At 73.1% G+C, this 228,817-nt stretch carries 206 protein-coding genes, 6 tRNA genes and 4 pseudogenes (2 of these 216 running past the window's edge); 110 read left to right on the top strand and 106 right to left on the bottom strand.

What is annotated here, in order from left to right:
- The 4 genes from OG994_RS16495 to OG994_RS16480 all read right to left on the bottom strand — a co-directional run.
- On the bottom strand, positions 1-979 hold the beginning of the coding sequence (locus OG994_RS16495; RefSeq protein ID WP_328850235.1) for an SMC family ATPase. Its footprint begins 1,496 nt before the window's first position; only the first 979 of its 2,475 coding nucleotides appear in the window; it begins with the start codon at positions 977-979; its stop codon lies beyond the left edge, outside the window.
- Positions 979-2,127 (bottom strand): exonuclease SbcCD subunit D, encoded by a 1,149-nt coding sequence (locus OG994_RS16490; RefSeq protein ID WP_120329391.1) that lies wholly within the window; start codon positions 2,125-2,127, stop codon positions 979-981. Before OG994_RS16490 ends, OG994_RS16495 begins: the two co-directional genes overlap by 1 nt.
- Before the next feature lie 11 nt (positions 2,128-2,138).
- Positions 2,139-3,890: an ATP-binding protein gene (locus OG994_RS16485; RefSeq protein ID WP_120329392.1), complete on the bottom strand. Its 1,752-nt coding sequence runs from the start codon at positions 3,888-3,890 to the stop codon at positions 2,139-2,141.
- 252 nt (positions 3,891-4,142) lie between these two features.
- Positions 4,143-4,889 (bottom strand): pyrimidine reductase family protein, encoded by a 747-nt coding sequence (locus tag OG994_RS16480; protein WP_120329393.1) that lies wholly within the window; start codon positions 4,887-4,889, stop codon positions 4,143-4,145.
- 150 nt (positions 4,890-5,039) lie between these two features.
- On the opposite strand from OG994_RS16480, the gene OG994_RS16475 reads away from it, so the two are divergent.
- The 6 genes from OG994_RS16475 to OG994_RS16450 all read left to right on the top strand — a co-directional run bounded on the left by OG994_RS16475 (position 5,040) and on the right by OG994_RS16450 (position 11,752).
- Positions 5,040-5,585 (top strand): plasmid pRiA4b ORF-3 family protein, encoded by a 546-nt coding sequence (locus OG994_RS16475; protein WP_120329394.1) that lies wholly within the window; start codon positions 5,040-5,042, stop codon positions 5,583-5,585.
- A 303-nt stretch (positions 5,586-5,888) separates the two neighbouring features.
- Positions 5,889-7,199 carry an extracellular solute-binding protein gene (locus tag OG994_RS16470; protein WP_120329395.1) on the top strand — a complete coding sequence of 437 codons (1,311 nt, stop codon included), beginning with the start codon at positions 5,889-5,891 and terminating at the stop codon, positions 7,197-7,199.
- 122 nt (positions 7,200-7,321) lie between these two features.
- The gene (locus OG994_RS16465; protein ID WP_328850234.1) at positions 7,322-8,305 is read left to right on the top strand and encodes a carbohydrate ABC transporter permease; all 984 of its coding nucleotides are present in this window, start codon (positions 7,322-7,324) and stop codon (positions 8,303-8,305) included.
- 92 nt (positions 8,306-8,397) lie between these two features.
- Positions 8,398-9,198, top strand: coding sequence for a carbohydrate ABC transporter permease (locus tag OG994_RS16460; RefSeq protein WP_240033012.1), 801 nt, complete (start codon positions 8,398-8,400; stop codon positions 9,196-9,198).
- Positions 9,195-10,628: a GH1 family beta-glucosidase gene (locus OG994_RS16455; protein WP_328850233.1), complete on the top strand. Its 1,434-nt coding sequence runs from the start codon at positions 9,195-9,197 to the stop codon at positions 10,626-10,628. The genes OG994_RS16460 and OG994_RS16455 overlap by 4 nt, the downstream gene beginning before the upstream one ends.
- A gap of 77 nt (positions 10,629-10,705) precedes the next feature.
- Complete coding sequence (locus OG994_RS16450; protein ID WP_120329399.1) at positions 10,706-11,752, top strand: LacI family DNA-binding transcriptional regulator; 1,047 nt, start codon at positions 10,706-10,708, stop codon at positions 11,750-11,752.
- A 111-nt stretch (positions 11,753-11,863) separates the two neighbouring features.
- Here the strand turns inward: OG994_RS16450 and OG994_RS16445 are convergent, their stop codons facing one another.
- The gene (locus OG994_RS16445) at positions 11,864-13,084 is read right to left on the bottom strand and encodes an acyl-CoA dehydrogenase family protein (RefSeq protein ID WP_120329400.1); all 1,221 of its coding nucleotides are present in this window, start codon (positions 13,082-13,084) and stop codon (positions 11,864-11,866) included.
- Positions 13,084-14,208, bottom strand: a complete 1,125-nt coding sequence (locus OG994_RS16440; protein ID WP_407942611.1) for a phosphotransferase family protein — start codon at positions 14,206-14,208, stop codon at positions 13,084-13,086. The genes OG994_RS16445 and OG994_RS16440 overlap by 1 nt, the downstream gene beginning before the upstream one ends.
- Before the next feature lie 149 nt (positions 14,209-14,357).
- Between OG994_RS16440 and OG994_RS16435 the strand changes: the two genes are divergently transcribed.
- Together OG994_RS16435 and OG994_RS16430 are read left to right on the top strand one after the other, a co-directional pair.
- Positions 14,358-15,053, top strand: a complete 696-nt coding sequence (locus OG994_RS16435; protein ID WP_120329544.1) for an ACT domain-containing protein — start codon at positions 14,358-14,360, stop codon at positions 15,051-15,053.
- 137 nt (positions 15,054-15,190) lie between these two features.
- Complete coding sequence (locus OG994_RS16430) at positions 15,191-16,237, top strand: GNAT family N-acetyltransferase (RefSeq protein ID WP_328850231.1); 1,047 nt, start codon at positions 15,191-15,193, stop codon at positions 16,235-16,237.
- Positions 16,238-16,340: 103 nt separating this feature from the next.
- On the opposite strand, the gene OG994_RS16425 is transcribed toward OG994_RS16430, so the two are convergent.
- From OG994_RS16425 to bioB, 10 genes are all read right to left on the bottom strand, one after another.
- Positions 16,341-17,906 carry an aldehyde dehydrogenase family protein gene (locus tag OG994_RS16425; protein ID WP_328850230.1) on the bottom strand — a complete coding sequence of 522 codons (1,566 nt, stop codon included), beginning with the start codon at positions 17,904-17,906 and terminating at the stop codon, positions 16,341-16,343.
- A gap of 393 nt (positions 17,907-18,299) precedes the next feature.
- Positions 18,300-19,127 (bottom strand): LPXTG cell wall anchor domain-containing protein, encoded by an 828-nt coding sequence (locus OG994_RS16420; protein WP_328850229.1) that lies wholly within the window; start codon positions 19,125-19,127, stop codon positions 18,300-18,302.
- A gap of 273 nt (positions 19,128-19,400) precedes the next feature.
- Positions 19,401-19,907 (bottom strand): GNAT family N-acetyltransferase, encoded by a 507-nt coding sequence (locus OG994_RS16415; protein WP_328853732.1) that lies wholly within the window; start codon positions 19,905-19,907, stop codon positions 19,401-19,403.
- Positions 19,908-19,909: 2 nt separating this feature from the next.
- Positions 19,910-20,308, bottom strand: a complete 399-nt coding sequence (locus OG994_RS16410; protein WP_328850228.1) for a hypothetical protein — start codon at positions 20,306-20,308, stop codon at positions 19,910-19,912.
- Positions 20,305-20,877, bottom strand: coding sequence for a hypothetical protein (locus OG994_RS16405; RefSeq protein ID WP_328850227.1), 573 nt, complete (start codon positions 20,875-20,877; stop codon positions 20,305-20,307). Before OG994_RS16405 ends, OG994_RS16410 begins: the two co-directional genes overlap by 4 nt.
- Positions 20,861-21,964 (bottom strand): hypothetical protein, encoded by a 1,104-nt coding sequence (locus OG994_RS16400; RefSeq protein WP_328850226.1) that lies wholly within the window; start codon positions 21,962-21,964, stop codon positions 20,861-20,863. Before OG994_RS16400 ends, OG994_RS16405 begins: the two co-directional genes overlap by 17 nt.
- Before the next feature lie 76 nt (positions 21,965-22,040).
- Positions 22,041-22,364 (bottom strand): hypothetical protein, encoded by a 324-nt coding sequence (locus OG994_RS16395; RefSeq protein ID WP_120329408.1) that lies wholly within the window; start codon positions 22,362-22,364, stop codon positions 22,041-22,043.
- Entirely contained in the window at positions 22,361-23,209 is an 849-nt protein-coding gene (locus OG994_RS16390) for a YbaB/EbfC family nucleoid-associated protein (RefSeq protein ID WP_328850225.1), read from the bottom strand. The genes OG994_RS16395 and OG994_RS16390 overlap by 4 nt, the downstream gene beginning before the upstream one ends.
- 36 nt (positions 23,210-23,245) lie before the next feature.
- A complete protein-coding gene (gene bsaP, locus OG994_RS16385; RefSeq protein ID WP_396843362.1) occupies positions 23,246-23,461 on the bottom strand; it encodes a biotin synthase auxiliary protein BsaP in 216 nt (71 codons plus the stop codon).
- Between the two features lie 11 nt (positions 23,462-23,472).
- Positions 23,473-24,468 (bottom strand): biotin synthase BioB, encoded by a 996-nt coding sequence (gene bioB / locus OG994_RS16380; RefSeq protein WP_120329411.1) that lies wholly within the window; start codon positions 24,466-24,468, stop codon positions 23,473-23,475.
- Positions 24,469-24,636: 168 nt separating this feature from the next.
- On the opposite strand from bioB, the gene OG994_RS16375 reads away from it, so the two are divergent.
- The 4 genes from OG994_RS16375 to OG994_RS16360 are packed head-to-tail and all read left to right on the top strand — an operon-like array spanning position 24,637 to position 28,863.
- Positions 24,637-25,773: an 8-amino-7-oxononanoate synthase gene (locus OG994_RS16375; RefSeq protein ID WP_328850223.1), complete on the top strand. Its 1,137-nt coding sequence runs from the start codon at positions 24,637-24,639 to the stop codon at positions 25,771-25,773.
- Positions 25,774-25,828: 55 nt separating this feature from the next.
- Entirely contained in the window at positions 25,829-26,566 is a 738-nt protein-coding gene (gene bioD, locus OG994_RS16370; protein ID WP_120329413.1) for a dethiobiotin synthase, read from the top strand.
- A gap of 54 nt (positions 26,567-26,620) precedes the next feature.
- On the top strand, positions 26,621-28,189 hold the full coding sequence (locus OG994_RS16365) for a sensor histidine kinase (protein ID WP_240032996.1): 1,569 nt from the start codon (positions 26,621-26,623) through the stop codon (positions 28,187-28,189).
- Complete coding sequence (locus OG994_RS16360) at positions 28,186-28,863, top strand: response regulator (protein ID WP_275670843.1); 678 nt, start codon at positions 28,186-28,188, stop codon at positions 28,861-28,863. The genes OG994_RS16365 and OG994_RS16360 overlap by 4 nt, the downstream gene beginning before the upstream one ends.
- Positions 28,864-28,964: 101 nt before the next feature.
- Here OG994_RS16360 and OG994_RS16355 read toward each other — a convergent pair whose 3' ends face one another.
- The 4 genes from OG994_RS16355 to OG994_RS16340 all read right to left on the bottom strand — a co-directional run bounded on the left by OG994_RS16355 (position 28,965) and on the right by OG994_RS16340 (position 32,763).
- Entirely contained in the window at positions 28,965-29,756 is a 792-nt protein-coding gene (locus OG994_RS16355) for an ABC transporter permease (protein WP_240032997.1), read from the bottom strand.
- A complete protein-coding gene (locus tag OG994_RS16350) occupies positions 29,753-30,682 on the bottom strand; it encodes an ATP-binding cassette domain-containing protein (RefSeq protein WP_328850222.1) in 930 nt (309 codons plus the stop codon). The genes OG994_RS16355 and OG994_RS16350 overlap by 4 nt, the downstream gene beginning before the upstream one ends.
- Positions 30,683-30,924: 242 nt before the next feature.
- Positions 30,925-32,085 carry a cytochrome P450 gene (locus OG994_RS16345; RefSeq protein WP_328850221.1) on the bottom strand — a complete coding sequence of 387 codons (1,161 nt, stop codon included), beginning with the start codon at positions 32,083-32,085 and terminating at the stop codon, positions 30,925-30,927.
- A gap of 9 nt (positions 32,086-32,094) precedes the next feature.
- Positions 32,095-32,763: a class I SAM-dependent methyltransferase gene (locus OG994_RS16340; RefSeq protein ID WP_328850219.1), complete on the bottom strand. Its 669-nt coding sequence runs from the start codon at positions 32,761-32,763 to the stop codon at positions 32,095-32,097.
- A 169-nt stretch (positions 32,764-32,932) separates the two neighbouring features.
- Between OG994_RS16340 and OG994_RS16335 the strand changes: the two genes are divergently transcribed.
- Entirely contained in the window at positions 32,933-33,823 is an 891-nt protein-coding gene (locus OG994_RS16335; RefSeq protein WP_328853731.1) for a hypothetical protein, read from the top strand.
- A 113-nt stretch (positions 33,824-33,936) separates the two neighbouring features.
- On the opposite strand, the gene OG994_RS16330 is transcribed toward OG994_RS16335, so the two are convergent.
- The 3 genes from OG994_RS16330 to OG994_RS16320 form a co-directional block, all read right to left on the bottom strand.
- Positions 33,937-36,864 carry a M36 family metallopeptidase gene (locus tag OG994_RS16330; RefSeq protein WP_328850218.1) on the bottom strand — a complete coding sequence of 976 codons (2,928 nt, stop codon included), beginning with the start codon at positions 36,862-36,864 and terminating at the stop codon, positions 33,937-33,939.
- Positions 36,865-37,141: 277 nt separating this feature from the next.
- Positions 37,142-37,723 carry a TIGR03086 family metal-binding protein gene (locus OG994_RS16325; RefSeq protein WP_328850217.1) on the bottom strand — a complete coding sequence of 194 codons (582 nt, stop codon included), beginning with the start codon at positions 37,721-37,723 and terminating at the stop codon, positions 37,142-37,144.
- A gap of 72 nt (positions 37,724-37,795) precedes the next feature.
- Positions 37,796-38,398, bottom strand: a complete 603-nt coding sequence (locus OG994_RS16320; RefSeq protein ID WP_120329419.1) for a TetR/AcrR family transcriptional regulator — start codon at positions 38,396-38,398, stop codon at positions 37,796-37,798.
- Positions 38,399-38,684: 286 nt separating this feature from the next.
- On the opposite strand from OG994_RS16320, the gene OG994_RS16315 reads away from it, so the two are divergent.
- The 5 genes from OG994_RS16315 (at position 38,685) to OG994_RS16295 (ending at position 41,617) form a co-directional block, all read left to right on the top strand.
- Positions 38,685-38,757, top strand: a tRNA-Gly gene (locus tag OG994_RS16315).
- A 35-nt stretch (positions 38,758-38,792) separates the two neighbouring features.
- Positions 38,793-38,863 (top strand) — tRNA-Cys (locus OG994_RS16310).
- Positions 38,864-38,881: 18 nt separating this feature from the next.
- Positions 38,882-38,956: transfer RNA gene (locus OG994_RS16305), tRNA-Val, on the top strand.
- Between the two features lie 642 nt (positions 38,957-39,598).
- The gene (locus tag OG994_RS16300) at positions 39,599-40,270 is read left to right on the top strand and encodes a YceI family protein (protein ID WP_204985218.1); all 672 of its coding nucleotides are present in this window, start codon (positions 39,599-39,601) and stop codon (positions 40,268-40,270) included.
- 30 nt (positions 40,271-40,300) lie between these two features.
- Positions 40,301-41,617 (top strand): TIGR04013 family B12-binding domain/radical SAM domain-containing protein, encoded by a 1,317-nt coding sequence (locus OG994_RS16295; protein ID WP_328850216.1) that lies wholly within the window; start codon positions 40,301-40,303, stop codon positions 41,615-41,617.
- A 22-nt stretch (positions 41,618-41,639) separates the two neighbouring features.
- On the opposite strand, the gene OG994_RS16290 is transcribed toward OG994_RS16295, so the two are convergent.
- Positions 41,640-42,620 carry a DUF5937 family protein gene (locus OG994_RS16290; protein ID WP_120329422.1) on the bottom strand — a complete coding sequence of 327 codons (981 nt, stop codon included), beginning with the start codon at positions 42,618-42,620 and terminating at the stop codon, positions 41,640-41,642.
- A gap of 71 nt (positions 42,621-42,691) precedes the next feature.
- Here OG994_RS16290 and OG994_RS16285 point away from each other — a divergent pair, with 71 nt between their 5' ends.
- Positions 42,692-43,507, top strand: coding sequence for an isocitrate lyase/PEP mutase family protein (locus OG994_RS16285; RefSeq protein ID WP_120329423.1), 816 nt, complete (start codon positions 42,692-42,694; stop codon positions 43,505-43,507).
- Positions 43,508-43,606: 99 nt separating this feature from the next.
- Here the strand turns inward: OG994_RS16285 and OG994_RS16280 are convergent, their stop codons facing one another.
- Positions 43,607-43,873 (bottom strand): DUF6458 family protein, encoded by a 267-nt coding sequence (locus tag OG994_RS16280; protein ID WP_120329424.1) that lies wholly within the window; start codon positions 43,871-43,873, stop codon positions 43,607-43,609.
- Positions 43,874-44,023: 150 nt separating this feature from the next.
- Between OG994_RS16280 and OG994_RS16275 the strand changes: the two genes are divergently transcribed.
- Together OG994_RS16275 and OG994_RS16270 are read left to right on the top strand one after the other, a co-directional pair.
- Positions 44,024-44,096: transfer RNA gene (locus OG994_RS16275), tRNA-Gly, on the top strand.
- Between the two features lie 55 nt (positions 44,097-44,151).
- Positions 44,152-44,223: transfer RNA gene (locus OG994_RS16270), tRNA-Val, on the top strand.
- A 17-nt stretch (positions 44,224-44,240) separates the two neighbouring features.
- Here OG994_RS16270 and OG994_RS16265 read toward each other — a convergent pair.
- A complete protein-coding gene (locus OG994_RS16265) occupies positions 44,241-45,176 on the bottom strand; it encodes a helix-turn-helix transcriptional regulator (RefSeq protein ID WP_328850214.1) in 936 nt (311 codons plus the stop codon).
- A gap of 89 nt (positions 45,177-45,265) precedes the next feature.
- On the opposite strand from OG994_RS16265, the gene OG994_RS16260 reads away from it, so the two are divergent.
- Positions 45,266-45,742, top strand: coding sequence for a VOC family protein (locus tag OG994_RS16260; RefSeq protein WP_328850213.1), 477 nt, complete (start codon positions 45,266-45,268; stop codon positions 45,740-45,742).
- 107 nt (positions 45,743-45,849) lie between these two features.
- Entirely contained in the window at positions 45,850-46,854 is a 1,005-nt protein-coding gene (locus tag OG994_RS16255; protein WP_328850212.1) for an NAD-dependent epimerase/dehydratase family protein, read from the top strand.
- A 103-nt stretch (positions 46,855-46,957) separates the two neighbouring features.
- Here OG994_RS16255 and OG994_RS16250 read toward each other — a convergent pair whose 3' ends face one another.
- A complete protein-coding gene (locus tag OG994_RS16250) occupies positions 46,958-47,929 on the bottom strand; it encodes an Acg family FMN-binding oxidoreductase (protein ID WP_328850211.1) in 972 nt (323 codons plus the stop codon).
- A gap of 275 nt (positions 47,930-48,204) precedes the next feature.
- Between OG994_RS16250 and OG994_RS16245 the strand changes: the two genes are divergently transcribed.
- Positions 48,205-48,843, top strand: a complete 639-nt coding sequence (locus tag OG994_RS16245; protein ID WP_120329429.1) for a response regulator — start codon at positions 48,205-48,207, stop codon at positions 48,841-48,843.
- 366 nt (positions 48,844-49,209) lie between these two features.
- Positions 49,210-51,363 (top strand): RNA polymerase recycling motor ATPase HelR, encoded by a 2,154-nt coding sequence (gene helR / locus OG994_RS16240; RefSeq protein ID WP_328850210.1) that lies wholly within the window; start codon positions 49,210-49,212, stop codon positions 51,361-51,363.
- 12 nt (positions 51,364-51,375) lie between these two features.
- Here the strand turns inward: helR and OG994_RS16235 are convergent, their stop codons facing one another.
- The 5 genes from OG994_RS16235 to OG994_RS16215 all read right to left on the bottom strand — a co-directional run bounded on the left by OG994_RS16235 (position 51,376) and on the right by OG994_RS16215 (position 58,529).
- Positions 51,376-53,109, bottom strand: a complete 1,734-nt coding sequence (locus OG994_RS16235; protein WP_328850209.1) for a sensor histidine kinase — start codon at positions 53,107-53,109, stop codon at positions 51,376-51,378.
- A gap of 34 nt (positions 53,110-53,143) precedes the next feature.
- Entirely contained in the window at positions 53,144-54,151 is a 1,008-nt protein-coding gene (locus OG994_RS16230; protein WP_396843350.1) for an Acg family FMN-binding oxidoreductase, read from the bottom strand.
- A 135-nt stretch (positions 54,152-54,286) separates the two neighbouring features.
- Positions 54,287-55,177, bottom strand: coding sequence for a universal stress protein (locus OG994_RS16225; RefSeq protein ID WP_120329433.1), 891 nt, complete (start codon positions 55,175-55,177; stop codon positions 54,287-54,289).
- Complete coding sequence (locus OG994_RS16220) at positions 55,174-57,576, bottom strand: phosphoketolase family protein (protein ID WP_120329434.1); 2,403 nt, start codon at positions 57,574-57,576, stop codon at positions 55,174-55,176. The genes OG994_RS16225 and OG994_RS16220 overlap by 4 nt, the downstream gene beginning before the upstream one ends.
- Positions 57,577-57,698: 122 nt before the next feature.
- Positions 57,699-58,529, bottom strand: coding sequence for a universal stress protein (locus OG994_RS16215; RefSeq protein WP_328850207.1), 831 nt, complete (start codon positions 58,527-58,529; stop codon positions 57,699-57,701).
- 149 nt (positions 58,530-58,678) lie between these two features.
- On the opposite strand from OG994_RS16215, the gene OG994_RS16210 reads away from it, so the two are divergent.
- The 7 genes and pseudogenes from OG994_RS16210 (at position 58,679) to OG994_RS16185 (ending at position 63,996) form a co-directional block, all read left to right on the top strand.
- Positions 58,679-58,915 carry an HTH domain-containing protein gene (locus tag OG994_RS16210; protein WP_120329436.1) on the top strand — a complete coding sequence of 79 codons (237 nt, stop codon included), beginning with the start codon at positions 58,679-58,681 and terminating at the stop codon, positions 58,913-58,915.
- A pseudogene (locus tag OG994_RS31685) lies at positions 58,915-59,097 on the top strand (Clp protease N-terminal domain-containing protein); the annotation flags it as partial. The gene OG994_RS16210 and the pseudogene OG994_RS31685, both read left to right, overlap by 1 nt.
- Positions 59,098-59,292: 195 nt before the next feature.
- Positions 59,293-59,472, top strand: a pseudogene (locus OG994_RS31680) (Clp protease N-terminal domain-containing protein); the annotation flags it as partial.
- A gap of 133 nt (positions 59,473-59,605) precedes the next feature.
- The gene (locus tag OG994_RS16200; protein WP_120329550.1) at positions 59,606-60,610 is read left to right on the top strand and encodes a diacylglycerol/lipid kinase family protein; all 1,005 of its coding nucleotides are present in this window, start codon (positions 59,606-59,608) and stop codon (positions 60,608-60,610) included.
- Complete coding sequence (locus OG994_RS16195; protein ID WP_120329438.1) at positions 60,603-61,604, top strand: YihY/virulence factor BrkB family protein; 1,002 nt, start codon at positions 60,603-60,605, stop codon at positions 61,602-61,604. Before OG994_RS16200 ends, OG994_RS16195 begins: the two co-directional genes overlap by 8 nt.
- Before the next feature lie 97 nt (positions 61,605-61,701).
- Positions 61,702-63,192, top strand: a complete 1,491-nt coding sequence (locus OG994_RS16190) for a phosphatase PAP2 family protein (protein ID WP_328850205.1) — start codon at positions 61,702-61,704, stop codon at positions 63,190-63,192.
- A 3-nt stretch (positions 63,193-63,195) separates the two neighbouring features.
- Positions 63,196-63,996: an endonuclease/exonuclease/phosphatase family protein gene (locus OG994_RS16185; RefSeq protein ID WP_328850204.1), complete on the top strand. Its 801-nt coding sequence runs from the start codon at positions 63,196-63,198 to the stop codon at positions 63,994-63,996.
- A gap of 434 nt (positions 63,997-64,430) precedes the next feature.
- On the opposite strand, the gene OG994_RS16180 is transcribed toward OG994_RS16185, so the two are convergent.
- The 9 genes from OG994_RS16180 to OG994_RS16140 form a co-directional block, all read right to left on the bottom strand.
- Positions 64,431-65,240: an alpha/beta fold hydrolase gene (locus OG994_RS16180; protein ID WP_328850203.1), complete on the bottom strand. Its 810-nt coding sequence runs from the start codon at positions 65,238-65,240 to the stop codon at positions 64,431-64,433.
- Positions 65,241-65,284: 44 nt separating this feature from the next.
- Positions 65,285-66,247: a TIGR03557 family F420-dependent LLM class oxidoreductase gene (locus OG994_RS16175; RefSeq protein ID WP_120329441.1), complete on the bottom strand. Its 963-nt coding sequence runs from the start codon at positions 66,245-66,247 to the stop codon at positions 65,285-65,287.
- 200 nt (positions 66,248-66,447) lie between these two features.
- The gene (locus tag OG994_RS16170) at positions 66,448-66,768 is read right to left on the bottom strand and encodes a DMT family transporter (RefSeq protein WP_120329442.1); all 321 of its coding nucleotides are present in this window, start codon (positions 66,766-66,768) and stop codon (positions 66,448-66,450) included.
- Positions 66,769-66,778: 10 nt separating this feature from the next.
- Positions 66,779-68,026, bottom strand: coding sequence for an RNA polymerase sigma factor (locus OG994_RS16165; protein WP_328853730.1), 1,248 nt, complete (start codon positions 68,024-68,026; stop codon positions 66,779-66,781).
- A gap of 24 nt (positions 68,027-68,050) precedes the next feature.
- Positions 68,051-68,443: a YciI family protein gene (locus tag OG994_RS16160; RefSeq protein WP_328853729.1), complete on the bottom strand. Its 393-nt coding sequence runs from the start codon at positions 68,441-68,443 to the stop codon at positions 68,051-68,053.
- Positions 68,444-68,558: 115 nt separating this feature from the next.
- Entirely contained in the window at positions 68,559-70,691 is a 2,133-nt protein-coding gene (locus OG994_RS16155) for an alpha-galactosidase (protein ID WP_328850202.1), read from the bottom strand.
- Positions 70,688-71,596 (bottom strand): carbohydrate ABC transporter permease, encoded by a 909-nt coding sequence (locus OG994_RS16150; protein WP_328850201.1) that lies wholly within the window; start codon positions 71,594-71,596, stop codon positions 70,688-70,690. Before OG994_RS16150 ends, OG994_RS16155 begins: the two co-directional genes overlap by 4 nt.
- Complete coding sequence (locus tag OG994_RS16145; RefSeq protein ID WP_328850200.1) at positions 71,593-72,549, bottom strand: carbohydrate ABC transporter permease; 957 nt, start codon at positions 72,547-72,549, stop codon at positions 71,593-71,595. The genes OG994_RS16150 and OG994_RS16145 overlap by 4 nt, the downstream gene beginning before the upstream one ends.
- Before the next feature lie 21 nt (positions 72,550-72,570).
- Positions 72,571-73,899, bottom strand: a complete 1,329-nt coding sequence (locus OG994_RS16140; RefSeq protein ID WP_120329448.1) for an ABC transporter substrate-binding protein — start codon at positions 73,897-73,899, stop codon at positions 72,571-72,573.
- A gap of 280 nt (positions 73,900-74,179) precedes the next feature.
- On the opposite strand from OG994_RS16140, the gene OG994_RS16135 reads away from it, so the two are divergent.
- From OG994_RS16135 to OG994_RS16125, 3 genes are all read left to right on the top strand, one after another.
- Positions 74,180-76,183, top strand: coding sequence for a beta-galactosidase (locus OG994_RS16135; protein ID WP_328850199.1), 2,004 nt, complete (start codon positions 74,180-74,182; stop codon positions 76,181-76,183).
- A gap of 33 nt (positions 76,184-76,216) precedes the next feature.
- Positions 76,217-76,993: a DeoR/GlpR family DNA-binding transcription regulator gene (locus OG994_RS16130; RefSeq protein WP_120329450.1), complete on the top strand. Its 777-nt coding sequence runs from the start codon at positions 76,217-76,219 to the stop codon at positions 76,991-76,993.
- A 121-nt stretch (positions 76,994-77,114) separates the two neighbouring features.
- A complete protein-coding gene (locus OG994_RS16125; RefSeq protein ID WP_120329451.1) occupies positions 77,115-78,074 on the top strand; it encodes a sporulation protein in 960 nt (319 codons plus the stop codon).
- Positions 78,075-78,234: 160 nt separating this feature from the next.
- Here OG994_RS16125 and OG994_RS16120 read toward each other — a convergent pair whose 3' ends face one another.
- Together OG994_RS16120 and OG994_RS16115 are read right to left on the bottom strand one after the other, a co-directional pair.
- A complete protein-coding gene (locus OG994_RS16120; protein ID WP_120329452.1) occupies positions 78,235-78,618 on the bottom strand; it encodes a hypothetical protein in 384 nt (127 codons plus the stop codon).
- A gap of 214 nt (positions 78,619-78,832) precedes the next feature.
- Positions 78,833-80,668: a glycerophosphodiester phosphodiesterase family protein gene (locus OG994_RS16115; protein ID WP_328850198.1), complete on the bottom strand. Its 1,836-nt coding sequence runs from the start codon at positions 80,666-80,668 to the stop codon at positions 78,833-78,835.
- A 510-nt stretch (positions 80,669-81,178) separates the two neighbouring features.
- On the opposite strand from OG994_RS16115, the gene OG994_RS16110 reads away from it, so the two are divergent.
- Positions 81,179-81,586, top strand: coding sequence for a hypothetical protein (locus OG994_RS16110; protein WP_120329453.1), 408 nt, complete (start codon positions 81,179-81,181; stop codon positions 81,584-81,586).
- A 180-nt stretch (positions 81,587-81,766) separates the two neighbouring features.
- Here OG994_RS16110 and OG994_RS16105 read toward each other — a convergent pair whose 3' ends face one another.
- The gene (locus OG994_RS16105) at positions 81,767-83,989 is read right to left on the bottom strand and encodes a HelD family protein (protein WP_407942610.1); all 2,223 of its coding nucleotides are present in this window, start codon (positions 83,987-83,989) and stop codon (positions 81,767-81,769) included.
- A gap of 220 nt (positions 83,990-84,209) precedes the next feature.
- Here OG994_RS16105 and OG994_RS16100 point away from each other — a divergent pair, with 220 nt between their 5' ends.
- Positions 84,210-84,965, top strand: coding sequence for an SGNH/GDSL hydrolase family protein (locus tag OG994_RS16100; RefSeq protein ID WP_328850196.1), 756 nt, complete (start codon positions 84,210-84,212; stop codon positions 84,963-84,965).
- Between the two features lie 186 nt (positions 84,966-85,151).
- Here the strand turns inward: OG994_RS16100 and OG994_RS16095 are convergent, their stop codons facing one another.
- A complete protein-coding gene (locus tag OG994_RS16095; RefSeq protein ID WP_328850195.1) occupies positions 85,152-86,255 on the bottom strand; it encodes a LolA family protein in 1,104 nt (367 codons plus the stop codon).
- Positions 86,256-86,350: 95 nt separating this feature from the next.
- On the opposite strand from OG994_RS16095, the gene OG994_RS16090 reads away from it, so the two are divergent.
- Both OG994_RS16090 and OG994_RS16085 read left to right on the top strand, forming a co-directional pair.
- On the top strand, positions 86,351-87,010 hold the full coding sequence (locus OG994_RS16090) for a response regulator transcription factor (RefSeq protein WP_120329457.1): 660 nt from the start codon (positions 86,351-86,353) through the stop codon (positions 87,008-87,010).
- Between the two features lie 86 nt (positions 87,011-87,096).
- The gene (locus OG994_RS16085; RefSeq protein ID WP_328853728.1) at positions 87,097-88,452 is read left to right on the top strand and encodes a sensor histidine kinase; all 1,356 of its coding nucleotides are present in this window, start codon (positions 87,097-87,099) and stop codon (positions 88,450-88,452) included.
- A 96-nt stretch (positions 88,453-88,548) separates the two neighbouring features.
- On the opposite strand, the gene OG994_RS16080 is transcribed toward OG994_RS16085, so the two are convergent.
- Together OG994_RS16080 and OG994_RS16075 are read right to left on the bottom strand one after the other, a co-directional pair.
- Entirely contained in the window at positions 88,549-90,348 is a 1,800-nt protein-coding gene (locus tag OG994_RS16080; RefSeq protein WP_328850194.1) for a tetratricopeptide repeat protein, read from the bottom strand.
- 57 nt (positions 90,349-90,405) lie between these two features.
- A complete protein-coding gene (locus tag OG994_RS16075; protein WP_120329554.1) occupies positions 90,406-90,867 on the bottom strand; it encodes a MarR family winged helix-turn-helix transcriptional regulator in 462 nt (153 codons plus the stop codon).
- Between the two features lie 49 nt (positions 90,868-90,916).
- On the opposite strand from OG994_RS16075, the gene OG994_RS16070 reads away from it, so the two are divergent.
- Together OG994_RS16070 and OG994_RS16065 are read left to right on the top strand one after the other, a co-directional pair.
- Positions 90,917-91,438, top strand: coding sequence for a VOC family protein (locus tag OG994_RS16070; RefSeq protein ID WP_120329459.1), 522 nt, complete (start codon positions 90,917-90,919; stop codon positions 91,436-91,438).
- Positions 91,439-91,463: 25 nt separating this feature from the next.
- Positions 91,464-92,390 carry a hypothetical protein gene (locus OG994_RS16065; RefSeq protein WP_120329460.1) on the top strand — a complete coding sequence of 309 codons (927 nt, stop codon included), beginning with the start codon at positions 91,464-91,466 and terminating at the stop codon, positions 92,388-92,390.
- Positions 92,391-92,468: 78 nt separating this feature from the next.
- Here the strand turns inward: OG994_RS16065 and OG994_RS16060 are convergent, their stop codons facing one another.
- From OG994_RS16060 to OG994_RS16050, 3 genes are all read right to left on the bottom strand, one after another.
- Complete coding sequence (locus OG994_RS16060; RefSeq protein ID WP_120329461.1) at positions 92,469-92,726, bottom strand: hypothetical protein; 258 nt, start codon at positions 92,724-92,726, stop codon at positions 92,469-92,471.
- A 167-nt stretch (positions 92,727-92,893) separates the two neighbouring features.
- Positions 92,894-93,073, bottom strand: a complete 180-nt coding sequence (locus OG994_RS16055; RefSeq protein ID WP_120329462.1) for a DUF4236 domain-containing protein — start codon at positions 93,071-93,073, stop codon at positions 92,894-92,896.
- A 95-nt stretch (positions 93,074-93,168) separates the two neighbouring features.
- Positions 93,169-94,074 carry a helix-turn-helix transcriptional regulator gene (locus OG994_RS16050; RefSeq protein ID WP_120329463.1) on the bottom strand — a complete coding sequence of 302 codons (906 nt, stop codon included), beginning with the start codon at positions 94,072-94,074 and terminating at the stop codon, positions 93,169-93,171.
- Between the two features lie 255 nt (positions 94,075-94,329).
- Between OG994_RS16050 and OG994_RS16045 the strand changes: the two genes are divergently transcribed.
- Complete coding sequence (locus OG994_RS16045; protein ID WP_120329464.1) at positions 94,330-95,106, top strand: glucose 1-dehydrogenase; 777 nt, start codon at positions 94,330-94,332, stop codon at positions 95,104-95,106.
- Between the two features lie 124 nt (positions 95,107-95,230).
- Here OG994_RS16045 and OG994_RS16040 read toward each other — a convergent pair whose 3' ends face one another.
- Entirely contained in the window at positions 95,231-95,662 is a 432-nt protein-coding gene (locus OG994_RS16040) for an SsgA family sporulation/cell division regulator (protein ID WP_007457244.1), read from the bottom strand.
- 273 nt (positions 95,663-95,935) lie between these two features.
- Between OG994_RS16040 and OG994_RS16035 the strand changes: the two genes are divergently transcribed.
- The 3 genes from OG994_RS16035 to OG994_RS16025 all read left to right on the top strand — a co-directional run bounded on the left by OG994_RS16035 (position 95,936) and on the right by OG994_RS16025 (position 97,078).
- Positions 95,936-96,520, top strand: a complete 585-nt coding sequence (locus OG994_RS16035) for a TIGR02611 family protein (protein WP_328850193.1) — start codon at positions 95,936-95,938, stop codon at positions 96,518-96,520.
- Positions 96,521-96,570: 50 nt separating this feature from the next.
- Positions 96,571-96,642, top strand: a tRNA-Val gene (locus OG994_RS16030).
- Between the two features lie 100 nt (positions 96,643-96,742).
- On the top strand, positions 96,743-97,078 hold the full coding sequence (locus OG994_RS16025) for a hypothetical protein (protein WP_328850192.1): 336 nt from the start codon (positions 96,743-96,745) through the stop codon (positions 97,076-97,078).
- A gap of 47 nt (positions 97,079-97,125) precedes the next feature.
- On the opposite strand, the pseudogene OG994_RS16020 reads toward OG994_RS16025, so the two are convergent.
- A pseudogene (locus OG994_RS16020) lies at positions 97,126-97,398 on the bottom strand (tyrosine-type recombinase/integrase); the annotation flags it as partial.
- A 290-nt stretch (positions 97,399-97,688) separates the two neighbouring features.
- Positions 97,689-98,102 (bottom strand): hypothetical protein, encoded by a 414-nt coding sequence (locus OG994_RS16015; RefSeq protein WP_328850191.1) that lies wholly within the window; start codon positions 98,100-98,102, stop codon positions 97,689-97,691.
- Between the two features lie 588 nt (positions 98,103-98,690).
- Between OG994_RS16015 and OG994_RS16010 the strand changes: the two genes are divergently transcribed.
- The 4 genes from OG994_RS16010 (at position 98,691) to OG994_RS15995 (ending at position 101,418) form a co-directional block, all read left to right on the top strand.
- Positions 98,691-99,296 (top strand): GNAT family N-acetyltransferase, encoded by a 606-nt coding sequence (locus OG994_RS16010; protein WP_328850190.1) that lies wholly within the window; start codon positions 98,691-98,693, stop codon positions 99,294-99,296.
- 90 nt (positions 99,297-99,386) lie between these two features.
- Positions 99,387-100,598, top strand: a complete 1,212-nt coding sequence (locus tag OG994_RS16005; protein ID WP_328850189.1) for a helix-turn-helix domain-containing protein — start codon at positions 99,387-99,389, stop codon at positions 100,596-100,598.
- A gap of 335 nt (positions 100,599-100,933) precedes the next feature.
- Positions 100,934-101,113: a hypothetical protein gene (locus tag OG994_RS16000; RefSeq protein ID WP_328850188.1), complete on the top strand. Its 180-nt coding sequence runs from the start codon at positions 100,934-100,936 to the stop codon at positions 101,111-101,113.
- The gene (locus OG994_RS15995) at positions 101,110-101,418 is read left to right on the top strand and encodes a hypothetical protein (RefSeq protein ID WP_120329469.1); all 309 of its coding nucleotides are present in this window, start codon (positions 101,110-101,112) and stop codon (positions 101,416-101,418) included. Before OG994_RS16000 ends, OG994_RS15995 begins: the two co-directional genes overlap by 4 nt.
- 191 nt (positions 101,419-101,609) lie before the next feature.
- On the opposite strand, the gene OG994_RS15990 is transcribed toward OG994_RS15995, so the two are convergent.
- Entirely contained in the window at positions 101,610-102,689 is a 1,080-nt protein-coding gene (locus OG994_RS15990) for an endonuclease/exonuclease/phosphatase family protein (RefSeq protein ID WP_328850187.1), read from the bottom strand.
- A 344-nt stretch (positions 102,690-103,033) separates the two neighbouring features.
- Entirely contained in the window at positions 103,034-103,222 is a 189-nt protein-coding gene (locus tag OG994_RS15985) for a hypothetical protein (protein WP_328850186.1), read from the bottom strand.
- Between the two features lie 81 nt (positions 103,223-103,303).
- Between OG994_RS15985 and OG994_RS15980 the strand changes: the two genes are divergently transcribed.
- Positions 103,304-103,462 carry a hypothetical protein gene (locus OG994_RS15980; protein ID WP_158610110.1) on the top strand — a complete coding sequence of 53 codons (159 nt, stop codon included), beginning with the start codon at positions 103,304-103,306 and terminating at the stop codon, positions 103,460-103,462.
- Positions 103,463-103,473: 11 nt separating this feature from the next.
- Here the strand turns inward: OG994_RS15980 and OG994_RS15975 are convergent, their stop codons facing one another.
- The 4 genes from OG994_RS15975 to OG994_RS15960 form a co-directional block, all read right to left on the bottom strand.
- Positions 103,474-104,709 (bottom strand): low temperature requirement protein A, encoded by a 1,236-nt coding sequence (locus OG994_RS15975; RefSeq protein ID WP_328850185.1) that lies wholly within the window; start codon positions 104,707-104,709, stop codon positions 103,474-103,476.
- Between the two features lie 179 nt (positions 104,710-104,888).
- Positions 104,889-105,842 (bottom strand): D-2-hydroxyacid dehydrogenase family protein, encoded by a 954-nt coding sequence (locus OG994_RS15970; protein ID WP_328850184.1) that lies wholly within the window; start codon positions 105,840-105,842, stop codon positions 104,889-104,891.
- Between the two features lie 47 nt (positions 105,843-105,889).
- Positions 105,890-106,867, bottom strand: a complete 978-nt coding sequence (locus OG994_RS15965) for an aldo/keto reductase (RefSeq protein WP_328853727.1) — start codon at positions 106,865-106,867, stop codon at positions 105,890-105,892.
- A 125-nt stretch (positions 106,868-106,992) separates the two neighbouring features.
- Positions 106,993-107,835: an MBL fold metallo-hydrolase gene (locus OG994_RS15960; protein ID WP_328850183.1), complete on the bottom strand. Its 843-nt coding sequence runs from the start codon at positions 107,833-107,835 to the stop codon at positions 106,993-106,995.
- A 161-nt stretch (positions 107,836-107,996) separates the two neighbouring features.
- On the opposite strand from OG994_RS15960, the gene OG994_RS15955 reads away from it, so the two are divergent.
- From OG994_RS15955 to OG994_RS15945, 3 genes are all read left to right on the top strand, one after another.
- Positions 107,997-108,422 carry a MarR family winged helix-turn-helix transcriptional regulator gene (locus tag OG994_RS15955; RefSeq protein ID WP_120329475.1) on the top strand — a complete coding sequence of 142 codons (426 nt, stop codon included), beginning with the start codon at positions 107,997-107,999 and terminating at the stop codon, positions 108,420-108,422.
- A 140-nt stretch (positions 108,423-108,562) separates the two neighbouring features.
- Positions 108,563-109,138, top strand: coding sequence for a TetR/AcrR family transcriptional regulator (locus OG994_RS15950; protein WP_120329476.1), 576 nt, complete (start codon positions 108,563-108,565; stop codon positions 109,136-109,138).
- 51 nt (positions 109,139-109,189) lie between these two features.
- The gene (locus OG994_RS15945) at positions 109,190-109,978 is read left to right on the top strand and encodes an SDR family NAD(P)-dependent oxidoreductase (protein WP_328850182.1); all 789 of its coding nucleotides are present in this window, start codon (positions 109,190-109,192) and stop codon (positions 109,976-109,978) included.
- Positions 109,979-110,106: 128 nt separating this feature from the next.
- Here the strand turns inward: OG994_RS15945 and OG994_RS15940 are convergent.
- From OG994_RS15940 to OG994_RS15930, 3 genes and pseudogenes are all read right to left on the bottom strand, one after another.
- Positions 110,107-110,317: pseudogene (locus OG994_RS15940) on the bottom strand (transcriptional regulator); the annotation flags it as partial.
- 11 nt (positions 110,318-110,328) lie between these two features.
- The gene (locus tag OG994_RS15935) at positions 110,329-111,516 is read right to left on the bottom strand and encodes a YbfB/YjiJ family MFS transporter (RefSeq protein WP_328850181.1); all 1,188 of its coding nucleotides are present in this window, start codon (positions 111,514-111,516) and stop codon (positions 110,329-110,331) included.
- Positions 111,513-112,358, bottom strand: a complete 846-nt coding sequence (locus tag OG994_RS15930) for an alpha/beta hydrolase family protein (protein ID WP_328850180.1) — start codon at positions 112,356-112,358, stop codon at positions 111,513-111,515. The genes OG994_RS15935 and OG994_RS15930 overlap by 4 nt, the downstream gene beginning before the upstream one ends.
- Positions 112,359-112,435: 77 nt before the next feature.
- On the opposite strand from OG994_RS15930, the gene OG994_RS15925 reads away from it, so the two are divergent.
- Positions 112,436-113,056 carry a TetR/AcrR family transcriptional regulator gene (locus OG994_RS15925; protein ID WP_328850179.1) on the top strand — a complete coding sequence of 207 codons (621 nt, stop codon included), beginning with the start codon at positions 112,436-112,438 and terminating at the stop codon, positions 113,054-113,056.
- A 9-nt stretch (positions 113,057-113,065) separates the two neighbouring features.
- On the opposite strand, the gene OG994_RS15920 is transcribed toward OG994_RS15925, so the two are convergent.
- The 5 genes from OG994_RS15920 to OG994_RS15900 all read right to left on the bottom strand — a co-directional run bounded on the left by OG994_RS15920 (position 113,066) and on the right by OG994_RS15900 (position 120,033).
- Positions 113,066-115,132: a hypothetical protein gene (locus OG994_RS15920; RefSeq protein ID WP_328850178.1), complete on the bottom strand. Its 2,067-nt coding sequence runs from the start codon at positions 115,130-115,132 to the stop codon at positions 113,066-113,068.
- Positions 115,133-115,405: 273 nt separating this feature from the next.
- Positions 115,406-117,511 (bottom strand): cytochrome c oxidase assembly protein, encoded by a 2,106-nt coding sequence (locus OG994_RS15915; RefSeq protein ID WP_328850177.1) that lies wholly within the window; start codon positions 117,509-117,511, stop codon positions 115,406-115,408.
- A 56-nt stretch (positions 117,512-117,567) separates the two neighbouring features.
- A complete protein-coding gene (locus OG994_RS15910) occupies positions 117,568-118,185 on the bottom strand; it encodes a copper resistance CopC family protein (protein ID WP_328850176.1) in 618 nt (205 codons plus the stop codon).
- A gap of 31 nt (positions 118,186-118,216) precedes the next feature.
- The gene (locus tag OG994_RS15905) at positions 118,217-119,440 is read right to left on the bottom strand and encodes a Dyp-type peroxidase (protein WP_328850175.1); all 1,224 of its coding nucleotides are present in this window, start codon (positions 119,438-119,440) and stop codon (positions 118,217-118,219) included.
- Entirely contained in the window at positions 119,437-120,033 is a 597-nt protein-coding gene (locus tag OG994_RS15900) for a copper chaperone PCu(A)C (protein WP_328850174.1), read from the bottom strand. Before OG994_RS15900 ends, OG994_RS15905 begins: the two co-directional genes overlap by 4 nt.
- Before the next feature lie 472 nt (positions 120,034-120,505).
- Here OG994_RS15900 and OG994_RS15895 point away from each other — a divergent pair, with 472 nt between their 5' ends.
- From OG994_RS15895 to OG994_RS15875, 5 genes are read left to right on the top strand one after another with little or no spacing between them, the layout of a single operon-like run.
- Positions 120,506-121,150 carry an RNA polymerase sigma factor gene (locus OG994_RS15895; RefSeq protein WP_328850173.1) on the top strand — a complete coding sequence of 215 codons (645 nt, stop codon included), beginning with the start codon at positions 120,506-120,508 and terminating at the stop codon, positions 121,148-121,150.
- Positions 121,147-122,040, top strand: a complete 894-nt coding sequence (locus tag OG994_RS15890) for an anti-sigma factor family protein (protein ID WP_120329486.1) — start codon at positions 121,147-121,149, stop codon at positions 122,038-122,040. Before OG994_RS15895 ends, OG994_RS15890 begins: the two co-directional genes overlap by 4 nt.
- Positions 122,037-122,777, top strand: a complete 741-nt coding sequence (locus OG994_RS15885; RefSeq protein ID WP_328850172.1) for a hypothetical protein — start codon at positions 122,037-122,039, stop codon at positions 122,775-122,777. The genes OG994_RS15890 and OG994_RS15885 overlap by 4 nt, the downstream gene beginning before the upstream one ends.
- Positions 122,774-123,577 (top strand): hypothetical protein, encoded by an 804-nt coding sequence (locus OG994_RS15880; protein WP_120329488.1) that lies wholly within the window; start codon positions 122,774-122,776, stop codon positions 123,575-123,577. The genes OG994_RS15885 and OG994_RS15880 overlap by 4 nt, the downstream gene beginning before the upstream one ends.
- Before the next feature lie 19 nt (positions 123,578-123,596).
- Positions 123,597-124,475: an ABC transporter ATP-binding protein gene (locus OG994_RS15875; RefSeq protein ID WP_328850171.1), complete on the top strand. Its 879-nt coding sequence runs from the start codon at positions 123,597-123,599 to the stop codon at positions 124,473-124,475.
- Here the strand turns inward: OG994_RS15875 and OG994_RS15870 are convergent, their stop codons facing one another.
- A complete protein-coding gene (locus OG994_RS15870; protein ID WP_328850170.1) occupies positions 124,476-125,468 on the bottom strand; it encodes a LysR family transcriptional regulator in 993 nt (330 codons plus the stop codon).
- Positions 125,469-125,640: 172 nt separating this feature from the next.
- Between OG994_RS15870 and OG994_RS15865 the strand changes: the two genes are divergently transcribed.
- From OG994_RS15865 to OG994_RS15855, 3 genes are read left to right on the top strand one after another with little or no spacing between them, the layout of a single operon-like run.
- Positions 125,641-126,180, top strand: a complete 540-nt coding sequence (locus OG994_RS15865; protein ID WP_328850169.1) for a PadR family transcriptional regulator — start codon at positions 125,641-125,643, stop codon at positions 126,178-126,180.
- Between the two features lie 43 nt (positions 126,181-126,223).
- On the top strand, positions 126,224-126,970 hold the full coding sequence (locus OG994_RS15860; RefSeq protein ID WP_328850168.1) for an ABC transporter ATP-binding protein: 747 nt from the start codon (positions 126,224-126,226) through the stop codon (positions 126,968-126,970).
- A 1-nt stretch (position 126,971) separates the two neighbouring features.
- Positions 126,972-128,750 carry an ABC transporter permease gene (locus OG994_RS15855; RefSeq protein WP_328850167.1) on the top strand — a complete coding sequence of 593 codons (1,779 nt, stop codon included), beginning with the start codon at positions 126,972-126,974 and terminating at the stop codon, positions 128,748-128,750.
- A gap of 61 nt (positions 128,751-128,811) precedes the next feature.
- Here the strand turns inward: OG994_RS15855 and OG994_RS15850 are convergent, their stop codons facing one another.
- Positions 128,812-129,711 carry a fructosamine kinase family protein gene (locus OG994_RS15850; RefSeq protein WP_328850166.1) on the bottom strand — a complete coding sequence of 300 codons (900 nt, stop codon included), beginning with the start codon at positions 129,709-129,711 and terminating at the stop codon, positions 128,812-128,814.
- Positions 129,712-129,844: 133 nt separating this feature from the next.
- Here OG994_RS15850 and OG994_RS15845 point away from each other — a divergent pair, with 133 nt between their 5' ends.
- Together OG994_RS15845 and rph are read left to right on the top strand one after the other, a co-directional pair.
- On the top strand, positions 129,845-130,804 hold the full coding sequence (locus OG994_RS15845; protein WP_328850165.1) for an SDR family NAD(P)-dependent oxidoreductase: 960 nt from the start codon (positions 129,845-129,847) through the stop codon (positions 130,802-130,804).
- 575 nt (positions 130,805-131,379) lie between these two features.
- The gene (gene rph / locus OG994_RS15840) at positions 131,380-133,962 is read left to right on the top strand and encodes a rifamycin-inactivating phosphotransferase (RefSeq protein WP_407942609.1); all 2,583 of its coding nucleotides are present in this window, start codon (positions 131,380-131,382) and stop codon (positions 133,960-133,962) included.
- Positions 133,963-134,036: 74 nt separating this feature from the next.
- Here the strand turns inward: rph and OG994_RS15835 are convergent, their stop codons facing one another.
- Positions 134,037-134,873, bottom strand: a complete 837-nt coding sequence (locus tag OG994_RS15835) for an alpha/beta fold hydrolase (protein ID WP_328850163.1) — start codon at positions 134,871-134,873, stop codon at positions 134,037-134,039.
- A 433-nt stretch (positions 134,874-135,306) separates the two neighbouring features.
- Here OG994_RS15835 and OG994_RS15830 point away from each other — a divergent pair, with 433 nt between their 5' ends.
- A complete protein-coding gene (locus tag OG994_RS15830; protein WP_328850162.1) occupies positions 135,307-135,813 on the top strand; it encodes an SRPBCC family protein in 507 nt (168 codons plus the stop codon).
- 28 nt (positions 135,814-135,841) lie between these two features.
- Here the strand turns inward: OG994_RS15830 and OG994_RS15825 are convergent, their stop codons facing one another.
- The 4 genes from OG994_RS15825 to OG994_RS15810 all read right to left on the bottom strand — a co-directional run bounded on the left by OG994_RS15825 (position 135,842) and on the right by OG994_RS15810 (position 141,318).
- Positions 135,842-138,652, bottom strand: coding sequence for a helix-turn-helix transcriptional regulator (locus OG994_RS15825; RefSeq protein WP_328850161.1), 2,811 nt, complete (start codon positions 138,650-138,652; stop codon positions 135,842-135,844).
- A 222-nt stretch (positions 138,653-138,874) separates the two neighbouring features.
- Positions 138,875-139,483 carry a class I SAM-dependent methyltransferase gene (locus OG994_RS15820; protein WP_328850160.1) on the bottom strand — a complete coding sequence of 203 codons (609 nt, stop codon included), beginning with the start codon at positions 139,481-139,483 and terminating at the stop codon, positions 138,875-138,877.
- Between the two features lie 24 nt (positions 139,484-139,507).
- Positions 139,508-140,164, bottom strand: coding sequence for a response regulator transcription factor (locus OG994_RS15815; protein ID WP_120329497.1), 657 nt, complete (start codon positions 140,162-140,164; stop codon positions 139,508-139,510).
- On the bottom strand, positions 140,161-141,318 hold the full coding sequence (locus tag OG994_RS15810; protein ID WP_328850159.1) for a sensor histidine kinase: 1,158 nt from the start codon (positions 141,316-141,318) through the stop codon (positions 140,161-140,163). The genes OG994_RS15815 and OG994_RS15810 overlap by 4 nt, the downstream gene beginning before the upstream one ends.
- A gap of 86 nt (positions 141,319-141,404) precedes the next feature.
- Here OG994_RS15810 and OG994_RS15805 point away from each other — a divergent pair, with 86 nt between their 5' ends.
- The gene (locus tag OG994_RS15805) at positions 141,405-142,892 is read left to right on the top strand and encodes a hypothetical protein (protein ID WP_328850158.1); all 1,488 of its coding nucleotides are present in this window, start codon (positions 141,405-141,407) and stop codon (positions 142,890-142,892) included.
- Positions 142,893-142,961: 69 nt separating this feature from the next.
- Here OG994_RS15805 and OG994_RS15800 read toward each other — a convergent pair whose 3' ends face one another.
- The 4 genes from OG994_RS15800 to OG994_RS15785 form a co-directional block, all read right to left on the bottom strand.
- Positions 142,962-144,851: a CocE/NonD family hydrolase gene (locus OG994_RS15800; RefSeq protein WP_328850157.1), complete on the bottom strand. Its 1,890-nt coding sequence runs from the start codon at positions 144,849-144,851 to the stop codon at positions 142,962-142,964.
- A 261-nt stretch (positions 144,852-145,112) separates the two neighbouring features.
- Positions 145,113-145,499, bottom strand: a complete 387-nt coding sequence (locus tag OG994_RS15795) for an Imm1 family immunity protein (protein ID WP_328850156.1) — start codon at positions 145,497-145,499, stop codon at positions 145,113-145,115.
- 98 nt (positions 145,500-145,597) lie between these two features.
- Positions 145,598-145,945 carry a DoxX family protein gene (locus OG994_RS15790; RefSeq protein ID WP_120329502.1) on the bottom strand — a complete coding sequence of 116 codons (348 nt, stop codon included), beginning with the start codon at positions 145,943-145,945 and terminating at the stop codon, positions 145,598-145,600.
- A 244-nt stretch (positions 145,946-146,189) separates the two neighbouring features.
- Positions 146,190-147,224 carry a LacI family DNA-binding transcriptional regulator gene (locus OG994_RS15785; RefSeq protein ID WP_328850155.1) on the bottom strand — a complete coding sequence of 345 codons (1,035 nt, stop codon included), beginning with the start codon at positions 147,222-147,224 and terminating at the stop codon, positions 146,190-146,192.
- A gap of 319 nt (positions 147,225-147,543) precedes the next feature.
- On the opposite strand from OG994_RS15785, the gene OG994_RS15780 reads away from it, so the two are divergent.
- The 10 genes from OG994_RS15780 (at position 147,544) to OG994_RS15735 (ending at position 161,333) form a co-directional block, all read left to right on the top strand.
- The gene (locus tag OG994_RS15780; RefSeq protein ID WP_240033009.1) at positions 147,544-148,374 is read left to right on the top strand and encodes a carbohydrate ABC transporter permease; all 831 of its coding nucleotides are present in this window, start codon (positions 147,544-147,546) and stop codon (positions 148,372-148,374) included.
- Positions 148,371-149,192 carry a carbohydrate ABC transporter permease gene (locus OG994_RS15775; protein ID WP_120329504.1) on the top strand — a complete coding sequence of 274 codons (822 nt, stop codon included), beginning with the start codon at positions 148,371-148,373 and terminating at the stop codon, positions 149,190-149,192. The genes OG994_RS15780 and OG994_RS15775 overlap by 4 nt, the downstream gene beginning before the upstream one ends.
- Complete coding sequence (locus OG994_RS15770; protein WP_328850154.1) at positions 149,189-151,882, top strand: alpha-L-rhamnosidase; 2,694 nt, start codon at positions 149,189-149,191, stop codon at positions 151,880-151,882. Before OG994_RS15775 ends, OG994_RS15770 begins: the two co-directional genes overlap by 4 nt.
- Positions 151,883-151,907: 25 nt before the next feature.
- Complete coding sequence (locus OG994_RS15765) at positions 151,908-153,170, top strand: ABC transporter substrate-binding protein (RefSeq protein WP_120329506.1); 1,263 nt, start codon at positions 151,908-151,910, stop codon at positions 153,168-153,170.
- Between the two features lie 128 nt (positions 153,171-153,298).
- On the top strand, positions 153,299-156,526 hold the full coding sequence (locus OG994_RS15760; RefSeq protein ID WP_328850153.1) for a family 78 glycoside hydrolase catalytic domain: 3,228 nt from the start codon (positions 153,299-153,301) through the stop codon (positions 156,524-156,526).
- Positions 156,527-156,584: 58 nt separating this feature from the next.
- The gene (locus OG994_RS15755; protein WP_120329508.1) at positions 156,585-157,790 is read left to right on the top strand and encodes a glycoside hydrolase family 1 protein; all 1,206 of its coding nucleotides are present in this window, start codon (positions 156,585-156,587) and stop codon (positions 157,788-157,790) included.
- Between the two features lie 101 nt (positions 157,791-157,891).
- Entirely contained in the window at positions 157,892-158,161 is a 270-nt protein-coding gene (locus OG994_RS15750; protein WP_120329509.1) for a metal-sensitive transcriptional regulator, read from the top strand.
- Between the two features lie 144 nt (positions 158,162-158,305).
- Positions 158,306-159,706, top strand: coding sequence for an MBL fold metallo-hydrolase (locus OG994_RS15745; protein WP_328850152.1), 1,401 nt, complete (start codon positions 158,306-158,308; stop codon positions 159,704-159,706).
- A 128-nt stretch (positions 159,707-159,834) separates the two neighbouring features.
- The gene (locus OG994_RS15740) at positions 159,835-160,437 is read left to right on the top strand and encodes a rhodanese-like domain-containing protein (RefSeq protein WP_328850151.1); all 603 of its coding nucleotides are present in this window, start codon (positions 159,835-159,837) and stop codon (positions 160,435-160,437) included.
- Positions 160,434-161,333: a sulfite exporter TauE/SafE family protein gene (locus OG994_RS15735; protein WP_120329512.1), complete on the top strand. Its 900-nt coding sequence runs from the start codon at positions 160,434-160,436 to the stop codon at positions 161,331-161,333. Before OG994_RS15740 ends, OG994_RS15735 begins: the two co-directional genes overlap by 4 nt.
- A 19-nt stretch (positions 161,334-161,352) precedes the next feature.
- Here OG994_RS15735 and OG994_RS15730 read toward each other — a convergent pair whose 3' ends face one another.
- Positions 161,353-161,958 carry a DedA family protein gene (locus OG994_RS15730; protein ID WP_328850150.1) on the bottom strand — a complete coding sequence of 202 codons (606 nt, stop codon included), beginning with the start codon at positions 161,956-161,958 and terminating at the stop codon, positions 161,353-161,355.
- Positions 161,955-162,161, bottom strand: coding sequence for a hypothetical protein (locus OG994_RS15725; RefSeq protein ID WP_328850149.1), 207 nt, complete (start codon positions 162,159-162,161; stop codon positions 161,955-161,957). The genes OG994_RS15730 and OG994_RS15725 overlap by 4 nt, the downstream gene beginning before the upstream one ends.
- Before the next feature lie 217 nt (positions 162,162-162,378).
- Here OG994_RS15725 and OG994_RS15720 point away from each other — a divergent pair, with 217 nt between their 5' ends.
- Complete coding sequence (locus OG994_RS15720) at positions 162,379-164,511, top strand: MMPL family transporter (protein ID WP_328850148.1); 2,133 nt, start codon at positions 162,379-162,381, stop codon at positions 164,509-164,511.
- Here OG994_RS15720 and OG994_RS15715 read toward each other — a convergent pair.
- From OG994_RS15715 to OG994_RS15705, 3 genes are all read right to left on the bottom strand, one after another.
- Positions 164,423-165,082: a response regulator gene (locus OG994_RS15715; RefSeq protein ID WP_120329516.1), complete on the bottom strand. Its 660-nt coding sequence runs from the start codon at positions 165,080-165,082 to the stop codon at positions 164,423-164,425. The two genes, OG994_RS15720 and OG994_RS15715, sit on opposite strands and share 89 nt — an antisense overlap.
- Positions 165,079-166,266 carry a sensor histidine kinase gene (locus OG994_RS15710; RefSeq protein WP_328850147.1) on the bottom strand — a complete coding sequence of 396 codons (1,188 nt, stop codon included), beginning with the start codon at positions 166,264-166,266 and terminating at the stop codon, positions 165,079-165,081. Before OG994_RS15710 ends, OG994_RS15715 begins: the two co-directional genes overlap by 4 nt.
- Before the next feature lie 222 nt (positions 166,267-166,488).
- Positions 166,489-167,736: an NAD(P)/FAD-dependent oxidoreductase gene (locus OG994_RS15705; protein WP_328853726.1), complete on the bottom strand. Its 1,248-nt coding sequence runs from the start codon at positions 167,734-167,736 to the stop codon at positions 166,489-166,491.
- Positions 167,737-167,876: 140 nt separating this feature from the next.
- Between OG994_RS15705 and OG994_RS15700 the strand changes: the two genes are divergently transcribed.
- Positions 167,877-169,427: a PucR family transcriptional regulator gene (locus OG994_RS15700; RefSeq protein WP_328850146.1), complete on the top strand. Its 1,551-nt coding sequence runs from the start codon at positions 167,877-167,879 to the stop codon at positions 169,425-169,427.
- A gap of 91 nt (positions 169,428-169,518) precedes the next feature.
- Here OG994_RS15700 and OG994_RS15695 read toward each other — a convergent pair whose 3' ends face one another.
- Positions 169,519-170,163 (bottom strand): DNA alkylation repair protein, encoded by a 645-nt coding sequence (locus tag OG994_RS15695; protein WP_328853725.1) that lies wholly within the window; start codon positions 170,161-170,163, stop codon positions 169,519-169,521.
- 245 nt (positions 170,164-170,408) lie between these two features.
- Between OG994_RS15695 and OG994_RS15690 the strand changes: the two genes are divergently transcribed.
- From OG994_RS15690 to OG994_RS15680, 3 genes are read left to right on the top strand one after another with little or no spacing between them, the layout of a single operon-like run.
- Positions 170,409-170,771: a DUF2089 domain-containing protein gene (locus OG994_RS15690; RefSeq protein ID WP_120329520.1), complete on the top strand. Its 363-nt coding sequence runs from the start codon at positions 170,409-170,411 to the stop codon at positions 170,769-170,771.
- A complete protein-coding gene (locus OG994_RS15685; RefSeq protein WP_328850145.1) occupies positions 170,768-171,028 on the top strand; it encodes a hypothetical protein in 261 nt (86 codons plus the stop codon). Before OG994_RS15690 ends, OG994_RS15685 begins: the two co-directional genes overlap by 4 nt.
- 14 nt (positions 171,029-171,042) lie before the next feature.
- Positions 171,043-171,468 carry an SHOCT-like domain-containing protein gene (locus OG994_RS15680; protein WP_328850144.1) on the top strand — a complete coding sequence of 142 codons (426 nt, stop codon included), beginning with the start codon at positions 171,043-171,045 and terminating at the stop codon, positions 171,466-171,468.
- Positions 171,469-171,574: 106 nt separating this feature from the next.
- Here the strand turns inward: OG994_RS15680 and OG994_RS15675 are convergent, their stop codons facing one another.
- The 4 genes from OG994_RS15675 to OG994_RS15660 form a co-directional block, all read right to left on the bottom strand.
- On the bottom strand, positions 171,575-172,720 hold the full coding sequence (locus tag OG994_RS15675) for an RNA polymerase sigma factor (protein WP_328850142.1): 1,146 nt from the start codon (positions 172,718-172,720) through the stop codon (positions 171,575-171,577).
- Positions 172,721-172,724: 4 nt separating this feature from the next.
- Positions 172,725-173,132: a YciI family protein gene (locus tag OG994_RS15670; protein ID WP_120329524.1), complete on the bottom strand. Its 408-nt coding sequence runs from the start codon at positions 173,130-173,132 to the stop codon at positions 172,725-172,727.
- A 151-nt stretch (positions 173,133-173,283) separates the two neighbouring features.
- The gene (locus tag OG994_RS15665) at positions 173,284-175,560 is read right to left on the bottom strand and encodes a S9 family peptidase (RefSeq protein ID WP_328850141.1); all 2,277 of its coding nucleotides are present in this window, start codon (positions 175,558-175,560) and stop codon (positions 173,284-173,286) included.
- Between the two features lie 130 nt (positions 175,561-175,690).
- A complete protein-coding gene (locus OG994_RS15660; RefSeq protein WP_328850140.1) occupies positions 175,691-176,356 on the bottom strand; it encodes a DUF4097 family beta strand repeat-containing protein in 666 nt (221 codons plus the stop codon).
- Between the two features lie 226 nt (positions 176,357-176,582).
- Here OG994_RS15660 and OG994_RS15655 point away from each other — a divergent pair, with 226 nt between their 5' ends.
- Both OG994_RS15655 and OG994_RS15650 read left to right on the top strand, forming a co-directional pair.
- Complete coding sequence (locus tag OG994_RS15655; protein WP_328850139.1) at positions 176,583-177,332, top strand: GbsR/MarR family transcriptional regulator; 750 nt, start codon at positions 176,583-176,585, stop codon at positions 177,330-177,332.
- Between the two features lie 179 nt (positions 177,333-177,511).
- Entirely contained in the window at positions 177,512-178,714 is a 1,203-nt protein-coding gene (locus tag OG994_RS15650) for an erythromycin esterase family protein (protein WP_328850138.1), read from the top strand.
- Positions 178,715-178,754: 40 nt separating this feature from the next.
- Here the strand turns inward: OG994_RS15650 and OG994_RS15645 are convergent, their stop codons facing one another.
- The gene (locus OG994_RS15645) at positions 178,755-179,600 is read right to left on the bottom strand and encodes a helix-turn-helix transcriptional regulator (RefSeq protein WP_328850137.1); all 846 of its coding nucleotides are present in this window, start codon (positions 179,598-179,600) and stop codon (positions 178,755-178,757) included.
- Between the two features lie 195 nt (positions 179,601-179,795).
- Between OG994_RS15645 and OG994_RS15640 the strand changes: the two genes are divergently transcribed.
- On the top strand, positions 179,796-180,758 hold the full coding sequence (locus OG994_RS15640; protein ID WP_328850136.1) for an NmrA family NAD(P)-binding protein: 963 nt from the start codon (positions 179,796-179,798) through the stop codon (positions 180,756-180,758).
- A 40-nt stretch (positions 180,759-180,798) separates the two neighbouring features.
- A complete protein-coding gene (locus tag OG994_RS15635; protein WP_328850135.1) occupies positions 180,799-181,692 on the top strand; it encodes an MBL fold metallo-hydrolase in 894 nt (297 codons plus the stop codon).
- 55 nt (positions 181,693-181,747) lie between these two features.
- On the opposite strand, the gene OG994_RS15630 is transcribed toward OG994_RS15635, so the two are convergent.
- Positions 181,748-182,137 carry a hypothetical protein gene (locus OG994_RS15630; protein WP_204985223.1) on the bottom strand — a complete coding sequence of 130 codons (390 nt, stop codon included), beginning with the start codon at positions 182,135-182,137 and terminating at the stop codon, positions 181,748-181,750.
- Positions 182,138-182,307: 170 nt separating this feature from the next.
- On the opposite strand from OG994_RS15630, the gene OG994_RS15625 reads away from it, so the two are divergent.
- The gene (locus OG994_RS15625; RefSeq protein WP_328850133.1) at positions 182,308-182,946 is read left to right on the top strand and encodes a TetR/AcrR family transcriptional regulator; all 639 of its coding nucleotides are present in this window, start codon (positions 182,308-182,310) and stop codon (positions 182,944-182,946) included.
- 60 nt (positions 182,947-183,006) lie between these two features.
- Here OG994_RS15625 and OG994_RS15620 read toward each other — a convergent pair whose 3' ends face one another.
- Positions 183,007-183,672 carry a molybdopterin-dependent oxidoreductase gene (locus OG994_RS15620; protein WP_328850132.1) on the bottom strand — a complete coding sequence of 222 codons (666 nt, stop codon included), beginning with the start codon at positions 183,670-183,672 and terminating at the stop codon, positions 183,007-183,009.
- Between the two features lie 60 nt (positions 183,673-183,732).
- On the opposite strand from OG994_RS15620, the gene OG994_RS15615 reads away from it, so the two are divergent.
- Positions 183,733-184,329, top strand: a complete 597-nt coding sequence (locus OG994_RS15615) for a TetR/AcrR family transcriptional regulator (RefSeq protein ID WP_328850131.1) — start codon at positions 183,733-183,735, stop codon at positions 184,327-184,329.
- A 93-nt stretch (positions 184,330-184,422) separates the two neighbouring features.
- On the opposite strand, the gene OG994_RS15610 is transcribed toward OG994_RS15615, so the two are convergent.
- On the bottom strand, positions 184,423-184,803 hold the full coding sequence (locus OG994_RS15610; RefSeq protein ID WP_120329535.1) for a DoxX family protein: 381 nt from the start codon (positions 184,801-184,803) through the stop codon (positions 184,423-184,425).
- Between the two features lie 166 nt (positions 184,804-184,969).
- On the opposite strand from OG994_RS15610, the gene sigJ reads away from it, so the two are divergent.
- The 6 genes from sigJ to OG994_RS15580 all read left to right on the top strand — a co-directional run bounded on the left by sigJ (position 184,970) and on the right by OG994_RS15580 (position 190,368).
- Entirely contained in the window at positions 184,970-185,947 is a 978-nt protein-coding gene (gene sigJ / locus OG994_RS15605) for an RNA polymerase sigma factor SigJ (protein WP_328850130.1), read from the top strand.
- 13 nt (positions 185,948-185,960) lie between these two features.
- The gene (bla, locus tag OG994_RS15600) at positions 185,961-186,899 is read left to right on the top strand and encodes a class A beta-lactamase (protein WP_328850129.1); all 939 of its coding nucleotides are present in this window, start codon (positions 185,961-185,963) and stop codon (positions 186,897-186,899) included.
- A 129-nt stretch (positions 186,900-187,028) separates the two neighbouring features.
- Complete coding sequence (locus OG994_RS15595; RefSeq protein WP_120332117.1) at positions 187,029-187,565, top strand: toxin-antitoxin system HicB family antitoxin; 537 nt, start codon at positions 187,029-187,031, stop codon at positions 187,563-187,565.
- Positions 187,566-187,604: 39 nt separating this feature from the next.
- Entirely contained in the window at positions 187,605-188,450 is an 846-nt protein-coding gene (locus tag OG994_RS15590) for a DUF4097 family beta strand repeat-containing protein (RefSeq protein ID WP_120332116.1), read from the top strand.
- A 149-nt stretch (positions 188,451-188,599) separates the two neighbouring features.
- Positions 188,600-189,580, top strand: a complete 981-nt coding sequence (locus OG994_RS15585; protein WP_328850128.1) for an ATP-binding cassette domain-containing protein — start codon at positions 188,600-188,602, stop codon at positions 189,578-189,580.
- Positions 189,577-190,368, top strand: a complete 792-nt coding sequence (locus tag OG994_RS15580; RefSeq protein WP_328850127.1) for an ABC transporter permease — start codon at positions 189,577-189,579, stop codon at positions 190,366-190,368. The genes OG994_RS15585 and OG994_RS15580 overlap by 4 nt, the downstream gene beginning before the upstream one ends.
- An 81-nt stretch (positions 190,369-190,449) precedes the next feature.
- Here the strand turns inward: OG994_RS15580 and OG994_RS15575 are convergent, their stop codons facing one another.
- From OG994_RS15575 to OG994_RS15560, 4 genes are all read right to left on the bottom strand, one after another.
- Positions 190,450-192,939 carry a M14 family metallopeptidase gene (locus OG994_RS15575; protein ID WP_328850126.1) on the bottom strand — a complete coding sequence of 830 codons (2,490 nt, stop codon included), beginning with the start codon at positions 192,937-192,939 and terminating at the stop codon, positions 190,450-190,452.
- A 284-nt stretch (positions 192,940-193,223) separates the two neighbouring features.
- Entirely contained in the window at positions 193,224-193,676 is a 453-nt protein-coding gene (locus tag OG994_RS15570; protein WP_328850125.1) for a hypothetical protein, read from the bottom strand.
- Positions 193,673-193,885 (bottom strand): hypothetical protein, encoded by a 213-nt coding sequence (locus tag OG994_RS15565; protein ID WP_328850124.1) that lies wholly within the window; start codon positions 193,883-193,885, stop codon positions 193,673-193,675. The genes OG994_RS15570 and OG994_RS15565 overlap by 4 nt, the downstream gene beginning before the upstream one ends.
- Positions 193,886-193,999: 114 nt before the next feature.
- Positions 194,000-194,833 carry an IclR family transcriptional regulator gene (locus OG994_RS15560; protein ID WP_328850123.1) on the bottom strand — a complete coding sequence of 278 codons (834 nt, stop codon included), beginning with the start codon at positions 194,831-194,833 and terminating at the stop codon, positions 194,000-194,002.
- Positions 194,834-194,996: 163 nt separating this feature from the next.
- Here OG994_RS15560 and OG994_RS15555 point away from each other — a divergent pair, with 163 nt between their 5' ends.
- From OG994_RS15555 to OG994_RS15520, 8 genes are all read left to right on the top strand, one after another.
- Positions 194,997-196,241, top strand: a complete 1,245-nt coding sequence (locus tag OG994_RS15555; RefSeq protein ID WP_120332111.1) for an ABC transporter substrate-binding protein — start codon at positions 194,997-194,999, stop codon at positions 196,239-196,241.
- Positions 196,242-196,305: 64 nt separating this feature from the next.
- Positions 196,306-197,259 carry a carbohydrate ABC transporter permease gene (locus OG994_RS15550; RefSeq protein ID WP_120332110.1) on the top strand — a complete coding sequence of 318 codons (954 nt, stop codon included), beginning with the start codon at positions 196,306-196,308 and terminating at the stop codon, positions 197,257-197,259.
- Positions 197,256-198,086 (top strand): carbohydrate ABC transporter permease, encoded by an 831-nt coding sequence (locus tag OG994_RS15545; RefSeq protein WP_328850122.1) that lies wholly within the window; start codon positions 197,256-197,258, stop codon positions 198,084-198,086. Before OG994_RS15550 ends, OG994_RS15545 begins: the two co-directional genes overlap by 4 nt.
- Positions 198,087-198,094: 8 nt before the next feature.
- On the top strand, positions 198,095-199,276 hold the full coding sequence (locus OG994_RS15540; RefSeq protein WP_120332108.1) for a mandelate racemase/muconate lactonizing enzyme family protein: 1,182 nt from the start codon (positions 198,095-198,097) through the stop codon (positions 199,274-199,276).
- On the top strand, positions 199,273-200,484 hold the full coding sequence (locus OG994_RS15535) for a fumarylacetoacetate hydrolase family protein (protein ID WP_328850121.1): 1,212 nt from the start codon (positions 199,273-199,275) through the stop codon (positions 200,482-200,484). The genes OG994_RS15540 and OG994_RS15535 overlap by 4 nt, the downstream gene beginning before the upstream one ends.
- Positions 200,481-202,010, top strand: a complete 1,530-nt coding sequence (locus OG994_RS15530; protein WP_328850120.1) for an aldehyde dehydrogenase (NADP(+)) — start codon at positions 200,481-200,483, stop codon at positions 202,008-202,010. Before OG994_RS15535 ends, OG994_RS15530 begins: the two co-directional genes overlap by 4 nt.
- Positions 202,011-202,333: 323 nt before the next feature.
- A complete protein-coding gene (locus OG994_RS15525; protein ID WP_328850119.1) occupies positions 202,334-203,911 on the top strand; it encodes an alpha/beta hydrolase-fold protein in 1,578 nt (525 codons plus the stop codon).
- Positions 203,912-204,119: 208 nt separating this feature from the next.
- Complete coding sequence (locus OG994_RS15520; protein WP_328850118.1) at positions 204,120-205,139, top strand: LacI family DNA-binding transcriptional regulator; 1,020 nt, start codon at positions 204,120-204,122, stop codon at positions 205,137-205,139.
- 57 nt (positions 205,140-205,196) lie between these two features.
- Here OG994_RS15520 and OG994_RS15515 read toward each other — a convergent pair whose 3' ends face one another.
- The gene (locus tag OG994_RS15515) at positions 205,197-206,351 is read right to left on the bottom strand and encodes an epoxide hydrolase family protein (RefSeq protein WP_328850117.1); all 1,155 of its coding nucleotides are present in this window, start codon (positions 206,349-206,351) and stop codon (positions 205,197-205,199) included.
- Positions 206,348-207,550 carry an ROK family transcriptional regulator gene (locus OG994_RS15510; RefSeq protein WP_328850116.1) on the bottom strand — a complete coding sequence of 401 codons (1,203 nt, stop codon included), beginning with the start codon at positions 207,548-207,550 and terminating at the stop codon, positions 206,348-206,350. Before OG994_RS15510 ends, OG994_RS15515 begins: the two co-directional genes overlap by 4 nt.
- Before the next feature lie 47 nt (positions 207,551-207,597).
- Here OG994_RS15510 and OG994_RS15505 point away from each other — a divergent pair, with 47 nt between their 5' ends.
- Positions 207,598-208,218 (top strand): HAD-IA family hydrolase, encoded by a 621-nt coding sequence (locus OG994_RS15505; protein ID WP_328850115.1) that lies wholly within the window; start codon positions 207,598-207,600, stop codon positions 208,216-208,218.
- A gap of 86 nt (positions 208,219-208,304) precedes the next feature.
- A complete protein-coding gene (locus OG994_RS15500; protein ID WP_328850114.1) occupies positions 208,305-209,462 on the top strand; it encodes a MalY/PatB family protein in 1,158 nt (385 codons plus the stop codon).
- A 28-nt stretch (positions 209,463-209,490) separates the two neighbouring features.
- Here OG994_RS15500 and OG994_RS15495 read toward each other — a convergent pair whose 3' ends face one another.
- Together OG994_RS15495 and OG994_RS15490 are read right to left on the bottom strand one after the other, a co-directional pair.
- Positions 209,491-210,417 (bottom strand): LLM class F420-dependent oxidoreductase, encoded by a 927-nt coding sequence (locus tag OG994_RS15495; RefSeq protein ID WP_120331938.1) that lies wholly within the window; start codon positions 210,415-210,417, stop codon positions 209,491-209,493.
- An 80-nt stretch (positions 210,418-210,497) separates the two neighbouring features.
- Positions 210,498-211,025 (bottom strand): CGNR zinc finger domain-containing protein, encoded by a 528-nt coding sequence (locus OG994_RS15490; protein WP_328850113.1) that lies wholly within the window; start codon positions 211,023-211,025, stop codon positions 210,498-210,500.
- A 25-nt stretch (positions 211,026-211,050) separates the two neighbouring features.
- Here OG994_RS15490 and OG994_RS15485 point away from each other — a divergent pair, with 25 nt between their 5' ends.
- From OG994_RS15485 to OG994_RS15465, 5 genes are all read left to right on the top strand, one after another.
- A complete protein-coding gene (locus OG994_RS15485) occupies positions 211,051-211,215 on the top strand; it encodes a hypothetical protein (RefSeq protein ID WP_192902308.1) in 165 nt (54 codons plus the stop codon).
- Between the two features lie 172 nt (positions 211,216-211,387).
- Positions 211,388-214,384, top strand: coding sequence for a family 16 glycoside hydrolase (locus OG994_RS15480; RefSeq protein WP_328850112.1), 2,997 nt, complete (start codon positions 211,388-211,390; stop codon positions 214,382-214,384).
- Positions 214,385-214,547: 163 nt separating this feature from the next.
- The gene (locus OG994_RS15475; RefSeq protein ID WP_147427327.1) at positions 214,548-215,006 is read left to right on the top strand and encodes a hypothetical protein; all 459 of its coding nucleotides are present in this window, start codon (positions 214,548-214,550) and stop codon (positions 215,004-215,006) included.
- Between the two features lie 139 nt (positions 215,007-215,145).
- Positions 215,146-215,679 carry a PadR family transcriptional regulator gene (locus OG994_RS15470; protein WP_328853724.1) on the top strand — a complete coding sequence of 178 codons (534 nt, stop codon included), beginning with the start codon at positions 215,146-215,148 and terminating at the stop codon, positions 215,677-215,679.
- Positions 215,663-216,292: a GyrI-like domain-containing protein gene (locus OG994_RS15465; RefSeq protein WP_120331943.1), complete on the top strand. Its 630-nt coding sequence runs from the start codon at positions 215,663-215,665 to the stop codon at positions 216,290-216,292. The genes OG994_RS15470 and OG994_RS15465 overlap by 17 nt, the downstream gene beginning before the upstream one ends.
- A 20-nt stretch (positions 216,293-216,312) precedes the next feature.
- Here the strand turns inward: OG994_RS15465 and OG994_RS15460 are convergent, their stop codons facing one another.
- The 6 genes from OG994_RS15460 to OG994_RS15435 form a co-directional block, all read right to left on the bottom strand.
- Positions 216,313-217,008, bottom strand: coding sequence for a class I SAM-dependent methyltransferase (locus OG994_RS15460; RefSeq protein ID WP_328850111.1), 696 nt, complete (start codon positions 217,006-217,008; stop codon positions 216,313-216,315).
- The gene (locus OG994_RS15455) at positions 217,005-217,784 is read right to left on the bottom strand and encodes an ABC transporter ATP-binding protein (protein ID WP_328850110.1); all 780 of its coding nucleotides are present in this window, start codon (positions 217,782-217,784) and stop codon (positions 217,005-217,007) included. The genes OG994_RS15460 and OG994_RS15455 overlap by 4 nt, the downstream gene beginning before the upstream one ends.
- Positions 217,781-218,764, bottom strand: a complete 984-nt coding sequence (locus OG994_RS15450; protein ID WP_120331946.1) for an ABC transporter substrate-binding protein — start codon at positions 218,762-218,764, stop codon at positions 217,781-217,783. The genes OG994_RS15455 and OG994_RS15450 overlap by 4 nt, the downstream gene beginning before the upstream one ends.
- A 26-nt stretch (positions 218,765-218,790) precedes the next feature.
- Entirely contained in the window at positions 218,791-219,876 is a 1,086-nt protein-coding gene (locus OG994_RS15445) for a FecCD family ABC transporter permease (protein WP_120331955.1), read from the bottom strand.
- Between the two features lie 150 nt (positions 219,877-220,026).
- Positions 220,027-221,997: a sensor histidine kinase gene (locus tag OG994_RS15440; RefSeq protein ID WP_328850109.1), complete on the bottom strand. Its 1,971-nt coding sequence runs from the start codon at positions 221,995-221,997 to the stop codon at positions 220,027-220,029.
- A 244-nt stretch (positions 221,998-222,241) separates the two neighbouring features.
- Positions 222,242-223,630: an aminotransferase-like domain-containing protein gene (locus OG994_RS15435; RefSeq protein ID WP_328850108.1), complete on the bottom strand. Its 1,389-nt coding sequence runs from the start codon at positions 223,628-223,630 to the stop codon at positions 222,242-222,244.
- A 192-nt stretch (positions 223,631-223,822) separates the two neighbouring features.
- On the opposite strand from OG994_RS15435, the gene OG994_RS15430 reads away from it, so the two are divergent.
- Entirely contained in the window at positions 223,823-226,510 is a 2,688-nt protein-coding gene (locus OG994_RS15430) for a M14 family zinc carboxypeptidase (protein ID WP_328850107.1), read from the top strand.
- Positions 226,511-226,622: 112 nt separating this feature from the next.
- A protein-coding gene (locus tag OG994_RS15425) for a M14 family zinc carboxypeptidase (protein ID WP_328850106.1) crosses the window boundary here: on the top strand, positions 226,623-228,817 show its 5' portion. The gene runs 424 nt beyond the window's last position; only the first 2,195 of its 2,619 coding nucleotides appear in the window; the start codon lies at positions 226,623-226,625; its stop codon lies beyond the right edge, outside the window.

Below are 228,817 nucleotides of genomic sequence, written 5' to 3'. Positions count from 1 at the left end.
GCAGCGCGCTCTCGTCGCCGGCGGCGGCCAGCTCGCCGCGCAGCTTCTCCTCCCGCTCCTCGGCCAGCGACACGGCGCGCGCCGCCGCCTCGGCCTCGGCGCGCGCGGTCGTCACCGCCCGGGCCACCTCGGCGATCCCGTCCGGCGCCCGGACCGCGCCCAGCACGGCCAGCTCGGCGTCCAGGGCATCGAGGGCGGCGGCGGCGTCCCGCGCCGTCGCCCGGGCCGCCTCCAGCTCGGGTACGGCGTCGGAGACCGCGGCGGCCAGCTCCCGCATCCGGTCCGCCTGCGCGGTGGCCCGGGCGAGCGCGTCGTCGTCGACGTCGGTGAGTCCGGCGAGAAGCTGGTCGACCGCCTCCAGCTTCGCCTCCGCCTGCGCGGCGCGGGCCGTGGCCCGCTTCTGCACCTCCTCGTACACGCCGAGGCCGAGCAGGTTGACGAGGATCTGCTGCCGGGTGGCCGGCTTGGCGTGCAGGAAGTCGGCGAACTGCCCCTGCGGCAGCAACACACAGCTCGTGAACTGCTCGTACGGCAGGCCGACCGCCTCCAGCACGGCCTCGTCCATCTCGGCCGGCGTGCCCGCCACCACCTCGCCGAGATCCTCCGGGCTGAGCCCGGTGTCGAGCTTGGTGACGTCGAAGCCGGCCGGCATCAGCTGCAGCCCCGCGTTCGCGGTCTTCACGTTGCCCCGGCTGTCCCGCCGGACGACGCGGGTGGCCACGTAGCGGGCCCCGGCGGACTCGAAGACGAGCCGCACCCGGGCCTCGGCGGCGGACGGGGCGAGCGCGTTCGCCAGCCCCCGGGTGCCGCCCCACCTCGGCACCGTGCCGTAGAGCGCGAAGCAGATCGCGTCGAGCACCGTCGACTTGCCCGAACCCGTGGGGCCGACCAGCGCGAAGAAGTCCGCGTCGGTGAAGTCGACGGTGGTCTCGTCCCGGAAGACGGTGAAGCCCGCCATGTCCAGCCGGATGGGTCGCATCAGTGGTCGACCTCCTCGAGCAGCTCGTCGAAGAGCCGCTGGACGTCCTCGTCGGCGTGCCCGCGGCTCGCCAGGTAGTCGGCGAACAGGTCGCGCGGCGAGCGGCCGGAGCGCTGGGCCACCCGGGTGCCGCTGCCCGGCGCGGGCACCAGCTCCGGATCGATCCGGATCTCCAGCGCCCGGGGCAGCAGCTCCTGCACCTCCTCGCGCAGCCCGGCCCGGGGCTGCTCGCGCACGTACACCCGCAGCCAGGCGTCCGGCTGGTCGAGTTCGGCGAGCTGGGCCAGGGTGCCCCGGACGGTGCGCAGGGCCGCCGCCGCGGTCACCGGCACCTCCCGCACCCGGGCGGCGGTGTCGGCCGTGACCTCCACGATCGTCACCGAGGGCACGTTCTCCTGCTCCCCGAAGTCCACGGCGAGAGGGCTTCCGCTGTAGCGGACCGGGCAGGGCCCGTCGACCCGCTGGGCGCGGTGCAGGTGGCCGAGCGCCACGTAGTGCGCGGTGGTCGGGAAGACGGTGGCCGGCACCGCGTAGCCGAGCACCGTGTGGGCGTCGCGCTCGCCGCCGCCGGTCGCCGCGCCGGTGACCGTCAGGTGCGCGGTGACCAGGTGCACCCGGCCGGCCTCGGTGAAGCTCTCGGTGAGCCGGCCGAGCACGCGGCGCAGGTGGTCGGCGTACGTCTGGTTGGCCTCGGCGGCGGTCAGCTCGTACATCTCGACCGCCCGCACCGCGTAGCGCTGCGACAGGAACGGCAGCGCGGCGAGCCGCCACCGCTCGCCGCCCGCGGTCGTGCCGTCGATGACGTGCTCGTCCGGGTTCTCCCGGACGCTGCCGCGCAGCGTGATCCCGGCGGCCTCGGCCCAGGGCCGCAGCGCGTCCAGCGCCGCGCCGTTGTCGTGGTTGCCGCCGATGGCCACCACGTCCGCGCCGGTCCGACGCAGCGCGGTGAGCGCGCGGGTCACCAGCCGGGTCGCCTCGGGGGTCGGCGCGGCGGTGTCGTAGAGGTCACCGGCGACGATGACCAGGTCCGGCTGCTCGGCGCGGGCGATGTCGATGACGCCCGCGAGCACCGCCGTGTGCTCCTCGGCCCGGGACCGGCCCTTGAGGACCTTGCCGACGTGCCAGTCCGAGGTGTGCAGGATCTTCACGGTGCCGCCCCCTAGAACGGGATGTCGTCGTCGGTGCCGCCGCCCGAGCCCACGACCGCGAACGGGTCCGCCGACTGGGTGATCGAACGGAGCGTCGGCGACGGCGCGCCGCCCGCCTCGCTCACCCGGGTCGCCCAGGCCGGGAACGGGAACTCCAGGCAGAGCGGGACCGGGATGTCCGGCTGGTTGACGAACATGGTGCCCGGCTTGGCCAGCAGGGCCCGCTGCCGCTGCGCCGGCGGCAGGAAGCCGTACTCGGGCCGGGACGCCTCGGCGGGATCCAGCCGGCCGACGACGCGGATCGCCGAGTTGGTGACGATCCGCCGCTCCACCTCGCTGGCCGTCTGCTGCGCCCCGACCAGGATCACGCCGAGCGAGCGGCCCCGCTCGGCGATGTCGAGCAGCACCTCCTTGATCGGCGAGGAGCCCTCCCGCGGCGCGTACTTGTTCAGCTCGTCGAGGACGACGAAGAGCAGCGGCTTCGCCGTGCCGGCCTTCTCCTTGCGTTCGAACTCGCTCTTGAGCGTCACACCGACGACGAACCGCTGGGCGCGGTCCGGCAGGTTGTGCAGGTCGACCACGGTGATCTGCGCGCTCTCGGCCGTGTTGATGCGGTGCGGGCGCCGGGTCGACAGGTCGCCCCGGATGAGGCGGCCCAGGTCCTTCTTGCTGCCGATGAGGCGGCGGGCGAAGGCGTTCACCGTGCCGAGGCCGACGGCGCTGCCGGCCCACTCGGCGCGGGCCTCGTCGTCGTTCAACTGCTCGACGACGTGGTCGACCAGGTCGGCGTACGTGCCCAGCCGCACCCCGTCGATGCTCACCCCGCCGTCGGCGGGCTGCGCGTAGCGGGCCAGGTGGGCGGTGACCGAGTGGACCACCATCGTGTACTGCTGGCGTTCGTCGTCGGCGTCGGCGAACACGTACGGCAGGAGCCGGTCGGCGCAGAACTCCGACAGCGTCCAGTAGAAGCTGTCGACCCCGGTGAGCCGGCTGCTCACGTCGGGGGTGCCCGAGGCGTCGCCGACCCGGGGCGGGGCGTGGACGCGGACGTCGGGGAAGGCGCCGGCGTCGAGGCCGAGGCGCGCGTAGGCGGCCCGGGTGTCGTCGTCGAGCCGGGCGTTCGGGTGGTCGAGGAAGAGCAGGTCCTCGCCCTTGACGTTGAAGATGAGCGCCTTGGCGTTGACCGCGTCGCCGCCGAGCACCCCGGAGCGGAAGACCGAGTAGAGCAGGAAGGTGGCGAAGCTGGTCTTGGTGGCCACGCCGGAGATGCCGGAGATGGAGACGTGCGCGCCGCGGGTGCCGTCGAGGAAGTCGGCGTTGAGGTAGACGGGCACGCCGTCGCGGCCCATCCCCATCGGGATCCGCCGCTCCATCCGGTCGAAGTGCAGCGCGCGGGCGCGGGCGTCGCCCTCGGCCCGGTGGACCACGGCGCCGGGAGTCGGCGGCACGTAGAACTCCGGGTCGACCCGCGTGGTCGTCACCTCGGCCGCCTCCTGCACCTGGGCCGGGAGGGTGCCGTCGGCGATGGCGAACACGTCCGAGTCGAACTGGGCGCCCTCGTGCCGGGCGCGCACCTGGGTGACCACCCCGGCGATCGTCACCGGCTCGCGGTCGGGCAGCTCGCGCCGGGTCACCACCACGTCGTCGAGTTGCAGGTAGCTGCCGGGGGAGACGGCCGTCCAGAACTGCAGTGGCGTGGCGTCGGCGGTGCCGAGCACCCGGCCGACGCCCTCGCCGGGGCCGTCGAAGCCGTCATCGGTCATCGGGCAACTCCGGTCGGCTGGTCATCGCGGTCGGCGCACACGTGGTGCATCCTGCCCGAGGAGTACGACAGGTCGCCACGCGACGCGGCGGACATTACGCCGGCACGTGGCCGCCCCGCCGCAGCGTCACCCCGCCGGCACGGTGGGTGCCGGCGTTGGCGCCGCCACGACGGCCGGCGTTCGCCCCGCGTGCCGGCCACGCGTGGCGTGGGTGCCGGCACCCGTCGGTCGTGGGTGGCGCGGGCGCCGACCTCAGTCGCGCGCGTAGCGCAGCAGCAGCGTCCCGTCGTCCGCGGCGAGCACGTGTCGCAGGGGGAGCCGCCGCGGCGGGCTCGGCTCACCGGCGACGATGCGGCCCGGCCCCGCGCCGGCCAGCAGCGGGGCGACGGTGAGGCACAGTTCGTCGACGAGGTCGGCCGCGGTGAGCGCGCCGAACAGCTGGGGGCCGCCCTCGCAGAGCAGTTGGCCGAGGCCGCGCCGGCGTAGCTCCGCGAGCCCGGCGGCGAGGTCCACCCGGTCGGTGCCGAGGCGCACCACGTCGGCCACCTTCTCCAGGTCGGGCCGGCGCGGAGCCTCGGCGCGGGTGAGCACCAGCGGGCGCACCGGCGCGTCGGCGAAGGCGGCCTGCGCCGGGTCGAGGTCGAGCGAGCCGGAGACCACCACCAGGGTGGGGTACTCGGGCAGGCCGTGCTCCCGCCGCCAGGCGCGTCGGCGCTCGTCCAGGCGCACCGCGCGGTAGCCCTCGTGCCGCAGCGTCCCGGCGGCCACCACGAGCGCGTCGCAGAGCATCCGGAGCAGGCCGAAGACGCGCTTGTCCGGCTCGCCGGACAGGCCGGCCGAGTAGCCGTCCACGCTCACCGCGCCGTCGAGGCTCGTCACGAAGTTCATTCGCAGGCGCGGCCGGTCGGCCCGCGCGTAGAGCGCGGTCAGCGCGTCGTCGTCGAGGGGTCGCGCCGGGGGCGCGGGCCAGATCCGGCCGATCGGGATTCCGACGCTCATTCGCTGGCCGGACCGGTGACCGGAGGGGTCGGTCGGGGGGTACGGTGCTGGCAGTCGCACCAGTTCCGCCCCGGACAGTCGTCGTGCCGCCTCGCCCGGCACGCTCGGCAGATCATGCTCGCAGCCTATGCCGAGGAGGAGGGGGACAGCATGCCGCGTCAGATCTTCCAGCTGAGGATCTCCCTTGTCGGGGTCCGCCCGCCGGTCTGGCGCCGGGTGCTCGTGCCGGCCGGTTACACCCTCGACCGGCTGCACCGGGTGATCCAGCACGCGATGGGCTGGCGCGACTGCCACCTGCACTCGTTCGAGATCGACGGCCTCCAGTACGGCGAGCCCGACCCGGACGGCGAGCTGGCGCTGCACGACGAACTCGACGTCCGGCTCGACGCGGTGCTCGGCAAGGGCAGCCGCTTCGAGTACACGTACGACTTCGGCGACTGGTGGGAGCACGAGGTCGTGGTGGAGGACGCGGTCACCGCCGACCCGGACGAGCGGTACCCGGCCTGCCTGGACGGTGAGCGGGCGTGCCCGCCGGAGGACGTGGGCGGCGTGTCCGGCTACCGGGCGCTGCTCGCCGCCCTGGCCGATCCCGGCCACCCGGAGCACCACGCCATGCGGGACTGGGTGGGGGACGCCTTCGACCCGGCCGCGTTCGATCCCGGCCGCGCCGCCACCCTGCTTCGCCGCTTCTGCTGACGCGCCGCGGAGGCGCCGTGCGCCGCCGCCCCGTGGCCTCTCGTCGGCGGTAACAATCTGGGAACGCTCCCAGTGGTCTATTGACACCCTCGACACGTGCCCGCAATCTCATGGGAGCGCTCCCGGATCAATGCGCGCATCGACGGGAGCGCTCCCGGCGCGTGGGGCCGAGGCTCCCCGGCCACACGAACCAGGCGGAACACGGCACGAGGCGTGACCACCGAACCGGAGAGTCGGGGAGCACGCCGCACCACGAGCACACCAGAACCACCACACGAGCAACCCACCTGAGAGGGGTCAGGGATGAGCGTCATCAGGCGCCGGCTCCGCACTGTCGCGGTCGCCGCGCTGGCCGCGGGCGTGGCCCTCGGCAGCACGGCGTGCAGCAAGAGCAATGACGACGAGGCAGGCGAGGGCGGGCAGGTCAAGCTGGTCCTCCAGACCTTCTCCAACTTCGGTTACGACCAGGCCATCAAGGACTTCGAGGCGGCCAACCCGACCATCAAGGTCGAGCACCAGCGGATGGGCGAGCTGCGCGACTTCCAGCCCAAGCTGGTGCAGTGGCTGGCGGCGGGCAGCGGCGCCGGTGACGTGGTCGGCCTGGAAGAGGGTGTGCTGCTGCAGTACGTCCAGAACCACGACAAGTTCACCAACCTGCTCGACCTCGGCGCCGGCGAACTGAAGGCCAACTTCCCCGAGTGGAAGTGGAACAACGCCCTGACGCCGGACGGTAAGAAGCTGATCGGCCTCGGCACCGACGTCGGCGGCCTGGCCATGTGCTATCGCAAGGACCTGTTCCAGCAGGCCGGCCTGCCGACCGACCGGGAGACGGTCTCCCAGCGGATCAAGACCTGGGACGACTACATCGCGCTCGGCCGCGAGTACAAGGCCAGCGGCAAGGTCAAGGCGGCGTGGCTCGACAGCGCGACCAGCCTCATGCAGCCGTACGTGATGCAGAACTCCGAGGTCTTCTTCTTCGGCAAGGACAACTCGTTCATCGGCGACACGAACCCGGTGATCCGCAAGGCGTGGGACACGGGTCTGCAGATGGCCGCCGAGGGGCTGACCGCCAAGGCCCAGCGCTGGAGCGCGGACTGGGACGCGGCGTTCAAGAACAACGCGTTCGCCACCATCCCCTGCCCGGCCTGGATGACCGAGGGCATCATCGCCCAGCGTTCCGGCCCGACCAACGCCGGCAAGTGGGACATCGCCACGATCCCGGGCGGCGGCGGCAACTGGGGCGGCTCCTACCTCGCCATCCCGGCCCAGACCAAGCACCCGAAGGAGGCGTACCTGCTGGCGAAGTACCTGACCAGCAAGGAGGGCCACCTGGCGGCGTTCAAGGAGGCGGGGGCCATGCCGTCCAGCATCCCCGGCATCGAGGACCCGGCCTTCAAGGGCAAGACGAGCGAGTACTTCAGCGGCGCCCCGGTCGGCCAGATCTTCGGTGACAGCGTCAAGAACATGAAGCCCGTCTTCCTCGGTGCCAAGCACCAGCAGGTGTGGGAGACCATCGTCGAGCCGCAGATGCAGGCGGCCGAGCGCGGCCAGCTCAGTTCGGCCGCCGCGTGGACCAAGGCGATGGACGAGGCCAAGAAGGTGTCGGCCGGCTGAACCGCCGGTGACCAGCCCGGCTCACGGACACGGGGTGCCGTGAGCCGGCGGCGGCGCCCATGCCCGGAACGGGTGTGGGCGCCGCCGCGAGGCCGCCTCCTCTCTTCCCGGAAGGACCTGCCATGAGTTCCACTGTCGGCGCGGCACCGCCACGGCGGGCCGCCACGCCAGCTCGTCACCGACCAGAGCCACGCCGTTCCTCGTACCGGCTCGGCCGCTGGGACCTCAAGTACTCGCCGTACCTCTACGTCGCGCCGTTCTTCGTCCTCTTCGGGATCTTCGGCCTCTTCCCGCTCCTCTACACCGTCTACGTCTCGCTGTTCGACTACGAGCTGCTGAGCGGCACCCGGGAGTTCGCGGGTCTGGAGAACTACCGCGTCCTGCTGGCGGACGCCCAGTTCTGGAACGCCGCGTACAACACCGTCGGCATCTTCGTGCTCAGCACGGTGCCGCAGCTCATCGTGGCGCTCCTGCTCGCCAACCTGTTGAACCGTCAGATGCGCGGTCGCACGCTGCTGCGCATGGGCATCGTGGTGCCCAACATCACCTCGGTCGCGGCGGTCGGCATCATCTTCGCGCTGATCTTCGCCGACCGGTACGGCCTGGTGAACTGGCTGCTCGGCACCGTCGGCATCGACCCGGTCGCCTGGCGGGACAACCGCTACGCCTCCTGGCTCGCGATCGCCTTCATGGTCGACTGGCGGTGGACGGGCTACAACGCGCTGATCTACCTCGGCGCCATGCAGGCCATCCCGCGGGACCTGTACGAGTCGGCCTCGTTGGACGGCGCCTCGGCCTGGCGGCAGTTCTGGCAGATCACCGTGCCGCTGATCCGGCCGACCATCCTCTTCACGGTCATCATCTCCACCATCGGCGGATTCCAGATCTTCACCGAGCCCCTCATGTACGGGCACGGGATGGTCCGCGGTGGCGCGGAGCACGAGTTCCAGACGCTGGCCATGTACATCTACGAGCAGACCTTCACGGGCAACGCGGAGTACGGCTACGGCGCCGCGATGTCGTGGCTGCTCTTCCTGATGATCATCATCTTCGCGCTGATCAACTTCGCGCTGGTCCGGCGCTCGGTGAAGGGGGAGCAGAAGTGACCACCACCCAGGCCCTTCCCCGATCCGTCACCCCGCCGCCGCGGGCCCGCCGCGGTCGTACGCCGGGAGCCCGGCTCTGGGAGGCCAGCCCGCTGACGTACCTCGCGCTGATCCTCGGGTGCGTGCTGTCGGTCTTCCCGATCGTCTGGTCGTTCATCATCGCCTCGCGGGACAACAGCGCCGTCTACGACATGCCGCCCACGCCGGGCGGGATGCTCTTCGAGAACATCGACCGGATGCTCGCCAACGAGGACGCCGCGTTCCTCTACGGGCTGGTCAACTCGGCCGTGGTGTCGACCATCGTCACCGTCTCGGTGATCTTCTTCTCCAGCCTGGCCGGCTTCGCGCTCGCCAAGCTGCGGTTCCGGGGCCGCAACGGGCTGCTCCTGGTGATCGTGCTGACGATGATGGTGCCGACCCAGCTCGGCATCATCCCGCTCTACCTCATGATGGTCGAGCTGGAGTGGACGGGGACCCTCCAGGCGGTCATCGTGCCGTTCCTCGTGCAGGGCTTCGGGGTGTTCATGATGCGCCAGTACGCCCTGGCCGCGGTCAGCGACGAGCTCATCGAGGCCGCCCGCCTCGACGGCTGCTCGACCTGGCGGATCTACTGGAACGTGGTGCTGCCCGCGCTGCGCCCGGCCGCGGCCGTACTCGGGCTGCTGACGTTCATGCAGACCTGGAACGAGTTCCTCTGGCCGTTCGTCGTGCTCACCCCGGACACCCCGACGGTGCAGTACTCCCTCAAGATCCTTTCGTCCGGCCTGTACCAGACCGACTACACCGCGCTGTTCGCCGGCACCGCGTTGGCGACCCTGCCGCTGCTGGTCGTGTTCCTCGTCTTCGGCCGCCAGATCATCGGCGGGATCATGGAAGGTGCCGTCAAGTCGTGAGCAACCCTGCCACCCCGACCGCCCTCGGCGTCCTCGACGAGCGCCCGCCACTGACCTTCCCGCCCGGCTTCCTCTGGGGCGCGGCGACCGCGGCCTACCAGGTCGAGGGGGCGGTCGCCGAGGGCGGCCGCGGGCCGTCGATCTGGGACACCTTCAGCCACACGCCCGGGCGGGTACGCGAGGGGCACACCGGCGACGTGGCCTGCGACCACTACCACCGGCTCGGCGAGGACGTGGCCCTCATGGCCGAGCTGGGGCTCAAGTCGTACCGCTTCTCGGTCGCCTGGCCGCGGGTGCAGCCCGGCGGCGCCGGCCCGGCCAACCCGGCGGGGCTCGACTTCTACCGCCGGCTCGTCGACGAGCTGCTGGCGCACGGCATCGAGCCCTGGCTCACCCTCTACCACTGGGACCTGCCGCAGCCGCTGGAGGACGCCGGCGGCTGGCCGGCCCGCGACACGGCCGGCCGGTTCGCCGACTACACCGCGCTGGTCGCGGACGCGCTCGGCGACCGGGTGCGCTACTGGACCACGCTCAACGAGCCGTGGTGCTCGGCGTTCCTCGGCTACGGCTCCGGGGCGCACGCTCCCGGCCGCTCCGACGGGGCGGACGCGGTCCGGGCCGGGCACCACCTGATGCTCGGCCACGGGCTCGCCGTGCAGGCGCTGCGGGCCGCGCGCCCGGAGGCGCAGGTGGGGGTGACGGTCAACCTCTACCCGGTCACCCCGGCCACCGACACCCCGGGCGACCGGGACGCGGCGCGGCGGATCGACGCGCTCGCGAACCGGTTCTTCCTCGACCCGCTGCTGCGCGGGGCGTACCCGGCGGACCTGCTGGCCGACCTGCGGCAGGTGACCGACTTCGGCCACGTGCGCGACGGCGACCTCGCGGTGATCGCCAGCCCGCTGGACCTGGTGGGCGTCAACTACTACAGCCGGCACGTGGTGGCCGCGCCCGTCGAGGGCGTCGCGCCCGAGCCGTACTGGCGCTCGCCGTCGTGCTGGCCCGGGAGCGAGGACGTCCGCTTCGTCACCCGGGGCGTGCCGGTCACCGACATGAACTGGGAGATCGACGCCCCCGGCCTGGTCGAGACGCTGCGCCGGGTGCACGAGGAGTACACCGACCTTCCGATCTACGTGACCGAGAACGGCTCGGCCTTCGTCGACGAGGTCGTGGACGGCCGCGTCGACGACGCCGACCGGCTCGCCTACTTCGACGCCCACCTGCGCGCCGCGCACGAGGCCATCACCGCCGGCGTCCCTCTGCGCGGCTACTTCGCCTGGTCACTGATGGATAATTTCGAGTGGGCCTGGGGCTACACCAAGCGGTTCGGCATGATCTACGTCGACTACGAGAGTCAGGCCCGCATCCCGAAGTCCAGCGCCAGGTGGTACGCCGAGGTGATCCGACGCAACGGTCTGGCCGCAGAATAGGCTCGGGCCAGCATGCGGGCGGTCCGGCGCCACGGTCGGCGGCGGCGCCGGACCGCCCGACGTCGGAGGAGCAGACGATGACAACGCAGCGCAGCCGGTCGCTGGGCCGCCCGACCCTCGACGCGGTCGCCGCCCGCGCCGGCGTCGGGCGCGGCACGGTCTCCCGGGTGGTCAACGGGTCGCCGCAGGTGAGTCCGGAGGCGCGGGCCGCCGTGGAGCAGGCCATCGCCGAGCTGGGGTACGTCCCGAACCGCGCCGCCCGGGCCCTGGTGACGCAGCGGACCGACTCCGTGGCGCTCGTCGTCTCCGAGTCCGGCGACCGGGTGTTCACCGAGCCGTTCTTCGCCGGGATCGTCCGGGGCGTCAGCTCCGCGCTGCTCGAGACGCCCATGCAGCTCTGGCTGGCCATGGCCCAGTCGCCGCTGGAACGCGAACGCGTCGAGCACCACCTGACCAACCAGCACGTCGACGGCGTCCTGCTGCTCTCCCTGCACGACGCCGACCCGCTCCCCACGCTGCTCGAGGAGCGGGGCCTGCCGAGCGTCCTCGGCGGCCGGCCGGCCCGGATGCTGCAACCGGGCGCGCAGCCGGCCTGGTTCGTCGACGTCGACAACGTGGGCGGCGCCCGGCAGGCGGTGGAGTACCTCGCGGTGCGCGGGCGGAAGCGGATCGCCACCATCGCCGGTCCCCAGGACATGGGCGCCGGCCTGGCCCGCCTCACCGGCTACACCGAGGCCGTCGCGGCCTCCGGGGGCCGGGTCGATCCGAACCTCGTCGCGTACGGCGACTTCAGCGAGGAGAGCGGGGCGGTGTGCATGCGCCGGCTGCTGGAGGTCTGCCCGGATCTCGACGCCGTCTTCGTGGCCTCCGACCTGATGGCTTTCGGCGCCCTGCGTACGCTGCGGGAGGCCGGCCGGCGGGTGCCGGACGACGTGGCGGTCGTGGGCTTCGACGACGCGCCGATCGCCCGGCAGGCCGATCCGCCGCTGACCACCGTCTTCCAGCCGGTGGAGGAGATGGGGCGGCAGATGGCCCGCCTGCTGGTCGCCCGCATCCGCGGCGAGGAGATCGCCTCCCCGAACATCCTGCTGGACACGCGACTGGTCGAGCGCGGCACGGCCTAACCCCCTCCCCCCGCCACCTAACCCCCGCGATCTTGCACTTCCTGCCCCGACATCCCGGACAAACCACGCGATCCGGGGGCCGAAAGTGCAAGATCGCGGGCGAGAGGGGGGTCAGCGGCTCGGGGTGTGGCGGCGGAGTTCGCGGCGGGCGAGGGACGCCCGGTGCACCTCGTCGGGGCCGTCGGCCAAGCGCAGGGTGCGGGCCTGCGACCACAGGGCCGCGAGCGGGGTGTCCTGGCTGACGCCCGCGCCGCCGTACGCCTGGATGGCCTTGTCGATCACCCACTCCGCCATCGCCGGCGTGGCGATCTTGATGGCCTGGATCTCCGTGTGCGCGCCCTTGTTGCCGACCGTGTCCATGAGCCACGCGGTCTTGAGCACCAGCAGGCGGGCCTGCTCGATGCGGACCCGGGACTCCGCGATCCACTCCCGCACCACGCCCTGCTCGGCGAGGGGCCGGCCGAACGCGACCCGCTCGGTGACCCGCCGGCAGAGCAGTTCGAGGGCCCGCTCGGCCATCCCGACGAGGCGCATGCAGTGGTGGATGCGGCCCGGGCCCAGCCGGGCCTGGGCGATGGCGAAGCCGCCGCCCTCCTCGCCCACCAGGTTCTCCACGGGCACCCGGACGTCGGTGAAGTCGATCTCGGCGTGGCCGCCGTGCGCGGCGTCGCTGTAGCCGAACACCGTCATGCCCCGCCGGACCGTGACGCCCGGGGTGTCCCGCGGCACCAGCACCATGCTCTGCTGCCGGTGCCGGTCGGCGTCCGGGTCCGTCTTGCCCATGACGATGAAGATCTCGCAGCGCGGGTCCATGGCGCCCGACGACCACCACTTGCGGCCGTTGATCACGTAGTGGTCGCCGTCGCGGGTGATCCGGGTGGCGATGTTCGTGGCGTCCGACGAGGCGACGTCGGGCTCGGTCATGCAGAACGCGGACCGGATCTCGCCCTCCAGCAGCGGACGCAGCCACCGCTCGCGCTGCTCCTCCGAGCCGAACTCGGCCAGCAGCTCCATGTTGCCGGTGTCCGGCGCGGCGCAGTTGAGCGCCTCCGGGGCCAGGTGCGGGCTGCGCCCGGTCAACTCGGCCAGCGGCGCGTACTGGAGGTTGGTGAGCCCCGCGCCGTAGCGCCGGTCGGGCAGGAACAGGTTCCACAGCCCACGCTTGCGCGCCTCCGCCTTCAGCTCGGCCATCACGGGCGGACGCGCCCACGGGTCGCCGGCCTCGGCCACCTGCGCGGCGTGCACCGCCTCGGCCGGGTACACGTGCTCGTCCAGGAACGCCGTCAGCTCGGCGCGCAGCTCCTCCGTGCGGGTGTCGTACGCGAAGTCCATCAACGCTCCCCGGCGGCCGTCAGCCCGTACGCGATCAGCGGCGCCACCATGTCGCCGATCCGGTCGAATCCCGCTCCGAGGGTCTGCCCGAGCGTGTGCCGGTAGTGGATCCCCTCGCAGATCACCGCGAGCTTGAAGCAGCCGAGCGCGACGTGCCAGTGCAGCGGGCCGACGTCCACGCCGCTGCGGTCGGCGTACCGCTCGATCAGCTCGGCGCCCGTGGGGAAGCCGGCCCGGGGGCCGAGCCCGTCGGCCACGGGGTTGCCCTCGGCGGTCTCGCTGCCGCCGAGCACGTCCCAGTACGTCAGCAGCAGGCCCAGGTCGGCCAGCGGGTCGCCGAGGGTGGCCATCTCCCAGTCGAGCACGGCGCGGACCGCCACCGGGTCGACGGTGGCGAGGAGGTTGTCCAACCGGTAGTCGCCGTGCACGATCCGGCCCGCGTTGGCGCTGGCCGGAACGGTCGCGGCCAGTCGGTCGCGCAACTCGTCGGCGCCGGGCAGCGGGCGGCTGCGGGAGCGGTCGAGCTGCCCCGCCCAGCGGCGCACCTGCCGCTCCAGGTAGCCCTCCGGCCGGCCGAAGTCGGCCAGCCCCACGGCCGCCGGGTCCACCCGGTGCAGGGCGGCCAGGGTGTCCATCATGGCCATGGCCAGCTCGCGGCGGCGCGGCGCGCCGAGCGGGTCGGTCTGCGCGCGGGTGCGGAAGACCTCGCCGGCGACCCGTTCCATGAGGTAGAACGGCGCCCCGATCACGTCCGGGTCGGGGCAGTGGAGCAGCGCCCCGGGGACCGGCACCTCGGTGGGCGCGAGCGCGGAGATCACGCGGAACTCGCGGGCCATGTCGTGCGCGGTGGCCAGCACGTGTCCCAGCGGCGGGCGCCGCAGCACCACCTCGCGCTCGCCGAGGAACAGCAGGTACGTGAGGTTCGACTTGCCGCCGGCGATCAGTTGGGCCCGCAGCGGGCCGCCGGCCAGGTCGGGCCGGTGCCGGGCGAGGTACGCGCCGAGCCGGTCGAGGTCGACCCCGGCGGGCGCGCCGTCACCACCGGTCGGGGCGGCGGGTTCCACCCCGGCGGGGGAGTCCGGGGTGGCTCCCGGCCGGAGCGCGTCGACGGCCGGATCGGTCATCCGATTAGTTGATGGCAGCTCCGCCATGTTGTCAAGGTCGGATTTTGCGTCCGGGACATGCCGCGGCAACAGGGGCGAAACGGACGGTGACCAGGCTGGAGACCAGCCTGCCGGCCACCGGCGCCGGCCCGCCGACCGGAGGGGACGACATGTTGCTACGAGTTCGGGTGACCCTGCCGGACCGCCCCGGCTCCCTCGGCCAGGTGGCCCGGACGCTGGGCGTCTCCGGCGCCGACATCGTCCAGGTCGTGGTGCTGGAACGCCTCGGCGGGCGGGCGGTCGACGACTTCACCGTCGTCTGGCCCGGCGCGGCCCGGGTCGAGCGGCTGCTGGCCGGCCTCGCGGCGATTCCCGGCGTACGGGTGGACGGGATGTGGCGGGCGATCGGCGCGCCCACCGCGACGGGGCAGGACGCCGAGCTGCTGGCGCAGGTCGCCGCGAACCCCGCGGACGGGCTGGCAACCCTCGTCGACGCGGTGCCCGGGCTGCTCGCCGCCGACTGGGCGGTGGCCGCCGTGGTGCCCGTGGACTGGGCGTCCCGGTCGGGCGGCGGCACGGCGGCGATCGGCCACGCCAGCTGGCGCGCCCCCGTGCCGCCGCGGCTGCCGGAGGTGACCCCGCTGCGCGCGCGGGCGATGACCGCCGCCGACGGCACCCATCACGCGGTCGCGCCCTTCGGTCGGGCCGGCCTGGTGCTGGTGGTGGCGCGCGAGCACGCCGACCCGCTCACCGCCGCCGGGTTCCACGCCACCGAGGTGGACCGGCTGGCGCAGCTGGTCCGGGCCAGCGCCGTCATCCTCGGTGACCGGCTGGACCTGGTCGGCCAACCCCCGGTGACCGCCTGATCCCGAGGCGGCGGCGGACGGTTCGGGCACCGCGCGGGTGTGACGCGGATCGCCGGCGGGTCGCGGAGCCGTCACCGCCGGGCAATCGGCCCGCAACAGCCGCCGCCGAGGGTGGTACCCGGGGAAGGGAGCCAACCATGACGTTGTGGCGGATCCGGGCCACCGTGGACGACCGGCCCGGCTACCTGTCGGTGCTCACGGCGAGCCTCGCCCTGCGCGGGGTCAACATCCTCGCCGTGCAGGTGCACACCACCGAGCGGGGCGCGGTGGACGACTTCCTCGTCGACGCGCCGGACGCGCTCGACGAGGCCGACCTGCTGGCCGCCGTCGAGCGGGGCCGCGGGCGGGACTGCTGGGTGGCGCGCAGCGAGGCGCGCGGGCTCGTCGACCAGCCCACCCGCGTGCTCGGGCTGGCCACCCGGCTCGTCCGCGACCCCGAGGCCACCGGTGCGGCGCTGCGGGCGCTCGTCGGCGCGGACGCCGTGACCTGGCGGCCGGAGGCCGCGGACACCGAGGTGGGGATCGCGGGCACCACGATGCGCCTCGCCGACCTGGGCGGGGGCGCGTTCACGCTGCGCCGGGCCGCACCCGAGTTCACGCCCGCCGAGTACGCGCGGGCCCAGGCGCTGGTCGAACTGGCCGCCGCCGTCGTACGCCGGGCCGCCGAGCAGGTCACGCTGGTGCTGCCCGACGGCGCCGAGCTGGCCGTACGGCCGGCGGTCGCCGACGACCTGCCGGCCGTGCTCGACCTGCACGAGGGCTGCTCCGCGCGCAGCCGGTACCGCCGCTACCTCGGTGGCGCGGCCGTGCCGGCGCCCGCCCGGTTGCGCCGGATGCTGGAGCCGGCCCGCGGGCTGACCCTGGTCGCGGCGACCGTCGACGCCGGCGGTGCCGCCGAGTCGGTGGTGGCCATGGCGAACCTGCTCGGCGAGGGGGACGAGGCCGAGGTGGCGCTGCTGGTACGCGACGACTGGCAGCGCCGCGGGCTCGGGGCGGCGTTGCTGCGCCGGCTGGTCCGGCACGCCGAGCAGGCCGGGTACGCCGCGCTCGTGCTGCATACCCAGGCGGAGAACGGCGCCCTGCTGCGCACCGTGCACCGCCTGGGCCGCCCGGTGCGCACCGACCCGGACGGCGCCCTGCTCACGCTCACCCTGCCGCTGACCGTCCCCGCCCGGACGCGGTGAAGGGGCCCCGGTAGGTGCGGGGGCCCGTGGAGCAGGGGCACGCCCGTCCCGGTGGGCTTCGGGCTCCCGCACCCACCGGGACGGCGTCACGGCCAACTGTCGGTCAGGTCGCCGGGTAGCGGCTGTAGTCGGGGAAGTTGCCGTACAGGCGCTCGTCGCCGCCCTGCGTGACGGCCTGCACGAGCAGTTCGCCGCCGACGAACGCGCCCTTCCACGAGGCGCCCCGCCCGCCGAACGGCTCCTCGCGGTCGCCGCGCGAGCGGGGCTTGTTGATGCCGACCTTGAACGCCTGGAGGTCCACCGCGAGCTTGCCGGCGAGTTCCTCGTCGTCGCAGGCCAGCGAGGCGACCAGCGCCCCGTTGGAGGCGTTCATCTGGGCCAGCAGCTCGTCGGTGGTGTCCACCACGACGATCGTGTCGACCGGCCCGAACGGCTCGGCGTGCATGAGCCGGGACCGGCCGGGCGGCGCCAGCAGCACGGCCGGCGCCACGTACGCGGAGGTGTCCTGTCCGGGCAGGAACGGCGCGCCGTCGAGCTTGCCCCGGTGCAGCGGCACGGCGCCGCCGCGGACCGCCTCGTCCACCTTGCGCCGCAGCTCGTCGGCCTTGGCGGGGCTGATGAGCGGCCCGAAGTCCAGGTCGGGCAGCGGGTCGCCGGCCGACCAGCCATCCTCGACGGCCAGCGGGTGTCCGAACCGGACGGAGCGGACCACGGGCAGGTACATGTCGAGGAACTGGTCGACCAGGTCGCGCTGCACCACGAACCGGGGGTACGCGGTGCAGCGCTGCTTGCCGTACTCGAAGCCCTTCTTCAGGTGCCCGGCGAGCAGATCCCACTGGGAGAAGTTCCAGATCCCCCAGGCGTTCAGCCCCTCCTGCTCGATGAAGTGCCGCTTGTCGGTGTCGAGCAGCGCGGCGGCCACCTTTCCGCCGTTGGAGCGCCCGCCGACGAAGGCGACCGCGCCGATCTCGGGCGCCCGGACGAGCACCTCGGACAGCTCCTCGCCGCCACCGGAGACGAGCGTGGCCGGCAGCCCGGCGCGGCGCATGAGCGCGTGCGCCACGGTGAGGCAGACCGCCCCGCCCTGGGACGGGGTCTTGGCGATCACCGCGTTGCCGGCGAGTAACTGCACCAGTTCGGCGTGCACCAGCACGCTCATCGGGTAGTTCCAGGAGGCGATGTTGCTGACCGGGCCCGGCAGCGGTTCCCGGCCGCCGGCGAGCATCCGGTCGATCTCACCGACGTACCAGCGGACGCCGTCGAGTGCCCGGTCCACGTCGGCGCAGGCCAGCCGCCACGGCTTGCCGATCTCCCACACGAGCAGGAGGGCGAGCAGGTCCCGGTGCGCGGTGAGGGCGTCCAGCGCCGCGACGACCCGTTCCTTCCGCTGGGCCAGAGGGGTGTCCGCCCAGTCGCGGTGCGCGGCGGCCGCGTACGCGACGGCCGCCCGGGCGTCCTCGGCGCCGAGCCGGGGGAGGTTGACGAGGACGGTGTTGTCCAGCGGGGTGCGTACCGGGGTGGGGGTGCCGACCGCCCGCCAGTCACCCTCGACGAGGTTGTGCAGGGTGGTCACGCCGTCGGCCGGGGCGCCGAACGCCTCCGGTGCGGCGGCCACGGCGCGGGCGAGGGTGTCCGACCAGGCGGTGCCCTCGGCGAGTCGTAGAGCCATCGCGTTCTCCTCTGGGTTGTCCGGGGGAGCGGCGGCGTCGATGGCACCGCTGGTGTCGCGTACTGTCGCGCGCCCCGCGACGGGCCGGCAACCGTACGCTCGTATACCAGGACGGGTGATCCGGCCCGGCGCGCGGCCGCGGTGTCGTGCGCGGTGCCGTCGACCTGCGGAAAGCGGAACAGCGAATCGATGTCTGTGGATGATGTGACGTGTCCCCCGGCTGTCGTCGGCCAGTTGCCCGTCGGTACGGACCGGCGTGCCCCGCGGATCAACCGCCGGCACGGTCACCCGCCGGCGGGCTCCCCGCGCAGGATGCGGGCCCGACCGCCACCTGCCGGAAACGGCGACCGGCCCCCGGAGACTCCTCCGGGGGCCGGTCGTCCGCTGCGGGGATCAGCTGGTGAAGGTGACCTTGTCGCGGCGGCGGCGCAGCGTCATCAGCGCGACGCCACCACCGATGAGGACGACGCCGGTGAGCGCGATGCTGGTCGCGGCCACACCGGTCAGCGGCAGGCTGCCCTCGTCGTCGCTCCCGCCGACACCCGTGCCCGGCGAGGCGCTCGCCGACGGGGTGCCCGAGTCACCCGGGGTCGGCGACTCCCCGCCCGGGGTGGAGGGCGTCGGGGTCGGCGACTCCCCGCCCGGGGTCGACGGCGTCGGGGTCGGCGACTCCCCACCAGGGGTGGACGGCGTCGGAGTCGGCGACTCCCCGCCCGGCGTCGACGGGCTCGGCGACGGCGACTCCCCGACGGCGGTGCCGGGGCAGGTGTGGCTCAGGTTGAACTTGGCGGCCGTGCCGCTGATCACCGCGCTGCCGTCCACGAGGGTCCAGCCGGCCGGCGTGAAGAGGTACGCGTGGATGACCCGGAGGTTCTTGCCGCCGGTCGAGTAGAAGGCGTCCGGGTAGGGGTCGGAAGCGTCCGGGATCTTCACCTCGACGTCGGTGGTGCCGTTGTCGAAGGTCAGGGTGAGGCTCTCGAAGCTCCCGGCCTCCTTGCCGCCGGGCAGTACGAAGTGCCAGCCGTCCTGGTTGTCCGCCCGGGTGGCGAACCGCTCGTCGCCGCACTCCTGGGTGCCGAAGCCGGCCGCGGTCGAACCCCGGTGCGCGGGGTTGAGCGGGGTGGTGCTCGGGGTGGCCCAGGCCGGGGTGGCAAGAGCAAGGCAGGCCGTGGCGGCGGCCGCGGTGAGGCCCGCGCGCGCCACCTGCCGACGATGTGGCATGAATGTTCCTCCGAGATCGGTAGAGGGGACGACGCATGATCTCATGAACGGGATCGGCGCGTGGCATCGGTCAATCGGTCTGAGCTGCGGTGATGCGACGAGAAGAGATCAAATCCGATGCGATTTCGCGGCGTGTCGGTGTAACACGTACGGGCGAACGGACGCTGCGGTGCCTCGGCGTCGTGAATGGACGGTCCTCGCACCAACGCGCGACCGCGCGGCGTCACGGACGGGCCGCCCGCCGGCACCCGCCCACCGTTCGCGTACGCGCTGTCAGCCGACCAGTTCGTCGGCGAGCAGATCCATGAGGAGACCGTCGTGCCAGCGCCCGTCCTCGCCGCGCTCGTAGCGGCGCAGCACCCCGACCGGCCGGAAGCCCACCTTCGCGTAGCTGCGGATCGCCTGGCTGTTCCCGGCCGCCGGGTCGATGGTGAACCGGTGGTGCCCGTGGGCGTCGATCAGGTGCCGGATCACCGTCCGGATCGCGTCCGGGCCGAGCCCGCGACCGTGCGTCTCCGGGTCCAGGAAGACGTCCAGGCTGGCGTGGCGGTAGTCCGGGTCCTCCTCGGCGTACCACTGGATGGCGCCGGCCACCCGGCCGTCGTGTTCGATCGCGTACACGGTCGTCGTCTCGTCGGCGAGGTCGGCCCGGACCGCGGGGGCCAGGTCGTCGCCGCCGCGCCACCAGCGGCGCACCTCCGGAGTGGCGCGGATCGCCGCGAGCCGCGGCACGTCGGCCGCGGTGGCCGGCCGGAGCACGACCGACCGTCCTGTGAGGATGCTCACGCCCGCCACCGCCCGGTGCCGTGCCACTGGAGGACCCGCGTGTCCGTGTGGTCCTTCCGGATCGTCACGGAGGCGTCGTAGCGCAGCCGGTGCGCCTCGCCCGCGACGACCTCCACCCGGCGCCCGGCGGCCGCCGGCTCGCGGACGTCCACCTGGTGCGGCCCGGCCGGCAGGGGATAGCACCAGGTCGACCAGCTCGCGCGCACCGGCTGACCGTCGACCGTCAGCACGGGCGGCGGAACCCAGATGTCCCAGTTCGGCCGGTCGCGCAGCAGCATGCCCGACCGGTACAGCTCGACCTTGCTGGTGAAGTGGAACGTCACCACCAGCACACCGTGCCCGGGCGGGGGCGGCGGCGCGTCGGCGTCGCCGAGGAAGTGGGCCTCCGTCGTCACCGGCGCCTCCGGCGGAACCAGAACAGCAGGAACAGGCCACCGGCGGCGAGCCCGACCACCGGGGCCAGCATCAGCGCGAGCGGCGGGACGTCCCCGGCGAGGATGAACGGCACGACCGTGCCGTAGCAGCAGAGCAGCACGATGCCGACGGTGAACGCCAGCGCCGCGGCCAGCGGCATGCGCCCGCGGGGACGCTGCGGGCCGGTGCCGAGCGAGCCGGAGGCCACCGCGTCGTACGAGGCGGCGTACTCGACGGGCACGACCTGTCCCTCCCCGACGGTGACCATCATGCTGCGCTGCGGCTCGACGTACTGCACCTCGACGAGGCGCTCGCCGGCCGGCACCACGATCAGCGCCCGGCCGAAGCCGTAGGTGGCGGGACGGCCGTCGACGCCCACCATCGGGGCCAGCGTGTGGCGCCGCGCCTCGGGCGGGCACCAGACGTGCACCGCGATGCCGCCGTGCCCGGGCGGCAGCGCCGGCGGCGGCCCCTCCGGGTCGTACGCCTCGACGGGGTACGCGGTCTCCGGGTGGGCCATCGGCCCGGCCGGCTCACCTGTCGGGGCCAAGGTACCGGTCCATCTGCTCGTCGGAGAGTTCGTTCTCGTCGCTGCTGTAGTCGACGATCCGCTTGCCCTCGTTGCTGGCCGTGGTGACCGCCTTGTCCAGCGGCCCCATCCACGTCCGCCAGTCCGTCACCGACGCGCGCAGGGCGCTCGGCGCGCCCTGCCAGCCCGAGACGAACCGGCCGTTGGGGCCGCGCATCTGGAACGACGCCTGCACCCGCCGCATGATGCGCGGGTGCATCCGGGTCAGTACCGTGCGCAGCCGCTGGAGCACGGAGACGACCCGGTTGATGAAGCTCACGGCGCGGCTCGTCACGATCGCGCCCTGGGCCGTGGTGGCCGCGCCCGCGGCGGCGGTCGACGCCCCCATGGTCGGGGCGGCGGCGGCCAGCGCGGCCGTCCAGGTGAAGACCAGCCACTCGACGAACGTGGCGATCAGCCCGATCACGAAGCCCTGGGCGATCTCCATGAGCAGCTTGGCCATGTTGAGGATCATGACGAGTTGCTTGACGTCGTTGCCGATCCCGGCGACGCCCTGGGCGAACTCGTCCAGCCGGGCACGGGCCGCGTCTGCGGCGACCCCCTTCCACCCGATCAGCCCCTCCTGGGCGGCCTGGCGGATCTCCTCGGCGAGGGGTTCCAGCGCGTTGCCGACCCGCTCCCACTTGGCGATCTCGCCTTCCATCCGCTCCGGGTTCCCGGTGACCAGGCCGAGCAGGTCCTCCAGCGGCTGCACCACGTCGATGAGGAACGTGAGTCCGGCGGAGATGAGGAAGTTGAGCGGGTCGGCGGCGTACACCAGCACGTTGACGCCCAGGTCGCCGATGCTGCCCGCGATGTTGAACAGCTCCGACCAGTCGCCGTCGCCGCTGGCCCACTTGGCCCCGGCCGAGACGGCCTGCGGCACGCCGGACAGGCCGGGCACGTCCTTGACCGGGTCGAAGCGGAGCAGGTCGAAGCCGCCGACGTCGACCGAGCCGGCGCCGCCGTAGCCGTCCCAGGTGGTCTCGGCGCCGAACGGCCCGAACGACCCCTCCTGGCGGGTGACGTCGTTGGTGACGTCGCTGTCCTTGAGATCGCGCTCGGTCACGCCGCCGCCTCCCTCCGGTCGGCGCCGTCATGAGGCTCCACCGCGCTGTGCCCGATGACTCGCTCGCTGCGCTCGCTCATGCCCCACCCTCGAGCTTCACGCCGATGCGGCGCAGGTGCGCGTCGATGCGCTCGTCGGTCTCCCGGTAGGCCTGGGCCGTGCAGTCCAGCGCGTCCACCCGGTCCCGCAGCGCCTCGCCCATCATGCCGAGGTGCTTGTGGATGTCGTCGGCGTACGACCAGTAGAGCGCGGCGAACGGGGCGCCGAGCGCGCCCCAGATGTACCACTCCGGGTTGGCGTCCTCGGCCAGGTCGGCGATGGCCGCGGCGCGCTGCTGGATCTCCGCCAGCCGCGTGCGGCAGCTCATGATCGCGTCCACGTCGGCTTCGAAACCGGTCATGCCCGTCCCTCCTCGTCCGCGCCCTCGGCCGGCAGGTGGGGCGTCACGAGGGCCATCACGTCCAGCCGCGGGCCGACCGCCTGCTGCACCCGCTCGGCCATCCGGCGGGACGCCTCGGCGGTGGCCCGGTGCACCGTGGCGAGCACCAGCGCGGCCAGGCCGGCCGGTTCGCCCCGCAGCAGGGAGCCGTGCAGCTCGACCCGCTCCAGCGCGCCGCCGGCACGCACCACGGCGGTGACCCCGCCGTCGGGGGAGTGGGCGGTCGCCGTCAGCACTTCCAGCTCCTCCCACGCTGCCGCGTACGCGTCGAGCTGCCGGTCCGCCTCGGCGCTGAGCCGCCGGGCGCCGGCGGCCAGCTCGTCACCGGGCACGCCGGCCGCGCCGCCACCCGTGCCCGCGGCGCCGGTGCCCGTCGGGCCCGCGGCCGCGCCGGTCGTGTCGCCCGAGCGCGGCGCGGGCGGTGCGGGCAGGGCCCCGGTGAGCAGCCCGGGCAGGTCGGGGCGGTCGGGGGCCAGCTCGCGGGCGCGCGCCGCCAGCTCCTGGGTGGCCCGGTCGACCGCCGTACGCACCGTGGAGACGATCAGCGCACCCAGCGACCGCCCGTCGTGCTGCCGGATCCGGCGGGTCAACGTGAGGTCCACGACGGCGTTGCCGGGACCGACCGTCACCACCACGGCGCCGTCGGGTGACTCCACCGTCACCCGGGTGGCCCCGATGGCCGCGCCGAACTCCGTCGCCGCGGCCAGCACCCGCCGCTGCCGCGCGGCCGTGGTCGCGCCGTCCGCCATGTCCCCCCACCTGTTCCGGGCCACCGTGCCGGTCCGGAACGGGAACGTACCATCCACGACCGCGACGGTGGGGCCCGTGAGGGTGAGGGCGCCTCAGCCCCGGATCTCGCCGTGCGCGACGCAGACCGCCGACCAGCCGACCGGCAGCACCTGCACCTTCATCCGGCGGCGGCAGTGCCCGCAGTACCGGGGCGGCTCCAGCGTGCGCGCCCGCGCGCACGTCTCGTGCGGGCCGTCCACCGTGGCCTCGCCGCAGCGGTCGCACCAGACCGGCGCGGCACCGTCCGGCCGCGTCACGGCGTCCGTCACCGTCGACCCCCTCACAGCGTCGCGGAGAGCGCCTTGACCGGCATCTTCAGGTCCTCCAGCAGCGCCAGGTCCTCCGTGGCCGGGCGGCCGAGGGTGGTCAGGTAGTTGCCGACGATCACCGCGTTGATGCCGCCCAGCAGACCGTCGCGGGTGCCGAGGTCGCCGAGGGTGATCTCGCGGCCGCCCGCGTACCGGAGGATGGTCCGCGGCATGGCCAGCCGGAACGCGGCGATGGCCCGCAGCGCGTCCTTCCCCTCCACCACCGGACGGTCACCCAGCGGCGTGCCGGGCCGCGGGTTCAGGAAGTTCAGCGGCACCTCGTGCGGGTCCAGCTCGGCGAGCTGCGCCGCGAACTCCGCGCGCTGCTCGACGCTCTCGCCCAGGCCCAGGATGCCGCCGCAGCAGACCTCCATGCCCGAGTCCCGCACCATCCGCAGCGTCTCCCAGCGCTCCTCCCACGTGTGCGTGGTCACCACGTGGGGGAAGTAGGAGCGGCAGGTCTCCAGGTTGTGGTTGTAGCGGTGCACACCCATGTCGACCAGCTCGTCGACCTGCTCCTGCGTGAGCATGCCGAGCGAGGCGGCGACCTGGATGTCGACCTCCGCCTTGATGGCGGCCACACCCTCGCGCATCTGCTTCATCAGCCGGGCGTCCGGCCCGCGTACGGCCGCCACGATGCAGAACTCCGTCGCCCCCGTCGCCGCGGTCTGCTTCGCCGCCTCGACCAGCGACGGGATGTCCAGCCAGACCGAGCGGACCGGCGAGGTGAACAGCCCGGACTGCGAGCAGAAGTGGCAGTCCTCCGGGCAGCCGCCCGTCTTGAGCGAGACGATCCCCTCGACCTCGACCTCCGGGCCGCACCAGCGCATCCGCACCTCGTGGGCGAGCTGGAGTGCGGCGGGCAGGTGCTCGTCGGGGAGGTTCAACACGGCGAGGACGCCGGCCTGGTCGAGGCCGACGCCGTCACCCAGGACCTGGGTGCGGGCCTGGTCGAGGATCTCTGGCATGGCTCGTACCCTACAAGGCCCCCCACCGGGCAGGTACGGCTGCGCCGGGGGCGTGAGCGTGGTCGCGGCGCCCCCGAGTGGATCCGCCGGCCGGGATCCGGGGGGTGGTAACTTCGCCCGGCGGAGGCGGCCGGAAACGGCCGGTGGAAGCGGCGACGAGGGGGCACGGTGGCGGACTGGCTGGCGGCGCTCCACCGCCGCGCCGAGCTGCGGGCGAAGGCCGGGCTGACCCGGCGGCTGCACCCGCGCTCCGCCGGGGAGGCGGTCACCGACCTCGCCGGCAACGACTACCTCGGCCTGGCCACCCACCCCGAGGTCACCGCGGCCGCCGCGCGGGCCCTGTCGGCGTACGGCCTGGGGGCGACCGGCTCCCGCCTCGTGCGCGGCTCCACCGACGCGCACCACGCGCTCGAGGACGCGCTGGCCGACTGGCTCGGCGCGGACCGCGCCCTGGTCTTCTCCTCCGGCTACCTGGCCAACCTCGGGGCGCTGCGCGCGCTCGTCCAACCGCGGACGCTGCTGGTCTCCGACGCGCACAACCACGCCTCGCTCATCGACGGCTGCCGGATCTCCGGCGCGGAGACCGTGGTCACCCCGCACACCGACGTCGCCGCGGTGGCGGCCGCCCTCGCGGCGGCTCCGGGCCGACCGGCCGTGGTGGTCACCGAGTCGGTCTTCTCGGTCGACGGTGACCTCGCCCCGCTGGCCGAGCTGCACGCCGTCGCCCGCCGGCACGGCGCGCTGCTGCTGGTCGACGACGCGCACGGGCTCGGCGTCACCGGGCCGGCCGGCGCCGGCGCCGTCGCCGCCGCGGGCCTGGCGGGCCAGCCGGACGTGGTGGTGACCGCCACCCTCTCCAAGGCGCTCGGCGGCGCGGGCGGACTGGTGGCCGGGCCGGCCGAGTTCGTCCGGCACCTCGTCGAGACCGGACGCACGTTCATCTTCGACACGGCGCTGCCGCCCGCCGTCGCGGCCGGCGTGCGCGCCGCGGTCGCCCTGGCCCGGGCCGCCGACCCGCTCCGCGCCGAGCTGGCCGACCGGGCCGCGCTCGCCGTACGCCGGCTGCGCGGCGCCGGTCTCACCGTCTCCGACCCGGACGCGGCGGTGATCTCGGTGACCGCTCCGGGCCCCGAGGCGGCGACGGCGTGGGCCGCGGACTGCCGCGACCGGGCGGTCGCCGTGGGCTGCTTCCGCCCGCCGTCCACACCCGACACCCGCTCGCGGCTGCGGCTGACCCTCAACGCGGGTGTGCCGCGGGAGGACTTCGTGCGGGCGCTGGAGGTCATCGTGGAGTGTGCACCGTGAGCGCGAGGAGTGAGCCGGTTTTGCGAGCCCCGCAGTCGCGAACGAAGGTGACACCGTGAGTGGTACGACCACGCCGTGGCGGGGACCGGTCGTGGTGACCGGCACGGACACCGAGGTGGGCAAGACGGTCGTGACCGCGGCGATCACCGCGGCGGCGCAGGCCGCGGGGCTGCGGGTGGCGGTCCTGAAGCCCGGCCAGACCGGTACGGCGACCGGCGAGCCCGGCGACGTGGACGCCGTGCAGCGGCTGGCCGCCCCGCTCACCGGGCGGACCCTGGCCAGCTACCCCGACCCGCTCGCCCCGCTCACGGCCGCGCGGGTGGCCGAGCTGGAGCCGCTGGAGCTCTACACCGCGGTCGACGCGGTACGTGAGGAGGCGGACAAGCACGACCTGGTGCTGGTGGAGGGGGCCGGCGGGCTGCTCGTGCCGATGGGGCTGCGCCCGTCGGGGGAGCCGTGGACGGTGGCCGACCTGGCCGTCTCGCTCGGCGCGCCGGCCGTGGTGGTCGCCCGGGCCGGGCTGGGCACCCTCAACCACACCGCGCTGACCCTGGAGGCGCTGGACCGCCGTGCCGTGCCCGCCGGGGTGGTCATCGGCGCCTGGCCGGCCGCGCCGGAGCTGGTGCACTGGACCAACCTCAGCGACCTGGTGCCGAAGCTGCTCGGCGCCCTGCCGGCCGGCGCCGGCGCCATGGATCCGGGCGTGTTCCGGCGGTCGGCGCCGGGCTGGCTCACCCCGGCGCTGCACGGGGTGCTCGACGACTGGCGCGCCTGGGCCGAGGAGATCGGCTGAAGACCTGACTTTCGTCGGTGCCCGCCCGCGCCGTCGGTGGGTAGCCTGGCCGCCGTGACCAGGGGGGACGGGGTGCGTACGCTGCGGCGCGCGCTGGCGGAGCGGCCGTGGTTGCCGCGCGACCTGCTGCTCTGGGCGGTGGTGGCCGCCCCGGTCGGGTACGCGGGCGTCACGCCGCCCCAGCGGCCGTACGGCTTGGCCGTGCTGGCCGTCGCGTTGCTGATGCTCGCGACGGCCGTGGGGGTGAGCCGGCGATGGCCGCTGGCCGCGCTGGTGATCACGGTGCTCGGCTCGCTGATCGACGGCAACTTCGTGTTCGCCATCCCGGTCTTCAGTTACCTCGTGGGGCGGCGGAGCGCCGACGCCCGCCCGGCCGCGGCGGCGTTCGCCCTGATCGCGGCGGGTGGCACCCTGCTCAACCTGGGGCTGCTCGGCACCGGAACGACCACCTGGTTCCTGCTCGCCGCGGTGCTCCTGGTGGCCGGTGTCTTCCCGTGGCTGGTGGGCCGGTACCGGCGGCAGCAGCAGGAGCTGGCCGACGCGGGCCGCCGCTACTCCGACGCACTGGTCCGGGAGGAGCGCGGCGTGGCCGAGCGGGTGCGGCTGCGGGAGCGGGCCCGGATCGCGCAGGAGATGCACGACTCCCTGGGGCACGACCTGAGCCTGATCGCGCTGCGCGCCGCCGCCCTGGAGGTGGCCGCCGACGCCGATCCCCGGCACCGGGCCGCCGCGGGGGAACTGCGGGCGAGCGTGGCCGCCGCCACCGAGCGGCTGCACGAGATCATCGGGCTGCTCCGCGAGGAGGGCGCGGGCACGCGGCCGGCCGACGAGAGCGTCGCGGATCTGGTCGACGGGGCGCGGGAGGCGGGCATGGCGGTACGGCTCGAGGCGTCCGTCGACGCGGGCGAGCTGCCGGCGCTGGTCGGCCACGCCGCGCACCGGGTGGTGCGCGAGGCGCTGACGAACGCCGCCCGGTACGCGCCGGGCGCCACCGTCGACGTGCGCCTCGACCGGGTGGGCGACCGGGTGGAGGTGGCGGTGGTCAACGCGCCGCCGCCGGCCGGCCCGCTGCCCGGGCCGCCCTCGCACGGCAGCGGGCTGGTGGCGCTCGCCGAGCGGGTACGCCTCGCCGGCGGTTCCCTGGACGCCGGCCCCCGGGCCGAGGGTGGCTTCGCCGTACGGGCCTCGCTCCCGGCGACCGCCTCCGCCCCCGCCGGACGTCCGGTGCCCGACGACGGGCCGCGCCGGCACGACGACGTGCCGGTCCCGACCGAGCGACCCGCGGACGCCGAGCGGCGGCTGCGCGACGCGCGCCGTCGGGTGCGGCGGAGCCTGCTCGTGGCGTTCGGTGCCCCGGTCGCGCTGGCGCTGGCCCTGTCGCTCGTCTACTACCCGCTGGCGACGGCCGGCACGGTGCTCGACGAGGAGACCTTCGACAGCCTCCCGGTGGGCGCGAGCCGCGCCGACCTGTCGGGGCTGCCCCGGCGGCAGCTGGACCGGCCGGTGTGGGTCGACCGGGACGGGTGCGAGTACTACACCGACGGAAACTTCCCCCTGGCCGCGCCGACCTGGCGGCTCTGCTTCGCCGAGGAGCGCCTGATCAGCAAGGAGCGGATGCCGTGACGACGGACGACGGCGCGCCGGCGCCGGTGCGGGTCGTGCTCGCCGACGACGAGGCGATGATCCGGGCCGGGGTGCGGGCGATCCTCGCCACCGACCCGGGTATCGAGGTGGTGGCCGAGGCGGGCGACGGCCGGGCGGCCGTGGAGCTCGTCCGGGCGCACCGGCCGTCGGTCGCCCTGCTGGACATCCGGATGCCGAAGCTCGACGGGTTGAGCGCCGCCGCCGAGATCCGCCGGCTGGTGCCGCAGACCGCCACGGTCATGCTCACGACGTTCGGCGAGGACGACCACGTGGCACGGGCGCTCGGGCACGGGGCGAGCGGTTTCCTGCTCAAGTCCGGGGATCCGCGCGAGCTGATCGCCGGTGTCCACGCGGTCGCCGACGGCGGGGCGTACCTGTCGCCCCGGGTGGCCCGCCGCGTCATCGAGCTGGGCGGCGGGCGGCTGGCCCGGCGTCCGGCGGCCCGGGACCGTACGGCGGGGCTCACCGACCGAGAGCGGGAGGTGCTCGCGCTGGTCGGGGCGGGCCTGTCCAACGCCGAGATCGCCCGCCGGCTGCACCTGGTCGAGGGCACCGTGAAGACGTATCTGACGAGCATCTTCACCCGCCTGGAGGTCCGCAACCGGGTGCAGGCGGCGATCATCGCGTACGAGGCGGGGCTCGTCGAGGAGTAGCGGGCTCCCCGGGCTCGGGGGCCGGGGTGCGCCCCTCGACGGTCCGCTCGGGCCGCTGCGCCGGTTCCCCGGGCTTGGGGCCCGGGGAACCGGCGCGGTGCTCAGGCGTCGCGGCGGCGCAGGGCGGCCCGTCCGAGTGCCAGCGCGGCGACCGCCCAGCCGGCGAGCAGCAGCAGCCCCACGACCGACGGGTAGGGTTCGCCGTCCCCGGCCAGGAAGTGGGCGCCCGCCACCCCGGGGAAGGCGTCCGCGATCCGGGTGAGCACGGTGATGCCCGGTTCCTGCAGCGACAGCGGCACGATCATGAGGGCGGCCACGAGCACCACGAGCGTGAGCACGGCGCTGCGCAGCGCGGCCCCCAGCCCGAGGGCCAGCACGCCGACCAGCGCCAGGTAGGCGGCGAACGCCACCACGTCCCGGACGGTGCCGGCCGCCGGGACGGTGCCCCACTCGCCGAGCACCGGCCGGGCCACGAGCGCGCCGACGCCGCCGAGCAGCAGGCCGAGTGGGAACGTCACGCCCGCCGTCACCACGGCCTTCGCCAGCAGTACGCGGCCGCGCGACGGGGTGCACTGCAACGTCGTACGGATGGTGCGGCTCGTGAACTCGCTGGTGATCGCGAGCAGCCCGAGGGCCAGCACGGCGTACTGGGCCAGCTCCACCGAGGCGGTGACGATGCTGCCCACGGTGACGATCCCCGCGTCGTCGGCCGGGTCGTCGTTGGTGTTGGCGTTGGCCGCGTAGATCGCGAGCTGCCCGGCGGTGGCGGCGGTCACCAGCACCGCGGCCAGCAGCGTCCACCAGGTGCCGCGTACCGACCAGAGCTTGGTCCACTCGGCGGCGACGGCGCCGCCGAAGCCGGCCGGCCGACGGGCGTGGTGCGGGGTGGTCACCGGTCGTCACCTCCGGGTGCGCCGGCGTACTCGACGCTGCCGGCGGTCAGCTCCATGAACGCGCGTTCCAGCGACGCGCCCTGCGGGCTCAGCTCGTGCAGGCGCACCCCCAGCTCGTACGCCAGGTCGCCGACCCGGTCGACGGTGACGCCGTTGACGGTCAGCTCGTCGGGACCGGCCGCCTCCACGGTGGCGCCGGTCGCGGCGAGCCGGTCGGCGAGCGCGGCCAGTCCGTCCGGATGCGGGCTGCGGACCCGCACGGCGCGGGTGCTGTCCGCGACCACGTCGCCGATCGGCGCGTCGGCGAGCAGCCGCCCGCGGCCGATGACCACGAGTTGATCGGCGGTGAGCTGCATCTCGCTCATGAGGTGGCTGGACACGAAGACGGTCCGTCCCTGCCGGGCGAGGGAGCGCATGAGCTGCCGGACCCAGCGCACCCCGTCCGGGTCGAGACCGTTGACCGGCTCGTCGAACATCAGCACCGGCGGGTCACCGAGCAGCGCCCCGGCGATGCCGAGCCGCTGGCCCATGCCGAGGGACAGGGTGCGTCCCGGCTTGGCGGCGGCCCGGTCGTCCAGTCCGACGGTGGCGAGCACCTCGTCGACCCGGCGGGCCGGGATGCCGTTGCTGCGGGCCATCGCGAGCAGGTGGGCGCGCCCGGACCGGGCGGGGTGGATCGCCGTGGCGTCGAGCAGCGCCCCCACCTCGTACAGCGGATGCCGCAACCGCCGGTACGGCCGGCCGTCGATGAGGGCCTCGCCGGCGGTGGGCCGGTCGAGGCCGAGGATCATGCGCATGGTGGTGGACTTGCCGGCGCCGTTGGGGCCGAGGAAGCCGGTGACCCGGCCGGGTGCGATGTCGACGGTCAGGGCGTCGACGGCGGTCGTCGCCCCGAACCGTTTCGTCAGGCCACGTAATGTGATCATGCACCGACGCTAGGCCCACGCAGCCCCGTCCCACCGTGCCCGAACGACACCCCCCACCCCCCACTTTCGTCACCCCCGCGCCCCGCGCCCCGCGCCCGCGCCCCCACCCCCGCCCCCCGCCCCCGCGATCTTGCAGTTTGTGCCCCTGGAATGTCCTGTGTGCCCCTGTTTGTCGGGGCGGAAAGTGCAAGATCGCGGGGGGACGGGCGGGGGGGCGGGGCGCGGGGGAGGGGCGGGCGGGGTTAGCGGCGGATCACGAACGCGTCGGGCATCCGGAACGTCAGGTTGTCGGGGCACCAGGGCGCGCGCACGACGCTCACCCCGTCGAGGAGCGGCGCGGCTTCCGCGACCACCACGCCCGCCTCCATCCGGGCCAGCACGTCACCGACGCAGCGGTGCGGACCCGCGCCGAAGGCCAGGTGCCGGCGGGAGCCGCGCTGACCGGGACGGAACTCGTCCGGCGACGCCACGGCCTCCGGGTCCCGCCCGGCCCGGGCCAGCCAGAGCACGATGCTCGTGCCCGCCGGCACGGGCGTACCGCCCAGGGTGGTGTCCACCGCCGCCACCCGCCGCCACGTGACGATCGGCGGTTCCAGGCGCAGACCCTCCTCCACGACGTCCGCGACCGCGATCTCGCCGGTGCGCAACCCCGCCCGTACGGTGGGCTCGCCGGCCAGCCGGTGCAGCAGCAGGGTGAGGAACTGCGAGGTGGTTTCCTGGCCGGCGACCAGCAGGAAGAACAGTGCACCCACCACCACGTCGGCCGGGTGCCCGGCGGCGCGCAGCCGGGCCGCCAGGCCGCCGCCGGTGGCCGCGAACTCGCGCAGCACCCGGTGGAAGCGTCCCACCTCGTCGGCCAGCGCGAGCTGCCGGTCGGTGTCCAGCGGCGCCCAGAACAGCTCCAGGGCCGCCCGGGCGAACGCCTTCACGGCTCCGACCCGCGCGTCCGGCAGCTCGACCATCCGGGCCAGGACGAGCAGCGGCAGGTCGGCGGCGAGTTCCGCGTACAGGTCGACCGCCGCGCCCGCGTCGAGGGACGCGGCCAGCCGCGCGACCCGCCCGCGGACCAGCGCGGTCAGCCAGGGCCGTTGGGCGGCGACCCGGGTGGGGTGCAGCGCCTCGGCGACGATCGCGCGGATCTCGGGGTGGCTCGCGCCGGAGTTGTTCGCGAGCGTCGGCGGCAGCCGGAACCGGTGGCCGGCGAGCAGCCGCAGCGCGGTCACCGGCATCGGGGTCACCGCGTCGAGCGCGTTGTCGGGCCGGTAGGTGACCGGGTCGGTGAGCACCTGGCGAACCAGCGCGTGCCGGGTGACCACCAGGTGCTCCACGCCGACGTGGTCCGCCACCCGGGCCACGTCGGGCCAACCGGTGTCGGCGACCTGCGCCCAGCTGCGGAACAGCACGCCGACACGCTAGCCGGCAGCCTTCGGCAGCCCCGGTCGCAGCCGCCACACCGTGGTGCGCTTCACGCGGACGCTCTCCAGCGCCGGTGGCACCGGCACGTCGTACGCGGCCAGCTCCTCGAAGCGGTCGCGGGGCAAGAACGCCCGTCCGGGGTCGCCCACCAGCACGGTCGCCCCGGCCCGGGCGGCGCGGAGCAGGAACCGGAGCATCCGCCGGGCCATCGCCTCGCTGTAGAAGACGTCCCCGGCGAGCACGACCTCGGCGCCGCCCGCGTCGCCGTCGAGGATGTCGCCGAACTCGGCGTCGACGCGTACGCCGTTGGCCTCGGCGTTGAGCGCCACGGCCGCGACCGCCAGCTCGTCGACCTCGACGGCGCGGACGGAGGCCGCGCCGGCCCGCGCGGCCGCGATGGCGACCAGCCCGGAACCGGAGGCGAGGTCGAGTACGCGGCGGCCGGCCACCAGCTCGGGGTGGTCGGTCACGTACCGGGCGAGCGCCTGCCCGCCCGCCCAGGCGAAGGCCCAGAACGGCGGCGGCCGGTCGCTGCGGAACTCGCCCTCGGTGAACTCCCACAGCCCGATGGGCTCGTCGGCCTGGTGCAGCCGCACCTCGGGGACGAACGCCACCGGGGCGAGTCGCGCGTGCAGCCGGACGAAGGCGGTGGTGAGCTCGGACACCCGCCGATTCTCCCCCGCCCGTCGGGCCGACGTTCCGCGGGTGGCGTGACCGGTTCACCACGGTCGGTGAAAAGGCCGGTCCCGCTTGTCGACCGGTGCGAACACACCCCTCTGTCCCGTCGGCGCCGCCGCTCCTAGCGTTCCGGGGAGAGACGAGGAGGGTGCGGTGATGATCGTCTGGCGGTACGCGCTGCGGTTCGGCGTGGTGCTCGCGGGCCTGGCCGGGACGCTGCTGGCCGTGGCCGCGCCGGCGCAGGCCGCCTTCACCACCCAGCTCGGCGGCCTACCGGAACGGTTCACGGCCGGCGGCGAGGTCCGCACCGTCTCCGCCGTGGTGTCGCGCACCGGCGCACCGGGCGGGTGCGTGAAGGTCCGCTGGTCGCTGGTGCTCCGGGTGGAGGGCCTGCGGCTGGACCAGGTGCGCCTCGACCGGGTCGAGGAGACGGGTTCGTTCCCCGTCGAGGTCCGCACGGAGGGGGACGTGGCACGGCTGACCGACCGGCAGCTCGACCCGGGCACGCTCTGTCCGGACCGGACGGTCACCGCCCGCTACCGGCTCGCCTTCGCCGGGGACGTCACGCGGGGGAGGATCACCCTCGCCGCCGAGGCGTACGACGCGCGGCTGCGGCTGCTCGCGCGGCAGACGGCGACCCGGACGGTGGTCGGGGCGGGCGCCGCGGCGACGCCGGCCGCGCCGGACCCGGACGTGAGCACGCCGGCGCCCGCCGGCACCCCGCCCGAACCCTCCGCGACCGCCTCGGATCCCGGCGAACCGGCGGCGGGGCCGGTCGACGAGGAGACACCCGGGCCGGTGGAGGAGCCGGCAGCCGCGGCGCCGGCCGCCGGGGCGGGCCGGCCGGTGTCGACCTCCGGGGGCTTCGGGGCGGTGCAGGCCGCCTTCCTGCTCGGTGGGCTCCTGCTGTCGCTCGGGCTCGGACTGCTGCTGCGGATGCGGCGGCTCCTGCGCGCCGACCGGGCCGACGAGTACGCGCCGCCGCCGGAGGATCGGCTGTGGGGGCCGGTCGGCGGGTCGTCCGGGCGGCGCGCGGTCCGCTGGTAGCGGCGGCCGGCGGCCCGGGACGGTGTGGCCGCCGCTGGTAGCGGCCGGCCGGCCGGCCGGCCTCGACGGTGTGGCCGGGGCCGGTGCCGACGCGGCACCGGCCCCGGCACCGGTCACTTCGCGAACGCCTGGAACTCGGCGATGCGGACCTGGTCGCGCGCCGGGCTCGCGGTCGCGCAGTCGGTCGTGGTCGCCGGGTCGGCGTCCTGCTCACCGGCGTACGCCGGACCGCCCGTGCACTGGCTGTGCAGGACCTCCAGCCGCAGGTGCGTGGCGAGCGTGGGGTGCACCCGGAACGACCGGAGGTTGATGTCCCGCGTGTACGCCCGGTACGCCCCGCCCGGGAAGGCGTCGCTGCGGCTCGTGTAGATGCGGCGGAAGTTGGCGGGGTCGGTGCAGTCGGCCTTCTTCGCGTTGCACGCCAGCACGGCGAACGACCGCAGCGCGCTCAGCGCGTTCTGCGAGCCCGCGTCGGCGTCACCGCTGATCGCCGGGCGCAGCATGGCGCTGACGTTGACCCGCTTCACCAGGTGCGGCCGGTCACCGGGCAGCGCCACGGTGACCTGCTTGCCGCTCACCCCGTCCAGCGAGGCCCAGTTGGTGGCCTCGGTGTCGTCGGCGATCCGGTCGAGGTTGACCCCGTCGCCGCTGACCGTCGCGCCCGACGCCGTCGAGGCGAGGTTGCGGCTGAGCTTCAGGTCGAGGTGGTTGCTGCGACCGGCCTTCGCGGTCACCCGCAGCCGCTCGTGCCCGAAGCCGGGCGCCACGGCGAGCAGGTCGTACGTCCCGGCCACCAGCTCCACGGTGTCCGGCAGCGGCGTGGCCGGGTCGGTGTCGGCGACCGGAACGGCCCGCGCCTCGTACGCCCCGACGTAGACCCGGATCGGCGCGTCGGCGCTCTCCCCGCGTGGCCGCAGCTTCAGCGTGGCGTTGCCGCCCCGCGGCGAGGCGAAGCTCGGCGTCGGGTCCGTGTCCCCGGCACCGTTGGTGACGGCGTCGCGGCCCATGCCCGAGCGGGCGAACTCGGCCCAGATCAGGTCCTGGTTCGCCCCGCCGAAGCGGAGCAGGTCGGCGGTGAGCATGTTGTCCCGCATGTCGAGCATGCTCACCTGGCTGGCCGCCTGGAGCAGGAACGAGTCGAACACGAGCTGCGACCAGCGCCGGTTGCCCGGGCACCGGTCCGCGGGCACCTTGCCCTGGGCGCACGCCAGTTGCAGCTTCGGGGTGCCGAGGCCGTACCGCTTCACCATGGCCGAGCGGACGCGGAAGTTCGTGGCGCTCCAGATCTCGCCGTCGGCGTGCACGGCCGGGCCGCCGGTGTTGTAGCCGATGTCGGAGTAGTTGAGCGGGCTGCGGCTGAAGTCGTAGTTGCGGATGCCGCTGACCAGGTTGCCCGTCACGTAGCCGCCGGTGATGAACGGCGTCTCGCCGGGGGCGCGCAGGTTGTGCTGGAAGAGGTACTCGGCGGCGAGCAGGTCGCTCCACGACTCACCCATCGAGCCGCCCTGGTGGCCGCTGATCCCGCTGTTCGGGCCGGCGATCATCCGGTTGCTGATGGCGTGGGTGTACTCGTGGCCGATGACGGTCATGTCGTAGTCGCCGTCGACGCACGGCGGGTACGGGCCGCCGGCCTGCGGCTGCCACAGGTACATGTTGGTCGTCGGTGGCAGGCCGTCGCGCGGAGTGCCCTGGTTGGCGTTGTTCCGGTTGCCGCTCAGCGCCCCCTGCTGGGCGCGGCCCTGCTCGGCGTCGCCGCCCAGGCCGTCGGGGGTCAGGTTGACCGCCTGCAGGTTCCACGTCGCCTCGGTGAACCCGAGGTGGTACGCCCAGTCGTGCATCCGGTTGTGCATGGCGAAGAGGTTGGCGATGGCCGCGTCCGCGTCGTTGCGCTGGGCGGAGAGGAACACCTCCGGGTTGCACCTCGCCTGGTGCCACTGGTCGGTGAACGGGTACTCGTACCGCCGGTCCGGGCTGGTCGTGGCCGGCACGGCCGGGCTTCCGGCGCCCCACGAGACCACGGTGTTGGCGGAGTTGCCGCGGGAGGTGAGGGTCGGCGTGCCGGTGGCCGCGTCGACGTCCCACGCGTTGCCGGTGGCCGGGTCGTGGAAGGACGCCGTGCAGCCCGGCGCCGGGTCGCCGCACCAGCGGACGCGGGGGTCCTGCCCGGGGCGCAGGTTCCGCGGCGGGGTGGCGGGGAACACGGCCCAGGTCGGGTTGTCCGAGTCGAAGTCCACGAGGTCCTCGCGGACCAGCACGTCGCCGGTGATCCCGTCGACGTACGTGGTGAAGGCCGCCGGGTGGTCGGTGTCCGACCCGATGAGCGTCACCTCGTACGCGCTGCGCGGCCCGTCCAGCGGGGTCGGCACGGCCACCGGGCGCACGTCGTGGCTGGCGACGGCCGAGGCGTCCAGCCCGGCGTCGGCGAGCGCCGCGGCGTACGCCTGCTCGGCCGTGAGGGTGGCCGGCGCGGGCGCCGCGGAGTCGCGGGACAGCGACGAGCTGACCGAGAGGACCTTGCCCCCGGCGACGGCGAGGGTGACGAGGCCGTCGTACCCGGCCGGGAGGTCACCGAAGCGCTGCCGCAGGGTGACCACGCTTCCGCTGCCGATCGGGCGGACCAGCACCCGCTCCAGGCCGGCGACCGCCTCGGCGTCGAGGCCGAAGAGATCGCGGTTGTCGGCGAGGTAGGCGCGGGCGGCGGCCTCGGGGTCGGCGGGCAGTCCGGTGGCGAGCGGGGCGTCGCCGGGCCCGAGGGCGTGCGGGGTGCCCAGCTTGTTCCACCGCACGTCCGGGTCGGCCTTGCGGGCGAGCCCGCGCTGGCGGGCGTCCGGCGCGGCGCTGCCGGCGCGGTTGTCGACGTCGGCGTGCTGGTGACCCTCGGCGAACGGTCCGGAGCGGCGCTCCGCGGACGCGCCGACCGACGGCGCGGCGGTGCCGGTACCGGCGGGCAGCAACGCGGCGACCACCGCGGTCGCCGCCAGGACGGGGATGAGCCGGCCGCGTCGCCGGCTCATCCGGGGTGACCACTGGGAATGTGGCACGGGACCTCCTCGTGGGAGTGGGCTGGCCGGCTTCCCGCCGGCCGCGCAGCGCGCGAACGCATGCGCATCTGTGGATATCAGCAGCCGTCCCGGCCGACAAGGTCGCCTCCGCGTGTCGGTCCTTTCCGCCGCGGCGGGTCACGCGTACGGGGGTGTGGGCGCCCGGCCGTCGCCTCTCCGCGGGTGCGCGGGTGTGCTCGTCTGCCCCTTCGGGCGGGGGCGTCCCGGCCGGCGGCGGTGCCTGGTGGCGTCGGCGCGACCGGGGAGCGGGGCAGGGTCAGCCGGCGGGCGTCCAGCGTGGATCGCGGCCGAAGGCGGCGATGAGCCGGTCCTGCTCGCCGGCGTCGGCCGGCAGCGGGACGCCGGCGCGGGTCAGGCGCGCGCGCCGGTACGCCTCGGCGTGCCCGGCGAACCAGCGCGCGCACGCACGGACGGCGTCGGCGTCGAGCCCGGGTGCGTCGCCGATGGCCACCGCCAGGTCCCACCCGTGGACCAGGTGTTCGGCGACGAGCTGCTGCACGTACTCGGCAGCCGGGGCGTCCCCGGAGGACAGGTGCACGGTGCGCGCCAACGTGCCGGGACGGGACGCCGCGATCTCGGCCTGCGACGCGGCCTCCCGGGCGGACGCGATCGGGTCGGCGCCGAGCTGGTCGCCGTCGAACCGGTCGCCGACCTCGGCCACCGTGCGCCCGGCGAGCAGGGGGACGCTCCACCGTGCCTCGCCCACCACGTGGCCGACGAGGGTGCGGACGTCCCAGCCGGGGCACGGGGTCGGCGCGGACCACTGGCCGGAGCCGACCTGCTCGACCCGGTCGACGAACTCGGCCAGGCTGCGGCGGTAGATCTCCAGCAGGTCCATGCCGCGATTGTCCCGGTGCGTGCACGTGGGCGAACCCGATTTCACCGTCGGCGCCGCGCCGTGCGGCACCGGTCAGTCGAGTTCGGCCGGGTCCAGGCCCAGCTCCCGGGCGGTGACCAGGCGTACCCACTCGGTGAACTGCCGTCGGGAGATCACCCGGTCGTGCACGGCCAGTTGCACCGCCAGGCCGTCCATCACGGCGCTGATCCGCCAGGCCGCGCCGGCCGGGTCGGCGCACTCGAAGGTGCCATCGCGCACGCCGTCGGCGATTATCGCCGCGAGGTCCTCGCGCCAGCGCAGGTCGAGCCGGCGGGAGAGGCGTTCCAGCTCGGGCGTACGCAGCGACTCCGACCACCCGTCGATCCACATGGACCAGGAGGTGGGGCGCCCCGCCGGGGTGTAGAGCTTGAGGAGTCGCCGCAGCTTGGTCAGCGGTGGGGCGGGGGAGCGCACCACCGCGTCCAGCCGGGCCAGATCCTGCTCGACCGCGTACTCGAAGGCCTGGGCCAGGAGGCGTTCCTTCGTGGCGAAGTGGTAGAAGACCAACGCCTGGCTCACCCCTGCCGCCTGTGCGACGTCGGCCGTCCGGGTGTTGGCCAGACCGCGTTCGGCGATCACGTCACAGGCTGTGCGCAGCAGGGCATCCAGGCGGATCTCGGCCGCACGTCTCGTCACGACCGTTACCGTAACCCATCGGGATGAACACGGGCAGTTACGATAGATCTCTGAAGGGCGCGGAAAGAGTCGGAAGCCGGACACTTGACGACGCTGTGGTCGGCGTCATCGCGGCGCCGATCGGGGCGACGGGGCCTCCTGGCCAGGCTCCTAGGAAGCTCGCCCGTGGTGGCGGGTGCGGAACCGGTCGAACGGGCGGGGACGCGCCGAGCGGGCACCCCGAGTTGGCAACCGTTCGCCGGCTCGGCTAGAGTTCTCATCCGTCACCGGCCAGCGCCGGTGGCACGCGGACGTAGCGCAGTTGGTAGCGCATCACCTTGCCAAGGTGAGGGTCGCGGGTTCGAGTCCCGTCGTCCGCTCGGAGCTGCCGCCACGCATGACGGGGGCAAACCTCGGTGGGGTGGCCGAGAGGCGAGGCAACGGCCTGCAAAGCCGTGTACGCGGGTTCAAATCCCGTCCCCACCTCGGCAAGACAACAGGCTCGGGCGATTGGCGCAGTGGGAGCGCGCTTCCTTGACACGGAAGAGGTCACTGGTTCAAACCCAGTATCGCCCACCAGCAACATGAGCAGGTGAAACGGCTCGTCACCGGACAACGGTGACGAGCCGTTGTCGTTTCCGCCGCGCGTCCGGCCGCCCGCCCGCCGTTGCCCGCCCGCCCGCCGCGCCGCCCGCTCGCCGCCCGGGCGGGCTCTCGTCGCTCGGCGCCGGCTCTCGTCGCGCCGGGTGTCGGCGTCGCGTTTCGACCTCATCGTCCGAATGACGTGGTCGGCGTCGCCGCGACCCGCCGTACCAATTCGCCTACGAATTGTCGTCGCCGCCATTATTCGTCGCCCCTTTTCGACCGGGACTTCCGTCAGGAACGCGACTCCCGTCACGCCGTGAGATTCTTCACGGGCTACGCACATCGGCGTCGAAATGCTTATCTGAATCGATGTCACGGGCACCGAATTCGTGCTCACTCGGATGCCCGATCCCCTTTGCTGCCAGGGGAAACGCGCGTGTCGTCATGCTGATCGCGCGGATTCCGCCGCGCCCGCGTGCGGCCTTCCCGCGCGCGTCGGCGCCATTTCCGGACGCGAAGACGCGAGGTCGGCACGCATTATTCTGTGGCCCGGGGCAGGTGTCCGCAGCTCGTGCGGAGCAGGGCGACGGCAGGACGGCCGTGCGGACCCCGACGGCTCACGGGAAGGCAAACCGAATGACGACGGGTCCGGCCACGCGGACGTGGGAGGGCATGACCATCCCGGCCGCCGGCACCTATCTGCTCGACCAGGCGCACAAGCGGATCGGTTTCGTGGGCCGGCACATGATGGTCAGCCCGGTGCGTGGCGAGTTCACCGAGGCGAGTGCCCGGATCGTCGTCGAGGAGGACCCGCTGCGCTCGTCGGTGGTCGCCAGCATCGGAACGGCGAGCATCGTCACCGGCCACGAGGACCGGGACGTGCACCTGAAGAGCGCCGACTTCCTCGACGTCGAGCGCTATCCGACGCTCGAGTACCGCAGCACCGGCGTGGTCCCCCAGAACGAGACCGACCCCATCTTCTTCTGGGCCCGGTTGCGGGGCAGCAACCGGCTCGGCCGCCGTGGTGGCGGCGCGGTCGCCCCGCCGCCGGTGCGCACCTCCGGCCGCTTCGTGCTCAACGGCGAGCTGACCATCAAGGACATCACGCGGCCGGTCGACCTCCAGGTGGAGTTCGGCGGGGCCCGGCGTGACCCGTACGGCCAGGACATCTTCGGTTTCACGGCGACGGCCGAGATCGACCGCGAGGACTACGGCCTGCTGTGGAACGTCGCCCTGGAGGGCGGCGGGGTGCTGGTGGGCAAGAACGTCCGCATCGAGATCGCCGGCGAGGCGATCCGCCAGTCCTGACGACCGGGGCCGCCTGGCACAATCGCCGCCATGGCCGCTCCCGACCTGGTCCTGGTGCTGCGCTACCGCAAGGCGGTGACGTACGGCTTCCACGTCCTGCTCGGCGCGCTCGAGGAGCACGAGACGACCACCCGGTACGAGGTCCGGTTCGGCGAGACCCCGGAGGCCACCGCGGCGCACGTCCGGGAGGCCGTCGACGGCGGGGCGGGCCGGGTGCTGGTGCTCTGGTCGTTCTACTCGCCCGACGCCGAGGCGCTGTCTCAGGAACTGGCGCAGATCCGCGCGCTCGCCGACGCCCCGAACGTGACCCACCTCGCCGGCGGCGTGCACGCGACCGCCGAGCCGGTGCAGACCCTCGACGCGGGCTGGGACCTCGCGGCCGTGGGGGAGGGCGAGACGACGCTGCTGCGCCTCGTGGACGCGGCCGGCGACCCGACGGGGATCCCCGGCCTCGCCTACCGGGACGCGGCCGGCGTCCTCGTGCGCACGGGCCGTCCGGAGCGGCGCCCGCTGGACGAGTTCCGGGGCTTCTCGCTGCGGTGGGACCGGTTCAACGCGCTGGAGATCACCCGCGGGTGCGTCTTCTCCTGCCGCTTCTGCCAGACGCCGTTCATGTTCTCGGCCCGGTTCCGGCACCGGAGCGTGTCGAACGTGCGCTGGCACGTCGACGCGATGCGGCGGCGCGGCCTGCGGGACGTCCGCTTCATCACCCCGACCGCGCTGTCGTACGGCAGCCAGGACGACGAACCGAACCTCGACGCCGTGGAGGAGCTGCTGGCCTCCTGCCGGGAGGGGATCGGCCCGGACGGGCGGGTGTTCTTCGGCTCGTTCCCCAGCGAGATCCGGCCGGAGCACATCTCCCGGCCGGCGTTGCGCCTCATCAAGCGGTACTGCGCCAACAACAACATCATCGTGGGGGCGCAGTCCGGCTCGGACCGGGTCCTGGAGGCGGCCAAGCGGGGGCACGGCGTCGAGGAGGTGAAGCGCGCGGTGCGGCTCGGCGTCGAGGAGGGCTTCCGGATCAACGTCGATATGATCTTCGGGATGCCGGGGGAGAACCAGGCGGACGTGGACGCCTCCCTCGGCCTCGCCCGCGAGCTGGCCGACCTCGGTGCCCGCATCCACGCGCACACGTTCATGCCGTTGCCGGGTACGCCCTGGCGGGACGCCCCGCCCGGCGACGTCGCCCCGGAGACCATCAGCGAGGTGGATCGGCTCTCGCAGCGCGGCGCGCTCTACGGTCACTGGCAGCGGCAGCGCGACCACGCGGCGCGGCTGGCCGCGGCGGCCGAGGCGTACCCGCGGCCGGGCAGGAGCCGCACCATCCTCCCCGTCACGGACCGCTGACCCGCTCCCGGGCGCGGAAGGGTCAGGCGGCGGCAGAGAGCAGCGCCTCGGCCACGTCGGTGCGGGCGCTGAGCAGCATCCGGCCCCGGCGGTGGGTCACGACGAGCCCCGCCGCGCGCAGCGCCGTGAGGTGCTGCGACACCCCGCCCGCTGACATTCCGGTGCGGCGGGCCAGCTCGGTGGTGCTCAGCGGCGCGGCCAGTTCGGCGAGCAGCCGGGCGCGTCCCCGGCCGATCACCGCGGCCAGCGCGTCCGGCGCGGCGGCCGGACGCTCCCAGAGCAGGCCGATGCCGCGGGCCGGGTAGGCGAGTTGCGGCGCGTCCCCGGCGGAGACGCTGAGCACCGACGGCCAGGCGAACACCGACGGGACCAGCACGAGGCCCGGACCGTCCGCGACGTCCGGGGCCAGGCAGTGTCGCTGCGCGATGAGCAGGGTGTCGTCCTCCCAGCGGACCTGCTCGTGCAGGTCGTTGAGCAGGCCGCCGGCGCCGTCCTCGGCGAGGCGGCGGGCACGGGCGGCCACGTCGGCGTCGAGCAGCAGCCGGATGCGCGGCCAGTCGGGTGCCACGGCGATCCGCCAGTACGCCTCGATCTCCTCGGCGAGCCGGCCCAGCCCGGCCTCGGGGTCGGCGTACAGGGCGGCGAGGGCCGGGCCGCGCTCCCGGGGGTAGAGGTCCAGGTGCGCGCGGACGGTGTCTGGCGCGGTGGCGCGCAGGGCGGCCAGCTCGGCGGCCAGGTCCGGGTTGAGGCCGACGGGCGGCGGGGTGAGGAAGTCCGCCAGGTAACCGGGCGGGGGCGGCACGAGATGCCAGAGCAGGCCGGCGTCGGGCCCGACCAGCCCGGCCTCGGCCAGCCGCGGCCGGACGCGGCGCGCCCACGGCAGGTGGACGGCGTGGTCGCCGGGATCGCGCAGCACCCGGACGCTCGCCACGACCTCCCACAGGCAGGAGACGGCGAACCGGATGCGGGCGACGGCACCCGCCGACAGGCCGATGGCGACCACGCCCACCTCCGTTGGATTCAGCTGGGACTGAAACAGTACTGCTCTCGGCCCGGCGGACCGAGACTTGCCCCGTGAGCGAACACCACACTCGAGCCGAGCTCTTCCGATCCCTGCACATCCCCGGCAAGCCGCTGGTCCTCGTCAACGCGTGGGACGCGGCGAGCGCCCGGATCGTGGCCGCCGCCGGCGCCCGCGCCGTGGCGACGACCAGCGCCGGCGTCGCCTGGAGCCTCGGCGCCCCGGACGGGGACGCCCTGGGCCGCGACGCGGCCGTCGACCTGGTGCGCCGGGTGGCCGCCGTCGTGGCGGTGCCGGTCACCGCCGACATCGAGTCGGGGTACGGGTCGACGCCGGAGGACGTCGCCCGGACCGTCCGCGAGGTGGCCGCGGCCGGTGCCGTGGGCGTGAACGTCGAGGACGCGCTGCGCGACGGCGGCTCGCCCCTGCGGGACGTCGACGACCAGTGTGCCCGCATCGCCGCGATCCGGGTCGCGGCCGACGCGGTCGGGGTGCCGCTGTTCGTCAACGCCCGCATCGACACCGTCCTGGCCGGCGTCGGGGGCCTGGACGAGACTCTCGCCCGCGCCGGGGCGTACGTGGCGGCCGGCGCGGACGGGATCTTCGTGCCGGGCGTGGTCGACCCGGCGACCGTCGCCGCGCTGGTGGAGAAGGTGCCCGCGCCGGTGAACGTGCTGGCCGGACCGGGTGCCCCCAGCGTGGCCGAGCTGGCCGCGCTCGGGGTGGCCCGGGTGAGCCTCGGCTCGTCGGTGGCCGAGGCCGCGTACGCGGTGGCCCGCCGTGCGGCCGACGAGGCGCTCGGCGCGGGCACGTACGGGGCGCTGGCCGACGCCATCGACTACGGCACGTTCAACGCGTTGATGCGGTGAACGCCGACGGGCCGGCCACCTCGTCCGGGGTGACCGGCCCGCCGGGGCGGTGTGCTGGTCCCGGCGACCGTTCAGCTCCGCCGGCCGGGGACGGGGGTGTCACAGCGGCGGGGCGACGTCCCGGCGCTCCTCGACCCGGCGGTACTCGACCGGCTCCTCGACCCGCCGGTACTCGGCCGGTTCGGTGGTGACCACCTCGCGGCGGCGCCGGCCCCAGATGAGCGTGGTCATGATGAGGCCGAGCACGCCGGCCGCCATCAGGATCCAGCCGACGACGTCGAGGTCGATCCCGCCGATGCTGGTGTCGAGCGCGAAGGTGAGGATCGCGCCGACCGCGATCAGGAAGATGCTGGTTCCGATACCCACGACAGCCTCCTTGTCGGGATGTGGTGTGCTGTCGACGACCTTCAGTACCCCGCGGCTGAACTGCGCAACCACGCCGCCGCCGGGTCGTGTGCGGGGCGATCTTGGGCATCGGGTAGAGTTCTGTCCGTCGCCGGCGCCCGCCGGCGACGTGCGGACGTAGCGCAGTTGGTAGCGCATCACCTTGCCAAGGTGAGGGTCGCGGGTTCGAGTCCCGTCGTCCGCTCGCGATCCGTCCCGACGGATGCCCGCCGATCCGGGCCCTCGGGTGCGGTCACCAGGGGCGATTGGCGCAGTGGGAGCGCGCTTCCTTGACACGGAAGAGGTCACTGGTTCGAACCCAGTATCGCCCACCGGAACTCCTCGAGTATCACCCGTAGCGCGCGGTGAGCTCCGTGCCGATGCGCGCCAGTTCGGCCCGCACCGCCGCCGGCTCCAGCACCTCGATCCGCGCGCCCCAGCCCGCCACCTGTTCGGCGATCGTGCGCGCGGTCGGCGCCGCGAGTCGTACGCGGCGACGGCCCTCGCGGACGCTGTCGAGCACCTCGCAGTGCCGGCCGAACTGGCTCTGGAGCACCGGAACGAACCTCGCGTCGACGAGCACGGTCGCCGACAGGAGTGAGCGGCGCCGCTCCATCTCCTCGACGACAAGTTGCCACGCCGCCGGCAGGCGGAAGTCGGGCGGGCGCTGCGCGGCGAGATCGGTCACCACGGCGTCGCGGATCCGGTCGACGCGGAACGTCCGCTGGCCGTGCGCGGTGCCGGCCAGCAGGTACCAGACGTCGTCCTTGTCGACCAGGCCCAGCGGGTCGACCATCCGCTCGGTCTGCTGGCCGGCCCGGTCGGCGTAGGTGAGCCGGACCTTGCGCCGCCGGACGACGGCGGCCTGGAGGGCGTCGACCATCTCGGGGCGTGCCCGGTCCGGTTCACCCCACCGCGCGGGGTCGACCACGACGGCGTCGGCCGCGGCCTCGGCGCGGAACGTGCCGGGCAGTGCCCGCACCAGTTTGCGCAGTGCCGACTTCACCTGCGGGGCGGTCGCCGCGGCCGGGCCGGCGAGCAGGAACAGCGCCTGCGCCTCGGTGGCGGTCAACCCGCTGAGGTCGGTGCGCGCGCCACCGAGCAGGGACCAGCCGCCGCCCCGCCCGGGCTGCGGGTAGACGGGAATCCCCGCGGCGGACAGGGCTTCGAGGTCGCGGCGGGCGGTGGCCACCGACACCTCGAGCTGCTCGGCCAACTCGGCCGCCGTGGTCCGGCCGCGTGCCTGCAACAGCAGCAGGGCGGCCACGAGACGGTCGGCGCGCATGGCCGCGAGTCTTGCAGAAAAAGTGCTCAGTTGGTGAGCACTTTCACCGGTGATGCTGTCCGCGTCGACCCGAACGAGAGGACCAGGACATGCTGCGCGGACTCACGACCGTCACCTACCTCGCCGACGACATGGCGGCAGCGAAGAAGTGGTACGCCGAGTTGCTCGGCGTCGGCCCGTACTTCGAGCGGGCCTTCTCCGGCGGGCGGGTCGTCGGCCCGGACGACCCCGGCTACGACGAGGCGAACACCGGTTACCTGGAGTTCCGCGTCGGCGACTACCAGCACGAGTTGGGCATCCTCCACCGCCGCTTCTCGCCGCACGGCTCGGCGTCCGACCCGGCCGGGGTGATCGCGTACTGGCACGTGGACGACATCGAGGCCGCGTACGGGCGGCTGCTGGCGCTCGGCGCCACCGGACACGAGCCGCCGACCCCGCGCGGGCCGGGCTTCGTCACCGCGGTGGTGGTCGACCCGTTCGCCAATCTTCTCGGCATCATGTACAACGCGCACTACCTGCAGGTCCTCGCGGCGGCCGGGCCCGACCCGGCAGACGCCGCGGGCTGACCGGACGCCGGGCGGCCGGCGTCACGGCGGCCGGTTCTGCCGTCGGCAGATCCGCTCACCGTGAACAGCGCACCGGCACGGCACCGTGACGCGGCACTGTGGAGCACATGAGACTCCTCGTGCTGGGCGGAACGGGATTCGTGGGCGGGGCGACGGTCGCCGAGGCGGCGCGGCGCGGCTGGTCGGTGACGGTGTTCAACCGTGGGTTGCACGGTGACGTGCCCGAGGGCGTACGCCGGTTGCGGGGTGACCGGACGGCGCCCGGCGGCCTCGCCGCGCTGGCCGGCGGCGAGTGGGACCTCGTGGTGGACACGTGGGACGGCGCGCCGAGGGCGGCCCTCGACGCGGCCCGGGCCCTGGCCGACTCGGTCGGCCACTACGTGTACGTGTCCAGCGGTTCGGTGTACGCCGAGCCGGTGCAGCCGGGCTCCGGCGAGGACGCCCCGGTCGTCGACGCCGCCCCGGACGCCGACGACGGCGACTACGCGCGGAACAAGGCCGGCGCGGAGCGGGCGGTCCGCGAGGTCTTCGGCGACCGGGCGCTGCTCGCCCGGGCCGGGCTGATCCTCGGCCCCGGTGAGGACATCGGGCGGCTCCCCTGGTGGCTGGGGCGGATCGCGCGCGGCGGCGACGTGCTCGCCCCCGGGCCCGCCGACCTGCCCCTGCAGTACGTCGACGTACGGGACCTCGCGTCCTGGATGCTGGACGAGGGGGCGCGGGGGCGTGGGGGCGCGTACAACGTGGTGAGCCGGACCGGGCACGCCACGATGGCGGAGCTGCTCGACGCCTGCGTCGCGGTGACCGGTGGGGACGCGCGGCTGCGCTGGATCCCGCCGGAGCCGATCCTCGCCGCCGGCGTGGCGCCGTGGAACGACCTGCCGATCTGGCTGCCGCCGGGGCACGACTACCGCTGGTTGCAGGAGCGCGACGTCACGCGCGCGTACGCCGCCGGGCTGACCTGCCGGCCCGTGGCCCAGACGGTCGCGGACACCTGGCGGTGGCTGCGGGAGGTGGGCGGCGTGCCGCCGCGCGCCGGCCGCCCCGCCCGCGCCGCGGTGGGCCTGGACCCGGCGCGGGAGGCGGCCCTGCTGGCCGCCGCCCCGGCCGGCTGACCCGGCGCCGCCGGTCCGGGGCGGGCTGACCTTCGCGTCACCCGCCGTGGGGCATCCGGAGGTCAGCAGCCCGCGGCGCGCCGCACCGCCGACGCGGGCCGGGTCACGGCCGCACGGGCAGGTCCAGCACCTCGTCGACGTCCCGGCGCGGTGTGGGCCAGCCCGGCTGGCCGTACCCGATCCGCATGACCATCTGCGGGGTGCCGAACCGGCCCAGCGACAGCCGCAGCTGCTCGCGCGCGGACGGCACCTCGATCGGCTGCGAGAGCATCGACGCGCTCACGCCGGCGTCGGTGGCGGTGAGCAGCACCCGCTGTAGCGCCTGCCCGGCGATCACCTGGTCGACGGCGGTGTTGCCGGGCGAGCCGAGCACGGCGACCAGCGGCTCGGGTTCGAAGTCCCGGCCGGGGGCACGGTCCCGGCCGCCGAAGCCGCGGCTGGGCAGCAGGTCCTGCGGCTCGCCCCGGGGTCCGCCCGCGGCGGCCGGGACCCCGTCGGGGGCGGGCGTGGTGCGTACCCACTCGTCGCGTTCGGCGCGGTAGGTCGCGTCGCGTTCGAGCACCCGGTGTGCGCCGCGGGCGATCTCGGCGAACGCGGTCACGGCGCTGGTCCCGACGACCAGTTCCAGCCAGCACTGCTCGGCCCGGGCGGCCTCACCGAGGCGCCAGCGCACGTCGGCGGGCACCGGGTCGGGCCAGAACGGCGCCCGGTTGCTGAACCGGCGGGGGATCGCGGTGTGCAGGGCCTGTTCGGTGGGGGTGGGCCGGCGCGGGGTGTCGGGCCACAGCCGGGCGAGCACGTCGGGCTCGGCCGGGTAGGGGCGCAGCCGCACCGTGGCGGGGACACCGGCCACGGCGAGGGCCAGCCGCAGGTTGAACAGGGCCGCCCCGCAGGCGATCCGGATGCCCCAGCCGCTCGGGTCGGTCGCGGGCAGCCGGCGCGCCGGGTCGGTCAGCACCTCGATGGCGCCGTCGCGCAGCCGGAACCGCCACGGCTGGGTGTTGTGCATCGAGGGTGCGCGGACGGCGTCGGCGGCGGCCGCCCGCAGCCGTGCGGCGGTGTAGCCGGTCTGCATGTCGGTGCTCCTTCGCCGCTCGTCGCAGCTCGTCGAGCTGGTGGCCCCGGCCCCGGCGGGCCGCGCCGGTCTGGGTGGTACGACTCCACGATGCGCCGGCCGCACGGGCGGTGAGCAGGGCCGGACGTCCCGAACCGCCGGGACCGAGGGGCCCGCCGGTCTGCGCGGCGACGGGCCGGCCGACCCGCCGACGGCCCAGCCGACCTGCCGCACCGACGCCGGATCGGGACCTTCGGCCCGTGTGGCAGCCGGCCCGCAGCGGGTAGAAACGAGGGATGATCCGGGTGTTTCTGCTCGACGACCACGAGGTCGTCCGTCGTGGCCTCGCCGACCTGCTCACCAGCAGCGGTGACATCGAGGTGGTCGGCGAGTCCGGCTCGGCGGCCGAGGCGGCCCGCCGCATTCCGGCGCTGCGACCCGACGTGGCGATCCTGGACGCGCGGCTGCCCGACGGCAACGGCATCGACGTGTGTCGGGACGTGCGCGCGGTGGACTCCGGCATCAAGGGTCTGATCCTCACCTCGTACGAGGACGACGAGGCGCTGTTCGCCGCGATCATGGCGGGCGCGTCCGGCTACGTGCTCAAGCAGATCCGCGGCACCGACCTGGTCGACGCGGTGCGCCGCGTGGCGGCCGGCCAGTCGCTGCTCGACCCGGCCATCACCACGCGCGTGCTGGAGCGCATCCGCAGCGGGGTGGAGCAGCCGCGGGAGCTGAAGTCCCTCACCGACCAGGAGCGGCGCATCCTGGAGTACGTGGCCGAGGGGCTCACCAACCGGGAGATCGCCGCGAAGATGTTCCTGGCCGAGAAGACCGTCAAGAACTACGTCTCCAGCGTGCTGGCCAAGCTCGGCCTGGAGCGGCGTACGCAGGCGGCCGTGCTCGCCACCCGCCTGCTCGGCCAGCGTCACTGACCCTGGCGGCGGGGCTGGCGCCACATCGGCGTACGTAGATCACGCCGCATCGGCGGAGGTGATTGACCGAGGGTGTCGCGGCGACGGCCGTGCGTGGGCTGGTTCGCACGGATCCTGGGGCGGGCCGGGGACGATCGTCCGGCCGGGAGGCGGGCACACGTTTCCCCGCCACTTTCAAGGTATAGCCGACCCCGGGGCTTGCGGCAAGACCCCGGTCGTGCCGCAGAATCGCTGGCCGAGGTCAGGACCTGCGGAAACGCGCGCACCCCGCGCCACGCCGCGGCTCGGCCGACGCGACCCTGGCCCGGTTCGTCGCGTCGGTTCGGACACCGGGTGCCCCCCAGGGCCCCAGGACGGAGCAGAATGGTGAACGCCCGCACGTCGAGCGTGTTCGACCTGTCCGATCGCCTCGCCCGCAAGGCGGACCCGGCGCTGATCGACGCGGACGAGCGGCACTTCGCGGCCATCGCGGAGAGCCTCGAGCGGTCGATCGCCGACCTGTCCGCGCGCCTCGACGCGGCGCGCCGGGCGCCCGGCGGCATCGGCCAGGCGGCGATGGACCGGGACATGGAGGTCCACCGGCTCAGCGCCCGCCTGCGTGGACTGCGCCGCTACGGCGTGGACCTGTGCCTCGGGCGCATCGTGCACGCCGACGATCCCGAGCCCGTGTACATCGGGCGGCGCGGCCTCCGGGACGGCGCGGGTCGCCAGGTGCTGGTCGACTGGCGCTCGCCCGCGGCGGAGCCGTTCTTCGCGGCGACCCACGCCAACCCGATGGGTCTGGTGAGCCGCCGCCGGTACCGCTGGACCCGCGGCCGGATCAGCGACTACTGGGACGAGGTGTTCACCGCGGACGGGCTCGAGGACCACGCGGCGCTCGACGACCAGTCCGCCTTCATCGCCAGCCTCGGCGGCGCCCGGTCGAGCCGGATGCGGGACGTGCTCGGCACCATCCAGGCCGACCAGGACGCCGTCATCCGTGCGGGGTCGAGCGGCGCTCTCGTCGTCGACGGCGGGCCGGGCACGGGGAAGACCGTCGTCGCCCTGCACCGCACCGCGTACCTGCTCTACGCCGACCCCCGCCTGCGGAACCGCCGGGGCGGGGTGCTGTTCATCGGCCCGCACCAGCCCTACCTGGCGTACGTGAGCGACGTCCTGCCCAGCCTCGGCGAGGAGGACGTGCAGGTGTGCACGCTGCGGGACCTCGTGCCCGAGGGCGCGGCGGCGACCGTCGAGACCGATCCGGAGGTGGCCCGCCTGAAGGCGTCGGCGGACCTCGTGAAGGCGGTCGACGCGGCCGTGCGGTTCTACGAGGAGCCGCCGGCCACCGGGATGCGGGTCGGGACCGAGGAGTCCGACATCTGGCTGAGCGCCGAGGACTGGGCCGAGGCGTTCGCGGCGCCGGATCCCGGTACACCGCACAACGAGGCGCGGGACGAGATCTGGGAGGAACTGCTCACGATCCTGCTGGACAGGTACGACGGTGACGAGCCGGAGGACCTGGTCCGCCGGTCGCTGCTGCGCAACCGGGACCTGCGGACCGCGTTCCACCGCGCCTGGCCGCTGCTGGACCCGGCCGACCTCGTGGGCGACCTCTGGTCGGTGCCCGCCTACCTGCGCCGGTGCGCTCCCTGGCTGCGGCCCGACGAGATCCGCAAGCTCCAGCGGAGCGACGCCCGCGCCTGGACGGTGTCCGACCTGCCGCTGCTGGACGCGGCACGGCAGCGGCTCGGCGACCCGACGGCGTCGCGGCGCAGGCGCCGGCACGAGACCGCGGTCGCCGCCGAACGCGAGCGGATGACCAGGGTCGTGGACGACCTGATCCAGTCCGTCGACGACGAGTACGGCGTCGGCCTGGTGACGATGTTGCGCGGCGAGGACTTCCACGACGCCCTGGTCGACGCGAGCGGGCTGCCCGAGGCCGACCACGACCGGCTCGCCGGCCCGTTCGCGCACGTGGTCGTGGACGAGGCCCAGGAGCTGACCGACGCGGAGTGGCAGATGCTGCTGCTGCGCTGCCCGTCCCGCAGCTTCACGATCGTGGGCGACCGCGCCCAGGCCCGGCACGGGTTCACCGAGTCGTGGCGGGAACGGCTCGAACGGGTCGGCCTCGACCGGATCACCCTGGCCTCCCTGACCGTCAACTACCGGACGCCGAAGGAGGTCATGGCGGAGGCCGAACCGGTCATCCGGGCCGTGCTCCCGGACGCCAACGTGCCCACCTCCGTCCGCGGCACGGGGCTGCCCGTCGTGCACGGGTCCGTGGCGGAGCTGTCGACGATCCTCGACACCTGGCTGGCCGGGCACGACGACGGGGTGGCGTGCGTCATCGGCGACCCCACCTTCCGGGAGACGGCCCGCGTCCGGTCGCTGACCCCCGAGCTGGCCAAGGGGCTCGAGTTCGACCTGGTCGTCCTCGTCGACCCCGAGGCGTTCGGCGACGGCATCGGGGGAGCGGTCGACCGCTACGTGGCGATGACCCGGGCCACCGGGCAGCTCGTCGTCCTCCGCAGCTCGTGACGCGGCGGCCGGTCAGTCGCCCAGCGGCACCGACCAGTGCAGCTCGGTGCCGCGAGGGCGCGCCGGACGCAGCGTGAACTCGCCGCCGTGCCGCTCGGCGCGTTCGCGCAGGTTGACCAGGCCGCCCCGGGCCGCGGCCGGGTCGCAGCCCACCCCGTCGTCCGTGACGGTCACCGACACCCGCCCGGCGTGCACGCGTACGGCGACCGACACGCGGTCGGCCTGCGCGTGGCGTACGGCGTTGGACAGGGCCTCCCGCAGCACGGCCGTGAGGTCGGGGCGGAGCTGGTCCGGCACGGCGCTGTCGATCGGCCCGGTCAGTTCCAGGTCGGGCCGGAACCCGAGCGACTCGGCGGCCACCTCGACGGCCTCGCGGATCTCCGTGCGCAGCGCGGCGCTCATGGGCGTGCGCAGCTCGAAGATCGTCCGGCGGATGTCCTTGATGGTGGCGTCGAGGTCGTCGACGGCGGCGTTGATGCGCTTGGCCACCTCGGGCCGGATGCTCATCGGCGCGACGCTCTGGAGTTGCAGGCCGGTGGCGAAGAGCCGCTGGATGACCACGTCGTGCAGGTCACGGGCGATGCGTTCGCGGTCCTCGAGCACCACGAGCAGTTCCCGCTCCTCCTGGCCCCGGGCCCGTTCCATGGCCAGCGCGGCCTGCCCGGCGAAGCTGCTCAGCAGGGCCATGTCGTCGTCGGTGGCGGGGCCGTCCCCGTCCGCGCCGCGGGCGATCACCAGGACGCCGTGCAGGGTGTCGGCGGTGGCCAGCGGAGCGATCACCGCGGGGCCCGTGCTGAGCAGCGCCGGCCAGGGCGCGGCGTGCGCGAGGTCGTCCACCAGGTCGTGCCGGCCCGCGGCGACCGCCTCGCCGAAGCTGGTCTCCGCGGCCGGCACGACGGTGCCCGCCAGCGCGCGGGCCGCCTCGTCGCCGCCGTCGACGACCTCCACGGTGAACGTCTCGCCCTCCGGGTCGAAGAGCAGGACCAGGGACAGCTCCGCCTCGGCCACCTCGCGGGCACGGCGGGCCACCAGCGCCAGCGCGTCCGTGCGGCGTACCTCGCCGAGCAGCAGCGACGTGATCTCGGCGGTGGCGGCGAGCCAGCGTTCCCGCCGGTGCGCCAGCGCGTAGAGGCGGGCGTTCTCGATGGCCACGCCGGCCGCCGCGGCGAGCGCCACGACGATCTCCTCGTCGTCATCGGTGAACTCGGTGGCGCCCTGCTTCTCCGACAGGTAGAGGTTGCCGAAGATCCGGTCGCGGACGAGGACCGGCACGCCGAGGAAGCTGTGCATCGGCGGGTGGTTCGGCGGGAAACCGTACGACTTCGGGTGCTTGGTGATGTCGGGCATCCGCAGCGGGCGCGGCTCGTCGATCAGCAGGCCGAGCACGCCCCGCCCGTGGGGCAGGTCGCCGATGCGGGCGTGCACCTCCGGCGAGATGCCGTGGACGATGAAGTCGTGCAGCATCCGGTCGGGGCCGACGACGCCCAGCGCGCCGTACCGGGCGCCGGCCAGTTCGCAGGCCGCCTGCACGATCCGTTGCAGGGTGGTGCGCAGGTCGAGGTCGCTGCCGATGGCGACCACGGCGTCGAGCAGCGCGCGGAGCCGTTCGCGGCTGGTCACGACCTCGCCGACCCGGTCCAGCATCTCCTGGAGCAGCTCGTCGAGGCGGACGCGGGACAGCGGGCTCAGCCCGAGCGACGGCGTCGGGGGCGACTCGGGCCGGGAATTCGGGGTGCTCGCTGCCATCGGGCGATGCTATCGCCGGCGGCGCCTCGACTCCTCAGCCGTGCTCACCGCGCAGCGCGGACGTGTCGACCACCTGCTCCGTGGCGAGCCGCGGCGTGTGCGGCGGCCCCGCGTGCGCCGGGTCGGCGATGCCCAGGCGCAGCACGATGTACGGGTGGCCGAGCCCGGCGAGCAGGCCACGCAGCGTCTGGCGGGTGCCCTCGACCTCCACGACGCCGCTGAGCGGCACCACGGAGACGCCGAGGCGGGTCGCGGTCAGCCAGGCGGCGGAGAGCGCCTCGCCGGCGCGCAGCCAGCTGTCCGGTTCGTCCTCGTCGCCGTAGAGCAGCGCGTACACGGCCGCGCGGTCGTGCCCGGCGCCGATCGGCAGGGTGCCGGGGCGGCCGAAGTCGCGGGCCGGCACGGTCGTCTGCGGCGCCTGCTCGGGCAGCACGTCGGAGGGCAGGCCGGTGCCCGTGCCGGCCCGGCTCGTCCAGTACGCCAGCTCCTCGCGCAGCTGCGGATCCTCCGCCTCGACCGTCCCGGCGTGCGCGGCGGCCGCGGCCAGCTCCAGCACCTGGTCTCCGTCGAGGATCTGGAGCCGGCTGCCCTCGGCCACGGCCGCCTCGGCGATCTCCTTGACCGCCGTGGTGGGCACCGGCTCGTCGCTGACCGGCCGGCGGTCGGTGTGCCGGACCTGCATGCACTGCACGAGCCGCATGGCGGCCGGGTCGGGGTCGGTCCGGTGGAGCCCGGTGAGGCGGGCCAGCAGCTGCGGGTCGTCGGGATCGGGCAGCCGCTCGACCACCGGCGTCCAACCCTCGGCCGCCAGGGCCGTGCGGGCGTGGTGCAGAGCCGTGCCGCAGCTGAGGGTGAGCAACCGCCCCTCCGGGTCGGTCGCCGCGAGCTGCCGGCTGCGGGCCGCGCGCAGCTCCAGCGCGTCGGGCAGCACCCGCCACTGCCAGGGCTGGGTGTTGTGCACCGAGGGCGCGTGGCCGGCGGTGGCGGCGGCCTCCGCGAGCGCGGTCGTCAGCGGGCGGTCCGTCGGGCTCTCCTGGCTCATCCTCACGACCTTTCCTCTGCGCCTATCGTGCCCCACCCGGGGCGCCGCGCGGGCCGGCTTGTGGTCCATCCTGCGCCATCGCGGTGGGGCCCGCACGGTACGCAGGTCCCCACCGCCCGGGCCCTTCGGCCCGGCTCAGCGTTCCCGGACGACCGCCACCGGGCAGTGCGCGTGCTGGATGAGCTGCTGGCTCACCGAGCCGAGCAGCATGCCCCGCAGCCCGCCGCGCCCCCGGGTGCCGACGGCCACCATCTGCGCGCCTCGGCTGGCCTCGACGAGTAGCGACGCCGGGCTGCCGGCCGTCACCTCGACCCGCATGTCCAGCTCCGGGTAGGTGCGCCGCCAGGGCGCCACGGTGTGCTCGAGCGCCGCGCGCTCGTCCGCCGCCAGCTCGTCCATGTCCGGCGGTGGGCCGGCGCCCGGCCGCCACGATCCCGCTCCGGGCGGCGACCAGGCGCTGACCACCCGGAGCGGACTCCGGCGCGCGGCGGCCCGTTCGGCGGCGAAGCCGAGCGCCACCAGCGACTGGTCGGAGCCGTCCACGCCGACCACCACGGGCCCGTCGGTGGGTACGGCCGCGGCCGTCCCGTTCGCGCGGACCACCACCACGGGGCAGTGCGCGTGCGCGGTAACCGAGACCGCCGTCGAGCCCACGAGGAGGCCGGCGAACCCGCCGTGGCCGCGGCTGCCGAGCACCAGCAGGCCGGCGTCCGCGGAGCGTTCCTGCAGGACCAGGGCGGGCGGGCCGTCGAGCACCTGCCCGGTGACCTCGATGTCGGGGTGGGCGGCGGAGGCGTCGGCCGCCGCCCGGCGGACCAGTTCCTCGATCTCGTGCCGGGCGGTCTCGTCCGGCCAGGCACCGGGCGCCACACCGGGGCCGAGCCAGCCGACCACGGTGGCCCACTCGAAGACGTACGCGAGCCGCACGGCCCGGCCGGTCCGTCCCGCCTCGTCCAGCGCCCACCGCACGGCGACGTCGGCGTCGGGGGAGCCGTCGTAGCCGACGAGGACGTCGCCGGCGCTCATGCCCCGCTCCGCAGGCCCGGCTCGGTCTCCCGGACCCAGCGCCACTCCGCCACCCGCGGGTCGTCCTCGCCGTACTGGCGGGTGTAGTCCCGGCACGCCTGCCGGGTGTCGACCATGTGCTGGCGCAGGTGCGCGGCGCGGGCGGCGAGCCCGGGCACCCGGTCGATGACGTCGATGACCAGGTGGAAGCGGTCCAGGTCGTTGAGCATCACCATGTCGAAGGGCGTCGTCGTGGTGCCCTCCTCCTTGTAGCCGCGCACGTGCAGGTTCCCGTGGTTGGTGCGGCGGTAGGTGAGCCGGTGGATGAGCCACGGGTAGCCGTGGTACGCGAAGATGATCGGCCGGTCCGCCGTGAAGATGGTGTCGAACTCCTTGTCCGGCAGGCCGTGCGGGTGCTCGCTGGGCGGCTGGAGCCGCATGAGGTCGACCACGTTGACCAGCCGCACCTTCAGCTCCGGGAGGTGCTGGCGGAGCAGGTCCGCGGCGGCCAGCGTCTCCAGGGTCGGCACGTCGCCGCAGCAGGCGAGCACCACGTCGGGTTCGCTGCCGGCGTCGGTGCTGGCCCAGTCCCAGATCCCCAGGCCGCGCCGGGTGTGCTGGATCGCCTCCGACATGGTGAGCCAGTTCGGGGCGGGCTGCTTGCCGGCCACCACCACGTTGATGTAGTGGCGGCTGCGCAGGCAGTGGTCCATGGTGGAGAGCAGGCTGTTGGCGTCCGGGGGCAGGTAGACCCGCACCACCTCGGCCTTCTTGTTCACCACGTGGTCGATGAACCCCGGGTCCTGGTGGGAGAAGCCGTTGTGGTCCTGCCGCCAGACGTGGCTGGAGAGCAGGTAGTTCAGCGACGCGAGGGGCTGCCGCCAGCCGATCCCCCGGGTGACCTTCAGCCACTTGGCGTGCTGGTTGACCATCGAGTCGACGATGTGGATGAACGCCTCGTAGCTGGTGAAGACGCCGTGCCGTCCGGTCAGCAGGTACCCCTCCAGCCAGCCCTGGCACAGGTGCTCGGAGAGCACCTCCATCACCCGCCCGTCGGGGGAGAGGTGCTCGTCGCCGGGGACGGTGGCGGCCACCCAGGTCCGGCCGGTGACGTCGAAGGCGGCGCCGAGCCGGTTCGAGGCGATCTCGTCGGGGCCGAAGAGTCGGAACGTCTCCGGGTTGGCGGCGATGACGTCGCGGATCCAGCCGCCGAGCACCCCCGTGGCGCCGGCCATCGGCTCGCCCGGTCGGGGCACGTCGATGGCGTAGTCGCGGAAGTCGGGCAGGGTGAGGTCCCGCAGCACGCTCCCGCCGTTGGTCACCGGGTTGGCGCTCATCCGCCGGTCACCGCGCGGCGGCAGGGAGAGCAGTTCCTCGACCGGGGAGCCGGTGGCGTCGAACAGTTCCTCCGGGCGGTAGCCGCGCAGCCACCGCTCCAGCTCGGCCAGGTGCGCGGGGTTGGACCGGACCTCGGCCAGGGGCACCTGGTGCGAGCGGAAGGTCCCCTCGACGGGCGCGCCGTCGACCTCCCGCGGCCCGGTCCAGCCCTTCGGCGTCCGCAGGATGATCATCGGCCAGCGCGGGCGTTCGACGGCGTCGCCGGAGCGGGCCCGACGCTGGATGTCCGCGATCTCGTCCAGGGCGCGGTCGAGGGTGGCGGCGAGAGCCTGGTGCACCCGCGCCGGGTCGTCGCCGGCGACCACGTACGGCTGGTAGCCGTAGCCGCGCATGAGTTCGAGCAGGTCCTGCTCGGGGATCCGGGCGAGCACCGTCGGGTTGGCGATCTTGAAGCCGTTCAGGTGCAGGATCGGCAGGACCGCTCCGTCGCGGGCCGGGTTGAGGAAGACGTTGGACAGCCAGCTTCCGGCCAGCGGGCCGGTCTCGGCCTCGCCGTCGCCGATCACGCATGCCACCACGAGGTCCGGGTGGTCGAACGCGGCGCCGTACGCGTGGCTGAGCGCGTACCCCAGTTCGCCGCCCTCGTGGATGGAGCCCGGCACCTCCGCGGCCACGTGGCTCGGGATGCCGCCGGGGAACGAGAACTGCCGGAACAGCCGGGCCATGCCGCTCTCGTCGCGGCCGACGCCCGGGTAGCGCTCCGTCCAGGTGCCCTCCAGCCAGGTGTTCGCCACGATCGCGGGGCCGCCGTGGCCCGGCCCGGTGATGAACATGGCGTTCAGGTCGCGGGCGACGATGACCCGGTTGAGGTGGGCGTACAGCAGGTTCAGCCCGGGGCTGGTGCCCCAGTGGCCGAGCAGGCGGGGCTTGATGTGCTCGGGCGCCAGCGGCTGGCGGAGCAGCGGGTTGTCCAGCAGGTAGATCTGCCCGACGGTCAGGTAGTTCGCCGCTCGCCAGTACGCGTCCACCCGGCGCAGCTCGTCGTCGGTCAGGGGCTCCTGCAGGTCGAGAGCGGTGTCCATGGTGACTGAGCCTCTCGCGGTTGGGGGGATGCTGCATCCGGAAGCGCCGTTCCTCCGGCCGGTCCAGCCTCCCGGACCGGGTTGTCGGCGGTCAGGGCCGTTGGTCCCCAACGGCCGGGGCGTCACGCCCCCTGCGCGGCGGTGTCGGTCATGCCCCGGACCACGATCACCGGCGAGGGCGCGTGGTAGAGCAGGGACTGCGCCACCGCGCCGAGCATTCCCCGTCCCGGCTCGTCGCCGCGGGCCGCGACCATCGCCACCTGCGCGGACCGGGACTGCTCGACCAGGACGCCGCCCGGGTCCCCGCGGATGGTGTGGCACTCGGTGGGCACCTCCGGGTGCCGTCCGGCGTACCGCCCGACCACCTCGGTGAGCTGCCGGGTCACCTCGTCGTCGTCCTCGTCCTGCTCGGTGACGCGCAGGGCGAGCAGGCGGGCGTTGCGCCGGCCCGCGCACTCCAGGGCCCATTCGAGGGCGCGGTTCGAGCTGGGGGAGCCGTCCACACCGACGAGCACCGGGCCCTGCGGCGGCGGTTCCCGGCGGACCACCAGCACCGGGCAGCTCGCCCGGGCGGCGAGTTGCACGGCCGGGGCGTCGGCCGGCACGCAGTCGGCGCAGGTGGCCATCCCGCCGTCGCCCACGGCGAGCAGGAACGCCCGTTCCGACCGGCGCAGCAGGACGGGCACCCGCGGGCCCTCGACGATCTCACCGGTGACCGTCAGCTCCGGCTCGACGTCGCGGGCCAGGTCGTTGGCGCGGGCGATCAGGTCCTCCGCCTCGTCGCGTGGCGCCGCCACGGTGTCCGCCGCGAACGCGGCGGCCCAGTCGAAGGCGTGCACGAGGTGCAGCGACCGGCCGTGCGCGGCGGCCTCCTGTGCGGCGATCCGGACCACGGGGAGGTTGCGGGCGGAGCCGAGGCCGACCATCACGGCTTGACCGGCGGCTGCGGTCATCGACATCACCTCCCGGGCGTCGCGACCGGCACGACCACGCTTCCCTCGACCGAGGGTAGTCGTGCGGCCGTCCCGGCGGGTCGGTTCGCCAGCGCCGCATCTGTCAACAAGGGTTGACACGAGCCATACTGTCAACGTAAGTTGACAGTATGAATCAGGCGACGGAACTCGCAGCGGCCGCCGGCAGCGCCGACCCCCGGGTCGGGCTCCGCGCCGTCCGCGCGCTGCGCCGGCTGCTCGAACGACTCGAGGTGGTCCAGGTGGACAACGCCCGACGGCAGGGCTGGTCCTGGCAGGAGATCGCCGACGCGCTCGAGGTCAGCCGGCAGGCGGTCCACAAGAAGCACGCCGGGCGACCGGCGGTCCCCACCTCCTGGGAGGCGTGATGTTCGAACGGTTCACCGACCGGGCCCGCGAGACCGTGCGCCGGGCCCGGGACGAGGCCCGCGCCGAAGGTCAGCGGCCGGTGGGCACCGAGCACCTGCTGCTCGCCCTGCTCGCCGACGAGGACAGCCTCGCCAGCCGGCTGCTGACCGACGCCGGCGTCACCGCCGACGACCTGCGCCGGCGCATCCGCCGGCACACCGAGGCCGGCGGCGTCGGCCTCGGCGACGCCGACGCCGCCGCGCTGCGGGAGATCGGCATCGACCTGGCCGCGATCGTGGCCCGCATCGAGGAGACCTTCGGCCCCGACGCGCTGCGCGAGGCGGTGCCGGAGCGGCCCCGCCGCTGGGGCCGGCGCCGCCGCCGCTACTCCGGCGGCCCGTTCTCACCCCGCTCGAAGAAGGTGCTGGAGCTGTCGCTGCGCGAGGCGATCCGGTTGCGGCACCGGCACATCGGCACCGAGCACATCCTGCTCGGCCTGCTCCGCGAGGGCCACGGCCTCGCCGCGCTCGTGCTCACCGAGGCCGGCATCGAACTCGGCGACCTGCGCCGCCGGGTGGAGGCGGCGCTGCGTACGGCGGCCTGACCGGCCACCCCCACGACCCGCCACGCTCGTAAACCTGTCTGTGGCGCTCGCGACGCCGCCCCCGTCGTGGCTCGCGGGGCGGTCCCGGTTGCTGCACACTGGCGCCGTGACTGCGCAAGGGCGGGGGCGGCCCGCGAGCGACGACGGCGGGTTGCGCTCCGCCGTGGTCGTCAACCCGGTGAAGGTGGCCGATCTGGCCGGGCTGCGGCGTACGGTCACCGACGCCCTCGCCGCCGCCGGCTGGCCAGAGCCGCTGTGGTACGAGACCACCGTGGCCGACCCGGGCCGCGGGCAGACGCAGGAGGCGGTCCGCGCCGGCGTGGACGTGGTCTTCGCCTGCGGCGGCGACGGCACCGTGATGTCCTGCGTCAGCGCCCTCGTCGGGACCGACGTGGCGCTGGCCGTGCTGCCCCAGGGCACCGGCAACCTGCTCGCCGCCAACCTCGGGCTCTCCACCGACCTGGCCGCCGGTCTGGAGGTGGCCGTCGAGCGCGGCCGGCGCCTGCTCGACGTGGGCGAGGTCGACGGGCGCCACTTCACCGTGATGGCCGGCATGGGCTTCGACGCGCAGATGCTCGCCGCCACCAGTGAGGCCACCAAGGCGCGGATCGGCTGGCCGGCGTACGTGGTGGGCGGGCTGCGGCACCTGCGCGACCGGCCCATGCGGGTGTCGATCCGCATCGACGACCGCCCGCCGGTCCGCCGCCGCGCCCGCTCCGTGCTCATCGCCAACGTCGGGCGGCTCCAGGGCGGCATCCGGCTGCTCACCGAGGCCGAACCGGACGACGGCTGGCTCGACGTGGCGGTGCTCAGCCCGCGTACGCTGCGGGACTGGGCGGCCCTGGGCTGGGCCGTGATCCGCCGGCACGGCCGGGTGCCCCGCATGGAGGTCTTCCGCGGCCGGCGCGTCGTCGTCACGGCCGACCGTACGCAGCCCCGGGAACTCGACGGCGACGTCATCGCCCCCAGCCGGCGGCTGCGCGCCGTGATCCGGCCGAAGGCGCTGTGGCTCTGCGTGCCGCAGCCCGAGCGGGCGCCGGACCTCGCCGTGGACGCCGAGCGGGCCGCCGAACGCGGCGAACAGCTCGTCGAGGAGGCCCGCCGTGAGTAGCACCCGCATGGTGCCCGAGACCCGGCTCATGGCCGACGAGGAGCTCTCCGCCGACGACGCCTGGCGCACCCTGCGCCGGGAGGGCGGCTGGCACCTGCTGCGGGACGCGTTCATCCGGTTCCGCTACGGCGACGGGTTCAGCCACAGCCGCGCGTTCGCGTTCCAGCTCTGCCTCGCCGTGGTGCCGTTCCTGATCGCGCTCACCGGTCTCATCAGCGAACTGGGCGTGGAGGAGGGCGGCGAGGTCGTCGCCGACACCGTCCTGGCGCTCACACCCGGGGCCAGCGAGCCGGTGGTGGCCGAACTGCTCGGCGAGGGGGAGAGCACCGAGCGCGCCGGGGAGCTGGCGCTCACCCTCGGTCTGATCACCGGCCTGGTGGCGCTCACCACCACGATGGCCCAGATCGAGCGCGGCGCGAACCGGATCTACGGCGTGGAACGGGACCGGCCGGCGCTATGGAAGTACGTGCGTGCCGCCGTCCTCGCGGTCACCGCCGGCGTGCCCGCCCTCACCGGGTTCCTGATCCTCGTCGGCGGCGGGCCCATGGGCGACTCCGTCCAGCGGCACTACGCGTGGGGCCAGGGCGTCCACGGGATCTGGGACGTCGTCCGCTGGCCGCTGAGCCTGGCGTTGACCGTGCTCGCGGTGGCCGTGCTCTTCCGGCACGCGCCACGGCGCCGGCAGCCGGGCCTGTCCTGGCTGTTCTTCGGCGCCGGCATCGCCACCGTGCTGTGGTGGCTGGCCAGCCTGCTGCTCGCCGCGTACGTGCGCTTCAGCGACGCGTTCGGCCAGACGTACGGCGCGCTGACCGGGATCATGGCGCTGCTCCTGTGGGCCAACCTCACCGGCGTGGCGCTCTTCGGCGGGCTGGCCTTCGCCGCGCAGCTGGAGGCGCTGCGGATCGGGGTGCAGGAACCCGCCCAGCCGGACCTGTGGGAGCCCGAGGCCGAGCGCGCGGAGATCCTCGACACCGGCGAGATGACCGCCCTCTGACCCGCCCGCCACCCGCGCCGGGCCGTCCGGCCGCCGGTGTACGCGCCGCCCGAATCGGGTACAGCCGCCTCGCCGATGCGGGTGAGGGAGGTACGGGGTGACCACGGTCAGAGAGGCACTGCGGCGACCGATCGGGCACTTCGCCGAGCGGAGCCTCGCCGGGCTCGTGGCGGTCACCGGTGCCGGCGCCGCCTTCGGTCTGCTGCTCATGCTGGTCCGGTTCCGCTGGGGCCCGTTGCAGGACGCCGACCGCGCGATCGCCCAATGGTGCAACGACCTCGTCGCGCCGCACGACCCCCTCGTGACCGTGCTCCAGGCGGTCACCGACCTCGGCGGACGGCCGATCCTGATCTGGCTGGTCACCATCGCCGTGGTCGGGCTGCTGATCCGCCGCCAGCCCCGGCTGGCCGTGTACCTGATCGTCACGGGCGCCGGCGGACTGATCCTCGACCCGTCGCTGAAGACGCTCGTCGGCCGGCTCCGTCCGGTGGTCGACGTGCCGGTCGCCAGCGCGCCGGGCAACAGCTTCCCCAGCGGGCACGCCCTCGGCTCGTTCGTGGCGTACGGGGCACTGCTGCTGGTCTTCCTGCCGGCGCTGGCGCCCCGCTGGCGCCGCCCGGCCATCGGCCTGGCCGCCACGCTCGTGCTCCTCATCGGGCTGACCCGCATCGCGCTGGGCGTGCACTTCGTCTCCGACGTGCTCGCCGGCTGGCTGCTCGGCGCGGCCTGGCTCGGCGTCACCGCGTACGCCTTCCGGCTGTGGCGGCGCGAACGCGGCCGCCCGGCGCCGCCGCTGACCGAGGGGCTGGAGCCGGAGGCGGGACGCGACATCGCCCCGGCCCCGGCCGAGGAGCAGGTGCTGGCCCATCCGCGCTCCGCGGTGGCGGAACTGCTCGTCGGCTGGGTCCTGGTCTTCGGGGCGCTCTACGGCTTCGGCATGTACGTCAGCTACCACGCCAAGGGGACGTTCCTCGCGACCCTCGACACCGAGGTGCCGCTCTGGTTCGCGCAGCGGCACACCCCGGCCCTGACCGAGCTGAGCTGGTGGTGGAGCAAGTTCGGCGACACCCACGCGATCCTGCTCGTCTCGATGGTGTTCTGCCCGTTGGTGCTCGCGGTGTGGCGGCGGTGGCGGCCGGTGCTGTTCGTGGCGCTGGCCATGTTCGGCGAGCTGAGCCTCTTCCTCGCCTCGGCCCACGCCGTCGACCGCCCCCGCCCGCCCGTGGAGAACCTGGACGGTCCCATGCCCACCTCGTCGTTCCCGTCCGGGCACATCGCCGCGACGATCTGCCTCTACACGGCCATCGCCGTGCTGGTCATGGCCCGCACCGACCGCTGGTGGCGGTGGCTGAGCGTGGTGCTGGCCGTGGTCATGCCGCTGGGTGTGGCCACCTCCCGCATGTACCGCGGCATGCACCACCCCACCGACTTCCTGGGGGCGATCCTGCTCGGCGCGCTCTGGATCGGCCTGCTCTACTGGGTGATCCGCCCCAACGCCGACGTGCGCGAGGGCAACCGGCCGAGCATCGAGGCGACGGACGTGTCCCGCCTCGACGACGAGCTGGCCCGCGCCGCCCGGGCGGACTGAGCCGTGCTGCGGGTGATGACCTGGAACATCCGTACCGGCGGGCGCGACGGCGACGGCACCGACCGGCGGGACGCGATCGTCGAGGTGATCTCAGCCGAGCGCCCCGACCTGCTGCTGCTCCAGGAGCTGCGCGGTTTCGGCGCCGACGGGGTGCTGGACACGTTCGCCGATCGGCTGGGCATGCGCCCCCACCTGGCCCGCAGCTGCCTGGGTCAGCCGGTGGCCGTCCTGGTGCGCCCGCCGCTGCGCACCCTCGCGGCCGGCCCGCTGCGCCGGCCGTTCCACCACGCGGCGTCACGGGTCGTGCTGGCGACCGACGCCGGGCCGCTCACCGTGCTGGGCACGCACCTCAGCCCGTACTCCGGCGGCTGGCGGCGCGTCGAGGTGGACTGGCTGGCCCGGGCCGTCCGCCGGGCGCCGGACGGGCTGGCCCTCGTCGGCGGGGACCTGAACAGCCTCGACCCGGCGACCGACCACACCGCGCGGCTCGCGTCGCTGGCCCCGCCGTACCGGCGCCGGCACCTGCGCCGCGACGGGCGCACCGTGGACACCCGGGCGGTGGCGGTGCTGCTCGCCACCGGCCTCGTGGACCTGTGGCGGGCGGCCGGCGGGCCGGACGAGGGGTTGACCGTGCCCACCCGGCACGGCGGGGGCGAGTTCACCGGCATGCGGCTGGACTACCTGCTCGGCGGCCCGCCGCTGGCCGCGCGGGTGCGGGACTGCCGGGTCGTCCGGGGTGGGGTCGCGGATCACGCCTCCGACCACTATCCGCTGGTGGCGGACGTGGCGCTGGCCGCTGCCTGACGGGGCGTCCCATGCTGGCTGGCCGTGTCCGGGGCTGGGCGGCCGTGTCGGCTGGCTGGCCGTGTCGGCTGGCTGGCCGTGCCGGCTGACGGGCCTCGCCGGGTCAGAACACGAGGTTGACCAGGACGGTGAGCACCACCGAGGCGAGCACCGAGAAGAGGATCATCAGCAGGCAGCCGAGGCCGCCGCCGAGCGGGCGGATCTCGACGTTCCCGATGCGCATCGGTCTCCCTCCGTCGGTGCCGGGGCCCCAGGCCGCACGGCCGCTGCCGCGCCGCGGCCGTGCGGCCGCTCGCGGTGTCGCCTTCATACCCGCCCGGCGCTGCTTTAGAGCTGATGTCCTTTAGAACCAGCCTCCGAGCGGGCTCCGCGTCCGAGCGGGCTCCGCGTCCGAGCCGGCTCAGCGTCCGAGCCGGCTCAGCGTCCGAGCCGGCTCACCCGTCGAGCACCCTCGACGTGTCCGCGATCAGGCGGCGGACCCCGGCGGCGACCTCCGCCGGGGCGGTGGTCGCCACGTTGTGCGCGGCGCCGGGCACCACGAGCGTCCGGGCGTGCGGAATCAACCGGGCCACCTCGTCCCGCCAGGCGGGCGGCACCACGGGGTCGCGCGCGCCGGTCACCACCAGGGTCGGTGCCTCGACCCGCACCAGGTCCGCCTCGATGGCGTTGCCCACCGAGTACGACAGGGTGGCGGCCACCCGGCGCGGCCCGGCGTCCCACACGTCGCGCAGCAGGATGGGCGCCTGCGCCTTCGCCTCCCGCAGCGTGTCCACGAGCCAGCGGCCGAGCAGCGTACGCCGGGAGCGGGCGGTCGGGTCACCGGTCGGGCCGGCGAGCACCAGCGCCCGCACGGTCTCCGGGTGCCGGGCGGCGAGCGCGGCGGCGACCTCGGCGCCGAACGAGTGCCCGAGCACGCACACCCGCGGCAGCCGGTACGCGCGGAGCCACGCCGCGAGGTGCGCGGTGTGCTGGGCGACGTCGTACGTCCCGGCGGGGTGCGCCGTGAGCCCGAACCCGGGCAGGTCCGGCAGGTACACCGGGTGCGTCCGGGCCAGCGCGACGGCCAGGGGCGTGAGGTAGCGGTGCGAGACGGCCAGGCCGTGGACCAGGACCACCGGCGGTGCGCCGGTGCCCGGGTCCGGGCTCCGCCGGGTGTGCGTACGCAGCCCGTCGACCAGGCGCCACTCACTCGTCAGCCCCGCGGCGGGCTGCGGCGCCGCCATCGCGAGGCGCAGCTCCGCCATCGTGAACCGGCCGGCCGGGGTCGGCGTCGGCAGCCGTCTCCGGCTCACAGTTCACGGAGCCGGGGCAGCAGCTGCTCCTGCGCCCAGTCGAGGAACATCGGCTGGCTGTCGGCGCCGACCTGGATGACGGCCACGTCGGTGAAGCCGGCGTCGACGAACGCCTTGAACGCCTCGACGTGCCGGTCGACGTCCGGGCCGCACGAGATGCCCTGCGCGACGTCGTCCTCCCGCACGAACTGGGTGGCGGCGGCGAAGGACTCCGGGCCGGGCAGGTCCGTGTTGACCTTCCAGCCCAGCCCGAACCAGCGGAACTGGTCGTGCACGATCTTGCGGCACTCGGCCTCGTCGGGGCCGTAGCAGATCGCCACCTGCCCGTAGCGGCGCCGGCCGGCGCCGCCCGCGTCGTCGTACAGCTGGACGATCCGGCGGTCCGGCTCGGTGGCGATGACGCCGTCGCCGTACTCGGCGGCGAGGGTGGCCGACTGCGGGCCGGACGCGGCGACGGCCATCGGCACCGGCGTCTCCGGCCGGTCCCAGACGTACGCGTCGGGCACGTCGAAGTGGTTGCCGGAGAACGTCAGCGTCTCGCCGTTGAGCAGGGGCCGGATGATCTGCAACGCCTCCTCGAACATCTCGTGCCGCTGCTGCACGTGCGGCCAGCCGCCGACCACGTGCTCGTTGAGGTTCTCGCCGGCGCCGAGGCCGAGGGTGAACCGGCCGTCGGAGAGCACACCGACGGTGCTGGCCTTCTGGGCCACGACCGCCGGGTGGTAGCGGCGGATCGGGCACGTGACGAAGGACATCAGCTCGGCCCGGCCGGTGGCGTGGGCGACGGCGCCGAGCACCGACCAGGCGTACGGCGAGTGGCCCTGCGAGTCGAGCCAGGGGTAGTAGTGGTCGGAGACCACCAGCAGGTCGAAGCCGGCCGCCTCCGCCCGTACCGCGTGGTCGACCAGCTGCTTCGGGCCGCTCTGCTCGCACAGCAGCGTGTAGCCGACGTTGACCATGTCGCCTCTCCTTCCGACCCCGGGGGATCGTCCCCGGATACCCCGTCGGACCGTGGTCAACCCTCGGGTCCGGTTCGACGGGCGTCGTTGCGCCACCTGACGCATCGGCATACGCTGATGCCCCAACGCCCGCCCCGCGGTGAGCTGCACGGCGAGCTGACGGCTCCGGTGGCCGGCCCGGACCGGGCCGGCCACCGGCGTCAGTGGGTGCCGCTGAGGTTGAGGATGACCACGCCCACGATGATCAGGGCGATCCCGATGATCTTCACGGCGCCGAGCGGTTCGCCGAGGAAGACCGCGCCGATCGCCACGATGGTCGCGGTGCCCAGTCCCGACCAGAGGGCGTAGGCGACGCCGACCGGGATCTGCTTCACGGCCTGGGCGAGCATGACGAAGGCCAGCCCGTAGCCGGCGAGGCAGGCGAGGGTCGGCCCGAGCCGGGTGAAACCGGCCGTGGCCTTGATCAGGCTGGTGGCCGCCACCTCGGCCGCGATCGCGATGCCCAGCAGGACGTACGCCATGTCGTACCCGTCATCCCTCCGTCGGTGCGGTCCGCGCCGCCAGCCGGGCGGCGCGCATCGTCAGGTACCGCTGCTCCGGCACGCTGCTGGTCCGGGCGGCGGCGGCCCGGTAGTCGGCCACCGCGCGGTCCCGGTCGCCGGCCATCTCGTGCAGGTGCGCTCGGGCGGCGTACAGGCGGTGGTGTCCGGCCAGGCGCGGGTCGCCGGCCAGCTCGGTGAGGGCGGCCAGCCCGGCGTCCGGGCCGTGCACCATGGCGGTCGCCACGGCCCGGTTCAACGCGACGACGGGACTGCCCGACCGCGCCTCGAGCACCTCGTAGAGGGCGAGGATCTGCGGCCAGTCGGTCTCCTCGGCCGACGGCGCCTCGTCGTGCAGGGCGGCGATGGCGGCCTGGATCTGGTACGGGCCGACGGGGCCCCGGGGCAGCGCCCGGGTGACCAGGTCGACGCCCTCGGCGATGGCCGCCGCGTCCCACCGGCCGCGGTCCTGCTCGGCGAGGGAGATCAGCTCACCGGACGGGCCGGTACGGGCGGGGCTGCGCGCCTCGGTGAGCAGCATCAGCGCGAGCAGCCCGGCCGTCTCGCTGTCGTCGGGCAGCCGCTCGTGCAGCGCCCGCGTCAGGCGGATCGCCTCCGCCGACAGGTCCACGCGGCGCAGGTCGGGGCCGGCGCTGCTGGTGTGCCCCTCCGTGAAGATCAGGTAGAGCACGTGCCGGACGGCGGCGAGCCGCGCCGCGCGGTCGGCGGCCTCGGGCATCCGGAACGGCACCCCGGAGTCGCGGATCCGCTGCTTGGCGCGGCTGATCCGCTGCGCCATGGTGGCCTCGGGCACGAGAAACGCGTGGGCGATCTCGGCGGTGCTCAGGCCGCCGACCGCCCGCAGGGTCAGCGCGATGGCCGAGGCGGGGGAGAGCGCCGGGTGGCAGCAGAGGAACAGCAGCACCAGCGTGTCGTCCCGCCCGGCGGTGAGCTGGTCGTCCACCGCGGGGGCGACCCGCCGGTCGTCGGGCTCGCGGCGCGCGACCAGGTCCTCCCGGCGCCGCCGCGCGGTCTCGGCGCGGACCAGCTCGATCATCCGGCGGTACGCGACCTGGATGAGCCAGCCGCGCGGGTTGCCGGGGACGCCCTCGACCGGCCACTGTGTCGCCGCGGCCAGTAGCGCCTCCTGCACGGCGTCCTCCGCCGTGGCGAAGTCGTCGAAGCGGCGGGCGAGCACACCGAGGACCTGCGGCGCCAGCTCGCGCAGCAGGTCCTCGATGGGCAGGTCGGTGGTGGCCAGCCGTCACAGCTCCTGCGGCGGGGCGGACATCACCGGGTGCACCTCGATGGGCATGTTCAGCGGGCGGCCGCCCGGGCCGGGCGCCGTGGAGATGTGCGCGGCGATCTCCACGGCCCGCTGCGGCGTCTCGCAGTCGACGATCCACCAGCCGGCGAGGAACTCCTTCGTCTCCGGGAACGGCCCCTCGGTCACCACGGGCACGCCACCCTCGCCGGCGCGGACGATCCGGGCCTGCGCCGGCCCGCCCAGGCCCTCGCCCTGGACCCACTCCCCGTCCGCGGTGAGCTTCGCGTTGACCTCGCCCATGAAGGCGATGTGCGCCCGGATCTCCTCCGGCGTCCAGGTGTCGATCGGCGGGAAGTCGGTCCCGGCGGCGCTGAACTGCATCAGCAACATGTACTTCACGGTTGGCTCCTCACGCCTGCGCACCTCATTCTCGGTGCTCTCACCCTGAGGTAGAAGCAGGCGGGGCCCGCCTCGACAGGTCCGCCGAAGATCCCTGGAAAAAAAATCAGTCGACCGCCGTGACCTCCAGCAGCAGCGCCTGCTCGGGGTGCAGCGCCGGCATCTGCAGACCGACCGTCGCCAGCGCCGCGCCGGTCAGCGTCACCCCGGCCGGCAACCAGGCGGGCTCGGCCCGCTGCACGGTGGCGGGCGCCGGCACCCCCGGCACCGGCCGCACCGCGTACCGGCGCCGCCCGTGCAGGCCGGGCAGCCGGACCGCCCCCGGCACCTGGGCCACCGAGGTGGCCAGGCGGCTGACCGCGTACACCGCCTGCGACCCGTCGTGGGCGACCACGCCGTGCGCCCAGACGGCGGGGTCGGGGTGGTCGACCCGGACCGTCCGGCCGGTGTGCAGCAGCGGGCGCAGCCGCTTGTGCAGGGCCACCCACGCCGCCAGCTCGGCCCGCTCGGCCGGGGTCGCCGAGGTGATGTCCCACTCGACGCCGTAGTGGCCGAAGAACGCGGTGGCGGCCCGGAAGCCAAGGTCGTGCGTCCGCCCGGTGGTGTGCGAGCGTGGTGGGCCGATGTGGCTGCCGACCAGTTCGGGCGGGAGCAGCAGGCCGGTCCAGCGTTGGATGGCGAGCCGTTCCAGGGCGTCGTTGCAGTCGCTGGCCCACACCCGGTCGGTGCGGGCGAGGATCTCCAGGTCGACGCGGGCGCCGCCGGAGGCGCAGCTCTCGATCTCCACGTCGAGGTGCCGGGCGCGCAGCTCGTCGAGGAGCCGGTAGACCGCCTCGGTCTGCGTGTGCACGCCGGGCCGGCCCCGGTGGCCGGCCTCGGTGAGGTCCCGGTTGTGGTCCCACTTCAGGTAGCCGATGCCCGGGTGCGCGGTGAGCAGCGCGTCCAGCCGGTCGCGCAGGTACGCGTACGCCTCGGGGTGGGCGAGGTCGAGCACCTGCTGGTTGCGCCAGGTCGGTGGCAGCCGACCGGGCACGGCGAGCACCCAGTCGGGGTGGGCGCGGTACACGTCCGAGTCGGGGTTGACCATCTCCGGCTCGACCCACAGCCCGAACTGGAGCCCGAGCCCGGTGACGTGCGCGATGAGCGGGTCCAGGCCGTCGGGCCACAGGTCCTCGTCGACGTACCAGTCGCCGAGCCCGGCCGTGTCGTCCCGCCGGCCGCGGAACCAGCCGTCGTCCAGCACGAACCGTTCGATCCCGACCTCCGCGGCCCGGTCGGCGAGCGCCCGCAGCCGGTCCAGGTCGTGGTCGAAGTACACCGCCTCCCAGACGTTGAGGGTGACCGGTCGGGGTGACCGCGGGTGCCGCGGACGGGCCCGCAGGTGGGTGTGCAGGACGTCGCTGAGCCCGTCCAGGCCCGTGTCGGACCAGGCGGCGTAGAGCAGGGGAGTGGCGTACGACTCGCCGGGGCCGAGCACCACCTCGCCCGGGGTGAGCAGTTCGCCGCCGCCGAGGGTGGCCTCCCCGGTGGGGCGCCGTTCGGCGAAGGTGACGTGGTCGCCGCTCCACGCGGTGTGCACGGCCCACACCTCGCCGTGCCCGAACCCGAACCCCGCCGTGCCGGCGACCAGCAGCAGCGTGGCGTCGTGGCCGGTACGGCCGTGCCGGCCCTCCCGGACCCAGGTGCCCATGGGCCACGGGTGCCGCTGCGGTGACCGTTCCCGGCACCACCGGCCGGTCAGGTCGAGCAGTTCGGTCGCGACGGCCGGCACCGGCAGCACCGGGGTCAGCTCCCGCAGCTCGTACGGCGTGTCCCCGTCGTTGCGCAGCCGGTGGCGCAGCAGCAGCAGGCCGGTCGGGTCGAGGGTGAGTTCCACGGTCAGGGACAGCCCGGCGCCGGGGTCGACCGCGTGGACGCGTACCCGGGCGGGACCGTCCCCGTCGTCGTCGACGTCGAGCCCGTCCAACGCGAACGCCGTGGCCCAGTCGGCGCGGTCGCGGTGCCCGGCCAGCGCCGGACGGCCGCTCCAGCCGGCGCCCGCCTCGGGCAGCAGCGACAGGACGGTGGGGGCGTCGAAGCTGCTCGGCACGACCGGGGGCACGGTCGCGTCGGCGAGCTGCCGCAGGCCGTCGTCGTCGAGGTCGCCGACGTCGCCGCCCCAGTGCACGACGCGGGGCAGGCCGGGGCCGCGCGCGTCGAGCACCAGGCTGGTCCGCGCGCGGCGCAGGTGCACCATCATCCCTTGCTCGCTCCCAACGTGAGGCCCCGGACGAAGTGCCGCTGGAGCAGGAAGAAGATGACCAGGGTCGGGATCGCGACCAGCACGCTGCCGGCCGAGACCAGGTTGTTGTCGGTGAAGAACTCGCCGCGCAGGTTGTTGAGGGAGCTGGTGACCGGGAACTTGTCGCCGGTACGCATGAGCACGGTGGCCCAGAAGAACTCGTTGTAGATCCAGGTCACCTCGAGCGTGGCGAGCGCGGCCAGGGCGGGCCGGCACAGCGGCATGGTCACCTGCCAGTACTGCCGCCAGACGCTGGCCCCGTCGACCATCGCCGCCTCGTACAGGTCGCGCGGCAGGGCCTTCATGTAGTTGCTCAGCACGAAGACGCAGAAGCCGCACTGGAACGCGACGTTGATGAGGATCAGCCCCCAGTAGCTGTCGTAGAGCAGCTCCGAGTCGCTCATGAACGCCGGCAGCGGCACCTGGGTGAACAGCCGGAACAGCGGGATGAGCAGGGCCTGCTGGGGCAGCAGGTTGGCCGCGGTGAACAGGCCGAGCAGCACCAGGTTGAGCTTCCAACCGAACCGGGCGATGACGAAGGCCACGCAGGACGCGAGGAAGAGCGTCAGCAGCACCGCCGGCACGGTGATGTAGACGGAGTTGAGGAAGTGCTGGCCGAACTCCGCCTGCCGCCAGGCGGTGACGTAGTTGTCGATCGTCCAGCCGCCGAGGGACACGTACCCGTTCGTGGCCGTGTACTCGTACGACCGGAACGAGGTGAGCACGGCCCAGAGGATCGGGAAGAGCCAGCCGATCGCCACGGCGGCGAGGAAGACGTGCAGCACCACCCGCTGCGGGGTGAGCCGCCGCCGCGACGGCGACACCTCCCCGGCGGCGGGCGGGCGGATCGCGGTGGCGGTCATCGGTCCTCTCCCCGCATCACGGTGGCCAGGTAGATGGTGATGAAGACCAGCGAGACGACCAGCATGATCGTCGCCAGCGCCGAGCCGAAGCCGATCCGGCTCGCCTCGCCGACCACGTTCTGGGTGACCAGCGCGGAGAGCAGTTCGAGGCCGTTGCGTCCCTTGTTGACGACCCAGACGAGGTCGAACGCGCGCAGCGACTCGATGACGGTCACCACGAGCACGATGATGTTGATGGGGCGCATCACCGGGAACACCACCCGGAAGAAGCTCTTCACCTCCGAGGCGCCGTCGACGGCCGCGGCCTCCCGCAGTGAGGGGTCGACGCCCTTCAACCCGGCCAGGTAGAGCAGCATGATGTAGCCGACGTGCCGCCAGCCGGAGGCGAGCATGACCGCCCAGATGTTGACGCTCGGGTCGCCGTACCAGTCGGTGTCGGTGCCGAGCACCGCGTTGAGCAGGCCCTGGTCGCGGGAGTAGATGAGCTGCCAGACGAAGCCGATGAGCGCCAGCGAGAGCACCACCGGCAGGTAGAGCGCCGTCTGGTAGAAGCGGCTGCCGCGCAGCTCCTTGTCGAGCAGTACGGCGAGGAACATGCCGAACGGGGTGGCCAGCAGGAAGAGCACCGCGAGCCAGAGCAGGTTGTGCCGTACCGCGGGCATGAACGGCGGGTAGATGGTCAGCACGTCGCTGTAGTTGCGCCCGCCGACGAAGTCGATGTCCGACAGCGGGCCGATGCCGTCCCAGTCGGTGCCGGAGAGCAGCACGGTGGCCAGCGCCGGCAGCCACACCAGGGCGGTGACCAGCAGCAGGGGGACGAGCACCATCAGCGTGATGACCACGCGGTCGGTGCGGGACAGGAGCCGCAGCCGGCGGCCGCGACCACCCGTGGTGGTGGTCGCGGCCGGCGGTTCCACGGCGCGATCCGCTTGGATCAGGGGCAGGTCGGACATGTTGTCCTCCCCCTCTCGCCGTCAGCTCGTGAAGATCGACTTCTTCTGGTTCTCGATGCTGGTCAGCAGCCCGCCGATGTCCTTCGGGTCCTTGATGAACTGCTGGAGGGCCGGGATGATCACGGTCGAGGCGAAGTCCGGCCGGGTGTCCCGGTCGAGGAACTGGGCGATCTCCGTGGCCGAGCCGACCAGTTCGGCCGCCTTCTTCTGCAGCGCGCTGTATCCGCTGGTGTCCGCGCCGCTGTTGGCGACCAGGGTGCCCGGGTCGGTCTTCACGGCGATGTTCGCCGCGTCCACGCCACCGATGTACTCCAGCAGCTTCTTGGCGTTGTCCTCGGACTTCGGCTTCCGGGCCATCATGTAGCCGTCGATCGGGGCGTCCAGCGCCTTGGCGCCGATCGTCGGGTCGATCTCCGGGAAGGTGAAGAAGTCGATGTCGTCCTGCTCGTCGGCGTTGAACTGCTGCGCCACGAAGAGGCCGAGCAGGTACATGCCGCTCTTCTTCTGCTGCAGCGTCTGGGCGGCCTCCTGCCAGGTGCGGCCCAGCGAGTCCGGCTGGTGCAGCGGCAGCAGCCCGGCCCAGGTGTCGAAGACCTTCTTGACCTTGTCGGAGGTCCAGGCCTCCTTGCCGGCCATCAGGTCGACGTGGAACTGGTAGCCGTTGATCCGCAGGTTGAGGATGTCGAACGTCCCCATGGCCGGCCAGCCGTCCTTGTCGGCGAAGCCGATCGGGACGAGGCCGTCCTTCTTCATCTGGTTCGCGAGTGCCGTGAACTCGTCCAGGTTCTTCGGCACCTGGTAGCCGTGCTGCTGCCACACCGACTTGCGGTAGAAGACCGCCCACGGGTAGTACGAGAACGGCACGAAGTACTGCTTGCCGTCGTCGCCCGTGGACGCCTTCTTGAAGGCGTCGGAGAAGCCGGAGAGCTTGCCCCACACGTCGGACACGTCGCCGGCCAGGCCGCGGGCGGCGAAGAAGCGCATCCGGTAGCCGGCGAACCAGGTGAACACGTCGTCCGGCTTGCCCTGCAGGTAGTTGTTGATGTTCTCCTGGAACGTGTTGTGGTCGACGGTGTTGATGGCGACCTCGATGCCCGAGGAGGTCTTGAAGGCGGCCGACACCTTGGCGAGCACGTCCTTCGGCGTCGGGTCGGACGCGTTCGAGCCCATCGACACCGACTTGGCTCCGGATCCGCCGGAGTCCGAGTCGCCGCAGCCGGCGAGCAGCCCCGTGCCGAGCAGGGCGCCCGCGCCGGCCGCCCCGGCGAGCAGCGTGCGGCGGTTGAGGCCGGCGACGGAGGGCGGTACGAGTCTGGCCAGGTACTCGGCCTGGGTACGGGGACGGGACATGGTTCCTCCTGCGGATGAAGAGGTGCGCTGCGCCCGAGGGCCGTCAAAGAGGTGGCGTGACCGCTGCTCGTGATCGCACACGGGATCCACCGTGAATCCACATTGGCGAACACGAACTGCCAGTGGCGCCTCAAGCTACCCCTCCCCACGGTGCTGTCAAGAGGACAGTAAGGAGCCGATAGCCCAGTCGTGACGGGGCTGTTACCAGGTAAACGTTGGAAAGAGCATCGATGTTGGAACCTGTTGACTTGACCGACCGATGCGGGCACGCTCTGCTGCCATGCGGCGATGGCAGGGCGACCGGATCCTCTTCGGCGGCGACTACAACCCGGAGCAGTGGCCGGAGGAGACCTGGGCCGAGGACGTCGAGCTGATGCGCCGGGCCGGGGTCAACCTGGTGTCGGTCGGCATCTTCTCCTGGGCCCTGCTGGAGCCGGCGCCGGGCCGGTACGAGTTCGGCTGGCTGGACCGGGTGCTCGACCTGCTGCACGCCGGTGGCGTCGACGTCGACCTCGCCACCGCCACCGCGAGCCCGCCACCGTGGCTGGCGCGGGCGCACCCCGAGACGCTGCCGCGCCGCGCCGACGGCACCGTCCTCTGGCCGGGCGGCCGGCAGGCGTACTGCCCCAGCTCGCCGGTGTTCCGGGAGCGTTCGCTCGCGCTCGTCGAGGCGGTCGCCGGCCGGTACGCCGCGCACCCGGCCGTCGTCATGTGGCACGTGTCCAACGAGCTCGGCTGCCACAACGTGCACTGCTACTGCGACGTCAGCGCCGAGGCGTTCCGGGCGTGGCTGCGCGAGCGCTACGGCGACCTCGACGCCCTCAACGCCGCCTGGGGCACCGCCTTCTGGAGCCAGCGGTACGGCGACTGGGCCGAGATCAACCCGCCGCGCACCGCCCCCACGTTCGCCAACCCCACGCAGCAGCTGGACTTCCTGCGCTTCTCCTCCGACGAGCAGCGCGCCCAACTGCGCGCCGAACGCGAGGTGCTGCGCCGGCTGGTCCGCCAGCCCGTCACCACGAACTTCATGATCGGCACGGGGGTCAAGTACCTCGACTACCACTCCTGGGCCGGCGACGTCGACCTGGTCGCCAACGACCACTACCTGACCGCCGCCGACCCGCGGGCCCACGTCGGGTTGGCGCTCTCCGCCGACCACACCCGCGGCGTCGCCGGCGGCGAACCGTGGCTGCTCATGGAGCACTCCACGAGCGCTGTCAACTGGCAGCCGCGCAACGTCGCCAAGACGCCGGGACAACTGCGCCGCAACAGCCTCGCCCACGTGGCGCGGGGCGCCGACGGCGTCCTCTTCTTCCAGTGGCGGGCCTCCCGCGCCGGGGCCGAGAAGTTCCACTCGGCGCTCGTGCCGCACGCCGGCCCCGACACGAAGGTGTTCCGCGAGGTCTGCCGGCTCGGCGCCGACCTGGGCGCGCTGGCCGAGATCCGGGGCAGCCGGGTGGAGGCCGACGTGGCCATCCTCTTCGACTACGAGGCGTGGTGGGGCGTCGAGCTGGACTCGCACCCCAGCGTGGACGTCACCTACCTCGACCGGCTGACGGCGCTCTACGACTCGCTCTGGCGGACCGGGATCACCGCCGACGTCGTCCACCCCTCGACGGACCTCGCCCGCTACCGGCTGGTCCTGGCGCCCACGCTCTACCTCGTGCGCGACGCCGACGCCGCGGCGCTGCGCCGGTTCGTGACCGACGGCGGCACCGCCCTGGTCACCTACTTCAGCGGCATCGTCGACGAGCACGACCACATCCGGCTCGGCGGCTACCCGGGCGCCTTCCGGGACCTGCTGGGCGTGCGCACCGAGGAGTTCTTCCCCCTGCGGGAGGGCGAGCGGGTCCGGCTCGACGACGGGTCGGTCGCCGACGTGTGGACCGAGTGGCTGCACCCCGACGGCGCCGAGGTCCTCGCCTCGTACGTCGACGGCCCGCTTCCCGGGGTGCCCGCGCTGACGCGGCACGCGGTGGGCGCCGGCGCCGCCTGGTACGCCGGAACCCGGCTCGACCAGTCCGCCACCGACCGGCTGGTGGGCCGGCTCGTGGCCGAGTCCGGCGTACGCCCGGCCGCCGTCGCCCCCGAGGGGGTGGAGGTGGTCCGCCGCCGCGACGGCGAGCGGAGCTGGCTGTTCGTCGTCAACCACACGACCGGCCCGGCGCGGGTGCCCGTCACGGGCGTGGAGCTGTTGACGCGTGACCGGTGCGACGGTGAGGTGGTGGTGCCGGCCGGTGAGGTCGCGGTGGTCCGGGAGGATCCCGACGCGACGACGGCATGATCGAACCGCGACGGGTCGAAGGAGGTTGACCGGATGCTCGCCCAGCAGCGGCAGAGCGCGATCCTCGATCTGATCCGGCAGCACGGCGGTGTCCGGGTGAGCCACCTGGTGAGCCGGTTCGGCGTGTCGGACATGACGATCCGGCGCGACCTGGAGGTGCTGGCCGAGCGCGGCCTGGTGGACAAGGTGCACGGCGGTGCGACGCTGGCCGGCCCGGGCTCCGCCGACGAGCCGGGCTTCGCGGCCAAGTCGATCCGGCAGCAGGCCGAGAAGCGGGCCATCGCCGAGCGGGCCGCCACCCTCGTCGAGCCCGGCATGGCCATCGCGCTGTCCGCGGGAACCACCACGGCCGCGCTGGCCACCCTGCTCTCCGACGTACGCGGGCTCACCGTAGTGACCAACTCGATCCCGGTGGCCGACGCGCTCTACCAGGACCCCCGCAGCGACCAGACCGTCGTCCTGACCGGCGGCATCCGCACCCCCTCGGACGCGCTGACCGGTCCGGTCGCCGAGGCCGCCATCAGCGCCCTCAACGTCGACCTGCTCTTCCTCGGCGTGCACGGGATGAGCCCGCGTACCGGCTTCACCACCCCCAACCTGCTGGAGGCCGGCGTCAACCGGTGCCTCATCGGCTCCGCCCGCCGGCTCGTGGTGCTCGCCGACCACACCAAGTGGGAGACCATCGGGATCGCCACCATCGCCCCGCTGGAGGCCGCCGACATCCTCGTGACCGACGCGGGGCTGCCCGCCGAGGCTCGCAGCGTCATCGGCGATCAGGTCGGCGAGCTGGTGGTGGTGGACGCGGAGTAGGCCCGCCGGACCGACCCGCCGCGTCGCTTCACAGCGACCTCACAGGGCCAGCCGATAGGGTGCCGGTCGAGCAGACGTCCGGCTCCACGGTGGAGCCCTCGGCGGTCGCACGGGAGTTCCGATGGTCTTCAAGAAGATGATGAGCGCGTTCGGTGTGGGCGGCCCCAGCGTGGACACGGTGCTGGCCAACCCCAACACGCGCCCGGGTCTGACCCTCGAAGGGCAGGTCAACCTCCTCGGCGGGGAGGTGGAGGCGAACATCGAGCAGGTGGTGCTCAGCCTGGTCACCCGGGTCGAGATCGAGGGGCACGACACCGAGTACGCCGGGATCATGGAGTTCTACCGGACGGTGGTCAGCGGCCCGCTCCAGCTCGCGCCCAAGCAGCAGGTCTCCATCCCGTTCCAGCTCCCGGTGCCGTGGGAGACCCCCATCACCGACGTGTACGGCCAGCGCCTGCACGGCATGACGATGGGTCTGCGTACGGAGCTGGCGGTGGCCCGGGCCGTGGACAAGAGCGACCTCGACCACGTGGCGGTGCACCCCCTGCCGGTGCACGAGCGCATCCTCGACGCGTTCCAGCGCCTCGGCTTCCGGTTCAAGACCGCCGACCTCGAGCGCGGCCACATCTACGGCGTGCAGCAGACCCTGCCGTTCTACCAGGAGATCGAGTTCTTCGCCGCGCCGCAGTACGCGCAGACGGTCCGCGAGGTCGAGCTGACCTTCGTGACCAACCAGTACGGCGTGGACGTGGTGCTGGAGTGCGACAAGCGCGGCGGGTTCCTCACCCCGGGGCAGGACACCTACGGGCGCTACACGGTCTCGCACGCCGACGCCGACCGTCTCGACTGGACGCAGGTGGTCGACGGCTGGCTGCGCGAGACGACCTCCCGTTACGGCGGCATGCACGCCGCGGGCTTCGGCCACGGCCACCACGGTCACCACGGCCACGGCCGGGGGCACGGCATGGGCGGGATGATCGCCGGGGCCGCGCTGGGTGTCGCCGGCGGGATGATCGCCGGCGAGCTCATCGAGGACGCCTTCGAGGGCGACCTCGGGGAGGATCTCGGCTTCGACGAGTGACCGCCGTCCCACGCCGGTCGCCGTGCGGCACGGCGAGGACGGCCCGCGACGCCGGTCCGTGACGGGCGACCGGCCATGACGGGCGTGGCCGGCACGCGGCGGTCCGCAGACGACGGTGGCCTCCGGGACGCATCCCGGAGGCCACCGGCCGTACGAGGGGTCACCGTCGACCCGTGCGCCGTTCACTCAGCGAGCGCTTCGGCGAGCCGGCCTTCGACAGACCCCGGCTGACCAGGTACGCGGCGGTCAGCGCGGTGATGAACCACCATGCCTGGACCGGGTTGTTGACGTTCAGCCCGTTGGTGGCCGAACCGCCCCAGAAGGCGGCGATCACCACGGCCGCGACAGCGGCGGCGTAGATCCAGAACTCGGTGGTGAGGAACGCCTGCTTGGTCTCGGTGCCGGTCTGCGGCGTCGGCTCCCGGTGTCCGTCACCACTGACCATCGGCATCGGACGGGTGGGCGTCTCCTGCATGGCCTGGCGGTTCTGGATGTCCGCGTTCGGCCGGTTCATCGGCCTGGTGGATGCGGCCTGCGTGCTCATCTTGTCCTCCTCAGGATGCGATGAGTCCTGCGCTTCCCTCGCCCCGCTACCGCGTCTCGGCCACGGCACGGTTTCGTGTTTCGTGGCGGGGACGCCCACCGACTACCCGGGCCCCAGGGCGAGGTAACACCCTCCCGGAGCCGGAAAACCGGCGTACGGCCGGGCGCCGCCGCGCCGGTGGCGCCCGCCGCACGGGCACCACCGGCGGGGCACGTCAGCGCAGCCCGTTGCGGATGGCGACGCCGACGAGCAGGTCGGGGTCGTCGGTGATGATCCCGTCCACGCCCAGGTCGATGAGCCGCTGCATCACCGCGGCGTCGTCGACGGTGTACGGGATCACCTTCAGCCCGTACCGCGTCTGGAGGGTCCGCACGTCCGGTCCGTGGAAGTACGCCGGGTTCTCCCGCAGGTACCAGTCGGCCGACGCCACGGTGCCCTGCTCCGGGTCGTGCACCTGCCAGTTCGCCGACACCGTGCCGGCGCCGGCGGCTTTCGTGAGCTTGCCCAGGTCCCGGTACCGCCACCAGTCCAGCCCGCCGGTCCACGGGCTCTTCACCGACGGGTCGCCGTACACGGCCTGCAGCGAGCACTCGTCGGCGAGGCTCGCGCACTCGGCCGGGCCGTACTGCCAGACCAGCGCGACGGTGCCGATCCGCTTGTTCAACTGGCGGGCGTAGGTGATGGTCCGCCAGTCGAAGGACTGGATGGTGGCGCGGTCGGTGAAGCCGGCCCGCTCGATGGCGCCGACGAGTTTGCGGGTGAAGCTGCGGTACGGCTCCGTGTCGTCCACCAGCGGGCTGATCTTCGTCTCGATGTTCATCCGCACGTCGGTGCGGCCGCTGCGCTTCACCAGCGCGAAGACCTCGTCGAGCGTCGGGATCCGGGCGCCCGGCGCGGGCACCTGCGCCGGCAGTTCGGGCAGCGTCTTCGTGCCGCAGTCGATCGTCTTGACCTGCGCGAGGGTCAGCTCGTGCACCGGCTTGCCGACGTACGGGAACTCCGGGTCGCCGGGGCGGGCCGGTGCGGTGTCGACGCAGTGCGAGCCGTTGATGGCGCGGTCGTGCAGCACGACCAGGTGGCCGTCCCGCGTGACGCCGGTGTCCAGCTCCAGAGTGGAGATCGCCGTGTTCGCGAGGGCGTTCGCGAACGCGGGCAGGGTGTTCTCCGGACGGGTCGCCCGGCCGCCGCGGTGGGCCTGGATGTCGAACGGCGCCGCGTACGCCTTCGGCAGGCGGTAGCCGCGCTGCGCGAGCAGGCCGCGCAGGCGGTCGGGGTAGTCGGTGATGATGCCGTCCACGCCGTCGTCGACGAGCTTCGCCATCGTGGGCACGTCGTCGACCGTCCACGGGATCACCTTGATGCCGTGGCGGTGGGCGCTGGCCACCATCTCCTTCGTGACGTACGGCCGGTAGCCGGGGTCGGTGACGGTGCCGTTCTGCGGGAAGCCGTGCACCGGGGAGAAGGCGCTGGCGCCGAAGGTCCGGATGGCCCGGATCGGGTCGCCGCCGAAGTCGTCGATGTCGAGGCCGCCCAGCCACGGCGAGGCGCCCGGCTGGCCGGTCTGGAGGAAGTCGTAGTTGGTCAGGGCCACCAGCGGCAGCCGAGGCTCGACCTGACGCATCCGCATGAGCGCGCCCCAGTCGAAGCTCTGGATCGTCACCTGCTTCAGCAGCCCGGCACGCCGGACCTCGGCCGCCGTGACCTGCACGAACTGCTCACGCGGGGCGGTCTCGGTCGGCGCGCCGGCCTCCACCTTGGTCTCCACGTTGAGCATCACGTCGTCCGCGCCGTAGCGCTTGACGAGGGCGAACACCTCCCGCAGCAGGGGCATCCGCGCGCCCGGCACGGCGAGCTGGCCAGGCTTGTCCGGCAGTGTCCTCGACCCGCAGTCCAGGGTGCGTACCTGGGCCAGGGTGAGCGTGTTGACGTACCTGCCGACGTACGGGAACTCGGGGTCGCCGGGGGTCACCGGTGCGGTGTCGACGCACTTGGCGCCGCTGATCTTCCGGTCGTGGGTGACCACGGCCTGCCCGTCCTCGGTGATCTGCACGTCCAGTTCGAGGGTGCTGACCCCGAGCTGGAGGCGTTGCCGAACGAGGCGAGGGTGTTCTCCACCCGCAGCCCGAGGCCACCGCGGTGGGCCTGGACGTCGAAGGTCCGCTCCGGTCGCGGTTTCGCCCCCGCGGGGGCCGCGAGCCCGGTGGTCACGGTCGCCGCCGCCAGGGCCGCGACCGCGATACGGCGTACTGTGCGCACGCTGTCACTCCTCCTCCGGCGGGCCCGTCCCGCCGGTCGCCGGTCAGCATGGGCAGCGGGTGCGGCGCGGAGGCGGCCAGCGGGAGACGCCCGGGTGAACCGTGGACGGTGTCTGTCCGGTTCGGCCCGCCCGTGGCGTCGTACGGCGGTGGTGCCCGCGTGAGCCCGGACGGCGTACGTCCGCGGGGTGCGCGACGGCGATGTCGGCGTGCGGTGCGCGTCGGGATCCCCGGCGGCGGCGCGTGTTTGACCCCGGCGGCGTCGGGCACGCAGAGAGACCGACGTTTCTGCGAGGTGGTGTGACGTGCGTGAGGACGACATGCGACAGGACGCCGCCCGGCGGGCCGAGGACCGGATCGCCGGCGGCATCTACGGCGAGGGCGCCCTGGACGAGGTGACCGTGCCCCAGACCGACGTGCAGCGGGTGATCCAGGACGCCGACCCGGACGATCCGGCGGACGCCGCCGTGGACGCGACCGTGCTCCGCGACGGCGGGCCCGTCGCCGGTCAGGGTGCGGTCACCACCACCGGCGGCACTGCCGGCCCGGCCAGCGTCCGGCGGGTGGCGCGGCAGCCGGAGCGGCATCCGGGCAAGGTGGCGCCGACCACCACGGGTGACGCCACGACGGGCGGCATGAGCACCCCGGCGGGCGGCTCCACGAGTGACCAGTCCGGCACCGCCAGCCAGGTGGGCAACTTCACCAACGAGTGACCGGAACCACCGCGAGGGGCCCCACCGAGGGGCCCCTCGCGCTCCCGCCCTCCCCGCCCTCACCCGGTCGATCATGAGGTTGGCGGCGTTTTCGATCTCCGAACGGCCCGCCAACCTCATGATCAACCGAGCGGGACAGGGGCAGGGGGCAGGGGGCGAGGGGCGCGAGCGGGGGCGGGGTCAGGACGTGGTGGGGCGGAGGACTCCCAGGCGTTGGGTGGCGCGGGTCAGGGCGACGTAGAGGTCGCTGCGCCCGCGCGGCGACTCCGCCACGATCCGGTCGGGATCGACCACCAGCACCGAGTCGAACTCCAGCCCCTTGGCCTGGGCCACGGTCAGCACCACCACCGTGCTCTCCAGCTCGGGATGCTCACCGACGGCCGCCTCGGGCAGCGCCGCGGTGACGGCCGCGCCGAGGTCGTCGATGCGGCCGGCCGGCACGATCACGCCGACCCGGCCCTCGTCGAGCCCGGCCACCTCGCGGGTCGTGGCGGCGACCAGCTCGTCGGCGAGCCGGTCCGCGGTCACCGTGCGGTCCCACGGCGGTACGCCGCTGGAGCGTACGGAGCGCGGCGGGCGCAGCGCCGGGTCGATCTCGGTGAGCAGGTCGGCGGCGACCGCCATGATCTCGGCCGGGGTGCGGTAGCTGACGGTCAGCTCGGCCAGCCGCCACCGGTCGGCCACGTACGGCTCCAGCGCCTCCCGCCACGACGGCGTGCCGGACAGCGCGCCGGTCTGCGCCACGTCGCCGACGATCGTCATCGACCGGCTCGGGCAGCGCCGCATGAGCAGCCGCCACGCCATCGGGGACAGCTCCTGCGCCTCGTCGACGATGACGTGCCCGAAGGCCCACCGGCGGTCGGCCGCCGCCCGCTGGGCGGTCGTCAGCCGGTCTGCCTCCTCCTGCCGCTCCAGCAGCCGGTCGGCGTCGATCAGGTCGGTGACGCCGAGGATCTCACCGCCGTCGGCCTCGTCCTCCACGTCGATCGACCGGGAACCCCGGGCGATCTCCAGCACGCCCTCGGCGTACTCCCGTTGCAGCGCCCGGATCCGCTCCCGGCGGGCCGCGGCCGCGCGGTCGTCCTCGCCGAGCAGCTCGGCGGCCTCGTCCAGCAGCGGCACGTCGGCCGGCGTCCAGCCACCGGGCTCCCGGTGCAGCAGGGCCCGCTCGTCCGGGGTGAGCATGGGCGCGGCGAAGGCGATCCGGTCGGGGTCGGCGTACAGGTCGGCGAGGAGGCGCTGCGGCGTGAGCACCGGCCACAGCTCGTCCAGCGCGGCCCGGACGCCCGGCTCCTCCCGCAGTTCCCGGCGGATCTCGGCCCGGTCGGCCTCCTCGAGGAGGTTCTCCCCGCCGAGCGGGTCCGCGCCGATCCGGTCGGCCACCTGCTCGGCGAGCGCGTGGACGATCTCGATGTCGAACAGCGGCCGGGCCAGGTTGTGCGGGCGGCCGGAGCGGCGGGCGCGGTCCCGCGCCACCCGGACGGTCTCCGGGTGGAGCGTGAGGATCTCCCGCTCCACCTCGATCTCCATGGGCTCGTCCGGCACGCGCTGCCGGTCGCGGACGGCGGCCTCCAGCACCTCGACCATCACCGTGCGGCCCTTGAGCGCGGCGGCCTCGGCGGACTCGACCCGGCGGGCCTGCACGCCGGGGAAGAGGTCGGCCTGCGTACGCAGCAGCACGCCCGTCTCGGCCAGGGCGGGCAGCACGTGGGAGATGTAGCGCAGGAACGTGGCGTTCGGGCCGACCAGCAGCACGCCGCGGGTGGCGAGTTCCCGCCGGTACGTGTAGAGCAGGTACGCCGCCCGGTGCAGCGCCACCGCCGTCTTGCCGGTGCCCGGGCCGCCCTGGACCACCAGCACACCGGGCAGCGGCGCGCGGATGACCTTGTCCTGTTCGACCTGGATGGTCTCGACGATGTCCCGCATGCGGCCGGTGCGCCCGGCGTTCAGCGCGGCCAGCAGCGACGCCTCGCCGGTCAGTTCCTCGTGGCCGGTGGGGGAGGCGGCGGTGATGTCGAGCACCTCGTCGTTGAGGCCGGTCACCTTCCGCTGCCGGGTGCGCAGGTGCCGCCGCCGGCGTACGCCCTGCGGGTTGGCGGCGGTGGCGAGGTAGAACGGGCGCGCGGCCGGGGCGCGCCAGTCGATCAGCAGCGGGTCGAGGTCGCCGTCACGGTCGAGGATGCCGATGCGGCCGATGTAGTGGCGGGAGCCGTCCTCGCCGTCGAGGCGACCGAAGCAGAGCCCTTCCTCCACGGCGGAGAACTGCTCGACCTGTTCGGCGTACATGCGCACGGAACTGTCGCGCTGCGACTGGGCCTGGCGGGTCCCGCCGGTCGTCCGCAGCTCCTCGGTGAGCCGGCGGGCGGCCTGCTCACGCAGCTCGTCGAGGCGGTGGTAGAGCATGGAGACGTACTCCTGCTCGCGCCCGATCTCGTCGTCGAGCGGCAATTCGCCGGTAATTCCGGAGTGCCTTGACAAGCCGTCTCCCTAAGCATTAAAATTCGTTGCATGAACGGCTTTCGACAGCCGTTCTTTTTTGTGCCTGAACTCTGAAAGATAGCGTGCCGCGGCGGGTCGGACCAAGCCGAACCGGCGGGTCGCGCCGGCGGTGAGGGGCCACACGATGATCCTGCGGACCGGCGAGCGTGTCGTGTTCATCGGGGACAGCATCACCGACTGCGGCCGCCGGCAGGGGGCCGCGCCGTACGGCGACGGTTACGTGAGCCTGGTCCGTGCCTTCGTCACCGCCCGCCACCCCGACCTCGACCTGACCTGGGTCAACCGGGGCGTCAGCGGCGACACCGTCCGGGACCTGGCGGCCCGCTGGGAGCAGGACGCGGTGGGGGAGCGCCCCGACTGGCTGTCCGTGATGATCGGGATCAACGACATCTGGCGCCGCTACACGGGCCGGCCGGCCGAGTCGGTGCCGATCGACGAGTACGAGCGCACGCTGCGCGGCCTGCTGCGCCGCGTCGTCGAGGCGACCGGCTGCCGGTTGATCCTCGCCGATCCGTACCTCATCGAGCCCGACCGGGCCGAGCCGCAGCGCGCGGACACCGACCGCTACGCGGCGGTCGTGGCGGCGCTCGCCGCGGAGTTCGACGCGGTGCACGTGGCCACCCAGGCGGCGTTCGACCGGGCGCTGACGGTCACCGCGCCCGGCCACTGGGCCGCCGACCGGGTCCACCCGAACCTGGCCGGGCACGCCGTGCTCGCCGACGCCTTCCTCGCCGCCCTCGGCGCCGCCGCCCCGGCCGTGCCCGCGCCGAGAAACGCTGGCACCGCGCCGACGAGCGCTGGCACCGCGCCGACGAGCGCCGGCACCGCGCCGACGAGCGCCGGCACCGCGCCGGTCCCGGCCGACGATCCGACCCGCTGAACCGCCCCGGCCACGCGCCTGGCCCGGACCGGTTGGGCCGCCCCACGCCGGCATCCCGACGCCGCTGCGGGCGGCCCGGCTCGCCGGCGTACCACGTGTGTCATGCCGGCATCCGGTGCGGAAACGCCACGCGGCGCCGCCGGCCGGTGGCCGGCAGCGCCGCGAGAGTCGGTGGACCGGGGGCCGTCAGCCCCGCGCGACCTCGTAGAGGCGTTCCGGGGTCACCGCGCCGGCCAGCACGCGACCGTCGTCGGTGAGCAGGACGCTGAACAGCTTCCCGGTGAGCAGGCGTCCACTGCCCCAGTCGCCGCTGACGGCCGGCAGGGCGCCGAGCACGCCGGCGAACTCGCTGTCCGCGGCGCCCTTCGCGCTCGTCGGGGCGCCGTCGCCGACGCGGGCCTCCAGCACCGTCGTCCAGCCCGTCCCGACCGTACGCACCTGCGGACGCTCGGCCGCCCGCGTGGTGGCGTCGGGGCGGCGCTCACCGGCGGCGGGCCGGTCGGCCGTCTCCTCCTTTACCGTGACGCCCGGCGGCGGGTTGAAGGTGAACTGGTCGGCGTCCGGGCGGCGGAAGTCGATCTGGGTGAAGGCCACCTCGAACGCCGGTTGGTCGCTGCCGTCGGCGAACACCTCGAACCGCAGCGGCACGTGTTCGCGGGCGTCGATGGCGATCCGAAGCTGGTGCACGAGGGACGCCTGGTCACGCGGCTCCAGCACCAGCTCGTAGGCGTCGCGCCCGGCGACCCGGGCGGCCCGGCCCACGCTGACGGCGGTGCTCTCGTCGACGGCGGCGAGCGCCCGGTCGGCGGCCTCCTGGGGCGTGACGGGCAGCTCCGGCGCCTCGTGGATGCCCTTGGCGGTCTCGGCGTCCAGGGTGCGGTGGGTGGCCGTGTTGGTGCGGCTGTCCCAGGTCCACACGTCGCGCCCGTCGTGGATCAGATCCCGCTCGCCGAGTGTGTCCAGTAGCGCGACCCGCTGCCGCTCCGGCCCGGAGTACCAGACGCGCAGGGTGTGGGTGCCGGTGACCAGGGCGGCCAGGTCGCTGCTGTTGGCGGCCAGGCCCGCGATCGGCGGCAGGCCCAGGTCGGCGCGCTGCACCACGGTGCCGGAGAGCCCCTCCAGCTGGGATGTCTGCAGGTCGACCAGGAGTTGCGCGGCCGTGCGTGGCGGCAGGGCGGGCTCGGCCTCGGCGGCGAACGTGCCGATGGCGGCGCCACCACCGATCACGGTGGCGGCGGCGGCCACGGGCACCAGCCAGCGCAGGACGGGACGGCTCGTGATGACGGACATGTGGGCACCTCCTGCGCACATCCTGCCTGGTGGTAGCTGTGAGGGTGCTGAGACGACCGTATCGGCCCCGGATGGGCGGTGGCACGCTTGGCGTTGTGCGGCTGCTGGTGGTGGAGGACGAGGCGCGGCTGGCGGCCGCCCTGCAACGGGGCCTGCAGGCGGAGGGCTTCGCGGTCGACGTGGCGTCCACCGGGCCGGCCGGGTTGGACGCCGCCCGGCACGGCGGCTACGACGCGATGATCCTCGACGTGATGCTGCCCGGGCTCTCCGGCTACGAGCTGGTCCGCCGGCTGCGCGCCGAGGAGCACTGGCTGCCGGTGCTCATGCTCTCGGCCAAGGACGGCGAGTACGACCAGGCCGACGGCCTGGACTGCGGCGCCGACGACTACCTCACCAAGCCCTTCTCGTACGTGGTGCTGCTGGCCCGGCTGCGCGCGCTGCTGCGCCGGGGCGCGCCCCAGCGCCCCGCCGTGCTCACGGTCGGTGACCTGCGGCTCGACCCGGCGCGGCGACGGGTGACCCGCGCCGACGTCGAGGTCGCGCTCACCGCCCGCGAGTTCGCGCTGCTCGACTACCTCATGCGCCGCGCCGGCGAGGTGGTGTCCAAGACCGAACTGCTGGACCACGTCTGGGACGCCAGCCTGGAGACCGCCCCGAACGCGGTCGAGGTGTACGTCGGCTACCTGCGCCGCAAGATCGGTCGGGAGCGGCTGGAGACGGTGCGCGGCGCCGGCTACCGCCTGGTGTCCACGTGACCCCCGGGCCGGGGGATCGCCGCCGCGGCGGTCTGCTGTCCGCGCCCCTGCCGCGCGGCGTGGCCCTCGGCCTGCGCGGCCGGCTCATGGTGATCGGCGTGCTCGGCCTCAGCGTGGGGCTGGCGCTCGGCGGCGTGGTGCTGCTCGCCGTCCTCGGGTACGCGCTGCAACGCAGCGTGGACGCGGACGCGACCCGGACGGCCGAGGCCGTCGCCCGGCTCGCCGCCGAGGACGCGCTGCCCGATCCGCTGCCCGTGGCCGGCGGTCAGGTGCGGGTGCAGGTCGTCGACGCGCAGGGGCGGATCCGCGCCGCGTCGATCGACGCCGACCGGCTGGTGCCGATGGTGCGCCCCGACCGGCTCGACCCGGACCGGCGCGAACGCCTGGTGGTCTCGGGCGAACGCGTGGGCCTCGCCGGGCCCGTGCGCGTGGTGACCGTGCCCGCCGGCACCGCCGCCGACCCGCTCACCGTGCTGGTCGCGAAGTCGTTGGCCGACGTCCGGCACAGCACGCACGTCGTACGGACCATCCTGCTGGTCAGCTTCCCGCTGCTGGTCGGGGTGCTCGCCGCGGTGGCCTGGCGGGTGGTCGGCGCGACCCTGCGACCCGTGGAGGCGCTGCGCCGGGGCGCCGAGGAGATCACCGGCCGCGCGGGACCGGAGCGGCTGCCGGTGCCCGCCTCCCGGGACGAGGTGCACCGGCTGGCGGTCACCCTGAACGGCATGCTGGACCGGCTGGAGTCGGCGCGGCAGCGGCAGCGGGCCTTCGTGGCCGACGCCGCGCACGAGCTGCGCAGCCCGGTGACCAACATCCGCACCGAGCTGGAGGTCGCCCAGCGCCTCGGCGACCGTACGGACTGGGCGGCCGTGACGGAGAGCCTGCTCGCCGACACCGAGCGGCTGAGCCGTCTCGTGGACGACCTGCTGCTCCTGGCCCGGCTCGACGAGGCCGCCGGCCGGGGCACCGCCCGGTCCGGTCCGGCGGCGACCGGGCCGGTCGAGCTGGGTGAGCTGTTGACCGTGACGGCGTCCCGCTACCCGTCGCCGCCGGTGGAGGTGACGCCGCCCGGCGCGCCGCTGTGGACCGTCGGCGACCCGGACGAGCTGCGCCGCGTCCTCACGAACCTGCTGGACAACGCCGTGCGGCACGCGCGTACGCGGGTGGTGCTGGCCGCCGCGCCGGCCGGGGCGTACCACCTGGTGACGGTGACCGACGACGGACCCGGCATCCCGGCCGCGGACCGCGAGCGGGTCTTCGACCGGTTCACCCGGCTGGACGACGCGCGGGCCCGCGATGCCGGCGGCGCCGGTCTGGGCCTGGCGATCGTCCGGGAGCTGGTACGCCGGGCCGGCGGCACGGTGAGCCTCGACGACGCCGACGGGCCGGGTCTACGGGTGTCGTTGCGGCTGCCCGCGCTGTCCCCGAGCGACGAGGGCCGGTGATCAGGCGAGCAGGAGGACACCCACGACGACGAGCGGCAGGCCGACGAACAGGAAGATCCCGACTCCGGTGAGCACCCGGCCCCCGCGACGGTCCGGTCACCGGCGGCGGGTGCAGACCTCGTCGGCCGTGGCGACGGTGTCCGTGGACCAGACGACCGCCACGGTGAAGCAGTAGTCGTTGCTGGGGCTCAGCCCGTAGACGACGAAGCTGGTGGTGCCGGCGGGCAGGTCGGTGAGGGCCGACTTCGGCTGCCCGGCCCGCCCACCCGAGATGACCACGGGCCCCTCCCCGCCGGCCGGGTAGGTCCAGCGCAGCGCCACGTTGTCGCGGTTGTCGCGGAGGCTCACGCCGGTGGGTGGCGTACCGGGGGAGACGGTCGGACCCGCGGGGCTGGGGGGCGCCGCGGCGGTGGTCGCCGCCGCCGCGCGCGTCGTGGCGGGGGGCTGTGCCGGGGGCGGCGCGTCCCCGTCGACGCGGCTGAATCCGACGATCACCGCGGCCGCGCCGAGCAGCACGACGACCATGCCGGCGACCACCAGGGGGACGAGCCGGCGCCGCGCCGGGGGCGCCGGCCGGTGCACCGGCGCCGGCAGCAGCGGGGACGGCGGCTCGGGGGCGCGGCGTACCCGGTGCACACCGGCGGCCTCCTCACCGGCCAGGCCGGCCACCGTGGGCGGCACCCGGGCCTCGGGCGGCCCGCCGGCGCGGCTCGGCGGTGGCCACCCGTCGTCGTACGCGGTCGGCGGCCACTCGCCGGCGACCGCGCCGGAATGCGCGCGGGCTCCCGACGTCGCCTCCCCGGCCGGCCGCGCGTCGTCCGGCCACGGGGCGTCGGCCGGCGCCGAGCCATCGGACCACGGGGCGTCGGCCCCCGCCCAGCCATCGGACCACGGGGCGTCCGCCGCCGTCGGGTCGTCCGGCCACGGGGCGTCGGCCCTCGGCGTCGGGTCGTCCGGCCACGAGGCGTCGTCGGGCGCGCCGGCGCTCGCCGGCGCGTCGGGCCACGGCGCGTCGGCGGCCGGTGCCGGCGGCTCGTCGCCGGTGTGCTCCGGCGGCCACCAGGCGCGATCGGCCCCGGTCGGGTCGTCCACGGGCTGGCGTGGCACGGGGACCGTCGGCGGGTACGCCGGCCCGTCACCCTGGGGTGGGGTGCGGGCCGAGGGCACCACCGGGGCGTCCCGCGTGGCCGGTGAGGTCTCGGCGCAGACGTGGTCGGGGTTGGCGGCGGCCCGGGCGAGCGCCGCCACCTGGACGGCGAGCGGGTCGTCCACGGGGAGGTGCTGCCGGCAGAGTTCCCGGGCCAGGGCGAGGTTCTCGTGCGCCTCGGCGAACTGCCCGCAGTCGCGCTGCATGGCGCCGAGCCGGGCGAGCATCTTGATGCCGCTCGGGTGCCCGTCGCCGTACACCTCCCGGTGCAGCTCCCAGGCGTCCTGGAGGCGGTCGCGGGCGACCTGGCACTGCCCGCGGGCGTACTCGACGGTGGCCAGGTCGGCGTGGGCGGCGAGCACCCGCAGCGACTCGGGGCCGTCCTGCGCCGTCAACTCGATGATGACGTCCTGGTAGAGGCGGGCGGCCCGGGAGTGCGCGCCGACCCGGTGCAGCACGGCGGCCAGGGTCGCGGCGGCCGCGACGGTGCGGGGGTCGGAGCGGCCGTGCAGGCGGGTGTGCGCCGCGTACGCGTACGCCGCCCAGCCCCGGGCGGAGTGCGGCTCGCCGAGGGCGACCAGCACCCGGGCCTGGAGGCTCGCCGCCTCGGCGAGGTCGGGCGTGGCGTTGACGGGGCGCGGGTCGGCGTCGCTCAGCGCGTCGGACAGCAGCCGTTGCGCGCCGGCGAGGTCCCCCGTGGACACCAGCCGGTGCGCCTGGTCGGTGAGTTCGCCGAAGCCGGAGGGCACGCCCCATCGTGCTCATCCGAGCACGGTATGTACAAGACCCGCGCCGGTGTGGATACGTCAGGATCCGGTCAGGTGGTCGACCAGCGTCTCGCTGATCCGGCGCAGCTGCGTGACCTGGGCCGGGGTGAGCGCGTCGAACAGGTGCCGGCGTACGCCCTCGACGTGGCCGGGCGCGGCGGCCGCGAGAGTCGCGAAGCCGGCGTCGGTGAGGTGGGCAATCTGGCCCCGCCGGTCCGTCGGGCAGTCCTCCCGCCGCACCCAGCCGGCGTCCTCGAGTCGCGCCACGGCGTGCGAGAGCCGGCTGCGCGACGAGCCGGTCACGTCCGCCAGCTCGCTCATGCGCAGCCGGCGCTCGGGTGCCTCGGAGAGCCGGACCAGGATCTCGTAGTACGCGTGCGGCATCCCCGCGTCGCGTTGCAGCTCGCGGTCCAGGTTCTCCATGAGCCCCCGCGTGGCGGCGAGGAACGCCCGCCAGGTGCGCTGCTCGTCCGGATCCAACCACCGTGTCATGACCCCCATCATACGGCGGTTAGTTGAGAGTTCAACAAAACCGAGCTACCGTCGACGCATGGGAATCCACCGGCTCAACCACGCGGTCCTCTACGTCAGCGACCTCGCGCGCAGCGTCGCCTTCTACCGGGACGTGCTGGGCTTCCGGCAGGTCGAGATGACCCCGGACGGCTTCCGCGGCGCCGCCTTCCTCCAGGCGCCCGACTCCACCAACGACCACGACCTCGGCCTCTTCGAGATCGGCGCGGCCGCGGGCCGCTCGACGGCCGGCCGCGCCACCGTGGGCCTCTACCACCTGGCCTGGGAGGTGGACACGCTCGACGAACTCGCCGCCACCGCCGAGCGGCTGGCCGCCGCCGGCGCGCTCGTCGGCGCGTCCGACCACGGCAGCACCAAGAGCCTCTACGGGCAGGACCCGGACGGCCTGGAGTTCGAGATCGTCTGGCTCGTCCCGGCGGACCTGCTCGACGACGCCGCGCTGGACGCGCGCAAGCGCATCGGCCGGCTCGACCTCGACCGGGAGCGGCAGCGCTACGGCGGCCAGACCCGCGGCGGGGTGGGCATCTCCGTGTCCGCCTGAACCGGCCGTGCGGTAGAACGGCAGGATGTCCAGCGACCCGATCGCCCCCGTCCTGCGTGAACTGCTCGTCCGGCAGCTGGAGGCCTGGCTGCCGGCGGCCCTGAAGCGCTCCCGCCGCGCCACCCTCGCCCTGGCGTACGCCGACGGGGACGCCCGTGGCGCGGACGACGCGCTGCGGGCGGTCGCCGCGCAGGCGGACCGGCTGCGCGGTAGCCGGCTCGCGGTGGTCGTGCTCGCCGCCGGGGCGGCCGACCTGCCGGCGCGGCTCGGGCCGATCGAGGCCGCGCTACCGGCCGACGTGGCCGTGCACGTGGTGCCGGGCGGTCCGGACCGCCTGCCCGTCGCGTTGAAGGCGGCCGGTGCCGCCGGCGCCCCGCTCCTGTCCGTCGTGGACCTCGGCGTCCCGACGGCGGGCGCGGCCGGCACCGCCGATCCGACCCCGCCCGCGGGCCTGGACCCGGCCGTGCTGGCCGCCGCGGCCGGCGGCCGGCCCTCCGAACTGCTGCTCTGGGGCGGCGGACCCGCCCGCGGCGCGCTGACGGCGGCCGGATTCCCGCTGGTGGCCGAGGCGGAGCTGGTGGCCGGCGAGGGCGGGACGGGAACGGCGATCACGCTCGGCACCGGGTGGGACCGCAGCCTGGAGGCGTTCAAGGACGCGCTGTGGGCGGTCGACGCCGGCCTGCGGTACGGCGATCCGGCCGACCCGGAACACCTGCTGGACGTCTCGCGTGACCCGGATCCCGGCCCCCTGCGCCGGGAACTGCTCGCCGAGCTGGCCCGCTCCGGTCCGCGTACGGTCAGCGAGCTGCGCCGCCACACGCTGACCGCCACCGTCTACCGGTCGGCCGACGCCGTGCGGGCGCTGACCGGGCTGGTCGACGACGGCGAGGTGGTCCGCGAGCGGGAGTCCGGGCGGCTCGCCGGTGACGAGTTCATCTCCCTCGCCGGTTGAGGGCTCCCGCCGGGAGCCCGCGGCGCACCACGACGGGCGGGCGCCCTCCCGCCGTGATGACCGTCGGACAGGCGGATCTCAGTACCGGGTCTTCACCAGGAACGCGTAGCCGACCACCTTGGTGCCGTTCCAGTTGTACATGGGGTAGCACGGCCCCGGCGACGTCCACGACGAGACGTACGTCGGGCGCGCCGCCTTGCACGCCGACAACGTCGGGTAGAGCGGGCTCGTGTAGTCGGCGAGAGCGGGCGAGGCGGTGCCCAGCACCAGGCCACCGGCGAGTGCGGCGGCGGCCACGAGGCTGCGGGTGCGGGGACGACGCAGGCGGTTCGCCATCTGTTCTCCGTTCCGTACGGGCGGATCCATTGAGGATCTTGACGTACGGAGCATAACGGCGTTCGCTGCTGACCACCCGGCGTCCGGCGCCCAAGATCAGAAATGCGACACGACGACTGCCCCGGGGTGCCGGTGGTGTCACCGGCACCCCGCGCGACCTCGGGAGCTCACCGCCGGGACTTGTCCTGCTTCCACGACAGCGGACCGGGCAGGTCCACCCGGTGCGCGCGAGCCCGGGAGTTCCAGGACCACCGGCCGATCTTGATGCTCCACGAGGAGAAGCCGTTCTCGGTGAAGTTGAGGATCAGCGGCCCGATCTTCTGCCGCTTGCGGAACATCACACCCATCGCCGAACTCCCTTCCTCGCCGTGCCTGCCTGCCGTCGGAATCGTCAATGCCCGCGCGGCCGGATCGGGAAACTCGGAGGCGTTCCAGGGTGGACTCAGCGCACGGAGTGCGGCGACCCGCGCCACGTCTCGGCCGGCGGCCGGGGCCGCACGACGCGCGCGGACGGGGGTTGCTCACGGCCGGCCCGGAACGCCCCGGGGCTGACGCCGACCTCCCGCGTGAAGAACCGGCCGAAGTTGGTCGGCTCGGAGAAGCCCAGCCCGCGGCCGATCCGGGCGATCGGCTCGTCGGTGGCGGCGAGCAGGCGGCTGGCCTGCAACGCCACCCGCTCGTCGATCACCTGCTTGGCGCTGCGTCCGGTCACCGCGAGGCAGGCGCGGGTGAGCGTACGCACCGAGCAGCCCAGCCGGGCGGCGTAGTCCTCCACCCGGCGGGTGTGCCGGTAGCCGCGCTCGACCTCGCGGCAGAAGCGCCGGAAGGTGGTCTCCTCGGGCCGGGGCGCCGGCCGCGCCTCGTTGCTCAGGGCGAGCCGGAGGAGCAGCACGGCGAGCTGGTGACGGAGCAACCCCCGGGCGGCGGCCACCCCGCGGTGCCGCGCACAGTCGACGGCGAGCTGACTCACCTCGGTGATGACCGCGTCCTCGTCCTCGCCGGCGAGCTGCCGCCACGCCGGTACCGCGTCCGGGTCGACGTCGAGGCCGCGCAGGGCCGCGGCGTCCCAGCGCACCACGGTGGCGTCGAGCCGCGGGCAGGGGCAGCGCAGCACCTGCCCGACGTGCACCCGCAACAGGGTGCCGGGACGGCAGGGGAGCGGTTGGAAGTCCAGCTCGGCGTCGCCGTGCCCGCTCGTGGCCAGCACCAGCAGGTCCTTGTCGACGAGCACCGGACGCCGCCAGCCGGGATCGCCGGCCAGGTCGGCCAGGGCGAGGGTCTCTATCTCGACCGGGAAGGGGAGCGCGTCGCTGACCGATGCCGGGGGGAACTGACCGCAGAAGACCATCGCAGGTGACGGTAGTCGGCGTCGCAGGTCAACGCATCCCGACACCGCGGGCGGGCGCCTCTCCGGCACCGGCCCGACGCCCTCGCCGGCGTCCGGTGCCGATCACGCTCGTCCCGGCCGGGCTTGTCCCGGTCGGCGCCGCCGGGCTACGTTACCCGGCGGTAGCGTCGTCCGGGACGGCGCGGCCGTGCCGCGTGGAGGTCGCGGACGGCGCGCGGGATCGGCGGACGGCCGGCGACTCGCGATGGGGTGAGCATGACGGATCTGTTCTCGGTCGAAGGCAAGACGGTCCTGGTCACGGGCGGATCCCGAGGGATCGGTCTGATGATCGCCGAGGGCTTCGTGCGCGCCGGCGCCCACGTGGTCATCTCGTCCCGCAAGGCGGACGTGTGCGCGTCGGTGGCCGAGAAGCTCTCCGCCGAGGGTCGGTGCGAGGCGATCCCGGCGGACCTGTCCAGCGACGCCGGCGCCGAAGGGCTCGCCGCCGCGGTCCGCGAGCGCTTCGACCGGCTCGACGTGCTGGTGAACAACGCGGGCGCCACGTGGGGCGCGCCGCTGGAGGCGTACCCGGAGAGCGCGTTCGACAAGCTCTGGGCGGTCAACGTCAAGGCCGTCTTCCGGCTCACCACCGCGCTGCTGCCGGCGTTGCGGGCCGCGGCCAGCGAAGACGATCCCGCCCGGGTGATCAACATCGGTTCCATCGACGGGATCCGGGTGCCGTGGATGGAGGTGTACGCGTACTCGGCCACCAAGGCGGCCGTGCACATGCTCACCCGCAGCCTCGCCCACCAGCTCGCGGGGGAGCGGATCACCGTGAACGCGATCGCGCCCGGCCCGTTCGAGAGCAAGATGATGGCGTTCGCGCTGGACGACCCGGCGTCCCGGGCGGCCATCGAGCAGCAGGTGCCGCTGGGCCGGATCGGCCGGCCCGAGGACATGGCCGGTACGGCGATCTACCTGTCCTCGCGCGCCGGGGCATACCTCACCGGAGCGGTCATTCCGGTCGACGGCGGCATCACCACCCACGGCTGAACGTCGGCCCGGCCCGGGGGGCGGGCGGCCCGACGTACGCCCGGGTGTGGTGGAGCCGCGCGGACTCGGCAGATCCGCGCGGCCCCGGTGGCCGGATGGCCGGTGTTACCCGGTGTGACGGTGCTCAGCGGCCGGCGAGCAGCCGGTTGACCGCTGTGTCGACGTCCAGGTGCTCGGCCTCGCGGCCGCGCGGGACGACGACGTAGGTCCGCCGCAGGAAGCGCACCAGGACGCTCCTCGGCACCTCGAAGAGAGCGTTGCCGTCGGGTGACGACAGCGCCAGCGCGACGAAGTCGCCGCGCGGGGTGGCCCACGGCCACACCCGGACGTCGCCGATACCAGCCGGCTCGTCGAGACCCGTGACCAGCAGTTCCCGCGCGAACGACCAGCTGACGGCCTCGCCCCCCGCCGACTCGGCGTGGAACAGGACATGGACCGCATACGGGTCAGCAGGGTCGTAACGCAGGCTGGCACGCACCGGCAAGGCGGTGGCGTCAGGCGCGACGAGCCTTAGCGACGTCTCGACCTCTACGGTCGTCGGTCGGATGACACTCATGGACGTTCTCCCCCCGGCACCGCTGCGGAACGCGCGTGTCCCGCTTTTCCCATACTCAGGTGCTACTCCTGGCTACGCTCCGCCATACGCTGACTTCACCCAGTGGTGGGAAGGGGTTCGGAAAGGCCTCCTGAATGTGAAAATTCATGTAGGATTTCCGGTTCTGCCCAGTGCGTCGTCCCGCCCGGCATCGGGTGGTTCAGTCGTCGACTTACTCCGGTAACGTCCAGTCGTCGGAAGGGGTGACGGTCCCGAGCGACACTAGGGGGTGAAATGGTCACGAAACGATCCTCAGTGGATCCGATCGCGGCGCCCGGCCCACCGAAAGTCGCGGTCCGAGCAGCCGAAAAGCGGGGGTACGCGGTGCCGATGGAGCAGCACGACCGGTCCGGTCGGCCGGCCGTGGGTGACGGGACGCCGGAACGGGGCGCGGCAGGGGTCGCCCTCGCCGAACGGCGGCGCCCCCGGTGGCGGCAGCGCCTGTCCCTGACCCTCGATCTCATCCGGGCGAACCCCACGGGCCGGATCGCCCTGAAGATCTTCGTGGCCATCGCCGGTGCGATCGTCGTCACGGTCGGTGCCGCCCTCATCCCCCTGCCCGGGCCGGGCTGGCTGCTGGTGATCGCCGGCCTCGGCATCTGGGCCGTGGAGTTCCACTGGGCCAAGCGACTGCTCGCCTTCACCCGCCGCAACGTCCAGAGCTGGACCCGGTGGGTGACGAGACAGTCACTCGGCGTGCGATTCGTGCTGGGGGTGGTGGGCCTCGTCTTCGTGGCGGCCGTGCTCTGGCTCTCCCTCAAGTACAGCCTCGGCATCGACGTGGTCGCCCGGATCATGCACTACCTCGCGACGCACTGACCCCGGATTCGCCGTCCGCCCACAGGATCAGGTACAGTCATCCGCGCTGAGGGCGATTAGCTCAGCGGGAGAGCGCTTCGTTCACACCGAAGAGGTCACTGGTTCGATCCCAGTATCGCCCACGCAGGTCAAAGGCCATTCCCATTCATCGGGGATGGCCTTTTTGCTGCCCGTACAGCAGCCGAGGTCGTTCTGTGCGGGCGCTACCGAGGTGTGGTAACCGTGGCCGACGTGCTGAGGGTCGATGATCTTCGCCGGGTGTGCGGCATGCTGCTGGACGCAGTGGAGAAGCGGTTCGGCGCGGAGGTCGATCTGTCGGGCCTCGGTGTCGACCACTATTGGAACGTCGACCTGCGGTCCGCGTTCGAGCTGGCGCATGACCCGGCGGCGGCAATCGACGTCGGGCAGAGCAGTGACGACGTTGCGGAACTGCGCGCGCTGCTGCGCCGTCCGGCAGACGACATGCCGGTGCTCTGGCACGACCTGCAACACCTCGCGGGCGTTCTGCGGCTGCTGGCGTACCTCGACCTGCCAGCCGCCAGCACTGGCGACAGCTGACGGTGCACCCTGCGCATCTGAGCCGCCGGGACCTGACCGGGTGTGCGTCAGATGCCGAGGAAATCGCCGAGGCGCTTGAGGGCGTCGCGGGTCGCCTTCGATGAGACCTGGGTGTATCTCCATTGTCACGGAGAAACGGGCGTGCCGGGGAGCTGCATGGCGACTCTCGGGTGGACGTCGAGGTCGGCCAGGAGCGTGGCGCCGGTGCGGCGGGCGTCGTGAACGGTGATCGGCGTGACGTTGGCTCTCCCGCATCTCGTCTGCCAGGAGCGTTGGAAGTTGCGCGGCTCGATGGGTGTGCCGTGGCGGATGGTGAAGACGTCCTTGCCCTGGGCATAGCATTGGCAGGTCCGGGCCACCTGGTTGATCCAGATCTGCACGTCCCGCGACTGGAGCCGGTCGAGCCGATTGGCCCCGAGGCCGGGGGCGATGTAGCGGCGGACGAACGTCTCGTAGGCTGCCGGCGCAACGTCAGCGCATCACCGTGCCAGGCGAGACCGTCGCCGCCGGGCTGGTCCGCGACCTCGCCGGCAAAGCCTTGGCCTCTCGCACGCTTGCATGGCCCGCACAAAGATCGTCTTTCGGGGAATGACGCAAGGGTGTTGACGGCCTAGAAGTAGGGGTCCAGGTAGCTGCCCCAATTCCAGTGACCGTCTACCGCGAAGCCAATGTACGAGTTGATGGTGGCTGGGACCGAAGGCCCGTCCAGCACAGAGGTGAAGTAGTAGATGCCGTTACCTGGGTCGAGACAAGCTTGCCACGTGTAGGTTCCGGCGGCGAGAGTTATGTCTCGGAGCCAGATGTTCTCAGAGCCTCTCACGATGCCCCACGCGTACCGCCCGCTAGCCAACGTGATAGACCTGGTTTGGCATGACCTAGCCATGGAGTCGTTAGGGCTTGCCGATATCCACTGGATCTTGTCGAGGTATGCGGTTTGGGCCGCCTGCGCGGGTGAACCTAGCGCCAAGAGTGCGGCAGTTGCCGTCACGACCACCGCGAGAAAGGCCCGAGTCCTCTTGAGCATCTACGCCTCCTTGGTCGACGCTCGGCATCGACCCTCGTCATGCTGATATAGCGGACTGGCCGGACCGGTCCTCCGCCCAGTTATCGAGCCGGACAGTAGGCATCCCGTGCTATGCAGACGGATGGAGGCTAGCAGATCAACCCGGCCCCGCGGCCTCATCGCTCCACTTAGTACGGATCATCGCCTCGAGGCAACAGTGCCCGGTCACAGGTCAGGGCAGATCGTCACCGGTGGATACTTCTGCTGTTCGTGCCGCCTCCCGGATCGACCACCTCGCCGTCCAGCACTGGGTGACGGAGCTCGGCGCCGTGGCAGAGCCGCCGGCGGCCTTCCGAGGCCGTCCAAGACCGGTGGCACGCCGTCGACGAACCCACCTCGTCGCGCTCGTCTGCGCTGGCGCACGGTGTAGCACGAACGCCCGCCGAGTAGCCACGGCGCTCCACACGGCCGGACTATCCCGTACGTCCCGCGCCTGGCGTTCACACCGAAGCGTCATGGGCAGTCTTCCACTGCTCGGGACCGGCCGCCCGTCCCCGGCTTTGGCGAAGCTGTCCCGACCGAGCGGGCCGGATCCCGTACGCTTCGGCCGTGTTCACCCCGATCCGCACGCGCCGGCTCACCCTTCGGCCGGTCACGATGGACGACCTTGACGACGTGTACGCGTACCAGCGCCGGCCCGACGTGTGCCGCTGGATGCTCGGCAATGAGCCGCGCAGCCGCGAGCAGTCGCGGGAGTCGGTGGCGGCGATGACAAACGAGGACGCGCTGCGTGCCGAGGGCGACGTCCTGACCTTGGCCGCGGAGGCGAATGGGCGGGTGACCGGCACCGTTGAACTGGTCTGGCGGAGCCAGGCCGACCGCACCGCCGAGATCGGGTACGTCTTCAACCCGGAGTTCTCGGGCCGGGGGCTGGCCACCGAGGCCGTGGCGGCGCTGTTGGGATGGGGCTTCGAGGAGTTCGGCCTGCACCGCGTCTACGGCCGGTGCCACGCCGGCAACGAGGCATCGGCCCGGCTGATGACCCGGCTGGGGATGCGGTGCGAGGCGCGGCATGTCGAGAGCTACCTGTTCCGCGGCGAGTGGGCCGACCAGCTCGTGTTCGCGATGTTGGCCCGGGAATGGCTGTCGCGACCGGGACAAACGAGGGGGCGAGGCACCGTTGCGCCGGCGCGGAAGTCGGTGCGCGGTGTGTGAGGGGTTATAAGGGCGCAGGCAGGCCGGTAGCGTTGGTGGGACGGCGGCCCGGGGGCCGATGGTGCATCCCGCGCTACGAGGAGGTTCGGGATGGATTCCTTGCCGGAACTGACCTTCGGGCAGCGGTTGAAGGTCTACCGGGAGCGGTCGGGGAAGACGCGCGCGGTGCTCGGTGGGTTGGTGGGTCGCAGCGCCGAGTGGGTCAAGGCGGTGGAGACCGACCGGATCCTGCCGCCGCGCATCCACATGCTGGATCGCATCGCGCGTGCGCTCAAGGTCGACGTGTCAGCGTTGATCGGGGAGTTGAGCGACCGGTCCGCCGTGGTCAACGGGCCGGAGCATCCGGCACTTGCGTCGGTACGGGACGCCGTGAACCGCTTCGTACTCTCCGAGGAGGCTCCCGCCGAGTCGTTGACGAGCTTGAGAGATCGGCTTGCGATGGCGTGGCGGGCACGCCATCAGGCGTCCGACCACCGAACGGTGCTGGGCGGGTTGCTGCCGGGGCTGCTGCATGATGTGCAGCGCGCCGCGTTGGGGTACGAGGGTGACGAGCGCCGGCAGGCGCAGGCGCTGTTGGCGGAGACGCTTGGGCTCACGCAGATGTTTCTCGCCTACCAACCCGCCGCCGAGCTGTTGTGGCGGGTCGCGGACCGGGCGATGGTGGCGGCGCAGGAGTCCGGCAACCCGGAGGCGGTGGCGTGCGCGGCATGGTTCCTGTGCCAGGTGCATCGGGACGCCGGCGACTGGGATACCGCTATGGCGGTGACACTGGACGTCCTGTCGACGCTGGAGCCACGGACGGCGGACGGGAACACGAATCTGCTGGCGCTCTGGGGTGCGCTGAACTTCGAGGCCGCGTACACCGCCGCTCGTGCTGGTGAGGAAGGCCGCGCCTGGCGGTACTGGGATCGCGCGGACCGGGTGGCGCAGCGCCTGCCGCAGGACTTCTACCAGCCGCAGACGTCATTCTCCCGCGTCATCATGGGCGCTCACGCGGTGACGGTGGCGGTGGAGTTGCAGAAGTCCGGTGAGGCGGTGCGGCAGGCACGCCGCCATGATTCGGCGGCGATTCCGTCGAGGCCGCGTCGGGCGCGTCATCTGATCGAGGTCGCGCGGGCGCACTACGGCAAGGACGACCAGGAACTGGCCGTGACAACCCTCCGGCGGGCCTACGAGTCGGCCCCGGAAACAATTCGCTTCAACGGGTACGCCCGCCAGATCACCTTGGACCTGCTCGATGGCCCGCGTTCCACCCGTGACGACGCCCGTGATCTCGCCCTGAAGGTCGGGCTTCTCTCCTGATCTGCGGGTACGAACCGTACCCGTTCCGCTCGGCGACCGCCCGTAGCTTCTTGCTCACGGGATGCGGCGGGCGGTGCGGCTGTCGCCTGGTCGTCGCGTCCCTCTCAGCTGCGAGGGCATGAGGCCGCCCTCGTGATCGACGAGGGAGGGTATGTGCGGCGTGTCTCGTATGACGACTACCTCTCGGCTACCGCGCTGACTCTCGCCCGCAGGCATCGGCCGGTGTGGTCATGGAAGCTCTGGCGGCGCGTCTGCCGCTGTGGAGCAGACCTTCCCTGCCGTGCCCGGCATCGGGTTCCGATCAACCGTGGCCATTGGCCGCAGGAGGATGAGCAGTGAGAAGCGGGCAGGAGCAGACGATCGTCGCCGTGCACATCCGAGGGCTCGATGGCATGTGCGTTGGCTGCCGCGCCTGGTGGTCACGGCTGACTCCGTACCCGTGCTGGCAGGTGGATTGGGCGACCAGCCAGCAGGCCCGGACAATCACCGCTCGTTTCCTGGAGGGTGTGCGGTGACCACCCATGGCCCGGTCATGCCGATCTGGAGCTGCGGAGGCTGCGACCTGCCCTGGCCCTGCCCGACGCGGAAGCGGGAGCTGCGGGCCGAGTATGCCGACGCCCCGGTGTCGCTGGCCCTCTACCTCGGCTCCTACCTCGTCCAAGCCACCGAGGACATGCCCTGGACACCGGCCGGCGTGCTGCACCGCCGCTTCCTCGGCTGGACCAGGGCGGCCGACCAGCCCATGCCAGCAGTACAGCAGCGAAGTACAGCAACTGTGCCAGCCGAACCGAGCCGAGAAGCGCCTCAACAGGCCGTCTGACCTCGTACCAAGCCCGGTCCAACCGACTCGCCGAGAGTTCACACCGAAGAGGTCACTGGTTCGATCCCCAGTATCGCCCACGCACGTAAAGGGCCATTCCCTTTCATCGGGGGTGCCCGTACAGCAGCTCGCCGTGCCCCAGCACCTGCATGGGGGCTCGCAGGTGGACGTCCAGGGCGGCCAGCCGGGGTTCACCAGCTGATTCTGGCCGCCACCGGCAGGTGGTCGCTGCCGGTGGCCGGCAGCACCCACGAGCTCGTCGGCTCCACGCCGCGGACCAGGATCTGGTCGATCCGCACCATCGGGAACTCCGCCGGCCAGGTGAAGCCGAAGCGGTCCCCGGCCGCGTCGTGAGCCGAGCGCAGCCGCGAGGTGATGTCGGCGAACGCGCGGTCGTCCGTGGTGCCGTTCAGGTCGCCGAGCAGCACCACCCGCTCGTTCTGCTCGGCGGCGATGGCCTCGCCGAGCGCCTGCGCGTTTCGGTCCCGGTGGGCCGTCGAGAAGCCCGCCCTGGGATTGACCCGTACGGACCCCAGGTGGGCCACGTACACCGCCAGCGGGCCCTGGTCCGTGCTCACCGTGGTGCGCAGCGCCCGGGTGTAGCCCATCCTGATGTCGACCGGCTGGGTGGCCGCCAGCGGCCCGGCGTCCATCTTGATGTCGACCGGCTGGGTGTCCGACAGTGGCAGCTTGCTCCACAGCCCGACCGTGCCCTGCACCGCGTGGTACGGGTACGCCTCCGACAGCGCATCCTCGTACGTGCCCCGGGCCTGCTCGGTCAGCTCCACCAAGGCCAGCACGTCCGCCCCGGAGGCGGCCAGGTCGCGGGCCGTGCCGACCGGGTCGGAATTGCCGGCGCCGACGTTGTGCTCGGCCACGGTGAGGTCGCCGCCGGGGTGGGACCTGTCGCCCAGCAGCCCGCCGAAGAGGTTCAGCCACACCACGGCCGGCACCAGCAGCGCGACCACCGCGGAGGCGGAGCGACGCCACAGCGCCCCGATCAGCAGTACGGGGATGAACAGACCGAACCACGGCAGGAAGGTCTCCACCAGGCTGCCGACGTTCCCGATCCGGTTCGGGATCTTCGCATGTAGCAGCATGAGGAGCCCGAGCAGGAGTGCCAGCGCCGCGATCGGTCGGCCGCGCTTCCAGGGGCCCGGCCGGGAGGCGGCGCGTATCGCCCGGCGGATGCGGGCACGGCCGGTTCCGGCGCCGGCATCCCGGCTGCTGGCGTCGTCCCGCCCGGACTCCGCCTCGTCCACCCTCGTCATGTCTGTCCTCGCTCACGTGCCGGTCACTGCTGCGGCCTCGGGTCTCGGGTGAGGTCGGCCGGGCCGGTCAGGTGGTCGTCGGGTGCCCCGACCAAGGCTCTCCACCGTGTTCCGGATACCGGCGGCAGCGGTGAGCAGGAGCATCCGGATCCCGGCGTCGGACCCGGCGGGGCTCCGGCCCACCTCGTCACCCGTGCTCTCCGTATCCCTCGTCTTCCGGCAATACGGTCTCAAGCGGGAGTTAAGGGTTCTGTAAAGGCCCGCCGGAGCCATCCGATCGTGCCGTGGATTCGGTGACAGATCCTCCCTGGGCGCCGACCCGGCTGCGCCTGCCCGGGCGTCCGTCAGGTTCCATGAGCGGTGGGGAGCGCGGGTGGCCTCACGTCCGGGCTCTCAGCACATCCCACCTCGCAACCCGGCGCGGCCGGGTCGAAGCCGTGCTCGACCAGCCAGCGGATCGCCACCAGGCTGCGGCACGACCACCATCCGCGGATCACGTCGAGGTCGACATCGGTGCGGTAGCCGGCGACCACGTCGTCAAGGTGCTCCTCGTGTCAGAGCGTCAGGACGGCGAGGTCGTACAGGGCGTCGCCCTGGCGCGATAGCGTGTCGGCATGTACGAGGCGCCCGAGAGCGACGATTACGAGGCCGAGTCCGAGCCGGTGCGGGTGGTGCCGGAGGCGACCGCTGCGGGGGACTGGTTCATCCTCGCCGCCATCGCGGTCGCGGTCGCAGGTCTGCTCGGGTGGCGTCGATGGAGCCGACGCAGCTAGGCCGTCGGGAGTCACGCCTCGGAGTCGGGGTCGCCGGATGCCTCCTGCCCGATCGGCGAGGCGGAGAACTCCAACGGCCGTCTCCGGCTCCGCAGCGCGTCGAGTAGCGCGACCAGGGCCAGCGCCCCGGCAACCACGCTCAGCCCGACCATCGGCGTCCCGTGGGCCAACGCCGGCGTGAGCAGCAACAGGGCCGCCAAGCCGGTCATCTGGGATCGGGGAGCGCTGCCGAAGATCTCGTACTCCAGCCGCATCCGGGCGACGAGGAAGAGCACCGGGCCGCCTACCACGAACAGAAGCCAGCTTGGCCGCGGCGGCCCGTACGGGTGATCGATCACCAGCTCGTAGCCGACCGCGGTGACGAGCACGCTGAGCACGACCAGCAGATGCGTCCGTTCCGACGCTGCGCCCAGCCGGCCGGGCATGGCCGCCCGGCCAAGCGCCTCGGTCAGCAGCAGACCGGCGCGGTGGAAGTAGATCCGCCAGAGCAGCGCGCTGGTGGCGAACGCGACCCCGAAGGCGGCGGCCCGCCACGCCGAGTATTCCGTCCCGCTGAAGACCACGCCGATGACCAGAATCGACTCACCCAGTGCGATGAGGAAGATCTGCTGGTAGCGGTCGGCAAGATGCGTCCCGGCGATCCGCCATCGGCCCACCGCCGAGGCCCCGAGCCGCGGCAGCGGCCAGCCCAGGGCCCAGGCGAGGTAGTCGCCAGCGAGGGCGGCAACCCACAGTGGCAGGCGAAGGTCGTCCGGGCCCAACGCGCCGGCCAGCCACAGCGGAGCGGTCGCCGCCGACCATGCGGCAAGCCGGAACGGCACCAGCCGTCGCGGATGGCCACGCAGCGCGGCGGCGACCACCAGCGGCCGCACCACCATCACCAGCAGGTACGCGACCGCGAACGGCAGCGCTCGCTCCTCCATGGCACGTGGCAGCGTCACCGCCATGACGAGGCCGGCGAACATGGTGCCGACCACGACGGCCTGGATGATCGGCCGCTCTGGTTCGTAGCGACTGGTGATCCAGGCGGTGTGCGACCAGATCAGCCAGAGCGCCAGGAAGAGCAGCAGCGTACGCGCACACCCCGTGACGAGCTGCCAGCCCGTGTCATCGGTCAGACCGGCAAATCGTTGCGAGACCCGGGTGAGGGCCACGACGAAGGCAAGGTCGAAGAAGAGCTCCAGGAATGTGGCGCGGCCCGAACTCCTGGGAGGGCGTAGCAGGTCCGCACCGCCTCCCACCGCCATGGTCCCGCCTCCGTCCGCCTCCCGCCGCACCAACGAGCCGACTGCGAGAGGCGTTGCTCCGGGACCGGCGGCGGACACCGCATTGTCGTTGTGGCGGCACGTGCGATCGCCGGTTCAGCCACCAGGGGGCAACCGCGGCAAGACCGGTGTCTTCCCGGCCAGGGCGACGGTCGAGTGGGTCAGGTCAGCGTCCGGATCGGGTTGCCGTCGAGGAAGGCGCCGATGTCGTCCACGGCGTCACGGAAGAACGTGGCGTAGTTCCGCTCGGTGACATAGCCGAGGTGCGGCGTGGCCAGGACGTTCGGCAGCGTACGGAAGTCATGGCCGGCGGGGAGCGGCTCCTCGTCGAACACATCCAGCCCGGCCCCCGCGATCCGCCCCTCGCGCAGCGCGGACGCCAGGGCGGACTGGTCGACGATCGCCGCCCGCGAGGTGTTGACCAGGTACGCGGTGGGCTTCATCGCCGCGAGTTCCCGCGCGCCGACGAGGCCACGCGTCCGGTCGCCGAGCACGAGGTGAACGGAGACGACGTCGGAGTCGGCGAGCAGGGCGTCCAGGCTCGGGGCCAGCCGCGCGCCGGCCGCCTCGGCCCGCTCCCGCGTCAGGTTCTGGCTCCAGGCCAGCACGTCCATGCCGAACGCCCGCCCGACCGCCGCCACCTGCGATCCGATCCTGCCCAGGCCGAGCAGCCCGAGGGTGCGTCCGTGCAGGTCGGTGCCGAGGGTGTGCTGCCAGGGACCGCCGCCGCGCAGCGCGGTCGCCTCGGGCACCAGGTGGCGGGCCAGGCCGAGGATCAGCGCCCAGGTCAGCTCGACGGTCGAGGTCCAGCCGCCGCCGGTGCCGCTCACCGTGACACCGTGCGCCCGCGCCGCCTCCAGGTCGATGGCGGCGTTGCTCATGCCGGTGGTGACGAGCAGCCGCAGGTGGGGCAGCCGGTCGAACACCTCGGCGGGGAACGGCGTGCGCTCCCTCATGGCGACCACGATCTCGTAGTCCTGGATGGCCGCCACGAGATCGTCGGCGCTGGTGAAGTGCTCGCGGAAGCTGGTGGCCCGGACTCGGGACCAGTCCGCCAGCCCGAGTGCCACCCCCTGGTAGTCGTCCAGCACGGCGCAGCGTAGGTCGGTTGACACGACGAAGGATCCGCCTTTCGTGTAGGTGGGTGCGTGCGGCGCCGGGGTCACCGCTCCAGCATGCGCAGGCCGGCTTCGTCGTGGGTGTCGCCGACAGCGGGGGGAAGGTTGTCGAGCTTCGCCATCTGTTCCGCGGTCAGTTCCACGGCGTCGGCGGCGGTGTTCTCCTCGACGCGGGCCACACGCTTGGTGCCGGGGATGGGGGCGATGTCGTCGCCCCGGCTCAGCAGCCAGGCCAGTGCGATCTGTGCCGGGGTGGCACCGGCTTCGGCGGCGATGGCTTGGACCTCGTCGGCGATTCGCAGGTTGCGTCGGAAGTTCTCGCCGGTGAAGCGCGGGTTGTTCTTCCGCAGGTCGGTGTCGTCGAAGTCGCTGGTCGAGCGGATCTGCCCGGTGAGGAAGCCGCGTCCGAGGGGCGAGTAGGGCACGAAGCCGATGTTCAGCTCGCGCAGCAACGGCAGCACCTGCGCCTCGGGGTGCCGGGTCCACAGGGAGTACTCCGACTGGACGGCGGTGATGGGGTGTACGGCGTGGGCGCGGCGGATCGTCTCCGGTCCGGCCTCGGACAGGCCGATGTGGCGGATTTTGCCTTCGCTGACCAGCTCGGCCAGTGCCCCGACCGTGTCCTCGATGGGCGTGTTCGGGTCGACCCGGTGCTGGTAGTACAGGTCGATGTGGTCGGTTCCCAACCGCTTGAGCGACCCTTCGACGGCGGTGCGGATGTTGGCCGGGCTGCTGTCCGGCTGTCCTGCCTCACCGCGCACATGCGAGATCAGGCCGAACTTCGTCGCCACCACGGCCTGGTCGCGGCGGCCCTTGAGTGCCTTGCCGAGAAGTTCCTCGTTGAGGTACGGACCGTAGAACTCGGCGGTGTCCAGGTGCGTGACGCCCAGTTCCAGGGCCCGGTGGATGGTGCGGATCGACTCGGCATCATCCGTGCCGGCTCCGGTGTAGGCGTAGGACATCGATACCAGGCCCAGACCGATACGAGAGACCTCCAGGTCTCCCAGCTTGATGTACTTCATCAGCGTTCTCCGTTCCTCTGCCAGGTGGTAGGCATTGCTGGCGCCGCTGAGCGCGGCGATGGCGATCTGCTTGTTGTCTCGGTGCACCGCGGATCACGGCCGTTCCAGGGCCGGGTGGCCGACGGTCAGGCGACGGGGACCCAGGTGAACCGGCCGTCGGGGCGGCGCTCGGCGCGGCCGAAGACCACGTCGGCGAAGTGGCAGCCGTAGCCGACGGTGTCGGGGCGGCTCAGCTCGTGGACGAGGCGGCGGCGGTGCTCGGCGGATTCGGCGGGGTCGTGGTCGATGCCGCAGGACCACTCGGGGTGGGTGACCTGGATCGGCGCGTGCAGCGCGTCGCCGAACGCGATGAGCCGCCGGCCGCCGCCGGTGATGGTGTACGTGGTGTGGCCCACGGTGTGTCCGGCCGCGAACGACGCCCGCACGCCGGGGAAGATCTCGTCGCCGTCCTCGATCTCACGGACGCGGGGTGCGAAGGCGGCCAGACGGTCCTCGGTCGCCCCGCCCTGGGCGGCCAGATCGCGTCGCTGCCACTCGGGTGCGGCGACGAGGTGGGTGGCGTGCCCGAACGGGTGCGTGCCGGTGCCGGGCGCGGTGCTCCACGCCCAGCCCAGGTGGTCGGTGTGCAGGTGGGTGATGGCGACGGCCTCGATCCGGCTCGGCTCCCGGCCCAGCCGCCGCAGGCTGTCCAGCAGCTCGCCGCCGTGGATGCTTCCGTACAGGGGGTTGGTCGGGTCGTCGGGGTAGGACTCGGGTCCGAACCCGGTGTCGATGAGCAGCGCCCGCTCACCCCGCTCGACCAGCAGCCCGCCGATGCTCGCGACCAGGAAGCCGCCGTCGTCGAGATGATCGGGGTGGGCCGCCCAGTCGGCGTCGGTGGCGGCGGGCAGCCAGCCGCCGGGCTTGAGCCGCACCATCCCGTCCGGGACGTGGGTGATCGTCAAGTCGCCCAGGGAGAGCGTACGCACCCGCGATGCGGTGGTCAGTCGTGAACGGTCGGAATCGGGCGCCGTGGCCATGTGGTCCTTGCCTCGTGTGCGAAGAGGTGCCGCCGGGCGGCGGTGCGGACCGAAAGTTACAACTAGAACGGATCTAGTTGCAACTAATTCAGTTGGAGTAAACTCGTGCCATGGCCACCGAGCGCGAGACCCGAGCCCAAGCCGACCGCCAGCTGTGCGGCTTGGTCAACGGTCTTGCCAGCCAGATCGAAGCCCACCTTCGGGTCCGGGCGACCACCCTCGGTCTGACCGCCTCACAGGGCACGGCGCTGCGCGAGCTGACCCGACCCATGACCCTGCGTGAACTCGCCGAACGGATGAGCTGCGAGCCCTCCAACGTCACCTTCGTCGCCGATCGCCTCGAAGAGCAGGGCTACCTCGAACGCCATCCCCATCCCGACGACCGCCGGGCCAAGCAGCTCGTCCTGACACCCAAGGGCACCGAACTGCGCGAACGCCTGCTCGCCTTGCTCGCCGAAGACTCGCCCCTGGCCCCGCTGGCCCCCGAGGAGCGGGACGTCCTGCAGCACCTGCTCACCCGCGCTCTCATTCGCTGACCTCGCACCGCGCATCCTCGGGCGCCGCAAGCGCCCGTCGGAGACGTACTCGATTCGCCCCCGCGGCGACGGCGTGGGCCGTCGGGTGACCGCCCCCACAGTTGTGGACCGATCGGTTCCTTATCCCGTACGGTTGCCCCATGGGCAGGCCGAGGACGTTCGACATCGACGCGGCGGTGGACCGCGCGATGGAGTTGTTCTGGCGTCAGGGATTCGAGGCGACCTCGACCGAGGACCTCGTGGAGGGTCTCGGGATCGCCCGGGGCAGCCTCTACAAGGCGTTCGGATCCAAGGAACAGCTTTATGCGTTGGCGCTTCGCCGCTACTGCCAGCGCCACGCGGAAGGGCTTGTCGAGGTGCTGGACCGGGCGGAGCAGGTGCGTCCGGCGATCCGGGCGGTGCTCCTGGAGTTGGTGGAGGCCGACCTGGCCGATCCGGAGCGGGGATGCCTGCTGGTCAACGCGGCCACCGAGCGCTCGACGCATCCGGACACGGTGCAGCAGGTGTCCCGCACGATGGGTCGCATCGAGTCGGCCCTGGCGGGGGCGTTGGAGCGGGCCCGGGCCCGAGGGGAGATCGCGGCGGACAAGAAGCCGCGGGAGCTGGCCCAGTTCCTGACCACGTTCATCCAGGGCCTCCGGGTCATGGGCAAGGCGCGGGCCGATCGCGAGTTCCTCGACAACGCCGTGGAGGTCGCCCTGGGCGCGCTCGACTGACCTTTTGTTACCCGAATTTGGAACCGATCAGTCAATAACTGGGGAGTTGAAGTGGATCTCGAACTGCAGGGCAAGGTCGCCATCGTCACCGGCGCGAGCAAGGGCATCGGCCTGGCGACCGTGTCGGCGTTGCTCGACGAGGGTGCGCACGTGGTGGCGAGCAGCCGTACGCGCACACCCGAGCTTGAGGCCCTGACCGCGCGTGGGGCCACCGTCGTTCTGGCGGACATCACCGACGCGGACACCCCGCAGCGGCTCGTCGACACCGCGCTGTCGACGTACGGGCGCCTGGACGTGCTGGTCAACAACGTCGGCGCGGGCAGCGCACGGTCAGGATTCCTCGACGTCGACGACGCCGAGTGGGCGCGGGTCTTCGACGTGACGTTCCTGAGCGCTGTGCGTACCACCCGGGCGGCCCTGCCCGCCCTGCTGGGCAACGGCGGGGCGATCGTCAACATCAGCAGCATCAACGCCCGGCTGCCGTTCCCGATGGTGGTCGACTACTCCGCGGCCAAGGCAGCGGTGACCAACCTGACCAAGAGCCTGTCGGAGGAGTTCGCGCCACGCGGCGTGCGGGTCAACGCTGTCTCGCCCGGTCCGGTGCGGACTCCGTTCTGGACCAGGCCTGACGGTTTCGCCCACGCGGTCGCCGCCGGCGCGGGAGTCACCGCCCAGCAGGCGCTCGACGAGGTCGTGCCGCAGAGCATGGCGATCAGCACCGGCCGGATCACCGAGGCGCGCGAGGTCGCCGACCTGGTCCTGTTCCTCGCCTCCGCCCGCTCCGCGAACACCACCGGGGCCGAGTTCGTCCTCGACGGCGGCCAGGTCAAGACCATCTGACGGATGCTGCGAGAGCGGATCACCCCCGAACTCGTCCCTTCGGCAGGATCCGCCGAAGGGGCGAGTCTCGCGCGTCATGGACCATCAGGCACTTCTCGCGAGCGGCGCTTCCGTCTCAGGTGACGGTGGCGGCGGTACGGGATTTCGCCCACCCAGTAGGCCGAACAGTTCAGGGCTGCTCGCTGGCAGGCGTCGTCCTGGTGTGCGCGGGCGGTGGTCTGGCTGAGCCATCCTGCCGCCGCCCTGGTGGGATCCGGCGAAGAAACAGGCTTGCCGATGCAGCAGCAGGTCCGGCTCCCGCCCGGCGGCCGCACGTTCGTCGAGTACGTGAAGGTGAGCTGCGTTGGTCGTCAGCGGGCAGGGCCGCTCGGGGCTGCCGCGACGAGCGCGGCCGCCGCGCACAGGGCAGCGGTCCAGGCGAGCGTGGCGGCGGCCGAGGTGCGGTCGGCGACGGCCCCGGCCGCCCACGGCCCGACGGTCTGGCCGGCGGCGAAGACCGTGGTGAACGCGGAGAGGGTGGGTGCCCAGTCCTCGGGGCGCGTCGCGCCGCGGATGGTCGCGGTGACGGCGGCCGGAACGGTCATGAAGGTGGCGCCGTAGGCCAGGACCGAGACGGCGAGGACGGCATACGAGGAACTGACGAGGGGGAGGGCGCTCGCGGCGGCGAGGAGCGCCAGCAGCGTGGTGAGGACGCGCGCCGGTGGCCATCTGCCGATCAGGGGATCCCACACGCGCGGTGCGGCCATGGCGCTGATCCCCAGCAGGGTCCACAGCATGCTGATCTGCCACACGGGCGTGCGTTCCTGACCGAGGGCGGCGGACAGGAAGGTGACGTACGCGATGTATCCGCCGGCGAAGAGCAGGTAGGCGACGGCGGTGCGCCACAGACGCCGTACCCGGCGTCGGCCCGCGGCGGACCGGAGTTCGGGTTCGTCGACGCGGGCGGCGGTCCAACTGGCGGCGGTGGCCAGGACGGCGAAGGCGGCCAGGCCGATCCAGGCCGCCGGCCAGTCGTGCGGGGCGTGCGCCAGCAGGCCGGGAAGCGACGCGCCACTGAGGGCGATGCCCAGCCCGGCGCCGGAGAAGTAGATCGTAATCGGGGCGGGCGAGCGCGCGGCGGCGGCGCCGCGCGAGGCGATCACGCCCCCGGCGACGAAGACCAGGGCGCCGCCGACGCCTGCCGCCGTGCGCGCGGTGAGCAGCGCCAGGTATGCGCTGCTCACCGCGGTGGCGGCCAGGGACAGAGCGGTGAGCACCATGCCCAGGCGGAAGGTGACGGTCGGCCCCCACCGCCGCGCCGCGACGCCGGCGAGGGCGGCTCCCAGGAGGTATCCGACGCTGTTGGCGGTCGTCAGCGCACCGGCTCGGGCAAGGCTCCAGTGCAGATCGGTGCGCATGGCCGGCAGGAGCAGGCCGTAGGCGAAGCGGGAGATCCCCAGGGCCGAGGCGGTGCCGAGGGCCAGTCGTGCGGCGGTCCACCAGTGTGCGGGAGCGCGTCGGGGGAGAGAATCCGCGGCCGGGGTGGGGACCGAGCTCACCGGGCGACGTCCTTCAGGTGCCTGTCGAGGAAGGCGATGACCGTGCGGGCGAGGGCGACCCGATGGTCGGACAGGGCGTGGTCGGTGGGGAAGACGTGGTGCTCGAGGCCGGGGACGGGGTGGGCGAGGTAGGCGTCGACCAGTGGTCCGTGGTGGATGCCGGCGGGGGTGACGGTGTCGCGGTCGGCGCCGATCAGCAGGACGGGGCGGGTGGCGAGCCGCGGCGCGAGCCGGGCGAGTCGCCACGCGTCGCCTGCCGCCTCCATCTCCGCGACCAGCGCCGGCGCGCTGGTGCCGCGCAGGGGCAGCAGTTCGCCCGCCCAGTCGTCGAGGTAGGTGGCGCGTACGGCCGGGTCGCTCCGGCAGGCGGCGGCGGCCGTGCCGAAGTCGAAGCCGAGCACCGAACCGACGGCGGCCACGCCGGGATCGGCGGCGGCGGTCATCAGCGCGGCGAAACCGCCCGCGCTGTGGCCGATGACGGCCAGCCGGCGCGGATCGAGGGCGTGGGCGGTGGTTGCCTGCGGTTCGCGCAGGCGGGCGACGACGCGAGCGGAGTCCTCCAGCATGTGCGCCCACGACCAGGAGCCGTCCATGCCCCAGGAGCCGCGGTAGTGGAACACCAGCGCCGCGTAGCCCGCTCGCCGCAACGCCTGCGCGAGGTCGAAGTTCCGCTCGGTGCCGGGGAAGCCGTGCAGCAGGACCACGACGGGGTGCCGGCCGGGGCCCGGCGGCAGGTGCAGGACACCCAGCAGCGTCGTACCCGCGCTGTCGAAGGTCACGGGCACTGTGCGGGCGGCGGGTCCCTGCGTGGGGACGGGGTCGGTGACGAGGGGGTCCGGCACGGCGTACTCCTTAGATCGAACCGGTCGGTTCGATCAGGACGGTAGCAGGAGATCGAACCGACTGGTACCATCTATCCGTGCCCGTTCCCAGAGGCAGCAGCCTGGACCCCGACCGCACCCGTGCCGCGGTCCTTCGCACGGCGGAGGGCATCCTCTACTCCCGCGGGCTCGACGGCGTGGGCATCGCGGAGCTGTGCGCCGAAGCGGGCATCTCCAAGGAGACGCTCTACCGCCACTTCGGGTCGAAGGACGGGCTCGTCCGCGCCGTCCTGGAAGCCCGCAGCGATCGCGTCACGCGCTGGCTGGCCCGGGCCGCCGCCGACGCGGGCGACGAGCCGGCGGCCCAGCTCGCCGCGGTCTTCGACGCCCTCGGCGGCTGGTTCAACGAGCCCGGATTCCGCGGCTGCGCGATCGTCAACGCCGCCACCCAGCACCACACCACGCCGGCCAGCACCATCGCCACGCGCCATCTCGGCCGCCACCTGGAGCTGCTCACCACGATCGCCGCGCGAGCCGGAGCGGCGGATCCCGCCGCCCTGGGGCGACAGCTCCTCCTGCTCCTGGAAGGCGCCATCGTGGTCGCCGACCACCACGACGGCCCGGGCGCGGCCGACGACGCCCGGGACGCGGCCCTCGCCCTCCTGGACCACGCGACCAGACGCCGCGACGGGCACTCGGGAGGCGTGCGGCGCGGGTGACGCGTGGCCCTACCGCAGGCCGTCGGGGTCGAACAGACCGCTGAGATCCCGTACGGCGGCCTGGTACTCGGGCTGGGTGTGGTACGGCCAGTGACGTTCGACCGGTGGTGGCACCGTGTCCGCCGGGTCGATGGTCACCGAACGGGGGTCGCGTAGCCGGACGTCGACCGCCTCGGCCGCTCCGTCGCCGCAGGATCGCACCCCGCGACGGCCGTCGAAGACCGGCCCGCCGATCGGATCGGTGTCCCGCCAGAGGTTGCGCCAGCGCCATTCGAGTCGTTCACCGAGGTCACACAGCGTGCGCTCGCCGTAGGCGGGGTAGAGGCGCGCGTAGATGCGGTGCAGGGGACAGCCGTAGCTCAGCATGGCGACGCGGGGCAGGACGGCCGGGGACAACTGCAGGACGGTGGCCGCGGCTAGGACGGAGCCGTGGCTGTGTCCCGAGATGACCACCCGGCCGCGCGCGGCGAGCCCGGACACCCGCTTGACCAGTTCGGGTACGGCCCGGGCGGCGTAGCACGGGGGCGCGAACGGATGGACGGTGCGCGGCCAGAAGGTGCCCAGATCCCACAGGATCGCGACGAGCCGTCGCGTCTCGGCCGACCGGTAGGCGCGGAAGCCCAGGACCAGCAGCCCGATGACGAGCAGACTGATGACCCAGATCCCGGCGTCGGTGACGTACGCGGCGAGCATGGCGGTCCCGTCGCGCTCCCCGCTGATCATGGCGGCGATCTGGGTGGGACCGATCCCGACGAGGTCGAGCACCACGGAGGCCAGGCCGAGCGAGGAGATCACGAAGAACGCCACCAGCATGGGACCGAGTTCTTCGGCCACGTGGGACCGGGCGATGGTGTCGCGGACCGCCTCGAGTCGTGGCGCCGCCGAGGCGGGGGCGTCGGGATAGTCCTGCTCGACGACGCGCTCCGCACGGGCCCGTCGCCGTCGTCGGCTGGTGAGCAGCGAGAGGGCGGCGAAGAGGGTGACGATCAGCAGGGCGGTGAGCCCGGCGAGGGCGGCCCACCAGTACGCCACGGGCGGCTCCAACGGCCCGAGGGCCGGCGGGTTCGGCCGGATCGGGTCGGGGATGTTGCCGCGGTCGAGGTGGTCGGCGACGCGGAACACGAGGGTGGCCGTGAACGCGGAGGCGACGATCACGGACAACGCCGCCACCAGGGGCGTGCCGAGCCCGCGCAGGAACGGACGTGCCCGGGGCGGGTGCCGCCGCTGCCGCGCGACCGTGACCGCGGCGATCATCACGAGCAGGACGCCCTGCACCGCCACCACACCGGCGACGCTGCCCTCGTATCCCGGCATCTGGCCGACGACGACCGGCACCTCGCGGGTCGACGCCGCGTAACCCAGGCTCAGGGCGGTCACACCGGCGACGACCATCCACAGCAGGCGCAGGAAGCGCCGCGACTGGCCGTGCCCCGCGGGCACGGGCAGGAAGAGCAGGACCACGCAGAACAGCACCAGGCCCGCGGCGGCGTCCAGCAGGAGCGCGCCCACGAGGTTCCGCCTGTCGCCGGAGACGCCGATCAGCAGGCTGACGTCGACCATGCCGGCGCCGAGCCCGACGTGGATGTGCCGCAGCCACGAGGTGAGCCGCTCGTCGTCCCAGAACCCCGGCGTGCTGAGGCTCCCGGTCATCTCCGCCCGCGGCGGTCGCGGCGGCGACGGGCGGAAGCCCTCGAAGGCGCGCGCCGACCGGGCGCCGATCGCCCAGAACAGGCGCAACGCGACGAGCGGGAGCAGCGCCAACACCGCCAACCGGGTGCCCATCGGCAGCGCCACGAGCCAGGAGAGGTAGGGGCGGTGGGCGCGGCACGCGGCGTACGGCACGCACTGCCAGCCCACCAGGTTCATGGTGACACCGACGATCGCGAGCGTGAACGCCACGGTGAGGGAGCCGGCGAGCAGGCGACACAACCCGCCGAGCAGACCGAACCGGTCGGACGAGGTGGGGCGCAACCAGATCGCGAGGTTGCCCAGCATGAACGGCAGCAGCAACAGCATCGAGGCCGTGCGCACCGCCGCGCCGGCGGTCAACGCCCCCCAGCGGTAGGCCTCGACCACCACCCCCGCGGTCGCCCCACCGGCCTCACCGTCCCCGGCCGGACCCGGAAGAACCCGGCATGCCGGTCACCGGCGACGCGCACGGTGATGGGGTGGTCGAGGATCGTCTCCGCCGGCGCGCCCGACACGCCGTGCACCCGCAACTCGACCGTGTCGCCGTCACCCGCTGCTGCCACGTCGACAGGGTCACAAACGACCTCCGTCACCCGCTGCCGAACCGTCGAACTGCCCCGACCGGAGATCGGGCGTCGAGAGGTGGGGCGCGCTCGCCAGCTAGGGCCGCCGTCCGCCGCGCCGGTCCTGGTCGCGCCGGTTGGCCTCGGCGAGGAAGGCGTTGTAGCGGGCCAGCTCGTCGTCCTCGCCGCGGGCCTCCGCGCGGTCGGCGGCCCGGTCGAGGCGGGCCTGTTCGCGCTGGTCGTCCCGGATCCACTGGCGGACGAGGAGCCCCATCACGAAGGCGCCGGGGATCTCGCCGAACGCCCAGGCGATGCCGGCGCCCAGCTTCTGGTCCTCCAGCAGGGATGACGCCCAGGCGGGGTGGACCGAGACGTACCACTCGGGAGCGAGGAGGCTGGTGGTCTGCATGAGCGCGAGCCCGAAGAACCCGTGCGCCATCATCGCGACCAGGTGGACGAGCACCAGGATGGGGTGGGGGACTCGACGCCGGCCCGGATCGACGCCCACGAGCACCCAGAACAGCAGGTAACCGGAGGCGACGAAGTGGGCGACCATGGCGAGGTGGCCGAGGTGGGAGCGCATCAGCGTGCCGAGCAGGTCGCTGAAGTACAGGCCGAAGAGGCTCCCGCTGTAGATGGCGAGCGCGACGAGCGGGTGGGTCAGCACCCTGGCGGGTCGGCTGTGCAGGGCGCGTAGCAGCCACTCCCGGGCACCGCGGACCTGCGGGTCGGTGGGCCGGCGCAGCGCGCGGAGGGCGAGGGTCACCGGGGCGCCCCCGACGAGCAGGATGGGCACCAACATCGACAGCATCATGTGCTGGGCCATGTGGGCGCTGAACAGGACGTACGCGTAACGGGCGACGCCCAGGTTGGTGCACGCGGCGAACAGGAGCAGGCCGGCGAGCCAGCTGGCGGTCCGGGGCACCGGCCAGCGGTGCCCGGCGCGGCGTAGACGCCGCACGCCGGCCAGATAGGCGTACGCCCCGACGGCGGCCACGGTCAGGAAGAACAGGTCGGGCAGGGGCTGGCCGAGCAGGTTGCCCGGTGTGGGAGCGGCCGGCATGGGGAAGCCGAGCAACTCGGTGACCGGGTCGGCGTTCACCGGGTCGGTCACCGCCGGCGTGGGACTGCGCGACAGCGCCACGGCCAGGCCGACCGTCGCCGCGAACACCACCACCTCGCCGGCCGCCAGCCGCGTGAACGCAGCCCGTTGCCCGGCGCGCATCGCCGGCAGGGTCCGTGACCGGTGCGCCGCGCCGACGACGCCCAGGACGACCAGCGCGACGAGCTTGCCGCAGACCAGCCACCCGTACCGGGACTGCCAGAGCTGCGCAACCGAGCCGAGGCGGACGGCCGCGTTGGCGAGGCCGCTGACGGCGACGGCGAGGAAGCACCACAGGGCGACGCGGCTGTAGCGGGCGGCCGCGTCGGCGATCTGCCGGCTGCGACGGATCACCAGTAGCGCGGCGAGGCCACCGACCCACACGGCGGCGGCCAGTACGTGCAGCACGAGACTGCTCACCGCCGTCTGGTGGTTGCCGGCCCCGGCGGCGTGCCCGGTGAACGCCGGCGGCGTCACCGCGACCAGCGCCAGCACCGCCGCCGCGGCGGCGAGTCCGCGGGACACGCCGACCCGGGCCAACACCGCCACGGTCAGGGCCAGCGTGGCCTGCAGCAGCAGGGCCCGCCCCTGGGTGATCGACGACGCGAAGCTCACGACAGCCGCGGTGTTGAGCCGCTGCGGCGGGACGCCGAGGAGGTCCGAGACCGTGAGCACGATCGACGCCAGCGCGGCGGCCGTCCAGCATGCGGACAGGAGGCCGGCGCGCCGCAGCAGCAGCCAACCGTGCGGGGAGACGCTCGGTCCGTCGCCGGGTAGCAGGAAGGCCGCCGTGACCAGCATCCCGACGGTCAGGGTGGCGAGTGCGTCGCTCAGCAGGCGGGTCACCGGCAGGGCCCAGGTCGTGACGGGGCCGGGATCCGGGAGGCCGGGGATCGCGACCGCGAGCGCGCCGCCGGCCCGCAGGCCGACCAGGAGCGCGGCCGCGGCCGCCGCCACGACCAGGACTGGCACGACGACGGCGCCGGTTCCGCCGTGGGAACGGTTGCCGCTTCCCCGGTCGCTCCGGAGGTGGCCGGCGGCCGTCGCCGCGGCGGGGGAGAGGCCGGAGCCCTGCGCCTGGGGCGAACGCGTTTCTGGCATGCGGGTGACCTTGGCTGGTTGGGGCGGCGAGGCGTGCTCGGCGCCGTGGAGCGGGTTCAGGCGGTGGTGCCGCGCCGGCGCCGCCGCGACAGGAACACGCCGGCCGCGGCGGCGAGGACGACGAGGCCGCCGACCGCCAGCGGCCACGGACCGCGACCTTCCGAGCGGGACGACGAGGCGGCCGGGCTGGCCGGCGCATCCGGGGCCGCGCCCCCCGAGGTGGCGACTCCCGACGCGGGCGCATCCGGGGCGGCGACGCCCGACGCGGCCGGGGCGGCGCCGGCGGCCGGCTCGTCGACCGTGAAGGAGTAGGAGCCCTGCACCGGGTGCCCGTCGGCGGACACGATCCGGTACGCGACGGTGTAGCTGCCGGCGGCGAGGGGTTCGTCTACGGTGACGGTCCCGGTGGCTCCGGCGACGGTGGGTTCGCTCGTGCGTACCTTCCGCCGACTGGCGTCACTGAGGACGATGGTGGTGAACGCGGGGTCCAGCTTCTGCGCGAACTCCAGGGTGATGCGCGCCGGCGGGGCGGAGAGACGCGCCTCCGGGGCGGGGGTCGCCGCGCGCAGGGTGTTGTGAGCGGCGGCGGGCGAGGCCGGTGCCAGCAGCACCGTCATGGCCGCCAGCGCGGCGACGAGAGCGCTGCTGGCCAGGCGGCGGATCCGAGTAGACATGTCTGACGGCTTCTCTCCGGGTCGGTCGTGGTCAGTCGAGCAGTTGCTGGCCGATCCAGCCGCCCTCCGCGCATCCGGGCGGGATGGCGAAGACGGCGGAGCCGATCGGCGTCGTCCACTCGTTGAGCAGGTCCCGCTCGGCCAGCCGTTGCTGGATGGGCAGGAACTGGCGGGTGATGTCGGCCTGGTACGAGGCGAAGATCAGGCCGCTGTCGGCGTGCCCGTCGGGGGTCGGCGCGCCGTCGTAGTTGTACGGGCGCCGCAGGATCTTCAGCCGGTCGTCGCTGACGTGCGAGCGGGTGACGTGGGAGAAGTCGGGCATGACGGCGAGTCCGTCGGGCCCGGTGGCGGCGAAGTCGGGTTCGTCGTGCTCGTCCTCCCCGGTGAGCGGCGCGCCGGTGTCGAGGCGCCGGCCGACGGCGAGTTCCCGGTCGGTGCGGCCGAGCAGGTCCCAGGTCTCCAGGTTCATGCTGATCCGGCGGACGACCAGGGTGGTGCCGTCGCGCAGCCAGACCGGCCCGTCGGGCGCCCACACCGCGGCGTCCAGCGCGGCGCCGGGTCTCGGGTTGGCCGTGCCGTCGATCTGCCCGAACAGGTTCCGTTGGGTGCGGCCGGGCTCGGCGCCGGCGGCGCGACGGAAGCCCTGTTGCACCCAGGCGACGGTGGCGAACGGCCGGCTGTCCTTGACCAGGACCCGTTGGGTGTGGGCGACCGTGAGCGGGTCGTCGGCGCAGATCTGCAACAGCAGGTCCCCGCCCGACCAGCGGCGCTGTAGCCGGTCGATGCCGAACGCCGGCAGGTCGACCACCGACGGTGGCCGCCGTGCGTCGAGGCCGGCGGCGGTGTAGAAGCCGGGGCCGAAGCCGAAGGTGACCGTGAGCCGGGCCGGAAGGAGCCCGAGTTCGGGTTCGGTGTCGGCCAGGGCGGGCCGGCCCTGCGTCAGGCGGGCGGCGTCGTCGGAGAGCAGGCGCAACATCCGGCCGAGCGCGGCCCGGTCGGTGCCGGGCCTGAGGGTGAACGCGACGAACGCCGCGTGCGCCTGCGGCTCGGTGGCCACCCCGGCCTGCCGGGGCCCGTGGAACGGCTCGACGGCGGTGCCCACCTCGGCGACCGGCACGGTGCTGGCCGGTCGTACCCGCGGGGGATCGGCGACGGCGACGGCGGTGGCGCCGGCCAGCGCGCCCCCGGCGGCCAGGGCACCACCGGTGAGCACGCCACGCCTGCTCACCGGCCGCGCGGTCGGCGAGTCGCTCATGCCGCGGGGCTCGCGCTCGTTCCGCGGGTGGCGCTCGCGCCCGGCGTGTCGCCGTGCCCGGGTGCGTAGCTCTCCTGCGCGCCGGCGAAGGGCTTGGCCACGGCGCGGAACGCCTGTGTACGGCCGTCGGCGAACGTGAGCGTGACGGTGAGTTCGTCGCCAGCCTTCACCGGTCGCGTGAGGTCCATGAGCATCAGGTGGTCGCCGCCGGGCTGCAGCACCGTGCTGCTGTGCGCCCTGACGAGGATGCCGCCGTGCTTGGGCTGCATGACCGTCGTCCCGTCCTTCATGGTCATCTCGTGCAGCTCCATCGGCGACATGTCGGTGGCCGCCGCGGTGATCGTCACGTCGGCGTCACCGTCGTTCACGAGCGTGCCGAACGCCGCCGTCATGCCCTCGTCGGCGGCCTTCACCCACGGATCGCGGATGCCGAGCACACCCGCGTCCGCGTCCCCCGACGCCGAAGCGCTCGGTTCGGGAGCGGAGGACCCGCCCGACTGGCCGCAGGCGACGGCGCCGGCCGCGAGCAGTGCCGTGGCGGCGGCGAGCAGGAAGGCCGGGCGACGGCGCGCGGCGACGCTGGTACGGGGCATGGCGGTCCCTTCGCTGATGGTCTGTCGCTGGTTGGTCGAGCGGGACAAAAGGAAAGTTCCTGGATATAAGTGATTGATCTCACCCAGCCCCGGTCCGCTCTGGACCGCAGGCAGCCCGGGCGGCCCGCGGCGGGAGCCGGGAGAGGCAGCCGTAGAGCATCGGAATCCGTGCCTCAGCACGCCCGGGGTCGGTCACGGCGTGCGGCCGCACCCCACGTACCGGTAGTCGGCCCACAGGGCCTCCGGGTTCCCGACGAATCGCGTCTTCGCGCAGGTCAGGCGATGCGCTGGCGGTTGGGCTGCGCACGTGTCGACAGGCGTGGGAGCCGCGGGCCGTGGCTTCTCCGTGGCGTGTGGACACGTCTGCGGGCCGGCGGTGACGCCGTGTTCCGGGAGGGCCGGCCGAGTGGTTCGTGTCACATCCGGGTCGCCGCGGTGAACCTGCCCGGACGGGGCCGCTACCCAGGTGGGAATGGGCGCGACGGTCGAGGGACAGCAGGATGCCGACCGGCGGCTGCTGTGTCTGGTGGCCGCCGGCGACGAGTCTGCCCTCGAAGTGCTGTACGTCCGGCACGGGCCGGCGTTGCTGGCCTACGCCGAGGGATTGCTCGCCGACCGTCAGCTCGCCGAGGAGACGGTTCAGGACACGCTGCTGGCGGTCTGGCGAGGGGCCGGCTCCTTCCAGGACCGCTCCACGGTCCGGACCTGGCTGTTCGGCATCTGCCGCAGACAGGCGTCGCGTCGCGGGGGCGCCCGTCGCGGGACCGTGCACGTCCCGATCGACGCCGCCGTCGGCGTGGCCACCGACGAGCCGGGCCCGGAGGCGGTCACGCTCGCCCGGGCGGACGCGCGGGCGGTCGCGGCCGCGATGGTCGAACTGCCCTCGATCCACCGGGAGGTGTTGGACCTCGCCTTCGGCGCCGGGCTCACCCGCGACGAGATCGCCGCCGTACTCGACGTGCCGGTCGGCACGGTCAAGAGCCGCCTGTTCCACGCCCGGGTGGTCCTCGCTCGGGCGCTGGCGGACGGGCCGGCGGACGGGCAGGGAGACGGCGACGAGACACCCGGCCGGGCAGCGGCGACGAGACAGCCGACGCGACAGGGGGGACGGCGATGAGACACCCGACCGATCAGCTCGCCGAGTACGCGGCCGGCACGCTCACCCCGGACGGCGCGGCGGCGGTCGCGGCGCACCTGTCCCGGTGCGCGGCGTGCCGGCAAGAGGCCGCCGCGTGGCAGCGCACCGCCGACGGCGTACGGTCCCGGCTGGCGCCCGCGCCCGCCTCCATCCTCGCCGCGGTACGTCGCCGACTCGCCACGCCGTACGCCGCTGGCCGTGCCGCCGGGCCACCGGTCTACCAGGCGGTGCCCGGCTCGCGTCCGCTGGCCCGTGCGGCGGGCCTGCTCGCCCACCAGCGGCGGCTGGTGGGCTGGCGGGTGTGGGCGGTCTCCGTCGTGGTGCTCGTCGCCGGGATGGGGCTCGCCGCCTGGGCGTCGGTCCCGGCGCCGCCGGTGCTCGCCGTGGTCGTCCCGATGGTCGCGGCGCTCGCGGTGGCGGGCACCTGCGGCGGAGACGAACCGCCCCAGGAGCTGATCCAGGCCACGCCGACGTCGGTGCGTACGGTGCTGCTCGCCCGGTTGACCCTCGTGCTCGGTGCCGTCTTCGTGGCCTCGGTGGTCGGTTCCCTGGTGCTGAGTCTCGTCGGCGCGGGCGGTCCGGGCAGGCTGCTGGCCGCGTGGCTCGGTCCGATGGTGCTGCTGTCCGCGGTCAGCTTCGCCTTCTCGGTGGTGTGGCGTCCGGCGGTCGGCCTGTCGGCCGCTCTGGCCCTGTGGGTGCTGCGGGTTCTGATCGCGTCCGGGCACGTCGGTGGCGCCGTGGGTGGCATGGTCGAGGCGATGTGGCGGACGTCGTGGCCTGTGCTGGCCGCCGCCGGTGCCCTGGTGGTCGGAGTGCTGGCGCTCGCGCCCCGGGTGGCGTCGTCGCGGATCGTCCGGTTCGGATCATGACCTGGATCACGGGTGCGGCGAGTGAACCGGCGCCGGCGGCCGGCGCACTCAGCGACGTGGAGATGTGGAGACACGAGGCGGGACGGCTCGGCTGGGCCACGGGTTGCACACCCGTCGTGGCCGTCGTCGCGGTGGCGGCGGTGGCGGTTCTCGCCGCTGGTGACGGTGCGGGGCGTCCGCAGGTGTCCCTGGTCCTGCTCACCGGGCTGGAGGCGTTGCTGCCCCTCGCGGTGGCGATGGCGGCGACGTCGGTCGTCGCCACCGACCGGGCCCGCGAGTTGCACCTCTCGCTCCCGACCCGCTACGCGACGGTGCTGGGCCGCCGGCTCGCGTTGCTGGCCGGTGCCACCGCCGTGGTCGCTGTCGTCTTCACCGGCGTCCTCTGGGCGGCGGGCCTGTGGTCGGGGCCGCCGGTGGCCGCGTCACCGCTGCTCTGGGCCCCGGCCACGGCGTGGCTGGGGGCGCTGGCGGTCTTCGTGGCGCTGCTCACCCGCAGCCTGCTGCTGGCCACCACCGCCGCCAGCGGCGTGTGGCTGGCGCATCAGCTGTTCGCCTCGGGCTTCGCGGCGCACGCCTGGGCCCGGCCGCTGTACCTGTTCCCGGTCAGTCGGCTCGACGCCTACCCGGGCTGGATGACCGACCGGCTCCTTCTCACCGCCACGATCGTGCCGTTCGCCGTCGGCGTCGTGATCCTGCTGCGGCGACCGGAGCGGATGCTGACCGAGGAGGACGTGTGACCGGGGTGCGGGCGACGCTGGCCGTCTGCCGGTACGAGTTCCGGATGCAGATCCGCAGACGATCCCTGTGGATCACGATCGCGCTCGTGGCGGGAGCACTCGCCGCCGGTCGGTTCGGGATGGGGCCCCGGTACGCGCCGGCGCCACCCGGCGCCCCCGCCCGGGAGGTGATGACCCGGTGGGCGTTCCTGTTCTCCGTGATCCTGCCGATCGCGTTCGGGATGGCGCTGGCCGACAGGCTGCTGCGCGACCGGCGGCTGCGCACCGCCGAACTGCTGGCGAGCCTCCCGCCCGGACCGGCGGGCCGGCTCACCGGCACCTTCCTCGGCGGTGTCGCGGCGACCGGCGCACCCGCCCTGGCCGCGATGCTCGTCGCGGCCGGCTACGAGACGGTCCGCCGGGGCGACCTCACGATGATTCCGTGGGGCCTCGCGGCGTTCGCCGCCGTCCTGGCCCCGGCCCTGGTCTTCGTCGCCGGGTACGCCCTGGTCTGCCCGTTGGTCCTGACCGCGCCGCTGTTCCGGGTCCTGTTCGTCGGCTACTGGTTCTGGGGCAACGTGCTCCTCCCGGCGACCCTCCCCACGCTCACCGGCTCCCTGTTGAGCCCGATCGGCAGCTACGCGGCGAGCTGGCTGTTGGGGACGCCGGTCCTCTACGCCGGCATTCCCGGCCCGCTGCCGGTCCTGCGCCCGGAACCGACCGGATCCGCCGCGGCGGCGAGCATCGCCCTGCTCGTCGTCGCCGGCCTGGTCCCGCTCCTGGCAGTCGGCCTGCTGCGTGGCCGCCGGCGTACGGCCTGACTACCGGAAGGTGTACGACATGGACATCGCCATCACCGGACTGCATCGCTCGTTCGGCCGCGTCACCGCGTTACGGGGCGTCGACCTGACCGTGCGTGGCGGGATGTTCGGCCTGCTCGGCGGCAACGGGGCCGGCAAGACCACCCTCATGCGGATCATGGCCGGTGTCATCGCCCCCGGAAGAGGCCAGGTGCGCATCGGCGAACACGACATGACGACCCGCTCCGGGCGGCGCAACGTCCAGCGCCGGCTCGGCTACGTACCCCAGGACCTGGGGTTCTACCCGGACCTGTCGCCCCGTGAGTTCCTCGACTACGTGGCCCTGCTAAAGGGCCTGGACGACGCGACCGCCCGTCGCCGGCAGGTCGGGGAACTCCTCGACCTGGTGGGCCTGGCCGACGTCGCCGGCCGCCGGATGAAGGGCTTCTCCGGCGGCATGCGCCGCCGCGTCGGCATCGCCCAGGCGCTGCTCGGCGACCCTGCCCTGCTGATCGTCGACGAACCGACCGCTGGCCTCGACCCGCAGGAACGCATCCGGTTCCGGACCCTGCTGGCCGGGCTCGCCGGCGAACGCACCGTGCTGCTCAGCACCCACATCGTGGAGGACATCGCGCAGACCTGCCACGACACGGCGGTACTCGCCGCTGGCCGGGTCATCTACACCGGTTCGGTGACCGACCTGACCCGGACCGCCGAGGGCACCACCTGGCAGATGACCACCACCGGGGCGCCACCCACCGACGGCGTCGTGGTGTCGGCCGTGACCCGCGAGGGCGGCACGCAGTACCGCGTCATCAGCCAGGCGCGCCCGAGCCCCGACGCGACGTCCGTCGCGCCGACCCTCGAGGACGGGTACGTCGCACTCATGCAACGACACATCCCGGCGCCCGCCGCGTGACTACCCGACGGGGTACGCGACGGCGCGCACCACGGATCGCCCGGTGTCGCCGGCGCCGCGGCGTGGTGCCGGCGCCCAGGACGGGAGCCACACCGGCTCGGGGAGCGGTGCCAGGCGCGCGAAGTGGTCGACGACCGCCCGGAGCCCCGGGTGCGGGTTCGTCCTGCGGACCAGGAGGGACAGCGGGTAGGCGAGCGTCGGATCCACGATCGGGATGCGGCGCAGGTCGTGGCCCGCCGGCCAGATGTACCGGTCGCGTGCGCCGACGAGGGTGGCCAGGTCGGCGGAGTCCGCGAGGGCGTCGAGGAGCACCTCGTCACCGAAGTTCGGGCCCGCCGCGTCGACGTGGAGGTCGAAGGCCGCGGCGAGCTGGTCGTAGAACTCCGCCCATTCGCTGCGGGGCACGATGCCCGGCACCCGGATCCGCAGGCCGCGCAACTGCGGCGGTGTCAGTGTCCGCGCGGAGGCGAGCGGATGCCGGGGCCCGACGAGGAGTTCCAGCGGGGAGTCGAAGGCGTGGATCATTCGCACGTCGCGCGGCAACGTGGCCGGATCGGTGACGGTACGGAACGAGGCGTCGACATCGCCGGTCTGCACGGCGGCGGCCGCCACGTGGGGGTCGTCGACCCGGAGGGTCACCACGTCGAGGTCGGTTTCCGGATGCGACCGCCAGTAGTCGTGCAGGGCGACGGCCTGCGCGCTCCGCAGGCCCAGGACGTCGATCCGAAGGGCCCGCGAGCGAGGTCGGACCGCGGCGACCGCGCGGTCGACATCCGCGACGATGCCGCGGGCGTGCGGCAGGAAAGCCCGGCCGTCGAGCGTCAGTTCGACCCCTCGGGCGGTACGGGTGAACAGCCGGACGCCCAGCTCGCGCTCCAGGGCGGCGATCCGCTTCGAGACCGCCTGCTGCGTCACACCCAGCTCGTCGGCCGCGTGGCGCAGCTGTCCGAGGTCGGCCGCCCGGACGAACGATCGCACTGCCTCGGTGTCCATCGGCTCAGCCTATGCCCGCCCCACCTCGTCGTCGGGGCGCGCCGAACCGGCTCAGGAACCGGCGGGTACTCCCGCTTCCCGCTGCCCGGTCAGCGCCAGCGATGCCGGCCGCCGGGAGTTGACAGCACCATAGCTAGCGGTTATCTATTGTCGGTCGACGGGGGTGCGCAGGGTGCAGGACGTGGTGTTGGCCATGCTGGCGAAGGAGCCGGCGTACGGCTACGAGCTGCGCAGCCGGATCCGGGCCGCGCTCGGCCCGCTCGGCGAAGCGATGAATGCCGGGCAGATCTACGTGACGCTGGCCCGGCTGGCCAAGGCCGGGCTGGTGACGTCGCAGCGCACCGAGGGCCTGCCGGACCGGCCCGACCGCCGGGTCTACGCGTTGACCCCGGCCGGGCAGCAGCGGGTCGCCGCGTGGCTGACCGAGGTGAGCTGGCCGAAGCCGGACCTCAGCGAGTTCCACCTCAAGCTGGTCGCCGCCGCGGCCGCCCGGCTGGCCGACCCGGTGGCCCTGGTCGACGCGCAGCGGCGCGAACTGCTGCGCCGGCTGCGGGACACCCAGCGGGCCGCGCTGGATCGGTCGGTGGACCCGGTCGCCGGGCTGTTGCTGGAGGGGGTCGTGCTGCGCCTGCGGGCCGACCTCGAGTGGCTTGAGGCGTGCGAACGCACGTGGACCGAACGCGGTCGGATCCAACGGAAGGCGAAACCATGACCGAGCAGGGCGAGGGCCGCGAGGGCATGCCCGGTGGTGCGGCGTGAGCGGATCGGCGCTGCTGCGGGCGCGCGGGGTTACCAGGTGGTACGGGCGGGGGAGCGCGCTGGTCCGTGCGGTCGACGAGGTCGACCTGGAGGTGCCGGCCGGGCAGACGTTGGCGGTCATGGGTCCCAGCGGATGTGGCAAGTCGACCCTGTTGCACCTGCTCGGCGGGCTGCAACGCCCCACCGACGGCGAGATCTGGCTGGCCGGGCACCGGATCGACACCATGAGCGAGCGTGCCCTGGCCCGGCTGCGGCGGCAGCACATCGGTTTCGTCTTCCAGTCCTTCCACCTCATGGACGAACTCACCGCCGTGGAGAACGTCGAACTGGCCGCGCTGCTGGCCGGGCAGTCTCCCCGCCGGGCCCGTCGGCGCGCCCTGGACCTGCTCGACCGGGTCGGGCTCGCCGACCGCGCCAGGCACCTGCCGTCGGCGCTGTCCGGCGGCCAGCGCCAGCGGGTCGCCATCGCCCGCGCGCTGAGCAACGAGCCGCTGATCGTGCTCGCCGACGAGCCCACCGGCAACCTGGACAGCGCCGCCACCCTGGAGGTGCTGCGGCTGTTCGAGGACCTGCGTACGGCGGGGCAGACGCTGGTGGTGGTCACCCACGACGCGCGGATCGCCGCGATCGCCGACCGGATGATCTCCATGCGGGACGGGGCGTTCGCCGACGACAGCCGGTTCGCTGGTGCCGGCAACGGCAGCGCCGCCGGCACGGGCACGATCTACGGCGGGTGGCGCTGAGATGGCCGGGCGTCTGCTGCTCGTGTGTCGGCTGCTCCTGCGGGATGTGCGTCGGCGACGCACCGAGACCGTACTGCTGGTGATCGCGATCAGCGCCGCGACCGGCACGCTGACCCTCGGCCTCGCCCTGAACGACGCTCTCGCCGGTCCGTACGAGCGGACCCGGGCGGTGACCGCGGGCCCGGACGTGGTGGCGACGCCGACAGCGACGGGCCAGCAGGCCCTGGCCGCCCTCGCGCCGCTGGCCACCGCGCCCGGCGTCACCGCGCACAGCGGGCCGTACCCGATGGCCTACCTGATGTTGACGGCGCGCGGTAAGACCGTGCAGGCGGTCGTCCAGGGCCGGGACGACTCCCCGGCGGCGCTCGACCGCCCCGCGGTGACCGCCGGGACCTGGGTACGCCCCGGCGGCGTGGTCGTCGAACCCACCTTCGCCAACGCCCTCGGCGTGCGCACCGGCGACACCGTGGAGATCAACGGCCACCCGCTGCGGGTGGTCGGCACCGCGGTCACCGCCGCCAGAGCCGTCTACCCGAGCGCCGACTGGCGCATCGACTCGGGCAGCCCCCTGGTGCAGCTCGCCGGCCTGGTCTGGGTCGACAGCAGCGAGATCAGCCTGCTGGCCGACGGGCGCCCGCTGTCGTACACGCTGAACCTGCGGCTCGCCGACCCCCACGCCAGCACCTCGTTCCGCCACCGGAGCACGGCCGGGATCGAATACACCAGCTGGGTGCAGATCGCCGAAACGGACGGCAGGCTCGTCCGGCAGGCGCACAAGGCCCTACTGATCGGCAGCTGGCTGCTCACCATCCTCGCGGTGGCCGGCGTCGCCGGCATCGTCGCCGGTCGCGCCGTCGAGCAACGTCGTCGGGTGGGGCTGCTCAAGGCCGTCGGTTCCGGGCCAGCCATGGTGGCCGCCGTCCACCTCGCCGAATACCTCGTGATCGGGCTCGCCGCCGCCGGCACCGGCCTGGCCGTGGGCTGGTTCGCCGCGCCCGCGCTGACCAACCCCGGCGCCGGGCTCCTCGGCTCCACCGGAGTCCAGCCGCCCCCACTGCGCACGGTCGTCACCGTCACCGCGCTCGCCCTCGCCATCGCCGCCGCGGCGACCCTCGGGCCAGTGGTGCGCGCCGCGACCACCGACACCGTCCACGCGCTGAACGACGCCGCCACCCCGCCGCGCCGCCGCCGGTGGCGCGTGCGGTTGTCCCGCCGGATGCCCGCCGCCCTGCTGATCGGGGTACGCGTCAACGCCCGCCGCCCCCGCCGGGCCCGACTCGTCATGCTGAACACCCTGATCACCACGACCGCGCTCGCCGCCCTGCTCATGGGCCTGGCGCAGGACCGGACGGTCAAGCTCGGTGAATCGGAGCTGGCCAACCCCCGGGACACCCGGACTCTCCAGGCCATGCTCCTCGTCATCGTCGTGGTGTGCGTCCTCGCGCTCGTCAACGCCGTCGTGACCACCTGGAGCGCGATCCTCGACAACCGCCATCCCCTGGCCGTCGCCCGCGCGCTCGGCGCCACGCCCGCACAGGTGACCGTGGGCATGGCGGTGGCGCAGACGCTTCCCGCAGTGCCTGGCGTCGCGCTCGGGATTCCGGCCGGCATCGTGCTGTACGTGCTCGCCAGCAACCCCGGCATCCGTTACGCGCCCAATGCCTGGTGGTTCGCCGTCGCGCTCGCGGTCCTGCTCACGATCGCCGCGCTCACCGCCATCCCCGCGATGCTCGCCGCGCGACGTCCGGTCGCGGACACCCTCCGATCCACACCCACCTGACCGGACCCGACGGCGTCGGCGGCCGTCGCCGGCGACGCGCTGTTACGTGTCGGGCCTGTGGTCAGGTTCGTCTCCGGAACGGGGCGAGGGTGGCACGGATCTGCTCTCCCGCGCCCCAGTCGTCGTCGAACTGGGCCAGCACGGCGAGGTGCTGGCGCAGCTGGATGATCGGCATGCGCGCCCGCCAGTCGTTGTCGAGGGCGGTCAGCTCGGCGTAGACCTCGAAGAACCGTCGCGCCTCGGGCGGGGGCGCGGTGGTCCACACATGGGCGAGGTCGACCTCGGCCCACATGTAGGAGACCGCCGGGTCGATCAGCGCGGGCCGCCCGTCCGGAGTGGCCAGGACGTTCTGTGCCCACAGGTCGCCGTGCGTCAGGCATGCCGGCCGCTGTGGCAGCAGGTCGGGCAGCCGGTGACACAGCCGCTCCAGCGCGGCCCGGTCGTCCCGGTCGAGCGCCGCGTCGACGCGAGGCTGCCCGAGCCATCGAAGCAGCCGGTGCTCGGCGAAGAACGCGAAACCGTCGTCGTTCCACGTGTTGATCTGCCGGCGGCGGCCCAGCCAGTTGTCGCGGTGCCATCCGAACCGCGGATGGGTCGTCTTCGTGTGCAGGTGGGCGAGCATGTGCGCGAACCGCTCCCAGAAGGCCTCGCCGCGCGGCCTCGGCCGGAGCACCGACAACACGAGCAGCTCCCGGTCCGCCAGGATCACCTCCGGTGTCGTCGCGCCGCCGAGTTCGCGCAGGGCGGCCAGCCCTTCGGCCTCGGCGGTGAAGACGTCGTCGGCCGGCGCCTCGACGAAGGCCTTGACGAACACCGGCGGCCCCACCCGGCGGGTGGCGATCCCCGCGAGCGCCGCGAGTCCACCCGCGGCCGGCTCGACGGTGACGACATCGCGCATCCCGGCCCGGAACAGGCACTCCAGCAGGAACGTCGCCGGGGGCACCACGACAGGCTCCTCCATCTCCGGATGCTCCTTTCACGGGCGATGATCATTGTGCCTCCGGCCTTCCGGGTTCGGCAGGCCGCGCGTGGCGTGATCGTCACGCCCGTGGGTAGATGCCTGATCTCGTTCTGCTGCGGTGCGGGAGGTCGTGATGGTCAGGCGTGGAACGTTCCGTGACGCCGTGGTGGTGGTCACGGGGGCGTCGAGTGGCATCGGCCGCGCGACCGCGTTGGCGTTCGCCGGCGAGGGGGCCAGGCTGGTCCTGGCCTCGCGCAGCGAGGAAGCGCTCGCGGAGGTGGAACGCGACTGCCGAGCGCGTGGCGGGCAGGCGCTGGTCGTACCGACCGACATCGCCGATCCGGCGGCCGTCGAGCGGCTGACCCGGCTGGCGGTGCAGCGGTTCGGGCAGATCGACGTCTGGGTCGAAGCGGCGGCCGTCGGCATCGCCGCGCCGCTGGGCTCCGAGTCGGTGGACGAGATCCGCCGGCTGGTGGACACCAACGTGTTCGGCACCGTGCTGTGCGCCCGCGCCGCCGTGGCGACGTTCCGGGCGCAGGGCCACGGCGTCCTCCTGCTCGTCGGGTCGTTGCTGTCGGTCCTGCCGAACCCGCTGGTCCCGCTCTACTCCATGACGAAGTTCGCCATCCGGGGGCTGGCCCTGAACCTACGGCAGGAGTTCGCCGGTCATCGGAGGATACGGGTCTGTCTCGTGTTGCCCGGGCCGGTCGACACGCCGTTCTTCGGGCGAGCTGCCAACCACTCGGGCCGCCAGCTACGCGCCATCCCGCCCGCGTACGCGCCGGAGCGCCTCGCCGCCACGATCCTGGCGTGCGCCCGCCGCCCGCGACGGCAGGTGACGACCGGACTCGTCGCACACCTGGCGCTGTTCGCCCACCGGTTGGCGCCGCGTGTCACCGAGTCGGTGGTCGCCCGGTGGAGCGCGACGCTCATAACGAGGCCGGTCGCGGCGGCGTCCGGGTCGGGATCGCTGTTCGATCCACCACCGACCGGGGCGGTGGACGGCGGATACCGCCGCATCGGCGTCCGCCGTCGGCTCGGCGCCTGGCTGGGCGTCGCGCAGGCACGCACAAACCGGCCGGCGTCAGGCTGAACCGCTGTTCGCGCGCAGGCGCGGGCGCAGGCGGAATCGGGTGGCGAGGTCGGTGAGCCATCGAACGTGGGAGAGACGGCGAGCAAGGTCGACAGGGTGGTTGTCGGCAGCCATGCCAGGAAATTCTGACGGCCGATCGCTGTCGGGAGCGCGGTGATCAGAGGACCACATGAAAAAGGGGGAGCATCTGCTCCCCGCCACTCTCAACATATAGCAGGGTGGGGGGCTTGCGGCAAGACCCCACATATGCCGCAGAATCGTCGGCCGAGCCCACAACCTGCGAAAACGGGGGTACGCCGTGCACGTACCGAGTCGGCGTACGCGGTGACGCCGGGCGCCGCCGGTTCCCGGCACGGCAAGTGCCGCGCGGCGCGCAGCCGGGATGCCAGGACGTGCTCTTCGATGCTTCGCCGCCGGCCGAGACCCGTTGGGCGGCCGGGTCGCCAGACGAAAGGAAACGAGAACGTGCCCCACAAGACGTTCGAGACAGCGTTGTGCGCCGGTCGTGCGACCGGCCGGTGCGGTCCGACCCGGCACGGCCACCGCGGAGGTGCCGCGTGAGCGAACAGTACGTGATGGATCTCCACGAGGTCGACGGGACGCACGTGGCGGTCGTCGGCGGTAAGGGCGCGCACCTCGGGGAGCTGTCGCGCATCGACGGGATCCGTGTACCGGCCGGTTTCTGCGTGACGACGAACGCCTACCGGCGTGCCGTGGCGGAAGCCCCGTCGGTGGGCGAACGGCTCGACCAGTTGTCGCGCCTGGACCCGCACGACCGGGAGGCGATCCGTACGCTCGCCGCGGAGATACGCCGGACCATCGAACGGATCACCGTCCCCGACGACGTCGCGACGGTGATCACCGGCGCTCTCGCTCAGCTCGGCGAGCACGCCGCCTACGCCGTCCGGTCCAGCGCGACGGCCGAGGACCTGCCGACCGCCTCCTTCGCGGGGCAGCAGGACACGTACCTGAACGTCGTGGGGCCGGAGGCGATTCTCCGGCACGTCAGCCGCTGCTGGGCCTCGCTGTTCACCGAGCGGGCCGTGACCTACCGCCAGCGCAACGGCATCGACCACCGGAAGGTCCACATGGCCGTGGTCGTGCAGCGGATGGTCTTCCCGCAGGCGGCCGGCATCCTGTTCACGGCCGACCCCGTCACGGGCAATCGGAAGGTGGCCTCGGTGGAGGCCACCTTCGGCCTCGGCGAGGCCCTGGTCTCCGGACGGGTGAACGCGGACGTGTTCACGGTGCGCGACGACGAGATCGTCGCCAGGGCGGCCGCCGCCAAGCGGCTCGCCGTCCAGGCCGTGCCGGGCGGCGGGACGCGGGACGTGGCGGTCGAGCCGGAGCGGCAGGAGCAGCCCGCCCTGACCGATGCGCAGGTCCTCCGGCTCGTGCGGCTCGGACGGCGGATCGAGCAGCATGCCGGCCGCCCTCAGGACATCGAGTGGTGCCTGGTCGACGACGACTTCCATGTGGTCCAGAGCCGGCCCGTCACCACGCTGTTCCCCGTTCCGGCGACCGACGACGGGGAGAACCACGTCTACGTCTCCGTCGGTCACGGGCAGATGATGACCGACGCCATGAAGCCCCTCGGGCTCTCCTTCTGGCAGATGACGACCCCCCGGCCGATGGCCGAGGCCGGCGGGAGGCTGTTCGTCGACGTCACCCCGCAACTGGCCGCGCCGGCGAGCCGTGCCAGTCTCCTGGACTTGATGGGGCGGTCCGATCCGCTGCTCGGGGACGCGCTGCGGACGGTCGTCGAGCGGGAGGGCTTCATCCGCCCGGCCCCCGACGACACCTCGGGCTGGGTGCCGCCCGGCGGTGGCGCGCCCACCGCGATCGAGCCCGATCCGGCCGTCGTCACCGAGCTGATCGAACGCAACCAGGCGTCCGTCGCCGCTCTGAAGCGGGACATCCGCACGGTGTCCGGATCGGCGCTGTTCGACTTCATCCGGGCCGACATCGAGGAGTTGAGGCGGCTCCTGTTCGCGCCGGAGAGCTCCCAGGTGATCATGGCGGGGATGGAGGCCACACGCTGGCTCAACGACCAGCTGGGGGAGTGGCTGGGTGAGAAGAACCCGGCCGACACGCTCACCCAGTCCGTCCCGCACAACGTCACGGCGGAGATGGGGCTGGCGCTCCTGGACGTCGCCGACGCGATCCGCCCGCATCCGGAGGTGGTGGCCTTCCTGCAGCACGTCGAGGACGACGGCTTCCTGGACGAGCTGCCCAAGCTGGCGGGTGGGCCGGAGGCGCGGGACGCCATCCAGGCATTCCTCGATAGGTACGGCATGCGCTGCGTCGGTGAGATCGACATCACCAGGCCCCGCTGGAGCGAACGACCCACCACGCTCGTGCCGCTGATCCTCGCCAACATCAGGAACTTCGAGCCCGGCGCCGGCGAGCGGCGCTTCGCGCAGGGCCTGCGGGAGGCGCAGGCGAAGGAACGCGACGTCCTGGAGCGCCTGCGGGCCCTGCCGGACGGCGAGCAGAAGGCCGCCGAGGCCAAGCGGATGATCGACCTGGCCCGGACCTTCAACGGCTACCGGGAGTACCCGAAGTACGGCATGGTCAGCCGGTACCTCGTCTACAAGCAGGCCCTGCTGGACGAGGCCGAGCGCCTGGTGCGGGCCCACGTGCTCCGTGAGCGGGAGGACATCTTCTACCTGAGGTTCGAGGAGCTGCACGACATCGTGCGCAGCGGGGAGGTGGACCACCGGCTCATCGACGAGCGCAGGGAGGCGTTCAGGTCGTACGAGTCCCTCACACCGCCGCGGGTGCTCACCTCGGACGGCGAGGCGGTCGGCGGGGCGTACCGACGCGACGACGTGCCGGGTGACGCGCTGGTCGGCCTGCCGGTCTCGGCCGGGACCGTCGAAGGGCGGGCCCGCGTCATCCTGGACATGGCGCAGGCCGACCTCGAACCGGGCGACATCCTCGTCACCGCCTACACGGACCCCAGCTGGACGCCCCTGTTCGTCGCCGTCGCGGGCCTCGTGACGGAGGTCGGGGGGCTGATGACGCACGGCGCGGTGATCGCACGGGAGTACGGCCTGCCGGCCGTCGTCGGCGTGGTGGACGCGACCCGGCGGATCCGCGACGGGCAGCGGATCCGCGTGCACGGCACCGACGGGTACGTCGAGATCCTGGCCTGACCGAAGGGGCCGCCGGCGGGTGGGCAGGAGCAGGGACCCTCCTGCCCACCCGCCGTCATCGCCCGTTCAGGTCGTCACTTCTCGAGGAAGGCGAGCAGCGCCTTGTTGACCTCGTCGGCGTGCGTCCAGAGCAGGCCGTGCGGCGCACCCTCGATCTCGACGTAGTCGGCGTCCGGCAGCGCCCGGTGGAACGGGCGTCCCGTGGCGTCGATGGGCAGGATCCGGTCGCCGGTGCCGTGCAGGATGAGGGCCGGCACGTCGATCGTGGGGATGTCGCCCCGGAAGTCGGTGAACCAGGTCAGGGGCGCGGCCGCGGCGGCGTACCAGCCACCGGACGCGGCGACGGCCCAGCTGTTCCGGACGGCCTCCTCGCTGATCCTGGTCCCCAGGTTCTCGTCCAGGTTGTAGAAGTCGGCGTAGAACGCGGTGTAGTAGGCGTACCGGTCCTTGCGCGCCTGCTCCGCGACGCCCTCGAAGAACTCCCGCGGGGCGGCGCCGGTCGGGTTGTCGTCCGTCTTGAGCAGGAACGGTTCCAGCGACGCGAGGAAGGCCACCTTCGCGACCCGCGCCGAGCCGTGCCGGCTCACGTACCGGGCGACCTCGCCGGTGCCCATCGAGAAGCCGACGAGGACGGCGTCGGTCAGGTCGAGCTTCTCCATGAGGACGTTCAGGTCCGCCGCGAACGTGTCGTAGTCGTACCCGACGGCGGGCTGGCTCGACCGGCCGAAGCCGCGGCGGTCGTAGGTGACGACCCGGTAGCCGGCCTGCAGCAGCGCGGCCGACTGCTTCTCCCACGAGTGCCCGTCGAGCGGGAAGCCGTGGATCAGCACGACCGGCTGGCCCGTGCCGTGGTCCTCGTAGTACAGCTCGATGGCGGTGCTGTTCTCTTCACCGACGGTGATGTACGGCATCGTGCATCCTCCTTGATCTGATCCCTCGCGGCGAGGGGCGCCGCGGGCGGCGGCCAGTGCTGCCCGTGTCCTCCGCGGCCGTTCAAGACTCGGATCAGGGCGCCGATGGCCGCATCCGTCGGATGACTGGGCGGGCGCCGCTGCGGTCGGCGTACGACTCCCGCTCCGATGACGTACCGGCCGGAGCGCCGACGTAGGTCACGCGCGGGTGGGCGCCCGGCCCGCCGCCGTGCCGGTCCTCCGCCGTGCCCTGACCAGGGCGGCGACGCTCCGGGGCCGGGGACCGTCGTCCGCCCAGTCATTCGACCGGTCACTCGCCCGCCCGGCGACGGGAGAGTGGTCCCGAGCAGCGACCTGGCCGTCGCCCGTACGTCGTCGGAGCGGGCGGGGCCGGCGCGACGAGCGGTGCCACGAACAGGCGAAGGAGACCGAGATGATTCACCCCCGGGCTGGCCACGGCGTGTCCTGGGCGCGCCGGGACACGTACCGCTCGGACGTCACGCAGCCGCGCGCGGAGTCCTCGATGCACGGGGAGGCCCTCATCGCGGCGTCGCCCCAGCAGGTGTACGCGCACCTGGTCGACGTCGCGCGGTGGCCTGACTGGGTTCCCGAGGTGCGTGCGACGCGCGTCCCGGGCGGGATCCGGCTGGGCTGCGAGTTCGAGGTCGAGATGTACGGCGTGCGGCTGGAGGCGGTGGTCACCGAGTACGAGCCGGACACCCGGTTCGGCTGGATCGGCTCCTCCGTCGACCTGAGCATCTACCAGGCCTGGATCCTCGTCCCGGTCGCCCCCGGCACGCACGTGATCGCCAAGAAGGTGGAGCGGGAACTCACCACGGTGCTGATGCGCAACTCTCCGGCCGAGGAGATCTACTACGCGCACCAGGACACGCTGCTGCGCCTGAAGCAGCGCGCGGAGGGCGTCGAGCCGGCGGCGTGACGGCCGGCACCGGCGCGGCCCCGGGCGTTCAGAGCAGCTCGTCGGGCTCCGGGGCCTCGTCGTCGCCGAGCGCCGCCAGCGCGTCGCGGAGCGCCGCTCTGGAGGTGATGCCCAGCTTGGGGAAGATCTGGTAGAGGTGGGTGCCGACGGTCCGGTGCGAGAGGAACAGCTTCTCGCCGATCTGCTTGTTCGTCAGTCCCGACCCGGCGAGCTCCGCGATCTCCCGCTCCTGCGGGGTGAGGACGGTGGACCGGGCGCCGGTCCGCGGCTTGGTCAGGCCGGTGGCGCGCAGTTCGTTGGCCGCGCGTTCGGCCCACGGCCGGGCGCCCAACAGCTCGAAGGTCGCCAGCGCGGTCCGGAGCTGCGTCCGAGCCCTCGCGGTCGCCCGGAGCCGGCGCAGCCGTTCCCCGTACACGAGCCGCACGCGGGCGAGGTCGAACGGCCAGCGCTCGACGCCGGGCAGCGCCAGCGCCGCCTCGAACAGCTCCTCGGCCTCGTCGTCCGGGGCGGCGAACGCCGACGCCGCGGCGCTGAGCAGCGCGAGCCGCGGTGACACGCCGGCCAGGTTCGCCTCGTCGACCGCGGCGGCGTGAGCGGCGGCCTCGGTGAGGCGGTTGGTGCGTACGGCCGCCTCGACGAGATCCAGACATCCCCACAGGGCGTGCGGCACGTACGGCGCGAGCCGGCCGGCGGGGCTGATGGCGGTCGCGTGCTGGTACGCGCTCTCGTGGTCGCCACGCGCCAGGTCGTTGAGGCCCCGGACGTGGTAGGCGTAGACCTCCCCGGCCCGGGCGCCGCGTGGCACGGCGAAACGCAGGATGGCGTCGGTCAACGTGTCGCTGGCCTCGGCGTCGCCGCGCGCCGCCGCGAGCAGCGCCTGGACGTACTGGAAGTACCAGGCGACGAACCGGAAGCCGTGCTCGTCGCACAGGCGGAGGCCCTCCTCGGCGAGTTCCGCCGCCTCGTCCCACCGCCCGCTGTGGTAGTCGTCGAAGCAGAGGTGCAACAGCGCGCCGAGGTGGCGGCGGGTCGGCGCCGCGCCCTCGCGCCCGAGGCGCACCACCCGCCAGTCGGCGTCCCGGCAGTCGGAGAGCCGGTCCAGGTAGATCGCGGCGATGCTGATCCGGACGATCTGCGTCGGGTCGACCTTGTCCCTCATGCCGGCGACCATCACGTCGAAGCGGCTCGCCGCCGCCTGACCCGTACGTGCCGGGTCGCCGAAGCTCGCCGCCGCCACCGCGAGCGGCGCGGGCACCTCGGGTGTCAGCCGGCCGAGCGCGGCGAAGAACGGCTCCCACGCCGCGGGCTCGCCGGAGAAGAAGCACAGCAGCAGGACCAGGAGCGTGTGCAGCGCGTCCAGGAGAGCCGGATCGTCGGCGTCGTAGCCGTGGTCGCCGGACTCGATGGCGCCGACCAGCAGCCGGTGCGCCGTCCGGACGTCGCCGTCGCTGTTGAGGAGCAGGTGCACGGCGGCGGCGCTGGCGTACAGCGAGCCGCCGGGGCTTGCCCGTCGGGAGTCGTCCAGCAACTGCGACGCGTTGGCCAGCTCGCCGCCGGCGTCCGCGCCGATGTACGCGGCCTGGGCGAGACGCCGGCCGCGGTCGACGGCGTCCGGGGTGAGTTCGGCCGCGCGCGTCAGGGATGCCACCGCGCCCACCGCGTCACCCCGGCGCAGGATCCGGTGCGCGGCCTGTTCCAGCAGGCCGGCCACCTCCTCGTCGGGGCCGACGGTGGCCTCGCCGAGGTGCCACGCCCGGCGCTCCGGCTGGGTGACCAGCGTCCGGGCGAGGGCGGTGTGTGCCCAGCGCAGCTCGCTGCTCGTGGCGACCTCCACGACGGCCGACTCGATCAGCGGGTGCCGGAAGGCGAAGCGGCGGCTGTTGCCGTGGACGTGGACGAGCTGGTCACGTTCGGCCGGTGCGAGGTCGTCGAGGTCGTACTCGCCCGCGGCCGTGAGCAGGACGCCGAGATCGCCCGTACCGTCGAGTGCTCCGAGCAGCAGGAGCCGGCGGCAGGGCTCGGGCAGTCGGGACACCCGCGACGCGAAGAGCACCTGGAGACGCCGGGTCAGCGGGAGGACCGCGGGCAGCGACGCTGCGGCGAGACGTTGCGGCCCGGTCAGGGCGCTGGGGAGTTCCAGCAGGGCGAGTGGATTCCCGCGAGCCTCGGACAGCAGCCGGCGCCGGACGGCGGGCGCGAGGTCGGGAAAGCGTCGGTCGATCAGCTCCTCGGCGGCGGCGGCCGGCAACGGTTGCAGTTCGAACTCGGGGATCCCGCCGTGCTCGAAGAAGCTGGCGGTCTGCGACCGGCACGCGGCGAGGAACCCGACGCTGGTGCCGACCAGCCTGCGCGCGACGAACCCGAGCACCGCCGAACTGGCCCGGTCCAGCCAGGGCAGGTCGTCGACGATGAGCAGCAGCGGCTGCGCGACGGCCGTGGCCCGCAACAGCAGCAGCACCGCGTTGGACACCAGCAGCCGGTCCGGCGGCTGGCCGGTGCCGAACCCCAGCGCCACCCGCAGCGCCTCCCGGTGGGCGGGCGCCAGCTCGCCGAAGGCGTCGTAGAGCGGGAACAGGAGCTGGTTCAGCCCCGAGTAGCTGACGTCGGCCTCGAACTCGACCCCGGCGGCCCGGAGCACCCGCGTACCCGTCTCCGCGGCGGCCTCCGCGACGGCGTCGAGCAGTGCCGTCTTGCCGACCCCCGGCTCTCCCGAGATCAGCAACGCCCCGCCGTTGACCGCCGCCTGCCGCAGGAACCTGTGGGTCGACAGCAGCTCGTCCGCACGGCCGACCAGCGACCCGGTCGGAGCGCCGGACTCATCCGCGATGCGAAGGTCCAAGCCGTGCTCGCCCCCTTCCGCGTCGCCGCGGCCTCGTGGGGCCGATACCGGACAAGCAGGCCGGCACCGGCCTTCGGGCGGGTCACGATCGGCTCGTCGTGCCCCGCACCCGCGGTGCCACCCTACCCAGCTGGAATGGTCATTCCGAAGATGGGTGGATCAGGACCACCTGGCGTCCGCGCGGGCCCTGCGGGGTCGTCCGGTGAGCCTCGCCGGTCCGGCTCACCCGTCCGTCACGACCGCCGCGACGGCGGCGTGCGGCCGGTGGGTGCCGTCGCCGGGCCGCGCCAGCCGCTCGACCTCCGTGAAGCCGGCCTGCGCCAGCCGCTGGGAGAACTCGTCGAGGGGCCAGCGGTAGGCGGTCGCCACCTTGTGGTCGAAGGCGGCGACCTCGTCACCGGTGAAGAGACCGAGCACCAACGTCCCGTCCGGGGCCAGCACCCGCCGGAAATCGGCGAGCACGCCGTCGACCTCCCGCGGCGGTAGGTGGATCAACGAGTACCAGGCCAGGACGCCGGCCACGGAGTGGTCGGCGGCGGCGAGGTCGTCGATCGACCCGAGGCGGTAGTCGCCGTCCGGGTGGGTCGCTCGCGCGTGGGCGATGAACTCGGGCACCATGTCGATCCCCGTCGCGTCGGCGCCCAGGGAGCGGAGGTAGTCGGTGATGTGGCCGGGCCCGCAGCCCAGATCGAGCACCCTGCCGGGTCGGCCCGCCAGATGTCGCCCGATGAAGGCGAGGTCGTCGGCGTGCACCTGCTGGCGCGTGCCGAACAGCTCGATGTAGAGCTCCGCGACGGAGGCGTACGCCTGCCGGACCTGCTCCGCGTTCACCGCCCGACTATAGGGGCACGCGGATCAGGCGATCCGGTAGCCCACTCCTGGCGTCGTGGCGATGACCGGTGGGTTGCCGAGTTTGCGGCGCAGCCGGCCGACCGTCACGGTCACGGTGTTGGTGAACGGGTCGGCGTTCTCGTCCCAGACCTGTTCGAGCAGCGTCTCGGTGCTCAGGAAGCCGGGGCTCGCCAGCAGCAGCGCTTCCAGCACGGCGAACTCCTTCACGGAGAGGTGCAGGTGCCGCCCGTCGCGAACCGCGGTCCGGCGTACCGGGTCCAACTCGATCCCGGCGACGCGCAGTGTCCGCGGGCGTGCGTCGGGCCTGCGGCGGGCCAGCGCACGGACGCGCAGGATCAGCTCCGGGAAATGGAAGGGCTTGGCCAGGTAGTCGTCCGCGCCCAGGGTCAGGCCGCTGACCCGATCCCCGGGTGCGCCGGCCGCGGTCAGCATCAGCACCATCGGCCGGTCCGGCCGCTCGCTGATCATCTGGCACAGTGTGTCGCCGTGGAGGCCGGGCAGGTCCCGGTCCAGCACCACCACGTCGTGCGCGGTGAGGTCGAGTTTGGCGGCGGCGGTCAGCCCGTCGTGGGCGAGGTCGACGGCCATCCCCTGGTCGCGCAGCCCCTCCGCGACGACCTCGGCCAGCGCGTGGTCGTCTTCGACGACGAGGATCCTCATGCCCGCACCGGCACCTTCGCGGCCGGGAGGGTGACCGACACACGCAGGCCGCCCTCCGGTCGGGCGAGCAGGGCGAGCCGGCCACCGTGCGCGGCCGCCACGGCCGCCACGATGGACAGGCCGAGGCCGGACGAACCGGTACGCTCGGCGCCGAGCCGCTCGAACGGCTGCGCCAGCCGGTCGACCTCCCGCTGGTCGAGGACGCGCCCGCCGGTCTCCACGATCAGCACGATCGCCTGCTCCTCGGTCGCGGACGCGGCCATCCGGATCCAACCTCCCTGCTCGTTGTGGGTCACGGCGTTGTCGACGAGGTTGCCCACCAACCGCCCCAGCAGCGCCTCGCTGCCCTGGACGTGTGTCGCCGACGGCACGACCGACGCCACGCGCAGCCCCTTCGCCCGCGCGTCGGCGGACCTCTCCCGCAGCGCCGCGCCGACGAGGTCGGCGAGGTCGACCACGGCCGTGTCGGCCAGCGCGCCGTGTTGCGCCCGGGCCAGCACGAGGAACCCGTCGAGCAGGTGGTCGACCCGGTCCAGTTGCGTACGGAGGCGGTCCGCGAGCGCCACCGTCGAGGCGTCCGGGTCCGGCTTGGCGACCGCGACGTCCAGCGACGCCCGCATCGTCGTGAGCGGCGTACGCAGTTCGTGCGAGGCGTTGGCCACGAAGCGGCGCTGTGCGACGAACGACGCCTCGAGCCGTTGGAGCAGTTCGTCGATGGTGTCGGCGAGGTCCTTCACCTCGTCGGCGGGCCCGGTGACGGCCAGCCGCCGGTGCAGGCTGTCGGCGGAGATGTCCCGCGTGGCCCTGGTGATGAGCCGCAACGGCCGCAGTACGCGCCGGGCCAGCACCCGGCCGAGCAGCAACGAGACGACCGCCATCACCGTCAGCGCCACCAGCGAGCCGACCAGCAGTTGCCGGGCCTGCTGGGCGTCCGCCCCGGCCAACTGCTCCTCCAACTGGCGGATGCGCTGCTGCGCCGCGTCGAGGTCGCCCACTGCGGAGGCCGGGGGATTGCGGGCCGGCACGGCGTTGCTCGTGCCGCCGCCGGAGAGCAGGAAGGCCAGGCCCAACAGCCCGACGCCGGAGGCGAGGAACACGACGGCGTACAAGATCGTGAACCGGGCCCCGACGGTCCCGCTGCGCAGCCTGAGCACCCCACCAGCATGCCCCGCACGACCTAACAACGGCGTGACAGCGCCTGTTCGGACGGTGTGACGGCCCGCTGCGTAGAACCGGCGGCATGTCGACCACCGAACTCCTGCGCCGGGCATGGACCGCGTTCCGCCGCCCGAGCCGCCTGATCGCCCTGGCCGCCGCGGCACTCGCCGTCATCGCGCTGGGCCTGTTGTCCGCCGCCGGCAACCGCTCGTCCTGCGCCGGCGCCTGCCCGGCCGTTCCCGTCGCCGACGACGGCTCCGTCGTCAGCGACAGATTCTGGTTCCTGCATCGCGACCTGGGCCGCGAAGGCAGCATCACCGTCCGGCTGACGTCGATGACCGGAACCATCACCTACCCACCACCGCACCACGACCGGATCGTGCCCGGGCTGGTGCCGTGGGCGAAGGCGGGGATCATCGTCAAGGACGGCCTGCGGCAGGGCTCGCGCTACGCGGCGCTCACGATGACCGGCGGCAACGGCGTGCGCTTCCAGTACGACTACACGCACGACGTCGCCGGGAGCCCCGGCCCCGTCACGGAGCAGTCCCCGCGCTGGCTGCGTCTGACCCGGTCGGGCGACACCATCACCGGTGCCGAGTCGGCCGACGGCACGCGGTGGCACACCGTCGCGACGGCGACGCTCGACGGGCTGCCGGACGTCGTGCAGGTCGGCCTCTTCGCCACCTCGCCCGGCGACCTCACGCTCCGCCCGGTCGGCCTCGGTGGCGCGGTCGAGGAGGTCCGGTTCACCCAGGCCGTCGGCGTCTTCGACAACGTCACCGTCGAGGGCGGCGCCGCCGGTGGATGGCACAGCGACCCGATCGGCCAGATGAACCAGACCGACTGGGAGAAGTACCACAACGCCTCGGGCGCCATCGAGAGGGACGGCGTCATCACGGTCAGCGGCACCGGCGACATCGGGCCGCTCAGCGAGGACGGCGCGCGCGGCGTCGGGACGACCCTGCCCGGCCTGGTCGTCGCGTTGACCGTCCTGCTCGTCGTCGCGGCCCGATACGGTACGCGCACGGCGCACGAGGGGCCCACCCGTCGGGTGGTCGTCGCGCGGGCCGCCGTCGTCGCCGGGTCCGCCTTCGTCACCGGTCTGGTCGCCGCCGGTGTCGTCGTCCCGGCGGGAATGGCGATCCTCGACCACAACGGCATCCCGGTGCAGCCGGTGCCGGCGCCGACCCTCGCTCGGGTGATCGTCGGCGTCGCGGTGGTGCTCGCGCTCTGTGCGGCCCTCGCGTACGGGCTCGGCGTGTGGCTGCGCCGTGGCGGGGCAGCGATGGCCGTCGGGCTGTCGCTGGTCGCCCTGCCGTACGCCGTCACCACGGTGCCGCTGCTGCCGGACGGGGTGGCCGAGTGGCTGCTGCGGCTGACCCCGGCCGCCGGCTTCGCCGTCCGACAGACGGCGGTGGAGTATCCACAGGTGACGGCGCACCACGCCCCGTCCGCCGGCTACTTCCCGCTGCCGTGGTGGGGCGGTCTCGGCGTGCTGTGCGCGTACACGGTGGTCGTGGCGTGGGTGGCACTGGGCCGCACGCGGGGCGCGGACACCGACTGGCGATAGCGGGACGGGCGCGGAAGAGTCACCCTCGCCCGAGGGTGACTCTTCCGCGTCGTTGCTGGTCGGCGGACGTCAGCGGTGCGGGATCCCGGCTCGGCGGGCGGCCTGCTGACCGCCGAGCACCGGCAGGGAGACGTGGCTGACCTTGGTGTCGACCGTGATGGTGGGCCGCGAGGCGAGCGTCGCCGCCGAGTAGCCGCGGTAGCTGCCGACGATGACGACGCCGATCCGGTTGCCGGCGGAGAAGACGTAGTCCTCCGGCAGCAGGGGAATGCTGATCTCGTACATCTGGCCGGGCGTCATCGGGTCGGGCGCCGCGATCGAGTCGCGGTTCTGCCCGTCGCGGATCCCCTTGGTCACCCGCCACTGGGTGACGTCGGTCGGCCGGTACGCGACGGGCCGGTAGCACCCGTCGTCGGACGGGCTCGACTCGCCGTAGCACTCCTCGGGCAACGTCGTCTGGACGACGCCGTCACCGGTCCGGTTGTTCTGCGTGCTCGGCCCGTACTCGACGAGGATCGCGCCGAAGTACGCCTCGTCGAGGCTCGACGACGCGACGAGGTCGACCACGGGAGTGCCGGAGATCCGCAGGTCCTCGGCCAGCGGCGGGGACAGGAAGGCCAGGCGGCTCCCGTTCGGCTGGTCGGGGTTGCTGATCATCGTGGCTTCGGTCTGGCTCGGGTTGTCGGTGAACGAGCGGGTCGTCGGAGCGGCCTTGGCCGGGGTGAGCGCGAGTTCGCCGGTGCTGCCGGCGCCCGGACGCAGCCAGACGTTGACGTTTCCCGTGCCGGGGATCGGCCAGTCCGCGTGCCGTTCCCAGACGCCGACGGACGGTTCCACGTCGACCTTCGGCTCGCCGGTGATGCCGTTGTCGACGCCCTGGAGCCAGTAGTCGAACCAGCGGTGCAGCGTGTCGACCCAGACGTCCCGGCGGAAGTCGAACGGCTCGACGTGCCCGACCCGGCCGATCCACAGCTTCCGGGGGACGTCGTACGTCTTCAGCGCCTCCCAGAACTTGCTGAAGTGATCCGCCCGGACGTTGTCGTCCTGGATGCCGTGCACGAGGAACACGCTCGCCTTGATCTTCGCGGCGTCGTCCAGGTAGTTCCGCTCGTGCCAGAACGGCGTGTAGTCGCCGTGCTCGTCGCCGTCGTCGGCCGCGATCTCGTTCCAGACCGGCGCGCACCGGGACTGACGGGCGGGGTCGTCCGCCGTGATGGTCCGGGCGAGCGACCCGAGGTAGTTGTTGCCACGCGTCACGATGCCGTTGGCGCGGGTGTAGTCGTAGTAGTTGTACGGACCGGCGATGGGAACCACCGTCGACAGGCCCTCGACGCCGGACACCGCCGCGGCCATCGCCAGGGACGCGTCGTACGACTTGCCGATCATCCCGGACCTGCCGTTGTGCCAGTCGACCACCACCGGATCGCCGTGCGAGTCGTGCGCGTCCCGGCGGCCGTTGAGCCAGTCGACGACGGCCGGTCCGGTGGCGTTCTCGTTCGCGCCCTGGATGGTCGGGCAGCCGGTGGAGCCGGCCGTGCCGACCATGTCGACGAGCGCGACGGCGTAGCCACGGGGGACGAAGTAGTTGTCGTAGAACAGCGGCCAGCGGTCGAGAAGGCCGTCACCGTCGACGTCCGCCTTGAGTTCGGACTCGTTGCCGCGCCCCAACGTCGTGTAGTACGGGCTGTTGTCGATGATGACGGGGACCTTAAGACCCCGCTCGGTGGCGGCCGGCCGGATGAGGTCGACACGGACGACGTCCTTGATGCCGTCCCGGTCGCTGTCCACGTCGGTGTCGACCCAGACCCGTTCGCGGATCGCGTCGGCGTATCCGAACACCGGCTGGGTGACTCCGTCCGCGACGGTGACCGTCGGCGTCTCGACCCGCTCGGCCGCGACTGCCGGCGCCGTCACGGCCAGCATCGCCAGCACCGTGCCGATCGGAATGATCGCCCTCATCGACCTCCCCCTCATCCGGCCCGCGGGCGACGCTCCCTCACGCGCCGGCGCGACCACCCCCGGACGCTACGAAAAGGCCGGTTGATCGTCATCCGGCAGATGCACGAACTCCGCGGCGCGCCGCATGGACATCTGCCGAGACGCCCGCACGCGTACGGGCTGCTCGTGCGCGACGTCCACCCGCAGGGGACGCCCGGCCGGGCCGGAGGCGTGGCAGCGGCACCGTCCGCCGGCCCGCGAACCGTGCCGCTGCCGTCGCGTCTAGGGTTTGACGACCCACTGGACGTTGGTGGGGCGTCCATCGGTTCGCAGGAACTCGTGGGCCGCCTGCCGGGCCTCGGCGTGGGTGACCTCGAAGGGCTCGATGCCGTCGGGAAGGGCGAACCGCGGGTCGTCGTACGCGTACTCGGCGTCGCCGACGACCTGGTTTCCCGGCGCACCCGGCGGCACCGGGCCCCACGCGAGGAGGATGTCGGTCTCGCTCTCCCAGTACAGGCCGGCCCGATCTCGCCAGAAGCTGATGTGCAGGGTCCGCCAGGCGGCGTCGCTGGCGAGAGTCACCTCCCCCGGTGGTTCGTCGCCGAGGATCGCGTCGAGTTCGGCGACGTGGGTCACCGTGGTGGCGGTGCCGTCGATCCAGACCTGCACGGTGACCTCACCTGTTCCTGGTCGTGGTCTCACACGGGATGAGCGAGCCTAGTGGCCGCACCGCCGCCGCGGGTGCCCGTCGGCCCGCCCGCGTCGCCTCAGCCGGGGAACCCGAGTGCGAGGGCGGCGACGACCGGCGCCAGGTACAGCAACGGGAACGGCACGTGGCCGTACGAACGGGCCCGGAGGACGGTGACGACGGCGCCGACGAAGTAGAGCACGAGGCCGACGGCGGCGAGCACGCCGACGACGGGCACGAACAGGCCCACGAGCAGGCCGACCGATCCGGCGGCCTTGGCGACCCCGAGCCACGGCCACCACGAGCGGGGCACCCCGTACTCGGCGAGGGGTCCGACGACCCACGTGGCGCGGAGGAAGACGGAGGCGGCGGAGAATCCGACCCAGAGCGCGGCGGCGATGGTGACGATGGTGGCGGTGGTCGACATGGTCCTGTGTCCTTTCGCGTGTCACTGACGACCCCAGGACGGACCACGACCGGCCCGCCGTGAACCGAGGTGACCCACGCCACAGCAGGTGGGGAGGCGGGGCCCGTGCGTAGGGCAGCGGTGGGCCTTCCCCCGGCCGGAGGCGCCGGAAGCGCGGAGTGCGAGTGATCCTGGCGGGCCGATCTCGTCCAGCGGGTTCGTGCCGGGCTCGGAGAACGTCGAGCCCGGGGCGGCGCGCGGACCGCTAGGCCGGTGGCGGGGCGGTCGTGCGGCGGACGACGAGGGTGGGGGAGAGCTTGACCTGCGCGGTGGGACGGCTGCGGTCGGCGATGCGGTCGAGCAGGAGCCGGGCCGCGTTGGCCCCGATCTCGTGACCGGCCTGGTCGACGCTGGTCAGCGAGATCGGCCGGAACGCGGCGAACGTGGTGTTGTCGTAGCCGGCGATGGATATGTCGGTGGGAACGCTCAGGCCGGCCTCGGCGATGGCGTCGAGGGCGCCCATGGCGACGATGTCGGCACCGGCGAAGATCGCGGTGGGCCGGACGGGGCGCGCGAGCAGTTGCTTCGCCCCAAGGTAACCGCCCTCCTGCGTGTAGGTCGTGGAGGCGATGTCGATCCCGTCGGCGAGGCCCCTGGCCCGCATGGCCCGCCGGTAACCCTCGGCGCGGATGGCGTTGGGCATCTCGGCGAGGCAGTCCGGCGTGCTCTCGTGGTGTTCGATGTGGGCGATGCGGCGGTGGCCGAGGTCGGCGAGGTGGTTCACGACCAGGGCGGCGCCGGTGAGGTCGTCGTCGGCCACGGTGTCGTAGGTGTGGGAGTGCCCGTGCCGGCCCACGACGACGGTGGGGACGAGGGCGGCGACCCGCTCGAGGTGAGCGCGCGCGGAGATGGGCGCTATCAGGATGAGGCCGTCCATGCCGCGGTCGATCATGGCGTGGATGACGCGAGCCTCGGCGTCCTCGCCGTTGCAGCCGGGGCCGAGCAGGACCTGGTACTCCGTGCCGGCGATACGGCCGGTGAGGCCGTCGAGGACCTCGGCGAAGAACGGGTTGCGGATGTCGGGCAGCATCACGCCGATGGTGTACGTCCGGCCCCGCAAGCCCCTGGCGGAGGCGTTGGGACGGTAACCGAGCTCGCTGATCGCCTGCCGCACCTTCGCCTGCATCTTCGGGCTCACGCCGTACGCGTTGCGCAGCACCTTCGACACCGCGGTGGTGGACACCTGAGCGTGCCGTGCGACGTCGACGATGGTGATGCGTCGGGAGGGCGCTTCGTCCACTCATAACCTCCAGCTCTGTGCAACGTTGCCCAGAGCGTAGACCCGGAATTAAACCGCGTCATCACCAGACCTCTTGACGACCCTTCGATGAACTTCTAGGGTCAGCCGAAACATTTGGGAAACGTTACCCACTCCGATATCTTCCCCCGACCAGGCTCCACCTTTCCTGCGGCGCTTCCTTGAAACGTTTCAAGAGTGGATTTCGCGGATGACTCTCACCCCCGCCCGTCTCACCCGGGCATCCACGCCGACCGTTGGCCGGTCGGCCGCCGGCCATGGGCGTGGCGGATCACCGTCCTGGTGGTTCGCGGCGCCGGCGATGCTGCTGTTCGCCTTCGTGGTCCTCGTGCCCAGCGCGCGAGGCGTGTACTACGCCTTCACCGACTGGGACGGACTGAGCCCCGACCTCTCGTTCGTCGGGCTCGACAACTTCGCTGGCATCGCCCGTGACCCGGACGCCGTCCAGGCGATCTGGCACACCGTGGTGATCGCGGTTTCGATCACGATCATCCAGAACGGGATCGGGCTGCTGCTCGCGCTCGGCGTGAACAGCCTGATCAAGTCCCGCACCGTGCTCCGGGTGTTCCTGTTCGCTCCGGCCGTGGTCACGCCGATCGTGACCGCGTACCTGTGGCGCAACCTGCTGGGCCCGGACGGCGCCGTCAACAGCCTGCTCGGCGCGGTCGGGCTCGGCCGGTGGGGGCAGGACTGGCTGGGCGACCCCCAGTTGGCGCTCTGGTCGATCGTGGCCGTGATCGTCTGGCAGTTCGCCGGCTACTCGATGGTGATCTTCCTGGCCGGGCTGCAGTCCGTGCCGAAGGAGCTGTACGAGGCCGCCGCCATCGACGGCAGCGGACCGGTACGGCGGTTCTGGTCGGTGATCAGGCCGCAACTGGCGCCCGCGATCACGATCAACCTGATGCTGTCGATCATCGGCGGGATCAAGCTGTTCGACCAGGTGTACGCGCTGACCGGCGGTGGTCCCGGGCACGCCACCGACACCATCTCGACGCTCATCTACAAGGACGCCTTCACCCTGGGCGAGTTCGGCTACAGCATCGCCCTCGCCGTGGTGCTGACGATCATCGTGGCCGTCGCGTCGACCGGGCAGTACCTGGTGCTGGCCCGCAACGAACGGGCAGCATCGTGAACCGCTACCGCTGGCGGACGTTCGGCCTGGAGCTGGCGATGATCGCCGCGGCCGTCGTGGTCGCCTTCCCGGTGTACGTGCTGGTGAACCTCGCCGTCCGGGCCCCGTCGGACACGTCCTCGCCGATCCGCCCCACGACGTCTCCGACCCTGGCCAACTTCAGCCAGGCGTGGCGTGAGGGCGGGCTGGGTGGCGCGCTCGTCAACAGCGCCCTGGTGACCAGCATCAGCGTCGTCGTCGTGCTGGCCGTCTCGTCGCTGGCGGCCTATCCGCTGGCCCGCGCCACCGCCCGCTGGTCCCGCGCCATGTTCCTGCTGATCATGCTGGGCCTGGTGCTCCCGTTCCAACTCGCCGCGCTGCCGCTCTACCAGACGATGAGGGACCTCGGCCTGCTCGGCACGGTCTGGGCGCTCGTCCTCTTCTACGCCGGTCTGCAGGTGCCCTTCACCACCTTCCTCTACACCGGATTCATCCGGGCGCTGCCCCACGACTTCGAGGACGCCGCCTTGATCGACGGCTGCCGCCCCTGGGACGCCTTCCGACACGTCGTCTTCCCGATGCTCCGGCCGGTCACGGTCACCGCGCTGGTCCTCAACGCGATCGCGGTGTGGAACGACTTCTTCACCCCACTGCTCTACCTCAGCGGCAGCGACCAGCAGACCATGCCGGTCGCGCTGGCCGGCTTCGTCGGCCAGTACGTCGCCGACTGGAACCTCATCTTCGCGGCGCTGGTGATCAGCATCGTGCCGATCCTGGTCCTCTACTTCGCGTTGCAGCGCAGCATCATCAACGGCTTCGCGGGAGGGCTGAAGGGATGAGACCGTACGGCCTGGAGGCGGAACAGCGACGCGAGCCGCTCGGTGTCGGGGAGCGGTGTCCGCGACTGTCCTGGAAACTCGAATCCGACCGGCGGGGTGCGGCGCAGAGCGCCTACCAGATCACGGCGGCCGAGCGGGCGGCGGACCTGGACGACCCCGACCGGCTCGTCTGGGACACCGGCCGCCGCTCGTCCGGGGACGGGCTGCTCGTGCCGTGGGACGGCCCGGCCCTACGGTCGGCCACCCGTTACCACTGGCGGGTGCGGGTCTGGGACGAGACGGGCGCCCAGGCGGGCGCCGCCCAGAGCTGGTTCGAGACCGGACTGTTGCACCGCGACGACTGGACGGCCGTGTGGATCGGGCGGGACCCGGCGCTGCTGCCGCACGTCGACCCACCGGCCGACGAGGATCTCCCCTCACCACCGCTGGCGTCACCACCGCTGTACCTGCGCCGGGAGTTCCACCTCGCGCGGCAGCCGGTGCGAGCCCGGCTGTACGCCACCGCACGCGGCGTCTACGAGCCGCGTCTCAACGGTGCCCGGGTCGGTGACGTCGAGATGGCGCCCGGCTGGACCGAGTACCACCGCCGGCTTCAGTACCAGACGTACGACGTCACCGACCTTCTCCGTCCCGGCGCCAACGTGGTCGCCGCCATCGTGGGGGACGGCTGGTGGTGCGGGTACGTCGGTTTCGACCCGCGGCGGCCCGCCCAGCACTACGGCGACCGGCCCGCCTTCCTCGCCCAGTTGGTGCTCGACTTCGCCGACGGCTCCCGCCAGGTGGTGGCCACGGACGGCAACTGGACCGAGCGCCCCGGCGCGATCCGCGCCGCCGACCTGCTCATGGGCGAGTACGTCGACCACCGCCAGCACGTGCCCGGGTGGGACCTCCCCGGTGTCGCCGGCTTCCGGCCGGTCGCGGTGCTCGACACCGCGCCGGGCCCGTTGGTCGCCGAACCGGACCACCCGATCCGCGTCACCCGCACCGTGGCACCCGTCGAGATCCGTCGGCGGGGCCCGGGCCGCTACGTCGTCGACTTCGGGCAGAACCTCGTCGGACGGGTACGGCTGACCGTACGGGCCGCCACGGCGGGACACCGGATCGTCCTGCGGCACGCGGAGATGCTCGCCGACGGGGAGCTGTACGTGGACAACCTGCGCCGGGCGAGGGCAACCGACGTGTACGTCACCGGCGGAGATCCCGTCGAGGTGTTCGAGCCCCGGTTCACGTACCACGGCTTCCGCTACCTGGAGGTGGCCGACCACCCGGGCGAGTTGCGCCTCTCCGACGTGGTCGCCCGGGTGCTGCACAACGACACGCCGTGGACGGGGTGGTTCGAGTGCTCCGACCCCGTGGTCAACCAGTTGCAGTCCAACATCGCGTGGGGGCAACGCGGCAACTTCGTGGCGGTACCCACCGACTGCCCGCAGCGTGACGAGCGGCTCGGCTGGCTGGCCGACGCGCAGATCTTCGCCCCGACCGCCGGCCGCAACGCGGACGTCTCCGCCTTCCTGGCCCGATGGCTCCGCGACGTGGTGGACGGACAGGACGCCGATGGCGCCTTCCGCGACGTGGCACCGGTCGTCACGCTCGGACGGGAGGCGGCGCCCGCCTGGGGCGATGCCGGAGTGATCATCCCCTGGTACCTGTGGCGCGTCTACGGCGACCGGCGCGTGCTCGAACGCGGCTTCGACGCGATGCGCGCCTGGGTCGACCACGTCCACCGGCACAACCCCGACCTGCGCTGGCGGAACCGCACCGGCAACTCCTACGGAGACTGGCTCCAGGTCGACGTCACCACGCGGCGCGACGTGCTGGCAACCGCGTACTTCGCCCACAGCACCCAGCTCGTCGCCCAGGCCGCCGAGGTGCTCGGCCGCCACGACGAGGCCGAGCAGCTCCGCGACCTGCACGCCCGGATCCGTGCGGCGTTCGTCGACTCGTACGTCGGCGACGACGGCACCGTCGAGGGTGGCACGCAGACGGCCTACCTGCTGGCACTCGCGTTCGGACTCCTGCCGCAGCGGCTCGTGCCGGCGGCCGTCGAGCATCTGGCCGCCGACATCGAGAAACGCGGCCACCGTCTGACCACCGGTTTCGTGGGCGTGGCCCTGCTGTGCCCGGTGCTGGCCGACCACGGCCGGGCCGACCTGGCGTACGCCCTCCTGCATCAGGACCGGTACCCCTCGTGGGGGTACTCCATTCGCCACGGCGCGACCACCATCTGGGAGCGCTGGGACGGATGGACCGAACACGCCGGCTTCCAGTCGCCGGCGATGAACTCGTTCAACCACTACAGCCTCGGCAGCGTCGGCGACTGGCTCTTCGGCCGAGTCGCCGGCATCGACCAGACACCGTCGTCGGTGGCCTACCGCGAACTCCTGCTTCGGCCCCTGCCCGGCGGCCGGCTCACCTGGGCCCGTGCCGAGCAGGAGACCGCCCGCGGACGGGTCGCCTGCGGATGGTCGATGTCCGACGGCCGGATCACCGTGACCGTCACGGTGCCGCCCGGCAGCACCGCCGTACTGCAGATCCCCACACCGGATCCGGGCAGCGTGTGCGAGAACGACGCACCCGCCGCCGGCCGGCCCGGGGTTCTCGGGGTCGAGCCGTTCGCCGCGGGGGTCAGCCTGCGGCTCACGTCCGGCCGCTACACCCTCACCGCCACGGCACCCGACGTGGTGCCCTGACCGGCTCCTCCACAGGGAGACACCCATGAACCGCACGAGACTCGCGGCCGTCCTGGCCGCGACGGTCATCATCGGCGCGATGACCGCCTGCAGCAGTGGCACCAACGCCGGTTCCGGCGGCGGGTCCGACGTCCTCACCCTCGCCTCGGTCGACCAGGGATCCGTCGAGGACGTCATCAAGGCATTCGAGGCGGCGAACCCCGGCGTCAAGGTCAACTTCACCACCAGCGGCGCGGACCAGTACCAGCAGCAGATCCGCACCCAGTTGGCCTCCGGCACCGCACCCGACGTGATGTCGGTCTGGCCCGGCAACGGCAACCCCGGCGCCACCTACGTGCTCGCCGAGCCCGGCTACCTGCTGGACCTGTCCGACCAGCCCTGGGCGGCCAGACTGCCCGACGCGGTCAAGAGCGTCGCCGGGTACGAGGGCAGGACGTACAACGCGATATTCGGGCTCAACGGCATCGGCGCGATCTACAACCAGGAGGCGATGCGGAAGGCCGGCCTCACCCCGCCGGGCACCTGGACCGAGCTGCTGACCTTCTGCCGTGCCGCCGCGGCCAAGGGCACCCCGGCCTTCGCGCTCGGCATCCAGGACAACTGGGTCACCCAGCTCGTCCTGTACGCGCTGGTGGCCACGACCGTCTACGGCACCGACCCGGACTTCGACACGAGGATGCAGGCCGGCCAGGCCACCTTCGCCGACTCCCCGTGGAGCACGGCCATGGCCAAGTACCAGGAGATGAACACGGCCGGTTGCTTCCAGAAGAACCCGCTCGGCACCAGCTACGAGGCCAGCCAGGAACTCGTCGCCACCGGCAGGACGCTCGGCATCGTCCAGGGGAACTGGGTGGTCGCGCTGCTGAAGGGCAAGAACCCGAGCGGAACGTTCGTCCTGAAACCGCTGCCCGCCACCGACGATCCGTCCACGTTCGTCATGCCCGCCGCGGCCGGTGCCGGCTACGGAGTGAACGCCAAGGCGAAGAACAAGGAGCTGGCGCTCAGGTTCATCACCTTCGTCATGTCGCCCGAGGGCATGAGGGTGTTCAACGCCAAGCAGGGCAGCCTGCCGTCCCTGCCCGACAGCGGCTCGACCGTCGACCCGGCCTTCGCCGACCTGACGACCTTCATCAACGACAACCGGACCGTGCCGTTCATGGACCAGCTGTGGCCCAACGCCAAGGTGCAGCAAACCATGCTCTCCGGCCTGCAGGAGATCTTCAGCGGCCAGTCCACGCCGCAGAAGGTGCTCGCGGCGATGGACGCCGACTACCGGGCGGGAACCTGACCGCTTCCCATCCCCGCGGACGGCACAGCGCCCGAATGCGCCGCCTCCGCCGGGCCCCCCGCGCCACCACACCACCACCACCACCACTGACGCCGGCGCACGAGCGCCGGCGGGGAAGGACGGCACCAGTGTCGAGACCGAGACGACGCGCGAGGGCGCTCACCGGAGTGGGCCTCTGCCTGGCCCTGATCGCGCCACAGGCGGTGACCGCCACACCGGCCTCCGCCCGGAGTGGCGGCGGAGCCGCGAACGTCCGGGTCGTCAACCTGCAGGTCGACGGCAGGTACGACGAACCCCTGGGCATCGACAACGCCAGCCCCACCCTCGGCTGGCAGATCGTCGAGACCCGGAAGGCGGCCTCGCACCCCTGCCACCGGCCGCGCGCCCGGGTGGCCTGCCCCGGTGACCGGCAGACCGGGTACCAGGTCCAGGCGGCCACCAGCGAGTCGAACCTCAAGCGCGGACGGCTGATCTGGGACTCCGGCAGGATCCCGTCCGATCTGCAGACGGGGGTCCGGTACGCCGGCAAGCCCCTCGCGTCACGCGAGCGGGTCGTCTGGCGCGTACGCGTCTGGGACGCCGACCGGCGTCCGTCCGACTGGAGCGGGCCGTCCTCCTGGGAGATGGGTCTGCTCGAGCAGGGCGACTGGGCGCCGGCCCGCTGGATCGAGTACCCGGGCCGCGCGGAGAACCAGCCCATGCCGATCTTCGCCCGCCAGTTCACCGTCGACCGCCGCAAGCAGGTCGGCTCCGCTCGCCTGTACCTCTCCGGCGTCGGCCTGCACAAGCCGACCCTCAACGGCCGGACGCTGACCGACGAGGTCCTCGCCCCGGGCAACTCCAACTACCAGTTGTCCAGCGAGTACCGCACCTACGACGTGACCCGGGATCTGCGCCGGGGCGCCAACACCCTCGGCGTCGAACTCGGCAACGGCCCCGCGTACGTGCGCCGCAGCGTCACCAACCCGGCCGTCGGCCGCACCGCCCCCTACTCCTGGTGGCAGAGCCAGCTCAAGGGCAGCGGCAGCCTCGCCGCGGACGCCGCGGCCGGCGCCACGACCGTGAAACTCACCAGCGTCGCCAACTACCACGTCGGCGGCACCATCAACATCGACACCGGCGACGGCGGCGACCGCCTCGAGTCCCGCACCATCACGGCGATCGGCACCGCCGGCCCCGACGGCACCGGCATCACCTTCACCCCGGCGCTGGCCGCGTCGCACGCCGCCGGCGCGCGGGTCACCGGCTCCGGCAACAACATCGCCGCGAGTGACGCGAGCGCTGGCGCCGCCGTCACGCCACGCCTGATCGCCCGGCTGGAGATCTCGTACGCGGGCGGAGGAACCGACGTCATCGTCTCCGACCGCAGTTGGCGCACCGCGCTGGGACCGCTCGTCACCGACGCCTGGTACTCCGGCGCCGACTACGACGCCCGCCGGGAGCAGCCCGGCTGGAACGCTCCCGGCGCCGACCTGTCGGCCACCGCCACGCGCCGCGACGGCACCCCCACCGGCTGGACGAACGCGGGCATCGCCCCGCCACCGAACCTGGCCACGAAGCTCGTCGCCCGCGCGGCCGAGCCCGTCAGGATCGTGGAGACGTTCACTCCGGTCTCCGTGACCAACCCCGCACCCGGCACCTGGGTGTTCGACTTCGGACAGAACATCGTCGGATGGCCGGAACTGCGCCTGCAGGACACCGTGCCGGCGGGCACGACGATCCGCATGTCACCGGCCGAGTCGCTCGCCGCCGACGGCACCGTCGACCAGGCCTCGCTCATGGGCGGTGGCGGCAGCCGCGGCCGGGACCTGTTCAACACCTACACCACCGCCGGTCTCCCCGGCGGGGAGACCTGGCACCCGGACTTCAACTACTTCGGCATGCAGTGGGTGCAGGTCACGGGCCTGCCCGAGGGGTATGTCCCCACGAAGGACACCGTCCGGGGACTGCGCCTGCAGGCGGCCACACCCCTGGCCGGCGAGGTGACGACCTCCAACGCCCGGGTCAACCGCATCCACACGATGTCCCGCTACTCGTTCATGAGCAACATCATGTCGGTCTTCACCGACTGCCCCGGCCGGGAGAAGCTCTCGTATCCCGCCGACTACACCATGCCCATGGGCGCCATCCACCGCAACGAACAGCTCGCCGCGTACCTTCGCACGACCATGCACCACCTGGTCGAAGGTCAGTCCGTGGCCGACACGCCGATGTTCGGCAACGTCGCCCTGAAGACGCCCGTGTACGACTGGGGCTACAGCGGACGTTTCGGCGACGAGATCAACTGGGGCAACGCCATCATCCTCGTGCCGGCGATGCTCTACGAGCTCTACGGCGACACCCAGACGATGGCTCGCTACTACGACCACATGGTGGCCTTCGCCGACTACATCCAGCGGGAGAAGGTCGGTGAGGGTGCCGACGCGCACATCGTCGACGCCGCACTCGCCGACTGGGTGTCGGCGGACCAGACCTCCGGCCGGATCACCGGCACCTGGGGCTACTACGTCATGATCAGCAAGCTCGCCATGATGGCCGAGCTGACCGGCCACCGGGCCGACGCGGAGAAGTACCGGACGCTGGCGGCCGACATCAGGACGGCCTTCAACGCGCACTTCTACAACACCCAGCTGCGCCGGTACACGGCGGAGGGCAACGCCGGCGCCGCGGGCGCCACCCAGACCGCCCAGGCCCTCGCACTCGACGCCGGGCTCGTCCCCGACAGCGAGCGCGGCGCCGTCCTCGACGCCCTCGTCGAGCTGGTCTACGCGTTCCATCCCAACGGCGACGGCCCCCACTTCAGTGGCGGGACCATCGGGATGGCACCCACCGTCCGGGCCCTCGCCGCGGGCGGCCGCGACGACGTGCTGTGGGACCTGCTGCAGGAGGACGACCAGCCCAGCTACGGCTACTTCATGGCGTCCACCACCGCCAACCCGGGCGGCATGACCACGATCGGGGAGCGGTGGAACCGTGGGGACTCCAAGAACCACATGATCCTCGCCCAGATCGAGGAGTGGTTCCACAGCGGGCTCGCCGGCATCCGGGCGGCCGACGGCAGCATCGCCTACCGCGAGTTGGTCATCCAGCCGAAGGTCGTCGGTGACCTGACCTCCGTCAAGGGCAGCTACCAGACGCCCGCGGGGCTGGCCCGCTCCGAGTGGTCGCGGACCGACGGCCGCTTCCGGCTCTCGGTCACCGTGCCCACGAACACCACGGCGTCCGTCTGGGTCCCGTTGCAGGGCGGACGGCCACTGGGGACGCCCGACCGGGCGGACTTCGTCCGGATCGACGGTGACTACGCCGTCTACCGCGTCGGGTCCGGGTCGTACACCTTCACCACCACGTCACGGTAGGCGTGTGGGGGCCCGGCGTCCGTCCGGACGCCGGGCCCCAGCGACCGAGGGAGGCAGCGTGCAGGTCGACTTTCCGCCCGGCTTCCTGTGGGGCAGTGCCACCTCGGCGCACCAGGTCGAGGGAGGGAACGTCAACAACGACTGGTGGGACTTCGAGCACCGTCCGGGCACCGCCGCCCGCTGGTCGTCGGGCGACGGCATCGAGCACTATCACCGCTATGCGGAGGACTTCGCCCTGCTCAGGTCGCTCGGTCACAACGCGCACCGGCTGTCGCTCGAATGGTCCCGGATCGAACCGGCGCCCGGCGAGTTCAGCCGGGCCGCGACGGCGCACTACCGGCGGGTGCTGACCGCGCTCGCCGAGACCGGCATGACCGCCTTCGTGACCCTCCACCACTTCACCCTGCCCCGATGGTTCGCGGCGGCCGGCGGATGGCTCGCCCCCGACGCCCTCACCGTGTTCGCCCGCTACTGCCGGTACGTGGCCGTGGAACTGGGGGAGCTCATGCCCTACGTGTGCACCGTCAACGAGCCGCAGATGGTCGCTCTGCACGGCTACCTGGAGGGCTGCCATCCGCCCGGCGTCGCCAGCGAGGCTCTCTGGAAACGGGTCGGCCGGCGGCTCCTGGAGGCCCACTTCGCGGCCGTGCGCGCCGTACGCGGCGCGTCACGGCGGTCGCTCGTCGGCCTCGCTGTGCAACTCCCGCTGCTCGTGCCGGCGCTCGACGACGAGGAGTGCCGCGCGTTGCGACGCCTCATGCGACACGAGATCGTCGACCTCCACCTCGACGGACTCACCGGCCCCGACCGCGGTGACTTCCTCGGCGTCCAGTACTACCGGAAACAGTGGGTGGACCCGAGATCGCCCACGCGGTTCGCCGAGCCGCCCGCCGGATGTCGTACGACCCAGATGGGCTGGGCCGTGCATCCCGACGGCCTCCGGCAGATGCTGCACCGCGCCGCCGAGACCCGCCTTCCCCTGTTCGTCACCGAGAACGGCATCGCCACCGAGGACGACACCGAACGGATCGACTATCTGCTCACCCACCTCGCCGCCGTCGCCCAGGCGCTGGCGGAGGGGATCGACGTGCGCGGCTACCTGCACTGGTCGGCGTTCGACAACTTCGAGTGGAGCGAGGGCTACCGCCCCCGGTTCGGGCTCATCGCGGTCGACCGCGACGCCGGCTTCGCGAGACACCCGAAGCCGAGCGCGTACGTCTTCGCGAAGGTGGCCGAGACGGGGCGGCTGCCGCAGCCGGGTTGATCCGGCGTGGCTGCCGTGCCGTCGACCGACCGCCGGCGGTGAGATCGTTCCTCCGGATACCCCCGGGGGTATGTGTTACCGTGGACGCGGAGGTTGACGAGATGAAGATGCGTCCCGAGATGACCGGCGAGGCGCTGACCCGCCTGAAGCGGGCCCGCGGGCAGCTCAACGCTGTGATCGAGATGATGGAGAACGGCGAGGACTGCCGTGCGGCGTTGACCCAGCTCGCCGCGGTCTCCAAGGCGATCGACCGGGCAGGCTTCAAGATCATCGCCTCCGGCATGCGGCACTGCTCGGCCGCCCGTGACCGCGGCGAGCAGCCGGAGATGACCGAAGAGGAACTGGAGAAGCTCTTCCTGGCTCTGGCGTGAGCCGCCGGGCCTGACGCTCGACGCCCCGAACGGCGTGCCCGCCGTTCGGGGCGGATGAGCACGTGTTCGATGTCGACCAAGGGCGACGACTGTTCGCTACATACCCCCGGGGGTATGTAGCGTGATGAGGAAAGGAGCAGATGGATGGCGTGGGAGGTGTCGGTCATTGCGACCTCGTCGCTGGGCGACCGCAGCTACCTGGCGACGGACGGCAGGGTGGCGGTGGTGGTGGACCCGCAGCGGGACATCGACCGGGTCCTGTACCTCGCGGGAGAGACGGGCGTACGGATCACGCACGTGGCGGAGACGCACCTGCACAACGACTACGTCTCCGGCGGCCTGCACCTGGCCCGGCTCACCGGCGCGGCGTACCTGGTCGCCGCCGCCGACGAGGTGGGCTTCGACCGGGTGCCGGTGTCCGACGGTGACGAGGTGAGCCTGTCCGGCACGCTGCGGCTGCGGGTGGTCGCCACCCCCGGGCACACCTTCCACCACCTGTCGTACGTGCTGGAGGAGTCCGTCGGCGACGGCTGGTCCCCGGTCGGCGTGTTCACCGGAGGCTCGCTGCTGTTCGGCACGACGGGCCGTACCGACCTGCTCGGGCAGCGGCACGCGCACACCCTGGCCCACCACCAGCACGCCTCGGCAAGGCGGCTGGCCGACCTGCTGCCCGACGGGGCACAGGTCTGGCCGACGCACGGTTTCGGCAGCTTCTGCTCGGCCAGCCAGGCCGACGCCCCCGAATCGACGATCGGCCGGGAGAAGCAGGCCAACCCCGTGCTGCGGCTGGCCGCAGACCGGTTCGTCACCGAAACCCTGGCCGGCTTGGGCGCGTATCCCGCCTACTACGCCCACATGGGCGTGGCCAACACCGCGGGGCCGGCCCCCGTCGACCTCACCCCCGTGACCCGCGCCGACGCCGGCCAGTTGCGGCAGCGGATCGCCGCCGGGGAGTGGGTGGTCGACCTGCGACACCGCACGGCGTACGCCGCCTCGCACCTGGCCGGCACGATCGGCCTCGGCCTCGACGGGCCCATGTCGACCTGGCTCGGCTGGCTCGTCGACTGGGGCCTGCCGATCACCCTCCTGGCCGAGACGCCCGAGCAGGTCGCCGACGCCCAACGGGAACTCGCCCGCATCGGCATCGACCGGCCCGCCGCACAGGCCACCGGGACCCCCGAGCAGTGGGCGACCGGTCCGGACGACCTGCGGAAACTGCCCGTCGCCGACTTCCCGACCCTCGCCGCCGCGCAGGCGGGCGGCACGCCCGGCGGCCTGCCCGCCCCGCAGGTCGTCCTCGACGTCCGGATGGCCAACGAGTGGAACGCCGGCCACATCGACGGCGCCGTGCACGTCCCGCTGCACGACCTGCCCGCCCGCCTCAGCGACGTGCCCGCCGGCACCGTCTGGGTGCACTGCGGCTCCGGGTACCGGGCCACCGCCGCCGCGTCGCTGCTGGCCAACGCCGGCCGCGACGTCGTCCTGATCGACGACCTGTTCGGCAACGCCGAGCGGGCCGGCGTGCGCATGGCCGCCACCGCCTGACGATCGCCCCCGCCACCGCCTGACGCGCCGCGCCGGCCGGCGTCGGCCGCGCGCCAGCGCGCCCCCATGCCGGCGTGTCTCACCGGCGACCTGCGCCGGGCACCACACCGACCCCGAGAGGAAGCGCCTTGACCACGAACCCGACCAGCCCCGCGACGCTCGACGCGACCACCCTGCGCGAGCTGATCGCCGCCGGGCGGGCACCCCGCCTGCTCGACGTCCGCACCCCCGCGGAGTTCGAGACCTCGCACATCCCCGGCTCCTACAACGTGCCGCTCGACCTGCTCAAGGAACACCGCGCGGAACTGCGCCGTCACCTCGACGAGGACGTCGTGCTGGTCTGCCGTTCCGGCGCCCGCGCGGCCCAGGCCGAACGGGCGCTCGCCGGCGCGGGCCTGCCTCACCTGAAGGTCCTCACCGGTGGGATCATGGCCTGGCAGGCGGCCGACGCGCCGATCGCCCACGGCAGACCCCGCTGGGACCTGGAGCGCCAGGTCCGCCTGGTCGCCGGCTCCATCGTCCTGGCCAGCGTCGTCGCCTCGGTGTTCGTACCCGGCCTGAAGTGGGTCGCCGGCTTCGTCGGCGCCGGACTCACCGTCGCCGCCCTGACCAACACCTGCGCGATGGGCATGCTGCTCGGCAAGCTCCCCTACAACCGCGGCGCGACGTGCGACCTGGAGACCGTCGTGGGCCGACTGCGGCGGGAGCCGGCGTCCGGGCAACCGGCATGACCGGCAGCTTCGCCCTGGCCGCCGGGCTGGCCGTGCTGGTCGGGATCAGCCTCGGCCTCCTCGGCGGCGGCGGTTCGATCCTGGCCGTGCCGCTGCTGGTCTACGTCGCCGGCCTGCCCGCCAAGGAGGCCATCGCCACCTCGCTGCTCGTCGTCGGCGTCACCAGCGCCGTCGGCGTCCTGCCGTACGCGCGGGCGGGGCGCGTCCGGTGGCGCACCGGGCTGCTGTTCGGCGTCGCCGGCATGGCCGGCGCCTACGCCGGCGGTCGCGTGGCCGTGTTCGTACCGGCCGGGGTGCTGCTGACGGGGTTCGCCGTGATGATGCTGGCCACCGCCACCGCGATGATCCGCGGCCGGCGCCCCGCGGAGCCCCGGCCGGCGCCGCACGAGCTTCCCGTCCTGCGGGTCGCCCTCGACGGCGTCGTGGTCGGCCTGGTCACCGGCCTGGTCGGCGCCGGTGGCGGCTTCCTCGTGGTGCCCGCGCTGGCCCTGCTCGGCGGAATGCCGATGCCCGTCGCCGTCGGCACCTCACTGGTCGTCATCGCGATGAAGTCCTTCGCCGGTCTCGCCGGACACCTCTCCGGTGTCGGCATCGACTGGGGTCTGGCCGCCGCCGTCAGCATCGCCGCCGTGATCGGCAGCCTGCTCGGTGGCCGGCTCGCCGGCCGGATTCCCGAGGACGCGTTGCGCATGGCGTTCGGGTGGTTCGTCGTGGTGATGGGTGTGTTCGTGCTCGTCCGGCAGCTGCCCGGCCAGGCGTGGGCCCACCCCATGCTGTGGGTGCCGCTCGGCCTCGCCGCCGTGGTGGTGGCCGGCGTCGTCGTCGTCCGGCGCAGTCGCCGGCGACACGGACCCGCCATCCCCGAGATCCCGGCAGGCGCTGGCACCCGGCGGTAGCCCGCCAGGCCGCCGGCGGTCAGGAACGCCTGCGCCTGCGGGTCAGGCGCCACGCGACGGTGGCGAGCACGCCGACGACCGCGGCGGCGAGCACGTACCACTGGAAGCGGTGCACATCCGCCACGATGGCCTGGACGTGGTTCCCGGCGAGATAGCCGACGGTGACCCACACGGCGACCCACGCGGCGGCGCCGGCGGCGTTGTAGAGGACGAACCGTCGCCACGGCATGCCGGTGGCGCCGGCGATGAACCCGTTGAACTGCCGCAGGCCCTCGACGAAGCGGGCGGCCGCCACGATCTTCGGACCGTGGCGGTTCATCACCGCCTCCAACCGTGTGAACCGCTCCCGAGTCAGCCCTACGAAGCGGCCGTACCGCAGGACGACCCGCCGCCCGCCGGTGCGACCGATCAGGTACGCGATGCTGTCCCCGCTCACCGCGGCCACGAACGCGGTCACCGCGACCCCGACGACGGCGAGTTGGCCGCGGGCGGCGTATCCGGCGCCGAGGATGATCGCCGTCTCGCCCGGAGCGGGGACGCCGAAGCTCTCCACCCCGACCAGCAGCGCGAGGCCCAGGTAGCCGTAGCGCGCCACCAGGCTCGTGAGGAAACCGACAGCGCTCACCGGCCCGCCGGCTCACCGGCGCCCGCCCGGGCCCGCGCCCGCAGCGGTGGTCGCGGCCGGTCCCGCCGGCCCACCCCGGCGGTGGTCGGGCCCCAGGCCCGCGGTCGACCCGGCAGGGTGGCGGCGCCGGACGGGATCTCCGCTCTCCGGCCGGGCAGCACCAGGCTGCCGGGCAGTGCGGCCCGGGGGCGTGGCTCGTGCACGGCGGACACAACGGGCGGTTTCCCGCTACCAGGCGCGCCATGCCGAGAGGCTCGCCCGCGGCCGGCGGCGACCGCGTCGCCCGGGGTACGCACGGTGCGTACACCGGGTGCGCCACACGACGTGCCGGACGGTGACGCCCGGGCGACGACGCGCGCGACCGCAGCCCTGACGGACCGTGGGTGCCGATCGTCATGGCGGCGCGAGTGAGGAGCGGCGGTGCGCACCTGGCAGACGGTGGTGGGGTTTCCGGCGGGCCGGCGGAGCAAGTGGCTGGTGCTGACGGCCTGGCTGGTCGCCCTCGGGGTGTTCGGCTGGCTGGCCGGTCTGGTCGGCGACGTGCAGGACAACGACGAGACGAACTGGATGCCGTCGGGCGCCGGATCGACCCGGGCCGCCGAGTTGGCCGAGCGGGAGTTCGCCGACACGGTCCCGTTGGTCGTCGTCTACGTCCGGGACGGCGGCCTCACCGAGCGGGACCGTGCCGCGGTGGACCGGGACCGTGACGACCTGACCGGCCTCGGCGACGGCCCGGTGCCCGCCCCGGTGGAGTCCGCCGACCGCCGGGCCGTGACCCTGACGGTGCCGGTGGCCGGCACGCGGCTGGACAGCGGCGAGGTCGAGGAGGTGGTGGACCGCGCGCGGGCGGCGGTCGACGACGGGCTGCCGGACGGTCTGACGGCGAAGGTGACCGGGCCGGCCGCCTCGCGGGCCGACTCGGCGCGGGCGAACGGTCAGGTCGACGGCGGGCTGACGCTGGCCACGATCGTCGTCGTGGCGGTTCTCCTGCTGGTCACGTACCGCAGTCCGGTGCTGCCGCTCGTCCCGCTCGTCTGCGTGCTCGCCGGGACGGTGGTCGCCCAGGGCGGCACCTACCTGGCCGGCCGGGCCGGGGCGCTGGTCTCCGGGTCCGGTTCCATCCTCGTGATCGTGCTGGTGTTCGGCCTGGGCACCGACTACGCGCTGCTGCTGATCGCCCGCTACCGCGACGAACTGCGACGGCATCCGGACCGGCACACCGCCATGGCGCTGGCACTGCGCGGCATCACCCCCGCGGTCGGGGCCTCCGCCGCGACCATGGTCCTCGCCGCACTGGCGCTGCTGGTGGCCGAGATGAACTCCACCCGCGGGCTGGGGCCGGTCATGGCCGTGGCCGTGGTCGCCGCTCTGCTCGCGATGACCACGCTCCTGCCGGCGATGCTGGTGGTGCTCGGGCGGTGGGTGTTCTGGCCGAGGGTGCCCCGCCCGGACGGCGGCGGCGCGCACGAACCCGACCACCCGGTGTGGCAGCGGATCGCCGCGCTGGTGTCGCGCCGGCCCCGTCGGGTCTGGGCGCTGGCCGCGCTGGTGCTCGTCACGGCGAGCGCCGGGCTGTCCGTCCTGCGGGTCGGTGGCCTCGCCGGGGCCGACAACTTCACGCGAAAGCCGGACTCGGTGCGGGGCCAGGAACTGCTCGCCGCGCACTTTCCCGCCGGCACGGCCACACCCGCGATGATCTACACGTCGCCCCGGACGGCCGAGGACGTGGCGGCGACGGCACGGCAGACGCCCGGGGTGGCCGAGGTGCGGCCGGCCGAACGATCCGGCTCCGGCGCGTGGGTCCGGATTCCCGTGGTGTTCGACGCGCCACCGGCCAGCGCGCCCGCCCAGGAGACCGTCGAACGGCTCCGCGCCCGGGTGGGCGCCTCCGACGGCGACGCGGTGATCGGCGGTCCGGCCGCGACACTGCTGGACCAGAACCGGGCGATGAACCGGGACCTCATGGTCATCGTGCCGGTCATCCTCGCGGTGGTCGCGCTGATGCTGGGCCTGCTGCTGCGGGCGGTGCTCGCACCGGTGCTGCTGCTCGGCTGCACCCTGCTGTCGGCCGCCGCGGCACTCGGCGTCGCCGGGCTGCTGTTCCACGCGCTCGGGTTCCCGCGCACCGACCAGTCCGTGCTCACCCTCGGTTTCCTGTTCCTGGTGGCCCTCGGCGTCGACTACACGATCTTCCTCATGGCCAGGGCACGCCAGGAGGTCGGCCCGCGCGGCCACCGCAACGGGGTGTTGCACGCCCTGACCGTCACCGGGGGAGTGATCACCAGCGCCGGGGTCGTGCTGGCCGCCACCTTCCTGGTCCTGACCATCACGCCGGTGGTGCTGAACATCCAGCTCGGCCTGCTGGTCGCGCTCGGCGTCGCGGTGGACGCGTTCGTCGTCCGCGCCCTCCTGGTGCCCGCCCTGGCGATCGACCTGGGCCCCCGGATCTGGTGGCCGGGCCGGCTCAGTCGGGAATCGGCAGCCCGCCCTGGTACGCGAAGACCACCAGTTGTGCCCGGTCCCGCGCGTCCAACTTCGCCATCGCCCGGCTGAGATGGGTACGGACCGTGGCCGGGCTGAGCACCAGACGCTCGGCGATCTGGTCGTTGGACAGCCCGGCCGCCACCCAGCCCACCACCTCACGCTCCCGCTCGGTCAGCACCGACAGCGGCGGCCGGGGCCCACCCCGACCGACGGGCGGCCCGGCGAACCGGGCTATCACCCGGCGGGTCACCGCCGGAGACAGCAGCGCCTCCCCGGCGGCGACCACCCGCACCGCGTGCAGCATCTCCACCGGCTCCGCGCTCTTGAGCAGGAAACCGGAGGCACCGGCGCGAAGCGCGTCGAAGACGTGGTCGTCGACGTCGAAGCTGGTCAGCATGATCACCCGCGTGCCGGCCAGCTCGGGATCGGCGACCACCCGACGCAGCGCCTCGATGCCGTCCAGCACCGGCATCCGGATGTCCATGAGCACCACGTCGGGCCGCTGCTCCCGCACCACGGCCAACCCCTGGACGCCATCGGCCGCCGCGCCGACCAGCGCGATGTCGGGCTCGTCCTCGACGAGCATCCGCAACCCCATCCGGACCAGCGGTTGGTCGTCCACGACCACCAGCCGGATCACCCGCCCGTCGATGGGGCACCCCCCGCCCTCGTCACCGGAAGCACCGCGCGTACCTCGAAACCACCGTCGGCGCCCGCACCGGCGGCGAAGGTGCCGCCCACCGCGGCCGCGCGTTCCCGCATCCCGACCAACCCTCGTCCCGCGCCGTCCCCCGTCGCGGGGCCCCGCCCGTCGTCGCTCACCGTCACGCGGAGAGCGTCGTCGCCGTAGGCCAGCCGGACGGTGGCGCGGTCGGCCTCGGCATGCCGCACCACGTTGGTCAACGACTCCTGCACGATCCGGTACCCGGCCAGCTCCACCGCGGCCGGAAGCACCCGCCGGTGGCCCTCCACGACGAGCGTCACCCGCAGCCTGCCCTGGTTCACCGCCTCGACCAGCTCCGGTACCCGCGCGAGGTCCGCCACCGGCCGCCGATCCGGCTCGGCCCCGCTCCGCCCGTCCGGCTCCGCCAACGGCGCGAGCGCGGCCCGCAGCTCCTCCAGCGCCTGGGCGCTGGTCTGCCGCACGGCTCGCAGCGCCTGGGCCGCGCGCTGCGGTCGCCGCTCCAACACGTGCAACGCCACCCCCGCCTGCATGTTGATCACCGCCAGGCTGTGGCCGACCACGTCGTGCACCTCCTGCGCGATCCGCAGCCGTTCCTGGTAGACGTGCTCGCGCCGCTCGGCGTCCGCGGCCCGCGCCCGCACCCGGCGGTACGCGCGCACCGCCGTCCCCACCGACCACGGCACGACCAGCCACACCACGGCCAGCGGTCCCACCCCGAATGCCGGCCAGGGGGTGCCGCCGCTGGACCACGCGACGGGCAGGTAGACGGCGACGGCGGCGGCCACGGCGGTCAGCGAGACCCGCTTCGGGCACCAGGCGCCGACCGTGTAGGCGGCCACCGAGGCCAGTTGGAGGATGGGACTGTAGGGATAGCCGAGCGCCAGGTAGGCGAGGGTCGCGGCCAGCGACAGCCCGAGCGCGGCCAGCGGCCACACCCGCCGTACCACCAGCCCGGCAGCCGCCACGCCGACGAGCGCGACACCGGCGACTCCGAGGCGCATCCCCCGGTCGCCGGCCGCGTCCCACGCACCGAGCGCCGCCAGCGCGCCCAGCACCAGCGCGAGCGAACCGTCGACGGCCAGCACCGCACGCACTCCGCCGCGGGTACGCGCCGCCCACCACGCCGCCAGCCGGTCCACGGCATCGACGGTACGCAAGCGTCGCCGCCCGCGGCGTCATCGCCGCCGCGTATCCAGGGTCAACAGGACGCGTACGCCGCCGGTCGACCCGCTCGGCCCGCGCGCCCGGCGGTGGTGCCGGCGGAGGCCGGGGTGCCGCCCAGCGGCACCCCGGCCGTCACCTGCTCGTGCCCACCTCCCGTAGCCTCCGAGCTCGGGGTGGCGGCGGGGGCGGTGCGGCGGTCAGCGCAGCGGGTCGAAGGGCGTGAGCTCCTCCGGCTGCCCGCCGCCGGTGATCTGCTCGGCCAGCAGCTTCCCGGTGAGCGGGCCGAGGGTGATGCCCCACATGCCGTGGCCGCCGGCGGCGAAGACGCGCGGCGACGCCGTCCGCCCGATCAGCGGCAGGCCGTCGGGGGTGCAGGGTCGCGCGCCGACCCACTCGTCGACGCGCGCGTCGAGGTCGGCGCCGCGCAGCAGCGGACGCGCGGCGTCGGCGATGGCCATGATGCGGCGACGGTCCAGCGGCGCGTCGGCCCGGCGGAACTCCATCATCCCGGCGACCCGCAGGCGGTCTCCCAGCGGCGTGCAGGCGACGCGCTGCGCGGGGAAGTAGACCGGACCGGACGGGACGTGCTCGATGGCGACGCTGAAGCTGTAGCCGCGGCCGGCCTGCACGACCGTGCGGACGCCGAAACGCCGGGCCAGTTCGCCCAGCCAGGTGCCGGTCGCCAGCACCACCGCGTCGTAGCGGTCGTCCGCGCCGGCAGAGGTCACCACCCGGACCCGCGCGCCCTCGTCGCGGACGTCCACCACGTCCGCCCCGGTGACGATCGACGCCCCCCGCGCGCGCACGGCGTCGGCGAGCGCGTGGACGTACTCCCCGGGGTTGATGAACCGCTGACCGTACAGGCGGATGGCGGCACCGATGCCGTCCGACAGCGAGGGCTCCACCTCGCGCGCCTCGGCTCCGCTCAGGACGTCGAACTCGATCTCCTGCCCGGCGGCGTGGATGTGCCCCAGCTCGTCCAGGAGGACCGACCGTTCGGCCTCCGTCCGGTACGCCGCGATGAACGACTTCGCCTCGTGCGTCATGGACGCGATCCCGCCGGCCGCCAGCGCGTCGAACGCCTCGAACGCGCGCCGGTTCATCGGGATGTAGGCCTGCATCGCGGTCCGCCACTTCGAGGCGGTGCTGTGGCGGGTGAAGCCCAGCAGGAACCGCAGCAGCCGGGCATCCGCGCGCGGCGGCACGTAGACCGGCGACGAGGGGCTCAGGACGGCGCGCAGCCCGTAGCGGAGCACCGCCGGCTCCGGCAGGGGGGTCGTGATGCCGGGCGTGAGCCAGCCCGCGTTACCCCACGAGGCACCGGCGGCCACACCCGTACGGTCGAGCACGGTGACCTGCACCCCGCGCTCCTGCAGGAACCAGGCGGTGGCCAACCCGACCATCCCCGCGCCGATCACCGCGACGTGCTGGGGCGCGGACTCCATGGCAGACAACGGTCCTCTCCTTCGAGCGAACGGACATTGCGGCAATCCTTGCCCCGCCGCATCGGCACGTCATTGTCCGGGGAGGCCAACGTTCCCCCGATCCGTTGGCCGCAGTGAACAAGGCCGGGCACAATTCGGTCATGATCACCGTGACCGGCGTGGTGGCCGCCGTCGGCACCGCCCTGCTGAAGATCGTCGTGTCCGTCGACGCGGAGGTCCGCGACGTGACCCTCGGCGAACTCGACGAGGGGACGAGCGGCCAGGCCGGCGACCTCGTCCTCGGCGCGGGCGTCACCACAGCCGAACAGGCCCGTGCCGTGATCGACCGCTGCGCCGACACCGCGGCGGCCGGCCTCGTCCTCAAGCCCCCGCTGGCCTCGCTGCCCGAGGTGACCGCGGCCGCCGCCGCGCGGAACCTGGCCCTCGTCGAGCTGCAGAGCCACGGCTCGTGGGCCCAGCTCGTCTGGCTGCTGCGTGGGGTGATCGACAGGGCCGCCGCCCCCGGCCCGCCGGAGACCGGGGAGGCCGGCGTCTACGACGAGCTGTTCGCCCTCGCCGACGCGACGGCCGCCATCGTCGACGCGCCGGTCACGATCGAGGACGCCCAGTCCCGCGTCCTCGCGTACTCGTCGCGCCAGGACCGCACCGACCCCGCGCGCGTGTCGACGATCGTCGGGCGACGCGTGCCCGGCGACGTGGTCGCCCACTTCCGGGCCCGCGGCGTCTTCCGCAAGCTCACCACCGGCAGCGAGCCGATCTTCGTGCCGCGGGGCCCGGACGGGACGCTGCCCCGACTCGTCATCCCCATCCGCGCTGGAGGGGAGCTGCTCGGCTCGATCTGGGCCGTCGTCGAGGGCCCGGTGCCGGTCGAGCGCCTGCGGGACGTCCAGGGCACCGCGTCCGTCCTGGCGCTGCACCTGCTCCGCCTCCGCGTCCAGGCCGACGTGGCCCGCCGGGTGTCCTCCGACCGGCTGCGGGCGGCTCTGCGCGCGCCGGCCCGGACGGGCCAGGAACTCGGCCTCCCCAGGGGCCCCTGGCAGGTCGTCGCGCTCGGTGTGCACGGCGGGACGGGGGAGATGATGGACAACCTGGCGCTGTGGGAGTCGATCACCCGCCGGCACGGCTGGCGCCAACCGCTGATCGCCGACGTCGGAGACGTCCTGTTCGCCGTCGTCACCCACGACGGTGACCAGCCCGGTTCGCGGCTCTGGATGGACCGGCTGATCCACGACATCGCCCGGCACGACCCTCGGCTCTGCGCCGCCTCCGGCAGTGTCGCGCGAGAGCCGGCGGAGCTGCCCCGGTCCCGCGCCGAGGCGGCCGAACTGCTCGCGCTGCACGGCTCGGCGCGGTGGCGAGGTCCGCTGCTGCGGTTCGAGGAAGCCTGGGCCGAGGTGGTCGTACGCCGCGTCGTGAACGCGGTGCCGAGGAACGACCTGCTCATCGGCGGTCCGCTTCCCGACCTCGTGGCCCACGACCGGGAGCACGGCACGGACTACGTGGCGACCGTGGCCGCGTGGATCGAGCAGCAGGGCGACCCGAAGCGGGCCGCCCGCCAACTGCACGTGCACCCCAACACGCTGCGGTACCGGATGCGCCGCCTCGCCGAGATCGTCCCCGTCGACGTCGAGTCGCCGCGCACACGGCTGGCGTTGCAGATCCAACTCGAGGCGCTGGCCCGTCCGTCCTGACCGCCGCGGTTCCGGCGGCCCCGGCGGCCTTCCCGTCGTCGGCCCGGGTCGCCCGTCCGTCGGCGTGACCTGCCCTGGGCGGCGGTGCCCCCTACCTGTCGTGCTGGCGGCGCACCATCTCGGCGATCCAGACGGGCGCGAACGGCGACGTGCAGCCCGGGGGAGTGGGGTAGTCCTTGAGCACCTCCAGGCGCTCGCCGATGTCGATCGCCCGGGCGCGGTGCCCGGCGTGGTCGATGCCGATCTGCGCCAGGCAGTGGTTCATCGCCCACTGGAGGCGGTCCGGGGCGTCGCGCATCCGCGCCTCGATGATGTCGAGCAGTCCCGGAAGGTCGAGACCCTCGGGCTTCTTCGCCACGCGTTCGGTGGTCAGCGCCCAGCCGGCGCTCGCGACCACCGGATCCGGATCGGCGAACCAGGCCGCGCGCAGGTCCTCGGAGTGCGGGCTCTTCTTCACCACGTAGTTCACGAGCCAGTCGTGCACCTTCGGTGTACGCGCCTCGCGCAGCATGGCGTCCAGCTCGTCGCGGCCGAACGCCTTCGGGCGGCAGATCAGGATCGCCACGAGCCGCGCCGCGGAGTCGCCCGTCCGCCAGAGCTGGCGTGCGAGCTCCTGCTGCGTCTTCAGCCGCTTCGCGAGCGCGCGCAGCTTGCCGAGGTTCACACCGTGGTCGTCACCGTGCCGCTCGTTGACCTCGCGCGTCCGCGCGTCCTCGAGCTGGGCCAGCTCGGTCATCACCTCGGCCACGGTCGGCGTCGCGTCGGACACGTCGACCTCCTGTCCATCACGGGCGAGATGCAGCCTACGGCGGAAGCCGGGTGCCGTCGTGCGGGCGGTTGCGGCGGGGTCGAGCGGCGCGAAGCGGGAAGTTGAGAAAATTCAAGATCAGATCAGAAAAATTAAAGACTAGGCGTTGACCGATCAACGAAGTCAAGGTACACATGACGGCGAGGGAATCGCCGAGAACAAGGGAGCCGAGCGTGGACTGGCAGGACCTCACGGACCTCACCCGCGGACAACCGTTCGTGGTCGAGCGGGTCCGCCTCGCCGGCAGCGGCGTCGTGGTGGAGGGGCAGTTCGAGCCGCCGCAGCTGGCGCAGCTCAGCGTCGACGACCAGGTGTTCGTGGCCGCGTTCGTGCGGTCCCACGGTTCGATCAAGGAGATGGAGCGGATCTTCGGGGTGAGCTACCCGACGATCAAGTCCCGGCTCAACCGGATCGCCGAACGCCTCGACTTCGTCGAATCCGATCCGGCGCCCACCGGCGCCGACGTCGTGGACCGCCTGCGCCGCGGGGAGATCAGCGTCCAGGAGGCGCTGGCCGAGCTGGAGCGATCCCGGTGATCCCGCAGCTGGTCACGTACCGCCAACGTCGTCGCGACGGCCGCTGGCTGCGGCTGTACGTACCCGTCCTGCCGGTGCTGCTGGTGCTGTCACCGCTGCTGCTGCTCGCCGTGCTGGCCGGACTGGTCGCCTGCCTCGTCTTCCGGGTGAGCCTGGTGGGCGCGCTGCGCGGCACCGGGCAGCTGCTGTGCGCGCTGCCCGGCACCCGATTCGAGATCGAGCAGGGCCGGACGGCCGTGCTGGTGAGCATCAGATGAGTGGGGAGAGCACGATGAACGAGCAGCGCCGCCAGATCCTCGAGATGCTGGCCGAGGGCAGGATCACCGCGGCCGAGGCCGAGCGGCTGATCGACGCCCTCGGCCGGGAACAACCGGTGTCGTCCCCGGGGGCCGCGCCCCGCCCGAAGCCCCGGCCGAAGTACCTGCGTGTGGTGGTCAGCTCGGAGGACGACTTCGACGGGCCGGGCCGGATCAACGTCCGCGTCCCGCTCCAGTTGCTGCGCGCCGGGGTCCGGCTCACGAGCCTCGTCCCGCCGCAGGCGCTCGCCAAGGTCAACGAGGAGCTGCACAGGTCGGGGGTGCCCGTCGACCTCACCCAGCTCAAGCCGCAGCACATCGAGGAACTCATCGAGCAACTCGACGACCTCACCGTCGACGTCGACCAGCCCGACGCCAAGGTGCAGGTGTTCTGCGAGTGACCCGTGCCCCCACCGGACCACGGCGGTCGGGTGGGGGCGTCCGGCCGGCCGTGCGCCCGCTACGGTCGGCGCCTGGGGCCGGGTCCCACCGACGGCTCGCGACCGGTCACCGGGCCCGCCGGGCGTTGATCCGGGCGGCCTGCCGGGTCAGGTGGTCGCGCTCGGCGAGGTTCGGGGCCTTGTGGGCCGCCTCGGCGTACAGGCGGGCCGCCGTGGACAGGTCGCCGTCGCGTTCGTGGAGGTACGCCGCCACCGCCGCGTAGCGGGGCAGCGAGTCGTCCAGTTCCGCGAGCGCCGCGAGCCCGGCACGCGGTCCGTCGGCCTCGCCGACGGCCACGGCCCGGTTGAGTCGGACGACCGGGCTGTCGGTCAGGCGGGTCAGCTCGTCGTACCACTCGACGATCTGCACCCAGTCGGTCTCGTCGGCGGTGGGTGCGTCGGCGTGCAGCGCCGCGATGGCGGCCTGGGCCTGGAACTCGCCCAGCCGGTCGCGGGCGAGGGCCGCCTGAAGGATCTCGATGCCCTCGGCGATGAGGGCCGTGTCCCACCGGCTGCGGTCCTGCTCGGCGAGCGGCACCAGGCGGCCGTCGGGCGCCGTCCGGGCGGCGCGCCGGGCGTGGTGGAGCAGCATGAGGGCGAGCAGCCCCGCCACCTCCGGATGGTCGATCGCGGCCGCGAGCTGCCGGGTGAGCCGGATGGCCTCGGCCGCGAGGTCGACGTCGCCGGAGTAGCCCTCGTTGAAGACCAGGTAGAGGACGCGCAGCACGGTGGCGACGTCGCCGGGCTGCGCGAACCGCACACCGGCGACGGTGCGCTTGGCCCGGCTGATGCGCTGCGCCATGGTGGCCTCGGGCACGAGGTAGGCCTGGGCGATCTGGCGGGTGGTCAGCCCGCCGACGGCGCGCAGCGTGAGCGCCACCGCGGACGACGGCGTCAGCGACGGGTGGGCGCACAGGAAGTAGAGCTGGAGTGTGTCGTCGACCGCGGGCGCGGGCCCGGGCGGCGGCTCCTCGTCGACGAGGTTCTCCCGCCGGCGGCGGGCTGCGTCGGCCCGGGTCGCGTCGAGGAACTTCCGCCAGGCCACGGTGACCAGCCACCCCTTCGGGTCCCGGGGCGGGTCGGCCGGCCAGACCCGGATCGCCTCGACCAGTGCGTCCTGCACGGCGTCCTCGGCCGCCACGAAGTCGGCTCCGCGGCGGACGAGGACACCGAGCACGGTCGGCGTGAGGCTCCGGAGCAGGGCCTCGTCCATCAGGTCACTCCGTGATGGTGGGCGGCTCGGTCAGGAACGGCCGCAGCTCGAGCCACTCGTGGATCGGCTTCCCACCCGCCCCCGGGGCGGCCGACAGCTCGCCGGCCAGCTCGACGGCGCGCTCGTAGCTGTCGACGTCGATCACCATCCAGCCGGCGATGAGGTCCTTGGTCTCCGCGAACGGGCCGTCGGTGACCGGCGGGCGCCCCTCACCGTCGTACCGGACGAACGTCCCCTCGGGGGCGAGCGCCTGAGCGTCGACGAACTCGCCGGTCTCCTGGAGCCGGGCCGCGAAGTCGTTCATGTACGTCACGTGCGCGGAGATCTCCTCCGGCGTCCACCGGTCCATGGGCACGTCGTTCACGGCGGCCGGAGCGCCCCGGTAGTGCTTGAGCAGCAGGTACTTGGCCATCGTGCGTCTCCTCGATGCTGGTGTGACCCATTCTGGTCACGTCCACTCCGGGGACGGAGCCGGCCACCGGTTCTCGACATCGCCCGCCGAACTTTTTTGCCGGGGTGGGTGGATGCGCGTCGGCTGCCCCGGACCGGTCGTGACGTACGGCTCAGGCGAACAGCTCGCCGAGCAGTTCGGGGTCGATGGCGATGGGCGCCGGCCGGTACGCGGGTGGCGGCGTGCCCGTCAGCTCGCGTACCAGGAAGTCCCAGCAGCGCGTGCGGACGTAGGCCAGGCAGTCGATGAACGTGTGCTCGGCGCCGGGGACGATGAGCAGGTCGACGTCCTTGCCGGCGGCGACGAGCCGATCGGCGAGCCGCAGCGTGTGGTCCGGGTGGACCTGGTCGTCCATCCCGCCGTGGACGAGCAGCAGCCGGCCCGCCAACCGGTCCGCGATGGCCACGTTCGAGGTACGGGCCCAGGCGTCCGGGTTGTCCGCGCCGTCGTAGGCCTCCACGAAGCCCAGGTTGAAGCAGGGGGCGTCGTGCGAGCCGGACAGGGCCACTCCCGTCCGGTACACGTCGGGGAAGTCCAGCATCGCCCGCACGGCGGCGAACCCGCCCCCGGAGTGGCCGAACGCGCCGACGCGGTCCAGGTCCATCCACGGCCGGGTCCGGGCCAGCTGCCGCAGCGCGGCGACATGGTCGGCGAGGCCGCCCGCGTCGGCCAGGTGGCCATACGAGGCGTCGTGGAAGGACTTGCTCCGTCCCGGGGTGCCCCGCCCGTCCAGTGCGACCACGACGAAGCCCAACGCCGCGAGCGGTTCCGCGTCGAGACCCATCCCACCCGGGTCGAAGCACGGGGCGACCCGGTTGACCTGCGGGCCGGGGTAGAGGGTGTCCACCACCGGGTACCGCCGGGCGGGGTCGAACCCCCGTGGCCGGTACAGCACCCCGTAGATGTCCGTCACCCCGTCGGCCGCCTTGACGCGGAACCGTTCCGGCGGGGTCCAGCCGGTGGCGGTGAGTCTGCTGACGTCGGCGCGCTCCAGCTCGACCAGCACCCGTCCGGTCCAGTCCCGTACGCGGGTCACGGGCGGCTGGTCGACGGTGGAGGCCGAGTCGACGACGTACGTCGCGTCCGCCGACACCGTCACGACGTGGTCCAGGTCGTCGTCGGTGACCCTGGCGAACCCGGACCCGTCCAGGCCGACCCGGCACACGGTGCGGCGGTACGGATCCTCGTCGACCAGCCCGGAGGCGGTGAAGTACACGACTCGCCGCGCCTCGTCGACGTGCAGGATCTGCCGCACCGCCCACGGGCCGGAGGTGACCCGCCCGAGCAGCGCGCCGGTGCGCAGGTCGTACCGGTACAGGTGGCCCCAGCCGTCCCGCTGCGAGTACCACAGCACCTCGTCGGCGAGCACCCGCACGATCGGCGGCTCGTACATCCACTGGTTGGGCTCGACACGGGTGGGCCCGGTCTCGCTGAGCACCGTGGTGACCTCGCCGGTCTCCGGGTCGAGGCGGTGTAGGGTCAGCGTGCGCCGGTCGCGGGGCTGGCTGAGGTAGTAGGCCGCCGAGCCGTCCGGCGCCCACCAGGCCCACCGGCTCATCACCGGCGACACGTGCGGCATGAGCAGCGGCTCGGCCTGCGCGCGGACCACCCTGCCCGCCGCGACGTCCAGCACGACCAACTCGGCCTGCGGCACGTTCTCGTCGCCCGGGTAGGCGTACCGCTGGGTGTGGAGCTGGGGCGGGCCGCCGTCGGTGGGCCGGGCCTCCACGAGGTGGGTCTGCCGGACGTGGCGCTCGTCGGTCCGGTGCGTGAGCACCCTCGTCGAGTCGGGCGACCAGGCCACGGCGGGCGGCAGGTGCGGGAGGCCGAACTTGCGCAGCAGGGTGGCGTTGCCCGTGCACTCCGGGCCGGTCCCGTACCGGTGGGCGGGCGCGCCGTCGGTGGTCAGCGGCCACTCGCGGCCGTCGGCAGGCGTTCGCGCCCACAGGTCGTACCCCCGCTGCGAGACCGCGACCGTCCCGTCCGGCGACGGCACGTCCAGCGGGTTGCCCGGCGGCGCGGACTCGGCCGGTTCGCAGACGTAGCTGTCCAGGCGGCAGCGCCAGTGCGCGCCGTAGGCGTCGAACTCGACGGCGTTCCCGAGCGGCGCGATGGCGATGAACGGCAACGCCTCGGGGTCGACGTGCTGGCCGGAGGCGGTGGCGAGCGCGGCGGCGAGCCGGGCGTGGTCGAAGGCCGGCGCGCGGGTGCCCGCCGCCGGGTCGACCAGCACGAACCGCCTGCCGGCGCCGGTGTGCACCGCGTACCAGAAGCGGGCGCCGCCGTCGATCCACTGTGGTCGGACCCGGTCGCCGACGACGAGTTCGCCGGGGCGGGCGGACCGGCGGAGGAGTCGTTCGGCGGCCTGGTAGTTCTCGGTGGTGCTCATGAGGGACGTCCTTCTCGGTGTCGAGGCGTGGGCACGGTGCGCCACGGGGTGGTGAGGTCTGGGGAGGGCGCCGGCCGCCTCGCGAGGTGTGGCGACCGGCGCCCGCGCCGGGTCAGGCCCGGGAGGCCGCTCAGAGGCTGCGGGCGGCGATGTCGCCCTGGGCGGTGGTCGCGTGGATGGTGAGGTCCACGCCGTCTCCGGTGTTCCGGAGCGCGTTCTCGATGCGGCCGTAGGTGGTGCCGGCGTCCAGGGAGGCGGAGACCCCGCGCGCCGCGCCGACCGACACGTCGCCGGACTGGGTGCGCAGCACGAGGGCGCCGCGCAGCGCCTCGGCGATCCGGATGTCGCCCTTCGCGGTGGTGATCTCGCCGGGGCCGGTGAGGCGGCCGACGGAGACGTCGCCGGCGGCGGTGGTGAGGCGGACGCTCGCCGCCTCGTCGAGCTTGATCGCGCCGTGCGAGCCGTCGAAGGTGACGTCGCCGAGGCGTCCGACGCCCCGGAACTCGGCGCTGGCCGCCTTCACCGCCACCTGTGAACCGGCGGGCAGCTGGACGGTCACCTCGATGGACCCGGAGGCGCCGAGGAACTGGTTCCTCGCCGACGCCTCGATCCGCAGGACGCCGTCGCCGTACTCGACAGTGGTCTGCTCCGCCACCTTCACGTCACGGCTCTTCGAGGCGTCCGCGGCCAGGACCTCGACCGTGGTGTCGGACCGGTCGGCGGCGATGAACTGGACGCGTCCGGCGGGGATGTCGAGAACGGCGGAGATCGGGGTGGGGGTGTCGAACGTCTGCATGGTGTCCTCTTCCTGCGTCTGCTTGTTTCTGACGCCGGAAACGCTACGTTGCGTTCACTAACTAGGCAAAATAGATGTTGCGCTAATTTCCTATAACGGCAGGTGAGAGGCTACTTTTCGTTGCAACGGCTCTGATATCAACGCAACGATCATCGGCCGTGCCGTTGCAATGGATGAGAAGTGAACGCTATCGTGGGCAGGTCGACGACGCGTGAAGGAGGCCGCGATGCCGGGCGGCAGGCTCACCCAGCAGGAACGCCAGCAGATCGCCCTGGGGCTGACCGACGGGCTCGCGTACGCCGAGATCGCCCGACGCCTCGACCGCCCCACCTCGACGGTCACCCGCGAGGTGATGCGCAACGGCGGCCCCACCGCCTACCGTCCCGACCTGGCCCATCGCGCCACCGAACGCCGCGCCCGCCAGCGCAGGCGGGCGGCTCCCCGGGGGCCACAGGCGCTCCCGCCGGCCCACGGACGCGACCCGGAGGCCGTGCGCGAGTACGAGGAGAGGTTCACCACCCTCCTCATGCAGTCGGGCCTGCCCCGGATGATGGCCGGGGTGCTCACGTGCCTCTACACCACCGACGCGGGCAGCCTCACCGCGTCCGAACTCGTCCAGCGCCTCCAGGTGAGCCCGGCCTCCATCTCGAAGGCCATCGCGTTCCTGGAGAGCCAGGGCCTCGTCCGCCGCGAACGCGACGACCGGCGCCGCGAGCGCTACGTCGTCGACGACGACGTCTGGTACCAGTCGATGATCGCCGCCGCCCAGTCCAACGCCCAGCTCGCCGAGACCGCGCGGCAGGGCGTCGGCATCCTCGGCCCCGACACCCCGGCCGCCGCCCGCCTCGAGAACATCGCCCGCTTCGTCGACTTCGTCGGCGAGAGCATCCTCCGCGCGGCCGAGCAGGCCCGCGAGATCCTCTACACGAAGAGCGAGACGACCTCGGACGGCACCGCCACGTCGGATCGCGCGTAGGCCGTCGGGCCCGGCGTGTCCGCCCCGATCCGCCGGCCGCCGTCCCGACGGTCACCGCCGGCCGTGCCGACGCCGGACAACTCACTTCGGCCGTCCACCGTGTTGAGGGTTTCCGACCGTCCACCCGCGCGGTATCGCACCCAACCTTCACTCGAAGGTTCAACGATACGGTTCACAGTATGACTGCTGCCACCACCGCCGCCGTCCCTGTCGTCGACGCCTCCACCGTCCTGGGGCTGCTCCCCGTCACGCCGCGGCTGCTCGCGTTGGGCGAGCCGACCCATGGCGAGGCCGACCTGCTCGACCTGCGCAACGATCTCTTCCGGCAGCTCGTCGAGCAGGAGGGCTACCGGACGATCGCGATCGAGAGCGACTGCCTGATGGGCCTGGTCGTCGACGACCACGTCACCTCGGGCGCCGGCACCCTCGACGAGGCCATGGAACGTGGCTTCAGCCACGGGTGGGGCGCCTTCCCCGGCAACCGCGAGCTGGTGCGCTGGATGCGCGCGTACAACGACGGCCGGCCCGCGTCCGAGCAGGTCCGCTTCGCCGGTTTCGACGGCCCGCTGGAGATCACCGCGGCCGCGAGCCCCCGGGCGGCCCTCACCGCGCTCCACGGCTACCTCGCCGCCCGGGTCGACCCGGACCTGCTTCCGTGCCCGGCGGAGACACTCGACCGCCTGCTCGGTGCCGACGACCGGTGGACCGATCCCGCCGCCATGATGGACCCGTCCCGGTCCGTGGGGCGCACGCCCGAGGCCGACCGGTTGCGACTGCTCGCCGACGACCTGGTGGCCCTGCTCGACGCGCAGACGCCCCACCTGGTGGCGGCGTCCACGCGGGAGGAGTGGGACCGCGCTCGCCTGTACGGGCGCACTGCCGTGGGCCTGCTGCGCTACCACCACTGGATGGCTGACCCGTCACCCCGCCGCCTGGCGCGACTGACCAGCGCGCGGGACTCGATGATGGCCGCCAACCTGCTCGCCCTCGCCGAACGCGGTCCGACGCTGGTGAGTGCCCACAACGGCCATCTCCAGCGGAACAGGAGCACGATGCGGATGGGCGGCACGCCGCTGGAATGGTGGAGCGCCGGCGCGATCGTCAGCGCGCACCTCGGCCAGGGCTACGCCTTCCTCGCCACGGCCGTCGGCACGATCCGCCACCAGGGAGTGGACACGCCACCCCCGGACACGGTCGAGGGGCTGCTGTACGCGCTCCCCGGGGACCGGTACGTCGTCGACCCCCGCCGGCTGGCCGCCGGCCTCGGCGACGCGCCGCCCGCCACCCGCGTCTCCCCCTGGTACGGCTACTCCCCGCTGGACCCGGAACACCTGGGCGGCATCGACGGGATCGTGTTCGTCAAGGACGCCCGGCGGGAGTAGGGCTCCCGGCGGTGCGGGTCCGGATTGCCCGTGCCGGTTCTCAGGCGAGGGTGCCGAGGAGGCGGAGCCGTTCCGCCGACTCGGTGCCCTCCGGCGCGCCGCTGAAGATGATCCGCATGCCGGGGTCGTCGGTCAGCCGGACGATCTCCTCGTCGAGGATCATGCTGCCGACCTGGGGATGGCGGTACTCCCGTACGGAGTGGACGCAGTCGCTGACCGGGTGCTCGGCCCAGATCCGGGCGAAGTCCGTGCTGCGGACGCTCAACTCGCCGATGAGCGCGTGCAGTTCGGGGTCGTCCGGGTGACGGGCCGCCGTGAAACGCAGGTAGGCGGTGATGTCACGTGCCTGCCTCTCCCAGTCTGGAAAGAGGTCCCGGGACGACGGATCGAGGAACGTGATCCGCGCGATGTTCACCGGGGGCTCGCCGGATTCCGGGTCCGGCGCGGGCAGCCCCCAGAGGGCGTAGCCGAGCCGGTTCCCCCCGAGGAGATCGCCGCGGCGCCCCACGATGATCGCCGCCTGGCCGGCCGCCGCGTCGACGAGGGCCCGCACGCCGGGGCGTACGCGCTCCGGCTCGCCGTCGCGCCGGGCACCTCGCGTCGGCCGGGCCAGGCCCCGCAGGTAGGCGCGCTCGTCCGGCGTGAGCCTGAGCACGCGTGCCAGCGAGTCCAGGACCGAGTCCGAGATCTGATGGCTCTCGCCCTGCTCCAGGCGGGTGTAGTAGGTGACGCTGATGCCGGCGAGCTGCGCGAGTTCCTCACGCCGCAGGCCGGGCACCCGGCGCTGCCCGTACACGGGCACACCGGTCTCCTCGGGGGTGAGCGCGGCGCGCCGGCTACGCAGGAACGCGCCGAGTTCCGTCGCGGACGACCAGCTTCCAGTCACATCCCCCAGTGTGGTGAGGAGTCCGCAGCCGTGCCTACCCATGCCGGGGATACCCACCGAGCGGACGTTCCGGCCACGGCACGAACGCCGCGATCGGGCACGGAACCTCCGCGCCGCCCGGTCCTACCGTCCACCCGCCTGGGTATCCACGGCGTTGTCTGGTTGGGCGTCCGAGGCGGTTTCACAGTTGGGGGCATGAACCTCACCCATCCGCACCCCGACCTTCGTGAACGACGCTCCCCGGAGCAGGACGCCTCCCCGGAGCGGGACCTCTTCGCGGTGACGGCGGCCACCAGCGCCACCGGGTCCGCCGTGGTGCGGGCCCTGCTCGACCACGGGGCTCCGGTCCTGGCCGTGGGGCGCGACCGCGAGCGCCTGCACCCGTACGCCGAGCGCGGCGCCCGGACGCACGTCAGCCCGCTCGACGACGAGGAGCGCCTCACCGCGGCCGTCGCCGACGCCACCGGCGCGTTCGTGATGCTGGCGCCGGGCTTCATCCCCGACAGCCCGGACTTCCAGGCGTACCAGCGGGCGGCGATCGCCGCGCAGGCACAGGCCGTCCGTAACGCGTATCGGCACGGGCGTCTGCGGCGGGTGGTGACGCTCAGCGGGTGGGCGGCCAACCATCCCGGGGCCAGCGGCCCGGTGTGGGGCCTGGAGCGCCTGGAGCGGGCCATCGACGCCACCGGCGTACCGGCGGTCCACCTGCGGGCCGGCTGGTTCATGGAGAACCTGCTCCCCGACATCGCCGCGATCCGGGCCACCGGCGCCACGGGCGGGCTCCTGCCGCCCGACCTTCCCCTCCCGATGGTCGCCACCTCGGACATCGGGCGGGTGGCGGCGGAGTTCCTGCGCGGCGTACGTCCGTTCGTGCCCGGTCCGGTCGAGGTGACCGGCCCGGCCGACCGGACGCTCGCCGAGGCCGTCCGGCTCATCGGCGCGGCCGTCGGCAGAACGGCCCGGTACGAGGTCCGGACCGCCGACGATGTCCGCGCGGCGTTGACGGCCGGCGGGTTCTCCGACCACATGGCCGACGGCACGGTCGCGATGACCCTCGACGTGGCGCACGGACGCATCCGGATGCGCCGCCCCGCCGGGACGATCGTCACGACGACCACCCTCGAGGAGTTCGTCCGGGCCGCCGTCACCACCTCCTGACCACTCCCCATACGCACGACGGACAGAAGGACCCCGATCCATGCGCAGCCAGCCGACCCAGGCGCCCGGCTTCCAGCGGTTCCGCATCGGCAACCGCCTCGTCACCGCCCTGTACGACGGGTACGTTCCCATCCACGCCGCGGACCTGCGGGGCGCGCCGCGGGAGCAGGTGCGGGCCCGTCTCGCCGACGCCCACCTCCCCGAGGACGGGGACCCGTACACCGCCGTCATCGCCTTCCTCGTCGAGGAGGACGGCCGCCACGTCCTCGTCGACACCGGCAGCGGCAGCACCCTGGGGCCGGACACCGGCCACCTGCTCGACAGCCTGTCCGCCGCCGGCGTCACCCCGGACGAGATCGCGCACATCCTGATCACCCACCTGCACCCCGACCACTCCGGTGGCCTCGTCACCGCGGACGGCGACGCCGTCTACCCGCGCGCCACCGTTCACGTCGCCCGCGACGACGTCGCGTACTGGCTCGATCCGCAGCGGGCCGCGCGGGCCGAGGGCGTCCAGCGGGAGATCCACGAGGCGGCCCTGGCGAGCCTCGCCCCGTACCGGCGGACCGGCCGTCTCGACGCCTTCCACACCTCCGAGGTGCTGCCCGGCGTGCGGGCGCTCGACCAGCACGGGCACACGGCCGGCCACACCGGTTACCTCTTCGGCGAGGGTCCCGAGGCGGTGCTCTTCTGGGGCGACACCGTGCACAGCCACGCCGTCCAGCTGCCGCACCCGCAGGTGTCCATCGCGATCGACAACGCACCGGATCTCGCCGTACGCGCGCGAGGCACGGTGTTCGACCTGGTCACCGCCCACCGCTGGTGGGTGGCGGCGGCCCATCTCCCGTTTCCCGGCCTGGGGCATCTGCGGCGCACCGACGAGGGGTACGCCTGGGTGCCTGCCCACTTCCGGCCCCTGCCGGCGGTCGGGTAGCGGGCGCCGGGTCACGCCGCCCGGCGGCGCGGCCCCCGCCGCCGCGGCGCGGTCGTCACACCCGTCGCGAGAGCACCACCGCGGCGAGACCGGGGACGCACGGAACGACCAGCAGCCAACCCAGCAGCGGAGCCAGACCGACGTCGCCCGAGGTGTCCCGGATGGTCAGTGCGGCGATCGCCACGCAGAGCCCGAGCGTGAGCAGCGCGGTCGCCAGCCAGGTGGCCCAGCGCTTGCCGGCGTGGGTCGCCCAGATCGTGCCCGTCCAGCCGAGGAGCCCCAGCGCCCCGACCACGGCCAGGATGACCAGGTACGCCGTGACGGCGGCGTCGACCGCGTCGGGCGCGTAGCCCGGGTAGCCAGCCCTGACGTGGTCCGCCAGGACGGCGCGGTCGAGGAAGGGGACGAGGGCGGCGATCGCGGTGAGCCCCGCCCCGGCGTACATCAACGTCAGCGTGGTCCGGGTGCGCGATCTCTGTTCCGGCGTCGGCATGGCACGGCCTTTCAGACAGTCACTTTCTCCAGCGAGCGACTGTATGAAGGCGGGCCGGAGCAGTCAACGGCAAAACGGCAGCCACTTTCTTGAGAAAGTGACTTCCTGATACGGTGAGCCACATGACCGGGCTCCGGGAGCGCTGGCGCCTGAAGACCATGCGCACCATCCAGGAACGCGCCCTCGACCTCTTCGACGAGCGGGGGTTCGGCGCCGTCACGATCGAGGAGATCGCGGCCGCCGCCGAGGTCTCGCCCTCGTCGGTGTACCGCATCTTCGGCACCAAGCAGGGGATCGTGGTCACCGACGTCGAGCTCGACAGCATGAGCCCGGAGGCGCTCGAGAGCATCCTGGACCCCGCCGATCCCATCGGCAGTCTGCTGCGGGCCGTGCGTTCCTACGAATCGCCGGACGCGCCGAGCTCCGGCACCGCGGGTGACGGCCCCCAGGCCAACCGGAGCCCGTGGCGCAGGGTCCGCTACTTCTTCGCCGAGCCGTCGGTGCGCATGGCCGTCTGCGCCACGCTCGACCGCGCCGGCGAGCGGATCGCACCGCTCATCGCGGCGACCGGGCAGATGAGCGCGGCGCAGGCCCGCGTGGTCGCGAAGGCCCTCGCCTTCGGCTACTTCGCGGCACTGGAGCAGTGGTACCTCGACGGCGGCGAGCGCCCCATCGCCGACTACGTCGAGGAGGGCATGCGACCACTGCGCCGCATCTGGGCGACGCCGCAGCCGTCCTCGGGGGCCGACCACCCGGCCTGAGACGGGCGGGCCGGTCCGGCGACCCCGAGCCGGGCGGCATCCGCGTCCGCGCCGGCCGCGTCACCGCTCGTCGTACAGGCGGCGGACGCGCGGGAGCAGGGTGCGCCAGATGAACCGCCAGGCGGGCCCGGGCAGGTGTCTGCTGCGTTCCTCGTGCGCCACGCGTCCGCGGGGATGGGCCGCCCACCGCGCCGAGCCGGGATCGTAGTCGCGGCGGTACTCGATCGCGCACACGTGCTTGACGCTCTTGTAGCCGTACAGGGCCGGGGCGACCAGGCGGACCGGCGCGCCGTGTGCGAGGCCGAGCGGGGCGCCGGCGAGGCGGTCGGCGAGCAGCACGTCGGGGTGGAGGGCGTCGTCGAGGCGCAGGCAGGCGCGGTAGCCGTCCAGGCCGGTGACCGTGACCCAGTTCGCCGAGCGGGCGGGCCCCACCCGGGTCGCCAGTGTGTCGTGGACGTCGCGGAAGCGTACGCCCTCCCAGCGCAGGTCCAGCGCGCTCCAGGTGGTCACGCAGTGCAGGTCGCCGCGTCGGGCGTGCCGCCGGTGGGCGCCCATCAGGTCGGCCAGGTCGATCTGTGTCGGGCGGGCCACGGCGCCGGTCACCGTGACCACCGGGCGGGCCGGCGGCTGCGCGCGGACGCGCGCGTACTGCGGCAGGCCGAACCGGCGGAGCGCCGCCGGCGCCTGGCCCGGTGGCAGCCGTCGTCCGGCGGGACCGTCGCTCATACCGCCTCCTCCGACAGTTCTAGAGCGTCCTTTCTAGATCGTAGGCTCTAGAATGTCTCCGTGGCCAGACCCAAGCTGCACAGCGACGACGCGATCCTCGACGCCGCCCGCGACCTGCTGGTCCGGGGTGGGCCGGGCGCGGCGACCACGGCCGCGATCAGCTCCACGAGCGGCGCGCCGGTCGGCTCGCTCTACCACCGGTTCGGCTCGCGCCCGCAACTGCTCGCCGAGGTGTGGCTCCGCACCGTCCGCCGGTTCCAGGCCGGCCTGCTCGCCGCCGCGACCTCGGGCACCGCGATCGAACGAGCGCTCGCCGCGGCCGACTGGACCGTCGAGTTCGCCCTGCGCCACCCGGCCGACGCCCGCCTGCTGCTGCAGGCCCGCCGTGAGGAGCTGCTGGCCGACGCCGACCTGCCCGCCCACGTCCGGCAGTCCCTCACCGACCTCAACAAGCCCGTGATCGACCTGCTCCGCGGGCTGGCCGCGGACCTGTTCGGCGCGCCGACACCGGCCCGACTGGAGCGGCTGGCCATCGCCGTGGTGGACGTGCCGTACGCCGTCGTCCGCCGCCACCTCAGCCGTGGCACCTCACCGCGCGTCGACCGCGACCTCGTCTCCCACGCCGTCCGCGCCCTGCTCGACCCACCGGCCGGCTGACCGCCCGCCACGTCGGACCCCGGGGCGGCGCTCGGGCGCGCGGCGTCTCGACCTCGACGCGATCGGGGACGGCGCGACAGTCGCTCATCGGGGTCATCCGGGGAAGGCGTGCGAGCCGAAGCGCCCCCACGCCACGAGGACGGCCAGGGCGAGCAGGACGAGATTCGCCATGACCGGTTGCGTCTCGCGGCGGCGCAGGTGCATGGCGGCGGCGCCGACCATCAGCGACGCCAGGCCGACGGCGGCCAGCGGTACCAGGACCGGCGCGACGCCGAGCGCGGCCGGCAGGATCAGGCCCACCGCGGCCAGGATCTCCAGGACGCCGATGACCTTCACGGCGGGGGTGCCGAGGTCGTCGAGGACGGCCATGCCGGAGGCTACCAACCTCTCCTTCGGCTGGATCAGCTTCATGGCCCCGGAGGCCAGGAAGGTGGCGGCGAGCAGTCCCGCGACGACCCACAGGACGATGTCCATGAACGTTCTCCTCCGGACGGTGTGCGGTGCGCCAGCTCCGCTGGCGGTTCAGCGGTACGACGACGCGGGCGGGCCGGATGTGAGGTGGCGTGCGAACCTCACAGTTGCGCGCCGTACGCCGTCGAAACCGGTGAGGGCAGACGCGACCGAGGGAGCCGCCAGCACCATGAGTGACCAGTCCGAGCCCGGCCGACCCGATCCGAGACTGAGCGCCGTCCTGGGGGAGCGGCGTCGGCTGATCGACCTCGCGTACCGGCTCCTCGGCTCGGTGGCCGACGCCGAGGACGTCGTGCAGGAGACGTACGCCCGCTGGTGCGCCATGCCGGACGCACAGCGGGATGAGATCGCGTCGCCCGCCGCCTGGCTGACGACGGTCGCCGGTCGCGTCTGCCTGGACGTGCTCCGCTCGGCCCGGGTCCGCCGGGAGCGATACGTGGGCGAATGGCTCCCGGAGCCGCTGCCCGACGCCACCGAGTGGATCAGCGGGCGGTCGGACGGCGCGCCGCCCGACCCGGCCGACCGGGTCACCCTCGACGAGTCGGTCACCATGGCCTTCCTCGTCGTGCTGGAGTCGATGACACCGGCCGAGCGCGTCGCGTTCGTCCTGCACGACGTCTTCCGCTACTCGTTCGCGGAGGTGGCCGGCATCGTCGGCCGTACGCCGGCGGCCTGCCGCCAGTTGGCCTCGTCGGCCCGCCGCCGCGTCCGCGCGGCGCAGGCCGCCCCCACGCCCCGAGCCCGGCGCGTCGAGGTCGTCAGGGACTTCAAGCGGGCGTGGGAGGCCCGGGACATCGACGCCCTCGTCGGTCTGCTCGACCCGGACGCCACCGCGGTCGCCGACGGCGGCGGCATCGTCGACGCCGAGTTCCGCCCGATCCGCGGTGCCGGACGCATCGCGCGGGCGCTCGCCGACATCGCCGGCCGGGAGGACGACCTGACGATCCTCGAACGGACGGTCAACGGTCAGCCCGGCCTGGTGGTGCGGCAGGGCGGCGTCACCGGCACCGTGATGGCCTTCCACGTCACCGCCGGTCGGATCACGCACATCTGGGCGGTACGCAACCCGGACAAGCTCCGGTCGTGGCCACCGGGCGGCACCGCGGTGACGGGGGCTCGTACGGTCGACAGCAGCACCGAGGGATGAAGGAGCAGCACGGGTGATTCCTGGGACCCGCCGGACCGCCGTGACGGTCGCCGCCGCGCTCGCGTGCGTCGCGCTCGCCGCCTGCTCGACGAGCGGCGCGCCGACCGCGTCCCGGTCGGGCGTGCCGTCGAGCCCGGCCGCCTCGGTATCGCCGGCGCCACGAGCGACGCCCGCGGCACCGGACTTCGGCCGGCTCGAAGCGCGGTTCGACGCCCGGCTCGGCGTCTACGCCGTCGACACCGGCACCGGCCGCACCATCGAGCATCGGGCCGACGAGCGGTTCGGCTACGCGTCGACCTTCAAGGCGTTGGCCGCCGGGGCGCTGCTGGCGGCGACGTCCACCGCCGAGCTGGACCGGGTGGTCCGGTACACGGAGGCTGACCTGGTGACGCACTCGCCGGTCACCGAGCGGCACGTGAAGACGGGGATGACCCTGCGCGAGCTGGGCGACGCCGCCGTCCGGTACAGCGACAACACGGCGGCGAACCTGCTGTTGCGGCGGCTCGGCGGCCCGGCGGGCTTCGAGCGGGCGTTGCGCGAGCTGGGCGACCGGGTCACCGATCCGGAGCGGTTCGAGACCGACCTCAACGAGGCGACCCCCGGTGACCGGCGCGACACGAGCACCCCTCGGGCCCTCGCCACCGACCTGCGGGCGTACGTCCTCGGGGACGCCCTCGCGCCCGAGGACCGGGCCGTGCTGACGGGGTGGCTCAAGGGGAACACGACGGGCGACACCCTCATCCGGGCCGGCGTCCCGGCCGGCTGGCAGGTGGGCGACAAGACCGGCTCCGGCGGGTACGGCACGCGTAACGACATAGCGGTGGTCTGGCCGCCCGACGGCGCCCCGATCGTGCTCGCGATCCTCTCCAGCCGGGAGGAGAAGGACGCCAGCTCGGACGACACGCTGATCGCCGAGGCGGCGAAGGCCACGATCGAGGCCCTGCGCCGGTAGCGGCCCGCCCCCCCGGTGCGCGGTGCCCGCCGGAGGGTGACGCCAGATGGCGCCATGACGCCACCACCTCTGCCGCCGATGGCATCAAATGCTGTTGCCGTGACGCCACGATGATGCCATAGTGGTGTCATGGAACTACGCGCTTACGTCGACGCGATCCGGCACCAGCTCGCGGTGGCCGCGGCCGCCGGTGGCGACGACGCTCGGGAACTGGCCGAGCGCCTCACCGCACCGCTGGAGTCCGCGGTCCGGCTCGCCCTGCTGGACGCGCTCTCCGAAGCGGCCACCGAGATCACCCGCGATCTGGCGCCCGGCTCGGTCGACCTGCGCCTGCGTGACCGGGAGCCGAGCTTCGTCGTGACGCCACCGCCCGCCGAGCAGTGGGCCGAGGACGTCGCCGCGCCGGCGCCGGCAGTGCATCCGCTGCCGCCGCCACCCGCCGACGGCGAGGACGAGGCGACCGTGCGGATCAGCCTCCGCCTGCCGGAACACCTCAAGGCCCGCGTCGAGCAGGCGGCGGCCGCCGCCGGCGTCTCGATCAACACCTGGCTGATCCGGGCTGCGGCCGCGGCCGTCGAGGGAGGCAACCAGGCCGGCCAACCCGGCGGCCCCCGGCGTACCGGCACCCCCACCGGGGGTCAGCGCTTCACCGGCTGGGTGCGCTAGCCGCACCGGCCCCCACCGACCACCCGAGAGGGGAGCACCATGCCATCCTTCGACACCCCCGGACCGATCTCGGTATCGATCGAGCTCGTCGCCGGCGACGTGCGGATCACCGCCGGTCCGCGGACCGACACCGTCGTGCAGGTGCGGCCGGCCGACGAATCCGACGACCGCGACGTGCGCGCCGCCGCGCAGACCCGTGTGGAGTACGCCTCCGGCCGGCTCGTCGTCCGCGGGCCCCGGCAACCCAACTTCGGCATCTTCGGCAAGACCGGGTCCGTCGAGGTGACCATCGACCTGCCGGCGGGCTCCGGCGTCGACGGGAAGCTGGGCGTCGGCGCCGTCAACTGTGCCGGATCCCTGGCCGACTGCCGGCTCAAGACCGGCGCCGGTGACCTCCAGGTCGAGGACGCCGGCGCACTCACCCTCGTCACCGGCTACGGCGCGGCCATCGCCGAGAACGTGGCGGGTGACGCCGAGGTCACCACCGGATCCGGCAAGCTCAGCCTCCGCGCCGTGGGCGGCCAAGCCGTCCTGAAGAACAGCAACGGCGACACGTGGGTCGGCGAGGTCGGCGGTGAACTGCGGGTCCGGGCCGCGAACGGCCACATCGTCGCCGAGCGCTCCGCCGCCTCGGTCACGGCGACCACCGCCAACGGCGAGATCCGCATCGGCGAGATCGTCCGGGGCGTGGCGACGGTGCGCACCGCGGCCGGGCGCATCCAGGTCGGCATCCGGCGTGGCACCGCGGCCCTGCTCGACCTGCACACCAGCTTCGGCAAGGTCCACAACGACCTCGACGCCACCGCCGGTCCCGCCGACACCGACGAGAAGGCCGAGGTGCGGGCGCGCACCTCGTTCGGCGACATCCTGATCCACCGCTCCTGAAGCGTCCCACCCACCGACTGATCCGGTCCCGGCCCTCCGCCGGGACCGGGAACGGCGCACGCCTCCATACCCCCGGTCCGCCCGTCCGGCCCGACCGGCGATGCCGCGCGCCTCCGTACCCGTGCACCACCCGACCAGTGGAGGAAGCAATGGCGGTAACGACCGCGACAAGGCCGGCCATCTCGGTGTCCGGCCTGCGCAAGACCTTCGGGGACAAGGCCGTCCTCGACGGCATCGATCTCATGGTCACCGAGGGCACGGTCTTCTCGCTGCTCGGGCCCAACGGCGCGGGCAAGACCACCATGGTGCGGATCCTGTCCACCCTGATACCCGCGGACGGCGGATCGGTCCGCGTGGCCGGCCACGACCTCACCGCGGAACCCGACCGCGTACGGGCGGCGATCGGCGTCACCGGACAGTTCTCCGCCGTCGACAACCTCCTCACCGGCGAGGAGAACCTCAAGCTGATGGCCGACCTGCACCACCTGGGCCGCGCCGAGGGCAGGCGCCGCATCGCCCGGCTGATCGACCGCTTCGAGCTCGGTGAGATGGCCCGCAAGCCCGCCTCCGTCTACTCCGGCGGGATGCGTCGCCGCCTCGACCTGGCCATGACCCTGGTCGGCGACCCGCGCCTGATCTTCCTCGACGAACCCACCACCGGCCTGGATCCCCGCAGCCGGCACGCCATGTGGCAGATCATCCGCGGACTCGTCGCCGAGGGCGTCACCGTGTTCCTGACCACGCAGTACCTCGACGAAGCCGACCAACTCGCCCATCACATCGCCGTGCTCGACCACGGCCGGATCGTCGTCGAGGGCGCCCCCGACGACCTCAAGCGCCGCATCCCGGGCGGGCACATCCTGCTGCGCTTCGCCGACCCGACCGCGTTGGACACCGCCGCCCGCAGTCTCGCCGTCGCCCAGCGCGACGACGACGCCCTCACGTTGCAGGTACCGAGCGACGGCGACGTCCGCTCGCTGCGAGCGGTGCTGGACCGCCTCGACGACGCGCACGTCGAGGTCGACCACCTCTCGATCCACACGCCCGACCTCGACGACGTCTTCTTCGCCTTCACGGGCACACCCGCTTCCGCCGCCGCACCGGCCGCCACCACCGGGGGACACCGATGACCAGCCTCGCCTACACCCTGACCGACTCGGCGACCATGCTTCGCCGACAGATCCGCCACATGCGGCGCTACCCGTCGCTGACCGGGATGCTCATCGGCATGCCGGTGGTCCTCCTGCTGCTGTTCGTCTACGTCTTCGGCGAGACGCTCGGCGCCGGTCTCCCGGGTGGCGGCGGTGACCGCGGCGCCTACATGAACTACCTGGTCCCCGGCATCCTGCTGTTCGCCCTCACCGGCACCGCGCAGGGAACCGCCATCTCGATCGCCATGGACACGACCGAGGGCATCGTCGACCGCTTCCGCACCATGGCCATCTCCCGGTCCTCCGTCCTCACCGGACACGTGCTCGGCAGCCTCGTACAGGCCATGCTCTGCATCGCCGTCCTGCTCGCCATCTCGATCGCCATCGGCTTCCGCCCCACCGCCACACCGGTCGAGTGGCTCGCCGCCGTTGGCGTGCTCGTGGCGACCGCGTTCGCGCTGACCTGGCTGTCGGTCGCGCTCGGCCTGGTCAGCGACAGCGTCGAGACCGCCAGCAACCTGCCCATGTTCCTGACCCTCATGCCGTTCCTCGGCAGCGGGTTCGTCCCCACCGACACCATGCCCTCCGGCCTGCGGTGGTTCGCCGACTACCAGCCGTTCACCCCCGTCACCGAGACGCTGCGCGGGCTGCTGCTCGGCTCGGAGATCGGCGACAGCGCCCTGATGGCCCTGGCCTGGTGCGCGGTGATCTCGCTGCTGTCGTACCTCTGGGCGAAGCGGGCCTTCCACCGCAGGGCCGCCCGGTAGCTCGACCACGGCAAAGGGGCGGACGCCCATGCGTCCGCCCCTCGCCGTCTCGTTGGCGCGGGTCCGCCCGCGCCGGCGGGACTACCGACCGGTGACGGTGATCGTCGCCGAGCGGTAGTTGTCGCGCTTGCCGTCGTTCGTCGGGTCGTAGCCCTTCTCGACGTTGCCGGCGGCGTCGACCGAGAACCAGCGGAACGTGGTCGTCTCGGTCACGTGGAACACCTGACCCGGCTCGCGGAACTCGGTCGCCTCGTAGCGGGGCGACTCGAGTGTGGGCCGGCTGCCGTCGGTCGTGTAGTAGATGGTCGCCGGCTCGCTGGTCTCGAAGCGCACGTCGACGGGCCCGGAGTAGGTGCCGCCGCCGGGGACGAGTTGCGACGTCGGCTTCTTCTTGTCCTTGCCCCAGTCCGCCGCGACCCGGAACATCTCCATGATCCCGTTGGCGTACTCCATCGTCTCGGAGTGGCCGCTGACGAGATCCGGCGTCCCCACCCACGGCGGCTGGAACGAGCCGCCCTGCCAGTTGCCGGTGGCCGGGTTGTAGACCGAGCCGCCGACCTCCCAGCCGAAGGCGTAGATCCCGTACGTGTGGTACAGGTCCTCGCGCACGTTGCCGGCGGAGGAGTAGAGGACGTCCGAGGAACCACCGACGTTCTCCGGCGTGACGACGGTCTGCCGGTGCGCCTTGACCTGCGACAGGATCCGGGAGGCCGACTGCCAGTAGAACGCCTCGTCACCCAGCGGCGGGCGCGGCGTGGTGATCCGCCCGTCGGCGATGTAGGCGCCCGGCTGCCAGAACAGCTGGCCGCCGTTGGAGTGCACCGACATCATGAACTTGATGTTCCGGTAGTTCTCGACCAGCCAGATGATGTTCTTCGACTCCGGCTCGGACAGCTTCGCCGGCCCCTGGTAGGTGTCGCTCACGCAGTTGGTCGACCCGCCCGCGTAGCCGTCGTGGCCCGACCCGACCCGGTAGTTCCGGTTCAGGTCGACGCCCCAGGAGTTGCGCCGGCCCGGGTCGGCGTTCTCGTCCGGGCAGTGGTTCGTGAGGTTGCGGCGCTGCGAGGCGAAGTTGTAGAAGCTGTAGTTCGCCCCGTCGGGGTTGTTCGACAGGATGAAGAAGACGTCGGTGTTGTCGACGATCTTCTTCGTGTCCCAGTCGGACTTGTAGTTGTGCACCAGGCGCTCGGCCGCCTCCAGGCTGGTCGTCGCCGGCACCCACTCGCGGGCGTGGTCCTGCGCCTGGATCAGCACACCCGGGTTGCGGCCGTCGCGGTGCTTGCCGATCCGCAGCACCGGGATGGTCGCCGGGCCGCGCGGCACCTCGCCCTCCGGCGCTCCGGCACGCTTCTGGTCGAGGAAGTCGGTCAGCGCGACCGGGCCGGTCGTCGGGGCGACGATGCCGGTGCCGGCGTTCGTACGGTAGGGGTGCGCCCGGTCGACGAGGCCCTGGGACTGGCTCTCCAGGGCCGCCGCCACCTGGGCGGCCGTGCTCGCGAGCGCGCCGGCGGCGTCCTTCGCGAGCAGGACGCGGATCGCCTTGCCCTGCACCTCGATGCTGAGCGGGAGGTTGGCCCCCGGCCGCTCGACGAACTCGACGGTGATGTCGTTGCCACCCTCGTGGCCCCAGGCCGCCGAGCTGACGACGACCGCGGACTGGCCGGTGCCGCCGATCGTGGCCTGCGCCTTGCGCTGGTAGCCGTTCGTCTTGTTCGGCAGGTAGACGATCTCGGCGATGTCCGGGTACTCGCGGGCGATCTCCTCCGCGCGGCTGTAGAGCTGCTGCGGCGTCCGGTAGCCGTCGACGAAGTCCCACTTGTAGCCCGGATTCGACGTCAGCGGCGGCGGGGCGTCCTCCAGCCAGTCCGAGACGAAGCCCGTCGTGACGCCACCGGTCGAACTCGTCACCCGGATCTGGCTCGGGCGGGTGTCGAGCTTGAACAGGTTCCGGTGGAACATGTACTGCCCGGAGTCGACGAACCGGCTCATCGTCCGGGCGAAGCCGAACGGCGTGTCCTTGCCCGAGTCGTTCTCGAGCTGCATCGTGACGACCGGATTCGACTGCTGCCCTTCGGTGGTCCGGGCCTCGACGTACAGGAAGCCCTGGCCCTTCGTGGTGAACCAGTCGGCGCGGACGACCCGTACCGTCGCCTCGTGGCTCGCCGGCTGGACGGCCTGCGCGGTCCGCGCGCCGGAGGCCCGCAGGCCGCCGTCGGCCTCGTCGCTCCAGGCGAAGGCCTCGTCGTCACCGATGATCTCGACACCCAACGCCTCGAGTTCGGCGACCTGCTCGGCGGTCACCACCGCCTCGCCCTCGATCCCGGTCGGCACGCGCCTGAGGCCGTGTTCGAGGTCGAAGCCGGCGGCCACCACCTTGTCCAGCATGTCGGCGCCGGTCATCCTGACGTGTACGAGGCGTACGTCGTCGGCGTCCTCGAGATGGGATCGCTCCGAACCCGCTGTGACTGTCGCGTCCGCGGTGTCCGCGCCTGCGGGGGTGGTCGCCACGAGGACGCTCCCCACCAGGGCGGACATCGCGAGGAGCGCGACGCGCACCTGCGTCCGTCGCATCCTTCCCCTCCTTGTGCTTGTGGCCTGTGGTTGACGTGGTTGCTGGCCCTACGGGGGTCGGACCGGTCCATCCAGAAGGTGGTGCTGAGCGTGCACAGGACGGGCCCGCTGGACGACGGCGGTCGTCGTCCAGCGGACCGTGGAGCGTTCGGGTGAGCGTATGTGCATTCATGGAATCGATGGGCCGCGCGAAACCGGATTTGAGCATTCCTTGAGGCACCGGGTACGCACGGTGATGCCCGTGCCGGTGCCGGCCGTGGTCACGGGGCTCGGCGCTCGTCGGATCAGACGTGGTCGAGCAGCGCGTCGAGCGGACGCGGCAGGGCGTCGCGGTCGAGCGCGGCCTCGGCGAGCAGCCGCGCGTAGCGCTGGTTACGGCGCGAGCTGCTGCGCAGGAACCGCCACAACTGCGCCTCGGGCTCCCGGCCCCGCCAGGCGGGCTGGCTCTGGAACGAGTGGAACGCGCGGAGGTCGCCCTGCGACTCGAAGAGTTCCTCGACCCGCGCGGCGCCCAGGGCGCGGATCAGCTCGTCCTCCAGATCCTTCACGCAGACGTAGAAGCCGAGACGCTCCATCTCGGTGCGCGTGCGGGGTGAGCCGACCCGGGCCGTGGCGAGCCCACGCCGGAACACCTCCTCCTCGCGCAGGTCGCACAGACCGGCGAGCCGGACCCCGGCGGGGGTCAGCCTCGTGAGGAAGTGGCCGATCGCGTGTGCCCCGCCGATCGGCACGATCACGACCCGCTCCGCATCGAGGTCCCGACCGCGGCCGACGGCGGCCGTCTCCAGGGCGATCTGGTCACTGATGCCTCGACGAGCACCACGGCCGCGGCGGACCCGACCTTCGCCAGGGCACGGGCCGTCGCCCGGATCGAGGCGGCGTTGCCGCCCAGGTGGCCGTCGACCACCTCGGCGGTCATCACCTCGGCGCGTCGGGTCGTGGCCATGCGGCCATCATCGGTGACGCCCGGCCGGCTGGCCAGACATTTAGCCGGGCCTCTCGCGCCGACGGGGGACGGCCGACGACCCGTGGCGACCACGGCGGGGGAGGCCGTGAACCGTCAGCCCTGCGGGCTCGCTCCGACCTCGTCCGACCCGCGCCGGTCGATCGATCGGTCGTCCGACCCGTCCGGCCCGGGGGTGGCCGGGGGTGCGTACCCGAGCTCGCGCGAGATCTGGTTCGCGGTCTCCAGCAGGAGCGGAAGGTTGGCCTTCAGCTCGTCGAGGCTGGCGATCACCTCGATCGCCGTGATCGAGGTGGCGGCGATGACCCGCCCGCGCGAGTCCCTGATCGGCGCGGCGACGCACATGACGTACGCGTCGTGTTCGCCGTTGTCCGTGGCCCAGCCGCGTTCGTGGATACGGGCGAGTTCGGCTTCGAGGGAGTCCCGGTCGGCGAAGGTGGTGTCGGTGAACCTCTCGAAGACGACGTGGGAGAGGAGCCGGTCGCGTTCCTCGGGAGGCAGGTAGGCCAGGATCAGCTTGCCGACGGCACTCGCGTAGATCGACACCGCGCGCCCTATGCGGGACGGCAGCTTCACGGCGTCGAACGCGGGGCTGTCGACCTTGTCGATGTAGACGATCTCGTCGCCGGTCAGCTGCGCCAGGTGCACCGTGTGGCTGGTCTCGCGTTGCAGCGCACGCAGGTGCGGCGCGGCGAACTGGCGTAGGTCCATCGAGCCGAGCGCCAGCTCGGACAGCTCGATCAGGCCGCTGCCGAGCACGTAGGTCCCCGCGCCGGTCCGGCGCACGAAGCGCGCGGACTCCAGCGTCTGCAGGATGCGCAGGGCAGTGGACTTGTGGACGCCGAGCACGTCCGCTGCCTCGGTGAGCGACAGCGGGTGCTCTGCTGATCGACGGATGAGGTCGATCGCGCGGCGAATCGATTGCGACAAGGCGCTGTCTCCCCTCGTGCGACGGCCGCTGCCATCGCTGACGTTGCGTTATGTGCAATGTAGTTGATGCCATGCGCAACCGCTACTTGACAGCGTTGCATATGACGCTACGATCGTTGCAAATTTCACCCGGACGACTTCGACCTGCAACAGGGGAGTAACGATGAGCAGGAATCGCACTCGCCTTGGTATCGCCGGGGCCACAGCCCTCGGCCTGGTCGCCGCCCTCTTGACCGGCTGCGGCTCCGACGGCGATGCCGGTGGTGGCGTCACAAAGCTGACATTCGCCGCGTCAACATTCGGCGACCCGGGCCGCGGCCCCAAGCTGACGGCGTGGCTCGACGAGTTCAACAAGAGCCAGGACAAGGTGCAGGTCTCGGCCGCGGCCGTGCCCTACCCGACCTTCGGCCAGACGGTGCTCACCCAGATGGGCAGCGGCCAGGGACCGGACCTGGTCCGCTTCGACATGCCCGAGTTCGAGGCCGCAGCTGACGCCGGCCTCATCGCGCCGCTCGACAAGCTCGTCGACGTCAGCAAGTACGACCTCATCAAGCAGCCGGACCAGTTCATGGTCCACGACGGCGTCCGGCACGGGATCATCTTCGAAGCGTCGAACTACGCGATGTTCTACAACGCGGACCTGATCCCGACGCCCCCGACCACCTACGACCAGTTCTTCTCCACCGCGAAGTCCCTGACCAAGGGCGACGTCTACGGCCTGGCGTTCCGGCAGACGGAGGCCGAGGAGGCCGGCGTGTGGCAGGACATCTTCAACTACGTCTACGGCTTCGGCGGCGCGTGGTCGGACGGCAAGAACCTGACCATCAACTCACCCGAGAACCTCAAGGGGCTCCAGGCGTACAAGGACCTCTACGACGCGAACGTGATCCCGCGCGGCGCCGACGCGGCGACGTTCCGGCGGATGTTCGCCGAGGGCAAGGTCGGCATGGAGCTGAACAACGGCGGGTACGTGACCGCCACCCGCGGCCAGAACCCGAACCTCAAGTTCAGCGTCGCGCCCATCCCGTTCCCGGTCCGCAAGCAGGGCGCGATCCTGGCGCCGATCGTCATCAACGAGGCGAGCGAGGCCAAGGAGGAGGCGGCCACCTTCATCCGCTGGGCGCTGGAGCCGCAGAACCAGATCAAGCTCCAGGAGATCCTCGGCGCGAGCAGCGTCGCCACCACCACGCAGCGCAGCGCCGAGGCGCTGGAGGAGACCCCGTTCCTCACCGTGTTCGACGAGCTCACCGAGTCCAGCCTGCCGCAGATCGTGCTGGGGTTCGAGGCCAAGACACCGGACATCCGCAAGGTCGTCGTGCAGAACGTGATCGCCGCGCTGCAGGGGAAGGTGGACCTCAAGTCCGCACTGGATCGCGCCCAGCAACAGGCGACCGAACTGGTCAGCTGACAGCTCGACGAGGCGCTGCCGGCGTCCGCGCCGGCAGCGTCCTATCGCGGAAGGGCCGAACTCCATGACCGTGCTCGAGCGAACGAGAGCACCGAAAACGACACGCAGATCCGGCACGCGGCGCGGGCCCAGTCCGCTGGGCAGCAAGTGGACGCCCTACCTGTTCCTGGCGCCCGCCGCACTGTTCATCCTCGTCTTCCAGGCGGTGCCGCTCGCCCAGGAGGTGTACCTCAGCTTCACCCGGACGACACTGCTCAACCCCACCCGCAGCCAGTGGGTGGGCCTCGACAACTACGACCGCATCTTCGGCGACCCGGACTTCCGCCACACCCTGCTGATCACCTTCGTGTACGTGATCGCCTGCGTCGTCGGGGCCGTCGGCAGCGGGCTCGTCGTCGCGCTCCTGCTGAACAAGGGCTTCCGGGGTCGCGGCGTGGCGCGGGCGCTCGTGACCGTTCCCTGGGCCGCTCCCGGCATCGCGGTCGCGCTCATCGCGACGTGGATGCTCAACGCCCAGTACGGGATCGTGAACCGGTTCCTCGACGCCGTGGGCCTCGGGGTACCGGGCGGCGCGATCCTGGACAGCCCCCGGTACGCCCTCCCGGCGGTGCTCGCGACGACCATCTGGCAACTGTTCCCGTTCACCTCCGTGGTGCTGCTGTCCGCGCTCCAGGCCGTTCCGCAGGACCTGAACGAGGCCGCGACGGTGGACGGCGCGGGGCGGTGGGCCACGTTCCGCGCCGTCACCTGGCAGGTCATCAAGCCGACCGTGGGCCTGCTCGCCGTGCTCATGACGATCTGGTCGCTGCGACGGTTCGAACTCATCTGGCTCATGACCAAGGGCGGACCGGTCGGCGCCACCGAGACGCTCGTCATCGACCTCTACTCGCAGGCCTTCGACTCGAAGGAACTCGGATCGGCGGCCGCCATCGGCATGGTCGGGGTCGTCATCTCGCTCATCGTCATCACCGGCAGCCGCCTGGTCGCCCGCGCCGTGGAGAAGGAGGACGTCCGATGAGGCGGTTCCGCATCGGCCTCACCGCGCGGATCATCGCCGTGCTCGTCGTGCTGGGCGTCGCGGTGTTTCCGCTCTACTGGATGCTGGTCACGGCGCTGTCGAGCAACGGTGACCTGTTCGCCGACCGGCCGCGGCTCGTCCCGGACATCGGCCACTTCGGCGTGTTCGTCGACGCGCTGGCCGAGGGCAAGGCGGCCGGATGGCTGCTCAACAGCCTCGTGATCGCCGTCGGCACGATGGTCCTCTCCGTGGGCCTGGGCATCCCCCTCGGGTACGCGCTGTCCCGGTTCTCGTTCCGGGGCAAGGCCGTGCTGACCCTCGTGCTGCTGTTCACGCAGATGCTTCCCGAGGCGCTCATGGTCGTGCCGCTGTTCGCGCTGTTCCGCCGCTTCGACCTGCTCGACTCGCTGACCGGGCTCGTCCTCGTGAACTCCGCGTTCGTCCTGCCGATCGTCGCCCTGATCCTCAAGGGCGCCATCGACGGCATCCCGAGGGAGCTGGAGGAGGCGGCCCGGGCGGACGGAGGCCGGCCCTTCACCGTCCTGACCCGCATCAACATGCCGCTGATCGCCCCGTCGATCGCGGCCACCGCCGTCATCGCCTTCTTCCACGCCTGGAACGAGTACGTGTTCGCGGTGACGTTCATCTTCACTCCGGAACTGCAACCGGCCTCCGTCGGCATCGCCAACTTCATCGGCGAACTGGGCACGCCGATCCAGACGGTGATGGCGGTCGCCTTCCTGTTCACGTTGCCCGCCGTCGCCTTCTACCTGTTGGCGCAGAAGTACGTCGTGTCCGGCATGACCGCCGGAGCGGTGAAGGGTTGACCCACAGAATGAAGATTGTCTCCGTCGACACCCTGGTCGTCGACTTCTACCGCACGAACCTCGTCATCGTGCGCGTCCACACCGACGAGGGGATCGTCGGCCTCGGCGAGGCCACCCTGGAGGGCAAGGAACGGGCCGTGCAGGGCGCCGTCGCCGAGGTCGCCGAAGCCGTCGTGGGACTCGACCCCACCCGCATCTCGCAGATCGTGTACGAACTCGCGCGGGACTGGTACTGGCGCGGCGGGCCCGTCATCATGACCGCCCTCAGTTCGCTGGAGATGGCGCTGTGGGACATCTCGGCCCGCGACCTCGGCGTCCCGGTCTCCCGCTTGCTCGGTGGCACGATCCGGGACCGGGTGCGCGCGTACGCGAACGGCTGGTTCTCCGGGGCCGTCACCCCGGAGGACTACGCCGCGGCCGCGCGCCGGACGGTGCAGACCGGCTTCCGCGGCCTCAAGTGGGACCCGTTCGAGAACTACGACATGACCATCACCACCGGTCAGCTCGACCGGGTGCTCGCCCAGATCGACGCCGTGCGCGGCGCGGTGGGACGTGATGTCGAGCTGTTCATCGAGGGGCACGGCCGGTTCGACGTCCGCCACGCGATAAAGATCGCGAAGGAGATCGCCCAGTTCGACCCGGTGTGGTTCGAGGAGCCGTGCCCGCCGGACAATCTCGACGCCCTCACCGACATCCGCCGCGCGTCGCCGGTGCCCATCGCCGCCGGCGAGCGGTGGTTCGGCCGGCAGGGCTTCGCGCCGGCACTCGCACGCCAGGCGGTCGACTTCGTCCAGCCCGACGTGACGCACGCGGGCGGGATCGCCGAACTCGCCTTCATCTCGACGCTCGCCGCGACGAGTTACGTGGGATTCGCCCCGCACAACCCGAGCGGGCCGCTCAGCACGGCCGCGACGCTCCAACTCGGGGCCACCCTGCCGAACTTCCGGTACCTGGAGATCATGGCGACCGACGTGCCGTGGCGCCCCGAGATCACCAACGAGCGGCTGGTCCTGACGGAGGACGGCGACGTCCTCATCCCGTCCGGCGTGGGGCTGGGCATCGAGGTGGACCTCGCCGCGATCGAGCGGCATCCCTTCACACCGCATCCGGTCCGCATGTTCCGTGACGCCGTGTACGACATCCGTCCCCCGGACGAGCGCTCCTACTTCAACCTGGAGAGCGGCTCATGACGGTGCCACAGCCCCAGGCGCTCGCCGCCGGGCCGGGCTGGTTCGGGACCGCGGCCGAGGCGCTGCCGGACGACGTCGACCAGAGCGTGCTCGTCGGCCGGATCTGGGATCCCTCGGTCGACGGCCCGTCACCCGTGGTCGTCCGCGACGGCGACGTCGTCGACATCAGCCACCGGTTCCCGACGGTCCGCGACATCTGCGAGCTGCCCGACCCCGCCGCCACCGTGGCCGGCATCGACGGACCGCGGGTGGGACGGTTCGAGGACGTCCTGGCCAACACCGGTGCCGCCACCCGCGACCGCACCCGTCCGTGGCTGCTCGCCCCGGTCGACCTCCAGGCGCTCAAGGCCGCCGGCGTGACGTTCCCCGTGTCGATGATCGAGCGGGTCATCGAGGAGCGAGCCCGCGGTGATCTCGCGCTCGCGGCCGACATCCGGCGCCGGATGCTCGCCGACATCGGTGGGGACCTGCACCGTCTGGCCCCGGGATCGGCGGAGGCCGAGCGGCTCAAGAACCTCCTCGTCGCCGAGGGGATCTGGAGCCAGTACCTGGAGGTCGGGATCGGACCGGACGCCGAGATCTTCACGAAGGGCCAGATCCTCTCCGCCGTCGGCACCGCCGTCCCGGTCGGCGTGCTCGCCGCCTCGACGTGGAACAACCCGGAACCCGAGGTCGCGCTCATCGTCGCGTCCAGCGGCCGGATCGTCGGCGCCACCCTCGGCAACGACGTGAACCTCAGGGACGTCGAGGGACGGTCCGCGCTCCTGCTCCCGCGCGCCAAGGACAACAACGCCTCGTGCGCCCTCGGGCCGCTGATCCGGCTCTTCGACGACCGGTTCGGCCTGGACCAGGTGCGCGGGCTCGAGGTGCGTCTGCAGGTCTGCGGCGTGGACGGCTTCGAGCTGGAGGCCGTCTCGGAGATGGCGCAGATGTCACGGGACCCGGAGGCGTTGGTGCGGCAGCTGATCGGTCCTCACCACCACTACCCCGACGGGGCGGTGCTGATGCTCGGGACCATGTTCGCGCCCATCCAGGACCGGGACCGCCCCGGTGAGGGCTTCACGCACAAGGTCGACGACGTGGTGCGCATCAGCTGCCCCGCGCTCGGCGCGCTGGTCAACCGGGTGCGGCACGCGGAGGAGTGCGAACCCTGGCAGTTCGGGGTCCGCGATCTCATGGGCAATCTCGTCAGGAGGGGACTGCTGTGAACGCGGTGATCACGGTCGACCCGCGCGACGGCACCCGTCGCGCGACCGACCTCACGGAGACCGGAGACGTCCTGCTGGGGGAGATCGTCGCGCGGGCGTCCCGGGCGGCCCGGTGGCTGACCGACGTGGGACGGCACGGCCGCGCGGGGGTGCTCGAGGCGATCGCCGATTCGCTGGAGTCCCGCCGCGCGCACCTGGTCGCGACGGCGGAGTCGGAGACCGGGCTCGGCCGACCGCGGCTCGACCAGGAACTCACCCGCGCGGCGCTCCAGTTCCGGATGTTCGCGGACGTGGTGCGCGACGGCGGCTACGTCGAGGCGGCCATCGACCACGCCGCCGACACGCCGCTCGGGCGCGGTCCCGACCTGCGGCGCATGCTCGTGCCCCTCGGCCCGGTGGCCGTCTTCGGCGCCAGCAACTTCCCGTTCGCCTTCTCCGTCGCCGGCGGTGACACCGCCTCCGCGCTCGCCGCCGGCTGTCCCGTCGTGGTGAAGGCGCACCCGTCCCATCCGTTGACGTCGCACGCCTCCTGGCGGGCGATCGAGTCGGCGGTCCGGGACGCGGGTGGGCCCGACGGCGTGGTCGCGATCGTGTACGGGGAACAGGCGGGCCGGTCCCTCGTGCGCCACCCCGGCATCCGCGCCGCCGCCCTGACCGGCTCCATCGGCGCTGCCCGAGCCCTTCAGGCGGCCATCGACGAGCGGCCCGATCCCATTCCCCTCTACGCGGAGCTCAGCAGCGTGAACCCGATCGTCGTGCTGCCCGCGGCGGCCGCCGAGCGGTCAGACCAGATCGCCGAGGGGCTGTTCGCCTCGTTCACGGGCTCGGGCGGCCAGTTGTGCACCAAGCCCGGGTTGGCGTTCGTCCCGTCCGACCCCGCCGGTGACCGCCTCGTCTCGGCGCTGCGGGAGAGGGTCGCCTCCTCCGGCGGGGCGACCCTGCTGAACGAACGCATCCGTGACGCGTTCGAGAGCGGAACCGCGGCGCTCGCGCGCGCCGGCGCCAGCGTGTCGGCGAGGCCGCGGATCGACCCCGGCACCGGGTTCACCGTCGCGCCGGCGCTCATGGAGGTCGCACTGCCGCGACTGACCGCCGAGATCGCCGACGAGTGCTTCGGCCCGCTCATCGTGGTGGTGCGCTATCGCGAGGTCACCGAACTCGGCGCCGCGCTCGTGACCGTCCCGCCGTCGCTCACCGGCTCGATCCACAGCGGACCGGGGGACGACGTCGCGGCCGTTCGCGGGTTGGTCGACGTGCTCGCCGCCCGCTGCGGTCGCCTCGTCTTCGACGGCTATCCCACGGGCGTCCGCGTCTCGTGGGCCCAGCACCACGGTGGGCCGTGGCCGTCGACCAACGCGGTGCACACATCCGTGGGCGCCACGTCCATCCGCCGGTTCCTCCGCCCCCTCGCGTGGCAGGACGCGCCGGACTGGATCCTGCCCGAGGAACTGCGAGACGACCACACGGCGATCCCCAGACGAGTCGACGGGAGGTTGGAACCGGCGGTGGAATCCCCGCATCGGTAGGAAGAATTCGAATGCGTGTCAGGGCGGTCTGATCACATTTATCGGAGCGCCCTGACCGATCACTCCTGCTCCCAAATTGATTCGCACCAGCGCTTCTGGTGCCGCTGGAATCTGCCCGACAAATGCGCACAGCGAGCGATTCTAAAACCTCTCCGTAACCGTCTTGACGTGCATCGTTATTCATGCTTGTATTTTTGCAAGGAACGATGTTAGCGCTAACATAGCTGGCAGCGTTTGCTTCAGGTATCCGTTCACCTCACCGTCGAAATGCCGGCCGGGCCTCTATTCGGTCTGGCCACGTGCCGAAGAGAGGGAGCAGGAAAATGCCCGTTGCACGTCCCCGTCTCTCGCTGATGCCGCCGTCGAGCCGGCGGCTGAGGCTCTCGCTGATGGCGGCCCTGGCCGTCGCGGCCGGAACGCTCGCGGCCCCCGCCGCGTCGGCCGCGCCGGCCGCGCCCCTGGGGCCGACCGTCACCCGCACCGATCAGCCGCCCACCGGGTACTCGGTCACCTTCCGGTACGAGGCGCCCGACGACGTCCAGCAGGTCCACATCTACGGCGACTGGTTCTACTCGCGCCCCGAGAACATCCCGTGTCAGGACTGCGGCGACGCCCGGCCTCCCGCCGAGTGGCAGCCCGGCGACGTCGCGGCCACGCCGTGGCACATCCAGGCCATGGAGAAGGGTTCCGACGGCGTCTGGACCTTCACCACGCCGCTGCCCGCGGGCACCTTCCGGTACGCGTTCACCCACGACTGCACGAACGAGCTGGCCACCGGCTGCACCCTGCACGACGACCCGGCCAACCCGTGGCAGATCCAGCCGCAGTACCCCGGCGCACCGGGCGCGGTGCGCAGCACGATCTACGTGCCGGCCAGCACCAAGTTCCCGACGTACGACACCGGCTACCAGGCGCCGGTCGCCAAGATCGGCACCCTGGAGTCCCGGCGGTACACCTCGCCGCTGTCGACCAACCCGCCCGGCGTGCACGACATCGTCGTCTACACCCCGTACGGCTACGACCCCAACCGGGCCAAGCCATACCCGACCCTGTACCTGAGCCACGGCGGCGGTGACCACTCGACCGCGTGGACGATGCAGGGCGTGGCCCACCTCATCCTGGAGAACGCGATCCAGTCCGGCGTCGTCGAACCCATGGTGATCGTGTCCACCGACTTCAACGGCCTTCCCGGTGGCAACGAGGGCTACGTCAACGAGCTGCGGAACAACATCTTCCCGTTCGTCGAGCAGAACTACCACGTCTCCACCCGACCGCAGGACCGCGCGTTCGGCGGCTTCTCCGCCGGAGGCAGCCGGGCCTACACGATCATGTACAACCACACCGACCTGTTCGGCTACCACGCCGCCTGGAGCGCGGGCGGACCGGCCGCCACCCAGGCGCAGGTCGATCGCATGAAGTCCGTGGCCGGCGGCATCATGATCGGCACCGGGCTCCAGGACCGCCTGGGCAACATCGCCGAGAACTCCCAGCGGAACGCCGCGGCGCTGCGCGCGGCCGGCGTCGAGCTGGACGAGTACAACGTGCCCGGCGTGCACACCTGGCACGTCTGGCGCCCGCTGCTCAACCACTACCTGCGTGCCCTGGCGTTCCGCACCACCACGACCGGCCTCGACGTCGAGGCCGCGCCGGCGGGCGCCTCGCACAACACCAGGGTGAGGGCGACGGCGACGGTGGCGTCGGTCAGCACCAGCGTGGCCACGCCGGCCGGCAAGGTCGACTTCTACGCCGGTGACACGTACCTCGGGTCCGCGCCCGTCCGCAACGGGGTCGCCACGATGAACACAGTCGTCCAGGGCGGCCTCGACGCTCCGGTGGTCGCCCACTACCAGGGCGACAAGCTCTTCAACGGATCGCAGAGCGCGGCGGTCGACGCCCGGTAGGGCCCGGCCCCGTCGCCGTACGGCGGCGGCCGCGACCGCTCACTCCGGTGATCGGAGTGGGCGGTCGCGGCACCGCCGCGACGCGGCGCCGCCGAGCGCCTGAACCCGGGTGGGCGGCCTGCGGCAGACTCGGATATCGGCACGAGACGGCGATCGGAAGTCGGCCGTTCCTCGTTATGGCAACAGACCCGCTACTCAGGGAGGAAACGTGAGCGTTCCCGCCAAGGCGCCGGTGATGGCGGATGTCGCTCGTTTGGCGGGCGTGTCGCATCAGACGGTGTCCCGGGTCATCAACGGCTCGTCCAGCATCAAACCGGAGACCCGTGAGCGGGTGTTGCAGGCCATCGAACGGCTCGGCTACCGCCCCAACACCGCGGCCCGTGCGCTCGTGCGCGGGCGCTCCGGCATCATCGGCGTCATCGGCACGGCCCGGACGTTGTTCGGTCCGATGAGTATTCATCGGACGGTGGAGGACGCGGCGCGGGCGGCGGGGTTTTTCGCGACGTCGGTGAGTTTGTCGGAGGTGACGCGGCAGGCGCTCAGTGATGCCACGGAGCATCTGATGCGTGTCGGTGTGGAGGGGATCGTGATGATCGCCGGTCATGACGAGGCGTTGGAGGTGGTGCGGACGCAGCGGTCGCGGGTGCCGTTCGTGGTGGTGGAGGGGGATCTGTCGAAGGCGTCGCTGACCGTCGGGGTGGATCAGGTGCTGGGTGCGCGGATGGCGACGGAGCATCTGCTGGGGCTCGGGCATCGTGAGGTGGTGCATGTGAGTGGTCCGCTGAACTGGGCGGAGGCGCGGGCGCGGGTGGATGGGTGGCGTCTGGCGATGGGTGGGGCGGGTCTGCGTCCGGTGGAGCCGGTGTCGGGGGACTGGAGTTCCCGTAGTGGTTATGTGGCGGGGCGGCGGATCTGTGAGATGCCGGGGGTGACGGCGGTGTTCGCGGCCAATGATCAGATGGCGATCGGTGTGTTGCGGGCGTTGCAGGAGTGTGGTCGTCGGGTGCCGGGGGACATCTCGGTGGTGGGGTTCGATGATGTGCCGGAGGCGGCGTATCTGATTCCTCCGTTGACCACGATCCGGCAGGACTTCGAGGCCGTCGGTCGCCGGGCGATCGAGGTTGTCACGCAGGCGATCCGGGGTGCGGAGTTGCATCCGTCGCCGTTGGTCGTTCCCACCCTCGTGGTGCGCGAGAGCACCGCGCCACCGGCGGCCACGGACGCCTGAGCAGCGGCTGCGCTCGGGGGTGACAGCGCCCCGACACGGATACGCCCCGTGGCGCCGTCACCGTCGCCCGGGGCGCAGCGGGCGGAAGAACGCGCGGATGTCGGCGACGAGCAGGTCGGGGACCTCCAGCGCGGCGAAGTGGCCGCCCCGGTCGTACTCCGCCCAGTGCACCAGGTGGTGTTCCCGCTCGGCGAGCCGGCGGAGCGCCGGGTCGGGCGGGAAGACCGCGATCCCGGTGGGAACCCCCGAGGGGGCCGCCGGCCGGGGCGGCTGGGCGCGTACCTCGTGGTAGAGCTGGGCCGAGCTGGCCGCCGTGCCGGTCAGCCAGTAGAGGGACACGTCGGTGAGCAGGACGTCCCGGTCCAGAGCCTCGTCCGGCAGGTCGTGGGCCGGGTCGGTCCAGTCCCGCACCTTGTCGAGGGTCCAGGCGAGCTGGCCGACCGGCGAGTCGGTCAGCGCGTACCCCAGGGTCTGCGGCCGGGTGCCCTGGATGTCGGCGTAGCCGCTGCCGTGCCGCCGCAGCCGGTCCGCCGCGGCGAGCCGGGCCCGTTCCGTGGCCGTCAGGGTCACCGTGGCGAGCTGCTCGGCGTCGGGGAACTCCAGCCCGCCGTGGATGTGCACCCCCACGACCCGGTCCGGCGCGAGGTGGCCGAGCCGGGGCGAGACGAGGTACCCGGTGTCGCTGCCCTGTGCGCCGTAGCGTTCGTAGCCGAGCCGGTCCATGAGGCCGATCCACGCCCGGGCGATCCGGTCGTGGTTCCAGCCCGGCCCGGACAGCGGCGTGGAGAAGCCGAAACCGGGCAGCGAGGGCGCGACGACGTGGAACGCGTCCGCCGGATCGCCGCCGTGCCGGGCCGGATCGGTGAGCGGGCCGATGACGCGGAGGAACTCGACGATCGAACCGGGCCAGCCGTGGGTGAGGATCAGCGGTAGCGCGTCCGGCTCGGGCGACCGGACGTGCGCAAAGTGCACCCGCTGACCGTCGATCTCGGTGGTGTACTGGGGGAACTCGTTGAGTCTCGCCTCCCACGCCCGCCAGTCGTACGCGTGCAGCCAGTGCGCCGCCACGTCCCCCAGGTAGCCGACCGGCACGCCCCGGCTCCAGCCCACGCCGGGCAGCTCGGCGGGCCACCGGGTGCGGCGCAGCCGGTCGGCGAGGTCGTCCAGCGCGGCCTGCGGGACGTCGATCCGGAACTCCCGTACGGTGCTCACGTCGCTCCTTCTCGGACTCGTGCGGTCGACCGGGACCACGATTCGATGCCGGGGACGGTGAGGACGGTGTCGAAGGCGGCGTCGGCGGCCCCGGCGATCCGGCCGTCGGGGCCGAGCGTCGACGGGACCAGCGGCGGGGGTTGGCCCCGTCGGAACGACATCAGCCCGGCCCGGTAGCCCGCGTCCACCTCCCGGGGCGCCGCCGCGGACAGGTCGACGGCCAGCCCGGACAGGGTGACCAGCGCCGGATCGAGGGCGTTGACCAGCCCGCCGACGCCCCGGCCGAGCGCGCGTGCGGCACCGTCGACCGCGGCCCGGGCCGCCGGGTCCCGCGGTGCGGCCGCGAGGATGTGCTCCGCGGCCGTCCGCGGGTCGTCCGGCGCCGGCTGACCGAGCTGCCGCGCCATGGCCCGGCCGTCGACCAGCAGGTCCCAGCAGCCGGTCGCGCCGCAGGGGCAGCGCAGGGTCGGGTCACCGAAGGGCAGGTGGCCGAACTCGCCGCCGGCCCCGGTGGCGCCGTCCAGCAGGTCGCCGTCGACCACGAGCACGCCGCCGACGCCCACCTCGACGGTGAGGTGCAGGACGACCCGCACGCCGGCCCCGGCGCCCCGCCGTGCCTCGGCGAGCCCCGCCAGCGAGGCGTCGTTGCCGACCAGCAGCGGCACGTCGGCGGCGGGGCGGAGCGGTTCGAGGCTCACCCGCCGCCACCCCAGCGTGGCGGCCTGCACCACCTCGGTACCTCGTACCGTGGCGGCGACCGCGACCGAGACGGCCCGGATCCGGTGGCCGAGCCGGCGCCGACAGGCGGCGATCTCGCGCCGCACGCGGTCCAGCACGGCGTCCGGCTCCCGGTCGACGTGCCGGCCGCTGGTGTGCTGGACGATCCGGCCGCCCAGTTCGACGGCGGCCACCCGCCACCGCTCGTGGCTGATGTCGACGACGCAGACCAGCGGACCCGCCGGGTGGGCGACCAGGGTGGGGGAGGGCCGTCCGCGACCACCGGACGGAGCGGAGGCGACCTCGTCGAGCAGACGCAGGCGTTTGAGCCGGGCGACGAGGTCGGTCGCCGAGCCGCTGCTGAGATCGAGGGCGCGGGCCAGCTCGGACCGGGTGACGCCCGGTTGCCGGTGCAGGTGCCGGAGCACGGCGAGCGCGCCCTGGTGGCGCAGGTCCCGCATCCGGTGCGTCGGTCGCTCCACAACCCCTCCCGCCACCATTATGCTCGCGCGCCGAGCATAATGGTGGCATGGACGACATCGAGGCGGTGCTGCTGGACATGGACGGCACGCTGGTCGACTCCGACGGAGCCGTCGAGCGTGCCTGGCGGCGCTGGGCCGCCGACTACCAGGTCGATCCCGAGACGGTGCTGCGGATCTCGCCCGGCAAGACCGCCCTGACCACCATCCGGCAGGTCGCGCCGCACCTCGACGACCAGGCCGCCCGGCGCGCGGCGCGGTACCAGACCGAGCTGCAACTGGCCGACGCCGTCGACACCAAGCCGCTGCCCGGCGCGACGTGCCTGCTCGACACCCTCGACCGGCTCGCCCTGCCGTGGGCCGTGGTGACCAGCGCCGACGCGGATCTGGCCGCGGCCCGTCTCGGTGCGGCCGGCATCACCCCGCCGGTGCTCGTCACCGCCGACGACGTCCGCGCGGGCAAGCCCGATCCCGAGGGGTACCGGCTGGCCGCCGCCCGGCTCGGGGTGCCGGCCGAGCGGTGCCTGGTGGTCGAGGACGCGCCGGCCGGGATCGCCGCCGGTCAACGGGCCGGCGCCCGGGTCGCCGCGCTGCGCGGACACCCCGCCGACCTGCGCATCCCCGACCTGCACGCGCTGGTCGCGCTCCTCACGCCACCGGCAGCGGGCTGACCAGGGCGGCGGGCGGCCGGGCCGGCGGTGCCCGGGCCGGCGGTGCCCGGGCGGACGGAAAGATCGAAAGGTCGTACGGTTGCCGCATGGGCAACCTGCTGGAGACGCTGTCGCTGACCGACCTCCGCCGCCGCACCAGTGAGAAGTGGCGGCGGTACCCGGAGGACGTGCTGCCGCTCTGGGTGGCGGAGATGGACGTGCCGCTGGCCGAGCCGGTGACCCGGGCGCTGACCGAGGCGATCAACCTCGGCGACACCGGGTACGCCCACGGCCCGGCCTACGCCGAGGCGTTGGCCGGGTTCGCCGCCGAGCGGTGGGGTTGGACCGTCGACGTCGCGCGTACGAGAGCGGTGCCCGATGTGATGATGGGCGTCGTCGAGGTGTTGGACCTGGTCACCGGGCACGGCGACGCCGTGGTGGTCAACCCGCCGGTCTACCCGCCGTACTACCAGTTCCTGCGCAGCGCGGGTCGCCGGATCGTCGAGGCGCCGCTGGACGGGCGGCACCGCCTCGACCCGGACGCGCTGGACCGGGCCTTCGCGGAGGCGGTCGCCGGGGGCCGCCGCGCGGCCTACCTGCTCTGCAGCCCTCACAACCCGACCGGAACGCTGCACACCCGCGCCGAACTGTCCACCGTGGCCGAACTGGCCGCCCGCCACGGCGTACGGGTGGTGGTGGACGAGATCCACGCACCCCTCGTGTACCCGGGGGCGACCTTCGTGCCGTACCTCTCCCTGCCCGGCACCGAGCGGGACTTCGCGCTCCTGTCCGCGTCGAAGGCGTGGAACCTGGCCGGGGTGAAGGCCGCCGTCGCGGTGGCCGGCGCCGACGCGGCGGCGGACCTGGCCCGCATGCCCGCGGAGGTCAACGACGGGGTGAGCCACCTCGCGGTGATCGCGCACACCGCCGCTCTCCGGCACGGCGGACCGTGGCTCGACGACCTGCTGAGCGGCCTGGACGCCAACCGCCACCTGCTCGCCGACCTGCTGGCCGAGCGGTTGCCCGGTGTCCGCTACCAGCCGCCGGACGCCACGTACCTCGCCTGGTTGGACTGCCGGGCGCTGGAGCTGCCCGGCGGCCCGGACGCCGATCCCGCCACGGTGTTCCTGGAGCGCGGGCGCGTCGCGTTCGTGCCCGGACCGGACTTCGGCACCGGCGGCGCCGGGCACCTCCGCCTCAACTTCGCCACCTCACCGGACGTGCTCACCGAGGCCGTACGCCGGATGGTCGTCAGCCTCGGGTGAGGGGCGGGCGAACGACCGGGGGCACGGCCTACGGGGTGAGCAGCAGCGGCGCCAGGGCCCGCAGCTGGGGCAGCAGATCGTCCGGGCCGTCGACGAGCGGCTGGACGCAGACGTGGTCCGCACCCGCGTCGTGGTGCGCCCGGACCCGCTGCGCCACCGTCTCGGGATCACCCCACGGCACGATGGCGTCGACCAGGGCGTCGCTGCCGGAACCGGACAGGTCCTCCTCGGCCCAACCGATCTCCCTGAGGTTGTTCACGTAGTTGGGCAGGCTGAGGTACCACGACGTGTACCGCCGGGCCTTCTCGCGGGCCGATCCGGGATCGGTGTCCAGCACCACGGCCTGCTCCGGCGCCAGCACCGGCCCCGGCCCGAGAACCTCGCGGGCGCGCGCGGTGTGCTCCGGCGTGACGAAGTAGGGGTGCGCGCCGACGCTGCGCTGCGCCGCCAGCCTCAGCATCCCGGGACGGAGCGCGGCCAGCACCCGCGGGGCCCGCTGGGGCAGCGGCGCCGCGTACTCGGTCTCGTCCATCGCGTCGAGGTACGACCGCATCGCCGCGAGCGGCCGACCGTAGTCGTGGCCGCGCGCCGACACCAGCGGCGCGTGACTCACCCCCAGACCGAGCAGGAAGCGCCCGTCGTACGCCTCGGCGAGAGCGTTGGCGCCGTTCGCGGCGGCGGTGGCGTCCCGGACCCAGATGTTGGCGACGCCGGTGGCGACCACCAGGCTCCGGGTGGCGCCGAGCAGGATGGCCGAGTGGACGAGCGCCTCCTTGTACCTCGCCGTCTCGCCCACCCAGAGCGCGCCGTAACCCAGGTCCTCCACCTCCGCGGCGGCCCTGCGACCGAACTCGGCCGACTGCCCGCCGAGCACCCCGGTCCAGACCCCGACCGGACCGATCCGTCGCTTCACCTCCGCCGGGTCCACGCCGCCCGACCCCCGCAGCTGAGCCATGGCATCTCCTCGCACGAACCGATCATCCCTCCGGCCGTGCCCGCTCGCGGCGATTACCGGTCAACCGGTCGGATCCGCCGTCAGCGCGACGCCGCGCCACGGGCGCGGTGGCGGCGTACGGCGTCGCGGTTGGCGCACCGGGGCGAGCAGTAGCGCTGCCGGCCGGTCCGGGAGACGTCGGCGTAGACCAGGCCGCAGCCGGTCCGGGCGCAGCGGCCCAGCCGGTCCATCCCGCGACCCGTCAGGTGCAGCGCGGTGCCGACGCTCACGAGCGCGCGGAGCACCGCGGACAGCGGCACCCCGTCGTCGCGGTAGTGCAGGTGCCAGCGCCCGTCCGCGTGGTCGGTGAGGCGCGGGTACGTCGAGGCGCCGGCCAGCATCCGGTTGAGCAGCCTCGCCCGCTCCTCCGCGGAGGCCGCGTCGACGATCCGCGCCCACTCCTCGATCAGTCGGCGGGTCACCGCGAGGTCGTCGTCGCGTACCGGCATGTCCACCACCACCCCGGCCCGCCGGCAGCGATCGGCCAGGTCGGCGACCGACCCGGGCGGATCGTTGGCCAGGTCGACGGCCAGCCGGACCGCGTCGGCGCCGTAAGGGTTGAGATGCACAATGCCATTACAGCAGGGTGGGGGCATGAACGACAACCACGGGCACGTCTGGCGAACCCGCTCCCGGCACCGGACCAGCGAGGGGACCGTGCACTACCAGTCCTGCCACTGTGGCCTGTGGCGGATCCGCGGTGGGGGAGACGTCACGGTCCCGGTGCGGGCCCGGTCCCTGTACCGGCCGGGCCGGTGACCATCGCGCCGAGGAGACTTTGGGTCGATAGATGCAAAAGTTTCGTTCTATCGATGGGAAGTGATAGTGTCAGCGACCGATCTTCCGTAACGCGAGATCGTACTGACCGGTCCCGGGGGAGAAAGTGGCACGGCTTCTTCCTGGCCGGGACCCGCACCCACCGGAGGAACGCATGCCCGCACCGAACCGGCGGCGCCGGCGAGCCGTGCTGGCGGCCGCAGGTGCCGCACTGGCGACCCTGCTCGCCGCCGCCCCTGTCACGCCGGCCTCGGCCGCCCCCGCCGACATCCCGCCGCAGGAACCCGGCGTGACCCTTCGCTCGTACGACATGGGGGTCCCGCTGTCGGCGCTGTGCACCCTCAAGCCCGCGCAGACGCCGAACGTCGACAAGCTCATGCCGCAGATCAACTGGACCGGCACCGACGAGTTCGGCCTGTCCGACCGCTTCATCAGCCACGTCATCGCCAACCTGACGGTACCGGCCGACGGCGACTACACGTTCCGGCTCACGAGCGACGACGGGTCCCGGCTGACGATCGACGACCAGGTCGTCATCGACCACGACGGCCTGCACGCCGAAACCTCCAAGGACGGGTCGGTCACGCTGACCGCCGGCGTGCACCCGCTGTTCGTCGAGTTCTTCGACAACGGCGGCGGCCAGGTGCTGCGGCTCGAGTGGCGCGTTCCCGGCTCGGCCGACTTCGCACTCGTGCCGGCGTCCGCGCTCAGCACCGACGCCGGCGTCGTACGTGTGACCGCTCCCGGGTGGAAGTACTGCGAGGGCGCCACCGACTCGGCGGGTGACGGCCTGCCGCTCGACCGGGTGCACCCCGGCTACACCCTCACCGACCTGCGTCCCGACGGCTTCCAGCCGCAGGTCACCGGCATGGCCTTCATGCCCGACGGCGACCTGGTCGTCTCGACCTGGGGTGGCACCGACAACGCCACCGGCGAGGTGTACGTGGTCGAGGGGGTCACCGGGACGACCGGCCCCGAGCGGGTGACCTACCGCCGGTTCGCCGACGGGCTGCGCGAGCCCCAGGGCGTGGCGGTGGTCGACGGCACCGTCTACGTCAGCCAGAAGCACGAGCTGACCGCCCTGCGCGACACCGACGGCGACGGCACGGCCGACGAACGCAGGACGGTCGCCACCTGGCCGTGGGGTCGCAACTTCCACGAGTTCGCGTTCGGCCTGCTCTACCGGGACGGGTACTTCTACCTCAACCTCTCCGTGGCCATCAACCTGGGCGGCGCCACCACCGTGCCCCAGCCCGCGCCCAACCGCGGCACCTCGATCAAGGTGAACGCCCGGACCGGCGAGATCACCTACGTGGCCGGCGGACTGCGCACCCCGAACGGGATCGGCTGGGGGCCGGGCGGCGAGGTCCTCGTGACCGACAACCAGGGCGGTTGGCTTCCCGCGTCCAAGCTCGTGGCCATCAAGGACGGCGCCTTCTACAACCACTACACGACGCCGCCCGGTCCGTTCGACGACAACCCCGTGACGCGTCCGATCGTCTGGATCCCGCAGAACGAGATCGGCAACTCGCCCTCGACCCCCGTGTTGCTCACGAAGGGGCCGTACGCGGGGCAGCTGGTGGTCGGCGACGTCACCTACGGCGGCCTCCAGCGCGTCTTCCTCGAGAAGGTCGAGGGGCAGTACCAGGGCGCGGTGTTCCGCCACACGCAGGGTCTGGAGTCCGGGATCAACGAGGTGACCCTCGGCCCGGACGGCGCGCTCTACGTGGGTGGCCTCGGCGCCGGCGGCAACTGGGGCCAGGAGGGCAAGCTCACGTACGGCCTGCAGAAGCTCACCCCCAACGGCACCTCCGTGTTCGAGGTCAAGCGGATGCGTGCCTCCCACGTCGGGTTCGAGCTGGAGTACACCGAGCCGCTGTCGGCCGAGACGGCCGCGGACCTCGCCGACGCGTACCGGGTGACGCAGTGGCGCTACGGCGCGACGAGCCAGTACGGCGGCCCCAAGCTCGACCTGGAGACCCTCACGGTGAGCAGGGCGGAGCTGTCGGCCGACCGCCGCACCGTGAAGCTGAGGATCCCGGGGCTCAAGGAGAACCGCGTCGTGCACGTCCGCTCGCCGCGCCCGTTCACCTCCGCCGACGGCGAGGAGCTGTGGAACACTGAGGCCTGGTACACGCTCAACGAGATCCCGGGGCGCGTGGTGCAGCCGCAGACCTTCTTCGAGGCCGAGGAGGGCCGGACGGTCGGCGTCGGCATGGCGACCGACCACGCCGCCTACTCCGGCGCCGGGTTCGCCGCCGGGTTCGCCGAGAACGGCTCGTCGACCAGGATCTCGGTCGACGTCCGCGAGAGCGGGACGTACGACCTCGCGATGCGCTACAGCAACGGCCCCAACCCGTACTCGGGGGAGAAGCAGCTGAGCCTGTACGTCAACGGCGCACGGGTGGAGCAGACGGTCTTCCCCTCCACGGTGACCTGGGAGGAGTGGGGCACGGTCACCACCACCGTGCGGCTGGACAAGGGCCGCAACATCGTGGAGTACCGCAAGGAGGCCGCCGACTCCGGGCACGTGAACCTCGACGTGCTCGCCGTACGGCCGCACGGCGAGCGCATCACGCTGCTCGGCCGCGACGGCGACCTCACCGAGTGGCAGCACACCGACGGGCGCGAGCCCGAGTGGCCGGTGGCCGGCGGCGCCATGACGGTGCGCAACGGCGACCTGCGTACGGTGCAGGCCTTCGGCGACTTCCGCCTGCACGTGGAGTTCAACCTGCCGCTCTACCCGCCGGACGTGACGGGGCAGGCCCGCGCCAACAGCGGCGTGTACCTGCAGGACCGCTACGAGATCCAGGTGCTGGACTCGTTCGGCATCGACCCGCCGCAGGTCAACGACGCCGCGGCCATCTACAACCAGAAGGCCCCCGACGTGAACGCGGCGCGGCCGCCGGAGACCTGGCAGTCGTACGACATCGTCTACCGGCAGGCCCGGTACGACGCGGCCGGCAACAAGGTCGAGAACCCGCGCGTCACGGTGGTGTGGAACGGCGTCACGGTGCACGACGACGTCGAGATCCTCGGCCCGACCGGTGGTAGCCGACCGGAGGGCCCGGCGGCGGGCGCCATCCGGCTGCAGGACCACGGCAACCCGGTCCAGTACCGCAACATCTGGATCGAACCGCTCGACCTGTAACACCGGCACGAGGCCACGGGTGGCCGGGGACCCCGTCCCCGGCCACCCGTGACGTGACCCCGGCTCCACCCGGCAACGAGCCGCGGCCCCGGTGATGATCCACTGTGGCAGGATGGCCGTTCATGCGCGATCTTCGCGCCGGGACACCTGGGGAAGGAAACGTATGCGTGCAACAGGGCGACGACTGCTCGTCTCGACTCTCGCCGCCGCGGTGGCGGCGGTGACCCTCGCCTCGCCGGCCCAGGCCGCCACGAACCCGTTCACGGCGGCTCAGGCCTGCAACAACGACTTCGGCGGCTCGTGGGCGTACGCCAGTGACGGCCACCGGTCGATCACCGCGCCGGACGGCACGAGGGTGGGCGACGTCTACCTGCTCTACAACAGCGCCACGGGGTACAACTGCGTGGCCACCCTCAAGCGGGTGGCCGTCGGCTCGACGACCGGGGTTCGCGCCGGGGTGCGGGTCGAGGGCAGCTCCTGGGCGTACGACTCGGGCAACTTCAAGTACTACGCCGCCATCCAGCGGTCCGCCCGCGACCGCTGCGTGATGTACGAGGGCGAGGTCCTGTACGGCACCATGTGGCAGGGCGCCGGCCGGTACAGCTGGGGCAACTGCGGCTGACGCCGTCAGCTCGTCGACCCGGGGCGGCGGACCACCGACGAGGTGACCCGCCGCCCGCGGGTGGCGCCGCGACGACCACCCGACCCGAAGGAACCGGGGGATGCTCGCGCCCACCTATTCTAGTACTAGAATAGGTGGCGTGGAGCTCACCCCGTCCGAGCTGGTCGTGCTCGGGCTGATCGTCGAACGGCCCCAGCACGGCTACGACCTGGAGCAGGTCATCGAGCGCCGCGGGATCCGCCAGTGGACCGAGATCGGCTTCTCGTCCATCTACTACCTGCTCGCCAAACTCGAGAGGCGCGGGCTCGTCCACGCACCCGAGCCGCCGGCGACCGCCCGGTCGCGGCGCGTCTTCCACGCCACGGCCGCCGGTCGTGAGGCCGCGGCCCGCGGCGCGCTCGCGCTCATCGCCGAGCTGCGTCCCGTCCCGCACCCCCTCCTCGTGGGCGTCTCCAACCTTCCCCTGCTCTCCGAGCGGGAGTACGCGCGGGCGCTTCGCGACCGGCTCGCCCAGGTCGACGCGCGCATCGCCGCCGTCCGCGCGGCCCAGTCGGCGCAGGCCCCCCTCGCGCTGCCGGCACGCGAGGTCTTCTCCTACTCGCTCAGCCTCCTCGAGGCGGAAAGGTCGTGGCTCGCGTCGCGAGTCCAGGTGCCCGATGACCGACAAGACTGACTTCAAGCGGGAGATCGCCGCCTACCGTGCCCGGCAGGGCCGGTTCGAGATCGTCGACGTGCCCGACCTGCGATACCTGATGATCGACGGACACGGCGACCCCAACACGACCCCCGCCTTCACCGGCGCGGTCGAGGCGCTCTTCCCGTTGGCGTACACGCTGAAGTTCGCGAGCAAGCGGACCCTCGGCCGCGACTACGTCGTCATGCCGCTGGAGGGCCTGTGGTGGGCCGAGGACATGGACGCGTTCACGGCGTCCCGGAACAAGTCCCGGTGGGACTGGACATTGATGATCATGGTGCCGGACTGGATCGACGAGGACATGTTCGCCGACGCCGTCGAGCAGGTCGCCGCGAAGAACCGCCCGCGGCGCCTGCACGAGGTGCGCCTCGGCTCGCTGTCCGAGGGGCGCTGCGTGCAGACACTGCACGTCGGCACGTACGACGACGAGGCCGACGTGCTGGCCCGGATGCACCACGAGTTCATCCCGGACAACGGGCTGCGGATGGTCGGCACGCACCACGAGATCTACCTCAGCGACTCCCGCAGGGTCGCGCCCGAGAAGCTCCGCACCATCCTCCGGCAGCCGGTCGCCGCCGCCCCGGCCTCCTGAATCGGCCGTCCGGCCGGCACTCAGATCCGGCCGGTGACGACGAACTGCATCTGGTGCTCGTGGTTCGGGGCGACACCGAACCGCCGGTCCAACTCGTAGATCGTGGTCAGCGGCGTGACGGTCACGTCCGTGAGGCCCGCCCGTTCGAGGACCGCGGCGGTCGCGTCGATGGAGGACGCGGTGGCCAGGGGCAGCACGGCCTGCACCTGGTCGTCGTAGAAGTCGGCGAAGTTCTCCGAGGCGTTGTCCAGCCCCTTCGGGAACCACGTGCTGTCGACGACCGCGACCGTGCCACCCGGGCGGAGCAGGCGGACCCAGTTCGCCACGGCGACGTCCGGGTCCCGGAGGGTCCACATCACGTACCGGCTGGTCACCGCGTCGAAGCTGGCCGGTGGGAAGTCCGGGTCCACCGCGTCGCCGCGCCGGATGACGGGGCCGTTGGCCATTTCGGCGGCGTGCCGGCGGGCCCGCTCCAGCATGCCCTCGGACAGGTCGATGCCGGTCACGCGGTGCCCGAGACCGGCCAGGACCATGGCGGCCTGGCCGGTGCCGGTGCCCACGTCGAGCACGTCGAGCGGCCCCCGCGGCAGGGCCCGGGACCAGACCTCCGACCAGGCGCGCTGGTCGGCGGCGAAGCGTTCGGGCCGCTGGACGTACGCGTCGTAGCTCGGCGCCCGGCCGGTCCAGTACGCGTTGATGCGGTCCTGCGCGGTCATACGGTCGTCCTCTCGTCGGCGGTGTGCGGTTGGAACAACAGGTGGATGGCGCCGTCGAGGTCCAGGCGCCGGATGCCGATGCCGTAGACCGGCTCGATGACCGCCGGATCCAGTACCTCGTCGACGGTGCCGGCCGCGACGACGCCACCCCGGCCGAGCAGCACCAGGTCGTCGCAGTAGCGGGCGGCCAGGTTGAGGTCGTGCAGCACGACCACGGAACAGGTGTCCAGGTCACGCACCAGGCGGAGGATCTCGTGCTGGTAGCGGATGTCGAGGTGGTTGGTCGGCTCGTCGAGGAGCAGGTGGGTGGCCTGCTGGGCGAGGGCGCGGGCGATCAGGACCCGTTGCCGCTCACCGCCGGAGAGCCGGGTGAAGGCCCGGTCGGCCAGGTGGGCCGCCCCGACCCGGGCCAGGCAGCGGGCCGCGATGTCGTGGTCGGCCCTGCCGGCGCGCTGGAAGGTCGACAGGTGCGGCCCGCGGCCCAGGAGCACCATCTCCGCGACGGTCAGGGCCGTCTCGCCGCCGTTCTCCTGCACGACCACGGCGAGCCGGCGGGCCGCCTCCCGCGACCCCAGGCCGGCGAGGTCGTCACCGTCGACGAGCACGCGTCCGGAGGGGCTGCGCAGCGCGCCGTACAGGAGTCGGAGCAGGGTGGTCTTACCGCTGCCGTTCGGCCCGATGAGCCCGAGCACCCGGCCGGGCCGGGCGGTCACGCTGACCCCGTCGATGACGGGGTTCGCCCCGTAGCGCCAGGAGACCGTGGTCGCCTCGATCACGGCTTCTCCGCGAAACGCCGCACGATCCGCTCGAGACCGTCGATCGACAGGGGCGACGGCGGCTCGGTGAAGTTGAACAGCTGGGTCATGACGTCGCCGGCGCGGACGGCCTTGAGTTGCGCCGCGCCGGGCAGCGCGGTCAGCGCCTGCTCGACGGCCCGGGGGTCACCGTCGCTGTGGAGCAGGACCAGCACGTCGGGGTTGCGCCCGAGCAGTTCCTCCACGGTGACCTCGAAGACCCGCTCCCTCACGTCCCCGAAGACGTTGCGGAAACCGGCCGCCTCCAGTTGCGGGTGCGCCATGCTGGCCGCGCCGTACGCGTACGTGGTGCCACCGCCGACGGTCGGGTAGAGCACCGCCGCCGTACGCCCGGACGCGGGACCCGCCGCGGCCTGGATCCGGGCCATCCGCTCCCGGAGCGCGGCGACCGCCGCGGCGGCCTCGGTCTCCCGGCCGAACACCCTTCCGTACGTCTGCATCTGGGCGTAGATGTCGTCGAAGCTCGGTGTCGTCGTGGCGTCCGGGCACATCGCCGGCTCCTCCAGCAGGGGGATGTCCACCGCGGCGAGGGTGTCCCGCGACAGGTTGTCCACCTCGCCGAGCACCAGGTCCGGCTGCTGGCTGATGACCACCTCCTTGGAGATCTGCAGGTGGCCGCTGGTGTCCGTCCGGTCCGTCAGCAGCGGGATCCGGTCCAGCTCGGCGAGCGTCTCCGCGTCGTAGTACTCCTTCGGGTACTGCCCGGCCCGCGCCGTGACCCGGTCCATGACGCCGAGCGCGTGCAGGTACGGCACGGCCGCGCTCTTGAGCAGGACGACCCGCTCCGGCGCGGCGTCGAACGTGACGTCCACGCCGCAGTTGGTGACGGTGAGCGGGTATCCGGGGCCCGCGTTCGTCGGCCGGGCGCCGCCACCGCACGCGGTGAGGAGCAACAGGACGGCGGACGCGGCGGCCGTGGCGGCGAGACGGGTTGCCTTCATGGTTTCTCCTTGCGGGCCCGGCGCCCTCAGGCGCCGGAGGCGTGTAGGCGACGGATCAGGACCACCAGGAACGGCGCTCCGAGCAGGGAGGTGATGATGCCGATCGGGATCTCCTGCGGGGCCAGCAGGACCCGCGCGAGCACGTCGGCCCAGACCAGCAGGATCGCCCCGAGCAGCGCGGCCACCGGCACGACCCGCACGTGCGGCGACCCGACGATGCGCCGGGCCAGGTGGGGCACGACGAGCCCGATGAAGCCGATGCTGCCGGCGGCGGAGACCAGCACGCCGACGCTCAGCGAGACGACCACGAGCAGACGGATCCGGAACCGGGCCGGCGACACCCCCAGGGTCTGGGCGGTCTCGTCACCGATGGCCAGGACGTCGAGCCGCCGCCCGGCGACGGTCAGGTAGAGGATCGTGCCACCCAGGACGACCGCGGCCACCGCCAGCAGGGCGTCCCACCGGGCCAGCCCCAGGGAGCCGAGGAGCCAGAACATCACCGAGCGCGATCCCTCGGCCGACCCGGACGCGAAGATCAGGAAGCTGGTGGTCGCGTAGAGGGCGTACCCGACCGCGACGCCGGCCAGCAGCAGGCGAACCGAGGTCACCCGGCCACCGCTGCGCGCGATCAGGAAGACCAGCAGGGACGCCGCGAGCGCGCCGAGGAACGCGCTCGTGGACAGGGCGTACTGCCCGAAGCCGGCGCCGGCTCCGAACAGGATGGCGGCCGCGGCGCCGCTGGAGGCGCCGGAGTTGATGCCGAGCAGGTACGGGTCGGCGAGCACGTTGCGCACCATGGCCTGCAGCGCCACCCCGCACACCGCCAGCCCGGCGCCGACGAGCATGCCGAGCAGCACCCGGGGCAGCCGCACCTGCCAGACGATCGCCTCCTGCGGCGGCGTCCACGTCACCTCGCCGGGAAGGCCGAGGAGGTGGTGCCCGACGATCCGGGCGACGGTGGTCGGGGGAATCCCGATGGCGCCCGACCCGACCGCGACCACCCCGGTCAGGATCAGCCCCGCTGTCAGCGCGAGCAGCCAGATCCCGGTCCGGCGGCGCTGGGCCGCGAGACCGAGCAGGTCCCGCTCCGCGCGCATGGTGGTCGTGGCCATCGCCCGCACTCCAAATGCAATCCTGTGGCTTCTGCACAAGATTGGCAAGAAGAGCGGACAAGATCAAGGGTGCCCCGCGCCGGTGAGCCTCTGCTCACACCAGACCCGCGAGGACCACCGGGGGCGGGCGCCGGCCCGCCCCCGGTCCGTTCAGCTCCGTCGGGGCACCCAGAACTCGACCTCGGTGCCCTCCTGCGGCTGGCTGTGGATGGTCGTCGTGCCGCCCAGGTCGGCGATCCGGCCCCGCATCGACTGGGCCACCCCCAGCCGGCCCGCCCGCGCGGCGTCGACCAGCCGCTGGGGCTCGAACCCGACACCGTCGTCGCGGACGGTCACGCGTACACCGTCCCCCTCGTCCTCCAGCAGCACCCACGCCCGCGCGCCCGGCCCCGCGTGCCGCCGGACGTTGTCGAGGGCGGCCTGCACGGCCGCCGTCAGTTCGGCGGCGGGGCCCGACGGGAGCACCACCGGCTCCGCCGGGGTGGCGACCTCGACGACCGGTGAGGCCAGCGCGGTGAGCGCCGCCCGCAGGTCGCTGTCCCCGCCGGGGCGCGCCGTGGCGCCACCGCCACTGAGCAGGTTGCGCAGCGCGACCTCCTGCTCGCCGGCCAGCATCGCCAGCTGCGAGCCGGTCTCGCCGAGCTGCGAGCCCTGCCGCTGGACCAGCGCCAGCACCTGCAGCACCCCGTCGTGGATCGGCCGGGCCAACCGGTCCCGTTCGGCGGCCGCCGCCTCCTGCCGGATCAGCTCGGCCCGCTTGCGCTCGGCCCAGCGTTCGGCGAGGTGGTGCGCGACGCCCAGTCCGCCGACGGCCGCGCCCGCGACCAGCAACAGCACGCCCGAGGTGGTGAGGTGGAAGACCGGGTTGAGGTACGACGAGACGGGCAGGCCGTCCTCCAGGTACGTCACCTGGACCGTCTGCAGCCCGCCGATGGTGAGTACGCCGACGAGCGGACCGAGCACGGCCGGAACGGCGCCACGGGGCGCGAGCACCGGCGCGGCCGCTCCGGCGATCGCCGTCGCCGCCGCCGTGACCAGTACGAGCAGCAGCAACGCCGGGACGACACGCTGCTGCTCGGCCAGCTTCTCGGGGTGGCCGGTCGTGGCGGCGTACGCGATGAACACGGCCGTCGCGGCGCCCGCCGCGAGCGTGCCGGCGGCCGCCACCCGGAACCGGCTGCCGGCCGCCACCGCGCCGACCGCCGCGCCCACGAGGGCACCCAGCCAGCGCATCGGACCCAGCACGCCGAGCGCGGTGAACGCCAGGATGAGTGGTGCGGCGACCGCCACGTGGACGGTGGCGACCGTGAGCGCTCCGGCCAGCGACCACAGCCCGGCGACGGCCGCCAGAACCGTCGCCGCCACCAGCGTGACCGCGCCGATCACGGCGATCGCCACCGACTCGTGCCGGTACAGGGCGGACCAGTCCACGTCCAGCAGTGCCGCGAGCCGTTCCGTCGTCAGCAGGGACAGCGGCACCACCAGGGACGCCGCGAAGCCGGCGGCGACGACGAGACGCCACCGCCGCCACGCGCGCGGGGGCGAGTCCGGCGGCCCGGCGGCGGCGCGGTCGCCTCGGCGGAACCGGCGGACGGCGGGCACGACCAGGGCGAGGCCGACCGCGATCATGCCGACGTGCCAGGCGGGCCGGGACGGGTCCGAGAACAACCAGCCGGGACCGACCATCGCGGAGCCGAACAGGCGGGACCCGGTCGCCAGCCCCGCCAGGGCCGCGCCCAGCCCCGGCGAGGCGTTGCTCCACAGCGACTGCGCGCAGGCCAGCACCCCCACCAGGGCCAACGGGTACGCGGCGGACTTCGCGACGATCAGCAGCACGGGATGCGACATGGTCGTCAGTTCGCCCCAGGCGTGGGGCGCGGCGAGCAGGGCGGCCGCTCCCAGCAGGTACGGCCACCACCGCAGCAGGCACAGGCCCACCACCGTTGCCACGACGGGGGCCACCGCGACCAGCCACCCGACGCCGTGGTACTCGGGCCGGCCCGGCGTGGCGATGAACGGCGGCGGCCCGGCGGCGTACATGGGGGACGTCGCGACGATGAGCAGCAGGCAGCCGCCCACCCCGGCCAGGGCCTCCCGCCACCACAGTGGCTTCTCAGACATGGTGACGATCATGGCCGATCCGTGGGGTCGGTGCCGTCCGCCGGCCGACGGCGACCGATACGGCGCTCGGATGCGGCAGCACGTGGTCCCGGGTGCGAACGGTCCGGACAGCGTCCGTCCGGTGGGTGTCGGTCGAAGGCATGCGAGCAGGATCATCGGCGCCGACGGCCGGGGCATGAGTTCCGGTACTCAGTGACGACGCGTACGCGGCACCAGGTGGACGCCGCCATCCCACGCGGGTCGCTCACCCGTGATGGGCCTCGGCGAGGACGCGGGCGATCCGCGCGTGCTCGTCGTGCCCCAGTGTCGTGGCGATCCGGACGTGCGAACGCCCGTCGCCGTGCACGGTGAACGGCGCGCCGGGGGCGATGCCGATGCCGTCGGCGGCCAGCCTCCGGATGGCGGTCGCGGCGTCGCGGACGGGCACCCAGACGGAGAGCCCGGCGACGCCGGTGGGTGCCAGACCCGCGTCGCGGAGGGCGCGGACCATCTGTTGCCGGCGTTGGTGGTAGACGACCCGCGCGCGGCCGACCGTCTCCCGCGCCCGCGCGTCGGTGAGCATCTGCGCCAGGGCGCGCTGGTTCAGCACCGACGGCCAGCCGCCGGTGGCCTTCTGCCGGGCCCGTACCCGGGAGACGACCCGTCGGATGCCGGCCAGCGCCCCGACGCGGAGGTGGGGACCGTGGGACTTGTTCCAGCTTCGGACGAGAAGCGTCCGCTCCGGCAGGAACTCGCCGAGCGACACGCCGGCGGTCGGGGCGAGCTCGTGGGCGGTGTCCTGTTCGAGGATGACGATGTCGCGGTCGGCGAGGACCGGCGCCAGCGCCCGGGCCCGGCGGCGGGACAGGGCGTGGCCGTACGGGCTGGCCATGCGGGTCTGCAGGAGCAGCAGGGCGGGCCGGGTGGCCAGGGCCGCCTCCATCGCGTCCGGCAGCGGTCCCTCGTCGTCGCAGCGCACCGGCACCGCCTGGGCCCGGTGGTCCTCGACGATGTCGAGCAGTGACGTGGCGGCGGCCTCCTCGACGAGCACGCGGTCGTGCGGGTGCAGGACGACGTCGGCGACCCGGTGGACCGCGTCCTGGGCGCCGGTGGTCACGGTGACGTCCTCCGCCTCGAAGGGCCACGTGGCCCGCAGCACCGCCGCCAGGTGGGCGTCCACGGTGTCGTCCGGGTACGTCCGCCACTGCGTGCCGGCGACGGCCGCGGCCATCGGACCGGTCAGGTCGGGCAGCAGGGCCGGGTCGGGAAAGGCCGTGGTGAGGTCGAGCCGGACCGGTGGCGGGGGAGGGAGGCTGGCGAAGCGCCGGCCCGCCAACCTCCCGGGGCCGCGGACGAAGCTGCCGTGCCGCCGGTCGCAGTGGATCAGCCCGCGACTGCGCAGCTGGGCCCAGGCGGAGGCGATCGTCGTGGGCCCGACGTGCAGGGCGGCGGCGAGCGCCCGCACGGTGGGCAGGGGCAGCCCCTGGGCGAGTTCGCCGGAGTGGATGAGGTCGCCGAGGCGGTCGGCGATACCGCGGGCGGAGCGGTCGGTGAACATCAACGCGAGTGCGCTCGCGGGAAGGCGCTCCGGTCGTCGCGCGGAGGCCGCGCCCGTCACCTGGTCGCGCGTGTCGGTCGACCGTGGATTCGACACCATACGATCATGACTCTCGATGTCTCACAGACCGACCCCGTGGCAATTTGTTGAGGCATTCTTGAGCTTTCCCGAAGCGGGAGAGAAAGCGAACAATCGCGAACAGCGGACCCACTGTGGTGGCCGGCCCGCCCCGGCTACGGTCAGCCACGTAGATCTACGACCGTTGATGTCGAGTCGGAAGGTCCGCCCATGCTCAAGTCCCGCCCACCCTTGCTGTACGGCGCCTGCGCGGCCCTGCTGGCGCTGGTCGCCGCCACGGCGACCGCGCCGGGCGCCACCGCCGGCCCCGGTCTCACGCACGCCGCGGCGTCCCGCGCCGCCGACATCCCCACCCCCGAGCAGCACTTCGGCTTCAAGATGGGCACGGAGGGGAAACTCGCCTCCTATCCGGACGTGCTCCGATACATGAAACTGATTGCGGAACGATCCGACCGTGTCGACTACCAGGCCATCGGCCCGACGACGATGGGCAACGAATACGGCACCGTCATCATCAGTTCGCCGAAGAATCTGCGCCGCCTGGACCGCCTCGTCGAGATCAACCAGAAACTCGCCGACCCGCGTCGTACGACGCCCGAGGAGGCCCGCCGGCTGGCCGCGGAGGGGGTGCCGTTCTACCACCTGGAGGCGACCATCCACTCCAGCGAGGTGGGCAACGGGCAGGCGATCAACGACATCGTCCACCGCCTCGCCACCGAGGACTCGGACTTCACGCGGAAGGTCCTGAACAACTCGGTCGTCGTCCTGGTGCCGTCGCAGAACCCGGACGGGCAGCACCTCGTCATCGACCACTTCAACCGGACCGCCGGCACCAACTACCGCCGGACCTTCCCCGACCTGTACCACAAGTACACCGGCCACGACGACAACCGGGACTGGACGATGTTCACCCAGGTCGAGGCGAGGTACCGGCTCGAACTGGAGAAGAGGTACCGCCCGGCGATCGTGCACATCATGCACCAGAAGGGCAACTCGGGTAGCCGCATCTTCGTCCCGCCGTACGGCGGCATCACCAGCGAGAACGTCCCCGCGAACATGAGTTCCTCGGTCGCCGCCATCGGGCAGCACGCCGCCCGGGCGCTCGCCGCCGCGGGCAAGACCGGCGTCGGCAGCCTCGACTACCACATCTTCTGGACGCTGGAGCAGCCCGGCGGGTACTTCCCGTTCACCGGCTCCGGCATCTACCTCACCGAGATCGCCTCGGTGACGGACTACGCGTACCCGCAGGTCTCGCGGGACGGCAGCCCGCTCGGCCCGCAGCAGCCGCGGATGAGCCTCATCGAGCCGTACCGCTCCAACGTCTGGACCCTGGCCGACATCGTCGACTACGCGAAGATCGCCACGTACGCCGGCATGGAGTACACCGCGGACAACGGCGAGAAGCTGCTCTACGACAACCTCTTCGCGGTCCCGCACGAGTACCTGACGCAGGGTGTGCCGTCGGGCACCTTCGCGTTCGTCGTCGACGCCAGGCAGCGTGACCCGTACGCCACCTTCGAGATGCTCCAGCGCCTGGAGTGGACGGAGGTGGAGATCGACCGCGCGACGTCGCCGTTCGTCGCCGACGGGAAGCGGTACGACGCCGGCTCGTACGTCATCAAGATGCGTCAGCCGCGCGGCAACTGGGCCCACCAGGTGCTCGGCACCGACCGTTACCCGGAGGTCCGCGACTGTGCCGACTGTCCGGTGCTGCTGCCGTACGCCGAGGCGACGACCAGCCTGCCGCTGCAACTCGGCGTCGACGTCGCCGAGATCCGCACCCCGTTCGAGGCGCGGCTGGAGCGGGTGACCTCGGTCGAGCCGCCGCGCGTGACGATGCCGCCGGCGCCCGGCGCGAAGGGCGCCTACCTGGTCCGCCCCGAGTCGTACGGGACGATCCAGATCGTCTCGGCGTTGCAGGACGCCAACATCCCGACCTTCCGCGGCGCCAAGGCGTTCCGCGCGCAGGGCGTCGACTACCCGGCCGGCACCTACATCGTGCCGGCCACCCCGCAGGCCCGGCACGTCCTGGCGACCGCTTCGGCCAAGGTCGGCCTGCCGGTCACGGCCGTGCCGAGGGCCCCCAAGGTCGCCGGGGTGCAGCTCAAGCCGCAGACCAGGGTCGGGCTGATGCGCGGCATCGGGAACATGCCCGGCGGCTGGGACATGTGGCAGTTCGACCAGTACGGCATCAACTACGACGTGGTCTCCGCCCAGGACTTCCAGCGCGGCTCGCTCCGCGAGCTGTACGACACGATCGTCATCTCGTCCGGGGTGTCCCGGGAGGACATCGTGGAGGGCCTGGACCCGACGCAGTACGACGAGGCGTACGCCTGGGCCTACGGCGTGGGGGAGAAGGGCTGGCGCAAGCTGCGGCAGTTCGTCCGCGACGGTGGCACGTTGCTGGCGATCGGCGACTCGGTGGAGACCGCCCAGCAGCTGTTCGACCTGCCGATGAAGCCGGCGCTGCCCGAGGACGACGACGAGTTCGTGACCGGCGGCAGCCTCCTGCACCAGGAGTTCGACCCGAACCACCCGGTCGCGTGGGGCATGCCCGAGTCCTGGCCGGTCTGGCTCTACGACACCCAGGCCTGGGAGCTGACCGACGACTCCGGGCAGGTGGTGTCGCACTACCCCGCCGAGGGTGAGGTCCTGGCCAGCGGCTACCTGCGCGGCGCGGAACACATCCGGGGCGCCACCAACGTCGCGTCGTTCACCGTCGGCAAGGGCGAGGTCGTGACGTACGGCAGCGAGATCACCTTCCGCAGCCTGCCGCGGTCGCAGTTCAACCTGCTCTACAACGCGATCTACCACGGCCCCGCGGCCGAGGTCGACGCCGCGGCGGTCCAGCAGTTGCGGCCGCAGTTCACGCCCGACGGCGCGCCCGTCCGGCGGTAGCGCGCCGGTTCCGGGGTGGCCGCCGCGCACGGCGGCCACCCCGGCGACCCACGCCCGCGCGCGTCCCTACGCAGCGATCCCGACACACCCGCCAGTCCCGAGGAGGTCCGCCATGCGCAACTGGACGAGGAGAGGGCTGCTACCCGCGGCCGCCCTCCTTGCCCTGGCCCTGCCCGTCAGCAGTGGCCTCGTCCCGAGTTCCACCGCACACGCCGCACCACGCGTCACCACACCGGAGCAGTTCTTCGGCTTCACGCTGGGCAGCGAGGGGCGGCTCGCCCGCTGGGCCGACATGGTCCGGTACTACAAGCTCGTCGCCGACCGGTCCGAGCGGGTGCTCTACCAGGAGATCGGCAAGACGGCCACCGGGAAGCCGTTCCCGGTGCTCACCGTCAGCTCGCCGGCCAACCTGGCCAAGCTCGACCGGATCAAGCAGATCAACCGGCGGCTCGCCGACCCGCGCGGGCTGACCGAGGCGCAGGCCCGGAAACTCGCCGCGGAGGGCCGGCCGGTCTACCTGCTGGAGGCGGCCATCCACTCCACCGAGGTCGGCACGGCGCAGGTCATCCCCAACATCCTCCACCGGCTCGCGGACGAGAAGTCCACGACCGTCACGGAGATCCTCGACAACATCGTGCTGCTCATCATCCCGGCGCAGAGCCCGGACGGCACCGAGTGGGTCGGGGACTACTTCGACCAGACCGCCGGGACGACCTACGCCCGCACCTATCCCGACCTCTACCAGAAGTACATCGGTCACGACGACAACCGTGACTGGTTCATGTTCACCCAGCCCGAGACGAAGCTCAGCGTCGCCCTGCAGAACGACTGGAAGCCGCAGGTCGTCCAGAACCTCCACCAGATGGGCTCCGGCGGCGCCCGCATCTTCATCCCGCCGTACCTGTCGCCCAACGACCCGAACATCGACCCGATCACGGTCCAGCAGACCAACTCGCTCGGCATGGAGATGTCCCGCAGCCTCACGGCCGAGGGCAAGAAGGGCGTCACCTGGGGTTCGACCTACGACTACTGGACACCGTCACGCCAGTACATGACGTACCACGGCGCACCACGGATCCTCGTCGAGGCGGCGAGCGCACGCGACCTCGCCTACACGTACACCAGCAGCAACGGCGGACCGATCGGGCCGCAGCAGCCGGACACCAACTTCATCGAGCCGTACGACCAGTCCTCCTGGTCGCTGGCGCAGATCGTGGACTACCTCGACACCACGGTCTTCGCCGGGCTGAGCAACGTCGCGAAGTACCGGGCCGAGTGGCTGTTCAACTTCTACCGGACCCAGCGCAACGCCGTGAACCCCGGCGCCGGCAAGCCGTACGGCTACATCGTCCCCGCCGACCAGCGCGACCCGTTCGCCACGTACGAACTGCTGACCGTCCTGCGTACCGGCGAGGTCGAGATCGAGCAGGCCACCGCCCCGTTCACGGCGAACGGCAAGCGGTACGACGCCGGTTCCTGGATCATCCGGTACGCGCAGCCGTACGGCCGGTTCGCCAAGACCCTGCTGGAGGTCCAGCACTACCCGGACCTGCGGGAGTACCCGGGTGGCCCGCCGCAGAGCCCGTACGACGTGACCGCGCAGACCCTGCCGATGCTGCTCGGCGTGCGGGTGGACACCGTTGCGCAGCCGTTCAGCGCCTCGACCACCCAGATCAGGACCGTACGGCCGGCCAGCCCGCCGTTCCCGGCCCAGCCCGGCGCCCGGGGCGCCTACCTCGTCGGACCTGAGTCCTACGGCACGGCCATGTTCATCGCCGCCCTCCAGAAGGCCGGGGTGCGGACGCTCCGGGCCAGCGCCGAGTTCAGCAGCGGCGGCCGTGCCCACGCTCCGGGAACCCTGATCGTCGAGCCGACCGCCGAGGCCCGGGCGGCGCTGCGGGAGGTGTCCCGGAAGACCGGCGTCCCGGTCCACGCCGTCGGCCAGGCCCCCCGGGTCGCGGCCGAGCGGCTCAAGGACGGCACCCGGATCGGCCTGTACCGGGGGATCAACAACATCCCGGGCGGCTGGATGAAGTGGCTGTTCGAGCAGTACGGGATCGGCTTCACCGAGGTGGTCGCCGACGACTTCACCGGCGACCTCAACGCGAAGTACGACACGATCGTGCTGCCGGCGGGGATCAGCCGCAACGACCTCGTCGCGGGACTCAACCGCGACCGCTACCCGGCCGAGTGGTCCTGGGCGTACGGCGTCGGTGAGGCCGGTTGGGCGGAGCTGCGCAGGTTCGTCGAGGACGGTGGGACGCTGCTGGCGATCGGCGACTCGGTGGCCACGGCGCGGCAGCTCGC

Source organism: Micromonospora globbae (assembly GCF_036184225.1).
GTDB classification, from domain to species: domain Bacteria; phylum Actinomycetota; class Actinomycetes; order Mycobacteriales; family Micromonosporaceae; genus Micromonospora; species Micromonospora globbae.
This window is presented reverse-complemented; position numbering and strand designations above follow the sequence as displayed.

Excerpts from the sequence above, each read along its gene's own strand:
- OG994_RS15765 (WP_120329506.1), top strand. The coding sequence starts at position 151,908 with ATGAACCGCACGAGACTCGCGGCCGTCCTGGCCGCGACGGTCATCATC.
- OG994_RS15545 (WP_328850122.1), top strand. The coding sequence starts at position 197,256 with ATGAGGCGGTTCCGCATCGGCCTCACCGCGCGGATCATCGCCGTGCTC.
- OG994_RS15735 (WP_120329512.1), top strand. The coding sequence starts at position 160,434 with ATGACCGGCAGCTTCGCCCTGGCCGCCGGGCTGGCCGTGCTGGTCGGG.
- OG994_RS15660 (WP_328850140.1), bottom strand. The coding sequence starts at position 176,356 with ATGCAGACGTTCGACACCCCCACCCCGATCTCCGCCGTTCTCGACATC.
- bioB (WP_120329411.1), bottom strand. The coding sequence starts at position 24,468 with ATGCCAGAGATCCTCGACCAGGCCCGCACCCAGGTCCTGGGTGACGGC.
- OG994_RS16265 (WP_328850214.1), bottom strand. The coding sequence starts at position 45,176 with ATGCGCGCCGACCGTCTCGTGGCCGCCCTGCTGCTGTTGCAGGCACGC.
- OG994_RS15905 (WP_328850175.1), bottom strand. The coding sequence starts at position 119,440 with ATGAGCGACTCGCCGACCGCGCGGCCGGTGAGCAGGCGTGGCGTGCTC.
- OG994_RS15770 (WP_328850154.1), top strand. The coding sequence starts at position 149,189 with ATGAGACCGTACGGCCTGGAGGCGGAACAGCGACGCGAGCCGCTCGGT.
- OG994_RS15555 (WP_120332111.1), top strand. The coding sequence starts at position 194,997 with ATGAGCAGGAATCGCACTCGCCTTGGTATCGCCGGGGCCACAGCCCTC.
- OG994_RS16135 (WP_328850199.1), top strand. The coding sequence starts at position 74,180 with ATGCGGCGATGGCAGGGCGACCGGATCCTCTTCGGCGGCGACTACAAC.
- OG994_RS16155 (WP_328850202.1), bottom strand. The coding sequence starts at position 70,691 with ATGATGGTGCACCTGCGCCGCGCGCGGACCAGCCTGGTGCTCGACGCG.
- OG994_RS16220 (WP_120329434.1), bottom strand. The coding sequence starts at position 57,576 with ATGGACACCGCTCTCGACCTGCAGGAGCCCCTGACCGACGACGAGCTG.
- OG994_RS15830 (WP_328850162.1), top strand. The coding sequence starts at position 135,307 with ATGATTCACCCCCGGGCTGGCCACGGCGTGTCCTGGGCGCGCCGGGAC.
- OG994_RS16145 (WP_328850200.1), bottom strand. The coding sequence starts at position 72,549 with ATGTCCGACCTGCCCCTGATCCAAGCGGATCGCGCCGTGGAACCGCCG.
- OG994_RS16235 (WP_328850209.1), bottom strand. The coding sequence starts at position 53,109 with ATGGCAGCGAGCACCCCGAATTCCCGGCCCGAGTCGCCCCCGACGCCG.
- OG994_RS16450 (WP_120329399.1), top strand. The coding sequence starts at position 10,706 with ATGACAACGCAGCGCAGCCGGTCGCTGGGCCGCCCGACCCTCGACGCG.
- OG994_RS15495 (WP_120331938.1), bottom strand. The coding sequence starts at position 210,417 with ATGGCTCAGCTGCGGGGGTCGGGCGGCGTGGACCCGGCGGAGGTGAAG.
- OG994_RS16225 (WP_120329433.1), bottom strand. The coding sequence starts at position 55,177 with ATGAGCGCCGGCGACGTCCTCGTCGGCTACGACGGCTCCCCCGACGCC.
- OG994_RS15910 (WP_328850176.1), bottom strand. The coding sequence starts at position 118,185 with ATGTCTACTCGGATCCGCCGCCTGGCCAGCAGCGCTCTCGTCGCCGCG.
- OG994_RS16260 (WP_328850213.1), top strand. The coding sequence starts at position 45,266 with ATGCTGCGCGGACTCACGACCGTCACCTACCTCGCCGACGACATGGCG.
- OG994_RS15980 (WP_158610110.1), top strand. The coding sequence starts at position 103,304 with ATGTACGAGGCGCCCGAGAGCGACGATTACGAGGCCGAGTCCGAGCCG.
- OG994_RS15500 (WP_328850114.1), top strand. The coding sequence starts at position 208,305 with ATGGGCAACCTGCTGGAGACGCTGTCGCTGACCGACCTCCGCCGCCGC.
- OG994_RS16485 (WP_120329392.1), bottom strand. The coding sequence starts at position 3,890 with ATGACCGATGACGGCTTCGACGGCCCCGGCGAGGGCGTCGGCCGGGTG.
- OG994_RS16255 (WP_328850212.1), top strand. The coding sequence starts at position 45,850 with ATGAGACTCCTCGTGCTGGGCGGAACGGGATTCGTGGGCGGGGCGACG.
- OG994_RS15590 (WP_120332116.1), top strand. The coding sequence starts at position 187,605 with ATGCCATCCTTCGACACCCCCGGACCGATCTCGGTATCGATCGAGCTC.
- OG994_RS16325 (WP_328850217.1), bottom strand. The coding sequence starts at position 37,723 with ATGGACCTGCTGGAGATCTACCGCCGCAGCCTGGCCGAGTTCGTCGAC.
- OG994_RS16435 (WP_120329544.1), top strand. The coding sequence starts at position 14,358 with ATGTTGCTACGAGTTCGGGTGACCCTGCCGGACCGCCCCGGCTCCCTC.
- OG994_RS15965 (WP_328853727.1), bottom strand. The coding sequence starts at position 106,867 with ATGAAGTACATCAAGCTGGGAGACCTGGAGGTCTCTCGTATCGGTCTG.
- OG994_RS16150 (WP_328850201.1), bottom strand. The coding sequence starts at position 71,596 with ATGACCGCCACCGCGATCCGCCCGCCCGCCGCCGGGGAGGTGTCGCCG.
- OG994_RS16445 (WP_120329400.1), bottom strand. The coding sequence starts at position 13,084 with ATGGACTTCGCGTACGACACCCGCACGGAGGAGCTGCGCGCCGAGCTG.
- OG994_RS15750 (WP_120329509.1), top strand. The coding sequence starts at position 157,892 with ATGAAGATGCGTCCCGAGATGACCGGCGAGGCGCTGACCCGCCTGAAG.
- OG994_RS15430 (WP_328850107.1), top strand. The coding sequence starts at position 223,823 with ATGCTCAAGTCCCGCCCACCCTTGCTGTACGGCGCCTGCGCGGCCCTG.
- rph (WP_407942609.1), top strand. The coding sequence starts at position 131,380 with ATGGATCTCCACGAGGTCGACGGGACGCACGTGGCGGTCGTCGGCGGT.
- sigJ (WP_328850130.1), top strand. The coding sequence starts at position 184,970 with ATGAGTGACCAGTCCGAGCCCGGCCGACCCGATCCGAGACTGAGCGCC.
- OG994_RS16350 (WP_328850222.1), bottom strand. The coding sequence starts at position 30,682 with ATGATCACATTACGTGGCCTGACGAAACGGTTCGGGGCGACGACCGCC.
- OG994_RS16075 (WP_120329554.1), bottom strand. The coding sequence starts at position 90,867 with ATGGGGGTCATGACACGGTGGTTGGATCCGGACGAGCAGCGCACCTGG.
- OG994_RS16480 (WP_120329393.1), bottom strand. The coding sequence starts at position 4,889 with ATGAGCGTCGGAATCCCGATCGGCCGGATCTGGCCCGCGCCCCCGGCG.
- OG994_RS16085 (WP_328853728.1), top strand. The coding sequence starts at position 87,097 with ATGGTGATCGGCGTGCTCGGCCTCAGCGTGGGGCTGGCGCTCGGCGGC.
- OG994_RS16475 (WP_120329394.1), top strand. The coding sequence starts at position 5,040 with ATGCCGCGTCAGATCTTCCAGCTGAGGATCTCCCTTGTCGGGGTCCGC.
- OG994_RS15990 (WP_328850187.1), bottom strand. The coding sequence starts at position 102,689 with ATGACGAGGGTGGACGAGGCGGAGTCCGGGCGGGACGACGCCAGCAGC.
- OG994_RS15700 (WP_328850146.1), top strand. The coding sequence starts at position 167,877 with ATGATCACCGTGACCGGCGTGGTGGCCGCCGTCGGCACCGCCCTGCTG.
- OG994_RS16045 (WP_120329464.1), top strand. The coding sequence starts at position 94,330 with ATGACGGATCTGTTCTCGGTCGAAGGCAAGACGGTCCTGGTCACGGGC.
- OG994_RS16125 (WP_120329451.1), top strand. The coding sequence starts at position 77,115 with ATGGTCTTCAAGAAGATGATGAGCGCGTTCGGTGTGGGCGGCCCCAGC.
- OG994_RS15855 (WP_328850167.1), top strand. The coding sequence starts at position 126,972 with ATGGCCGGGCGTCTGCTGCTCGTGTGTCGGCTGCTCCTGCGGGATGTG.
- OG994_RS15505 (WP_328850115.1), top strand. The coding sequence starts at position 207,598 with ATGGACGACATCGAGGCGGTGCTGCTGGACATGGACGGCACGCTGGTC.
- OG994_RS16170 (WP_120329442.1), bottom strand. The coding sequence starts at position 66,768 with ATGGCGTACGTCCTGCTGGGCATCGCGATCGCGGCCGAGGTGGCGGCC.
- OG994_RS15680 (WP_328850144.1), top strand. The coding sequence starts at position 171,043 with ATGAACGAGCAGCGCCGCCAGATCCTCGAGATGCTGGCCGAGGGCAGG.
- OG994_RS16395 (WP_120329408.1), bottom strand. The coding sequence starts at position 22,364 with ATGACCGGTTTCGAAGCCGACGTGGACGCGATCATGAGCTGCCGCACG.
- OG994_RS15845 (WP_328850165.1), top strand. The coding sequence starts at position 129,845 with ATGGTCAGGCGTGGAACGTTCCGTGACGCCGTGGTGGTGGTCACGGGG.
- OG994_RS15475 (WP_147427327.1), top strand. The coding sequence starts at position 214,548 with ATGCGTGCAACAGGGCGACGACTGCTCGTCTCGACTCTCGCCGCCGCG.
- OG994_RS15460 (WP_328850111.1), bottom strand. The coding sequence starts at position 217,008 with ATGACCGCGCAGGACCGCATCAACGCGTACTGGACCGGCCGGGCGCCG.
- OG994_RS15585 (WP_328850128.1), top strand. The coding sequence starts at position 188,600 with ATGGCGGTAACGACCGCGACAAGGCCGGCCATCTCGGTGTCCGGCCTG.
- OG994_RS15595 (WP_120332117.1), top strand. The coding sequence starts at position 187,029 with ATGGAACTACGCGCTTACGTCGACGCGATCCGGCACCAGCTCGCGGTG.
- OG994_RS16120 (WP_120329452.1), bottom strand. The coding sequence starts at position 78,618 with ATGAGCACGCAGGCCGCATCCACCAGGCCGATGAACCGGCCGAACGCG.
- OG994_RS15975 (WP_328850185.1), bottom strand. The coding sequence starts at position 104,709 with ATGGCGGTGGGAGGCGGTGCGGACCTGCTACGCCCTCCCAGGAGTTCG.
- OG994_RS15640 (WP_328850136.1), top strand. The coding sequence starts at position 179,796 with ATGAACCTCACCCATCCGCACCCCGACCTTCGTGAACGACGCTCCCCG.
- OG994_RS16470 (WP_120329395.1), top strand. The coding sequence starts at position 5,889 with ATGAGCGTCATCAGGCGCCGGCTCCGCACTGTCGCGGTCGCCGCGCTG.
- OG994_RS16440 (WP_407942611.1), bottom strand. The coding sequence starts at position 14,208 with ATGACCGATCCGGCCGTCGACGCGCTCCGGCCGGGAGCCACCCCGGAC.
- OG994_RS15525 (WP_328850119.1), top strand. The coding sequence starts at position 202,334 with ATGCCCGTTGCACGTCCCCGTCTCTCGCTGATGCCGCCGTCGAGCCGG.
- OG994_RS15895 (WP_328850173.1), top strand. The coding sequence starts at position 120,506 with ATGGGCGCGACGGTCGAGGGACAGCAGGATGCCGACCGGCGGCTGCTG.
- OG994_RS16095 (WP_328850195.1), bottom strand. The coding sequence starts at position 86,255 with ATGTCCGTCATCACGAGCCGTCCCGTCCTGCGCTGGCTGGTGCCCGTG.
- OG994_RS15450 (WP_120331946.1), bottom strand. The coding sequence starts at position 218,764 with ATGAAGGCAACCCGTCTCGCCGCCACGGCCGCCGCGTCCGCCGTCCTG.
- OG994_RS16050 (WP_120329463.1), bottom strand. The coding sequence starts at position 94,074 with ATGGTCTTCTGCGGTCAGTTCCCCCCGGCATCGGTCAGCGACGCGCTC.
- OG994_RS15540 (WP_120332108.1), top strand. The coding sequence starts at position 198,095 with ATGAAGATTGTCTCCGTCGACACCCTGGTCGTCGACTTCTACCGCACG.
- OG994_RS15465 (WP_120331943.1), top strand. The coding sequence starts at position 215,663 with ATGACCGACAAGACTGACTTCAAGCGGGAGATCGCCGCCTACCGTGCC.
- OG994_RS15675 (WP_328850142.1), bottom strand. The coding sequence starts at position 172,720 with ATGGACGAGGCCCTGCTCCGGAGCCTCACGCCGACCGTGCTCGGTGTC.
- OG994_RS16055 (WP_120329462.1), bottom strand. The coding sequence starts at position 93,073 with ATGGGTGTGATGTTCCGCAAGCGGCAGAAGATCGGGCCGCTGATCCTC.
- OG994_RS15890 (WP_120329486.1), top strand. The coding sequence starts at position 121,147 with ATGAGACACCCGACCGATCAGCTCGCCGAGTACGCGGCCGGCACGCTC.
- OG994_RS16005 (WP_328850189.1), top strand. The coding sequence starts at position 99,387 with ATGGATTCCTTGCCGGAACTGACCTTCGGGCAGCGGTTGAAGGTCTAC.
- OG994_RS16060 (WP_120329461.1), bottom strand. The coding sequence starts at position 92,726 with ATGGCGAACCGCCTGCGTCGTCCCCGCACCCGCAGCCTCGTGGCCGCC.
- OG994_RS15610 (WP_120329535.1), bottom strand. The coding sequence starts at position 184,803 with ATGGACATCGTCCTGTGGGTCGTCGCGGGACTGCTCGCCGCCACCTTC.
- OG994_RS16065 (WP_120329460.1), top strand. The coding sequence starts at position 91,464 with ATGTCCAGCGACCCGATCGCCCCCGTCCTGCGTGAACTGCTCGTCCGG.
- OG994_RS15745 (WP_328850152.1), top strand. The coding sequence starts at position 158,306 with ATGGCGTGGGAGGTGTCGGTCATTGCGACCTCGTCGCTGGGCGACCGC.
- OG994_RS16245 (WP_120329429.1), top strand. The coding sequence starts at position 48,205 with ATGATCCGGGTGTTTCTGCTCGACGACCACGAGGTCGTCCGTCGTGGC.
- OG994_RS15875 (WP_328850171.1), top strand. The coding sequence starts at position 123,597 with ATGGACATCGCCATCACCGGACTGCATCGCTCGTTCGGCCGCGTCACC.
- OG994_RS16465 (WP_328850234.1), top strand. The coding sequence starts at position 7,322 with ATGAGTTCCACTGTCGGCGCGGCACCGCCACGGCGGGCCGCCACGCCA.
- OG994_RS15535 (WP_328850121.1), top strand. The coding sequence starts at position 199,273 with ATGACGGTGCCACAGCCCCAGGCGCTCGCCGCCGGGCCGGGCTGGTTC.
- OG994_RS15565 (WP_328850124.1), bottom strand. The coding sequence starts at position 193,885 with ATGGCCACGACCCGACGCGCCGAGGTGATGACCGCCGAGGTGGTCGAC.
- OG994_RS16140 (WP_120329448.1), bottom strand. The coding sequence starts at position 73,899 with ATGTCCCGTCCCCGTACCCAGGCCGAGTACCTGGCCAGACTCGTACCG.
- OG994_RS15550 (WP_120332110.1), top strand. The coding sequence starts at position 196,306 with ATGACCGTGCTCGAGCGAACGAGAGCACCGAAAACGACACGCAGATCC.
- OG994_RS16420 (WP_328850229.1), bottom strand. The coding sequence starts at position 19,127 with ATGCCACATCGTCGGCAGGTGGCGCGCGCGGGCCTCACCGCGGCCGCC.
- OG994_RS15670 (WP_120329524.1), bottom strand. The coding sequence starts at position 173,132 with ATGGCCAAGTACCTGCTGCTCAAGCACTACCGGGGCGCTCCGGCCGCC.
- OG994_RS15800 (WP_328850157.1), bottom strand. The coding sequence starts at position 144,851 with ATGAGGGCGATCATTCCGATCGGCACGGTGCTGGCGATGCTGGCCGTG.
- OG994_RS16230 (WP_396843350.1), bottom strand. The coding sequence starts at position 54,151 with ATGAGCCAGGAGAGCCCGACGGACCGCCCGCTGACGACCGCGCTCGCG.
- OG994_RS15665 (WP_328850141.1), bottom strand. The coding sequence starts at position 175,560 with ATGAGCACCACCGAGAACTACCAGGCCGCCGAACGACTCCTCCGCCGG.
- OG994_RS16215 (WP_328850207.1), bottom strand. The coding sequence starts at position 58,529 with ATGACCGCAGCCGCCGGTCAAGCCGTGATGGTCGGCCTCGGCTCCGCC.
- OG994_RS16130 (WP_120329450.1), top strand. The coding sequence starts at position 76,217 with ATGCTCGCCCAGCAGCGGCAGAGCGCGATCCTCGATCTGATCCGGCAG.
- OG994_RS15900 (WP_328850174.1), bottom strand. The coding sequence starts at position 120,033 with ATGCCCCGTACCAGCGTCGCCGCGCGCCGTCGCCCGGCCTTCCTGCTC.
- OG994_RS16335 (WP_328853731.1), top strand. The coding sequence starts at position 32,933 with ATGATCGTCTGGCGGTACGCGCTGCGGTTCGGCGTGGTGCTCGCGGGC.
- OG994_RS16035 (WP_328850193.1), top strand. The coding sequence starts at position 95,936 with ATGGTCACGAAACGATCCTCAGTGGATCCGATCGCGGCGCCCGGCCCA.
- OG994_RS16210 (WP_120329436.1), top strand. The coding sequence starts at position 58,679 with ATGAATCAGGCGACGGAACTCGCAGCGGCCGCCGGCAGCGCCGACCCC.
- OG994_RS15805 (WP_328850158.1), top strand. The coding sequence starts at position 141,405 with ATGTCGACCACCGAACTCCTGCGCCGGGCATGGACCGCGTTCCGCCGC.
- OG994_RS15635 (WP_328850135.1), top strand. The coding sequence starts at position 180,799 with ATGCGCAGCCAGCCGACCCAGGCGCCCGGCTTCCAGCGGTTCCGCATC.
- OG994_RS15630 (WP_204985223.1), bottom strand. The coding sequence starts at position 182,137 with ATGTACGCCGGGGCGGGGCTCACCGCGATCGCCGCCCTCGTCCCCTTC.
- OG994_RS15780 (WP_240033009.1), top strand. The coding sequence starts at position 147,544 with ATGCTGCTGTTCGCCTTCGTGGTCCTCGTGCCCAGCGCGCGAGGCGTG.
- OG994_RS15655 (WP_328850139.1), top strand. The coding sequence starts at position 176,583 with ATGCCGGGCGGCAGGCTCACCCAGCAGGAACGCCAGCAGATCGCCCTG.
- OG994_RS15620 (WP_328850132.1), bottom strand. The coding sequence starts at position 183,672 with ATGAGCGACGGTCCCGCCGGACGACGGCTGCCACCGGGCCAGGCGCCG.
- OG994_RS15575 (WP_328850126.1), bottom strand. The coding sequence starts at position 192,939 with ATGCGACGGACGCAGGTGCGCGTCGCGCTCCTCGCGATGTCCGCCCTG.
- OG994_RS15625 (WP_328850133.1), top strand. The coding sequence starts at position 182,308 with ATGACCGGGCTCCGGGAGCGCTGGCGCCTGAAGACCATGCGCACCATC.
- OG994_RS16070 (WP_120329459.1), top strand. The coding sequence starts at position 90,917 with ATGGGAATCCACCGGCTCAACCACGCGGTCCTCTACGTCAGCGACCTC.
- OG994_RS16250 (WP_328850211.1), bottom strand. The coding sequence starts at position 47,929 with ATGCAGACCGGCTACACCGCCGCACGGCTGCGGGCGGCCGCCGCCGAC.
- OG994_RS15485 (WP_192902308.1), top strand. The coding sequence starts at position 211,051 with ATGAACGACAACCACGGGCACGTCTGGCGAACCCGCTCCCGGCACCGG.
- OG994_RS15580 (WP_328850127.1), top strand. The coding sequence starts at position 189,577 with ATGACCAGCCTCGCCTACACCCTGACCGACTCGGCGACCATGCTTCGC.
- OG994_RS16105 (WP_407942610.1), bottom strand. The coding sequence starts at position 83,989 with ATGCTCTACCACCGCCTCGACGAGCTGCGTGAGCAGGCCGCCCGCCGG.
- OG994_RS15705 (WP_328853726.1), bottom strand. The coding sequence starts at position 167,736 with ATGGAGTCCGCGCCCCAGCACGTCGCGGTGATCGGCGCGGGGATGGTC.
- OG994_RS15850 (WP_328850166.1), bottom strand. The coding sequence starts at position 129,711 with ATGGAGGAGCCTGTCGTGGTGCCCCCGGCGACGTTCCTGCTGGAGTGC.
- OG994_RS15915 (WP_328850177.1), bottom strand. The coding sequence starts at position 117,511 with ATGCCAGAAACGCGTTCGCCCCAGGCGCAGGGCTCCGGCCTCTCCCCC.
- OG994_RS16015 (WP_328850191.1), bottom strand. The coding sequence starts at position 98,102 with ATGCTCAAGAGGACTCGGGCCTTTCTCGCGGTGGTCGTGACGGCAACT.
- OG994_RS15650 (WP_328850138.1), top strand. The coding sequence starts at position 177,512 with ATGACTGCTGCCACCACCGCCGCCGTCCCTGTCGTCGACGCCTCCACC.
- OG994_RS16300 (WP_204985218.1), top strand. The coding sequence starts at position 39,599 with ATGACGACGGGTCCGGCCACGCGGACGTGGGAGGGCATGACCATCCCG.
- OG994_RS16425 (WP_328850230.1), bottom strand. The coding sequence starts at position 17,906 with ATGGCTCTACGACTCGCCGAGGGCACCGCCTGGTCGGACACCCTCGCC.
- OG994_RS15790 (WP_120329502.1), bottom strand. The coding sequence starts at position 145,945 with ATGTCGACCACCGCCACCATCGTCACCATCGCCGCCGCGCTCTGGGTC.
- OG994_RS15870 (WP_328850170.1), bottom strand. The coding sequence starts at position 125,468 with ATGGACACCGAGGCAGTGCGATCGTTCGTCCGGGCGGCCGACCTCGGA.
- OG994_RS15445 (WP_120331955.1), bottom strand. The coding sequence starts at position 219,876 with ATGGCCACGACCACCATGCGCGCGGAGCGGGACCTGCTCGGTCTCGCG.
- OG994_RS16430 (WP_328850231.1), top strand. The coding sequence starts at position 15,191 with ATGACGTTGTGGCGGATCCGGGCCACCGTGGACGACCGGCCCGGCTAC.
- OG994_RS15815 (WP_120329497.1), bottom strand. The coding sequence starts at position 140,164 with ATGAGGATCCTCGTCGTCGAAGACGACCACGCGCTGGCCGAGGTCGTC.
- OG994_RS15885 (WP_328850172.1), top strand. The coding sequence starts at position 122,037 with ATGACCTGGATCACGGGTGCGGCGAGTGAACCGGCGCCGGCGGCCGGC.
- OG994_RS16175 (WP_120329441.1), bottom strand. The coding sequence starts at position 66,247 with ATGGTCAACGTCGGCTACACGCTGCTGTGCGAGCAGAGCGGCCCGAAG.
- OG994_RS15950 (WP_120329476.1), top strand. The coding sequence starts at position 108,563 with ATGGGCAGGCCGAGGACGTTCGACATCGACGCGGCGGTGGACCGCGCG.
- OG994_RS15480 (WP_328850112.1), top strand. The coding sequence starts at position 211,388 with ATGCCCGCACCGAACCGGCGGCGCCGGCGAGCCGTGCTGGCGGCCGCA.
- OG994_RS15955 (WP_120329475.1), top strand. The coding sequence starts at position 107,997 with ATGGCCACCGAGCGCGAGACCCGAGCCCAAGCCGACCGCCAGCTGTGC.
- OG994_RS16295 (WP_328850216.1), top strand. The coding sequence starts at position 40,301 with ATGGCCGCTCCCGACCTGGTCCTGGTGCTGCGCTACCGCAAGGCGGTG.
- OG994_RS16040 (WP_007457244.1), bottom strand. The coding sequence starts at position 95,662 with ATGAGTGTCATCCGACCGACGACCGTAGAGGTCGAGACGTCGCTAAGG.
- OG994_RS15440 (WP_328850109.1), bottom strand. The coding sequence starts at position 221,997 with ATGTCTGAGAAGCCACTGTGGTGGCGGGAGGCCCTGGCCGGGGTGGGC.
- OG994_RS16180 (WP_328850203.1), bottom strand. The coding sequence starts at position 65,240 with ATGGCGGAGCTGCGCCTCGCGATGGCGGCGCCGCAGCCCGCCGCGGGG.
- OG994_RS16160 (WP_328853729.1), bottom strand. The coding sequence starts at position 68,443 with ATGTTGCTGATGCAGTTCAGCGCCGCCGGGACCGACTTCCCGCCGATC.
- OG994_RS16100 (WP_328850196.1), top strand. The coding sequence starts at position 84,210 with ATGATCCTGCGGACCGGCGAGCGTGTCGTGTTCATCGGGGACAGCATC.
- OG994_RS15695 (WP_328853725.1), bottom strand. The coding sequence starts at position 170,163 with ATGACCGAGCTGGCCCAGCTCGAGGACGCGCGGACGCGCGAGGTCAAC.
- OG994_RS15835 (WP_328850163.1), bottom strand. The coding sequence starts at position 134,873 with ATGCCGTACATCACCGTCGGTGAAGAGAACAGCACCGCCATCGAGCTG.